The organism is Amycolatopsis sulphurea (assembly GCF_002564045.1).
Classification (GTDB): domain Bacteria; phylum Actinomycetota; class Actinomycetes; order Mycobacteriales; family Pseudonocardiaceae; genus Amycolatopsis; species Amycolatopsis sulphurea.
Genome location: NZ_PDJK01000002.1, coordinates 4184129 through 4414814 on the forward strand (window position 1 = coordinate 4184129; position 230686 = coordinate 4414814).

188 protein-coding genes, 2 tRNA genes, 3 rRNA genes, 2 pseudogenes, 1 CRISPR repeat array and 1 riboswitch (1 of these 197 only partly in view) are annotated in these 230686 nt (G+C 68.9%); of the genes and pseudogenes, 100 read left to right on the forward strand and 95 right to left on the reverse strand.

All coding sequences use genetic code 11. From position 1 onward, the window contains the following. The first annotated feature begins 77 nt into the window (after nucleotides 1-77). On the forward strand, nucleotides 78-1472 hold the full coding sequence (locus ATK36_RS25370; RefSeq protein ID WP_211291949.1) for a N,N-dimethylformamidase beta subunit family domain-containing protein: 1395 nt from the start codon (nucleotides 78-80) through the stop codon (nucleotides 1470-1472). Here the strand turns inward: ATK36_RS25370 and ATK36_RS25375 are convergent. Genes ATK36_RS25375 through ATK36_RS25385 form a run of 3 tightly spaced genes read right to left on the reverse strand, consistent with a single transcriptional unit; the run spans nucleotide 1462 to nucleotide 4455 of the window. Continuing rightward, on the reverse strand, nucleotides 1462-2172 hold the full coding sequence (locus ATK36_RS25375; RefSeq protein ID WP_098513782.1) for an HAD family hydrolase: 711 nt from the start codon (nucleotides 2170-2172) through the stop codon (nucleotides 1462-1464). The genes ATK36_RS25370 and ATK36_RS25375 overlap by 11 nt on opposite strands. A 10-nt stretch (nucleotides 2173-2182) precedes the next feature. Continuing rightward, on the reverse strand, nucleotides 2183-3322 hold the full coding sequence (locus ATK36_RS25380) for a serine/threonine protein kinase (RefSeq protein WP_211291950.1): 1140 nt from the start codon (nucleotides 3320-3322) through the stop codon (nucleotides 2183-2185). Nucleotides 3323-3357: 35 nt separating this feature from the next. Next, entirely contained in the window at nucleotides 3358-4455 is a 1098-nt protein-coding gene (locus ATK36_RS25385; RefSeq protein WP_098513784.1) for a radical SAM protein, read from the reverse strand. A gap of 314 nt (nucleotides 4456-4769) precedes the next feature. Here ATK36_RS25385 and ATK36_RS25390 point away from each other — a divergent pair, with 314 nt between their 5' ends. Further along, the gene (locus ATK36_RS25390) at nucleotides 4770-5558 is read left to right on the forward strand and encodes an alpha/beta fold hydrolase (RefSeq protein WP_098513785.1); all 789 of its coding nucleotides are present in this window, start codon (nucleotides 4770-4772) and stop codon (nucleotides 5556-5558) included. 17 nt (nucleotides 5559-5575) lie between these two features. Here the strand turns inward: ATK36_RS25390 and ATK36_RS25395 are convergent, their stop codons facing one another. The 7 genes from ATK36_RS25395 to ATK36_RS25420 form a co-directional block, all read right to left on the reverse strand. Beyond that, on the reverse strand, nucleotides 5576-7330 hold the full coding sequence (locus ATK36_RS25395; protein WP_098513786.1) for an ABC transporter ATP-binding protein: 1755 nt from the start codon (nucleotides 7328-7330) through the stop codon (nucleotides 5576-5578). Nucleotides 7331-7352: 22 nt separating this feature from the next. Continuing rightward, complete coding sequence (locus ATK36_RS33855) at nucleotides 7353-8069, reverse strand: lasso peptide biosynthesis PqqD family chaperone (RefSeq protein ID WP_098513787.1); 717 nt, start codon at nucleotides 8067-8069, stop codon at nucleotides 7353-7355. Nucleotides 8070-8083: 14 nt separating this feature from the next. Further along, complete coding sequence (locus tag ATK36_RS25405; protein WP_098513788.1) at nucleotides 8084-9931, reverse strand: asparagine synthase-related protein; 1848 nt, start codon at nucleotides 9929-9931, stop codon at nucleotides 8084-8086. Nucleotides 9932-10025: 94 nt separating this feature from the next. After that, nucleotides 10026-10160, reverse strand: a complete 135-nt coding sequence (locus ATK36_RS34285) for a hypothetical protein (protein ID WP_267901183.1) — start codon at nucleotides 10158-10160, stop codon at nucleotides 10026-10028. Nucleotides 10161-10418: 258 nt separating this feature from the next. Continuing rightward, nucleotides 10419-10802: a hypothetical protein gene (locus ATK36_RS25410; RefSeq protein ID WP_098513789.1), complete on the reverse strand. Its 384-nt coding sequence runs from the start codon at nucleotides 10800-10802 to the stop codon at nucleotides 10419-10421. Between the two features lie 3 nt (nucleotides 10803-10805). Next, entirely contained in the window at nucleotides 10806-12500 is a 1695-nt protein-coding gene (locus ATK36_RS25415) for a SulP family inorganic anion transporter (RefSeq protein WP_098513790.1), read from the reverse strand. 126 nt (nucleotides 12501-12626) lie between these two features. Then, nucleotides 12627-14180, reverse strand: coding sequence for a class I adenylate-forming enzyme family protein (locus ATK36_RS25420; protein WP_211291951.1), 1554 nt, complete (start codon nucleotides 14178-14180; stop codon nucleotides 12627-12629). Between the two features lie 100 nt (nucleotides 14181-14280). On the opposite strand from ATK36_RS25420, the gene ATK36_RS25425 reads away from it, so the two are divergent. Then, nucleotides 14281-15951, forward strand: coding sequence for a helix-turn-helix domain-containing protein (locus ATK36_RS25425; RefSeq protein ID WP_170069899.1), 1671 nt, complete (start codon nucleotides 14281-14283; stop codon nucleotides 15949-15951). A gap of 260 nt (nucleotides 15952-16211) precedes the next feature. Here ATK36_RS25425 and ATK36_RS25430 read toward each other — a convergent pair whose 3' ends face one another. The 4 genes from ATK36_RS25430 to ATK36_RS25445 all read right to left on the reverse strand — a co-directional run bounded on the left by ATK36_RS25430 (nucleotide 16212) and on the right by ATK36_RS25445 (nucleotide 19698). Further along, a complete protein-coding gene (locus ATK36_RS25430) occupies nucleotides 16212-17006 on the reverse strand; it encodes an SDR family oxidoreductase (RefSeq protein WP_098513793.1) in 795 nt (264 codons plus the stop codon). Between the two features lie 37 nt (nucleotides 17007-17043). Then, the gene (locus ATK36_RS25435) at nucleotides 17044-17892 is read right to left on the reverse strand and encodes a fumarylacetoacetate hydrolase family protein (protein ID WP_098513794.1); all 849 of its coding nucleotides are present in this window, start codon (nucleotides 17890-17892) and stop codon (nucleotides 17044-17046) included. Between the two features lie 46 nt (nucleotides 17893-17938). Next, the gene (locus tag ATK36_RS25440; protein WP_098513795.1) at nucleotides 17939-18730 is read right to left on the reverse strand and encodes an enoyl-CoA hydratase-related protein; all 792 of its coding nucleotides are present in this window, start codon (nucleotides 18728-18730) and stop codon (nucleotides 17939-17941) included. 269 nt (nucleotides 18731-18999) lie between these two features. Next, a complete protein-coding gene (locus tag ATK36_RS25445) occupies nucleotides 19000-19698 on the reverse strand; it encodes an FCD domain-containing protein (protein ID WP_098513796.1) in 699 nt (232 codons plus the stop codon). 157 nt (nucleotides 19699-19855) lie between these two features. On the opposite strand from ATK36_RS25445, the gene ATK36_RS34290 reads away from it, so the two are divergent. The 11 genes from ATK36_RS34290 (at nucleotide 19856) to ATK36_RS25495 (ending at nucleotide 31210) form a co-directional block, all read left to right on the forward strand. After that, nucleotides 19856-19981 (forward strand): hypothetical protein, encoded by a 126-nt coding sequence (locus ATK36_RS34290; protein ID WP_281259086.1) that lies wholly within the window; start codon nucleotides 19856-19858, stop codon nucleotides 19979-19981. Between the two features lie 285 nt (nucleotides 19982-20266). Next, the gene (locus ATK36_RS25450) at nucleotides 20267-21196 is read left to right on the forward strand and encodes a fumarylacetoacetate hydrolase family protein (protein WP_098513797.1); all 930 of its coding nucleotides are present in this window, start codon (nucleotides 20267-20269) and stop codon (nucleotides 21194-21196) included. Nucleotides 21197-21248: 52 nt separating this feature from the next. Continuing rightward, on the forward strand, nucleotides 21249-21956 hold the full coding sequence (locus ATK36_RS25455; RefSeq protein ID WP_098513798.1) for a creatininase family protein: 708 nt from the start codon (nucleotides 21249-21251) through the stop codon (nucleotides 21954-21956). Further along, entirely contained in the window at nucleotides 21953-22240 is a 288-nt protein-coding gene (locus tag ATK36_RS25460) for a putative quinol monooxygenase (RefSeq protein ID WP_170069900.1), read from the forward strand. The genes ATK36_RS25455 and ATK36_RS25460 overlap by 4 nt, the downstream gene beginning before the upstream one ends. 32 nt (nucleotides 22241-22272) lie before the next feature. After that, nucleotides 22273-22488: an FAA hydrolase family protein gene (locus ATK36_RS25465; RefSeq protein WP_098513800.1), complete on the forward strand. Its 216-nt coding sequence runs from the start codon at nucleotides 22273-22275 to the stop codon at nucleotides 22486-22488. After that, nucleotides 22485-23384 carry a VOC family protein gene (locus ATK36_RS25470; RefSeq protein ID WP_098513801.1) on the forward strand — a complete coding sequence of 300 codons (900 nt, stop codon included), beginning with the start codon at nucleotides 22485-22487 and terminating at the stop codon, nucleotides 23382-23384. Before ATK36_RS25465 ends, ATK36_RS25470 begins: the two co-directional genes overlap by 4 nt. After that, a complete protein-coding gene (locus tag ATK36_RS25475; protein WP_098513802.1) occupies nucleotides 23384-24223 on the forward strand; it encodes an SMP-30/gluconolactonase/LRE family protein in 840 nt (279 codons plus the stop codon). The genes ATK36_RS25470 and ATK36_RS25475 overlap by 1 nt, the downstream gene beginning before the upstream one ends. A gap of 181 nt (nucleotides 24224-24404) precedes the next feature. Continuing rightward, entirely contained in the window at nucleotides 24405-25556 is a 1152-nt protein-coding gene (locus ATK36_RS25480) for a sugar ABC transporter substrate-binding protein (RefSeq protein WP_098513803.1), read from the forward strand. 10 nt (nucleotides 25557-25566) lie between these two features. After that, nucleotides 25567-27147, forward strand: coding sequence for a sugar ABC transporter ATP-binding protein (locus ATK36_RS25485; protein ID WP_098513804.1), 1581 nt, complete (start codon nucleotides 25567-25569; stop codon nucleotides 27145-27147). 133 nt (nucleotides 27148-27280) lie between these two features. Further along, nucleotides 27281-29398, forward strand: coding sequence for an ABC transporter permease (locus tag ATK36_RS25490; RefSeq protein ID WP_170069901.1), 2118 nt, complete (start codon nucleotides 27281-27283; stop codon nucleotides 29396-29398). 279 nt (nucleotides 29399-29677) lie between these two features. Further along, a complete protein-coding gene (locus ATK36_RS25495; protein WP_098513806.1) occupies nucleotides 29678-31210 on the forward strand; it encodes a bifunctional 3-(3-hydroxy-phenyl)propionate/3-hydroxycinnamic acid hydroxylase in 1533 nt (510 codons plus the stop codon). A 10-nt stretch (nucleotides 31211-31220) separates the two neighbouring features. On the opposite strand, the pseudogene ATK36_RS33860 reads toward ATK36_RS25495, so the two are convergent. The 5 genes and pseudogenes from ATK36_RS33860 to ATK36_RS25515 all read right to left on the reverse strand — a co-directional run. Beyond that, a pseudogene (locus ATK36_RS33860) lies at nucleotides 31221-31603 on the reverse strand (transposase family protein); the annotation flags it as partial. 251 nt (nucleotides 31604-31854) lie between these two features. After that, the gene (locus tag ATK36_RS25500) at nucleotides 31855-32784 is read right to left on the reverse strand and encodes a quinone oxidoreductase family protein (RefSeq protein WP_098513807.1); all 930 of its coding nucleotides are present in this window, start codon (nucleotides 32782-32784) and stop codon (nucleotides 31855-31857) included. Between the two features lie 53 nt (nucleotides 32785-32837). Further along, on the reverse strand, nucleotides 32838-33866 hold the full coding sequence (locus tag ATK36_RS25505; protein ID WP_211291952.1) for a fumarylacetoacetate hydrolase family protein: 1029 nt from the start codon (nucleotides 33864-33866) through the stop codon (nucleotides 32838-32840). A gap of 10 nt (nucleotides 33867-33876) precedes the next feature. Beyond that, nucleotides 33877-34848, reverse strand: coding sequence for an aldo/keto reductase (locus ATK36_RS25510; RefSeq protein ID WP_098513808.1), 972 nt, complete (start codon nucleotides 34846-34848; stop codon nucleotides 33877-33879). A gap of 439 nt (nucleotides 34849-35287) precedes the next feature. Further along, on the reverse strand, nucleotides 35288-36280 hold the full coding sequence (locus ATK36_RS25515) for a LysR family transcriptional regulator (RefSeq protein ID WP_098513809.1): 993 nt from the start codon (nucleotides 36278-36280) through the stop codon (nucleotides 35288-35290). 127 nt (nucleotides 36281-36407) lie between these two features. Here ATK36_RS25515 and ATK36_RS25520 point away from each other — a divergent pair, with 127 nt between their 5' ends. The 14 genes from ATK36_RS25520 to ATK36_RS25585 all read left to right on the forward strand — a co-directional run bounded on the left by ATK36_RS25520 (nucleotide 36408) and on the right by ATK36_RS25585 (nucleotide 55605). Next, nucleotides 36408-37907: a CoA-acylating methylmalonate-semialdehyde dehydrogenase gene (locus tag ATK36_RS25520; protein ID WP_098513810.1), complete on the forward strand. Its 1500-nt coding sequence runs from the start codon at nucleotides 36408-36410 to the stop codon at nucleotides 37905-37907. A 5-nt stretch (nucleotides 37908-37912) separates the two neighbouring features. Continuing rightward, nucleotides 37913-39079: an iron-containing alcohol dehydrogenase gene (locus ATK36_RS25525; RefSeq protein ID WP_098513811.1), complete on the forward strand. Its 1167-nt coding sequence runs from the start codon at nucleotides 37913-37915 to the stop codon at nucleotides 39077-39079. A 403-nt stretch (nucleotides 39080-39482) separates the two neighbouring features. Next, a complete protein-coding gene (locus ATK36_RS25530) occupies nucleotides 39483-40736 on the forward strand; it encodes an amidohydrolase family protein (protein ID WP_098513812.1) in 1254 nt (417 codons plus the stop codon). A gap of 1094 nt (nucleotides 40737-41830) precedes the next feature. Beyond that, the gene (locus ATK36_RS25535; protein WP_098513813.1) at nucleotides 41831-43039 is read left to right on the forward strand and encodes a cytochrome P450; all 1209 of its coding nucleotides are present in this window, start codon (nucleotides 41831-41833) and stop codon (nucleotides 43037-43039) included. A gap of 8 nt (nucleotides 43040-43047) precedes the next feature. Then, complete coding sequence (locus tag ATK36_RS25540) at nucleotides 43048-44211, forward strand: type III polyketide synthase (protein WP_098513814.1); 1164 nt, start codon at nucleotides 43048-43050, stop codon at nucleotides 44209-44211. A 339-nt stretch (nucleotides 44212-44550) separates the two neighbouring features. Beyond that, nucleotides 44551-45375 carry an HARBI1 family protein gene (locus tag ATK36_RS25545; RefSeq protein ID WP_098510904.1) on the forward strand — a complete coding sequence of 275 codons (825 nt, stop codon included), beginning with the start codon at nucleotides 44551-44553 and terminating at the stop codon, nucleotides 45373-45375. Nucleotides 45376-46018: 643 nt separating this feature from the next. Continuing rightward, nucleotides 46019-46954 carry an integrase gene (locus tag ATK36_RS33865; protein ID WP_245915151.1) on the forward strand — a complete coding sequence of 312 codons (936 nt, stop codon included), beginning with the start codon at nucleotides 46019-46021 and terminating at the stop codon, nucleotides 46952-46954. A 119-nt stretch (nucleotides 46955-47073) separates the two neighbouring features. Next, nucleotides 47074-47691, forward strand: coding sequence for a tyrosine-type recombinase/integrase (locus ATK36_RS25555; protein ID WP_098513815.1), 618 nt, complete (start codon nucleotides 47074-47076; stop codon nucleotides 47689-47691). A gap of 223 nt (nucleotides 47692-47914) precedes the next feature. Further along, a complete protein-coding gene (locus ATK36_RS25560) occupies nucleotides 47915-48430 on the forward strand; it encodes a hypothetical protein (RefSeq protein WP_342752059.1) in 516 nt (171 codons plus the stop codon). 183 nt (nucleotides 48431-48613) lie between these two features. Beyond that, nucleotides 48614-49849, forward strand: coding sequence for a hypothetical protein (locus ATK36_RS25565; protein ID WP_245915153.1), 1236 nt, complete (start codon nucleotides 48614-48616; stop codon nucleotides 49847-49849). Next, entirely contained in the window at nucleotides 49846-50397 is a 552-nt protein-coding gene (locus tag ATK36_RS25570; protein ID WP_098513816.1) for a hypothetical protein, read from the forward strand. The genes ATK36_RS25565 and ATK36_RS25570 overlap by 4 nt, the downstream gene beginning before the upstream one ends. 11 nt (nucleotides 50398-50408) lie before the next feature. After that, entirely contained in the window at nucleotides 50409-51065 is a 657-nt protein-coding gene (locus tag ATK36_RS25575) for a hypothetical protein (RefSeq protein ID WP_245915155.1), read from the forward strand. Continuing rightward, the gene (locus tag ATK36_RS25580; protein WP_098513818.1) at nucleotides 51062-54226 is read left to right on the forward strand and encodes a coiled-coil domain-containing protein; all 3165 of its coding nucleotides are present in this window, start codon (nucleotides 51062-51064) and stop codon (nucleotides 54224-54226) included. Before ATK36_RS25575 ends, ATK36_RS25580 begins: the two co-directional genes overlap by 4 nt. Continuing rightward, on the forward strand, nucleotides 54223-55605 hold the full coding sequence (locus ATK36_RS25585; protein ID WP_141544535.1) for a serine/threonine-protein kinase: 1383 nt from the start codon (nucleotides 54223-54225) through the stop codon (nucleotides 55603-55605). The genes ATK36_RS25580 and ATK36_RS25585 overlap by 4 nt, the downstream gene beginning before the upstream one ends. Before the next feature lie 83 nt (nucleotides 55606-55688). Here ATK36_RS25585 and ATK36_RS25590 read toward each other — a convergent pair whose 3' ends face one another. Further along, nucleotides 55689-56921, reverse strand: coding sequence for an IS110 family RNA-guided transposase (locus ATK36_RS25590; protein WP_098513820.1), 1233 nt, complete (start codon nucleotides 56919-56921; stop codon nucleotides 55689-55691). 364 nt (nucleotides 56922-57285) lie between these two features. Between ATK36_RS25590 and ATK36_RS25600 the strand changes: the two genes are divergently transcribed. After that, the gene (locus ATK36_RS25600) at nucleotides 57286-58314 is read left to right on the forward strand and encodes a hypothetical protein (protein WP_141544536.1); all 1029 of its coding nucleotides are present in this window, start codon (nucleotides 57286-57288) and stop codon (nucleotides 58312-58314) included. Between the two features lie 130 nt (nucleotides 58315-58444). Here the strand turns inward: ATK36_RS25600 and ATK36_RS25605 are convergent, their stop codons facing one another. After that, complete coding sequence (locus ATK36_RS25605; RefSeq protein WP_211291954.1) at nucleotides 58445-60304, reverse strand: zinc-ribbon domain-containing protein; 1860 nt, start codon at nucleotides 60302-60304, stop codon at nucleotides 58445-58447. Between the two features lie 865 nt (nucleotides 60305-61169). Here ATK36_RS25605 and ATK36_RS34295 point away from each other — a divergent pair. The 3 genes from ATK36_RS34295 (at nucleotide 61170) to ATK36_RS25610 (ending at nucleotide 62649) form a co-directional block, all read left to right on the forward strand. Next, a complete protein-coding gene (locus ATK36_RS34295) occupies nucleotides 61170-61301 on the forward strand; it encodes a hypothetical protein (protein WP_281259087.1) in 132 nt (43 codons plus the stop codon). A 74-nt stretch (nucleotides 61302-61375) separates the two neighbouring features. After that, a complete protein-coding gene (locus tag ATK36_RS32500) occupies nucleotides 61376-61591 on the forward strand; it encodes a hypothetical protein (RefSeq protein WP_170069902.1) in 216 nt (71 codons plus the stop codon). Next, nucleotides 61588-62649, forward strand: coding sequence for a tyrosine-type recombinase/integrase (locus ATK36_RS25610; RefSeq protein ID WP_170069903.1), 1062 nt, complete (start codon nucleotides 61588-61590; stop codon nucleotides 62647-62649). Before ATK36_RS32500 ends, ATK36_RS25610 begins: the two co-directional genes overlap by 4 nt. A 107-nt stretch (nucleotides 62650-62756) precedes the next feature. On the opposite strand, the gene ATK36_RS25615 is transcribed toward ATK36_RS25610, so the two are convergent. The 3 genes from ATK36_RS25615 to orn form a co-directional block, all read right to left on the reverse strand. Further along, a tRNA-Lys gene (locus ATK36_RS25615) sits at nucleotides 62757-62829 on the reverse strand. Nucleotides 62830-63010: 181 nt separating this feature from the next. Then, nucleotides 63011-63086, reverse strand: a tRNA-His gene (locus ATK36_RS25620). Between the two features lie 78 nt (nucleotides 63087-63164). Next, nucleotides 63165-63773 (reverse strand): oligoribonuclease, encoded by a 609-nt coding sequence (orn, locus tag ATK36_RS25625; protein ID WP_211291955.1) that lies wholly within the window; start codon nucleotides 63771-63773, stop codon nucleotides 63165-63167. A gap of 117 nt (nucleotides 63774-63890) precedes the next feature. Here orn and ATK36_RS25630 point away from each other — a divergent pair, with 117 nt between their 5' ends. Next, nucleotides 63891-65411, forward strand: coding sequence for a helicase HerA-like domain-containing protein (locus ATK36_RS25630; protein ID WP_098515172.1), 1521 nt, complete (start codon nucleotides 63891-63893; stop codon nucleotides 65409-65411). A gap of 137 nt (nucleotides 65412-65548) precedes the next feature. Here the strand turns inward: ATK36_RS25630 and ATK36_RS25635 are convergent, their stop codons facing one another. From ATK36_RS25635 to ATK36_RS33870, 4 genes are all read right to left on the reverse strand, one after another. Next, on the reverse strand, nucleotides 65549-66757 hold the full coding sequence (locus tag ATK36_RS25635; RefSeq protein ID WP_211291956.1) for a S1C family serine protease: 1209 nt from the start codon (nucleotides 66755-66757) through the stop codon (nucleotides 65549-65551). A 311-nt stretch (nucleotides 66758-67068) separates the two neighbouring features. Further along, nucleotides 67069-68391, reverse strand: coding sequence for a M20 family metallopeptidase (locus ATK36_RS25640; RefSeq protein ID WP_098513826.1), 1323 nt, complete (start codon nucleotides 68389-68391; stop codon nucleotides 67069-67071). A gap of 10 nt (nucleotides 68392-68401) precedes the next feature. Continuing rightward, nucleotides 68402-68983 (reverse strand): class I SAM-dependent methyltransferase, encoded by a 582-nt coding sequence (locus tag ATK36_RS25645; protein WP_281259088.1) that lies wholly within the window; start codon nucleotides 68981-68983, stop codon nucleotides 68402-68404. 18 nt (nucleotides 68984-69001) lie between these two features. Beyond that, the gene (locus tag ATK36_RS33870) at nucleotides 69002-69178 is read right to left on the reverse strand and encodes a hypothetical protein (protein WP_245915159.1); all 177 of its coding nucleotides are present in this window, start codon (nucleotides 69176-69178) and stop codon (nucleotides 69002-69004) included. Nucleotides 69179-69341: 163 nt separating this feature from the next. Here ATK36_RS33870 and ATK36_RS25650 point away from each other — a divergent pair, with 163 nt between their 5' ends. The 4 genes from ATK36_RS25650 to ATK36_RS25665 all read left to right on the forward strand — a co-directional run bounded on the left by ATK36_RS25650 (nucleotide 69342) and on the right by ATK36_RS25665 (nucleotide 74200). Continuing rightward, entirely contained in the window at nucleotides 69342-70301 is a 960-nt protein-coding gene (locus tag ATK36_RS25650) for a DNA-3-methyladenine glycosylase family protein (RefSeq protein ID WP_245915161.1), read from the forward strand. Nucleotides 70302-70489: 188 nt separating this feature from the next. Continuing rightward, nucleotides 70490-71173 (forward strand): M50 family metallopeptidase, encoded by a 684-nt coding sequence (locus ATK36_RS25655; RefSeq protein WP_245915391.1) that lies wholly within the window; start codon nucleotides 70490-70492, stop codon nucleotides 71171-71173. A 550-nt stretch (nucleotides 71174-71723) separates the two neighbouring features. Then, nucleotides 71724-72956, forward strand: coding sequence for an aldehyde dehydrogenase family protein (locus ATK36_RS25660; protein ID WP_098513827.1), 1233 nt, complete (start codon nucleotides 71724-71726; stop codon nucleotides 72954-72956). A 41-nt stretch (nucleotides 72957-72997) separates the two neighbouring features. Continuing rightward, on the forward strand, nucleotides 72998-74200 hold the full coding sequence (locus tag ATK36_RS25665) for a dihydrofolate reductase family protein (RefSeq protein WP_098513828.1): 1203 nt from the start codon (nucleotides 72998-73000) through the stop codon (nucleotides 74198-74200). Nucleotides 74201-74278: 78 nt separating this feature from the next. On the opposite strand, the gene ATK36_RS25670 is transcribed toward ATK36_RS25665, so the two are convergent. After that, nucleotides 74279-75472 (reverse strand): chitinase, encoded by a 1194-nt coding sequence (locus ATK36_RS25670; RefSeq protein ID WP_098513829.1) that lies wholly within the window; start codon nucleotides 75470-75472, stop codon nucleotides 74279-74281. A gap of 664 nt (nucleotides 75473-76136) precedes the next feature. Further along, nucleotides 76137-79784 (reverse strand): cobaltochelatase subunit CobN, encoded by a 3648-nt coding sequence (gene cobN / locus ATK36_RS25675; protein ID WP_098513830.1) that lies wholly within the window; start codon nucleotides 79782-79784, stop codon nucleotides 76137-76139. Nucleotides 79785-79838: 54 nt separating this feature from the next. Further along, nucleotides 79839-79911: riboswitch (cobalamin riboswitch) on the reverse strand. A 381-nt stretch (nucleotides 79912-80292) separates the two neighbouring features. Here cobN and ATK36_RS25680 point away from each other — a divergent pair. From ATK36_RS25680 to ATK36_RS25690, 3 genes are read left to right on the forward strand one after another with little or no spacing between them, the layout of a single operon-like run. Beyond that, nucleotides 80293-81408 carry a precorrin-3B synthase gene (locus ATK36_RS25680; RefSeq protein ID WP_098513831.1) on the forward strand — a complete coding sequence of 372 codons (1116 nt, stop codon included), beginning with the start codon at nucleotides 80293-80295 and terminating at the stop codon, nucleotides 81406-81408. Beyond that, entirely contained in the window at nucleotides 81405-82028 is a 624-nt protein-coding gene (locus ATK36_RS25685; protein ID WP_098513832.1) for a precorrin-8X methylmutase, read from the forward strand. The genes ATK36_RS25680 and ATK36_RS25685 overlap by 4 nt, the downstream gene beginning before the upstream one ends. Further along, entirely contained in the window at nucleotides 82025-83533 is a 1509-nt protein-coding gene (locus ATK36_RS25690) for a precorrin-2 C(20)-methyltransferase (RefSeq protein WP_098513833.1), read from the forward strand. Before ATK36_RS25685 ends, ATK36_RS25690 begins: the two co-directional genes overlap by 4 nt. Before the next feature lie 86 nt (nucleotides 83534-83619). Here the strand turns inward: ATK36_RS25690 and ATK36_RS25695 are convergent, their stop codons facing one another. The 5 genes from ATK36_RS25695 to cbiE form a co-directional block, all read right to left on the reverse strand. Then, nucleotides 83620-86706 carry an arabinosyltransferase domain-containing protein gene (locus ATK36_RS25695; protein ID WP_098513834.1) on the reverse strand — a complete coding sequence of 1029 codons (3087 nt, stop codon included), beginning with the start codon at nucleotides 86704-86706 and terminating at the stop codon, nucleotides 83620-83622. A gap of 32 nt (nucleotides 86707-86738) precedes the next feature. After that, on the reverse strand, nucleotides 86739-87383 hold the full coding sequence (bluB, locus tag ATK36_RS25700; protein ID WP_098513835.1) for a 5,6-dimethylbenzimidazole synthase: 645 nt from the start codon (nucleotides 87381-87383) through the stop codon (nucleotides 86739-86741). Next, nucleotides 87380-88108 (reverse strand): cobalt-precorrin-6A reductase, encoded by a 729-nt coding sequence (locus ATK36_RS25705; RefSeq protein WP_098513836.1) that lies wholly within the window; start codon nucleotides 88106-88108, stop codon nucleotides 87380-87382. The genes bluB and ATK36_RS25705 overlap by 4 nt, the downstream gene beginning before the upstream one ends. A gap of 97 nt (nucleotides 88109-88205) precedes the next feature. Then, on the reverse strand, nucleotides 88206-88967 hold the full coding sequence (cobM, locus tag ATK36_RS25710; RefSeq protein ID WP_098513837.1) for a precorrin-4 C(11)-methyltransferase: 762 nt from the start codon (nucleotides 88965-88967) through the stop codon (nucleotides 88206-88208). Continuing rightward, on the reverse strand, nucleotides 88964-90127 hold the full coding sequence (gene cbiE / locus ATK36_RS25715; protein WP_098513838.1) for a precorrin-6y C5,15-methyltransferase (decarboxylating) subunit CbiE: 1164 nt from the start codon (nucleotides 90125-90127) through the stop codon (nucleotides 88964-88966). The genes cobM and cbiE overlap by 4 nt, the downstream gene beginning before the upstream one ends. Before the next feature lie 59 nt (nucleotides 90128-90186). Between cbiE and ATK36_RS25720 the strand changes: the two genes are divergently transcribed. Genes ATK36_RS25720 through cobC form a run of 4 tightly spaced genes read left to right on the forward strand, consistent with a single transcriptional unit; the run spans nucleotide 90187 to nucleotide 95150 of the window. Next, nucleotides 90187-92175, forward strand: a complete 1989-nt coding sequence (locus ATK36_RS25720) for a putative cobaltochelatase (RefSeq protein ID WP_098515175.1) — start codon at nucleotides 90187-90189, stop codon at nucleotides 92173-92175. Further along, nucleotides 92175-92789 carry a cob(I)yrinic acid a,c-diamide adenosyltransferase gene (gene cobO / locus ATK36_RS25725; protein WP_098513839.1) on the forward strand — a complete coding sequence of 205 codons (615 nt, stop codon included), beginning with the start codon at nucleotides 92175-92177 and terminating at the stop codon, nucleotides 92787-92789. Before ATK36_RS25720 ends, cobO begins: the two co-directional genes overlap by 1 nt. Next, complete coding sequence (locus tag ATK36_RS25730) at nucleotides 92783-94126, forward strand: cobyrinic acid a,c-diamide synthase CobB (RefSeq protein WP_098513840.1); 1344 nt, start codon at nucleotides 92783-92785, stop codon at nucleotides 94124-94126. Before cobO ends, ATK36_RS25730 begins: the two co-directional genes overlap by 7 nt. Next, on the forward strand, nucleotides 94119-95150 hold the full coding sequence (cobC, locus tag ATK36_RS25735; RefSeq protein ID WP_098513841.1) for an Rv2231c family histidinol phosphate aminotransferase CobC: 1032 nt from the start codon (nucleotides 94119-94121) through the stop codon (nucleotides 95148-95150). The genes ATK36_RS25730 and cobC overlap by 8 nt, the downstream gene beginning before the upstream one ends. On the opposite strand, the gene ATK36_RS25740 is transcribed toward cobC, so the two are convergent. From ATK36_RS25740 to cobU, 3 genes are read right to left on the reverse strand one after another with little or no spacing between them, the layout of a single operon-like run. After that, complete coding sequence (locus tag ATK36_RS25740; RefSeq protein WP_211291957.1) at nucleotides 95133-95888, reverse strand: adenosylcobinamide-GDP ribazoletransferase; 756 nt, start codon at nucleotides 95886-95888, stop codon at nucleotides 95133-95135. The two genes, cobC and ATK36_RS25740, sit on opposite strands and share 18 nt — an antisense overlap. Nucleotides 95889-95940: 52 nt before the next feature. Further along, a complete protein-coding gene (gene cobT / locus ATK36_RS25745) occupies nucleotides 95941-96960 on the reverse strand; it encodes a nicotinate-nucleotide--dimethylbenzimidazole phosphoribosyltransferase (RefSeq protein ID WP_098513842.1) in 1020 nt (339 codons plus the stop codon). A 10-nt stretch (nucleotides 96961-96970) separates the two neighbouring features. After that, nucleotides 96971-97576 carry a bifunctional adenosylcobinamide kinase/adenosylcobinamide-phosphate guanylyltransferase gene (cobU, locus tag ATK36_RS25750; RefSeq protein WP_098513843.1) on the reverse strand — a complete coding sequence of 202 codons (606 nt, stop codon included), beginning with the start codon at nucleotides 97574-97576 and terminating at the stop codon, nucleotides 96971-96973. 36 nt (nucleotides 97577-97612) lie between these two features. On the opposite strand from cobU, the gene ATK36_RS25755 reads away from it, so the two are divergent. From ATK36_RS25755 to ATK36_RS25775, 5 genes are all read left to right on the forward strand, one after another. Further along, a complete protein-coding gene (locus ATK36_RS25755; protein ID WP_098513844.1) occupies nucleotides 97613-98560 on the forward strand; it encodes a cobalamin biosynthesis protein in 948 nt (315 codons plus the stop codon). Next, entirely contained in the window at nucleotides 98557-100035 is a 1479-nt protein-coding gene (locus ATK36_RS25760; RefSeq protein WP_098513845.1) for a cobyric acid synthase, read from the forward strand. The genes ATK36_RS25755 and ATK36_RS25760 overlap by 4 nt, the downstream gene beginning before the upstream one ends. Before the next feature lie 234 nt (nucleotides 100036-100269). Next, nucleotides 100270-101538, forward strand: a complete 1269-nt coding sequence (locus ATK36_RS25765) for a beta-ketoacyl-[acyl-carrier-protein] synthase family protein (RefSeq protein ID WP_281259089.1) — start codon at nucleotides 100270-100272, stop codon at nucleotides 101536-101538. Further along, nucleotides 101535-102791: a ketosynthase chain-length factor gene (locus tag ATK36_RS25770; protein WP_098513847.1), complete on the forward strand. Its 1257-nt coding sequence runs from the start codon at nucleotides 101535-101537 to the stop codon at nucleotides 102789-102791. Before ATK36_RS25765 ends, ATK36_RS25770 begins: the two co-directional genes overlap by 4 nt. A 24-nt stretch (nucleotides 102792-102815) precedes the next feature. Next, on the forward strand, nucleotides 102816-103082 hold the full coding sequence (locus ATK36_RS25775; RefSeq protein ID WP_098513848.1) for an acyl carrier protein: 267 nt from the start codon (nucleotides 102816-102818) through the stop codon (nucleotides 103080-103082). A 71-nt stretch (nucleotides 103083-103153) separates the two neighbouring features. Here the strand turns inward: ATK36_RS25775 and ATK36_RS25780 are convergent, their stop codons facing one another. Continuing rightward, nucleotides 103154-104062 (reverse strand): aromatase/cyclase, encoded by a 909-nt coding sequence (locus ATK36_RS25780; RefSeq protein ID WP_098513849.1) that lies wholly within the window; start codon nucleotides 104060-104062, stop codon nucleotides 103154-103156. An 88-nt stretch (nucleotides 104063-104150) separates the two neighbouring features. After that, nucleotides 104151-105182, reverse strand: coding sequence for a class I SAM-dependent methyltransferase (locus ATK36_RS25785; RefSeq protein ID WP_098513850.1), 1032 nt, complete (start codon nucleotides 105180-105182; stop codon nucleotides 104151-104153). 163 nt (nucleotides 105183-105345) lie between these two features. On the opposite strand from ATK36_RS25785, the gene ATK36_RS25790 reads away from it, so the two are divergent. Next, nucleotides 105346-106545 (forward strand): glycosyltransferase, encoded by a 1200-nt coding sequence (locus tag ATK36_RS25790; protein WP_170069904.1) that lies wholly within the window; start codon nucleotides 105346-105348, stop codon nucleotides 106543-106545. 168 nt (nucleotides 106546-106713) lie between these two features. Next, nucleotides 106714-108285 carry an IS4 family transposase gene (locus ATK36_RS25795; RefSeq protein ID WP_141544538.1) on the forward strand — a complete coding sequence of 524 codons (1572 nt, stop codon included), beginning with the start codon at nucleotides 106714-106716 and terminating at the stop codon, nucleotides 108283-108285. Nucleotides 108286-108423: 138 nt separating this feature from the next. On the opposite strand, the gene ATK36_RS25800 is transcribed toward ATK36_RS25795, so the two are convergent. Then, nucleotides 108424-109869, reverse strand: a complete 1446-nt coding sequence (locus ATK36_RS25800) for an MDR family MFS transporter (RefSeq protein WP_098513853.1) — start codon at nucleotides 109867-109869, stop codon at nucleotides 108424-108426. A 150-nt stretch (nucleotides 109870-110019) separates the two neighbouring features. Here ATK36_RS25800 and ATK36_RS25805 point away from each other — a divergent pair, with 150 nt between their 5' ends. After that, nucleotides 110020-110592 carry a TetR/AcrR family transcriptional regulator C-terminal domain-containing protein gene (locus tag ATK36_RS25805; RefSeq protein WP_098513854.1) on the forward strand — a complete coding sequence of 191 codons (573 nt, stop codon included), beginning with the start codon at nucleotides 110020-110022 and terminating at the stop codon, nucleotides 110590-110592. 13 nt (nucleotides 110593-110605) lie between these two features. Here ATK36_RS25805 and ATK36_RS25810 read toward each other — a convergent pair whose 3' ends face one another. Then, nucleotides 110606-111952 carry an aminotransferase-like domain-containing protein gene (locus ATK36_RS25810; RefSeq protein WP_098513855.1) on the reverse strand — a complete coding sequence of 449 codons (1347 nt, stop codon included), beginning with the start codon at nucleotides 111950-111952 and terminating at the stop codon, nucleotides 110606-110608. Nucleotides 111953-112084: 132 nt separating this feature from the next. Here ATK36_RS25810 and ATK36_RS25815 point away from each other — a divergent pair, with 132 nt between their 5' ends. Continuing rightward, nucleotides 112085-113299, forward strand: coding sequence for an FAD-dependent monooxygenase (locus ATK36_RS25815; RefSeq protein WP_098513856.1), 1215 nt, complete (start codon nucleotides 112085-112087; stop codon nucleotides 113297-113299). Between the two features lie 7 nt (nucleotides 113300-113306). Here ATK36_RS25815 and ATK36_RS25820 read toward each other — a convergent pair whose 3' ends face one another. From ATK36_RS25820 to ATK36_RS25830, 3 genes are all read right to left on the reverse strand, one after another. Further along, entirely contained in the window at nucleotides 113307-114332 is a 1026-nt protein-coding gene (locus tag ATK36_RS25820; protein ID WP_211291958.1) for a methyltransferase, read from the reverse strand. Between the two features lie 77 nt (nucleotides 114333-114409). Further along, nucleotides 114410-116341 (reverse strand): AMP-binding protein, encoded by a 1932-nt coding sequence (locus ATK36_RS25825; RefSeq protein WP_098513857.1) that lies wholly within the window; start codon nucleotides 116339-116341, stop codon nucleotides 114410-114412. A gap of 25 nt (nucleotides 116342-116366) precedes the next feature. Beyond that, the gene (locus ATK36_RS25830; protein ID WP_098513858.1) at nucleotides 116367-116819 is read right to left on the reverse strand and encodes a nuclear transport factor 2 family protein; all 453 of its coding nucleotides are present in this window, start codon (nucleotides 116817-116819) and stop codon (nucleotides 116367-116369) included. Nucleotides 116820-116983: 164 nt separating this feature from the next. Here ATK36_RS25830 and ATK36_RS25835 point away from each other — a divergent pair, with 164 nt between their 5' ends. From ATK36_RS25835 to ATK36_RS25850, 4 genes are all read left to right on the forward strand, one after another. Further along, the gene (locus ATK36_RS25835) at nucleotides 116984-117772 is read left to right on the forward strand and encodes an SDR family NAD(P)-dependent oxidoreductase (protein ID WP_098513859.1); all 789 of its coding nucleotides are present in this window, start codon (nucleotides 116984-116986) and stop codon (nucleotides 117770-117772) included. Nucleotides 117773-117800: 28 nt separating this feature from the next. Next, the gene (locus ATK36_RS25840) at nucleotides 117801-118748 is read left to right on the forward strand and encodes an aromatase/cyclase (protein WP_098513860.1); all 948 of its coding nucleotides are present in this window, start codon (nucleotides 117801-117803) and stop codon (nucleotides 118746-118748) included. Beyond that, entirely contained in the window at nucleotides 118741-121161 is a 2421-nt protein-coding gene (locus ATK36_RS33875; protein ID WP_098513861.1) for an FAD-dependent oxidoreductase, read from the forward strand. Before ATK36_RS25840 ends, ATK36_RS33875 begins: the two co-directional genes overlap by 8 nt. 166 nt (nucleotides 121162-121327) lie before the next feature. Next, nucleotides 121328-122104 carry an AfsR/SARP family transcriptional regulator gene (locus tag ATK36_RS25850; protein WP_170069905.1) on the forward strand — a complete coding sequence of 259 codons (777 nt, stop codon included), beginning with the start codon at nucleotides 121328-121330 and terminating at the stop codon, nucleotides 122102-122104. A 43-nt stretch (nucleotides 122105-122147) separates the two neighbouring features. On the opposite strand, the gene ATK36_RS25855 is transcribed toward ATK36_RS25850, so the two are convergent. Beyond that, the gene (locus ATK36_RS25855) at nucleotides 122148-122786 is read right to left on the reverse strand and encodes a response regulator transcription factor (RefSeq protein WP_170069906.1); all 639 of its coding nucleotides are present in this window, start codon (nucleotides 122784-122786) and stop codon (nucleotides 122148-122150) included. A 496-nt stretch (nucleotides 122787-123282) separates the two neighbouring features. Continuing rightward, nucleotides 123283-123507: a hypothetical protein gene (locus ATK36_RS25860; RefSeq protein ID WP_098513864.1), complete on the reverse strand. Its 225-nt coding sequence runs from the start codon at nucleotides 123505-123507 to the stop codon at nucleotides 123283-123285. Between ATK36_RS25860 and ATK36_RS25865 the strand changes: the two genes are divergently transcribed. Beyond that, on the forward strand, nucleotides 123506-124420 hold the full coding sequence (locus ATK36_RS25865) for an ROK family protein (RefSeq protein WP_170069907.1): 915 nt from the start codon (nucleotides 123506-123508) through the stop codon (nucleotides 124418-124420). The genes ATK36_RS25860 and ATK36_RS25865 overlap by 2 nt on opposite strands. Before the next feature lie 508 nt (nucleotides 124421-124928). Here ATK36_RS25865 and ATK36_RS25870 read toward each other — a convergent pair. Together ATK36_RS25870 and gltB are read right to left on the reverse strand one after the other, a co-directional pair. Further along, complete coding sequence (locus ATK36_RS25870) at nucleotides 124929-126380, reverse strand: glutamate synthase subunit beta (protein WP_098513865.1); 1452 nt, start codon at nucleotides 126378-126380, stop codon at nucleotides 124929-124931. 95 nt (nucleotides 126381-126475) lie between these two features. Beyond that, entirely contained in the window at nucleotides 126476-131014 is a 4539-nt protein-coding gene (gene gltB, locus ATK36_RS25875; protein WP_098513866.1) for a glutamate synthase large subunit, read from the reverse strand. Between the two features lie 493 nt (nucleotides 131015-131507). Between gltB and ATK36_RS25880 the strand changes: the two genes are divergently transcribed. The 3 genes from ATK36_RS25880 to ATK36_RS25890 all read left to right on the forward strand — a co-directional run bounded on the left by ATK36_RS25880 (nucleotide 131508) and on the right by ATK36_RS25890 (nucleotide 132980). Further along, nucleotides 131508-132134, forward strand: a complete 627-nt coding sequence (locus ATK36_RS25880) for a YigZ family protein (protein ID WP_098513867.1) — start codon at nucleotides 131508-131510, stop codon at nucleotides 132132-132134. A gap of 283 nt (nucleotides 132135-132417) precedes the next feature. After that, nucleotides 132418-132612, forward strand: coding sequence for a hypothetical protein (locus ATK36_RS31690; protein ID WP_141544540.1), 195 nt, complete (start codon nucleotides 132418-132420; stop codon nucleotides 132610-132612). Between the two features lie 170 nt (nucleotides 132613-132782). Beyond that, nucleotides 132783-132980 (forward strand): hypothetical protein, encoded by a 198-nt coding sequence (locus ATK36_RS25890; protein ID WP_141544541.1) that lies wholly within the window; start codon nucleotides 132783-132785, stop codon nucleotides 132978-132980. A 174-nt stretch (nucleotides 132981-133154) separates the two neighbouring features. On the opposite strand, the gene ATK36_RS25895 is transcribed toward ATK36_RS25890, so the two are convergent. The 4 genes from ATK36_RS25895 to ATK36_RS25910 all read right to left on the reverse strand — a co-directional run bounded on the left by ATK36_RS25895 (nucleotide 133155) and on the right by ATK36_RS25910 (nucleotide 136403). Further along, nucleotides 133155-133907 (reverse strand): ESX secretion-associated protein EspG, encoded by a 753-nt coding sequence (locus tag ATK36_RS25895; RefSeq protein WP_098513870.1) that lies wholly within the window; start codon nucleotides 133905-133907, stop codon nucleotides 133155-133157. A 9-nt stretch (nucleotides 133908-133916) separates the two neighbouring features. Next, nucleotides 133917-135020 (reverse strand): hypothetical protein, encoded by a 1104-nt coding sequence (locus ATK36_RS25900; protein ID WP_098513871.1) that lies wholly within the window; start codon nucleotides 135018-135020, stop codon nucleotides 133917-133919. Nucleotides 135021-135312: 292 nt separating this feature from the next. After that, nucleotides 135313-135945, reverse strand: a complete 633-nt coding sequence (locus tag ATK36_RS25905) for a DUF3558 domain-containing protein (RefSeq protein ID WP_342752064.1) — start codon at nucleotides 135943-135945, stop codon at nucleotides 135313-135315. Beyond that, nucleotides 135945-136403, reverse strand: coding sequence for a hypothetical protein (locus tag ATK36_RS25910; protein ID WP_141544542.1), 459 nt, complete (start codon nucleotides 136401-136403; stop codon nucleotides 135945-135947). Before ATK36_RS25910 ends, ATK36_RS25905 begins: the two co-directional genes overlap by 1 nt. A 503-nt stretch (nucleotides 136404-136906) precedes the next feature. On the opposite strand from ATK36_RS25910, the gene ATK36_RS25915 reads away from it, so the two are divergent. After that, nucleotides 136907-139699: an FAD-binding and (Fe-S)-binding domain-containing protein gene (locus tag ATK36_RS25915; RefSeq protein ID WP_098515180.1), complete on the forward strand. Its 2793-nt coding sequence runs from the start codon at nucleotides 136907-136909 to the stop codon at nucleotides 139697-139699. A gap of 423 nt (nucleotides 139700-140122) precedes the next feature. On the opposite strand, the gene ATK36_RS25920 is transcribed toward ATK36_RS25915, so the two are convergent. Together ATK36_RS25920 and ATK36_RS25925 are read right to left on the reverse strand one after the other, a co-directional pair. Then, nucleotides 140123-140356: a hypothetical protein gene (locus ATK36_RS25920; protein WP_098513873.1), complete on the reverse strand. Its 234-nt coding sequence runs from the start codon at nucleotides 140354-140356 to the stop codon at nucleotides 140123-140125. A gap of 38 nt (nucleotides 140357-140394) precedes the next feature. Continuing rightward, nucleotides 140395-140631: a hypothetical protein gene (locus ATK36_RS25925; protein ID WP_098513874.1), complete on the reverse strand. Its 237-nt coding sequence runs from the start codon at nucleotides 140629-140631 to the stop codon at nucleotides 140395-140397. Between the two features lie 181 nt (nucleotides 140632-140812). On the opposite strand from ATK36_RS25925, the gene ATK36_RS25930 reads away from it, so the two are divergent. Continuing rightward, nucleotides 140813-141985 carry a sensor histidine kinase gene (locus ATK36_RS25930; protein ID WP_245915163.1) on the forward strand — a complete coding sequence of 391 codons (1173 nt, stop codon included), beginning with the start codon at nucleotides 140813-140815 and terminating at the stop codon, nucleotides 141983-141985. Beyond that, nucleotides 141982-142653, forward strand: coding sequence for a response regulator transcription factor (locus ATK36_RS25935; RefSeq protein ID WP_098513876.1), 672 nt, complete (start codon nucleotides 141982-141984; stop codon nucleotides 142651-142653). Before ATK36_RS25930 ends, ATK36_RS25935 begins: the two co-directional genes overlap by 4 nt. Nucleotides 142654-142896: 243 nt before the next feature. Here ATK36_RS25935 and ATK36_RS25940 read toward each other — a convergent pair whose 3' ends face one another. Beyond that, nucleotides 142897-143691, reverse strand: coding sequence for a PIG-L family deacetylase (locus ATK36_RS25940; RefSeq protein WP_098513877.1), 795 nt, complete (start codon nucleotides 143689-143691; stop codon nucleotides 142897-142899). Between the two features lie 40 nt (nucleotides 143692-143731). Beyond that, nucleotides 143732-144373, reverse strand: coding sequence for a dihydrofolate reductase family protein (locus ATK36_RS25945; RefSeq protein WP_098513878.1), 642 nt, complete (start codon nucleotides 144371-144373; stop codon nucleotides 143732-143734). Between the two features lie 166 nt (nucleotides 144374-144539). Between ATK36_RS25945 and ATK36_RS25950 the strand changes: the two genes are divergently transcribed. Then, a complete protein-coding gene (locus ATK36_RS25950; protein ID WP_098513879.1) occupies nucleotides 144540-144908 on the forward strand; it encodes a YciI family protein in 369 nt (122 codons plus the stop codon). A gap of 146 nt (nucleotides 144909-145054) precedes the next feature. On the opposite strand, the gene ATK36_RS34300 is transcribed toward ATK36_RS25950, so the two are convergent. Together ATK36_RS34300 and ATK36_RS25960 are read right to left on the reverse strand one after the other, a co-directional pair. Continuing rightward, the gene (locus tag ATK36_RS34300) at nucleotides 145055-145180 is read right to left on the reverse strand and encodes a hypothetical protein (RefSeq protein WP_281259092.1); all 126 of its coding nucleotides are present in this window, start codon (nucleotides 145178-145180) and stop codon (nucleotides 145055-145057) included. Nucleotides 145181-145285: 105 nt separating this feature from the next. After that, nucleotides 145286-147055, reverse strand: coding sequence for a VanW family protein (locus tag ATK36_RS25960; RefSeq protein ID WP_098513880.1), 1770 nt, complete (start codon nucleotides 147053-147055; stop codon nucleotides 145286-145288). A 351-nt stretch (nucleotides 147056-147406) separates the two neighbouring features. Between ATK36_RS25960 and ATK36_RS25965 the strand changes: the two genes are divergently transcribed. Together ATK36_RS25965 and ATK36_RS25970 are read left to right on the forward strand one after the other, a co-directional pair. Beyond that, nucleotides 147407-147910 carry a metallophosphoesterase family protein gene (locus ATK36_RS25965; protein ID WP_098515181.1) on the forward strand — a complete coding sequence of 168 codons (504 nt, stop codon included), beginning with the start codon at nucleotides 147407-147409 and terminating at the stop codon, nucleotides 147908-147910. 9 nt (nucleotides 147911-147919) lie between these two features. Then, nucleotides 147920-148906, forward strand: coding sequence for a PHP domain-containing protein (locus tag ATK36_RS25970; RefSeq protein WP_098513881.1), 987 nt, complete (start codon nucleotides 147920-147922; stop codon nucleotides 148904-148906). Between the two features lie 25 nt (nucleotides 148907-148931). Here the strand turns inward: ATK36_RS25970 and ATK36_RS25975 are convergent, their stop codons facing one another. Next, nucleotides 148932-149768 (reverse strand): chitosanase, encoded by an 837-nt coding sequence (locus ATK36_RS25975; protein ID WP_098513882.1) that lies wholly within the window; start codon nucleotides 149766-149768, stop codon nucleotides 148932-148934. An 18-nt stretch (nucleotides 149769-149786) separates the two neighbouring features. Continuing rightward, nucleotides 149787-150953: a saccharopine dehydrogenase family protein gene (locus ATK36_RS25980; protein WP_098513883.1), complete on the reverse strand. Its 1167-nt coding sequence runs from the start codon at nucleotides 150951-150953 to the stop codon at nucleotides 149787-149789. A gap of 67 nt (nucleotides 150954-151020) precedes the next feature. On the opposite strand from ATK36_RS25980, the gene ATK36_RS25985 reads away from it, so the two are divergent. Further along, on the forward strand, nucleotides 151021-151332 hold the full coding sequence (locus ATK36_RS25985; protein WP_098513884.1) for a hypothetical protein: 312 nt from the start codon (nucleotides 151021-151023) through the stop codon (nucleotides 151330-151332). Between the two features lie 44 nt (nucleotides 151333-151376). Beyond that, a complete protein-coding gene (locus ATK36_RS25990) occupies nucleotides 151377-152576 on the forward strand; it encodes a cation:proton antiporter (RefSeq protein WP_098513885.1) in 1200 nt (399 codons plus the stop codon). 123 nt (nucleotides 152577-152699) lie between these two features. On the opposite strand, the gene ATK36_RS25995 is transcribed toward ATK36_RS25990, so the two are convergent. Next, nucleotides 152700-154271 (reverse strand): IS4 family transposase, encoded by a 1572-nt coding sequence (locus ATK36_RS25995; RefSeq protein ID WP_141544538.1) that lies wholly within the window; start codon nucleotides 154269-154271, stop codon nucleotides 152700-152702. 473 nt (nucleotides 154272-154744) lie between these two features. On the opposite strand from ATK36_RS25995, the gene hrpA reads away from it, so the two are divergent. Then, the gene (gene hrpA, locus ATK36_RS26000) at nucleotides 154745-158620 is read left to right on the forward strand and encodes an ATP-dependent RNA helicase HrpA (protein ID WP_098513886.1); all 3876 of its coding nucleotides are present in this window, start codon (nucleotides 154745-154747) and stop codon (nucleotides 158618-158620) included. Between the two features lie 430 nt (nucleotides 158621-159050). Further along, nucleotides 159051-159385: direct repeats of the CRISPR family, unit length 29 nt; unit sequence GGGACCACCCCCGCTCGCGCGGGGAAGAC. A gap of 153 nt (nucleotides 159386-159538) precedes the next feature. Here hrpA and ATK36_RS26005 read toward each other — a convergent pair. After that, nucleotides 159539-160420, reverse strand: coding sequence for an SDR family oxidoreductase (locus tag ATK36_RS26005; protein WP_098513887.1), 882 nt, complete (start codon nucleotides 160418-160420; stop codon nucleotides 159539-159541). An 87-nt stretch (nucleotides 160421-160507) separates the two neighbouring features. On the opposite strand from ATK36_RS26005, the gene ATK36_RS26010 reads away from it, so the two are divergent. Next, a complete protein-coding gene (locus ATK36_RS26010; RefSeq protein ID WP_098513888.1) occupies nucleotides 160508-161080 on the forward strand; it encodes a TetR/AcrR family transcriptional regulator in 573 nt (190 codons plus the stop codon). A 4-nt stretch (nucleotides 161081-161084) separates the two neighbouring features. Here the strand turns inward: ATK36_RS26010 and ATK36_RS26015 are convergent, their stop codons facing one another. Together ATK36_RS26015 and ATK36_RS26020 are read right to left on the reverse strand one after the other, a co-directional pair. After that, a complete protein-coding gene (locus ATK36_RS26015; RefSeq protein ID WP_245915166.1) occupies nucleotides 161085-161483 on the reverse strand; it encodes a hypothetical protein in 399 nt (132 codons plus the stop codon). 162 nt (nucleotides 161484-161645) lie between these two features. Continuing rightward, nucleotides 161646-163340: a bifunctional 3'-5' exonuclease/DNA polymerase gene (locus ATK36_RS26020; RefSeq protein ID WP_098513889.1), complete on the reverse strand. Its 1695-nt coding sequence runs from the start codon at nucleotides 163338-163340 to the stop codon at nucleotides 161646-161648. Between the two features lie 172 nt (nucleotides 163341-163512). Between ATK36_RS26020 and ATK36_RS26025 the strand changes: the two genes are divergently transcribed. Continuing rightward, nucleotides 163513-165123, forward strand: a complete 1611-nt coding sequence (locus tag ATK36_RS26025; RefSeq protein WP_098513890.1) for an acyl-CoA synthetase — start codon at nucleotides 163513-163515, stop codon at nucleotides 165121-165123. On the opposite strand, the gene ATK36_RS31700 is transcribed toward ATK36_RS26025, so the two are convergent. Genes ATK36_RS31700 through ATK36_RS26035 form a run of 3 tightly spaced genes read right to left on the reverse strand, consistent with a single transcriptional unit; the run spans nucleotide 165015 to nucleotide 166947 of the window. Next, nucleotides 165015-165551 carry a hypothetical protein gene (locus ATK36_RS31700; protein WP_141544545.1) on the reverse strand — a complete coding sequence of 179 codons (537 nt, stop codon included), beginning with the start codon at nucleotides 165549-165551 and terminating at the stop codon, nucleotides 165015-165017. The genes ATK36_RS26025 and ATK36_RS31700 overlap by 109 nt on opposite strands. Then, entirely contained in the window at nucleotides 165518-165958 is a 441-nt protein-coding gene (locus tag ATK36_RS26030; RefSeq protein WP_098513891.1) for a GntR family transcriptional regulator, read from the reverse strand. Before ATK36_RS26030 ends, ATK36_RS31700 begins: the two co-directional genes overlap by 34 nt. Before the next feature lie 50 nt (nucleotides 165959-166008). Beyond that, on the reverse strand, nucleotides 166009-166947 hold the full coding sequence (locus ATK36_RS26035) for a hypothetical protein (RefSeq protein WP_098513892.1): 939 nt from the start codon (nucleotides 166945-166947) through the stop codon (nucleotides 166009-166011). 411 nt (nucleotides 166948-167358) lie between these two features. Here ATK36_RS26035 and ATK36_RS26040 point away from each other — a divergent pair, with 411 nt between their 5' ends. Beyond that, entirely contained in the window at nucleotides 167359-168015 is a 657-nt protein-coding gene (locus tag ATK36_RS26040) for a histidine phosphatase family protein (RefSeq protein ID WP_098513893.1), read from the forward strand. 12 nt (nucleotides 168016-168027) lie between these two features. Next, nucleotides 168028-168948, forward strand: a complete 921-nt coding sequence (locus tag ATK36_RS26045) for an SMP-30/gluconolactonase/LRE family protein (protein ID WP_098513894.1) — start codon at nucleotides 168028-168030, stop codon at nucleotides 168946-168948. A gap of 514 nt (nucleotides 168949-169462) precedes the next feature. On the opposite strand, the gene ATK36_RS26050 is transcribed toward ATK36_RS26045, so the two are convergent. After that, nucleotides 169463-170290, reverse strand: coding sequence for an enoyl-CoA hydratase family protein (locus tag ATK36_RS26050; protein WP_098513895.1), 828 nt, complete (start codon nucleotides 170288-170290; stop codon nucleotides 169463-169465). Beyond that, the gene (locus ATK36_RS26055; protein WP_098513896.1) at nucleotides 170287-171000 is read right to left on the reverse strand and encodes an SDR family NAD(P)-dependent oxidoreductase; all 714 of its coding nucleotides are present in this window, start codon (nucleotides 170998-171000) and stop codon (nucleotides 170287-170289) included. Before ATK36_RS26055 ends, ATK36_RS26050 begins: the two co-directional genes overlap by 4 nt. 91 nt (nucleotides 171001-171091) lie before the next feature. Between ATK36_RS26055 and ATK36_RS26060 the strand changes: the two genes are divergently transcribed. From ATK36_RS26060 to ATK36_RS26070, 3 genes are read left to right on the forward strand one after another with little or no spacing between them, the layout of a single operon-like run. Next, nucleotides 171092-171868 (forward strand): PaaX family transcriptional regulator, encoded by a 777-nt coding sequence (locus ATK36_RS26060; RefSeq protein WP_098513897.1) that lies wholly within the window; start codon nucleotides 171092-171094, stop codon nucleotides 171866-171868. A 7-nt stretch (nucleotides 171869-171875) separates the two neighbouring features. Continuing rightward, the gene (locus ATK36_RS26065; RefSeq protein WP_098513898.1) at nucleotides 171876-172667 is read left to right on the forward strand and encodes a tryptophan 2,3-dioxygenase; all 792 of its coding nucleotides are present in this window, start codon (nucleotides 171876-171878) and stop codon (nucleotides 172665-172667) included. Further along, nucleotides 172664-173857 carry a PLP-dependent aminotransferase family protein gene (locus tag ATK36_RS26070; RefSeq protein ID WP_098513899.1) on the forward strand — a complete coding sequence of 398 codons (1194 nt, stop codon included), beginning with the start codon at nucleotides 172664-172666 and terminating at the stop codon, nucleotides 173855-173857. The genes ATK36_RS26065 and ATK36_RS26070 overlap by 4 nt, the downstream gene beginning before the upstream one ends. Nucleotides 173858-173999: 142 nt before the next feature. Here ATK36_RS26070 and ATK36_RS26075 read toward each other — a convergent pair whose 3' ends face one another. The 3 genes from ATK36_RS26075 to ATK36_RS26085 all read right to left on the reverse strand — a co-directional run bounded on the left by ATK36_RS26075 (nucleotide 174000) and on the right by ATK36_RS26085 (nucleotide 175725). After that, nucleotides 174000-174185: a DUF5302 domain-containing protein gene (locus ATK36_RS26075; protein WP_098513900.1), complete on the reverse strand. Its 186-nt coding sequence runs from the start codon at nucleotides 174183-174185 to the stop codon at nucleotides 174000-174002. A gap of 170 nt (nucleotides 174186-174355) precedes the next feature. Next, a complete protein-coding gene (locus tag ATK36_RS26080; RefSeq protein ID WP_098513901.1) occupies nucleotides 174356-174775 on the reverse strand; it encodes a hypothetical protein in 420 nt (139 codons plus the stop codon). An 83-nt stretch (nucleotides 174776-174858) separates the two neighbouring features. Next, nucleotides 174859-175725, reverse strand: a complete 867-nt coding sequence (locus ATK36_RS26085) for an alpha/beta fold hydrolase (protein WP_098513902.1) — start codon at nucleotides 175723-175725, stop codon at nucleotides 174859-174861. Nucleotides 175726-175783: 58 nt separating this feature from the next. Between ATK36_RS26085 and ATK36_RS26090 the strand changes: the two genes are divergently transcribed. Further along, nucleotides 175784-176476: a TetR/AcrR family transcriptional regulator gene (locus ATK36_RS26090; RefSeq protein ID WP_098513903.1), complete on the forward strand. Its 693-nt coding sequence runs from the start codon at nucleotides 175784-175786 to the stop codon at nucleotides 176474-176476. An 836-nt stretch (nucleotides 176477-177312) separates the two neighbouring features. Here the strand turns inward: ATK36_RS26090 and ATK36_RS26095 are convergent. From ATK36_RS26095 to ATK36_RS26105, 3 genes are all read right to left on the reverse strand, one after another. Then, nucleotides 177313-177942, reverse strand: a complete 630-nt coding sequence (locus ATK36_RS26095) for a TetR/AcrR family transcriptional regulator (protein ID WP_098513904.1) — start codon at nucleotides 177940-177942, stop codon at nucleotides 177313-177315. Between the two features lie 333 nt (nucleotides 177943-178275). Next, nucleotides 178276-179592: a sensor histidine kinase gene (locus ATK36_RS26100; RefSeq protein WP_098513905.1), complete on the reverse strand. Its 1317-nt coding sequence runs from the start codon at nucleotides 179590-179592 to the stop codon at nucleotides 178276-178278. Nucleotides 179593-179595: 3 nt separating this feature from the next. Then, nucleotides 179596-180279 carry a response regulator transcription factor gene (locus ATK36_RS26105; protein ID WP_098513906.1) on the reverse strand — a complete coding sequence of 228 codons (684 nt, stop codon included), beginning with the start codon at nucleotides 180277-180279 and terminating at the stop codon, nucleotides 179596-179598. 48 nt (nucleotides 180280-180327) lie between these two features. On the opposite strand from ATK36_RS26105, the gene pip reads away from it, so the two are divergent. The 3 genes from pip to lpdA all read left to right on the forward strand — a co-directional run bounded on the left by pip (nucleotide 180328) and on the right by lpdA (nucleotide 183703). Continuing rightward, nucleotides 180328-181290 (forward strand): prolyl aminopeptidase, encoded by a 963-nt coding sequence (gene pip, locus ATK36_RS26110; RefSeq protein ID WP_098515183.1) that lies wholly within the window; start codon nucleotides 180328-180330, stop codon nucleotides 181288-181290. Nucleotides 181291-181433: 143 nt separating this feature from the next. Next, nucleotides 181434-182225: a lysophospholipid acyltransferase family protein gene (locus tag ATK36_RS26115; RefSeq protein ID WP_098513907.1), complete on the forward strand. Its 792-nt coding sequence runs from the start codon at nucleotides 181434-181436 to the stop codon at nucleotides 182223-182225. A 92-nt stretch (nucleotides 182226-182317) separates the two neighbouring features. Then, entirely contained in the window at nucleotides 182318-183703 is a 1386-nt protein-coding gene (gene lpdA, locus ATK36_RS26120) for a dihydrolipoyl dehydrogenase (protein ID WP_098513908.1), read from the forward strand. A gap of 242 nt (nucleotides 183704-183945) precedes the next feature. Here lpdA and ATK36_RS26125 read toward each other — a convergent pair whose 3' ends face one another. From ATK36_RS26125 to ATK36_RS26135, 4 genes are all read right to left on the reverse strand, one after another. Next, complete coding sequence (locus ATK36_RS26125) at nucleotides 183946-184485, reverse strand: GreA/GreB family elongation factor (protein WP_098513909.1); 540 nt, start codon at nucleotides 184483-184485, stop codon at nucleotides 183946-183948. 94 nt (nucleotides 184486-184579) lie between these two features. Then, on the reverse strand, nucleotides 184580-184750 hold the full coding sequence (locus tag ATK36_RS32510) for a hypothetical protein (RefSeq protein WP_170069908.1): 171 nt from the start codon (nucleotides 184748-184750) through the stop codon (nucleotides 184580-184582). Beyond that, a complete protein-coding gene (locus tag ATK36_RS26130) occupies nucleotides 184747-186009 on the reverse strand; it encodes an NAD(P)/FAD-dependent oxidoreductase (protein ID WP_098513910.1) in 1263 nt (420 codons plus the stop codon). Before ATK36_RS26130 ends, ATK36_RS32510 begins: the two co-directional genes overlap by 4 nt. Before the next feature lie 126 nt (nucleotides 186010-186135). Continuing rightward, complete coding sequence (locus ATK36_RS26135) at nucleotides 186136-187674, reverse strand: PucR family transcriptional regulator (RefSeq protein WP_098513911.1); 1539 nt, start codon at nucleotides 187672-187674, stop codon at nucleotides 186136-186138. A gap of 357 nt (nucleotides 187675-188031) precedes the next feature. Between ATK36_RS26135 and ATK36_RS26140 the strand changes: the two genes are divergently transcribed. Beyond that, a complete protein-coding gene (locus ATK36_RS26140) occupies nucleotides 188032-188349 on the forward strand; it encodes a sigma-70 family RNA polymerase sigma factor (protein WP_098513912.1) in 318 nt (105 codons plus the stop codon). Between the two features lie 106 nt (nucleotides 188350-188455). Continuing rightward, nucleotides 188456-189193, forward strand: coding sequence for an SDR family oxidoreductase (locus ATK36_RS26145; RefSeq protein ID WP_098513913.1), 738 nt, complete (start codon nucleotides 188456-188458; stop codon nucleotides 189191-189193). Nucleotides 189194-189324: 131 nt separating this feature from the next. Here the strand turns inward: ATK36_RS26145 and ATK36_RS26150 are convergent, their stop codons facing one another. Next, nucleotides 189325-191880 carry a bifunctional FO biosynthesis protein CofGH gene (locus ATK36_RS26150; protein WP_387001808.1) on the reverse strand — a complete coding sequence of 852 codons (2556 nt, stop codon included), beginning with the start codon at nucleotides 191878-191880 and terminating at the stop codon, nucleotides 189325-189327. A 186-nt stretch (nucleotides 191881-192066) separates the two neighbouring features. Here ATK36_RS26150 and ATK36_RS26155 point away from each other — a divergent pair, with 186 nt between their 5' ends. Continuing rightward, complete coding sequence (locus ATK36_RS26155) at nucleotides 192067-193668, forward strand: IS1634 family transposase (RefSeq protein WP_423682930.1); 1602 nt, start codon at nucleotides 192067-192069, stop codon at nucleotides 193666-193668. Here the strand turns inward: ATK36_RS26155 and ATK36_RS26160 are convergent. Continuing rightward, on the reverse strand, nucleotides 193665-194417 hold the full coding sequence (locus ATK36_RS26160; RefSeq protein ID WP_098513915.1) for an SDR family oxidoreductase: 753 nt from the start codon (nucleotides 194415-194417) through the stop codon (nucleotides 193665-193667). The two genes, ATK36_RS26155 and ATK36_RS26160, sit on opposite strands and share 4 nt — an antisense overlap. Nucleotides 194418-194903: 486 nt before the next feature. On the opposite strand from ATK36_RS26160, the gene ATK36_RS26165 reads away from it, so the two are divergent. The 3 genes from ATK36_RS26165 (at nucleotide 194904) to rrf (ending at nucleotide 200043) form a co-directional block, all read left to right on the forward strand. After that, a 16S ribosomal RNA gene (locus tag ATK36_RS26165) occupies nucleotides 194904-196425 on the forward strand. 283 nt (nucleotides 196426-196708) lie between these two features. Continuing rightward, nucleotides 196709-199834: ribosomal RNA gene (locus ATK36_RS26170) — 23S ribosomal RNA — on the forward strand. A gap of 92 nt (nucleotides 199835-199926) precedes the next feature. Continuing rightward, nucleotides 199927-200043 (forward strand): 5S ribosomal RNA (rrf, locus tag ATK36_RS26175). Together the 16S, 23S and 5S rRNA genes form the textbook arrangement of a ribosomal RNA operon. Nucleotides 200044-200962: 919 nt before the next feature. Here rrf and cobF read toward each other — a convergent pair. Continuing rightward, a complete protein-coding gene (gene cobF, locus ATK36_RS26180; protein ID WP_098513916.1) occupies nucleotides 200963-201724 on the reverse strand; it encodes a precorrin-6A synthase (deacetylating) in 762 nt (253 codons plus the stop codon). Between the two features lie 115 nt (nucleotides 201725-201839). On the opposite strand from cobF, the gene ATK36_RS26185 reads away from it, so the two are divergent. Beyond that, a complete protein-coding gene (locus ATK36_RS26185; RefSeq protein WP_098513917.1) occupies nucleotides 201840-202046 on the forward strand; it encodes a heavy-metal-associated domain-containing protein in 207 nt (68 codons plus the stop codon). A 10-nt stretch (nucleotides 202047-202056) separates the two neighbouring features. Beyond that, on the forward strand, nucleotides 202057-204294 hold the full coding sequence (locus tag ATK36_RS26190; RefSeq protein WP_098513918.1) for a heavy metal translocating P-type ATPase: 2238 nt from the start codon (nucleotides 202057-202059) through the stop codon (nucleotides 204292-204294). Nucleotides 204295-204615: 321 nt separating this feature from the next. Here ATK36_RS26190 and ATK36_RS26195 read toward each other — a convergent pair whose 3' ends face one another. From ATK36_RS26195 to ATK36_RS26205, 3 genes are all read right to left on the reverse strand, one after another. Then, entirely contained in the window at nucleotides 204616-204897 is a 282-nt protein-coding gene (locus ATK36_RS26195; RefSeq protein ID WP_033294707.1) for a metal-sensitive transcriptional regulator, read from the reverse strand. Between the two features lie 70 nt (nucleotides 204898-204967). Then, nucleotides 204968-205780, reverse strand: coding sequence for a DivIVA domain-containing protein (locus ATK36_RS26200; RefSeq protein WP_098513919.1), 813 nt, complete (start codon nucleotides 205778-205780; stop codon nucleotides 204968-204970). A 118-nt stretch (nucleotides 205781-205898) separates the two neighbouring features. Then, nucleotides 205899-206618, reverse strand: coding sequence for an MgtC/SapB family protein (locus tag ATK36_RS26205; RefSeq protein WP_098513920.1), 720 nt, complete (start codon nucleotides 206616-206618; stop codon nucleotides 205899-205901). A gap of 82 nt (nucleotides 206619-206700) precedes the next feature. Here ATK36_RS26205 and ATK36_RS26210 point away from each other — a divergent pair, with 82 nt between their 5' ends. The 4 genes from ATK36_RS26210 to ATK36_RS26220 all read left to right on the forward strand — a co-directional run bounded on the left by ATK36_RS26210 (nucleotide 206701) and on the right by ATK36_RS26220 (nucleotide 210124). Next, complete coding sequence (locus ATK36_RS26210) at nucleotides 206701-207321, forward strand: L-threonylcarbamoyladenylate synthase (RefSeq protein WP_098513921.1); 621 nt, start codon at nucleotides 206701-206703, stop codon at nucleotides 207319-207321. Between the two features lie 454 nt (nucleotides 207322-207775). Then, nucleotides 207776-208516, forward strand: a complete 741-nt coding sequence (locus ATK36_RS26215; protein ID WP_245915168.1) for a TetR/AcrR family transcriptional regulator — start codon at nucleotides 207776-207778, stop codon at nucleotides 208514-208516. Between the two features lie 25 nt (nucleotides 208517-208541). Then, nucleotides 208542-208886: a hypothetical protein gene (locus tag ATK36_RS32515; protein WP_170069910.1), complete on the forward strand. Its 345-nt coding sequence runs from the start codon at nucleotides 208542-208544 to the stop codon at nucleotides 208884-208886. Next, nucleotides 208886-210124, forward strand: coding sequence for an RNA polymerase sigma factor (locus ATK36_RS26220; RefSeq protein WP_170069911.1), 1239 nt, complete (start codon nucleotides 208886-208888; stop codon nucleotides 210122-210124). Before ATK36_RS32515 ends, ATK36_RS26220 begins: the two co-directional genes overlap by 1 nt. 36 nt (nucleotides 210125-210160) lie before the next feature. Here the strand turns inward: ATK36_RS26220 and ATK36_RS26225 are convergent, their stop codons facing one another. After that, nucleotides 210161-210898 (reverse strand): thioesterase II family protein, encoded by a 738-nt coding sequence (locus ATK36_RS26225; RefSeq protein ID WP_098513922.1) that lies wholly within the window; start codon nucleotides 210896-210898, stop codon nucleotides 210161-210163. Nucleotides 210899-212051: 1153 nt separating this feature from the next. On the opposite strand from ATK36_RS26225, the gene ATK36_RS26230 reads away from it, so the two are divergent. Further along, on the forward strand, nucleotides 212052-212486 hold the full coding sequence (locus ATK36_RS26230) for a nitroreductase family deazaflavin-dependent oxidoreductase (RefSeq protein ID WP_098513923.1): 435 nt from the start codon (nucleotides 212052-212054) through the stop codon (nucleotides 212484-212486). 443 nt (nucleotides 212487-212929) lie between these two features. Here the strand turns inward: ATK36_RS26230 and ATK36_RS26235 are convergent, their stop codons facing one another. The 8 genes and pseudogenes from ATK36_RS26235 to ATK36_RS26270 form a co-directional block, all read right to left on the reverse strand. Next, on the reverse strand, nucleotides 212930-215254 hold the full coding sequence (locus ATK36_RS26235; protein WP_098513924.1) for a recombinase family protein: 2325 nt from the start codon (nucleotides 215252-215254) through the stop codon (nucleotides 212930-212932). Further along, on the reverse strand, nucleotides 215251-215463 hold the full coding sequence (locus tag ATK36_RS26240) for a hypothetical protein (RefSeq protein WP_098513925.1): 213 nt from the start codon (nucleotides 215461-215463) through the stop codon (nucleotides 215251-215253). The genes ATK36_RS26235 and ATK36_RS26240 overlap by 4 nt, the downstream gene beginning before the upstream one ends. Nucleotides 215464-216180: 717 nt before the next feature. Next, a complete protein-coding gene (locus ATK36_RS26245) occupies nucleotides 216181-216918 on the reverse strand; it encodes a recombinase family protein (protein WP_098513926.1) in 738 nt (245 codons plus the stop codon). Between the two features lie 212 nt (nucleotides 216919-217130). Beyond that, nucleotides 217131-217469, reverse strand: a complete 339-nt coding sequence (locus tag ATK36_RS33885) for a hypothetical protein (RefSeq protein WP_245915170.1) — start codon at nucleotides 217467-217469, stop codon at nucleotides 217131-217133. Between the two features lie 4 nt (nucleotides 217470-217473). Continuing rightward, on the reverse strand, nucleotides 217474-218052 hold the full coding sequence (locus tag ATK36_RS33890; RefSeq protein WP_245915172.1) for a hypothetical protein: 579 nt from the start codon (nucleotides 218050-218052) through the stop codon (nucleotides 217474-217476). Continuing rightward, nucleotides 218049-219521 carry a DNA cytosine methyltransferase gene (locus ATK36_RS26260; RefSeq protein WP_342752097.1) on the reverse strand — a complete coding sequence of 491 codons (1473 nt, stop codon included), beginning with the start codon at nucleotides 219519-219521 and terminating at the stop codon, nucleotides 218049-218051. The genes ATK36_RS33890 and ATK36_RS26260 overlap by 4 nt, the downstream gene beginning before the upstream one ends. Before the next feature lie 123 nt (nucleotides 219522-219644). Next, a pseudogene (locus ATK36_RS26265) lies at nucleotides 219645-220715 on the reverse strand (TRM11 family SAM-dependent methyltransferase); the annotation flags it as partial. Then, on the reverse strand, nucleotides 220712-221788 hold the full coding sequence (locus tag ATK36_RS26270; RefSeq protein WP_098513928.1) for a hypothetical protein: 1077 nt from the start codon (nucleotides 221786-221788) through the stop codon (nucleotides 220712-220714). The gene ATK36_RS26270 and the pseudogene ATK36_RS26265, both read right to left, overlap by 4 nt. A gap of 550 nt (nucleotides 221789-222338) precedes the next feature. Here ATK36_RS26270 and ATK36_RS26275 point away from each other — a divergent pair. The 6 genes from ATK36_RS26275 to ATK36_RS26300 form a co-directional block, all read left to right on the forward strand. Next, a complete protein-coding gene (locus tag ATK36_RS26275) occupies nucleotides 222339-223385 on the forward strand; it encodes a hypothetical protein (RefSeq protein ID WP_098513929.1) in 1047 nt (348 codons plus the stop codon). A gap of 155 nt (nucleotides 223386-223540) precedes the next feature. Further along, nucleotides 223541-223906: a pilin gene (locus ATK36_RS26280; protein WP_098513930.1), complete on the forward strand. Its 366-nt coding sequence runs from the start codon at nucleotides 223541-223543 to the stop codon at nucleotides 223904-223906. A gap of 210 nt (nucleotides 223907-224116) precedes the next feature. Beyond that, nucleotides 224117-226177, forward strand: coding sequence for a TrbL/VirB6 family protein (locus tag ATK36_RS26285; RefSeq protein WP_245915174.1), 2061 nt, complete (start codon nucleotides 224117-224119; stop codon nucleotides 226175-226177). A 32-nt stretch (nucleotides 226178-226209) separates the two neighbouring features. Beyond that, on the forward strand, nucleotides 226210-227445 hold the full coding sequence (locus ATK36_RS26290) for a PrgI family protein (protein WP_387000214.1): 1236 nt from the start codon (nucleotides 226210-226212) through the stop codon (nucleotides 227443-227445). Further along, nucleotides 227445-229397, forward strand: coding sequence for a VirB4 family type IV secretion system protein (locus tag ATK36_RS26295; RefSeq protein WP_098513933.1), 1953 nt, complete (start codon nucleotides 227445-227447; stop codon nucleotides 229395-229397). Before ATK36_RS26290 ends, ATK36_RS26295 begins: the two co-directional genes overlap by 1 nt. 55 nt (nucleotides 229398-229452) lie before the next feature. Next, nucleotides 229453-230686: the start of a DUF8128 domain-containing protein gene (locus tag ATK36_RS26300; RefSeq protein WP_098513934.1), read on the forward strand. Its footprint extends 1403 nt past the window's final position; the window shows 1234 of its 2637 coding nt (coding positions 1-1234); its start codon is at nucleotides 229453-229455; its stop codon lies off the right edge, out of view.

Consider the following 230686-nt stretch of genomic DNA (forward strand, 5'->3'; position numbering starts at 1 on the left):
TTTCCCCTTTGTGTAGTGGAGTCAGCCATGGCACGATGCTGCTGCCATGTCCTTTCCGGAACCGAACGGAGTTGTGTGTGATCGAGGGCTATTTGTCGCACGAGAGCGTCACTGCCGGTGGGCGGCTTGATATCCATGTCTCCACCGATGCCCCGTTCTTCAAGGTCGATTTCCACCGGATCGGCGCCGAGCACGAGTTCGCCGGTACCACCGGCTGGCTGCCGGGCAGCCAGGGTCGTGTTCCCGCGCATCCGGACGGTATCGCGGGCCATGCCTCGCCCACGGTGGACTGGCGCTGGCCCGCGCATCCGTTCACCATTCCGGTGCAGTGGCGGCCGGGCCTCTATGTCGGCTTCCTCGTGACGTCCGACAGTACCGGTGATTACGACACGAACGACCTCACCGGGTTTGAAAAGCTGTGTTTCGTCTTGCGGCCGAGGGTACCGGGGAAGAACAGGATTCTCTACAAGAGGTCCACGTTCACCCGGCACGCCTACAACCGCTCTGACGCGCCCGGAATCGAGCGCGCGAGCAGTCTGTACGACAATCCGGTATACACCCCGCGCGGGCACAAGGTGAGTATGCGCCGTCCCGGCCATATCGAAGATGTGGCGTATTGGGACGCCCCCTTCATTGCCTGGCTCGAACGTTCCGGTTACCAGGTCGATTTCTGCACCGATCTCGATCTGCATGCCGGCCCGGCGCTGCTGTCCTCCTATCGGCTGCTGCTCAGCGTCGGACACGACGAGTACTGGACCGAGCGGATGCGCGACGCGGTGGAGGACTTCGTCGGCAGGGGCGGAAATGTCGCCTTCTTCAGCGCCAACACCTGCTGGTGGCGGGTGCATCTCACGGACGGCGACACCGCGTTCGTGACCGACACCGACCACCCGGTCGGCGACGAGTACCCGCACCTGCCCGCCACCGACCTGTGGTGGGCACCGGACGGCGCCGGGCGGCCCGAGAACACCCTGACCGGCGTGAGCTTCCGCAACGGCGGAATGTGGCAGTGGCCGGGCGGGTGGCCCGCCGACCGGCCCTGCCCCGGATTCACCGTGCAGCATCCCGGACACTGGGTGTTCGAGGGCACCGGGCTGCGGGCCGGCTCCGCGCTCGGCGCCGGCCTGCCGCTGATCGGGTACGAGTGCGACGGCGCCGCTTTCGCCTACGACGAACACGGCGTCGCGCGGGCTACCGGCACCGACGGCACCCCGGATTCCTTTCTCATCCTGGGTATCGCGGTCCTGGAGCCGGTCCACGACGACTTCTTCGATCTGCGCGCCGGGCACTGGAACTGCGTTTCCCGGGAGGCCGGCGGCACCGGCCCGCGTGCGGCCACCATGGGCGTCCACACCCGCAACGGCACCGTGTTCACCGCGGCGACGACCGATTGGCCGATGATCGTGGCCCGCGGGGGTGACGCGGCGCTCGACCGCGTCACCCGCAATGTCCTCGACCGGCTCAGCATCTGAGTCCTCCGACCAGGTCGGCGACCCCGGCCATGTCCGCGGCCCGCCACACCCCCGGCCGCAGCGGCGGCGGATCCTCCACCACCGCCTGGTCCGGCCGGCACAGGTGAATCGCGCGCATGCCCGCGGCCAGCGGCCCCTCTACGTCGGGGACCCACAGATCCCCGACGTAGAGGGCCTCCTCCGGCTGCAGCCCGCACAGCCGGAGGGTGTGCCGGAAGATGCGCGGGTCGGGTTTACGCATCCCGGCCTGGGCCGAGGGCACGATCGTCTCGAACACCCCGGCCAGTCCCACCTGTTCGATCGCCTCGTCGAGATTCCAGTACCAGTTGGAACAGACCGCGATGGTGTAGTCGCGGCGCAGTTCGGTCAGCACGCCGAGCACGTCGTCGTACCGCGCCATGGTGAACGTCTTGGTCTCCCGGTCGAGGTCGGCGACGAGCGCCGCCAGCCGGTCCTCCGGCACGCCGCACCGGCGAGCCCGGGCACTGAGCCGGTCCAGTTCCCAGCGGTGGTACTCCTCGCGGCTGCGCGAAGGCGCCAGGTGCACCTCACCGTCGGCCGGCCCCGCGTCGTTGCGGTCGCCCCACCGGAGCCCGGCCTCGGGCAGGCCGTGCCGGACGAACACGTCCTGGTGCGGCATCCCCCAGCTGGTGAGCCGGGCGAGTGTGCCGTTGAAATCGAAGACGACGCCCCGGATCATTGCCGCCCGCTCAGAATCGCCCGCTGCGGCGGGGGAAGTAGTCCTCCATGCCGCCCTCGCGCTCGATGTCCACTGTGGAGCAGTGCAGGCCGCCGCCGAACGGGCCGACCGCGCGGAAGGGCACCGGGACGATCTCGAACCCGAGGGAACTGAGCTGCTCGGCGATGCGTACTTCCTTCTCCTCGACGCAGATCGTGTTCTGGTCGATGTTGAACATGTTCGCCGCCAGCCACGGGCTGCAGAAGGACAGCCGCGGCAGATGCTCCCAGCTGACCGGCTGCACCGCCTCCACGACCTCCCAGTCGTTGAGGTGGAAGTACTTCATCAGCTCGTCGTCGGCCAGCCGCTCACCGCAGTGCAGCACCAGGCCGGGGCGCAGCGGCACCCAGGTGGAGTCCAGGTGCAGGGGATGGGTGTTGGTGGAGGTGACCGCGTGCACCCGCAGGTCCGGGAAGTGCCGCTGGAGCCAGTCGTGGCCCTTCCGGTTGGTGACCAGGGAGAGCTGGACGAACAGGTCCTTGCCGAACCGGGCGATGTCGGCCGCGTCGAACAGCGGCTCCTCCTCGGTGAGCACCAGATCGTGCCGGGCGACGCGGTCCAGCTGGTCCTCGGTGCTGAGCGTGTTGTAGTAGTCCCAGAAATCCTCGTGGTAGGAGGCGTCGGTCAACCGGGGCTTGGGCGCGGCCTCCCAGCGCATCGCGGGATCGTCCTCGAACAGCGACTGCAGCAGCGGCCGGTAGCAGAGGTATTCGAACCAGCGGCTCCGGTAGCTCATCGTGGCTTCGAGGATTTCCGTGCCGACCGTGATGAGCACGTCCCGGGGCGGCATGCAGCCGAACATCGAGTCGTGCGTCCAGTCCGGGGTGTGCACCTGCTGGGTGAAGTCGAGGGGAGTGGGCCGATCGACCCGGATTCCCCGGCGCCGCAGCATTTCGGCGAAGTTGTCGAGCTGCTCGTTCGCCTCCGCGGTCATCTCCTCGGGCATCGGCCCGTAGGTGCCCAGCGGGAACCCGTCCTCCGGGAAGTCCCGGCGTACGGCGGCCTCGGGCGCCTGCACCACGGTCCCGGTGGCGCGTCCGACGATGGTGTGCCGGAGCGGGTCCCAGCCGTTCCAGGAGTTGACTCGGGTCAGGTGCTCGGTCGTCGACACAGTGGTGAAGGTCCTTTCCGCGGCAGGGCTGCCCATCAGATGAAGAGGTCGGTGTCGTTGTCCAGTACCGCTCGGCCCCGCCCGGCCGCGATCTCGTCCATTTCGAGATTGGACCGGTGCCGGGCACAATGGAAGCGGCAATCCCGGCTGGGGTCGACGATCGACCGGTCGGATTTCTGCCAGATGTCCACGAGGCTTTCGGTCACCGCGTCGCCGAGGCGGGCGGCGGGGTTGCCCCGGTGATAAGGGCAGACATAGACGCCGGACGGGGTCACCAGCGTGCGCAATTCGGTGACCCGGCAGGTCCGGTATTCCTTTTCCTGGATCGGTCCTTCCCGTTCCTGGAGGGAGGTGAGGGTGGAGGAGTTGATGATCTGGAAGTCCGCGCTTTCCAGGTATCGGGCTTTTTCGATCTGGGTGTCGATGGATTCCCGCATATGCTCGGAGATCCCGACGATGTGGTGCTGCTCGTCGAACATCGCCTTGACCTCGAAGTAGTCGCAGCCGATGTCCTTGGCCAGCTCCGCGCCCTGGAGCACCTCGTGGTGATTGCTGACGACGGTGCCGTCGGATTCTTCGCGGGACATGACCAGGAACGAGTAGCCCAGCGCGCCGGTCTTGGCCCCGGCGAACAGGCGCATGTTCGCGATGACCCGGTCGAAGACGCTCTCCCCCTTGCGGTTGGGGCGGAACAGCCGGTACGTCTCGGTGGTCGCCGCGTCCATGGAGACCCGGATCCAGGAGGCGTATCGGGCCAGGCCGGGCAGGTTCTGCTCGATCATGGTGCCGTTGGTCACCACGCCGAGCGCGATACCGGCCTCGCCGAGCGTGTGGATGACCGAACGGGTGCCCCGATGGGCCAGCGGTTCGCCGCCGCCGATGAGAATGACCGCCTTGACGCCCATCGTCACCAGTTCGCCGGCCAGCGCCTCCAGCCGCTGCGCGCTGAATCGCCCCTGATTGAGAAGTTTCCCGCTGATGCATTCCGGACAAGCCAGATCGCAGAAGGTAGTGGGGTCGAGATCGACCACTGTCGGACTTTTCGACCGTTCTCCTCCGGCCACTCTGGCCACTTCGGGAAAAATGGAAGGCTGATACAGCTTCGTGGTGAGATCGAGGCGATCAATCGTCACAGACTCGCACCTTTCGGTTCTTGTATCGCGGATTTCGAAACCGACTTCCGCGATAAACCGAGATGGGACACTACCATCGGTGACGATCAAGCTGACCCGCCGATCGGGTGACGCCCGGAGTACTGCATCCGGCGCCGTGAACAGGAAAGATTTCGCCTACCGTATGCGTTAGCCGGTTGGGCCGGTGACTCATGTCACAGTTAATTCTTTTGGCTGGTCGCACGATTGAATAAGAGTATTTCTCCTTGGTGCGGTAAACCGCAGGTCCGGCCCCACTCGCGGCAGCCGTGCTCATGTGAGCGACAGGAGTATTCATGCCCTACTTTGCTGTCCGGCCCGAGGTGGAGCTCTTCGCTACCGACGAGGGAACCGGCCCCGCTGTTCTGTTACTGCACGGCTGGGCAGGCGACGGCACCGACTGGAGCCCGCTCGCCGCCGACCTGATCGCCGATCATCGCGTTCTCGTGCCCGATCACCGCGGTCATGGCCGCTCGTCGGTACCGGACGGACCGTATGACGCGAAGACCCTCGCCGCCGACGCCGCCACCCTGTTGCGTGCCTGCGACGTGCCTTCAGCCGTGGTGATCGGGCATTCCCTTGGCGGAGCAGTCGCCTCCGCCCTCGCCGTCGAGGAGCCCGCGCTCGTCGATGCCCTCGTCCTCGTGGAACCCGCCCAAGGCCGGCACGACGATTTACTCGAACCCGCCCTGGAAGCAATGCGCGCCGATCCGTATTCGGCCGCCGCGCAAGTGTTCGCTACCTTCCCCGCGCCCGATTCCCCACCGTGGCTGGAGGTCTGGCGACGCCGACGACTCGCCGGGACTCCACTGCGCGTGATCGCCGATGTCTACGAACAGCTCTTCGCCGGCCCCGACGCCCTCGGTCGAGAAGTCGTCGGCCAGTCCTACCTTTCCCGTCGGCGCTGCCCGATCCTGAGCCTTTACGGCGGCGCTTCTCCCACCTTCGCCGCCTGGGACCGCGCCCTGCCGCACGGCCCCCACGACGAAGTCGTGGAGTGGCCCACCACGGGACATTTCCCTCAGCACGACGATCCGGCCGGATTCAGCGCGCTGGTCCGGCGCTGGCTGTCCGGGGTGCTGTGAAGGGGCCCTTCACGGACTCAGAGTCCGTGAAGGGCCCCTTCACAGCCGCGCGCCGGGCGACCCGCGTTGGCGAGGCGCGTGAACCCGGGGGCGGAGTCGATCAGCTCCGCATAGGTGCCCGTGGCCTGGATGGTTCCGTTGTCCAGCACCATGATCTGGTCAGCAGAGCGGATGGTCGAGATCCGGTGGGCGATCACCAGTAGGGAGCATTCGCCGCGGAGCTCGTCGAGGGTGCCGGTCAGGGCCGCTTCGGTGATCGGGTCGAGGTGTGCGGTGGGTTCGTCCAGTAGCAGCAGGCGTGGCTGGGTCAGCAGGGCGCGGGCGATGGCGAGGCGCTGGCGTTCCCCGCTCGAAAGGCAAGCGCCGCGTTCACCGACGGGGGAGTCGAGCCCGGCGGGCAGGCTTTCGATCTTCTCGCGCAGCCGGACGAGGTCGACGGCGTGCCAGAGGGCCTCGTCGTCGGCGTCGGGGGCGGCGTAGCGGAGATTGTCGCGGAGGGTGCCGTGCAGGATCGGGCAGTCCTGTTCGACCCAGCTGACGCGTTCGCGCCAGGAAGGGAGGTCGAGGTCGGCTGAGGCCTCGCCGCCGAGGCGGATGGTGCCCTGCCACGGTTGGTAGAAGCGGTTGATCAGGGCGAAGGTGGTGGACTTGCCCGCACCGGACGCGCCGACCAGCGCCACGAGCGAGCGCTGCGGGATGGCGAAGGTCAGGTCCCGGAGTACCGGAGTGGTTGCGGTGTAACCGAAGTGCAGGCCGTGGACGTCGAGAACGGGCGGTTCCGGTTGCCGGGCGGCGGGTGCGGCGGGGCGGGCGCGAGGGGAGGTTGCGGGTCCTTCGACCGGTAGGCAGAGAATTTCCTGGGTACGTTCGGCGGCGCCTTTGACCTTGTACACCGTGGTGATGCCTTCGACGAGCTGGGCGACGGGCAGCACGAGCTGGTTGGCGTAGAGCAGGATCGCCACCAGCGAGCCGAGCGCGAGTTCGTGCTGGCTGATCCGCACAGCGCCGACGAACAACACCAGGACGAAGGCGCCGTTCACGATGGTCTCGATGATCGGACCGACGGCGGAGGTCAGGCGGGCGCTCTGCACTCCGGCCAGGTAGGCCTCCTGCGCCAGCGCTTGCAGGTGCCGGGTCTCGCGGTGTTCGGCGCGGCTGATCCGTACCGTGCGGATGGCCCCGAGCACCCGCTCCAGGTCGGCGGTCATCGTCCCCACCGCGGATTGCAGCCGGAGCGACACCCGCCCGATTCTGGTCGCCGTCACGGTGATCACGACGGCACCGAGCACCAGCACGGCCAGGACCACGCACATCAGCACCGGGTCGATCAGGAACATGATCGTGAACGCGGCCACGGTCATGATCACGTTCGCCGTGATCTCCACGACCGCCCGGGTGACGGCTTCCCGCACCAGGATCACGTCCGTGGACGCCCGCGACAGCAGATCGCCCACGCGGAACCGGCCGAAGGCGGGCATCGTCAAGCGCAGCAGGTGATCGAACAGCGTCGTCCGCAAGCGCAGCAGGAACCGTTCGCCGGTCCGTTCGAGCAGGAACGAGCCCCAGGCACCGACCAGCGCTTGCAGGAGCAGCAGGACGACGAGACCGATGATCAAGGCGATGACGAGCCGGCCGCCGGAGAGTGCGTCGATCACCGCTTTCATCGCGATGGGCTGCGCGATCCCGAATCCGGCCGACGCGGTCATGAGCAGCATCGCGACGGTGAGCGCCGCGCGTTGCCCGGTGGTCATCCGCCAGAGATGGCGAAACATCGTTCTCCCCGGGAAGCAGTGGTCACGCGCGGGTCAGGAAGCCGGCCTCAAGCAGCTGGCCGGTCATCGCGGTGATGTCCTGGTGTGCTTCGGACGGCTCGATGCCGTATTCGGCGGCGTAGTCGTGGGCGGCGTCCTGGACGGACTGCCCGGCCAGCAGCCGCCGGAGGGAGTCGGCGCCGGTGTGATTGAGCTGCCAGTAGTGCCCGGTCCGCTGGTTGAGCAGAACGGCGCCGTCACCGGTGTCGGCGGTGAGTGCGTCGCGGTGCAACCGCAGGATTCCGGTACCGCCGGTTGTTCGCCAGCGTCCGCGCGGGGCCTCCGGTCGCGGTGGGGCGACGGTGATCAGCGGTACGTAGTAGCCCTCGGGAACGGGCTCGCCGATCATGGTGCCCTCGGCCTCCACCCAGGCATGCGCACCGAAAGGCATGGTGCGCGCGCCCAGCTGCCAGGTCGGCCACACCCCACGGGTGCGGCAGAGCAATGCGGTCGCGATGGAGCGCTTCAAGCACCCGTTGACCGCGCACCGGATGCTGCTCGCGACGATCGCCTCGCGGGCGGCGGAAGTCTGTGCGGCCGACGCCGGCCGCGCGCGGCGGCTGGCGAGTTCCAGAATCGGGCGCAGAAGCCTCGGCGGCAGCCGGGTGAGCGGGGTCGCCGCCGCGATGGCCATCAGCGACGACAGCCTGGTACGCAAGGGAAGCCGGACCCGTTCGGGTGCGGCGAAGGGCGTGCTCAATCAGTCTCCCTGAATCAGCCCACGGGGATTTCGGTGTCGGTGGACGGAGCCGGACCGGATCGCCGGACGGCCCCGGTCTCGCGCAGCCACGTCTCGCAGCCGAGCGTCATTTCGAGATTGGGTGTCACGTCGTCGTGGTCGGATCCGCTCTGGGTGTACAGACTGGTCCGCAGTGCGTCGAGGTCGATCAGCCCACGGGCCGCCAGCGCGGAGCCGGCGAAGTGGTCGAGCAGGTCGGGCACGTGGTCCTGCAACGCCCGGCAGACCTCCTCCTCGTAGTCGCCCTTGGTGCGGCGGTCGAGGATCATGTCCGGTACCTGGCCGCGCATCGCCTCGGCCAGCACCGGCTTGTACTGCCAAGGTGTGTACCGCTCGCAGGGCCGGACCGAGAGGGCGGCTTCGACGACCCGATCGTCCAAATAGGGCAGATCCAGCCGTAGCCCGCCCGCGGCGTACTCCCGGCAGACCTGCCGTAGCAACGGACCGGCGAAACGCAGGCTGGTCAGTGCGTCGTGCTGGCCCCGGTCGCTCGCCAGCGGTACCGCTTCGGCGGCGATGCCGCGCAGCACCCGCCGCGCCGTGCTCACCGCGTCGCCGGTGGCCCACGGCGACGGGCGCAATGCATAGGCCCAGCCGACTTTCGGGCCGGTCAGCGGTGGCGGTGGGGCGGTGAGGGCGGCGGCGCTGTCCCGCCACCACGTGCGCAGGTCACGGTTGTCCCAGAGCGCGGCCATTGTGGGCAGCAGCGGCCACCGGCCCAGCGCGCGGTGCACTCGCAGATGCCGCAACGCCGTCACCGGCTGACGCCGGATGAGAGTGTGCAAATACGCGGCGCTGCCGGTGAACAACTCGTCCGCGCCGTGCCCCGCCAGGTGCAGGGTGCAGCCGCGCTCGACCAGGTAACGCACTTGGTGCCGGATCGTGTTCATGCCCCGGACCAGCGCGTGCGGCGCCTCGGTGTCCGGCAGCGAATACGGCGGCGTGAAGACCGGGGGACCGGTGCCCGCCGGCAGTTCGATCTGCTCGGCCTGGTCCAGCAATCGCGCGGCGTGCCCGGCGTAGAAGGGATCGTCGTTGATCGCGCTGCCTTCGGTCCGGCGGAAGACGATGAGATCGGGCGTGTGCTCGGCGGCGAGGAAACACAGCGTGGTGGAGTCCATCCCGCCGGACAGGTCGGCCGATACCCGGCCGGCCGGTTTGCGCCATGCCACCGCCTCCCGCAGCGCCGCCCGTACCCTCTTGGCCCCGACTTGCACGGGCAGGACCGGATCCGGCGGGTTCCACCAGCGGACTTCGGCCGCCCGGTCCTCGCGGATCAGCAGATAGGAATCCGGGGCGACCCGATCCACCCCGCGCCACCAGCTCCGCTCGCTCATCGGCGGGATCAGCTGCTGGCACGCGATGTTGACCGCGAGCATGTCCTCGTCCGGGTCGGCGCCGGCCATTACCGCCAGCGCGTCCGCCCGGTCAGCGGCGACCGGGACACCGTCGATCCGGGTGGTGAACACCGGGCGCGTGCCGGTGAGCGTGCCCTGGAACCGGACTTGCCCGCGTACCGACGCCACGAGGTGCGCGCTGCCCGGCAACGCCCGCGCCAGGCGGTCCAGATCCGCCGGAGTCTCCACTCTTCCGGCCGCGACGGCCAGGCGCTCGGCACTGATCGGGCCGAACCCGAAGATCGCGATCCGGACCGCGCCCGCCCCGCCCACCACCAGCTGATCCGGCGACCAGTGGCCCACCAGCCACGGCCGCCCGGACGGATGCGCCACGATTTCCGGTGCTTGGTGCGGAATCCGCCCGCTCGCCCAGGTACCACCCGGCGAGTCGGGCACCACGATCAGGCTGTTGGTCAACTCGTACATGGACTGCCTCACAAGCGAGAACTTCGGCCGGGACGACGGTGGTGCGCGAGGGGGGCGGGGACACGCCCCGCCCCCCTCGCCGGCACTCACCGGATCAGTGCGGCTTCTTGAAGCCGATCGTGGTCGCGTCCTTCTTCAAGTGGATCGTGCCGAGCGTGTCGGTGGCGACTCGACCGGCCTTGGCGGCGATCGGCGGCACGTAGCGTTTCGGGGTTGCCTTCTTGGTCATGAACTCGCCTCTTTCGTTCGCAGCGGTCCGGGTGACCGCAACGACTCCTCACCCTTGACTGCCCGCCACACCAAGGCAACGGCGCTTCCCCCTGCTCTAACCGGGTGAGTGATCAGCATTACCGGTAGCGACCGGCGCGGTCCGTTCACATGCCCCCGATCCGGGCAGCTGATCCACTCTGGGCGGTCATCACCCCCAGGGCAGGGCTGTGAAGGACCCCTTCACAGCCCTGGACCCGCGGGGTGAGTGCGACCCGCGTCAACGAGTAATCGACGCTATGCGGCAAGGGATGTCGGTGTTCTCGTCGGTGTGGTAGCTCGCGCACACTCGGTGATAGCCGTCGGCGATCTGCAATGCGATACCGGCGCGCAGGTCGCCGCGGACGAGCAGGATCGGCGAGAGATCCTTGTGGTCGTGGATTTTGCGCAGGTCCGAGTGCACGTGGGGGTCGTCGGCCGGGAGCAGGGCGAGCGCGGCGGCGCGCAGGATGTCCTTGGCCTTGAAGAAGGCGGCGTTGCGGCTGTCCCGCAGCTTCTCGACGACATGGTCGACGAGGTCGGTTTCGGCGATCAGGGCGAGATAGGAGGCGGCGGCCGGGTAGTCGTGGTGCTGGGGCTCGTCGAGCCAGGTCACGGTGGTCATGGGTCAGGCCCTTCTCTTGTCGAACGCGTCCAGTGCGGCGCCTGCGGTGTCGAAGTAGCTGTCCGCGCCGATCGTCCGGGTCAGTCCGTACCGGTCGAGTTGCTCGCGGACCTCGGGCAGGACGCCGGAAAGTACGAGGCGGCTGCCGTGTGTGTGCAGGCGTCTGGCGACCGCGGCCAGGACGTCGGCCGAGGTGTAGTCGACGTCGCCGACGGCGACGCAGTCGAGGCAGAACCAGCGCACGGTGGGGCTGTTGGTGAGCAGGGTGGTGACGTCGGTGCTCAAGCGCATGGCGTTGGCGAAATACATGCTGCTGCCGAAGCGGTAGACAATGATGCCTTCGGCCGTTCGGCGGCCGGGCGTGACCGGCTCGGGTTGCCAGTGGCCGGCCGGTGATTTGATCAGAACACCGCTGTGCGGGTGGTAGCTGTGCCGCAGGTGGTCGACGACGGACACGATGATCGCCAGCACGACGCCCTGCTCGACGCCGGTGAACACGACGGCGGCCGCGGTCAGCAGTGCCACGACGAATTCCGCGCGCCGAACCCGGAAGATGCGCCGCAGCCCGGCGATGTCGACCAGGTCGATGCCGATCAGGAACACCACGGTGGCCAGTGCCGCGAGTGGCAGTGCGCCCAGCGGGCCGGTCAGCAGGACCAGCACCACGACGGTGACCACGCCGGCAGCCAGGGGAGCGATCTGGCTGCGGCCGCCCGCGCCGTCCACGATCTGCGTTTTGGTGGGGCTGCCGTTGACGACGAACGTGCCGGTGAACGCCGCGCCCACATTCGCGGTGCCGAGGCCGACGAGGTCGGCGTCCTCGTCGGCGGTTTCCCCATAGCGGGCGGCGTAGGCGCGCGAGGTCGCGGAACTCTGGGCGAGGATCACCACGAACATCGACACCGCGGTGCCGAGCGAGGCAGACATCTCGGACAGGTCGAAGGTGGGCAGCGCGATGTGCGGCATGCCCTGCGGAACCGACCCCAGCACGCTGACCCCGTGGGCGGAGAGGTCGACAACCTTGCTGACCACGATCGCGCCGACGACGGCGATCAACCCGCCGGGCACTCTCTTGGCCACGAGGCGGACCCCGACGACTACGACCACCACTGCCGCGGACACCAACGCGGTCGTGACGTTGATGTGGCCGAGCGCGCGAACGAGGTTGATCAGCTTCGGCACGGTCTGGCCGCCCTCGGCGTGCACACCGAGCATGTCGGGCAGCTGCCCCGCCGCGACCTGGATGCCGACGCCGGTGAGGAAGCCGATCAGAACCGTGCGGGACAGGAAATTGGCCAGGAAACCGAGCCGGATCAGCCGGGCCAGCAGCAGCATCGCGCCGACCAGCAACGCGGCCGTGCCGGCGAGCCGGACGTAGGCCGCCGAAGCGGGGGCGGCCGAACCGGCCAGGCCGGCGGCGAGGATCGCCGCGGTCGCCGAGTCCGCGCCGACCACCAGGTGCCGCGACGCGCCGAACACCGCGAACAGCACCACCGGCGCGAGCATCGTGTACAGCCCGGTGACCGGCGGCATCCCGGCGATCTTGGCGTAACCCATCACTTCCGGGATGGCCAGCGCAGCCAGCGTGACACCCGCCAGCGCGTCGGAACCCAGGGCACGCCGCCCGATCGGCAAGACACCGGCCAGCACCGGGATTCGCCGGGCCGGACTCGGCGCCGGCGAGTCCTGATGGGTCATCCGAGCGATTGTCCCAGGTGGCCGGCGCCAACGCAGCTTCTCGCCGCGATGGGGTGGCCGGCTGGTATGCCGGCTTGGCGTGAAGACGGTAACGACAACAGCCGGTGATTCGCCACGCTCGATGGTCTATTTCCGGATCGCGTGGGTGGCAAGGCGAAAGCGCTGGATCTTGCCCACCGCGGTTCGCGGGAGCTCGTCGACGATGTGGATCTCACGCGGGCGCCTCGGACCGGAAAGGTGCTGCTCACACCACCGCATCAGATCATCCGGCAGGCTGGACGGCGCGGCGGCCGTCGGGACTACGAAAGCCACGGGCACCTCGTCGCGTACCGGGTCCGGCATGCCGACGACCGCGGCGTCCAGGACGTCGTGATGGTCGACGAGCATCGATTCCAGTTCGACGACGGATACGTTCTCGCCGGCGACTTTGAGCATGTCGCCGCTGCGGCCGACGAACACCACCTCGCCGTGCGCATCGAGGCGTGCCAGATCTCCGGTCCGCAGCCAGGTGAACCCGCTGTCGTCCGGCTCCTGCAGGGCGGCGGCGGTCGCGGTGGGATTGTCGCGGTACCCGGCGAACAGGGACAGCCCCGGAAACCCGCCGACCTGGATTTCGCCGATCTCGCCGGGGGTGACCGGCTCGCCGCTGTCCGGGTCGCGGAGGCGGACGTGACAGCCCAGCGTCGGCGTTCCCAACGTCATTTTCGTCAGGTTCAGTCGCCGGCTCATGAGTACCGCCGGGGCGGTCTCGGTCATTCCGTAGATCTGCCGGGGCCGGCAGCGGACGAGGGCGGCGAACCGTTCGAACTCGTCATCGGTGAGGTTCTGGGAGAACCACACGTTCTCCAGCGGCAGCGATAAAGGCGTCGGTTCCGCGCGGGCCAGAATCATCCGGATCGGTGCCGCGAACAGGGATACGTGCGTGGCTCGCGACTGCTCGGCCTGGTCCAGGAACCGTGATGCCGAGAACGAGCCGACGAGGACCACGGTCGCGCCCACCGAGATGGCCGCGGAAATCGAGTAGTACTGGGCGTTGGCATGGAAGAGCGGGAGTACGACGAGAAAACGCGACCCGGCCCGGAGACCGGAGGCGGCTGCCATCACATCGCCGGCGAAGGCGTAGTTGGCCTGGGTCAGCTCCACGATCTTGGGTGCCGAGGTCGTGCCCGACGTGAACATCAGCGCCAGTTTGTCCAGTGGCGCTACCGATACGGGTTGCGGATCGATGCCCTCGGAAGTGCGCAGCGGGGCCAGGGTTCCGTCGTCCGGTTCGACGATGACGACGGGTGCCGCGGATTCCGAGGCGCGGTAAGCGGGGGCCTGCGCGGTACCGCAGACCGCGAGTGCGGGTTTCACGCGAGCCGCCTGTTTCGCCAATTCGGCGGCGGTATTGCGCGGGTCGCACGGGAGGATGACCCAGCCGCCGCGGGCGGCCGCGAGCAGGATGGCGATGAACGCGGGGCAGTTGGGCAGGATCAGCTGGATACAGTCGCCCCGGCGGAGCCCGTACGTGGCGATCGCACGGCGGACCTGCTCGACCACGGTGTCGAATTCGCGGTAGGTCCACGCGACCACCGCCCCGTCGGATGGTGCGTATTCGAGGAAGGTCGCGTCGGGCGCCGCCACCGTGGTGAGCGTCCATCGGTGGGCCAGGGTCGTCCAGTCTGCCAGCGATTCCACCACCGAAGTATCGAGGGCGGCCCGGCGCGGCGACATGGCTCCGCGAGGTGAAAACCCGGGCTCTTGCTCGTACCGGAGAGACAACGGCATACTCAGGCCGATGAACCCCGACCCGCCGCTGGACATCCTGCGCACGCTGGTCGATCTCGGGACCGAATTGCAGGCCGAGGAGATCGACCTCCCGCGCGTGCTGGACCTGGCGACGCGCAACGCCGCACGGCTGCTGGGCACCGACATCGGGTGGCTTTCGCTGTTCAACGAAGCCACTTCCCGGATGCGCGTGGCCGTCAGCTACGGCGTCACCGGTGCCGACTTCGCCACCATGGAGATCGCGCACGACGAGGGCTTGGGCGGTGCCGCTCTCGAACGTCGCGGCCCCGTCGTCATTTCCGACTACGCCTCATGGGCGTCGCCGGGACCGGTGCGCGACGCGATGCTTGCCGAAGGAGTCGCCTCGGTCGTCTGCGCGCCGATGCTGCGCGGCGGCAGCGTTGTCGGTGTGCTCTATGCCGCGAACCGCACACCGACGGACTTCACGCCCGCCGATGTCTCCATCGTCACGGCGCTGGCGGCTCAGGCGTCGGTCGCCATCGGCAATGGCCGCCTCTACAGCAGCCTCCTCGACAAGACCCGCACGCTCGAGGCCACCTTCGAGATTCACCGCGCGCTGGGCGAGGCGGCGATGTCCGACATCGGCGTCGACCGGGTCGTGCGCGCGCTCGGCGAGCTCACCGGAAGGCGGCTGCTTCTCGAACAACGAGTCGTCCCGCCGTTCGAGATCCTCAGCGGGCCGGCCGATGACGGCGATGGCGAGACGGCAGTCACCGCAGTGGTTCCGGTCCGCAGGAACGAGGCAGACGTCGGCCGGATCACGGTGTTCGGTCACGCCCCGCTCAGCGAGCTCGAACAGAACGCGTTATCCCATGGGGCCACGGTGCTCGCCCTGGAGCTGATGAAGCACGAGGCCGCCCAGGACGTCGAATGGCGCCTGCGAGGGGAGCTGCTCGAACAGCTTCTCGAAACCGGCGACGCGCGCTCCGGCGAACTGGTGGCCCGGGCCAAGCGATTCGGGATCGATCTCGGCGGTTCGTGCGTGATCGTGGTCATCGAAGCGTCCGGACTCGAACCACCGGCGCTGCGCGCGCTCGTCCAGCGCGTGATCACCTCGCACGATGCCGGCGTCGACCGGCACACCACGCTGAGTGGGCAGCGCGGTGATCGCGGCGTTGTCGCGCTGATCGGCGACGGGCATGACCTCGACCGGTTCGTCCGCCTCCTCGTGCGGGCCGCGGGCGGCACTGTCGTCTGGATCGGGACCAGTGCGGGCCGGTCCACCGTCGCCGAGGGCTTTCGCGAGGCCGCGGCCTGCTCGCGGCTGGCGAGGCAGGCCAGTCATGATCAGGCGCGCGTGATCCACGGGTCGGCGTTGGGGCCGCTGCGATTCATGCTGGATATCCGGGACCTCACGAATGCGCGCTCGTTCGTCGAGGACGTGCTCGGCGCGGTCGCGGCGCACGAAGACGCCGGGGGCGCGCAACTGCTCACCACGTTGCGTGCCTACATCGAGGAGGACGGCCACCATCAGCGCATCGCGCGCCGGTGCCACGTCCATGTCAGCACGGTGAAGTATCGCCTCGCCCGGATCGCCGACCTGCTCGGAAGGCCGCTTCAGCCCTGGGAAACGCGGTTCGAGATCACCCTCGCGTTCCGGCTGGCGGATCTTCTGCGAAGCCTTCCCGACGAACGGTCCGCCGGCCTTCCCCAGGATTGAACCGACCAGCGCGTGCGGCTCGGCTCCACAATCGACCCAGGTGTGCTGAGTGTGCCCGGCTGTGGGGACACGGATTCAGGGAACTCGGCGCCCCGCGCGATGTCCTCGATTGTAGCCAGGCGACGGCACGTGACCTGCTCGTCGATCACCTCGCGGATACCGCGGACGCGGCTGATGACGGCCCAGCGACACGCTCCGCATGCGCTCGTCGGGACCGTGGCCAAAGATGCGCTACCCGAGCGTCGGCGTGTGAGAACCGATCATTTGGCGAGGAGCCCGGCGTCGACAGGCAGCGCCACTCCGGTGATGTAGCGCGCCTCCGCGGACAAGAGCCAGGCCACCGCGTGGGCGACGTCCTCGGGTTCGAGCCACGCGACGGGGAGCAGGTGGCGGTTCCGGTAGAATTCCCGCAGCGCGGCGATTCCCTCCGGACCCCGCTTACCCGTCCGGCGCTCCGCGTGGTCGGGGTTGTTGACCATGGGAGTGTTCACCGACGTCGGGTGGACCGTGTTGACCCGGATCGACCGCGGCCCCAGTTCGTGGGCAAGGGACCGCATCATCCCGACGACCGCGTGCTTGCTCACCACGTAACCCGCGTAGCCGCTCATCCCCGTCGCGCCCGCGATGGAACTGGTGAGCACGATCGCGCCCCCCTCGGGACGGAAATGCGGCAGGGCGGCGCGCACGGTGTTCCACGTCCCCGTCACGTTGACATCGAGGGACTTCTGCCAGTCCTCGGACGCGAGGTCCTCGTTGGTTCCCGGTCGTAGCAATCCCGCGTTGGCGAAGACCCCGCCGATCGGGCCGAGCCGGTCGGCCACGGCTGCCGTCGCCGCGGCCAGGTCGGCAGGCCGCCGCAGATCCGCCGCGGCGGCCACCGCCTGACCGCCCTCGGCCCGGATCGCCTCGGCGACGGGCTCCGCAAGGGCACGCCCGTCGCGGTCGGCCATGTCGAGGGCCGCGACCCTGGCGCCACGCGCGGCAAGGAGGCGGCAGACCGCGCTGCCGATCCCACCTGCGGCACCGGTGACCACGATCGTGCTGTCGAAGGTCATGATCGTCTCCGGAAGTCGTGTGGTGGCGCCGGTTGTGTCACGTCAATGCGGGCGCGACGGCGACAACCCGCCCGCCGACGCACCGGTTCGTCAGCGTGCCGACCCGTTCGATCGTCGTCTCGAGGACCTGGTCGGCGCCGAGGTATACGGGCGGAGTCATGCAGTGCCCGACCCCCGCGCAGGTGCCGGTGGCGACGATGTCGCCCGGTTCGAGGGTGATCCATTCGCTGATGTAGGCGAGGATCTGCGCCGGTGTGAAGATCTGATCCGTCGTGCGGCCGTCCTGGCGAACCTCGCCGTCGACTCGGGTCGACAACGCGAGGTCCGGGTTCGGGTCGAGTTCGTCGACGGTGACGATCCAGGGCCCGACCGGCGTGGAGGCCTCGATGTTCTTGCCCGGGATCCATTGCGATTCGTGGACTTGGTAGTCGCGGGCGGAGACGTCGTTGACCACGGTGAACCCGCCGATGGCCCGGGCGGCCTGCTCCTCGTCGGCCTCCCGCAGGCGGCGTCCTACGACCACGCCCAGCTCGGCCTCCCAGTCGACCATTTTCGAGGTGTTCGGGAGCAGGACGTCGTCGGCAGGACCGATCAATGCGGACGGGTACTTCGAGAACACGATCGGATGCCGGGGCTTCGGCAGCTTCGCCTCCGCCATGTGGGTGTAGTAGTTGAGTCCGATGCAGAAGAACTTGGCGTCGTTGTCGATCGGCGCCAGCAACTCCGCGGACCCGGCCGGGATCCGTGCGCCGAGGGGCAGATCCTGTCCCGACGCGACGAGCGACAAAGCAGAGGCGATACTTTCGGTCTCGAGCAAGCGGATCCGGTCGTCCTCGACAAGCGCCGGCGTGGCGCGGCCCTCGAACTTCACCCGGGCGAGCTTCATGACATTCACACCTTTCCGAAATCAGAAACGGGCATACGACGGGTGGCTAGTACATGTCGGCGTTCGCCACGCCGGGAAATTCGGGCTCGATGTGCTTCAGCACGGCGGCGACGCCGGCCTGAGCGTCCGGCATCGTCCGGCTGAACGCCTCGGCATACAGCGAATGCTCGAAGATCGCGATGTTGTGGTGGTACCAGCCGTTGACGGCGGCCTTGGTCGCCTGAAGCGCGAACTGCGGGCCGCGGGCCAGTTTTGCGGCGATGCCTTCTGCGATCGGCATCAGGTCGTCGTGGGGCACGCACCGCGCGACCAGTCCCATGTCGGCGGCCTCCTGGCCGGTGATGTGCTCACAGAGCAGAAGGTTGTACTTGGCCTTGGCCATGCCGATCGACATCGGCCAGATGAGTGCGGCGTGGTCGCCCGCCGCCATACCTATCTTGATGTGGCCATCGATCAGCACGGCGCGCTCGCTGGCAAGGGTGATGTCCGCGCACAGCGCGACCGCCAGTCCGCCGCCGACCGCGACGCCGTTGATCGCGGAGATGATCGGCTTGCGACAGGCGAGCATGTTCCGGACGATGGCGCGGCCGTCTCGCGTGTCCACCTCGAGCGGCCCGTTTCCCGCCGCCATGTCTCCACCGGCGCAGAACGCCCGGCCCGCGCCCGTGATGATCGCGACGTTCATGTCGGGATCGGCGTCGAAGTCCTTCCAGATCCGGCCTTGCTCACCGTGTCCCTGTTCGCCGGACGCATTGAGCTTGTCCGGCCGGTTCATGGTGATGCGCAGGATCCGATCGTCACCCGGCTCAACTTTGAGGAATTCGTAGTCGTCATACATCTCAAGTCTCTCCTTGGAGATTGTGCGCCGGGTGATCAGCGACGCCGAAGTATTCCTATGTGCGAGAATCGCCTGATCACGTGCGGTGCACCGCCGAAAAGCGGCTCGAGCATGCCGGTGTGTCCGGCTTTGCCGGGTTACCAGGTGCAGGGTGCCGAATTCCGGAGTTCGCAGGGGTTTCCGAGGCGGGGGTCGATGCGTATGCCGCCGGTAGCGGTGGTGCGCCGAGCGAAATGCGTTACTCCGCTATCCGGTGCGGGGTGTGCCGATCAGTCGCAGCAGGGCACTGCCGGAGCCGATTGACCATATTCCTTTGCCAGCAACATTTGCGTGGTGAATGCGATGTGGTCGCGCAGCAGTTCGGCGCCGCGCTCCACGTCTCTTCCGACGGCTGCGTCGGCGAGGGCCTGGTGCTCGGCGGCCGGGTTGCGGCCGTTCACTGCGTTCAAGGGCGTCGCCCAGCGCCGGTACAGCTCGGCCTCCGCGCGCAAACCCTGCGCCATTTCGACGAGACGCCGGTTGCCGCACCCGGCGAGCAACGCGGCATGGAACGCCTCGTGCGCGAGGTACCAGCCGTCGTCGCGGACCTCCCCGGCGGTTCGAGGTTCGCGACGAGCCAGCAGATGGTGGGTCGCCACCACCTCGGCCTCCCAGTGGTCGTCGCCGAACAGCATCGCCTGCCGGAACGTGAGACTCTCGAGTTCGACCCGGGCCGCTGTCAGGTCGGTCAGCTCCTCCGCGGACAGGGACGCCACGGCGTAGCCCTGGTGTGCCTGGAGCGTCACCAGCCTCTCGCCCGTGAGCTTCGTGAGCGCCTCGCGGGCCGGACCCACGCTCGTGCCGTACTCCGCGCACAGCTCGGGAAACTTCAGCCGCTGCCCAGGCTTCAAGCGCGCCATGAAGATGTCCGCCCGAAGCCGCTCGTACAGCTCGTCCGCCCGAGTGCCGGACTTACCCTGCTTGGCCATAGTCGAAACGCTACCTGATCAGACAATCTCAGCGCAACTTTTTAAAGTTGGCTTGACACGAGAAAGTGGGGCGCGCAGGATGCGTGGCAGATGGGGCGTTGCCGGCCTCGTGCCGGTCCGCATCGCCACTGGCGGCAAGCTTCAATGAGGAGGCGAGTTGACGCAGTTGCAGAACCCCTGGATCAGCGGCGGGCCGGGATTCCCCACCGTCCGCAGGCGCATCCAGCAGGAGAATCCGGACCGGGTACGACGCCTGATCGCGTCTCCGGCGATCCGGAACTGACTTTTGACAGCTTGGGTTTCCGGCCCAGCCGCCCCGGTGGGTACTCGGGCCGCGAAGCGCATGGTGTGCAGCTTCCATATTCGGGACGGCCTCGTCATCCGTGAGAACGGGTATGTGATCTGGCGTCCGATATCAACTGGCAGGCGGCGATTTGCCGATCCGGCCGAACGCAGGCGGATCCCGCGCGGTACGTAACCGTTGCGACGCGAACCGGAAGCCGTGACTGTGGCCGGATTGGCAACGAACGACACGGTTGGTGACCGGTTGCCTGGAGAGGAGCCTGAGATGCGGTTCGTGACCTACGAGTCGCCCGGCGGAGGTGACCGTGCCGGTGTGGTCGATGAGGGGCGAGTGTGTGGGTTCGAGCCGGGGTTGACGCTCCTCGACCTGCTGGAACGGGGTGACGCGGTGCGCGATGCCGAACGCGTCGTCGCGTCGGCGAGCGAGGTGGTTCCCTTGCGGGAAGCCACCTTGCGGGCACCACTCGAACCACGCTCGGTACGGGACTGTGCCGGTTTCCTCCAGCATCTGCGCAATCTGTCCGCGACTGCGGATATGCCGGTCGACGATCGGCACCTGCAGTTCCCGCCCTTCTACTTCTCGAATCCGGCCGCGGTGATCGGCCCCTATGATGACGTGCCGATCGCGCCAGACAGCACGATGTTCGACTATGAGCTCGAAATCGCGGCGGTGATCGGAAAAGCGGGTGCCAACATCCCGCTCGCACAGGCCGAGGAGCACATCGCCGGTTACCTGATCCTCTGCGACTGGAGTGCGCGGGACCTGCAGTTGAACGAGATGCCGCTCCGCCTCGGCCCAGGGAAGGGAAAGGACACCGCCAACACGCTGGGGCCGATGCTCGTCACCCCCGACGAACTCGAACCGTTCCGCGCCGGCCATGCTTTCGACCTCGAAATGACCGGTTATGTCAACGGCGAACTCGTCACCCGCGGGCGCTGGAGTACGATCGACTGGGGATTCGCCGACATGATCACCTATGTCTCCCGCGGTACGAACCTGCGTGCCGGCGACGTCATCGGGTCCGGCACCGTCGAGACCGGCTGCCTTTTCGAGCACTATTCGATCGACCCCCGGAATTTCCGTGGCTGGCTCCAGCCCGGGGACGAAGTGCGGCTGGTCGTGGAACAGCTCGGCGAACTCCGCCAGCGGGTCGTCGAAGGCGTCAAAGCCGAACGGTTGAGCAGCGGCTACTAGCAGAGACAAAATCGACTCCGGTGAATGAAGATCGCCTCGTTGTGGAGGTACCGTGAAGCTGTGGGATCACACGTGGATGCAGGTCGAGAAATACCTTGAGCACGACGACCGGGTCGTGGTGCCGCTCGGTTCCACCGAGCAGCATGCCTACCTTTCCGTCGGCACCGACGCGATACTCTGCGAGAAGGGCGCCGTCGAGGCGGCGCGATCCGAGGGAGTGCCGGTACTTCCCGTTCTCCCGTTCGGTCTGACACCGCTCTTCAGCGCGTTCCCGGGGACGGTCGGCCTGCGGATGGCGACCTACGTCGCGCTGCTCACCGATGTCCTCGATGCCCTTTATGGGCAAGGTTTCCGGCGGATCGTGCTGCTGAGCGGGCATGGCGGGAACGCGCCGGCGGCCCAGTTCGGGCAGGAATGGGGAGCGGCCCACGCCGATGCAGAGGTGATGTTCCACGGCTGGTTCACCGACCCCAGGGTATGGTCGGTGGCGACGGGTCTTGCCGAGGCGGGACACGCCTCCTGGGTCGAGAATTTCGCCGACGTCCGCATCGATGGGGTCGGGATACCCGCCGGCGCCAAGCCTCTCGTGCCACCTGCCGCATTGCAGACGGCTTCTCCGGAACACGCGCGGGAATTGCTGGGCGATGGCTCCGGTGGAGGTGCCTATCAGCTCGAACAGCACTACGCCGACAAGGTATGGGCTACGGCTGTGGCCCTGCTTCGGGAACAGCTCCGCTTCGGATGGAATGCGAGAAAATGAGCATCATCGAACTTGCGACGATGAGGGCCAAGACGGGCCGGGCCGACGACATGGGCAGAGCGCTTCCGGTAGCTCTGTCGGTTATCGCGGAGGCGGAGGGATGTCTCGCAACGGCAGCTTTACGCTGTATTGAGCGTCCGGATGAGTTCGTATTGCGGATCCAGTGGGTCTCGGTGGCGGCGCACGAGGCTTTCCGGGAGACGGTGGCATTCGCGAAGTATCGGGCGGCCTTCGCCGATCATCTCGGCGAAGTGGTGGGTTTCGCCCATTACCAGGTCATCTGAGCCAAATGCCGGGGAGGAGAGTGGAGCGGTTGATGCGGCTGACGACGATCAGGACGGATGGTGGGTCGCGTGCGGCCCGGGTGGATGGCGCGGTCAAGCAGCGCTCTTCGACCGACCAGAGGGTCTTCTCCGTGGCTCGGACCATTTATCCGACCGAAGGCAAGGTCGTGCGGTGCACGATCGAAGGCCTCGGGACCCAGACCACGCGCTGCGTTTCCGCGGCCACCGACACCAGTAAGGCAGCATGATGAACGTTCCTGTGATCAGCGAGATCGGCCACGTCGCGCTCCGGGTCCGGGACCTGGCCGCGGCGGAAGAGTTCGCCACGAATGTCCTGGGCCTGCACCTGACCGAGCGCACCGCCGACGCGCTGTGGTTCACCCATGGCACACCCCATCACAGCCTCCAGTACATCGCGGCGGAGGAGGACGCCCTGGACCATGCCGGGCTCCTGACTCCGAATGCGGAATCGCTTGCCGAGGCGCGCAAGCGGGTGGAATCGGCCGGCCTGCGGATCATCAGCGACGGCCCGGTGAGTCGCGGCGTCGAAGACGGGTTCGTCTTCGAGGACGAGGACGGGTTCGTCTTCGAGATCTACAGCCGCATGACGCGCACCGAGCCGGGCTCCGCCGCCGGGGTGCTGCGACCGCGGCGGCTCGGGCATTTCAACTTCTTCGTTCCCGAACCTCGGCGGATGGAGCGGATGTTGACCGGCCTGTTCGATTTCCGGGTCTCCGACCGGATCGAAGAAGGTGTTTTTCTCCGCTGCAACGTGGATCACCACGGGATCGGCGTGTTCCCGGGGCGTGGGCGTATTCATCACTGTGCCTGGGAGTATCCGACGATGATCGAGGTCGCGGCGATCGCCGACCTGATCGACGCTCGCGGCGAATCCGTTCTCTGGGGGCCACTGCGCCACGGAATGGGTCGCAACATCGCCACGTACGTGCAGGAGCCGAGTGGGCTCGTCCAGGAGTTCTACTGTGATATGGAACGGATTTACGACGATGCCGGGCACACTCCGGGGGAGTGGACCTACGACGGGCACAAGTGGGTGACCCTGTGGGGTCCGCATCTCACCCCGGAGGGCTTTGCCGAGTTGGGGCTGCTGCCCGGAACGCGCGATCGCACGGAGAGCGCGTGATGTCGAGCGCACTGGTCCTGGAAGGCGCCGAGCTCGTCTGGGCCGAGTCGCCGCGGTGGCGAGATGGACGGCTGTGGGTGTCGGACACCCAGGGCTGCCGGCTCGTCGTCATCGGCGCGGACGGCACGCGGGTTCATCCACTCGACACACCGGTCAACGGCACGGGTTTCCTGCCCTCCGGCGAGCTCGTCGCCGCGCGTATGCACGTGCCGCGGCTGGACCGCTTCGACGGGCATGACTGGTCGGTGCACGCCGATCTGGCGAAGCTGGTCGACGGCCGGCTCGGTGATCTGATCGCGTTGCCCGGCGGGACGGTCTATGTCGACGAAGTTCTGACGCCGGACGAACCCGGTCGTCTCCTGAAGGTCGGGCCCGATGGCAGCGCCTCCGTCGCGGCCGGGGAACTCGTGTTCCCCAACGGCCTCGCCGTGATCGACGAGGGCCGCACGCTGATCGTGGCCGAGACCTTCGCCGGCCGGCTCACCGCCTTCACGATCGGCCCGGACGGGAACCTCGGCGACCGGCGAAGGTGGTTCGATCTCAAGGAAAAGCTGGGTGCCCGCTACCTCCCGGACGGCATCTGGGCCTGCCGGGACGGATCCGTCTGGGTCGCGGCGACCAACGGTCACGCGTTCCTGCGCATCCGGGACGGCGACGTCGTCGACCGGATCGACGTCGACGGGTTCGCGATCGCGTGTTGTCTCAACGAGGACGAGACCGATCTCTACGCCACCACGGCGACGAGTCTCGATCCGGGAATCCCGGTGATGGAGGCCGTGCGCGAACAGCGCACGCAGGCGCGCGTCACCCGGTTCAGCCAGGGCCGGAATCAGCACTGACTCAAAGACGATCAGCGGCGGGACATTCGATGTCGTGATCATCGGTTGCGGGACAACGGGTCTGGCGCCCGCGCGGCTGGTGGAGGGCGACGTCGGGATCGTGTCACCAAGGCCGCGCCCGAACTGCCCGCGACTATCCCCGCATCGAAGACAGCTTGCCCGAATCGGAGAGTGAGACCTGATGGACCTGAGGAAGCGCCAGACACGAAGATGCCTCCGAGCGCGGCAGTTCTTCGCCGCCTCCGCCGCAATCGCGGTCACGACTGTTCTGCTGGCCGGCTGTGACTCGTCGACAGGCTCGTCGGCCGCGGCCCCCGGCGGGGGCTCGGGTAATGCCGATGTGGCGGCAGCCAAGGCCGCCGTCGCCAAATACACCGGCAAGCCGAGCCCGTTCCCCGTGACGGTGCCTCTCAAACACGCTGTGCCTGCCGACGCGAAGTTCGTCTATCTCCAGGCGTCGGACCCCATCGGTGCCCTGCTCGGCTCTCTCCTGGAGCCGGCCGTGCGGGCCGCCGGTGGCCAGTTCGTCGCCATTCCGGCGGGCCAGACGGCATCGTCGGTGCAGGCAGCCGCCTCCAGCGCCATCGCGATGAAGCCCGCGGTCGTCCTGCTGCCTGCGTTCATCCCTTCGCAGTTCGGGGGCAAGCTCCAGACACTCCGCGAGGGAGGAGCCAAGATCATCGGTGCGGGCATGATCGGCGCGAAGCAGTACGGCATTGACTTCTGCGACGGCTGCGAGGAGATGAACGCCCTGGACGGGCGGGTGATGGCCGACTGGGTGGTCGCCACCAAGGGCGCGAGTGCGAACGCCGTGTTCTACACCGTGCCCCAGCTGTCCTTCACCCCGACGATGTGGACGGCCTTCAAGGACGAGATGGCCAAGTTGTGCCCGGGCTGCCCGGTGCGCAACGTCCCGATCGACGTATCGACGTTCGGCACGACCGCTCCGCGAACGATCGTGAACGACCTGCAGGCGCACGCCGGTAGCACCGTCGCGGTCTTTTCGACGATGGACATGGCCCAGGGTCTCCCCGGGGCCATGAGTGCCGCGGGTCTCGACGTGTCGACCATCGGTGGGGCTCCGACACCGGAGAATCTCCAGGACATCAAGGCCGGGAAGCTGACCGCGGGCGTGGCGATCGACCTCCCCACTTATGCCTGGACGATGGTCGATGCCGGGGCGCGTCTGATGCAGGGCCAAGAGCCTGAAGCAGGCGAAATCTACTCGCCCATTCAGATCCTGGAGCGCGGCGACATCACGTTCGATCCGAGTCGCGGCTTCTCCGGCTACCCGGACTACGTCCAACGCTTTACCGCGCTCTGGCATCCCTAGGAGCAGCCACATGCCGGCGATCGCAGACAAGCCGTCGAACGGGGCGACCCTGCTCCGTATCGACGGGCTTTCAAAGACCTTTCCGGGACTCAAGGCACTGGATGACGTGTCGTTCACCGTCGGCGCCGGTGAGATCGTCGCCGTTGTCGGACACAACGGCTCGGGCAAGTCGACCTTGGTGAAGGTCCTTGCCGAGGTATACCAGCCCGATCCCGGATCGGTGATCGAGGTCCGGGACGCGAGCGGGAAACCGTTGGCCGACAACGCTGCCCGGGATGGCCTGCATTTCATCCATCAAGACCTGGGCCTCATCACCATGCTCACCACGATCGAGAACATGGGGCTCGGCAGATCGGCGAAGGGAAGGGGGTTCCGCCCCGTCCGGACCGCTCGGGAACGGGACGAAGTCAGGCGCCTCATCGCTCGTTTCGGCGCTGCGTTCGATCCCACGACGCCCGTGGCCCTCCTGTCGCCGGCGGAACGGGCGATCGTGGCGATCGCCCGCGCCATGGACGGCTGGACTCGGTCCGAGAACGTCCTCGTGCTCGACGAGCCGACCACCGCCTTCCACGGCGACGAAGTCGAGGTGCTGTTCGGCGCGGTGCGCCGGGTAGCGGCCGAAGGGGCCGGTGTCGTGTTCATCTCCCATCGGCTGGACGAGGTGTTGGGGCTCGCAGACCGAGTCGTCGCGCTGCGGGACGGCCGTGTCGTCGCCGACCAGCCGGCGGCCTCGCTCGACCACGACCAGATGATTCGCCTGATCGCCGGCCGCGCGGTCGCGAACACCGACGTCTCGAGAACATCCCAGCCCCAGCGGCGGGTTCTTAGCGTCGGCGGGATCGCAGGCGAAAAGATCAAGGACATTTCGCTCGAACTCGGCGCCGGTGAGATCGTCGGCGTGAGCGGGATCCTCGGATCCGGGCGCGAGGAGCTGGCCGGGTTGATCTTCGGTGCGGCTCATCGTTCGCGGGGGACGGTCGATGTCGCGGGAAACCTGCTGGTATCCGATGATCCGGTGGCGGCGATCGAGGCCGGCCTTGCCTATGTTCCGGCCGATCGGCGGCGGGACGGCGCGGTCATGGACATGGACGTACGGGAAAACCTCACGCTTTCGCTGCTGCGTCCACTTCGGCGGCGGCTGGGCCGCCTCGACGGGCGAGCGGAGCGTGCGGAAACCCAGCGGTGGGTGGACACGGTCGAGCTTCGCCCGCCGAATCCCGGCCAGCGGCTCAAGCTTTTCAGCGGCGGTAACCAGCAGAAAGTCGTGCTGGCCAAATGGCTGCGCACGAAACCGCTGGTCCTGCTTCTCGATGAGCCGACTCAGGGCGTCGATGTCGGTGCCAAGGCGTCCATCTACCAGTTGATCGCGGCGGCCGCGGCAGCAGGCGCCGGTGTCCTCCTCTGTTCTTCGGACACCAAGGAGCTCGTGTCGCTGTGCGATCGGGTCCTGGTGCTGGAAGCGGGACGCATTCTCGAGTCCATCGACCGCGGGGACCTGACCGAGGCGCGACTCGTCCGCGCTGAACTCGGGCTCGATGCCGGCGCTTCCTCGGACGGGCTCACCACGACGGAGGTTCGGCATGGCTCCTAAGGGTCTGACGAAGACGCGGGACGCGAGTGATTCGCCGCGGACCGGGGAGTCCGGTGCCGGGGAGATCCAGGTGCGCGCATGGCAGGGGCCCCCGTTGGCAACGCGCGTGCGGAAGGCACTGTCCTTTCGGAACATGAGCGCGCTGTATCTGTTCGCGGTGCTCTTCGCCGCGTTCGCGATCTGGGTGCCCAGCACCTTCCTGACCGCAAGCACCTGGCGTTCACTGATCTCCGACCAGGCGATCACGTGCCTGGTCGCGCTGGGTGCGGTGCCGGCGTTGGCGGCGGGCGTTTTCGAGCTGGCGATCGGCAGCGAGGTCGGTCTGGGGGCGGTCCTGGTCGCGTGGCTGCTCGCCGACCGCCACCTCCCCGTTCCGCTGGCGATCGCCCTGACCATCGCGGCCGCGGTTCTCGTCGGCGTGATCAACTGGGCGTTGATCGCACGCGCGCGGGTACCGTCGTTCATCGCGACGCTCGGTATGAGCTCGGTTCTCACCGCGGTGATCTTGTGGCTCTCCGGCGGCGCGCAAATCCTGAACCTTCCGGCGGGCTTCGAGCGCATCGCGAATCACCAGATCTTCGGATTGCAGCTACCGGTGTACGTCATGCTCGCCATCGCGATCCTCGTGTGGTACGTGCTGGAGCGCACTCCGGCCGGTCGTGGCGTATACGCGGCGGGAGCGGATCCCGACGCCGCGGCGTTGGCGGGCGTGCGCGTGTCTCGCGTGATCTTGTGCGCAGCCGTGGCGTGCGCCGTGATCGGCGGCGTGGCGGGCCTTCTGGAGAGTTCGCAGCTGTCGACGGGCGACCCGACGATCGGGCCTGGCTACCTGCTTCCCGGGATTGCCGCCGTCTTCCTCGGCTCGACGCAGTTCCGCGGCGGCCGTATGAACGTATGGGGTACCGTCGTCGCCGCGTACGTGATCGCAACCGGCGTCAAGGGGCTGCAGCTCGCCGGTGCGCCGACGTGGATACCGGATCTATTCAACGGCGCCGCGCTCCTGGTCGCGGTGGGCATAGCGGCACACCAGAAGTCGCCGGTCTCCCGGACCGCCGCGGTTCGCCGGCTCTTGCGGTCCGCTACCCGTTCGGTGCGCTCCGCCCGGCGCGCACGTCGCGCCGAGCAGCTTGCGCGCGTGCGTGGCGGCGCCGGCGATCTCAACGTCGCCGGCGGCGGAAAGGTGGTGCCAAGCAAGGCCTGGACACCGCCGACCGTTGCCGTACGTGTGCTGCGCAGGCTGTCCATCCGTAACATTGGTGCGCTCTATCTCTTGGCGTTCATTGTCGTGGTCTTCTCCCTCTGGGTCCCGGCCACGTTTCTGACGTCCGGGACCTGGCGGTCGCTCGTCTCCGACCAAGCCATCACCTGTCTGGCCGCGGTTGCTCTGGTGCCGGTGATCGCGGCGGGAGTCGTCGATCTCGCGGTTGGCGCGGAAGTCGGCTTGGGCGGCATTCTGGTCGCCTGGCTGCTGGCCGACTGGCACCTGACGGTGCCGATGGCCATCGGCGTCACGCTGCTGTGCGCGGTCGCGGTCGGGCTGATCAACTGGGCGCTGATCGTGCGCGTGCGAATCCCTCCCTTCATCGCCACCCTCGGCATGAGTTCCGTGCTGGTGGCGGTCATCGCGTGGGTTTCCGGCGGGACGCAGATTCTCGCCCTGCCCGCGGGGTTTCAGAAGATCGGGAACCACCAGATTCTCGGGCTGCAGTTGCCGGTGTACATCCTGGTGGTGATTGCCGTGATCACGTGGTACGTCGTCGAGCGCACGCCGGCCGGCCGGCACCTCTACGCGACCGGAGCCAACCCCGCTGCGGCCCTCTTGGCGGGTATCCGCACCTCCCGGGTCATCCTGCTCGCCACGATCGCGTGCGCCGTGATCGCCGCCGGCGCCGGCGTGCTCGAGAGCGCCCAACTCGGTACGGGCGATCCCACGGTCGGTCCTGGCTATCTCCTGCCTACGATCGCCGCGGTGTTCCTGGGCTCGACCCAGTTCAAGAATGGCCGCATGAACGTGTGGGGCACCGTCGTCGGCGCATACGTGATTGCGACCGGTGTCAAGGGACTGCAACTCGCGGGCGCGCCGACCTGGTCCCCGGTGCTTTTCGACGGTGTCATCCTGATCGCGGTCGTCGCGCTGGCGCAGTATCAACGACGACCGAGTGCGTGGGCAGCCCGCATCCGGAAACTGGTCAAGCGTGACCGCGCGGGGCAGACGTCCGAACGTTCACAACCCGGATTCAAGGCAGGGTGAACCGTGAGGTCGCGGTCTGTGAAGGGGCCCTTCACAGACTCAGAGTCCGTGAAGGGCCCCTTCACAGACTTCCGCGGGCTGCTATGTCTCGGCTGCGATGGTGGCCAGACCGCTCAAGAGCTATTCGATATGTCAGGCTGAATTTCGCCATACGCCGAGCGTGTGCGAGCAGAAGAGAGGGCCGAAGAATGAGTGTGCGAGTCCAGTCACCCCTGGTGGCACCGTCGATATCCGGGTTGTTCGTAGCAGATCACGGCGATCGGGCGGGGGCGAGCAGCCATGAGTGACTCTGCACGGCATTTCGACGTCGCGGTTGTCGGATGCGGTACGACCGGTCTGACGCTCGCCCATCTGCTGGCGTCGGCCGGTGTCCGCGTGGCGGTCATCGATCGGTGGCGGCTCCCCGTCTCGTTCCCGCGGGCGACACATCTCGATGACGAGACGATGCGTACTTTCCAGACACTCGGGCTCACCCACATGGAGCCGCGCTACATCGGTGTCGGGACGTACCGTTTTCTCGACCCCGAGGGCCGCGCGGTCATGGAGTTCGACATGCATCGGGGCAAGACGGAGCAAGGGTGGAACTCGGACTACATGTTCCATCAGCCGGACTGGGAGTCGGTGATGCGGGGATTCATCCAGGAATCAGATTCCGCATCCGCGTACTACGGATGGCAGGTTCTCGCCATCGAAGATGGCGACGATGTCGCGCACCTCCTCCTTCGTGACGCGTCGTCGGGTGCCGAGACGGGAATTTCGGCGAGCTATGTGGTCGGCTGTGACGGTGCGAATTCCGTGGTTCGCCCCGTCATGGGATCCGAGCACGTCGACTATGACGCGACTCATCGATCGCTGATCGTCGACATCGAGCCGTTCGTCACCTCACCGGGCCTGCCGCCGAACCTGGATACGTTCATTCAGGCCGGGCTGAGGAATCCGGTCACCTTTCTGTACCTGTCACGGGGGATGCTCCGGTTCGAATGGCTCCTCAGGCCGGAGGACGATACGCGGGAGTTCGAGCGATTGGACCGGATATACGGGTTTCTCGAACCCTGGTTCCGGCCGAGCGAGTATCGGATCGCTCGTGCGGACATGTATCAGTGGCGGGCCGTGGTCGCCGATCGCTGGCGGAGCCACCGGCTGTTCATCGCAGGCGATGCCGCCCATGAGATGCCGCCGCATCTCGGCCAGGGAATGTGCTCGGGGGTACGGGACGCCACGAACCTGGCGTGGAAGCTGCCGCTGGTCGTCCGGGGAGACGCGCCGCCGGAGCTGCTCGACACCTACGAAAGCGAGCGGAAGCCGCATATGACGGTGTTCGTCGAGACGGCCGCCAAAATGGCGAACCAGATCGAGGACATGGTCGAGGTCCCGGCCCACCTGGAGCCCCCACCGGTCGAAGAACGGGGCCCGCTGCGCCCCCTGATGGGCCCAGGCGTCTTCGCCGCCGGCGATCGTTGGGCGGGCACCCTGAGCGAGCAGCCCCGGTTCGCGGACGGCACTCTCCTGGACGACGTAGTGGGCTTCCGGTTCGCTCTCGTCGGAACTGACTCGGTGCTGGGTGGTGTGCTCGATACGGCGGGACCGAGTCTGCAGCGGCTCGGGATCCAGGTGGTCAGTGCCTCCTCCGACGAGTTCGCGGCATGGCTCTCGCGGCTCGGTGCGGGCGCGGTCCTGGTTCGGCCCGATCGCTACGTGTTCGGTACTGCGAACAGCCCGGCTGAGGTGCAAGCATTGATTTCGCGCCTCGAGGCGCTCATTCAGCGGAAACCGCAAGCCGCGCTCTTCGCCGACGTCGAGTCGGCCACCTGAAGTTGGCGCTGACCCAGCGGTGCCGACCGGGCTTGTCGCTGGATTCGATGCCTTTGCGGGCAATGCGCTGCGCGATTCTCCGGTGTCCGAGCGGGGAACGCTCGTAGGCCTTGGCCAGTGGGCGAGCGTGGTGCTCCGTGCGTGTTCGGCGCCGAAATCCGCGTCACGAGGGGAATCCCGCGACGGTCGGACAGGACATGGATCTTCGAGCCTGGTTTGCCGCGGTCGACCCGGCTCGGTTCGGTCAAAGCTCCCCTTTTTCGGACCTGACGGATGCTCCGTCGAGGACCGCGCTGGACCAGTCGATCATCCCTTGGTTACCCGGTTCGTCGAGCACCGCCCGGCCTCGGTCCACTCCGTGGATGTCCGGTGCGCGACCGGCACGGTCACCCCGACCGCAACGGCAACGAATCCACCACAACCAGGATCATCGTTCACCGGCAACCGATCACCATGGAAGATACGCTTTGGGCACTCAGGCAAGTTAGGCCTGCTACCTCACCGAGCACGGTCAGGTAGCAGGCCCAACTCTGGTCCGAGGGAGCATCTCTTCCGGCGCCGCGCCGGCCGGGTCGTAACGCCGTATGCGGGCCGGATCGCCGAAGACGAAGCGATCCCGCCCGCATATGGCGGAGAGCCGGAATTCAGAAGGTAATGACGAGCCGTCCGCGGAGGCCGCCGGCATCCATGCGCTCGTAGGCCTCCTGGGCGCGTTCCGGCGGATAAGTGCCCGCAATTCGCGGTACCAAGCGCCCGGCGGCCGCCTCGGCGGAAATCAGCTCCAGCCAGTCGGTATTGGGTAGCGCCGTGGTCACCCTCACGGGCAAGACGCGAACACCGCGCTCCGGGCCGGCGCCGTTGTCCCAGCCGCGGACGACGGCGATCCCACCGCCGTCGCGAACCGCCGGTAGTGCTGCGCGGGTCAACAACGCGGTGTCGAAAACCGCGTCGACGCCCTCGGGGACCAGTCGCCGCACCTCGGCGGCGAAGCCGCCGCCGCGCGAAACCACCTGATCGGCGCCGAAGCCGGCCACCAGTGCCTCATCTTCGGGCTTCGCATCCGCGATGACCACCAGGCCCTGACGTTTGGCCAGCGGGATGGCGTAGGACGCCAATTGTCCCGCACCACCCGTCACCGCGAGCGTCGCGCCCGGCGGTAGGTCGAGCAGACGCAGTCCCTCGAGTGCGGTGAGCCCGTTCATGGGCAGGGCCGAGGCCGCTATCGGAGCGAGCCCGTCCGGGATGGGCACGACGGAAGAGGCCGGGACGACGACAAGCTCCGCCTGACCGCCGCCCTCGGGCAGACGCGCGTTGATCGCGGCCATCACCGCGTCCCCGGCCGAAAGCCGGTCGACGTCAGGACCGATCGACTCGACAGTCCCCGCCGCGTCCATTCCCGGAGTGAGCGATGACTGTGGTCCGGCGGGGGCGAATGTCCGCCACATGAGGGTGTCGATCGGATTGACCGCTGCCGCGCCGACGCGGAGCCGGATCTCTCCTGGACCGGCCGCGCGGACCTCCCTGTCCTGCACGGTGATGGGACCGCCGGCCTCGTGGATGGTGACTCCGCGCATCTGTGCTGCCTTTCGCTGTCTCGCGTTTTCGACCTGCTTGCCGCAAAAGTGGTCTAGCGCAAGGCGTCTACGTCGATGATGCGGGTGGGACCGGCGCCCTTGCGGCCCACCCGGTTGCGCAGGACGCCGATCCCTTCGGCTTCGAGCTCGACCACGCACCCCTCGGTGATCCAGCGGTCCATCTCGGCGCCGCAGCCTCGCCCGACCGTCCCGCTCCCGAGCAGGTCGCCGGGCCGCAAGGTCTCCTCCTGGCTGGTCCATTCGATGATTTCCTCGAAAGAGAAGTGCATCGCACCGAGCACGCCGCTCGACCACACCTCGCCGTCGATCCTGGCTTCCAGGTGGGCGTTGTCGCGGTCGAACTCGTCGGGCGTGACAATGCAAGGCCCGATGGAGCTCCCGAAATCCTTGCAGATGCCCGGACCGGTGCCGACGCTCATCTCCCTGGCCTGGAGATCGCGCGCGCTCCAGTCGTTGTACAGGGTGTACCCGAGGATGTGCCGCCCCGCGTCCTCGGCCGAGATGCGTCGCCCGGGGGTCCCGATCACCGCGCAGATCTCGAGCTCATAGTCGAGTTTGTCGGTATAGGCCGGCCACGGCACCGTGTCGTCCGGACCGTAGATCTCGTCGACGTTGCCCTTGTAGTGCGCCGGGATGTTGTACCACTCGTCGGCGATCGAGTCGATCAACCCGGCCGCGACACAGTTGCGGAGATGCTCTTCGACGACGAGATAGTCACGCAGGCTGTTGGGCCGGGGCAGCGGTGACACCAGCTGCACATCACCGGCCGGGTGGATGATCACCTCATCACCGTTGTGTTCGTCGCCGGCTGCGACCACGTGCTCGGTGGCCGCACGCGCGATCTCGATGGCAGGGTCTCCGGCCCGGATCAGCGTGAGCAGCTCCGAGCCGCCGTCGGAGGAGCTGCCGGCGAGCGGCTCGCCCCCGCGCGCCGCGATGGCATGGTCGATGTCGACCACCACACCGTCTCCCAGAACCCCGGCACGCAGCACGGGCCGGCCCGGCCGATTGGCCGCAAAGGTCACGAATTTCATGCCCACCTCGCGGGACTGAGTGATCATTCAGAATGGATTACCGGGGGTGATCGGTTTCGCGGTCACCGGAACCCGCGGCGAGCCTGCGCTTCGCCTCGTCATAAAGCTCCGCTGGAAGCGGACCCCGTGACGCGATCTCGGCGTTGCTCATGAAATGCGCAAGGCTGCTCGTGCCGACGATGGCACTCGACAACGCCGGATGGCTGAGCGTGAAACGCAGAAGGAACTCATGGCGGCTCATGTCACCAGGAATGATGTCGTCGAGCCCCGCCGCATTCCAGAGGTCCTTTGCCGGTGCTTTGGCGCCGCTCAGGCTCAGGGGCTCGACGCTCCAGCTCTTGTCGTCCGACGCGGTCCCGCGGGCCGTCCCGCCCCGGATGAGGATGCCCGCACCGGCCTGTGCCGCCCGCACGATGTAGGGCTCGTGCTCGTCCTGGACCGCGGAATAAGGGATCTGGAAGACGTCGAAGACGCCCATGGCGATGTGATCCGGAAGGTGGGGGAGAACGCCCGACATCCCGATGAACTGGACTTTGCCTTCAGCACGGAGCTTCTCCAGTTCCTCGATCGTGCCATCCGACTCCAGTTGCGTCCTCGCCGGAGACATATGCACCTGGAGCAGGTTCAGGTGGTCGGTCCGAAGGCGGCCGAGACTCTGCTCGACACCTGTCCGGATGCGGTCCGCGGTGTAGTCGTGCGCGGCGGCCACGGCCGGCGGATCCCAGCCGGGCTCGATCGTGAGCGGGCAACCGCATTTGGAGGCCAGGAAGAACTCGTCACGCCGGGAGCCGAGATACCGGCCGAGGAGCTCTTCGCTACGGCCATAGTCGGCCGAAGTGTCGATGAGGCTGACCCCGGCGTCGAGCACCTCGTTCAGGAGCCGCCCCGCGTCCTCGTCGCTGATCGCCGGCCCTCCTATGGCATCCGGCCCACGCAGTTCCATGGAGCCGTACCCGAGGATGGACACCTCGACGCCGGTGCGCCCGAGGACTCTGGTGGGGATCGTCATTGAGTATCTCCGTTCTCGGGTGTGTCGGCGCGATCCGCACCGCGGTGGGTGGCAGCTCTTCAACCAGGTGGACCGGCGTCGGCGGCGGGCTGTCAGCGCGCACGACGCGCGAGCGGTTGCACGGCCTCAGTATCGACGTCACCCGAATCGATCGACTACGTCCTGACGAGACCAAGAATCATGAGATCGGCTGTCTCGTCAAGACAAGGGCGTCCCCGCGGTGCGGGGCAGGATGTCGGCAAAGTCTGTGAGGGGCCATGCGCAGACCGCTGAGGTCCGTGGAGGTCTGTGAAGGGCCCCTCACAGACCCGGGACAGGTCTGGCGCACAGCGCGAGGTGGTCGCGCGTCGAATACCTCCGCATCGTCCGTTGCCGGGCGTGATCGACGACGATGGCAGGTGTCGTCGATGACGACGCGGCAGCCGCGGCTCTCTGCTGATCACGGGTCCTCGACCGACTTTGCCGGGCCTCTGGCGGTGTGGGGGAGCGACCCCAGGCCCAGTATTCGCCGCAAAGTACCTGGCGCCGGCGGCGTCCCCCGGGCACCGAGAAGGTCGTGGTGTCGTGCGGCCACGATCTCTTCGAGGACGTCGATGACGGCGCGCACGCGGTCGAGCCGGGCCAGTTCGCGGGGGACGGCGAGCCAGTAGCTGCGGCTGAAGGTGAGGTCGTGGGAGAGCACCGGCACCAGGCGCCGGTCCTGGCTGCCGAGGTAACGGGGAAGCAGGGCTATCCCGAGTCCGGCGACGGCCGCCTGCCAGTGCCCGGTGACGCTGTTGGCCTGGATCGAAACCCGCTGATCGGGGAGCAATTCGTTGAGCAGGCGCAAGGGAGCGATGTCGAGGAGATCGTCGACGTACCAGATCAGGGTCTGGTCGCGCAGGTCCCTGCGCCGCTCGACGGGCCCATTCTCCGCCAAGTAGGACCGGCTGGCGTAGAAGCCGAGGATGTAGTCGGTGAGCTTGCAGTACAAGGCGTGCCGTCTTCGCGGTTCTTCGAGGGTGACCGCGACGTCGAACTCGCGCATGCCCAACGGGACGGTGCGGGTCGACGTGACGATCTGCACGTCGAGATGAGGATGCCGCGCTCGCAGCGGCCCCAGTCCCGGTGCGAGCAGGAAGGCGCCGAACGCGTCGGGCGTGGCGATGCGGATGGTGCCGTCGAGCTGCCCGGCGCCGGCCGCACCGAGTCCCGAAGCGGCGGTGACCGCGGCTTCGACGGCCTCGGCGTGCGGCAGGAGCCGGTGGCCGGCCTCGGTGAGGGTCCAGCCGGAGGGGTTGCGGTCGAAGAGCCGGTGGCCGAGAGCTCGTTCGAGCCTGCCGACCTGGCGGCCGACCGTCGTGTGGTCGACCCCGAGGGCGTCGGCCGCGACGGTGAGCCGCCCCCGCTTCGCCACCTGCAGGAAATAGCGGAGACCGTCGGCGGATGTCATGGCCCGACCCTACAAGGCATGTGTGCAGATTCGCACACATGCCTGCGCGATTGGTCCTTGCCTGTGCGTTTCTGCGGAGCGACGCTCGTAGCCGAACGCACTGCGACCTCGCGAAGGAGTCTCACCGTTGAGCAAGCGCATCACCCACTGGGTTGGCGGCAAACCGTGGACCGGTCCGGCTCATCGCCGGGGAGAGGTGTTCGATCCCGCGCTCGGCACGGTCACCGCCCACGTCGATCTGGCTTCCGTCGAAGAGGTGGATGCGGCCGTGGCCGTCGCGGCCGCCGCGTTCACGACGTGGCGGTCTTCGACGCTCGCCAAACGCACGCAGGTCTTGTTCGACTTCCGCACGATTCTCCAGCACCGTCGCGACGAACTGGCCGCCGTGATCACGGCGGAGCACGGCAAGGTGCTCGACGACGCCGCCGGGGAGATCGCCCGCGGGCTCGAAGTCGTCGAGTACGCCTGCGGCCTGTCCGCACAACTGAAAGGCGGGTTCTCGGAATCGGTCTCGACCAACGTCGACGTCACCGCGATTCGGCAGCCGGTCGGGGTGTGCGCGGTGATCACCCCGTTCAACTTTCCCGCGATGGTGCCGCTGTGGTTCACGCCGATCGCCATCGCCTGCGGGAACAGTGTGGTGCTCAAGCCGAGTGAGAAGGTCCCCTCGGCCGCGCGGCTGCTGGCCGAGTGCTGGGCGGAAGCGGGGCTTCCCGACGGGGTGTTCAACGTGGTCAACGGAGACGCGGTCGCGGTGAATCGCCTGCTGGAGCATCCCGAGGTAGCCGCGGTCAGCTTCGTGGGCTCGACGCCGGTCGCCCGGCACGTCTACGAGACGGGTACCCGCAACGGCAAGCGGGTGCAGGCGCTCGGCGGCGCGAAGAACCACATGGTGGTGCTGCCCGACGCGGACCTCGAAGGCGCCGCGGACGCGGCCGTGTCCGCCGGGTTCGGTTCGGCCGGGGAACGGTGCATGGCGGTGTCGGTGATCGTCGCCGTCGACTCCGTGGGAGACGCGCTGGTCCCGCGCATCACCGAGCGGATGGCGGCGCTGCGGTACGGCGACGGCCGGCGCCGCTGCGACATGGGCCCGCTGGTGACCCGCGCCCACCGCGATCGTGTCGCCTCCTATCTCGACGCCGGGGTCGAGGCCGGTGCCAAGCTCGTCGTCGACGGCAGGCAAGGGCGGCCCGACGGCGAGGACGACGGCTTCTGGCTGGGCCCGAGCCTGTTCGACGAGGTCCCCACCGAGTCCTCGATCTACCGGGACGAGATCTTCGGGCCGGTCCTGAGCATCGTCCGGGTGCCGACGTTCGACGCCGCGCTCGACCTGGTCAACGCCAGCCCGTACGGCAACGGCGCGGCCCTGTTCACCGAGCACGGCGGCCTCGCCCGGCGTTTCCAGAACGAGGTACAGGCCGGCATGGTCGGCATCAACGTGCCGATCCCGGTGCCGGCCGCCGCCTACTCGTTCGGCGGGTGGAAGGCTTCGCTGTTCGGCGACACCCACGCCTATGGCGACGAGGGCGTGCGCTTTTACACCCGCGGCAAGGTCGTCACCAGTCGCTGGCCGCAACGCTCGGCACCCCGGGCCGGCGTCGATCTCAGCTTCCCGGGCCACGGGTGAGTCCGATGACCGACACTGCTTCCGTTGCCCTGCCCCGAATCCTCCGCATCGGCGGTGGCTGCTCGATGGAGCTGGCCGAGGTGCTGGAGTCAGCCGGGCTCGCCCGTCCCCTGATCATCACCGACCCGTTCCTGGCCACCCAGCCGTTCCTGGCCAGGATCACCGCCCGGCTGACCGAAGCCGGGATCGAGGCCGAGGTGTTCTCCGAGGTGCGCCCCGACCCGACCACCGACTCCATCGACCTCGGCGCGCGCGCGCTGCGCCGGGGCGAGTTCGACTGTGTCGTCGGTATCGGCGGCGGCAGCCCGATGGACACGGCGAAGGCGGTGGCGTTGCTGGGATCGCGCGGCGGCGTCATGCGCGACTACAAGGCACCAGCCATCACCGACGCGCCGACGCTGCCAGTCATCGCCATCCCGACCACGGCCGGATCGGGATCGGAATGCACCCGCTTCACGATCATCACCGACAGCGCCACCAATGAGAAGATGCTCTGCGCCGGCCTGGCTTTCCTGCCCGCCATCGCCTTGATCGACTACACGCTCACGATGCAGATGCCGTCCCGTCTCACCGCCGACACCGGCGTGGATGCCCTCGTGCACTCGGTCGAGGCATACGTCAGCCGCAAAGCCAATCCGTTCACCGACGCCCTCGCGCTTACCGCCATGCGGACGCTGTTCGCCAACCTGCGTACCAGCTATGCCGAGCCGGCCAATGAGCAGGCGCGTGCGCAGATGATGATCGCCGCGACGCAGGCCGGTATGGCGTTTTCGAACTCCAGCGTCGCACTTGTGCACGGGATGAGCCGCCCGATCGGCGCGCACTTTCACGTCGCGCATGGCCTGTCCAATGCCATGCTGATGCCGACCATAACCGCGTACTCGGTGGAGGCCGCCCCCGACCGCTACGCCACCTGCGCACGCACGATCGGGGTGGCGAGCGCGGACCTGACCGACAGCCAGGCCGCACAACGACTGGTGACCGCGTTGCACGACCTCAACGCCGACCTGGAGGTCCCCGGACCACGCCAGTACGGCATCCCCGAGGACAGCTGGCGGGAATCGATTCCGGTCATGGCGAAACAGGCCAAGGCCTCGGGTTCGCCGGACAACAACCCTCGCCTGGCCTCGATCGCCGAGATCGAGGATCTCTACCGGTCGCTCTGGAAATGACCGCGGGTACGCGGCCAGGGCCCCGGCAATGCTGGTCGAGGACCCGTGATCAGCAGAGAGAGCCGTGGCTGCCGCGTTATCATCGACGGCGCCTGCGCTCTCGATCTATTGCGCCCGGCAACGGACGATGCGGAGGTATTCGAGGCGCGACCACCTCGCGCTGTGCGCCAGACCTGTCCCGGGTCTGTGAAGGGGCCCTTCACAGACTCAGAGTCCGTGAAGGGCCCCTTCACAGACCTCCGGGGTCTTCACACCGACTTGCCGACACGCTGGGGTACGCGGCCCTGTCCTGGCTCGCCATGAACGGGGTGCTGGCTCTTTCCCGGCCTATCGTCGATGCTCGTTCCGACGACTTGCCCGGCCCCGACCCGTATCGAATACCGCCCGATCAGGAGTGAGAGCGATGGCCCACGAACCCGAGGTGATCACGAGGACCGGAGTGCACGGCCCCGCGGCCTACGACCTCGTGATCCACCATGCGCACGTCTTCGACGGCCACAAGGTCCACACCGGGTTACGCGATGTCGCCATCAATGGTGGAGAGATCGCCGCCGTCTCGGCAGAACCACTGAGCGGCACGAAGGAGGTCGACGCGGCCGAAGCCTGGGTGCTGCCAGGCCTGATCGACACGCACCTGCACTTCTACGATGTCCGTGCGGTGTCCGATCCGGAATCGATGCGAGCGTTCGAGGAGAACGAGCTTCCCGGACGGCTTGATTTGTTCCTTCAGCACGGGGTCACCACCATCAAGTCGGTGGGCGATCCGACCGGGGGAATACTGGAGACGCGCGCCAAGATCGCCGCGGGCACGCTACGGGGTCCCCGGCTGCTGGCGACCGGTTGCGGCATCACCGTACGCGACGGGCATCCCGCGTCCACCATCTTCAGCGGCAATGCCTGGGCACGTGCCCGATTCACCGGCGAGATCGGCAGCGTGCAGCAGATGCGTGATCTGGTGCATCATCTGGCCGACCGGAAGGTCGATGCGATCAAACTCCTGTCGGAAGGCGCGTGCGCGTCCCACGGCTCACCGAAGTATGTCTGGCAAAACGCCGCTTTTCCGGATCCAGTCGAGCTTGTGCGGTTACCCCTCGATTTCCTTCGGGCGGGCATCGAAACCGGGCACGAGCGAGGCCTCAGGGTGACCGTTCACACGGCCCAGCAGGACGCGGCACGGGAAGCGCTCGAGGCCGGCGCGGACGGCCTGGAGCATGGTGTCACCGTCGAACCGATCACCGATCACGCGCTGATCGATCTGATGCTCGAGCGCGACGTCAGCTACACACCAACGCTCTGGATTCACGACGCGATCCATCCGGACGCTCGCGGCAACGTCAAGAAGGTCGCCGATGCCGGGGTGAGCATCGCCCTGGGCAGCGACACCTTCTGTGGCCCGGGCCGGTTCGGGGCGAACACGCTGGAAGAGGCCGAGCTGATGGTCGCGGCGGGGATGACGCCCATCCAGTCACTTGTCGCAGGCACCAGCGGCGCGGCGCGGCAGTGCGTCCGCCCCGACCTCGGCACGGTGGCACCCGGCAAGCGCGCCGACCTGATCATGCTGGCCGCCGATCCCACCCAGGACATCGGCAACCTCCGCGAACTCAGCATGACGATCCTGAATGGCGAGATCGTCGTCGACAGGCACCACAAAGAGTGAACGATCGGCTGACTGCTCAGGCCCCAGGGTGTCGGCAAAGTCGGTGTGGAGGGCCCTGCGCAGCTGCGGAGGGCTGTGAAGGGCCCCTTCACGGACTCTGAGTCCGTCAGGGGCACCCTCACGGACCCGAAACCGGTCGGGCAGCCACGGCTCTCTCTGCTGATCACGGGCCTTCGGCCAACTTTGCCGGGGGCCCTGGCTCAGCCCGTTGGCCGTCCCGGGTTTCCTGCAGGCTCTTTGCCGGCGCTCCGGCGCTGGTGCGCCGGGCCGGCTGCCATCGAGGAGTCAAGATCCGTCACGTCGTGCTGCCGTAGCAGCGCAGCGGATCGCCGCGAGCAAAACTGGTGTCGGTCGGTGGCTGATCGCTGGTCGCGACACGCTACTCGCCGCTGTTTCACCGGTGTGGCAAGCCAAACTGGCCCTGCCCCCTGGTGATGCAGTGCTCCTTGGGGCAGATCGGGCGGCTGTCGTCCGGGAGACCGGCACCGAACGGCAGCCGTCTTCAGCGCCACCCTCACATCGTGACGCAGGCCGACCAGATGGGGCTGTAGACATCGAACACCCGGAGGATTCGCAGTCATGGCGGCACCTCGGATGTATCCCGACGAGTCGGTGTGAACGGCGTCTCGGCAGGCAGCTGAGGCCAGACGGGACCCGCGCCGGTCGGCCGGGCGGTCAAGTGGATCGCCGACCAGTTCGGGGTACATCCGGAAGTGTCGCGGATGTGGGTGAAGCAGGCCGAGGCCGAGGAGGGGGGCCTCGGCGGAAGCGGCGAAGCAGATCCTGAAGTCAGCGGCGTCTTTCCTCGCCGCGGGACCGTCCATCGCGATGAAGGTCGAATTCGTGGCGCACAATGGAAGGAACACGGTATCCAGCCGGGGAGGGTGCCACGGATTCGCGGACCCGCGAATCGTAATGCGGCGGTCACGCTGGTGGAAGTTGCGCCCGGATGGTGACGCCCGGGCGTGCGGACTGGCGCCGCGGAATGCGTGGGTACGAGTGATCTCTTACGAGTGGTCTTCTTCTGACCGGGGCGGTTCTGTACCGGGCGAGGGCTACGGTGGGAGGTGCTGCATGATCGGGGGAGTAAGCCGATGACTGCTGTGAATACCGGGCGAGCGTGTCCGTTCCGCCACGATGACGCTCTGGAGCCCGATCCGTTCATGACGCGGATGCGGACCGAGGCGCCGGTGGCTCGGGTGCACATGCCGTACGGAATGGGTCCGTGCTGGCTGGTGACACGCTACGCCGACGTGCAAACCGTGACTTCCGACCGGCGCTTCAGCCGGGCCGCGCTCGTAGGCCGGGACTTCCCGCGCATCACCCCGGCTCCGATCGCGCAATCAGAGGCGATCAACCTGATGGACCCACCGGCGCTCAACAGGGTGCGCCGGCTGGTCGTCAAAGCGTTCACCACTGCGCAGGTCGAGGCGTTGCGCCCGTGGACCCAGCGCACCACGGACCGGCTGCTGGACAACATGGTCCAGCGCGGCGCGCCTGCCGATGTCGCCGCACACCTGGCCGGCGAACTGCCCGTGATGACGATCAGCCAGATGATGGACGTACCGGCGGCGGACCGGTCGCAGTTGCGGCGCTGGGCCATGGCCATGATGTCGATGAGCGCCGAGGACACGTCTTCCGCGGCCGACGCCAAGACCGCGCTACGCACCTATTTCACCGAGCTGACCGCCGCGCGACGCCGCAACCCCGGCGACGATCTGATCAGTGCGCTGGCGACCGCGAGGATCGGCGAGGACGCCCTCGGCGCCGACGAACTGGCTGTGCTGGCGATGCTGCTGGTGGTGACCGGGCACGACACCACCACCTACAACATCAGCAACATCGTCTACACGCTGCTGACTCATCCCGCCCATCTGGCGCACCTGCGAACGCGGCCCAGCCTGCTGCCTCAGGCACTGGAGGAGCTGCTGCGCTACATCCCCTTCCGGCAAGGGGTCGGCATTCCCCGGGTTGCCTTGGTGGACGTGGAACTCGGCGGCCAGGTCATCAAGGCGGGCGACATCGTGCACGTGTCGTATCTGACCGCCAACCGGGACGAGCTCGCCTATGAGCGGCCCGACGAGCTGGACTTCGAGCGGCAGGCGCCCGCTGGGCACATGACGTTCGGCTACGGCAGCCATCACTGTCTGGGATCCCACCTGGCCCGCATGGTCCTGCAGGTGTCCATCGGTACGCTGCTCAGCCGTTTCCCGAAGCTGCGCCTGGCCGTGCCACAAGACGAGGTGCAGTGGAACACCGTGTCCATCTGGCGCTACCCGCTGGCCCTGCCAGTGACCTGGTAGGGGCGGACATGGCCACGTTGTGCCGGCCGGCCATCGCCGTGCCCGAATACGTCATCACCCAGGAGCAGACCCTTGACCTGGCGCGGGAGCTGCACGCGGGCCACCCCCAGCTGGACCTTGCACTACGCCTGATCGCCAACACCGGAGTGCGGACCCGCCACCTGGTACAGCCCATCGAAGACACCCTCCGCCACCCCGGCTTGACCTCGCGCAACGCCCGATACGAGGCGGAAGCCAAAGCCCGGGTACCTGAGGCCGCGTACCGCGCCCTGGCCCACGCGGACCTCGCCCCCTGCGACATCGACATGATCATCTATGTCTCCTGCACCGGCTTCATGATGCCCTCGCTGACCGCATGGCTCATCAACACCATGGGTTTCCGGCCGCAGACTCGGCAACTGCCGATCGCCCAGCTCGGCTGCGCCGCCGGCGGCGCAGCCATCAACCGCGCCCACGATTTCTGTACCGCCTACCCGCAGGCAAATGTGCTGATCCTGTGCTGTGAATTCTGCTCACTGTGCTACCAGCCGACCGACCTGGCAGTGGGCAACCTGCTGTCCAACGGCCTTTTCGGGGATGCCATCGCCGCCGCGGTGGTCCGCGGCCAGAGCTGCCGAGGTATCCGGCTGGACCACAACGGCTCCCACCTGGTACCCGGCACCGAACAATGGATCTCCTACACGGTCCGCGAGACCGGCTTCCACTTCATGCTCGACAAGCGAGTACCCGGCACCATGGCCGACCTCGCCCCCGCCTTGCGGGAGATGGCCGGATTGCGCGGCCAGGATATCTCCAGGCTCGCCTTTTACATCATCCACGCAGGCGGGCCCAGAATTCTGGACGACTTGTGCACGTACCTGAAACTCCCACCGGCGATGTTCCGCTATAGCCGGGCTACCCTCACCGAGCGCGGCAACATCGCGAGTGCCGTGATCTTCGACGCCCTCGACCGCTTCTTCGACGCCGAAAGCGTCGACCACGCCGACCAGGGAATCATTGCCGGCTTCGGTCCGGGCATCACCGCCGAAATCACCCTCGGCACGTGGAACGCGACCGGAGAACCAGTCATTCCGGTTCAAGCACGCGAAACGACTCAACACGTAGGAAATCCAGCGCAAACGAACAAACCGCAACGCGCGCACGATGCCCTCCCGGCACCTTTAAGAAGATGAGTAGGGGATAGGGCGCGTCTGGAAATTCTTTGCTCCAAGTGTCCACGGCATCGCAAAGAGGACCGCTGATCGGTAGACGATGGCGAGCTTGTCGTCACGAGTGGCCAAGCCCGCCATTGCTTGAATAGGGTGAACCGGCGTTCGACAACGATGGTGTACGAGGCGCTCTGATCAGTGAGGCTTTCCGGGTAAGCATCTGTGACGCTGGGTGACAGCCTGGGTGTGGTCGTTGCTGGCGGTGGTGACACGCCGAAGTTGTTGTGGTGCAACGTAAAGACGCGGAACCTCGGTATGAATTTGGTCCTACCACAGATCAACTTCATAGAGGTTCCGCGCCTGATGAGTGTGTCATACACCGCGACCTTGCCGGTACGCGACCAGACCGTGCTGTACCTGTCGAGCCTGTTGCACGCCGAACGGGTGCGGCGCGGTACCCGCAAAGATCGCCGGGTTCTGACGACGTTCAAGCAGGCGGTCTTGGTGCTGCGCTGGTTTCTCGACGGCACTCGCGTCAAGCAGCTCGCCGTCGACAACGCGATCGGCAAGTCCACCGTGTACACCTATCTCGAGGAGGGGTTCACGGTGCTCGCCGCCCAGGCACCCGCGCTCGAGTCAGCGTTACTGGCGGCGAAAATGGCCGGGCACAGCCACATTTCCATCGACGGCACCCTGATCGAGACCGACCGGGTCCGCACCCCCGGACCCACCGACGGGGTGGACCTGTGGTGGTCGGGCAAACACTCCAATCATGGCGGCAACATCCAGGTCATCACCGCCCCCGACGGCTGGCCCCTGTGGACCTCCGACGTGCGGCCGGGCCGCGAGCACGACACCACCGCACTGCGCGAACACCCCGAGATCCTGCCCGCCCTGGCCACCTGGATCGCCGAGAACACGCCCGCCCTGGGCGACCTGGGCTACGAAGGTGAAGCCGACACCATCACCGTCGCGTTCAAAAAACCGAAAGGCGGCGAACTCACCAAGGAACAGAAGACCCACAACAAAGCCCACAACGGGAAACGAGCGATCGGCGAACGCGGAAACTCCTTGCTGAAGACCACGTTCAAGGCGCTGCTCAACATCAGCCTCTGTCCATGGAAGATCGGCACCATCGTCGCAGCCGCCCTCGTCATCCTCCACATCGAGCACGACCGCACAACATGATCACCCACAGCGACCAACCGTTACCCGGAAAAGCTCACTGAGGAGCAAATGCAGTCGATCGGTCTCTGAGATAGGGAAACCGAATGGAATTCCGGAAACTGCGAGACTCTTGATACGCTAGGTCAAGCTCGCGGACATGACGAAGGCGGCCCTTGCGTGGCAAGGACCGCCTTCGTATTTTCGTTACAGCGCAGACACCTTCCGGACCCAGCCGCAGCCAGTGAGGTAGAAGTTGCCTCCCGCGTCGATTGCGAGCTGGTTGAGATTCTTCAGCTCGGCCAGCACAGTCGGACCGCCGCCGCATTCTTACTGATAATCGTGGTGCCCGACGCCGGCGACCGGCCGCAGTCCGCGGGCGGCGCGGCCGGTGTGGCGAAGCTCGGGGAGCTTCGGGAGCAGCGTTTCCATGATCTTTGTCCGGGGTATGGGTTATAAGGCCCCGGGGGACCCTTGTGGTCACGGCTTTACGCTGGGTTTGCAGATCTCCCGGATGAGATCCGCAGCAGCCGTGATCGCGGCTGGACTACGCATGCACCGAGTAGTGCGCATCACTGGCGGCGCGCTGTACGTGCCGAGAAATGCGTCCGTGCAGGTCAAGGGTCATCGGCGGGTGACCGCTCGCGGTCCGGCATGATCGCGTCTCGTGCTGGTTCGCTTCGTCTATCTTGCCGTTGTCCATGTGTTCGCGGTGTTGCGGCTACTGTCGATGGGCGACCGCGAGAAGGCCGTTGAGATCGTCGCCCTGCGCCACCAACTGACCATCTTGCAACGACAGCTCGGTGGCCAGTGCCCGCGACTTCGGCCCGAGGACAGGATGTTCCTCTCGATGTTGCTGGTGCCGCTGGCCCGTGGGGTGTTGCGTCGGCTCCGGCTTGTGGTCAGCCCGGACACGGTGCTGCGTTGGCATCGCGACCTGGTGAAACACCGTCACGCCCGCGTGAGCGTGAACCGGGGGCCTGGGCGTCCGCGTACTCTCGCCTCGGTCCGTCGCCTCGTCCTCCGCCTGGCGGCCGAGAACCCCTCGTGGGGCTACCGGCGCATCCACGGCGAACTCGCCCTGCTCGGTGTCAAGGTCGCTGCCTCCACCGTGTGGGAGATCCTCAAGACCGACGGTGTCGATCCGGCCCGGCAACGGGCGACGGTCAGGTGGGCGGACTTCCTGCGGTCCCAGGCCGAGGCGATCCTGGCGATGGATTTCGTCGAGGCCGTCACCCTGGCTGGGCAGCGGCAGTACATACTCGCTGCCGTCCACCACGCTGGCCGGCGGGTCCGCATTCTCGGTACCACCGCGCACCCCACCCATGCCTGGGTGACGCAAGCTGTCCGCAATCTGCTCATGGACCTGGCGGATGCCGGGCACGTTGCGAAGGTCAGGTTCCTCATCCGCGACCGCGATGCCAAGTACCCCGCGTTGATCGATGAGATCCTCCGCGACGCCAAGATCGCCACTGTGCGCACCGGTGTCCGGATGCCTCGCATGAACGCGATCATGGAACGCTGGGTGAAGACGCTGCGGGGCCGAACTGCTGGACCGCACGCTGATCTGGAACGAGACTCACCTCAGGCATGCGCTTCGTGAGTACGAACGGCACTACAACCAGCATCGAACCCACCGATCGCTGGCCGCCGCGGCACCCCTGCGAGCCCGGCCCCAGGCACTTGAACCCGACCGGATCGAACGCCTCGTGATACGCCGGCATGACCGCCTCGGCGGAGTCCTCCACGAGTACGGACATGCCGTTTGACATGCATGGATGTAATTTCGGCACCCGCAATCTCGCGGTCCAGGACGCCGACCGGGGGCGTCTGGGGTCGCAGTGGAAAGAGCACGATCTGGCCTTCACCCAGTTCGACGGTTCCCCGTTGCACCCCGCGCACGTGACCGACGTGTTCTACGAGCTGTCCCGCCAGGCCGGGTTGCCGCCGATCCGGCTGCATGACCTGCGTCACGGTGCGGCGACGTTGGCGTTGGCGGCGGGGGTGGAGATGAAGGTGGTGCAGCGGATGCTGCGGCATTCCTCGATCACCGTGACCTCGGACATCTACACCACCGTGTTGCCTCAGGTCGCGTTCGCGGCAGCCGAGGCGACGGCGGCGATCATCCCGCGGCAGTCGGCGAGAAGTCTCGGGCTCGCCTCGGGCTCGCCAACGACCACAATGGACAGTCCAGAAACGGAAGAAATGAGTCCAGATAACACAAATCCCCAGGCCGAAGAGCCTTCGAACCTGGGGAGTGAGGGTGCGCCATCAGGGACTCGAACCCCGAACCCGCTGGTTAAGAGTCCACGGTTTGACCTGTCGGATGGTGTCGAGTGATGTCAGACAAGACCTTTTCGTCTGGTCGAGGGGCGTCCGTGGTGTCGTGCTGTGTCGGCTGCTGTTGTCGTGTGCTGGAGGTCTCGGGCTCGCCTCGGGCTCGCAAATGCCGGGTGCTCGGCGTGATCCGGTCGTGTCTGCAGTGAGCGTCATGGTTGGGTGTCGTGGTCGGGCTGACGTTCCTGTTCGGGCGCTGGCCCTCCGGCTGGGGGTACCGGGCTGGGTGGCGCCGCTGGTGGCGCCTGCAGTGGATCTGTCGGTGGTCGGTCTGCTGATCGCCATCCGGTACCTGTCGTTGCGGGGCGCTCCCGCTGAGGTGATTCGGCCGGCTCGGCGGCTGCTGTTGGCCTCGAGTGTGGTGACGTTGGCATTGAACGTTGCCGAGCCTCTGATCGTCGGTGAGGTGGCGAAGGCGTTGTTCGATGCGGTGGGTCCGTTGTTGCTGATCGGCTGGTCGGAGGTGGGACCGGTCCTGCTGCAGGCGCTGGCCGCTGTACCAGTGGCCGGTCGTCCGGCCGGTGTTGCCCAGACCGCCGACTCAGACAGTGCTGTGGTGACGCAGGCAGCAGGTGTGGACGTTGAGTTGCTGGAGCGGGCACGGCATGAGGATCGGCGGCATCGTGAGCTGTATCTGCTTCTGGTCTCTGCTGAGTGGCTCCGCGAGGCGCTGAGAGTGGGCGCAGAGCAGTCTCGCGATCTGGTCAAGCGGGCGCGCGCAGAGCGCGGTATCTCCGTGTAGCGACAGATGCTAGGCCGGTGGTCACAGACCGTCGACGCATACAGTCGCGCGAACATTTGTTCGATCCGGCGGTTCGTCGATTGCATCCCTATAGTCGATCTTGGTTTGTTCAAAACCGGGGGGATTCCGCGCTCGCGTCAGGTGCGCGGCAGAATGGTGTTCGCACCGGCCTGGAGATAGGGAGTGATCTCGTTGACTGACCCGCCAGAGCTGGCATTGGACGATCTCGCCGGTGAAGCGGCAGTGCTGCGGATCTACCGTCAGGTCTTCGCGGTGCTCGCCCGCGAGGCGGGAGCAATGATCGTGGATCCCATCACGATCGATGTCGATGAATCGATCTTGGAAGCCTTCGCTGAGGCGGGCAGCGAAGGCTTGACGGTGGAACAGACTGTTGCCGAATGTCGACGATGGGATGCTCCGATCGTGAGGCGGCGGTTCGACGTTTTGCGCGACTACGGTGCGATCAGCCGGGTCAATAATCGGCCGAATGAGCTCTACCACCGGGCCGCGTTCGCGCCCTATATAATGCTGTTATTCTTGCGGCGCATGGCGGAGCAGGGCGGCCAGTCGGAACTGCACCAGCTGCTGACCTTGGAGCAGTTGAACGTCAAGAGCGCCAACGCCACAGCAGTCGTCGGTGTGGCCTCGGTGCGCCGGTTGACCAAGATGTTTCGGTTGCTGGGTAATGAACTGGCCATTTTGGCGGCGGGCAGCACGGCCGAGACGCTCGGCGAGAACGCTCAACTCCTGTGGGGCAACGAGTCGCTGATTGACCAGGCCAAGGACGTCCACGCAGTCGTGCTCGACAGGTGGCACGAACTCGATCGCGACTGCGCAAAGCTCAGGGTCTCGCTCGCCGCGTACGCGGACGCGATCGACGCGGCGGCCGGCCGCCTGATCGCGCAAGCCGGCACCACTCGCGCGTTGGGGCTGCTTCCGGTAGAGGCGTGGCGTACCTTCGGCCGCGAGTCGAGCCCGGAGGTGCTGGCCGCGGTGCTCGACCGGTTCGTCTTCGACGCCCCGGCGCCGTGGTTCTCACCGCAAGCGCTGATCGAGGCAGTGGAAGCGGGACGCCAGATCAACACTGCACGGGTTCCGCCTCCTCGATCGGATGACGCCGAGCCAGCGCCAGAGGCTGACACCGGTTTCGCCGACGACGTGGAGGAACTCAGGACCATCGCGGAGCGGTTGCTGGCGGACTCGGACTCGGTGAGCATTGTCGATGTACTGGATGACGCCGGTGACTGGATGTCGGCACGTCGCGTGCTCTCCGAGGTCACCGCCATCCATCACCACCCTGACCTCGACTACGAACTCGCGTGGCGCGACGGCGTACGTATCGAGGTCGCCGCCACCCCGACATGGACCTCACACGGACATTTCCGGCGCAGCATCCGGGCGGGGGGAGACGCGGGGTGAACGAGGCTGAAACGGCACTGTGGTGGGCGCGTGTCCGCGCCGCTGGCCCGCAATGCGTGTCACCGAACAGCACTTTCCCCGCGGGAATGCTGCGCCTGGTCGAGCCCGACGTCACGGCGGTGTGGCTGCTGACAGTGGTTCCCGAGGGCGCGAGACCCAGCGTATCGGAAGAGTTGGGACTACCTGCGCTTACCGTTGAAAAGCCCAATGACACCGCGCGCGTGCTCGCCGCGTGCCTGCGCTGCTGCTGGGCGGAACCGACCGGACCGATTTGGCCAGGAATGCCCGCGTCCAAGGATGAGGTTGCCGCGGTGTTCGGGGAGATCACCAACCGGGACGAGGCCGCTTCCAACCGAGCCTTGCTCGAGGCGATCCGGCGCCTGGCTGGCGCCGCCTGGCTGCTGTGGGACGAACCAGGCCAGACGGTGAGCCTCGGTCCGCGAGTCGCCGCATGGGGATCAGCGGATCTGAGCACCTTACGCGAGCTGTGGCGGATGCTGCCCTCTTTCGCCGAAATCGGCCGCAGCGACGCCGGAGGGCTACGATGACCAGCGCGAACGTGGCACATCCGGTGTTCGAACCGATCCTCGCCGAGCTGAGTGAACACCACCGCGACGAAGTCCTCGCCGCATTCGCGGCGGTAGAACACAGTGCCCACCCGGTGCCCGAGGTGCAGATGCTGGCATTGCGGGATGCCACACTACGCCGGGACCTCCAGCGGCTGCTACATCCAGTGGGACGGACGCTGGTCCCGGTGGGCGGTGCGCACTGGACGTCGGGGTACCGCGACGACATTGCCGCCGAACTGACTGCCGCGGGCTGGAACGCCCTCCCGGTCATCGATCGAGCTGTGCTTGTACTGGTGTTGATCCACTCGGTCGCGATTCCCCGTAGCCAGGGAATACTGTCCGGCGACTCCTGGATCTCCGCGCAACCGACGCCAGCCGATGAGCTTCTTCGCCACGCGCGGCTAGGAAAAGGTGATATTCGCGCGGCTCTGCAGAGGTTGCGTGCTGCTGGACTCGTACAGCTCGCGCCCACTCGTGGCCGGGGCTCCGTCGGCGGGGCCGCCTACGTGCCCGGTTCCCAACTTCACCGGCTGACACCCGTGGCGCGTCGCGCGCTGCAGCAAGAGTTGATTCTGGCTGCCGCACCGCACAGCCCACTAGCTGCCGCGATACGAGCACGCCGCGCGCATCCCCGAGGAGAACAGTGAGCACAGCCCGAACCTGGTCTGCGGCGGGCGGCGATTCTGGCCCGTTCGACGTCGTCGGCGAGCGGGTGCTGGTCGGCATCCAAGTGGTCGACATCTCTCGGTTGTCCACGCACCCAGTACCGATGGTCAGCCAGGGACTGGTCACAGTCGCGGGCCAAGGCCCGAAGGACTCCAACGGTGCCGGGAAGTCCTCATTGATTGCCGCGGTGAGCTTGCTGCACGCAGATGAGCAATGGCGACTGGCCAGTGGGGCGGCCGGGGCTGCGGAGCTGCTGTTCACCGCCGAACTCGCCGCGCAAGAAGGTCGCTGGTCCAACGTCGACTGGGGGTACGTCATCGGCGTGTTCGCCGACCCCCGCGCCGGCACAACCGACGAGCTGTCAGCCAGCGCCCTGACGGTGTGGCTGCGGATTAACCGCAAGGCATCACACGTACACCTGCGCTGGAAGGACGGGCTCTACGTCCCCTACGGGGCGACCGAGTCCGAACGCGCCGCCGGAGTCGACACGTTGTGGGATCGTCTCCCGACCAGCAACGGACGTACCGACTTCCACGCGAACCGGCTCGCGTCCGTCCTGTACGGCAGCCACGTGCGGTGCGTGTCATTCCTGTCAACCTCGGTGCGTTCCAGCCCAGCGGCCAACCTGCTCGCACAACCTCTCAACGACCTGGCCCCCCGACGGATCTTCGACGCCATCGCCACGTTGACCGGGCTGGATCGCGAACTCGAACAAGAGCAGGCCCTCCGGTCGACGGAGTACACCCACCGCACCGACGTCCTCAATGCCGACGGAGATCTCAAAAGCTGGGAACACGAAATGGCGGTCGTTGAGGCCGGCATTGCCCTGCGCGGCGAAGCTCGCCACCTATTGGACGATGCGAACGCGTCGTGGCGAGCCCGCTGCGCCCGACGCTTCCTCGACGCAGTCGCCCGCATCGACGAGATCCGCCTTGACCTCAGCGCGCTGGAGCACCACACCACGGGCCTGAAGGCACAGCTGTCCACCGTGGAAGACGACCTTTCAGGGTTGACCGACGATGAGGAGTTTGATCGCAACTTCCGCGAAGTCGAAGGACGCTGGAACACACTCAGCGCGCGTGACCAGCACCTGGACACTCAACATCAGATCGCCGCCAAAGAGCTGGAGGGCCTCGGCGTGAAACATCGGGACCTCTCGGCCAAATCTCGCGCTGCCGACGGACGCAACGTCGAGACCGCGCAGGCTGAGGAAGCCGACGCTCACGCAGCCGTGGAACGGGCTCTCGGATCCAGGGGAGTCGCCGAAGAGGCCGAGAACCAAGCGAGTAGGCGGCTGGCCGCCGCCGAATCCGGTGAGGACGTTGCCGCGGACGAGCTGCAGGCGTTGCGCGAGGCGGGGATCCCTGCCGCCACATTGTTGGACGTCGTCCAACTTGACCCCGACCAGCGACACATTTGGGAACCCCGCCTCGTTCCCTATCGCGATGCCGTCGTGATCCCACGCGGGCACGCAGGCCAAGCTCAGGAGAAACTGGCGGGGCGGCCAGGATCGGCGACGCTCGTCGTCGCCGATCCGCCTCGAACGCACGCGCCCACCCAGAGCACCAGCCTGCCGGCGAGCGCCGATATGAGGTTCGACCTCACCACGTTCTTGACCACGATCCTCGAGCGGACTGGCGCTCAACCTGCGGAGGTCGACGTGGCCGCCGGCGTGATCGTCGTGGCCGAGTTCGCCGAACCGCTCACCGGCCGGGCCGCGCGCATCGCCGCAGCCCGCGCTGAACATCGCGCGAAAGCTGGTCTTCTTACCGAAGCCAACCAGCTTCTCGCTGCGGCCCGGCGCAAGCTGTCCCGAGCCAAAACCCGTACCGAAGCAGCCATGGCCGGTGACGAAGCGAACGCGACCGAGCTGAAGATGTCGGAACTGCGAGGGGCCAACGAGGTGCGAGAGGAACAGCGCGAAAAGCTGAAGCCTTTACTGGACGCGGCCCGCGTGGCCTATACCGACGCGCTGGGCGCAGGGAAAGCACGCGAGGAACAGATCAAGAACCTGAATGGCGCCAAAAGTCGCCTTGAGGGTGAGCTGACCGCGCAGGACAAAACCAAGACGAAGCTCACCGACGAGCGGTCGGCTCTGGACCTTCCCGGCCGCGAAGCGGCCTGGGGGGACTCGCCCGGGGGCGCGCACCGGTTCCTGCTGGCCCTGCCTGCCGAGCAGCAGTCCCGCACTACCGCAGCGTGGAACGACGAGACCTGCTATCAAGTCAACGAGGTAGTGCGGCGGTGTTTCCCCGAGGGCACACCACACGACGAGATGCCCGCCGAGATCCGGGAACTGCTCATCGAACAACGATGGCAACGCGGCGGACTGGACACTCGAGCCGGACTGGTTCCTGCGCTCATCCGCGCGCTGCGTACCCATCTATCCCAGACCGAACAACACGACCTTTACCAGCAGCAGCAAATCGCCACCCAGCGTGCGCAGCGCACCGGTGACCTGGCGAAGGCACGGAAAGGCTTGAGCGAGGCCGAGCAGACCTCGCGTGCGCACCGGGCCTCGCTTGCTCTCGGAATCAAGGCGAGGCTCAAGAAAGTCAGCGAAGAATTCGACCGCCTCGACCAGCGGTACGGCGGCTACGGGGCGAGCCTGGACTACCCGGAACCCGAGCCACCCGCAGAGCCTGATCGGCCGTGGCGGTGGACCGTCACACCCAAGTGGCGGCGCGCCGAGGGACAACGGATGTCGGGCTACAACCTTCGTAGCAACACCGCCCAAATGGACGAGAAGGCCGTCAAGTTGGTGTGTGCCGCCGCGCTTGCTGGAGGAGGTAGTCGGCCCTTGCTGCTCGTTCTCGATGAACTCGGCCGCAACCTCGGCAAGCAGCATCGCCGTGAGGCGGTTGCGCTGTTCGAGCAAATCGGGAAAGACCGCAACATCACCGTGATCGGTGCGTTACAGGACGACATGGAGCGCTACGCCATCGAGGCATCTGGGCTCTACATCAAACTCCGCCGCCGGTCCGACAGTATGGCCTACAACGAAGCACCTGTCATCGTCGGAGACGAAACCAACCGCGCCCGCGTCGAACTACTCCGTGAATGGTTGGCCTCCTATCGCCCTGTCACCGACATTGCCGACGATGAGTGCGGTAAGGACCATTCTGGCGACGGTGTGGCGTGACCGAAACTTTTCATCCAAAAGGGGAATTCCCCATGCCCGGCCACCCCGGTGTGCCAGAGGGACTCCGCGCCTACGCGCAGCCAACACACGCAGACGGCACATTCAACCACGACCGAGCCGGCCGCCCCAAAGTCCGGCGGGTACACCTGCGCGCGCACCCACCCACTTCACCGCAGCGGCCAGACGGTCTCGTCAACGACGCCGACTGGAACTGGGCCACCAGCGCGCCCAGACGATGGACCACCATCAGGAACAAACTCGATGATCGTGCTGATGACGTGGCGCTCGCCTTGGCCCGAGCAGGATGCGTTGACCTCGAACACGACTACCGATCAGGCACAATCTGCCATCCACCCCGAGGCTGGGCCCCTCACCCTGACCTGCGCGCAGCCCGGCAAGAGCAAAACAGCCAGCGCGCCGCTCGCCGGGCCGCTCAGGACGACGAGGTATGCCGTCTCGCTGCCGAGCTCGCCCACTATCCGGCCGCCGGGCCACTGGTAGCCATCCTCAAAGTACAACGGGACGGGCCCTACCGTGACCACGTCATCGACGCTGCCCGAGCCTTCCTCACCGACGACATCACGACCGGCACAAGCCGGGCCGCGCCGTGGGCCGCTGTGCGCTGGCTCAAGCGCGGAGCGAAGGCGGACTACAACAGGGACCACGAGCCGCTTGCTGAAGGTGGTCAGGGTGCGGTCTACAGCGGCGCGCACAAATACACCCGCATACCCATCGCGCTGAAGCAGCTCCGCTTCAGCGATGAAGACGCCCTACACCGCATGCGCCGCGAGATCTCCATCGGGCACCTCTACGGAGAGCACCCGAACGTCATGCCGGTCCTGGACTCCGATCCGGACGGGAGGTGGTTCGTCATGCCGCTCGCGAACGGCAGTGCCGCCAGCCACGTGGAACGCCTACAGCGAGAAACAGGAGCCCTCCGGGACCTCGTCACAGCGGTCTGCGAAGGACTGCGCTGCCCACACACCGACGACAGGATCCATCGCGACATTAAGCCAGCGAACGTCCTGCTCCTCAACGGCAAGTGGGTCGTAGCAGATTGGGGGCTAGGCCGACAGCCCCGGGGGGAAACCAGCATTCCGCGTCGGACTCGAACCGGCACCGGCTTCGGCTCCGAGGGATTCGCCGCACCGGAGCTGTCGTCCGGAAGCCCCCACAATGTTACGGCCGCCGCCGACATCTACAGCATCGGGCGTCTCATCGCAGCCATCCTAACCGGGGAACGACCGGAGCAGAATCTCCCACTGCTGCCCGCCAGCGGGCCATGGATAGCTGTAGTGGCGGAGGCAACTCACCACAAGCCAACCGACCGGCCACAAGACGTGGGCGAATTCCTCCGCCTGCTCAAGGACATCCCGTGACCGTTCCCGCGCCGTTCCCAGCGCTGCTAGGCACAGAAAGTTCTGGTCCACCTCAGCTGAAAGACATCTCAGGTTCTTAAAAGTCAAGCCGCAGCAGCGAGTGGAGGTGGAAAGGCCTGATGTTCGTCGAAAGGTTGTCCTGTTTGGAGGCAGTGGTGGAGCTGTCCGAGGAACTTGTTGAACAGGTGGCGTTGGGCCTGGTGGTTCCAGTCTCCGGCGGCGCGGCGGGTGTCGAAGTGTCTTCTCGCGCCGGGGCTGGCTCGCAGCGAGCTGAGGGCCCAGATCGGGCCGACCGCGGCGAGACGCCGGTTTTTGATGTGCCGGTGCGAGATCACGGTTTTCTTGCCGCTGGCGCGGGTGATCGGGGCGGCTCCGGCGTAGGCCTTGAGGCCGCGTGGGTCGTCAAAGCGGGTGCGGTCGTCTCCGATTTCGGCGAGCACCCGGGCGCCGGCCAGCGACCCCAGGCCGGGGAAGCTGGTGATGATCTCGGCGTCCGGGTGCCGCTCAAAATGGGTCCGCGTCGCCTCCGCGAGACTGTCGGCGGCCGTGCAGGCTGCTTCGAATTGGCTCAGCAGAGCGGAAAACTGGATGCCCATCGCGTTTTCCACGATCGGTGGCTGCCGCAACCGCTGCGATCGGAAGATTCCGTAGAGGCGATCAACGTCGGTATCGACGTTGCGTCGGCGCCCGGCCTTGGTCAGCAGCGTCCGCAGCCGTGCGCGGGTCAGCTTCGCCGCGAGCGCGGGTGTGGGGGCCGCGGTGAGGACGGTGCGGGCGTCGCGGCGCGCCAGACCGCCCTCGGGCAGCCCGGCGAACGCGTCGAGCGCGGCGGGGTAGAACTCTTTGAGCAGCGAGCGGAGCTGGTTGCCCAGCTGCTGACGTGCCCAGACCGCGTCCTGCTGCGCTCGCGCGAGCACCCGGACGGCTTGGGCGAGGTCGGTGTCGGCGGGCAGCGGCCGGTGCGCGTCGGCGTCGGTGCGCACGATGTTGGCCAGCATCACCGCGTCCGCGGCGTCGGACTTCGCACCCGAAACCTGGTGGCGGGCCCGGTAACGCGACGCCGAGAGCGGGTTGATCGCGTAGATGGTGCGGCCGGTGGAACGCAACGCGGCCACCAGCAGCCCGCGGTCGGTCTCGATGCCCACGGGGATCGGGTTCTCGACGGTATCCCCGGCCTCGGCAAGCAGGTTCAGCAGGCGAGCGAAGCCCGCCACGTCGTCACCGATCCGGGCCTTCGCGACCACGGTTCCGGTGTCGTCGATGATGGCGGCATCGTGGTGGGATTCGGCCCAGTCGATGCCGCAGAACAGTGTCAAGTTGCTCTGCCTCCTTCGATGTTTCTGCTGCTTACGGGTCCAGGCGGGGTCACGCAGCGCCCTAATCGCGGGACTCGACGGTCCGTCATCTCAGTAGCCGTTCGTGACTCCAGCACACCGCAGGGACCTCGTTCTGTCGAAGAGCTCGAAGCTCGGGAACACATCGAGAGGTCACCTCCTGCGGCGGACTCGAGCAACGACATCCCACCACCACGATCACCAGCCCACCGGCAGACGCGCCGTTCTTTCAGAAGTCGTCGAACGACGGGAACACATAGGCGTCGCCCGCCGGCGGACCAGCACCAACCAACCCGGTTACGAGCCGGAAGAACTACCCCTACTACCGATTAGGATCATGTTGCCGATGAGCCGCATTGCGCTCGAGCCGTACTTCTTGCACCAAGACCAGGTTCAGTCGCTCCTCGGAGAGCAGCGAACGGAGTCCGCACGAGCGCGGGCGGTCCGCAGGAGCGATCCCGAAGCAGCGCTGCCCTACGTGCTCGCCACAGAACTCGCCGAGGCGCTCTCCTCGCTGGGAATCGGCGAACTGGCAAGGCTTGTCCTGGAGCGGGACATACGTGCGGGGCAAGTCGTCGGCGCGGAGCTGGAGTTTTCGTTCCAGCGAGACCGGGACCGCGACGCCCCAGGCTTCAAGCCTGCCAGCTTCACGGCGGTGCTCGACGCGGGCGAGCCTGTGCGGGTCACCGGGACATTCAACGCGGCAAGAAAGGCCAGTTCCTCCGCGCCCGGCAACCTCAGTGGAAACAGGCGGGTCTACGTTATCGGGACGGTCACCAATCTAAGCGCCGAGCAAATCGAGCTCAGGCCGGCCTTCATCGGAATCAGATCGTTCGTCGACGATGAACTTGCCGCCAGAGGTCCAGCGCCGGGAGCGCGGGTTTACCCCAGCGATATCGGCCAGTTCAGCGGGATCGACTTCGCATCTCCCTTCGCCGACGCCGAAGGTGACGCGGTGCTGCATGTGCCGGAGGACACAGTGAAGCGCGCCTTTGCCGGACTGATCGGCGAATCGTACGTTCCGAAGGACTGGGGTGGCGAGCGCTCCGACCTCTATACGTCACGAGTGTTCGCCCGCGGGCGCCAGATGTCGGCCGCGTGGCTGTTCAAGGGGCCGGGCTTCCCTCGCGCGATGGACGTCAAGGCCCTGGGTAAGAACGGCGACCAGATCGACCGGCTGTTCACCGAGCCCGCGGAGCTACTCGTTCTGCAGCACTGTCATCAGATCAAGCCGAGCGTGGTTGGCATGATGGACGCCTACGCCCACGACGCCCGGCACCCCCGCTTCTACATGATCATCGACGGGGCTGATACCGGACGCATACTGAGGTCGCTGGGTATGCTACCGGTAACTCCAGCACGTCCGCCTCTGTAGATCGAAAGGAACCGGAGCCTTGCGGCCAGAAAGCCCTAGGCAGACGCGAAAAGAAACCGAGCGCAATCGTTTAAGTGCGGAACTGAAAAGGATCGCGGTAATCGAGTCTTGCCGCCGGTTAAAATGCCGGCTACCGATCGGGGCCTGGTGCGTCGCCGTCAGGCAACGGAACGGCCAACCACGTCCGGATCTCTTCGATCACCTGCGTCGGACGGGGTGCGGACGAAAGTACGCGGAGCTCCCGATACCCCGGGTGGTCCACGCTCAAGGAGGGTAGGTCGTCCTCGCGCAGGCGTACGACCAGGTAACCGGCGGCGAGAAGGTCATGGCTCTTACGCTCGTCGATCTCCACCTTATCGGTGTGCCAGTATGATCCGTCGTACTCGATCACCACCGGCTGACCGTCCACCTCGACGATGATGTCGGCTGTCCAGGAACGGGCCGGCGGTCCGTCGAGGCGCACGATCGCGCCGGAGCGTGCCTGCCCGAATGCGTCGACTGCGGCCTGGTAGTGGGACAGCTCGACGCGCGACTTTCCCGCCTCGCGGCATTCCGGGCAGCCTGCCCCCGTCGAGCGTGAAGCCAGCGACATCTGCCATGTGTGCGCCGGATTGCCTGCGCAGATCCACTCGGGGGTGAAGGAGAGTGCGGCGTGCGGGCGCACGTGCCAGGCGCTGACCGGGTTTGCCGGACTCCACGTGCCGGCGAGCTCGGGATTCTCCCACGCCAGCGAGCCGAGGATGGTGCGGCAGGAGGGGCAGCGGAGACGCTGGTATTTGTCGCGGTCGCGTACCGACTCCTGCCACTGATGTCCGCAGCACTCCGCGGTCCACCACACGGTCCGTTTCGAGTCCCAGACCACATTCTGGGGCGCGAGCTTGCCGTTCAATGTCGGGTGCCACTGGGCTGCGATCTCGGGAAGCGTGTCAGCCAGCCACTTCTTGTCGGAAGCTGTCTTCTTGCCGCGGCAGTGCGGGCAGCCCATGTCGAGCAAACGCGCGGGTGCGATCCGTGGGTGGTGTCCCATGTTGCAACGGAATCGACGTAGGGTCGAGTCGCCGACCATGACTGTGCTGGGAGATGCGTCATCGGCCCACATGTCCAGTAGTTGAGGGACTTCGGCGACCGGGGTGATCTTCCAGCGCGCGAGGGTTTCCTGCCATTCATCCTGGTCCCGCTTCGCGCATTGCGGGCACCACGGCGTCTTTGTCATCTCGCTGACCTTGGCGGTGAAGCGATGCGAACACCGTGGACAGACCCAGTGACAGTTCCGGGTCGCTCGCACGGTCACTGCCCGGAGGGTCGTCTCGTCGTTGCGTTCGTAGTCCCACCACCGGACGGCCGGTGAGCCGGACTCGTTCAGGAACGTTTTCGCAACGGCGGGTGCCGCAGGGTGCGAGGAACGGGTGTTGCGCGAGCAGGTGCACCCCCAACCGGTGTCCGAGATGCGCTCGACGCTGAGCCGCCCGCAAGCCCGGCACTTCGTGACCAGGACGGCGTCGAAAGTGGTGACTTGGTCGAGAAGCTTCACCAGATCCAGGTTGTTGGTATCGAGGCGGGCAGCCAGTCGTTCCTTGGACCACCACTCGGACGCCAGGAAGTCCCGGACTTCGTCGGTGGGTGCCGCTTCGAGAATCTGTTCCGGCGTGTATTTCTCCAGCAAGGTACACATCGCCCGTTCAACGCCCTCCCCGGGAGCGTCGAGCTGCCGGGCCCGCCAGTGAAACAGGAAGCATGCGCGGCAGGCCTTCTCGCCGGATCGGATCTTGTTGAGGACGTGCTCCAGCCGGTAATGCGCCTGTACGCCGCAGGTCGAACACGTTGTGAGCCACCAGGCCCGAAGCCCGGGGAACGGCTCGTCGGCTCGGAGTCCGGCTTGGTCGACGAGTTCGCCGATGCAGTCGAGACACCAGGCTGGCTTCGTGCGCGTCGAAAACGCGGCCGGGTTCGAACACGTACTGGTCGAGCACTCTTGTGCAGCGCGAACCACTGGTACCTCCTTTCGCCGTCGGTTCATCGCGTACAAGGTCGACTTCGTGACTGGCGTTAGTGGATCGTGACTTTTCCGTCACCCCGTGCTTGGTGCTTCAGGCGTAACGGATCAGCAGGTGGAGCCGACTGCAGAGGTGGGTCATTGGGCAACGCGAGGCTTGCGCCTGTGCTTGCACCTTGGTGGTCACCAGCGCCCAGATTGTCAGATGGCACTCTGGCGGGAGGCGGTGTGAGGTTCCCCCCGGATATCGCGAGGGGCGCTCTTGCCTGAAGGTCAAGTGATGGCGATTCACTACCACGTCCGCAAATAGGCAAACTTCGGCCATTGCCGAGCATTCCGGCAGCCGCGACCGCCGGCTGGTTCAGCACGTTGGCCGTGCGCGACGCGGATGTGCCGCCCCAGCAGGGTGGTAGGCGTCGGTGCACCGATAATTCGGCCGCACGATCCTCGACGCCGATCCCAACCCCGTCACCAGCGGCTCCCTGCAGCTGCTGCGAGAGAAGGTGACGGCCTGATGTCGGTCATCGTCGCGATTGCGCCGAGGCCGTTGTTCCGGTCCATGGTCAGGCGCGATTCCGGGAAGGCGCACCGTGTTGCGACCCCGCGGTCTCCGGCTTCGAGCGCCCGCGACACCGCGGCGACGTGTGCAGGCGAGAGGAGACCGGTAAACCTCGGCGGTCCGGGAGCAACCTGCCGCTGAGCACGTGCAGCGCGAGATCGAACCTCCCCACGTCGAGGCTTACTTCGTAAGCCGAATCGCCGCCCATCGTGGCAGTGTGCGTTAGTGACTCCGCGCAACTCGGGTGATCACGCAGTCTGTGCGTCCTGGGCCAGGCGAGCAGGGTGCGACGGGTGAGTAGGCGTGGCCGACAGTATCGAGTACGCCTCGTTTCGCCTTGTCTCGGACATCCCGGCTTCGCAGGTGCTGGACTCTGTCGCGCTGTTCGTAGCGTCGTCCAAACTGGAGAGTTCCTCACGACGCGCGCATCGTTGATGCGTTGATGTGCTCTGTAGACGGAGGAATCATGACGAAGCGATCAGGTGGGCGGGTGTTCAAGCGGTGTGGTTGTGTCAATCCGGACGATGGTCGCCGCTGGGGATTGCGTTGTCCGCGGCTGGGTGAGCGTGGTCACGGACGGTGGTATTTTGCGGTCGAGCTGGCTGCTGGCCGGGACGGTGGTCGTCGTCGGGTGCAGCGCGGCGGATTTGCGTCGCGAGCTGCGGCGGAACGTGCGCGCGGGTTCTGGCTGGGTGACGATGTCGATCCCGGGCGGGCCTTGGTGACTATAGGCCAGTGGCTGGATGTGTGGCTGGCGACGAGGAACACGCTTCGGCCGTCGACACGTCAGCTGTATGAGCAGCTGATCCGTGATTATCTGCAGCCGCGGTTGGGTGGGCTCGCCGTGTCGGAGCTGACGATCGGGAAGGTGCAGGCGGCGTTCACGGCGTTGCTGCGGGCGAACGCGGTACGGCCGCGGCCATTGTCCCCGACGACGTTGCAGCGGATTCGTGAGGTGCTGCGGGCCGCGCTCAACGGCGCGATCCGGCGTGGATTGATCACGCATAACCCGGCGCGGTGGGTAGAGCTGCCCTCGGCACGTCGCCCGCGGGCGGTGGTGTGGACCGAGGGCCGGGTCGAGCTGTGGCGCCGGACCGGGGAACGTCCTGCGGTTGCGGTCTGGACAGCCGAGCAGACCGCAAGGTTCCTCGAGCAGGTCCGCGATCACCAGCTGTACCCGCTGTATCACGTGGCGGCCCTGCTGGGGTTGCGCCGCGGGGAGGCGGTCGGTCTGCGGTGGTGCGATGTCGATCTGGCGAACCGGACGCTGTCGGTGGTGCGGCAGCTGGTCGAACGTGATGGCCGCGGTGTGTGCCTGCCGAAGACGGACGCCAGCTGCCGGACCGTCGCGTTGGACCGGGGGACGACCGCCCTGCTGCGCCGGCTCGCCTGGCAGGACCTGGCCGGCGAGTGGGTGTTCTCCCATGACGGGGGCCGGTCGTGGAGCCCGAGCTATGTCTCCCGCACCTTCCGGGCCCTGGTGGACGAGGCCGGCTTGCCGCCGATCCGGTTTCATGACCTGCGGCACGGTGCGGCGACTCTCTCGCTCGCGGCCGGGAACGAGCTGCGGGTGGTGCAGGCCCTGCTCGGGCATTCCAGCATCGTGCTGACTGCGGACACCTACACCAGCGTCCTGCCCTGCCTGGCGCAGCAGGCGGCTGATGCGACCGCGGCGCTGGTCCGGCGCGCCGGGTACCAGCGCGGGGCCAAGATCCACAAGGTGATGGTGCCCGGGCAGCGCAGCGGCTCGCCACAGGCACGGCTGGTGACGGCCAGTCACTGAACCGGGGGTGACACGTCGGCTGCACCCGGGCTGCACACACGAGCTAAGCCCACCAACAGCGACCCTCAAATTCAGGGAATCCGTTGGTGGGCTTTGCTTTCCGACTGTGCGCCATCAGGGACTCGAACCCCGAACCCGCTGGTTAAGAGCCAGCTGCTCTGCCAATTGAGCTAATGGCGCTTGGTGTTTCCTGCCGCCGTGGTCTCCCTGGCGACGTGGAAAAGATTAGCAGCCCGTTCAGGAGCCGTTTCAGGGGGGTCCCCGTGGGCGCGCGGGCCGGGGGGGCTGCCGTGGGCGGGCGGACAACAAAAAGACCCCGGCCCGCGCGGAGACCAGAGAGTCTCGGCACGGGCCGGGGTACTGGGGTGGCTGACGGGGCTCGAACCCGCGACCTCCTGGACCACAACCAGGTGCTCTACCAGCTGAGCTACAGCCACCATCTGAAGCAGGAGGATCTTGCGATCCATCGTGCTGCAGGCAATCCTAGCGGGTGCTCGCGAACCCCTTTCAGGGGGTCACCCTCGGTGGCGTTCCTGCACTTCGGCGGCGGTGGCCTTGGCCTGGTCGCTGGTCGGGCCGGGCTGGGGGACGAAGGCGGCGTTGCGGTAGTAGTCGAGTTCCCCGATCGACTCCTTGATGTCGGCCAGCGCGCGGTGGGCGAGGCCTTTCTCCGGCTTGGCGTAGTAGATCCGCGGGTACCAGCGGCGGACCAGTTCCTTCACCGACGACACGTCGACCATCCGGTAGTGCAGGTGGTTGTCCAGTGCGGGCATGTCGCGGGCGATGAAGCCGCGGTCGGTCGCGATCGAGTTGCCGGCCAGCGGGGCGGAGCCCGGTTCGGGGACGAACTCCCGGATGTAGGCGAGTACGCGCTCCTCGGCTTCGGCCAGCGTCACCGCGGAGGCGCGGACCTCGTCGGTCAGGCCGGACTTCGCGTGCATGTCGCGGACGACCTGGGGCATGCCGTCGAGCTGGGCATCGCCGGCGTGGATGACGATGTCCACGCCGTCGCCGAGGATGGTGAGGTCCGCGTCGGTCACCAGCGCGGCTATTTCGATCAACGCGTCCTTGCCGAGGTCGAGCCCGGTCATCTCGCAGTCGATCCAGACAAGATGGTCGTTCACCCGCATCACCCTAACCCGACACGGGGATAGCGGCGCCGTTACCTGGGCTTCCGGCGCGTTACGCTCGGGCGGCCAGCGGAAAAGTGTGATTTCGGACTCAGAATCGGGGTGCGGTCGGTGGCCGGGCAGGGGTCGGAAGCAGCTGCGGAGATCGCGCGGGGTTATCTGAGCGACGGGGCCGCGGTCGAGCTGGGCGCGGTCGTCGTCGACGGGACGGCGGAGTCCACGGCGGCGGTCCGGCTGCCGCTGGCGACGCTGAACCGGCACGGCCTGGTCGCCGGGGCGACCGGGACCGGCAAGACCAAGACCTTGCAGCTGATCTCCGAACAGCTGTCCGCGGCCGGGGTACCGGTGGTGCTGGCCGACGTGAAGGGTGACCTGTCCGGACTGTCCGTAGCGGGGGAGCCGACCGACCGGATCACGAAACGGGCCGCAGAGCTGGGCGACGACTGGGCACCCGCGGCGAGCCCCGTGCAGTTCCTGTCGCTGGGCACCGGCGGCAAGGGTGCGCCGATCCGGGCGACGATCACCAGCTTCGGCCCGGTGTTGCTGGCGAAGGTGCTCGGCCTGAACGAGACGCAGGAGTCGACGCTCGGTCTCATTTTCCACTGGGCCGACCAGCGTGGCCTCGCCTTGCTCGACACCAAGGACCTGCGGTCCGTGATCACGCACCTGACCGGCGACGAGGGCAAGGAAGACCTCAAGGGCATCGGCGGGGTGTCCGCGGCCACGGCCGGGGTGATCCTGCGCGCGCTGTCCAATCTGGAGGCGCAAGGCGGCGAGGACTTCTTCGGCGAGCCCGAACTCGACGTGCACGACCTGATGCGCCAGCAGGACGGCAAAGGCGTGGTCACCTTGCTGGAGCTGGACAATCTGCAGTCGAAGCCGGCCCTGTTCTCGACCTTCCTGATGTGGCTGCTCGCGGAACTGTTCGAGGAGCTGCCCGAGGAAGGCGACCTCGACAAGCCGAAGCTCGTGTTCTTCTTTGACGAAGCGCACCTGCTGTTCTCCGACGCGTCGAAGGCCTTCTTGGAGAGGATCGAGCAGACGGTGAAGCTGATCCGATCGAAGGGCGTCGGCGTCTTCTTCTGCACCCAGCTGCCTACCGACATCCCGAACCGCGTGCTGTCGCAACTCGGTGCCCGGGTGCAGCACGCCTTGCGCGCGTTCACCCCGGACGACCAGAAAGCACTGGTCAAGACGGTCAAGACGTATCCGAAGACCCCGCACTACGACCTCGAGTCCGCGTTGACCTCACTGGGCATCGGGGAGGCGGTCGTCACCGTGCTGTCCGAGCGCGGGGCGCCGACGCCGGTGGCGTGGACGAGGCTGCGTGCGCCGCGGTCGAAGATGGGCTCGGTGGGCGCCGACGCGATCGAGGCTGCAGTCACGGCGTCGGATTTGCACGGGAAGTACGCGGAGACGATCGATCGGGAGTCGGCGTACGAGAAGCTGACGGCGAAGGTGGCCCCGGCGGAGCCTGCGCCCGAGGCGCCTGCCGCGAAGCCGGAGAAAGACGAGCCGGGGTTGATCGCGCAGGCGATCGGCAACCCGGCGGTCAAGTCGTTCATGCGCTCGGCGGCAAGTTCGCTGGGACGGGAGATCACGCGCGGCCTGTTCGGCAACCGGCGCCGGTGATCGACGGTTCCCGACCTGGTGAAGGCCGCTCTCCCCAGGCCCCGATTCCCGGGGAGAGCGGCCTTCGTTTCCCGTGCTGCCCCCGGCAGCAGAGGTGCGGGATGGACCGCCCCGACCGCGGTCCGTCCCGGATCCGGTCAGCCGTTCACGATCTGGTCCACGATCGTCTTCGCGTCGTTGATCGGAATGGCGAAGCCGATCCCGACACTGCCCGCCGAACCGTTGGCCGACGCGCTGGGGCTGTAGAGCGCGGAGTTGATGCCGATCACCTGGCCCTGGGCGTTCACGAGCGCGCCGCCCGAGTTGCCCTGGTTGATCGAGGCGTCGGTCTGGATCGCGGTGTAGCTTGGGGCCGAGGTGCCGTTGGAGGTCTGCCTGCTGAACGGGCTCTGCTGCTGCTTGTTGCCGCCGACATCGGACAGCGGCCGGTTCAGCGCGCTGACGATGCCGTTGGTCACCGTGTTCTGCAGCCCGCCCGGCGACCCGATCGCGACCACCTCCTGCCCGACGACGAGCTTGCTGGAATCCCCGAGCGTGGCCGCCGTGAGCCCGTCGGCGCCCTGGGCCTGTAGCACCGCGATATCGCCTTTCGTGTCCGAGCCGACCACACTGGCCTGGTACTTCTTCCCGTCCGACGTGGTGATCGTGACGTTCTGGGCCCCCTCGACGACGTGTGCGTTGGTGAGGATCCGGCCGTCGGGGGTGAGGATGACCCCGGAGCCGATCGCCTCGCCCTGCGACGTGGTTACGTTGACCTGCACGACGCTCGGCACGACCTTCGCCGCGACCGCGCTGACGTCCCCGGAGGATGTGGCGTCGCTGACCGTCTGCCCGGTGACCGACGACGAGGTTGCCGCCGCCCCGGCGGAGCCACCGCCGGTGAGCCCGACGATCGCCGCCCCGGCTCCACCGCCGATGAGCGCCGCCGCGAGCGCGGTCGCACCGATGATCGCGGTCATCCGTCCGGTCCGCTTCCGTCCTGCACCCGCCAATGCGGCGGGCGGTTGCGCACCGGGCGGCGAGAGAACCGGACCTGCCGCGGGTTGGCCGAAGTGCGGTGGGATGGCGGTTTGACCGGCCGTGGGGTGCGGCTGGCTGGCTGCCTGGCTTGATGCGGTGTACGGAAGGCCGCCAGCCTGGCCGGCCTGCTGCCCGGGATAACCCGGCGGCTGCCCGCCTGACGTTCCCGCCGCACCCTGCGGCGACGCCTGTCCGGAAGAGAGCGGGTACGGCCCGGCCTGCTGACGTCCGTACTGCCCGTACTGCCCGTACTGCTGCTCATCGTGCTGGTGCGGCTGGTGCCCACCGGAGGCGGCGGGGCCGGGCCGGCTCTCGTTCTCGCTCATGGAACCGAGATTCGCGCCCCAGCTTGTGAGAATCCTGTGGAAATCCCTGGGGCTTTGCTGAGAAGAATCAGCTGAGAATCCTCAGGTATTCCTCAGCCGGTCCCGCGGTGCTCGTGCGGCCTGAGTCGGGGCATGCTTGCCCAGCCCAGCCCAGCCCAGCCCAGCCCAGCCCAGCCCAGCCCAGCCCAGCCGGTCTCCTCCTCTCCCCTCACGAGTGCACGTCTGGGTACGTCCCCTGCGTGTCGAACTCTGCGCGTCGAAACTGATCCGGCCCGCCCCAGCACTGTCGGCAGCGGCAGGCCCCGCGAAGCTCAGTCGAAGAACCCGGGTACGTCCAATGCACCTCCCGCTGCCTCGAACTCCTCGTGCACTGCCGCTCGCAGGTCCGCGTCCGCCAGATAGTCCGCGACCGTCAGCGCCAGCCCCAGCGCGCCGTCCACGACCGCCTTGTCCCCGGCGGGGGAACCGGCAGCCGCAGCGAATTCCTTGGTGTGCAAGGCGACCGTCGGCTCCGAGATGGCGATCATCGGGTGCAGAGCGGGCATCCGGTACGACAGGTTGCCCAGATCCGTCGATCCGGTCAGGAATTCCGGCACGATGCCCGGCGGCAACGGGGTACGGCCGGTGCCCGCCTGATTGACAGTCCATCGGCCGGCGAGCGTGGTGTTGAACCGGATCGGCAGGTACGCCGGCTGCCGATCCCAGTGCAGCTCCACTCCGCAGCCGGTCATTTCGGCTGCGCCGTGGGCGATCGCGGTCATCCGGCGAGCGAGGTCCCGCAGCGTCTCCGGATCCGCCGAACGCAGATAGAACAACAACGCCGCCCGTGCGGGGATGACGTTCGGCCGCGCGCCACCGTCGGTGAACACACCATGGACCCGGTCGGTCGACGGCAACTGCTGGCGGAGGGCGGAGACACCCTGGTAAGCGGCCACCGCGGCGTCGAGTGCGTTGCGGCCCATGAAAGGCTGCGCGGACGCGTGCGCGCCGACCCCGTGAAAGACCATCTCGAGCTGACGGCGCCCGAGGAACGGGTGCAAAGCGATGTCATGGCTGAACGGATGCAGCATGATCACTGCGTCGACGTCGTCGAAAACGCCTGCTCTGGCGAGGGTTTCCTTGCCACCACCGCCTTCCTCCGCCGGCGTGCCGATGAGCGAGACCCGTCCGCCGAGCTGCTCGGCGACTGCTGCCGCGCCGAGGAACCCGCCCGCGCCGGCCGTGCAGATGACGTTGTGCCCGCAGCCGTGGCCCAGGTCGGGCAAGGCGTCATACTCGGACAGGACGGCGATGTGCGGGCCTTCCTGACCGCTGCTCCCGGTGCGCATGGCGGTGTCCAGACCGCCGAGCCCGACTGTCACCTCGTGGCCGTGCGCTCGTAGCAACTCCGCCAACGCCCGCACAGAACGATGTTCGGCGAACCCCTCTTCCGGATGCGCGTGCAGATCCTGACTGAGTGCGACCAGTTCGGCTGCCCGCGCGTGCACTTCCCGTTCCACGGCAGCACGGACTTCCACCGGCGCTCCGGCGTGGCCGGAGCCGAGAGGTTCGGCGGCGGCCACGGCGTCGGCGGTGGCTTCGATCAGGGCGCGGAGGTGGCTGTCGTCGGGCGGGACGGGTGCGGCGTGGGTCATGCGGCGAATGCTAACCCCGGGGTCCGACAAAAACCGATCGCTCCCCGTCCGCCAGACCTCCGGACACGAGCTGAGCCAGTCCGAAGTACCGCTCCCACACGTCTTGGAACCCTCGTGCACGCGGGCCCGGCCGCGATCTCCCCGCGGTCGAACATCCGCTGCCCGCTGACGATTCCTCCTGCTGTGTCAACGAATCGGGCAGGCTGCCAGTCTTGACGCGCCTTGGTGAGCAGTACGATTCGGCCGCCCGGGCGAAGGAGTCGAGGGCACGTTCGGGCTCGGCGAATACGTGCAGTGCGGCGAAGCAGCAGACTGCATCCACAGTGGACGATTCGAGAGGTGGCTGGACCGCATCGGCGCGAAGGTAGGCGACGGTGGGTGGATAGGGTTCGTCGAGTGCGCGCGAAAGCATGCCGACGGTGCCATCGAGACCGATAGCGAGCCCATCTGGACCCACCGCGTCACCGAAGGCGTGCGTGAAACGGCCTGTGCCACACGCGACATCCAAGACCACCGCGCCAGGCTGCAATCCGAGCAGTTCGGTGGCCAGCCGCACTTCCTCGTCCATGCTGCCGGTAACGCCTTTGACCACTCGGCCGGCCAGTTGCCGTCAATAGCGCTCGTAAACTCGGGGAAGCAGGGCTGTGCCCATGAGCCGCTGGGCGAGTCCGGTGGACAGACCTGCTTGGGGTGCTTCGCCGAGGACGTCCACGAATCCGTCAGCGGCTCCGGCTGGCTTGCGCACCAGGGCGGCGAGTTGCTCCTGGGCGCTCGGAAGGTGGGGCACGGCGGTCCTCTCCTTCGAATGCCGGCAGTATGCCGCCCACTCAGATAGCTCGTTCAGGTGAAAACAGCGCCGATCAGGCGTTCGACGGCCCTGTTGGCCGATCTTTTGTCTAACGTCATAGGCGCGGTCCCCGACTCGCGGAGGCCAGCAAGGAGGACGACAGATGAGTGCCCCGATCCTGCTGCCGATCGACCTGCCGATCGGCGAGATCGCCGTGCACGGTGCCTTCGATCCGGCTGCCGCGGCCCGCCAGTGCCCTGGCTCCGGTCCGGACGCGATCCGCCTGGCCTTCCCGGTGGACGGGCTCTGGCTGCACACCGGTGCCGCGGTTCGGCGGAGATCGCCGTGCACGGTGGAGGCCGAGGTCATCGCGCCGGTGGAGGTGGCCGCTCGCGTCGTCGGACAGGTGAGCCGGATTTTGTCCCTGGACGCAGACGGGTCGGGTTTTCCGGAGGTGGCGGTACGGGATCCGGTGGTGTGGCGGCTGATGGCCCGCCATCCCGGAGTGCGTCCAGTGCTGTCCTCGTCACCCTACGAGGCAGCCTGCTGGGCGGTCCTCACCGAGGGTATGCGGGCTGCGCAGGCAAAGCGGTTCCGGGCGCGGCTCGTCGAGCGGCATGGCCGGATCGTCGAGCACGAGGATTTCCGCTTGGCCTCCTTTCCTTCGCCGGCCGTGCTGGCCTGTCTGTCGGACGAACCTGGGCTGGGGTGGTTGCGGCTCGCGCGGCTGCGTGCGGTGGCGCGGGCGGCGAGCGAGGGACTCCTCGACGCCGAGCACCTCCGTGCGATGCCCATTGCCGACGCTCTGGCGGAGCTCTGCTCCATACCCGGTATCGGCGCGTTCGCCGCTGAACAGATCCTGCAGCGCGGAGCCGGGCACCCGGATCTGTTCCCTCGCGCGGACACCGATCTCCACCAGGCGATGCGGGAGCAGTACCGGTTGCCGGCCGGCACCTCGGTCCCGGAACTCGAGCAGCTGGCCGGCGAATGGCGGCCGTACCGGTCGTGGGTGGCCTACCTCCTCCGGCTCCACCGGGGCCGGCCAGTGCAGGAAGGAAGGTCGGAGCGGACGAAATCGGCTGACACAGGCACCTTTGCGGAGGAGGGAGCCGCCATGAACTGAGGCCCGCCTATACCGAACAGCCGCGGATGACCCGCGCCTGGGCGCTCACATGGGCCAGATGCGATCTGTGGTGAGGTGTCGGCGTGATTGCCGCCTTCGTTGCTTCGTCGGTTCTCGGTGCTCGCCCAGCTGCCGGAGATCTGTCCGGTGCCGCTGCGGCGGCGGGTACCGGAACGGTCGGTGCAGCGCTGGATCAGGCGAACACGCCAAGCGTGATCACCTTGGTGACCGGTGTGGTTGCGTTGCTCATTGTGTTCGTCGGCGGGACGCCGTGGCGATTCGCGCGCAACGTGGTCACGTTGGTCCACGAGGCGGGTCACGCGCTCGCCGCGGTTCTGGTGGGCCGGCGAGTGCAGTCGATCCGGTTGCACTCGGACACCTCCGGGGTGACCGTCTCGCGTGGCCGGCCCGAGGGACCGGGCATGGCGTTCACCGCGATGGCCGGGTACGTCGCGCCCTCGGTGCTGGGTCTGTTGTTCGCGACCTTGGTGGGCGCGGACCTGGTCACTGCGGTGCTTGTGCTGGTCGCCCTGTTGCTACTGGGCGTGCTGATCATGGTGCGCAACGCGCATGGCGTGTTCACGGTGGTCGCGAGCGCGGTCGTGCTGGGGCTGGTGGCGTTGGTCGCTCCGACGGTGGTCCAGGCGCCGTTCGTGTACCTGCTGACCTGGTTCCTGCTGTTCGGCGGGGTCCGGCCGATTGTCGAGCTGCAGGTGAAGCGGCGGCTCGGCCAGGCCCGTGACTCCGACGCCGATCAGCTGGGCCGGCTCACCGGCGTGCCCGCGGTGCTGTGGGTACTGGTGTTCGGGGTGCTGACCCTCAGCTGCGTTGTCTCAGGTGGGCTGTGGTTGCTGCAACCGCTGGCTGATTGAGGGCGTTCGCGTTGCCGGCTGGCTACTGACTGAGGTGAGTCAGCGCTGTCGACCTTGGCGGGCTGGGTGCGCCTGTGCTGTGTGCCGGCAGGCTAAGGCGCTCGGGCTGTTTGCGGCCTGCGTGGGGTCTGGACGCTCCCTCGTTGACATCCTGCGTTGGTCTTGGGTGCTCGGGTTCTTGGCAGCCTGCGTTGGTTCTGGACTCTGGCTGTGGTGCTTGCCTCGGCTGCCAGTACTTGCGCTTGTGGACGTTCACGATGCGGACCGCTGGCGGCTTTGTGTCGGCCTGCGCAGCGGCTTTGGCGCGGGGACGGCTGCGGCGGTGCGATATGCGGGCAGACGGGCGTGCGCGTGGGTTGGGGTTGTCGGCCTTGTGCTCGCGGCGGGTCGGGTGTGGTTGCCGCGCCTGGCGGTGGTGAGGAGGCCACTCGCGGGTAGGCGAGTGACCTCGTGGGTGTGGCCTGCGTCCCGGGGGATGAGCCCGTCGTCTTCCGATGTGGGCCGATACGGCAGACTGGGTATCTGCCTGACCTGCGGAGGGAGCAAGACGATGGACGAGGTCGCGAAGGCCGTCGAGGAGTGTGCTCGGGCGGCGAAGGCGGCTGCGCTGTCGTTGGCGGCGGCCGGCGACGAGGCGGTGGACGCGGCGCTGCTGGGCATGGCCGAGCGGCTGGTCGCGCACCGCGACGTGGTGCTCGACGCCAACCGGGCCGATGTCGCCAAGGCCGAGGCGGACGGGATGAGCGCCGGGTTGCTCGACCGGCTCGCCATCACGCCGGAGCGGCTCGACGGGATGGCCGGGCAGCTCCGGCTGCTGGCCGGGGCGCCGCACCAGGAGCGGTCCGTCGACGTGTCCACATTGGACGGTGGGCTGAAGCTGGTGGAACGGCGCCGTCCGGTCGGGGTGATCGGGGCCAACTACGAGGCGCGGCCGAACGTGACCGTCGACGTCGCCTCGCAGCTGGTGAAGTCGCGTAACGGCGGCGTGTTGCGTACGGGCTCGGCGGCGCTCGGGTCCGCGCAGCGGCTGCGGGACGTGGTGATCGCACCGGCGCTCGAAGCGGCGGGGATCGATCCGGACGTGGTGCAGCTCGTGCCGCGGGTCGAGCGGGCGGCGGCGTCGGCGCTGGTGCGGCTGCCGGGGCTGGTGCCGTTGGTGATCCTGCGCGGTAGCGGTGACAGCACTCGCGCCCTCGCGACCGAGGCTGCGGTACACGGCGTGCGGACGCTCGCGCACGCGGACGGCGGAGGTGTGCTGTACATCGACGCCGCGGCCGACGCCGGTAAGGCGCGTGACCTCGTGTACGCGAGCCTCGATCGGCTCGGTGTCTGCAACCGGCTCAACCTGCTGCTGATCCACGAGGGAGTGCACGATGCGGTGTGGCCGCTGATCGAAACGGCGCTGGCCGAACGTCGGGTCACCCCGTCGCTTGCTCCGCACGAGCACCCGATCGGCTACGAGTGGGCGCTCGATTCTGAGCGAGAAGCGACCGTCACGGTGGAAAAGGTGGGTGATCTCACCGACGCCGTCGAAATCGCGAACGAGCGAACGTCCGGCCTCGCGGCGGGGATCGCCACCGAGGATCCGGACGCGGCCACTGCGTTCTTCGACGGCTACACCGGCACCGGCGTGTTCTGGAACGCGCCGACCCGGCTGCTCGACGGGTTCAAGCTGCTCGCCGTCCCGGAGACGGGGATCAACCTGGACCGGGTTCCGGGACCACGAGGGCCGGTGACCTACACCGACCTGTACGTCCGCCAATACGCCGTGTTGCCGGCGTGACCTGATCCGGGGGACCGCATGCACTCCATCGAGCGGGCACGATGACCGGGCGGCCGCACGTCCTGCTGTCCGCGGCGCAGTCCCTCGACGGCTATCTCGACGACGCGAGCGACACCCGGCTCCTGCTGTCCAATGAGGACGATTTCGCCGAGGTGGACCGGTTGCGCGCCGAAGCCGACGCGATCCTCGTCGGTGCGGGCACGGTGCGTGCGGACAATCCCCGGCTACTCGTGCGTTCTGCCGAGTTGCGGCAGGAGCGTCTCGCGGCGGGCAAACCGGAGCAGCCGATCAAGGTGACCATCACCGCCGGCGGAGAACTGGACCCGGCCGCCCACTTCTTCACAACCGGTGACGCGCCGAAGCTGGTCTATGCGCCGCCGGGGGTCGCTGATGGGCTGGCTGGGGTGGCGACCGTGGTAACTATCCCACCGTCCGAAGGTGTGGAGGTCGGCGCTGGGGCTGACGCAACCACCGGTGGGGCGCGGCCGGTTGAGGAAGGGCTTGTCGGGGCGGGAGGGAGCGGTGCGGCACGGTGGCTGGGGGACGTGCTTGACGATCTCGCCGCGCGGGGCGTCCGGAAGTTGCTGGTCGAGGGGGGTGGGGCGGTGCACACTCGGTTCCTCGACGAGGGGTTGGCCGATGAGGTGCGGCTTGCGGTTGCGCCGCTGATCGTCGGGGATCCGCGGGCGCCTCGGTTCTTGGCTGGTGGGGCGTTTCCGCGGCCGTTGGAGCTGACCGGGGTACGGCGGCTGGGTGACGTGGCGGTGTTGCATTATCGGGCGGCGGACGAACCGTCGGCGCTTGACGTGCGGCGGCTGCGGGAGGCCATCGAGCTTGCCGACCGGTGTCCGCCGAGCGCGACGTTTCGGGTGGGGGCGGTGATTGGGCTGCCGGATGGCACGGTGCTCGCGACCGGGCATTCGGGCGAAGGCGACCCGCGCAATCACGCCGAGGAGGCCGCGCTTTCGAAGGTGGCGCCGGACGATCCGCGGTTGGCTGAGGCGACCATGTACAGCTCGCTTGAGCCGTGCAGTGCGCGCGCGTCGCATCCGAAGAGCTGTACGCAGTTGATTCTGGAGAGTCCGATTCCCCGGGTGGTCATGGCGTGGCGGGAGCCGTCGCTGTTCGTTGACTGCGAAGGGGTGGAGTGGCTCACGGCGGCTGGACGGCGGGTGATCGAGGTTCCGGCGCTGGCTGCCGACGTACGCCGGGTCAATACCCACCTGCCGGGCGTACGCCCCTGACGGTTTTGGTGCCGGGCAAGGGTTTGTGCCGTGCCAGCCGTGCCCGCCGCGCCAGGTGCGGCGGGCACGGTCGCGGGGTCAGCAGGTGCCGCTGTCAGTCCAGACTCCGTACGCGCCGGTGGCGCCGGGTTCTTCGCCCTGCGTCCACCACTTGGCGGTCCACTTGTGTCCATTGTGCTTGACCGTGCTGCCGCCCGTGTATACCTGAGGCTTCTGCCATTCCGTTGCGTTGCAGGTGCCCGGCGGGTCGGCGGGTGGGTTCGTTTGCGGCGGCGTGGCGCCGGCGAACCTGGTGGTGAATTTTGTGAAGTCCCAGTCGTTCTGCTGGACGTTCGAGCACACACCGTTGTCCGTCGTGCCGGCGCAGGGACGGTCGCGGTTCACCGACCAGAAAGTGAATCGGCCGAGGTGGTGTGTCGTCGCGTAATCGTAGACGGTCTGGAAATCCGAGACGGTGAAGATTTCCGAAGCGTCGGACTTTCCGTTCATCCCGGAAAAGCCTTCGTGTGCATACGCGGTCGCGCTGTCCCAGCCGAGGTGGCTTTGGAGCAGCCCGTGGAACGCTTCCAATGCCGAAACCTGGGATGACGCGCCGTTGAACCCTCCGTCGAACGGCATGATGGAGAAGTTCGCCGGGGTGAAACCAATCGATTTCGCCTGATCCAGCAGCTGCGTGCCGAACCAGCCGGTGCCCGCGGACGTGCCGGGCATGGTCACCGAAACGAACAATCCGGGGTTGTCCGTTTGCAGTTTCTTGGCCGCACCCAATTCGTTGGCGATGGCCGCGGTGTTCTCGTATTCTGGTTCTTCCAGATCGAAGTCGATGGCTTTGAGCTGGTATTTCGTGACGACCTGCTGGTATGCGGCGGCGGTCGCGTCCACCGTGCCACAGGTCTGGCCGAGCTTCGTACCGGTGTAACCGCCGACGGAAACGGACACGTCGCCACCGTTGCCGCGGATCTTGCCGATCGCGCCGGCGACCGCGGCGTCGTCCGGCAATGCCGTGGTGCCGCTCCAGGTCGGTGTGCAGCCACCGCTGTCGGGGGCGAGGATGAAGGCGAGCTGGAAGGCCTTCTGCCCAGTCGCGTTCATCACGGTCACCGGGTCGGGCGGGTTGTTGTTCTGCGGCATCAGGTACGGCGCGGACGCGTACCAATTGCTGCTGAGTGACGGTGTTTCCGGCTGCGCTTGAGCCGTCGCGGTCAGTGCACCGGCTGTGCCGAGCACGGTGATGGCGGCGACAAGAGGGGCGGCCAGTCTGCTTCGTTGCATCTGTCCTCCGTCGGTCGAGCGGACGAGTGCGGTAAGCATTGGACTAGACCATTGCCAAGTCAAGGCGCCGGGTGGCGGGAACTGGCGGCGGGTGGGGTGTTCGGGGGTTATGCCGGAATCCGGAGGGGTCACTTCACCCTTGCGGCGCAACGGTTTCCGGGCATTCGGGGGAGGACCGCCGGAGGGTGGTGGTCCGGTGTGTAGTCGGGAGTGTCGCCGGGGAGAGGCTGGGTGGCCGATGTGGCGCCGGGATTGGCTGGGCTGGGCTGGAGGGGAAAGGGGACTGGCCGGATGGGGACTTGTCTGCCGTGACCCGGGCCGCCGCAGCCCTTCGTCGGGACGGGCCAGCGTTTGCTGGGAGGCTTCTGCCTGGGCGGCCCATGGCCGTTGCTGTGACCCGGGCCGCCGCAGCCCTTCGTCGGGACGGGCCAGCGTTTGCTGGGAGGCTTCTGCCTGGGCGGCCCATGGCCGTTGCTGTGACCCGGGCCGCCGCAGCCCTTCGTCGGGACGGGCCGGCCTTTACTGGGAGGCTTCTGCCTGGGCGGCCCATGGCCGTTGCTGTGACCGGCGGCCACAGCCCTCTGCCAGGACAGCCCACAGCCCCCAAAGACGCCAGCCCGGCAAGCCCGCCAGGCCAGAGGGAACCCCCGGCGGGACCGGAACCTCAGTCGTTCTCCAGATCGCCTTCCAAGGTCAGGTATACCTCGCGCATCCGGGCCAGCAGGTCCGGGTCCGGAGTGGACCAGAGGCCGCGGTCGGCGGCTTCGGTGAGGCGTTCGATGATGCCGCGCAGGGCCCAGGGGTTGGCGTCCTTCAGGAACTGCTGGTTGACCTCGTCCAGGACGTAGGACTCGGTCAGTTTCTCGTACATCCAGTCGCCGACCACGCCGGCGGTGGCGTCGAAGCCGAAGAGGTAGTCGACGGTCGCGGCGAGTTCGAAGGCGCCCTTGTAGCCGTGCCGCCGCATGGCCGACAGCCAGCGGGGGTTCACCACCCGGGCGCGGAACACGCGGGCCGTTTCCTCGCCGAGAGTGCGGGTGCGCACGGCGTCGGGGGTGGTCGAATCGCCGACGTAAGACGTGGGTGCGGTGCCGGTCAGGGCGCGGACGGTGGCGATCATTCCGCCGTGGTACTGGAAATAGTCGTCCGAGTCGGCGATGTCGTGTTCGCGGGTGTCGGTGTTCTTCGCGGCCACCACAATCCGCTTGTACGAGGTTTCCATGTCCTCGCGGGCGGGCCGGCCGTCGAGGTCCCGGCCGTAGGCGAAACCGCCCCAGACCGCGTAGACCTCGGCCAGGTCCTTGTCGTCGCGCCAGTTTCCGGAGTCCATCAGGGGCAGCAGGCCGGCTCCGTAGGCGCCGGGCTTCGAGCCGAAGATCCGGGTCGTCGCACGGCGGGTGTCGCCGTGTGCAGCTACGTCCGCGGCGACGTGGGCGCGGACGTAGTTCGACGACTCCGGCTCGTCCAGTGACGCGACCAGGCGGACGGCGTCGTCGAGCAGGGCGATCACGTGAGGGAAAGCGTCCCGGAAGAAGCCGCTGATCCGCACCGTCACGTCGATGCGCGGGCGGCCCAGTTCGGACAGCGGGATGGCCTCGATGCCGGTGACGCGCCGGGACGCCTCGTCCCAGATCGGTTGCACGCCCAGCAAGGCGAGGACTTCGGCGGCGTCGTCGCCGGAGGTGCGCATCGCCGAGGTGCCCCAGACCGAAAGGCCCACCGAACGGGGCCAGTCACCGTTGTCCTCGCGGTAGCGGCGCAGCAGCGAGTCGGCGAGCGCCTGGCCGGTCTCCCAGGCCAGCCGGCTGGGGATCGCCTTCGGGTCCACGGTGTAGAAGTTCCGGCCGGTCGGCAGCACGTTCACCAGGCCGCGCAACGGCGAACCGCTCGGCCCGGCGGGGATGTACCCGCCGTCGAGTGCGTGCAGCACCGCGTCGATCTCGCCGGAGGTGCCCGCCAGCCGCGGGACGATCTCGGTGGCGGCGAAGGTCAGTACGGCGGCCACGTCCGCGGAAGGGCTGTGAAGGGAACCTTCAGGGACTCTGATTCCGTGAAGGCTCCCTTCACAGACTTCGGCGACCACGGCGGGCACGGCGGCGGGCGACCAGTCGCGCGCCTCCATCGCGGCGACCAGCGACCGGGCGGTGCTCTCGATGGTGTCCACTTCGGACAGTGGGGCGTCGGAGTTCTCCTTCAGCCCCAGTGCGGACCGCAGGCCCGGCACGGCGCCCTGCTTGCCGCCCCACATCTGCTGGGCACGCAGCATGGCCAGCACCAGGTTGACCCGCGCCTCGCCGACCGGCGCCTCGCCCAGGATGTGCAGGCCGTCGCGGATCTGGGCGTCCTTGACCTCGCACAGCCAGCCGTCGATGTGCAGGAGGAAGTCGTCGAACTCCGCGTCGTGCGGCCGGGCGTCGACGCCGAGGTCGTGGTCCAGTTTCGCGGCCTGGATCAGGGTCCAGATCTGCGCGCGGATCGCGGGCAGCTTCGCCGGGTCCATCGCGGCGATGTTGGCGTGCTCGTCGAGCAGCTGCTCCAGCCGGGCCAGATCGCCGTACGATTCGGCGCGTGCCATCGGCGGCACCAGATGGTCGACGATCGTCGCGTGTGCCCGCCGTTTCGCCTGCGCGCCCTCGCCGGGGTCGTTGATCAGGAACGGGTACACCAGCGGCAGATTGCCGAGCACGGCGTCCGGGGCGCACTCGGCGGACAGCCCGGCGGTCTTGCCGGGCAGCCATTCCAGCGAACCGTGCTTGCCCAGATGCACCACGGCGTGCGCGCCGAATTCCTCCTCCAGCCAGCGGTACGCGGCCAGGTAGTGGTGGCTCGGCGGCAAGTCCGGGTTGTGGTAGATGGCCACCGGGTTCTCCCCGAACCCGCGTGGTGGCTGGATCATCAGCACGACGTTGCCCGACTGCAGCGACGCCAGCACTATGTCGCCCTCGGGGTTTGCCGACGTGTCGACATACAGCGAGCCGGGCGCCGGGCCCCACTGCTCCTCCATCGCCTCGCGCAGCGCGGCGGGCAGCTGGGAGAACCAGGAGCGGTATCGCGCGGCGGGCACCCGGATCGGGTTGCCGGCCAGCTGCTCCTCGGTCAGCCATTCCGGATCCTGACCGCCGGCTTCGATCAGCGCGTGGATCAGTGCGTCGCCGTCCGGCTGGTCGGTGCCGGTCGGGTCGACGCCGGGGAACGTCTCCGCGCCGAGGTCGTAGCCGCGTTCGCGCATCAGCCGCAGCAGCTTGATCGCCGACGCCGGGGTGTCGAGACCGACCGCGTTGCCGACACGCGAGTGCTTCGTCGGGTACGCCGACAGCATCAGCGCGATCCGCCGGGAAGCGGGCGGAGTGTGACGCAGGCGCGCGTGCGCGAGCGCGATCCGGGCGACCCGCGCGGCACGCTCGGTGTCGGCGACGTAGCGCGGGAGGCCGTCGTCGTCGAATTCCTTGAAGGAGAACGGAACGGTGATGATCCGGCCGTCGAACTCGGGTACCGCCATCTGGTTGCCCGCGTCGAGCGGCGAGAGGCCCTCGTCGTTCTCCTGCCACGTCTCGTGGTCGCTGGTCAGGCACAACGCCTGCAGCACCGGAACGTCCAGCGCGGCCATCTCCGCGACGTCCCACGATTCGTCGTCCCCGCCCGCGCCTGCCTCGGACGGCCGCGTCCCGCCCGCGGCGAGCACGGTGACCAGCAACGCATCGACCTTGCCCAGCTGGGCCATCATCTCCGGGGCACGGGTCCGCAGGGACGCGGTGTGGATCGGCAACGCCCGCCCACCGGCCGTTTCGACGGCGTCGGCGAGCGCGTGCACGAACGCGGTGTTTCCGGACAGGTGGTGCGCGCGGTAGTACAGGATCCCGATCACCGGACCGTCCGCCGCGGGGACCGGCCGCTCCAGGACGCCCCACGACGGGAGTTCGGCGGGCGGTTCGAAGCCTTCACCGGTGAGCAGGAGCGTGTCGGACAGGAACCGGTGCAGCTGAGTGAGGTTCTCCGGCCCGCCCTGCGCGAGATACGCGTGCGCCTGCGCGGCGATGCCCGCCGGTGTGGTGGAGAGCTTCATCAGCTCGGCGTCCGGGGTCTGCTCCCCGCCGAGGACGATCACGTGCGCGCCCGAGGCACGCAGCGTGTCGAGGCCTTCCTGCCAGGTCCGGGGCGTGCCCAGGATGCGGACCAGCACGATCGGCGCGCCATCCAGCAGGTCCGGCAGGTCCGCGAGCGGCAGCCGGGACGGGTTGCCGAGCCGGTAGTCCGCCCCGCTCGCCCGTGCGCTCAGCAGATCGGTGTCCGAAGTGGACAGCAGCAGGATCACGGGGGTTCCTCACTCGGGGTGTCCGCGCCCCGGGTCGTCGGGCACGCCGGACCGGAGTTCCTGGCTCCCGGGTGCCGGGCACCCGGTCACAGTGGCGGGACCGTCCCGGACTCGCACCGGGTTCCTCCGCAGGCCGACGTGTGGTTCCTGCTCACTCTCGCCGGGCGCGGGGGCGGCGTCAAGGTGACGGGATCCGCATTTCCGTGGCGGGCTGGTCACGGTGCGGTGCCGCGGCGCCCGGTTGCTGCGCTCCCCGCGGGACCGGTGAACGGCGAGGCGGGCCGCATCAGGCGCCGGTACCTGGTGTTTTGCCCGCTGGGACGATCCTGTGGAGAGTACGTCGGTGGTTCTCTCGGGGAGATTAACGTACACGTACGTTTTGTGTCGATCGAGACAGCGGACAGGCGAGGTGTGCCCGGACGTCCGGGTTCGGCAGCGCTCTCCCGTCTCGGCAGCGCGTATGAACGCGTTTCCGATCGTGAAGTCGCGTGCGGTGAGTCGGGTTAGAGTGAGCGCCATGTCGCGAGTGCGTGCGGACGCTTGTCCGGGGGTTTTCGCCACCCATGATGCGGCGGACGGCCCGCTGGCCCGGGTGCGGCTGCCCGGTGGCGTGGTGCCGGCGGCGCAGCTGCGGGCGCTGGCCACGTGCGCGGAAGACTTCGGCGACGGCGACGTGCACCTGACCTCGCGCGGGAACGTCCAGCTGCGCGGGGTCCGGCGCGCCGGGCTGGCCGGTCGGCTCGCCGAGGCGGGACTGCTGCCTGCGCCTGCGCATGAACGCGTCCGCAACGTGCTGGCCTCGCCGCTCAGCGGAATTCACGGCGGCGTGGCCGACGTCCGTGGCCTGGCGGCGGAGCTTGACCGCGAACTCTGCGCTCGCCGTGCTCTCGCGGAGCTGCCGGGGCGGTTCCTGTTCGCGTTCGACGACGGCCGGGGCGACATCGCCGGGGAGGGCGCGGACGTGTGCTGGCGTGCGGTCACGCCGTCGTCCGGGGTGGTGCTGCTGGCGGGCCTCGATTCGGGGCTGGCGGTCTCCCGGGCGGAAGCGGTGTCCGTGCTGGTGACGGTCGCGGAAGCGTTTGCGCGAGTGCGAGGTCCGGCGTGGCGGATCGGCGAGCTGGACAATCCGGCGGCAGTGCTGCCGGACAGGCCGCGGGCGGCGCCGGAAGTGCGTCCGTGCCGGGTTGATCCGACGGTCGGCCGGATCGGGCAGGCGGTGGGCGTCGCGCCGCGATTCGGGCTGTTGACCGCGGCGCAGCTGCGGGTGCTCGCGGAATTCGGTGACGCCGTGGTCACGCCGTGGCGTTCGGTGCTGCTGCCGGGCGGGGCCGAGGTCGAGCGGCTCCACGAAGCGGGGCTGTCGACGGATCCGGCGACAGCCGAGATCACTGCCTGCATCGGTGCGCCGGGGTGCGCGAAGTCGCTCGCGGACGTCCGGGCCGACGCGCGCACTGTGACGCCGCGTGGTGCCCGCGTGCACGTTTCGGGGTGTGCGCGGCGGTGCGGCCGGCCTTCCGGGGCACACCACGACGTCGTCGCCGAGGGCGGCGGCTACCGTGTCGACGGGCAATGGACCCCGGCGTCCGGTTTGGCGGATGCGCTGGCGAGAAAGGTACTTGCGTGATCGACTACCTGCGGGACGGGGCCGAGATCTACCGGCATTCGTTCGCCACCATCCGTGAAGAGGCCGACCTGGCGATTCTGCCCGGCGACGTGGCCGGGGTCGCGGTGCGGATGATCCACACCTGCGGGATGGTCGACCTGGTCGACGACCTGCGCTATTCGCTCGACGTGGTCGAGTCGGGCCGCGCGGCGCTCGAAGCCGGGGCACCGATCCTGTGCGACGCCAAGATGATCGCCAGCGGGATCACGCGCAAGCGGCTGCCCGCGGCGAACGAGATCGTGTGCACGCTGGACGACCCGAGCGTGCCGGGGCTGGCCGAGCGGATGGGCACCACCCGGTCGGCGGCCGCGCTGGAGCTGTGGCGCGACCGGCTGCCCGGCTCGGTGGTGGCCATCGGCAACGCGCCCACCGCGTTGTTCCGGCTGCTGGAGCTGCTGGCCGAAGGGGCCGGCGCCCCGGCCGCGATCATCGGCGTGCCGGTCGGTTTCGTCGGTGCCGCGGAGTCCAAAGCGGAGCTGATCGAGCGGGCACCCGCGCCGTACCTGGTGGTTCAGGGCCGGCGTGGGGGCAGTGCCTTGGCGGTCGGCGCGGTCAACGCGATGGCGAGTGCGGTCGAATGAGCGGGCGGTTGTACGGCGTCGGGCTTGGTCCCGGCGACCCGGAACTGATGACGGTGAAGGCAGCGCGGCTGATCGGCGAGGCGGACGTGATCGCCTACCACTGTGCGCGGCACGGACGCAGCATCGCGCGGTCGGTGGCGGAGCCGTATCTGCGGGAGGGACAGGCCGAGGAGCGGCTCGTCTACCCCGTGACGACCGAGACGACCGATCACCCCGGCGGGTACGAGGGGGCGATCTCCGACTTCTACGAGCTGAGCGCGAAGCGGCTCGCCGAGCACCTCGACGCCGGGCGCGATGTGGTGCTGCTGTGCGAAGGAGATCCGTTCTTCTACGGCTCCTACATGTACATGCACGAGCGGCTCGTGGGCCGGTTCGAGACCGAGGTCGTGCCCGGTGTGACGTCGGTGAGCGCGGCTTCGTCGGTGCTGGGGCGGCCGTTGGTGCAGCGTGACGAAGTGCTGACGGTGCTGCCGGGCACCCTGCCTGCGCCGGAATTGGCCCGGCGCCTGGCGGACACGGACGCGGCGGCGGTGCTGAAGCTGGGCCGGACGTTCGGTTCGGTGCGGGAGGCGCTGGCCGAATCCGGGAAGCTGGACGACGCCTGGTACGTGGAGCGGGCCACCTGGGGGCAGCAGCGGGTCGAGCCGCTGGCCGAGGTGGATCCCGAGACCGTGCCGTACTTCTCGCTGGCCCTGTTGCCCAGCCCGGCCTATCGGTCCCGAGTGGACGGTGCACCGGAGTCGTCCGATGTGGACGCCGAAGGTGGCGAGGTCGTGGTGGTGGGGCTGGGTCCGGCCGGGCCGGAGTGGCTCACTCCGGAGGCATCGGCGGAGCTGGCGGCGGCCGACCACGTCGTGGGCTACGGCCCGTATGTCGCTCGAGTGCCGCAGCGGGCGGGGCAGCAGCGCCATGCGTCGGGCAACCGGGTCGAGGCCGATCGTGCGGCGGCTGCGCTGGAGCTGGCCTCCTCGGGTGCGCGGGTGGCCGTGGTCTCCTCCGGGGACCCAGGGGTGTTCGCGATGGCTTCGGCGGTGTTGGAACAGGTTTCGGCTGGTCACGGCAAGGGTGTGCGCGTGCGCGTGGTGCCGGGGGTGACTGCAGCGCAGGCGGCGGCGTCCCGGGTGGGTGCGCCGCTGGGGCACGACTACTGCGTCCTGTCCCTTTCGGACCGGCTCAAGCCGTGGGACATCATCGAACGCCGTCTTGACGCGGCGGGTGCCGCGGATCTGGTGCTGGCGCTGTACAACCCGGCGTCGCGGACCCGGGTCACCCAGCTCGAATCCGCGCGGGAAGTGCTGCTGCGGCACCGTTCTCCGGGCACGCCGGTGGTGGTGGCCCGGGACGTCGGCGGTCCGGAGGAGGACGTGCGGGTGACCACGCTCGGCGAACTCGATCCCTCCACAGTGGACATGCGATGCCTGCTGATCGTGGGCTCGTCGAAGACGGTGGTCGAGACCGGGCCGGACGGCGCGCCCACCGTCTGGACTCCGCGCACCTACGCCTGAGCTCCCGGGCAAGGGCTGTGAAGGGTCCCTTCACGGACTCTACGTCCGTGAAGGGACCCTTCACAGCTTTCCTGCCGGGGTGACGCTCAGCGGGTGGCGTCCTTGCCGTTCGGCTGGGAGGGGCCGGGTCCGGGGGACCACCAGCCCCAGACGGTCTGCTCGCCGTGCCGGACGGTGGGGGCCACCCCGGTGGTGAACGGCTCGATCTGCTTGAGCTGGCCCCAGGACTGGCTCGGCTGGCCGATCAGGTAGCTGGGCACCTCGGGTTCGTCCGCGAGTTCCTCCAGCCAGCCGTTGGGGCCGCCGTTCGTGCTGGAGGCCCAGCCCGACTCCTCGGCGAGCCGCCCGGAGGTGATCCGGTAGTCGGGCACCTCGGAGATGCCGTCGTGCGAGGTGACCGGGTTGGCGCAGGGGTAGACGAAGGAAGCCGGCCAGTCGATGTAGACCGATTTCCCGGCCAGTTTGTCGGTCAGCGTGGTGAAGGTCGGCACGCGGGGTGCGGACGCGGCGATCCAGCCGTCCTGGGTGAGGTCGTTGTCCACGATGTCGATGCGCACCGAGGTGGTCTGCGGCGGCAGGTCGCGCAGGTTGATCCGGGTGTCGTTCCAGGATCCGCTGCCCGCGCCGGGCGGCAGTGCGAACTGGCTGCGCAGCACCTTCACGCCGTCCGGGGTGTTCACGCCGTACTCGAGGCTGACCGAGGACGGCCCGCGCGGCTGGGCGGCGGTGGCCACCACGATCTGGCCGTCCGCGGGCTTGTCCGCCAGCGCGTACCAGTCGCTGCGCAGCCGTCCGGCGCGGGTCTGCGGATCGAGGTAGCTGCTCCACATCGGCACGTCGTGGCGGGTGAACCCGTGCGGGGGCTGGGCGAGCGGATCGTCCTCGTCGATCGGGGCGGTGTGGAAGCCGAACTGGGTCCGGCCGTTGTCCCGGTTCGGCTCCGGCAGCGGCGAATCCTCCGGCTGCTTCGGGGCGACGGTGCGCTGCTCGGCCTGCGGGTGCAGCATGCTCTTCGCCGGGTCGGTCTCCACCATCACGTGGTCGGAGAGGTTGCAGCTGTCCCCGAGCAGGTGCCGGAAGTTCTCGGCGCCGAGGCTGTAGGTGCCGCTCTGGGTGTTGATCGCCATGACCATCGAGTAGAACTCGCCGGCCGCAGCCAGTCCGCAGACCACCACGAGCGACAGCGAACCCAGCCGCAGCGACCGGCTCCGGCCTTCCTGCTTGCTCGCCCCGGCCCCCGGGCGGTGCGCACGCACGTTCTCCACGAAGGCGTAGATCCCGGCGATCGCGGCCGCGGCGAGCAGGATGGTGGACAGCGGGACGCCGGCCACCGACGGTGTCGAGTCGTTGCCCGGTACACCGAGGCTGGAGACGAACCAGTAGGTGTTCGGCCCGGTCGCGGCGAGCGCGCCGACCACCAGCAGCACGGCGAGGAACGCCGCGCGGTTGCGGTTCGAGCGCAGCACGGTGGAGCTGGTGGCGAGCGCGGTCAGTGCGGCCATCGAGGCGCCGACCGCGGCGAACGCGCCGAAGTGGTGTGTCCACTTCGTCGGGGTGAGTGCCAGCAGCAGGAAGAACAGCGCCGTGGTGCCGATCAGACGGCGGCTGGGGCCGAGCGCGGCGCCGGGGATGCGCCCGCGGCGCAGCAGCACGACCAGGCAGGTGACCGTGCACAGCAGCACCAGCAGCACCGGGAACCGGCGTGGGGCCGAGCCGTCCGGCAGGTCCGCGAACAGCAGCTGGTAACGCGCGAGTTCCTGGAACCACGAGAGGTTCGGGCCGACCGCGGTGCGGATGCGGGTGGCCTCGGTGACCGTCGCGAAGGTCTGGTCGGCGAACACCACGACCAGCACGAGCAGCCCGGACGCGGCGATCGGCGCGAGGATCGGCAGCCAGCCGTTCGCCGAGCGTTGCCGGACCAGCTTGAACAACGGCCGTCCGGCGACCAGGAACGGCGCCACCGCGATCAGCCCGGTCGGGGTCGCGGCCAGGGTGAACGCGGCCGCGGTGAGCCCGAGGCACAACGGCAGCAGCCGCCGGGTGACCAGCGCGCGTTCCACCGCGCAGATGGCCAGCAGCGAACCCAGCGCCGCCACCGGTTCCGGCCGCACGCCGTTGTTGTAAGGCATCCACCACACCAGGAACACCGCGGCCGCGGCCCAGCCCGCCGCGCGGCTGCCGCGTACCTGCGTGCCCAGCCGGGGCATCACCTCGCGGCTGATCAGCAGCCAGCTGATCACGCCGAGCAGGTAGGAGGGCAGCCGGATCCACGGCGGCACGGTGCTGATGTGCGTCATCAGCTCGTACAGGTGGTAGACCCAGCCGAACGGGGCCTCGGCGACGCCGAACCAGCGGTGGTAGTTGGTCAGGTAGCCGGTCTGCTCGGCGACCCTGGCCATGGTGAGGATGTAGCCGTCGTCCGAGGTCGCCGGGCCGATGAAGACCCAGGCGCCGAGCGCGCCGAACACCGTGGCGTCCCGGGCGGTCAGCCGCCACCAGCCCAGCGGCGCCCAGCGCGGCGCCCGGCGGGCGAACCCGGAGTCCATCCGCCACACCGCGATCAGGCAGCCCAGCAGGGACAGCACGCCGAGGATGCCGATGACGAGCTTCAGCGCGGTCGGCGAGGTCTGGTAGCGGGTGTCCGGAGTGACCGAGACGTGCACTCCCGCGATCGGATCGCGCAGCGAGCTGATCGTCGAGTAGATGCCGACCACGCGCGGCCGGACGTCGCCGGTGGTGTGGAAGATCGGGGTGGTGCCCACCGACAGCGTCATCTGGCGTGCGTCGGAGGTGAGCGTGACCGTGCAGCCGTCCTGCGGCAGCGGCTGCTGCGCGATCTGCTGGCCCTGGCTGGACGCGACCAGCACGCCGTTGTCCACGCGCAGCTGCAGCCCGACGCCGTTGCCGGCCTGTGGTCCGGTGCGCTCGTCGGGCACGGTGCCGAACAGCAGTGCCGGGCCGGTGCTGCGTGCGTCGACCGAGCGGATGGTGGCGCACGGCAGGTCGGCGCGCATCTCCTGGGCCCAGTACCCGGTCAAGGGCGCGTTGACGGACCGGGTGTCGGACCCGGCCGGCCAGACGATCTCGGCGGTGTCCTGCACGACCGGCAGGAAGGGATAGGCCAGGGCACACAACGCCGAAAACAGCCCCAGCACTACGGCGATCGGACGCATCGGAGGAAAACTAATGGGTCCCCACTTCGCGCTTACTCCGACCCCTGATCATGGCGGGCGAACCGCTCATGGTGCAGCACCTGGGCCAACGGCGCGCGGCGGCGCCAGCCGTGGCGTTCCAGATCCGGGGCGGTGGCCAGCGCGGTGACCGGCCCCACACACAACCAGGCGACCGGCCGGATTCCGGCCGGAATGCCGAGCAGCTCGGCCAGCACCGGTTCGCGGTAGAAGCTCACCCAGCCCACGCCGAGGCCTTCCGCGGTCGCGGCCAGCCACAGGTTCTGGATGGCCAGGCACACCGAGTACAGTCCGGCGTCCGCGATGGCGTGCCGGCCGAGTACCGCCGGGGCGCCGCGCTGCTCGTCGTAGGTGACCACGATGCCGAGGCCGGATTCGCGGATGCCTTCGATCTTGATCCGGGAGAAGGTCTCCGCGCGCTCGCCGTCGAGCGAATCGGCGAAGATCGCACGCTCTTCGTGTACGTGCTTGGCGAATGCTTCGCGGGTCTCGGGGTCGCGTACGAGGACGAAATCCCACGGCTGGCTCAGGCCGACGCTCGGTGCGGCGTGCGCGGCAGCCAGCACCCGCGTGAGTACGGCTTCGTCGACCGGCTCACCGGTGAATTCGCCGCGTACGTCGCGACGGCGGTGGAGCACTTCGTAGAACTGCTCATTCATTGGCCTAACACCCACTTCACTGCTTCGGCGACTTCGGCGGTCTGGTCGGCGCGCGGCCTCGGGGGCCGACGTACTACGACCACGGGTAAGTCCAGTTCGCGCGCAGCGGTGAGTTTCGCAGCAGTCATCGCGCCGCCGCTGTCCTTTGTGACCAGTACGTCGATGTCGTGTCCGGTCAGCAACGCGCGTTCGGTGGCTACTTCGTACGGTCCCCGGGCGAGCAGCACTTCGTGGTGACGCGGCAGTGGGGGGCCGGGTGGGTCGACGCAGCGGATCAGGAACCACAACGCGTCGAGCCTGGCGAACGCGGCGAGCCCTTGCCGTCCGCTGGTCAGGAAGACCCGGGTGCCGAGATTGGGCAGCATCGCTGCTGCTTCGTCGAGGTCTGCTGCCCAATGCCAGCGGTCGCCGGAGCGAGGTTGCCAACCCGGCCGTGCGAGCCGGAGCAACGGCACGCCGGCGGCCTGGGTCGCGTGGAATGCGTTGGTGCCGATGCGTTCCGCGAAGGGATGCGTGGCGTCGACGACCGCGCGTACGTCGTGTTCCCGCAGCCAGGCGGTGAGTCCGTCGACGCCGCCGAAGCCGCCGACGCGTACTTCGCCGACTGGGAGCCGAGGCCGTGCGACGCGACCGGCGAGCGATGAGACCACCGTGACGCCGTGGTCGTGCAACTGTGCCGCGAGGGCACGTGCTTCCGCCGTACCGCCTAGCACCAGGACGGTCATCGGCCGCGTCCGAATGCTGTGAAGGGTCCCTTCACGGACTCAGAGGCTGTGAAGGGACCCTTCACAGCCTTGATGCCGGGCGCCGAGAGCCGGGCGGTCACAGGGAGTCCGGTTGGGTGGCGCGGTCGCGGGTGCTCGAATACAGGAAGCTGTCCGGGAATCCGGCGGCAGCGAGGACTTGGCCTACGAAAATCGTGGCAGCGCGGGTCATTCCGGCTGCGCGGGCTTGTCCGGCGATATCGGCGAGGGTGCCGCGTACGACCGTTTCGCCGGGCTGGGTGGCCAGAGCGACTACGGCGGCCGGGCAATTTTCGCCGTAGTACTCGGCGAGTTCTTCGGTGACCCGCTCGATGTGGTTGATCGCGAGGTGCAACGCGAGGGTGGCGCCGCTGCGTGCGAAGTTCGCCAACGTCTCGTCGTCCGGCATCGCGGTGGAACGAGCTTGCGCGCGGGTGATGACGAGGCTCTGGCCGATGCCGGGCACCGTCAGTTCGCGGCCGAGTACGGCGGCAGAAGCGGCGAAGGCGGGTACGCCGGGCACCATCTCGTACGGCACGCTTTCCGCTTCGAGCCGGCGAGCCTGTTCGGCAACTGCGCTGTACAGCGACGGATCCCCGGAACACAGCCGTGCGACGTCGTGCCCTGCGCGGTGTGCCGAAACCAGCTTTGCAGCGATCTCGTCCAGGCTCAGGTTCGCCGTGTCGACGCATTCGGCTTCAGGCGCGCAGTACGCGAGTAGATCGGTGGGCGTCATGCTTCCCGGGTATAGACACACCATGCAGCGGGCGAGGAGATCTCGGCCGCGTACGGTGATTAAGTCTGCGGCGCCGGGTCCGGCGCCGATGAAGTAGACGGTCATTCCCGGCTCCACTGGGTCACGGTGCGCGACGGGGTCCACCCGGTGAACCCGCCGAGCGGCTTTGCTTGTTCCACGCTGATCCGGTGTAGTTCACCACCATGCCGCGCGTACGCGGCGGCGAGGACCTGTTCTGCTTCCAAAGTCACGCCATGCGCGACGACGCGTGCGCCGGTCGCGAGACATGCGTCGAGCGCTCCGGGCGCGGTCAGGCCGCCACCGATGAACACGGCATCCGGTCGCGGTAGTCCGGCCAGTACCTCCGGCACGGCGCCGGTGACCACCTGCAGTTCGGGTACGCCCAAAGCGTTCGCATTGCGCGTGATGCGCTCGGCACGCGACGGATCGCGCTCGATCGCGACGGCCCGGTTGAGTGGGTGTACGCGGGACCATTCGATCCCGATGCTGCCGGCGCCTGCGCCGACGTCCCACAGCAGTTCACCGGGCGCAGGGGCGAGCCTGGACAGTGCCGTAACGCGTAGGTCGCGTTTGGTGAGCTGGCCGTCATGCTCGTACGCGCTGTCGGGCAGCCCGATAAGTGGCAGCCGCGGGCCATCGCAGACCAGTGCGAATACCGTCAGCGGACCGGGCTCGTGTGCCCAGCCGTCGGCGATCCGTTCGTTGTCAGCGGCCAGATTCTCCAACGTGGTCAGCGTTGACTTGCCATAGCCGCGTTCGGTGAGTAATGCACGCAGGTCGGTGACGCTACCGCCGAGTACCAGGATTTTCCGGTTCGGTGCGAGAGCCCGCGCGACGCGATCGATAGCCCGCCCGACGACCGTGACCACTTCGGTTTCTTCAAAAGACCAGCCGAGCCGCGCGCGTGCCAGCGTCGCGGAGGACAACGCGGGCAGGACGTCGATCTCGTAGCCGCGGTCGCGCAGCGTGGTGGCTATCCCGGACAACAGGGGATCGCCGCTGGCCAGTACGCAGACTTGGTGACCCTCGTACTCGGCGAGCACCTCGTCGAGCGCTGGCAGCAGAGGGCTCGGCCATGGCCGCGCACGCACGTCTGCGGGCAGGTACGCGAGCTGACGCGGCGCACCAAGGACGACGTGGGCGTGCAGCACTGCTTCGCACGCTCTCGCGGACAGCCCCGACCAGCCGTCCGCACCGATGCCGACCACGGTCAGGCGGGGTGATTTTTCGCGCACGTCCGCCACGCTAGACGACGCGTTCTCTGTGCGATGATCGGCCGGACGCCGAACACAAGGGAGTGCTCTTGAAGCCCTATCCGTTCACCGCCGTCGTGGGAATGCCGGATCTGCGCCTGGCGCTCGTGCTTTCCTCGATTTCGCCCGCTGTCGGCGGGGTCTTGGTCAGAGGCGAGAAAGGCACCGCGAAGTCGACCATGGTGCGGGCGCTGGCGGGCTTGCTGCCCGGCGTCGACGCCGTGGACGGCTGCCGGTTCTCCTGCGACCCGGTCGCGCCCGACCCGCTGTGCCCGGACGGCCCGCACGAGCCCGGTGTACCCGCGCACCGGCGGCCGGCCAAGCTCGTCGAGCTGCCTGTCGGCGCGGCCGAGGACCGGGTCGTCGGCTCGCTGAACTTGGAGAAGGCGCTCTCCGAAGGCGTCACCGACTACCAACCCGGGTTGCTCGCCGCCGCGCACCGTGGGCTGCTGTACGTGGACGAAGTCAACCTGTTGCACGACCACCTCGTGGACACCTTGCTGGACGCCGCGGCGATGGGCCGCGCGACAGTGGAGCGCGAAGGCGTCTCGGTGTCGCACGCGGCACGGTTCGTGCTCATCGGCACGATGAACCCGGAAGAGGGCGAGCTGCGCCCACAGCTGCTCGATCGGTTCGGGTTGACCGTCGAGGTCGCCTCCAGCCGTGACCCCGAACAGCGCGTTGAGGTCGTGCGGCGACGGCTGGCCTACGAAGCGGATCCGGACGGCTTCGCGGCCGCGTACGCCGGCACGGACGCCACACTCGCCGACGAGATCGAAGCAGCGCAACGCCTTCTGCCGGCGGTCAAATTGCCCGACGATGCGCTGCGGCAGATCGCCGAGGTGTGCGCGTCGTTCGAGGTCGACGGGATGCGCGCGGACATCGTGACGGCGCGGACCGCCGTCGCGCACGCGGCCTGGGCCGGGCGCAACGAGGTGACCACGGAGGACATCCGCGTGGCCGCTCGGCTCGCCTTGCCACACCGGAGGCGGCGGAACCCCTTCGACGCTCCGGGGATCTCCGAGGAGCAGCTGGAACAGGCTTTGTCCGACGCTCAGCCACCGGACGACGGCCCCGATCCGGACGACAACGGCCCTGGTCCGGACGATGGTGGCCCCGGCGGCACACCTCCGCCTCCTGAAAACTCCCAAGGTGGTGAGAGCGCCGAAGCACCCAGCCCGCCCCCGCCTCCCGGCGAAGGCACCGGTTCCGCCCCGCAGAACACCGTCGGCGCGGGGGACACCTTTCGCGCCCGCGTCTTCCGCGTGAAGGGCACCGGTGAGGGCGAGCGTGGCCGCCGGTCGCGGGCCATCACCGACACCGGCCGGACGATCGGCGTGCAGCCTTCGAGCGTGCGCGAGGGCAGGCCGCACCTGGTCGCGACGATCCGCGCGGCTGCGCCGCACCAGCGTGCCCGGGGCCGCCGGGAGACCGGGCTGGAAGTACGGCCGGCGGACCTGCGGTTCGCGCTGCGGGAGGGCCGCGAAGGCAACCTGGTGCTGTTCTGCGTGGACGCTTCCGGCTCGATGGGGGCGCGGGCGCGGATGCGGGAGGTGAAGACCGCGGTGCTGTCCTTGCTGCTCGACGCCTACCAGCGGCGCGACAAGGTCGGTCTGGTCACGTTCCGTGGCGATTCGGCCGAGCTGGCGCTCCCGCCGACGATCAGTGTGGAAGCCGCCGCGGCCCGGCTGGAAGGCCTGCCCACGGGCGGACGCACGCCGTTGGCCGAGGGGCTGCTGGAGGCCGCGCGGGTGCTGCGGGTGGAGGCCATCCGCGACCCGCGGCGGCGTCCGCTGCTCGTGGTCGTGACCGACGGCCGGGCCACGAGCGGTGCCGGCGCGGTCGTCCGCGCGCAGGCCGCCGCCGGGCTGCTGGCGGAGGTGACCACCGTTGTGATGGACTGCGAGACGGGCCGGATGCGCCTCGGTCTCGCTGCGGAGCTGGCCGGGCACCTCGGCGCCGAGCACGTACCGCTGACCGACGTCGCCGCGGAGTCCCTGGCCTCGGCGGTGCGCGAGCGAACCGGAAGGGCTGCCTGATGCCGCAAGGAAAACCCGCCGTCGTGCCGCAGGACGGGCTGACCACCCGCCAGCGTCGCAACCGGCCGTTGCTGGCCGTGCACACCGGGGAGATGAAGGGCAAGTCGACGGCGGCGTTCGGGATGGCGCTGCGGGCCTGGAATCAGGGCTGGTCGATCGGTGTGTTCCAGTTCGTGAAGTCGGCGAAGTGGCGCGTCGGCGAGGAAGCCGCGTTCCGCGCGCTCGGCAAGCTGTACGAGGACACCGGCGAGGGCGGGCCGGTCGAGTGGCACAAGATGGGCGAAGGCTGGAGCTGGTCGCGCAAGCAGGGCAGCGAAGAGGACCACGCGGCCAACGCGCGCGAGGGCTGGGCCGAGATCAAACGCTGCCTGGCCGCCGAGAAGTACGACTTCTACGTGCTCGACGAGTTCAGCTACCTGTTCAAATGGGGCTGGCTCGATCCCGTCGACGTGGCGTCCACTTTGGCCGCCCGGCCCGGCCACCAGCACGTGGTGATCACCGGCCGGTACGCCCCGCCGGAGCTGATCGAGGCCGCCGACCTGGTGACCGAGATGACCAAGGTGAAGCACCCGATGGACGCCGGGCAGAAGGGGCAGCGGGGGATCGAATGGTAGCGCGGGTGGTCATCGCCGCGCCCGGTTCGGGGCACGGCAAGACCACCGTCGCGGCCGGGCTCATGGCCGCCCTGCGCTCGGCCGGGCACCGCGTGTCCGGGCACAAGGTGGGGCCGGATTTCATCGACCCCGGTTACCACGCGCTCGCCACCGGCCGCCCCGCCCGTAACCTCGATCCTTTTCTGCAGGGCGAGGATGTCCTGATGCCGTTGCTGCGGCATGGTTCCGCCGGCGCGGACATCGCGGTGATCGAAGGCGTGATGGGCCTTTTCGACGGCGCGCTGGGCACGGAAGGCTACGCGTCGACCGCGCACGTCGCCCGGCTGCTCGACGCCCCGGTGATCCTGGTCGTCGACGCTTCGGCCGCTTCGCGCAGTGTCGCGGCGACCGTGCTGGGCTTCGCGCAGTACGACACCCGGGTGCGGCTGTCCGGAGTGATTCTCAACAAACTCGGTTCGCAGCGGCACGAGGACGAGATCGCCGCCGCTCTGGAGGCGACCGGGGTCCCGCTCGTGGGCGCGTTGCGGCGCAACGAAAACGTGCACGCGCCGAGCCGGCATCTCGGGCTGGTCCCGGCGGCCGAGCGGGCGTCGGATTCGCAACGGGTGCTGCCGGAGCTGGCCGCGTGGGTGTCCGGTGGCGTCGATTTGGCCGCCGTGGTGCGGATCGCGAGTTCCGCACCGGCGCTGTCCGGTCCGGAATGGACACCGGCGGTGCAGTACGACGGTCCCCGCGCGGTGGTCGCGGCGGCGGCCGGTCCGGCGTTCACCTTCCGCTACACCGAGAACGTCGAGCTGCTCGCCGCGTCCGGAGTGGACGTTGTCGATGTGGATCCTTTGCGGGACAAGGAACTTCCCGAAGGGTGTGCCGGGCTCTACTTCGGCGGCGGCTTTCCCGAGGTGCACGCCGCCGAGCTGTCCGCCAACGTGCCGCTGCGCACCGCGGTGGCCGACGCGATCGGCCGTGGGATGCCGGTCAGCGCTGAGTGCGCGGGGCTGCTCTACCTGTGCCGTGAACTCGACGGTGAGCCGATGGTCGGCGCGCTGCCGGCGACCGCGACGATGACCAAACGCGGAAAGCTCGGCTACCGTCGCGCGGTTTCGCTGGGGGACAACGTGCTGGCGACCGCCGGGCAGCGGGTCACCGGGCACGAGTTCCACCGCACCGAGGTATCCCCGGCCGCGGGTCCGTCCGCCGCCTGGGGCTGGGACCGGATCGTCGACGGGTTCGCCTCGGCTTCGGTGCACGCCTCCTACCTCCACGTGCACTGGGCCGGATATCCCGAGCTGGCCGCGCGATTCGCCGGGCACGTGCGGGAGTTCGCGGCCCATGACTGACTACGATCTGAGCCATCACGGGGACCGCGAGACCGGCCCCGGCTTGGTGGACCTCGCGGTGAACGTCCGGCTGCCCCGCCCGCCGGACTGGCTCCGGCGGGAGCTGGTGTCCGCAGTGGACGAACTCGCCGCCTACCCCGACGCGTCCGCCGCGCGGGACGCGGTGGCCGCCCGGCACCTCCGCCCGCCCGGCGAAGTCCTCGTGACGGCCGGTGCTGCGGAGGCGTTCACGTTGCTGGCCTCGGCTTTGCGGCCGCGGCAGGCGGTCGTGGTGCATCCGCAGTTCACCGAACCCGAGGCTGCCCTGCGCGCGGCCGGGCATGCGGTCACCCGCGTCATTCTGTCCTCTTCGGACGGTTTCGTGCTGGACCCGGCCGTGGTGCCGGACTCGGCGGATCTGGTTTTCGTGGGCAACCCGACGAACCCGACGTCCGTGCTGCACCCCGCTTCGGCGGTGCGCGCGCTGGCCCGGCCCGGCCGGGTGCTCGTGGTGGACGAGGCGTTCCTGGACGCCGTGCCCGGCGAGGTCGAAAGCCTTGCCGGGGAAGCACTCCCCGGCGTCGTGGTGCTACGCAGCCTCACCAAGACGTGGGGGCTCGCCGGTCTGCGCGCGGGGTACGTGCTTGGGCCAGAAGACCTGATCGCACGGCTGCGCGCCGTGCAGCCGCCGTGGTCGGTGTCCACTTTGGGCGCCGTGGCGACCGAGGCGTGCTGCCGCCCGGAGGCGTTGGAGGAAGCGGAAAAGCTGGCCGTCACCGCGGAATCCGACCGGGATTACCTGGTGTCCGGGCTCGCTGCCGCCGGGGTGGCCGTGCTGGGTGTGCCGCGCGGCCCGTTCGTACTGATCCAGGTCGAGCAGGGGGAGCGCATCCGGTTGGGGTTGCGTGCGGAGGGTTACGCGGTCCGGCGTGGTGACACTTTTCCGGGGCTGGGGCCGGATCATCTGCGGTTGGCGGTGCGCGATCGAGCTACGACTGACGCTTTTCTCCGTGTCTTGCGGCCGTTTTTACGCGGTGGCCAGTAGCGCCCCCGCCACCGCGGCCTCCACGCAGCCGCCGAGGACGTCGCCGGTGATCCCGCCGATTCGCTGAACGCAGCGGGCCAGCACCAGCGCCGCGGCGGCGTATCCGACGGCCACGGCAAGCAACCCGCGCCACCACGGCAGACCCGGCGCCAGCGTCGCCAAGCCCGCGGCCACGACGAACACCAATGCGGCCACGGCCCTCGGCACCGACTGGGCCACCGTTGCGCCGAGCCCTTCGGGGCGCGCGGACGGCACACCCTTGGCACAGCACAACGAGAGCACACACCGTCCACACAGGACGGCCACGACCGCCGCGGCGGCGCCGTGTCCGGCCGAGATCGCGCCGGTCAGCGCGCCGAACTGGACCAGCAGGACCAGGACCAGCGTGGCGATCCCGGTCGGCCCGGAATCGCCACGGCGCATGACGTCCAGCGCCTTCGCCCGGTCGTAGGAGGCGCCGAGGCCGTCGGCTGTGTCGGCCAGTCCGTCGAGATGCAGACCGCGGCTACCCAGCGCGACGGCGCCCAGGGCGAGCGCGGCCACCGCCGGTGCGGGCAGGCCGATCGCCGCGCCGCCGAGGACGATGAGCCCGGCGGCAGCGGCGAGGGGGAGCGCGGCGAACGGGCCGAGCGCCATGGCGACACCGGCGACGGCGCGGTCGATCTGCCGTGGCGCCGGTACCGGGACTGCCGTGAGGGTCCCCACGGCCAGGCGGACGCCGTCGCCTAGACGCGTCATCGGCCATTCCCCCAACCGGAACCACCCGTCCAGGTCGATTTTGACGCCTCGGTCACGCGAGGTCCGCCAGCAGGCCCATCTCGGCGATGATCGCGCGGGCCGCACGCAGGGTCGGGATCGCCTGGACCGCGCCGCTGCCCTCGCCCAGGCGCAGGCCGAGGTCGAGAATCGGGGTGAGGCCCAATGCCTTCAACGCGAACGCCTGCGCCGGTTCCGTCGAACGGTGCCCGGCCAGCCACCACCGCTCCGCGCCCGGTGCGATGTCCCGCGCGACCAGCGCCGCCGTCGCCGAGAAGATCCCGTCCAGCACCACCGGGATCTGCCGCATCGCGGCCTCCACCAGGAAGCCTGCCGTTGCGGCAAGGCAGGCGCTGCCGAGTGCGGTCAGCCGCTCGAACGGGTCGGTGCCCCGCCCGGCCGCGCGGCCCAGCGCCGTCGCGACGACGGCGGTCTTGCGCGCCAGCGCCCCGCCGGACACTCCGGTGCCGGCGCCCACCACCTCGGCCGCGGGCAGCCCCAGCGACGCCGCCACCATGGCCGCGCACACCGTGGTGTTGCCGATGCCCATGTCGCCGGGGATCAGCACGTCCGCGCCGCTTTCCTCGGCGGCGATCGTGCGGCCCGCCTCGAACGCGGCCTGCGCTTCGCCGGCGGCCAGCGCGTCCTCCACGTCGATCGCACCCGAGCCGCGGCGGATCTTGTGCGAGGTGACTTCATCCGGAACGTCCGAAGCGTCCCAGTCCACCGCCAGGTCGGCCACCCGCACGCTCGCCCCGACCTGCGCGGCGAGCACGGTCACCCCGCTGCGCCCGGCCAGGAACACCCGCACCATCGCCGCGGTGACCTCGCGCGGGTAGGCCGACTGCGCGGAGACCCCGTGGTCACCGGCGAACACCACCACCCGCACGTCGTCCAGCGGCCGCGGCGGGACCACCCCGTGCGCGGCGCTCAGCCAGGCGGCCAGCTCCTCCAGCCTGCCCAGCGAACCGAGCGGCTTGACCAGCCCGTCCAGCCGCTCTACCGCGGCTGCGTGCGCGGCGGGGTCGGGGACGGGAACGGCGAAACTCGACACGGCGGTCTCCTCACTGCAGGTCGAGTACCCGCCCGGCGACAATCAGCGACACCTGGTCGCAGTCGGCGGACACCCGGTTGTTGAGTGCGCCCAGCACATCACGGAACAGGCGTCCGGAGACAGTAGCGGGCACCACACCGCTGCCCACTTCGTTGCTCACCGCCACGACCGGCACCTTCGCCTCGTGCCATGCGGCGAGGAATTCCTCCAGCCGTTCGTCGAGCCGCTGCTCCCAGCCGGCCTGCCCGGACCACGCGCCGACCTCGTCGAGCACCCTGGACAGCCAGGTGCCCAGGCAGTCGATGAGCAGCGGACTGGTCGCGGTGCGCAGCACTTTCGCCAGGTCGGTGGTCTCCACCGTGGTCCAGTGGTGCGGCCGGCGGGCCTGGTGCGCCTCGACGCGGGCGGCCCACTCCGGGTCGTCGGCGGAAGGGGGCAGCCCCGGCGCGACGTAGACGAGGTGCGGGTGGCCGGCCACGAGACGCTCCGCATACCGCGACTTCCCGGATCGGACACCGCCGAGGACCAGCACTTTCGCCTCGTCGCGACCGTACCGGCGGAGGGTCCGGGCCAGGGCTTCGAGCGACCTGGCGAGCCGGTGCGTCAGCTTGGTCATACCCGGCATTCTCTCGTGCGCGCTACCGTTCGCCACGTGCCACTCCGACAAGCCGCCACCGCAGCCGGCCTGATCACCGGATATTTCGCCGACACCTGGTTCGGGGACCCCCGCCGGGGGCATCCGGTGGCCGGGTTCGGCACCGTCGCGGCCGCACTGGAACAGCGCTGGTGGGCCGACTCGAAGAGCCGTGGCGCTGTGTACGCCGGGGCCTGCGCGGGTGCGGCGACCGGGCTGGGGCTGGCCGCGCAGATGGCGACCCGGCGGCGTCCGCTCGCCCGGTTCGCGCTGACCGCGGCGGCGACCTGGGTGGTGCTCGGCGGGCGCGGGCTGGCCGCCGAGGGCCGGGAAATGGCGCGGCTGCTCGAATCGGGCGAAGTGCCCGCCGCACGGGAGCGGCTCGGCCACCTCTGTGCCCGCGACGCGACCGGCCTCGACGCCGCGGAGCTGAGCCGGGCGGCCACGGAATCGATCGCGGAGAACACGTCGGACGCGGTGGTGGCGCCGCTGCTGTGGGGCGCGGTCGCCGGGATCCCCGGGCTGCTCGGGTACCGCGCGGTCAACACGCTCGACGCGATGGTCGGCTACCGCTCGCCGCGGCACCGGAACTTCGGCTGGTTCGCCGCCCGTACCGACGATCTGGTCAACCTCGTGCCCTCCCGGGCCGGCGCGCTGCTGACCACGGCCGTGGCGCCGCTGGCGGGCGGCCGGTCCCGGACCGCGTGGCGGACCTGGCGGCGGGACGGATCCGCGCACCCGAGCCCGAACGCCGGACAGGTCGAGGCTGCCTTCGCCGGAGCGCTGGGAATCCGCCTCGGTGGTACGAACAGTTATCACGGTGAGACGGAGCGTCGCGGCACCCTCGGCGACGGCCGTCCGCCGGGACCGGCGGATCTGCGGAGGGCGGTGCGGTTGTCCCGCGTTGTGGGAGCAGCGGCGCTCGTCGTGGCTGCGGCAGGGGTGTTCGGGGTGAGGGCGCGATGAGCGGGCTGCTGATAGCGGGTACCACCTCCGACGCGGGCAAGAGCCTGGTCACCGCGGGCATCTGCCGGTGGCTGGCGCGGCGCGGGGTGCGGGTGGCGCCGTTCAAGGCGCAGAACATGTCCAACAACTCGATGGTGTGTGCCGACGGCGCGGAGATCGGCCGTGCGCAATGGCTGCAGGCGCGGGCCGCGGGGGTGGAACCCGAGGCGGCGATGAACCCCGTGCTGCTCAAGCCGGGCAGCGACCGGCGTAGTCACGTGGTCGCGCTCGGCAAGCCGTTCGGCACGCTCGAAGCGGGTGAGTACGCGACCGGACGGGCCGGGCTGGCCGAAATCGCGTTCACGGCGTTCGCGGGGCTGCGTGAGCGGTTCGACGTGGTGGTGTGCGAGGGCGCGGGCAGTCCCGCGGAGATCAACCTGCGGCGCGGGGACTACGTGAACCTCGGCCTGGCGCGGCGGTTCTCGCTGCCGGTGCTGGTGGTCGGCGACATCGACCGGGGCGGGGTGCTGGCGGCCATGTTCGGCACCCTCGCGCTGCTCTCGGCCGAGGACCAGGCGTTGGTCGCAGGCTGGCTGGTGAACAAGTTCCGCGGCGACGTCGGCCTGTTGCGGCCGGGCCTGGACAGCCTGGCGAAGGTCACCGGACGTCCGGTGCTGGGTGTGCTGCCGTGGCTGGACCGGGTGTGGATCGACTCCGAGGACGCGCTCGCCGCGGCGGGCTGGCGGCACGAGGCGGCCTCGGGCGGGCTGCGGGTCGCCGTGGTCCGCTTCCCGCGCGCGTCGAACGCGACCGACGTGGACGCGCTGGCCGCCGAGCCCGGGGTCACGGTGAGCCTGACCGCCGATCCGGACACCGTGGCCGCGGCCGATCTGGTGGTGCTGCCCGGTTCCCGGGCCACTGTGGACGATCTGCATTGGCTGCGTGCCCGCGGTCTCGCGGACGCGGTCACCGCGCGGGCGGCGGCGGGGCGTCCGGTGCTGGGTATCTGCGGTGGTTACCAGATGCTCGCCGAGTCCATTGAGGACGATGTGGAATCCGGGGCCGGGCTGGTGCCCGGGCTCGGCTTGCTGCCGACCAAGGTAAGCTTCGCCGGGGAGAAGGTGCTCGGCCGCCCGTCCGGTTCCTGGCGGGGGCATCCGGTGGACGCCTACGAGATCCACCACGGCAGCGCCGGTCCTGCCGACGCGGAGTCCTTTCTGGACGGTTACCGGGCCGGCGCGGTGTGGGGCACCACCTGGCACGGTGCGCTGGAGAACGACGGTTTCCGCCGGGCCTGGCTGACCGAGGTGGCCGCGCAGGCCGGGCTCACCTGGGCGCCGGCTCCCGGCGCGCCCGGCTTCGCCGCGCTGCGGGAGGACATGCTGGACCGCCTCGCGGACGCGATCGAGTCCGGTGTGGACACTGAACGCCTGCTCGACCTGGTCACCGGCGGCGCACCCGCGGGCCTTCCGTTCGTGCCTCCCGGGGCGCCGTAAGCCCGTCTCGAAGGCTGTGAAGGGGCCCTTCACGGACTCAGAGCCGTCCGTGAAGGGCCCCTTCACGGAAAGGCAGCCCAAGGGCGCAGGGCCAGCGCGCAGGGCCGATGCGCGGTCGCCCCACCCGGCTTCCAGGGCGGCTTGAGGATCGCCGGGCAGGCTCTCTGCTGGTGACTGGGCTGACCGGCGACAGAGGGAGACGCGGTGACAGGACCAAGCGATGCCCATCGTGTCGTGATTACCGGGATTGGGGTGGTCGCCCCGGGCGACCGTGGTACCAAGCAGTTCTGGGAGCTGATCACGGCGGGCCGTACGGCCACCCGGCCGATCTCGTTGTTCGACGCGAGTTCCTTCCGGTCGAGGGTGGCCGCCGAGTGCAACTTCGATCCGATCGCCGCCGGGCTGAGCCAGCGGCAGATCCGGAAATGGGACCGCACCACGCAGTTCTGCGTGGTGGCGGCAAGGGAGGCGGTGGCCGACAGCGGGATGCTCGGGGAGCAGGATCCCCTGCGTACGGGGGTGGCGATCGGCACCGCCTGCGGCATGACCCAGAGCCTGGACCGCGAGTACGCGGTGGTCAGCGACGAGGGCAGCAGCTGGCTGGTCGACCCGGATTACGGGGTGCCCCAGCTCTACGACTACTTCCTGCCGTCCTCGATGGCCACCGAGATCGCGTGGCTGGTGGAGGCGGAAGGACCGGTGGGGCTGGTTTCCACCGGATGCACGTCGGGGGTCGACGTGATCGGGCACGCCGCCGACCTGATCCGCGACGGCGAGGCCGACATCATGGTCGCCGGTGCCTCCGAGGCGCCGATCTCGCCGATCACGGTGGCCTGCTTCGACGCGATCAAGGCCACCACGGCACGCAACCACGAACCCGAGTCGGCTTCCAGGCCGTTCGACCAGACCCGCAGCGGGTTCGTGCTCGGCGAGGGCGCGGCCGTCTTCGTGCTGGAGGAGCTGAGGCACGCCAAGCGGCGGGGCGCGCACATCTACGCCGAAATCGTCGGGTACGCGTCCCGGTGCAACGCCTACAGCATGACCGGGTTGCGTCCGGACGGCCGCGAGATGGCCGACGCGATCGACGGGGCGTTGAACCAGGCCAGGATCGACCCGTCCCGGATCGGCTACGTCAACGCCCACGGGTCGTCGACCAGGCAGAACGATCGGCACGAGACCGCGGCCATCAAGACCAGCCTCGGAGCGCACGCCTATCAGGTGCCGGTCAGCTCGATCAAGTCGATGGTCGGGCATTCGCTCGGCGCGATCGGCTCGCTGGAGGTCGCGGCCTGCGCGCTGACCATCGAGCATTCGGTGATCCCGCCGACGGCGAATCTGCACGTGCCCGACCCGGAGTGCGACCTGGACTACGTGCCACTGGTGGCGCGGGAACAGGAGGTCGACGTGGTGCTCAGCGTCGCGAGCGGGTTCGGCGGTTTCCAGAGTGCCATCCTGCTGACCGGCCCGGACGGCAGAACCGGGAAGCGGGTAACGCAGCGATGAGCGTGGAGACAGAACCGGCGCCGGTGCCCGGCCGCAGCACGGTACGGCCGGTGGTGACCGGGTTGGGCGTGATCGCGCCCAACGGTATGGGCACCGAGGCCTACTGGGCGGCGACCCTTCGTGGCGACAGCGGACTGCGGCGGATCACCCGGTTCGACCCGGACGGCTACCCGGCCCGGATCGCGGGCGAGGTCAGCTTCGACCCGGCCGGGCGGCTGCCCGACCGGCTGTTGCCGCAGACCGACCACATGACCCGGCTCGCGCTGATCGCCGCGGAGGAGGCACTCGCCGACGCGGGTGCCGATCCGCGGAACCTGCCCGACTACGCGACCGGGGTCATGACCGCGGCCTCGGGCGGCGGATTCGAGTTCGGGCAACGGGAACTGCAGGAGCTGTGGAGCAAAGGCGGCTCCTACGTCAGCGCGTACCAGTCCTTCGCCTGGTTCTACCCGGTGAACACCGGGCAGATCTCGATCCGGCACGGGATGCGCGGCTCCAGCGGCACGCTCGTGTCCGAACAGGCCGGTGGGCTGGACGCGGTCGCCAAGGCCCGCAGGCACGTGCGCGACGGAACACCGCTGATGGTGACCGGCGGCATCGACGGATCGCTGTGCCCGTGGTCCTGGCTGTGCATGCTGCGCTCCGGCCGGTTGAGCACGGCGAGTGATCCTCAGCGCGCCTATCTGCCCTTCGATACCGAGGCTTCCGGGATGGTGCCGGGTGAGGGTGGCGCGTTGCTGGTGATCGAGGATCCCGCCGCGGCACAACGGCGTGGCGTGGACCGGATCTATGGGCAGATCGCCGGCTATTGCGCGACATTCGACCCCGGCCCGGGTTCACGTCGTCCGCCCGGCCTGCGCCGGGCGGTCGAGCAGGCGCTGGCCGAAGCACGGCTGCATCCGTCCGAAGTGGACGTGGTGTTCGCCGACGCCGCCGGTCTGCCCGACCTCGACCGGGCCGAGATCGAAGTGCTGGTCCGGATCTTCGGCGCGCGGGCCGTCCCGGTCACTGCACCCAAGACGATGACCGGCCGGCTGCTGGCCGGTGGAAGCTCGCTGGACCTGGCCACGGCGTTGCTCTCCCTGCGGGACAAGGTCATTCCGCCCACCGTCCACATAGGAAAGTTCGGTTACCGGGACGAGATCGACCTGGTTCGCGACAGCCCCCGGCAGGCGCCGCTGTCGACTGCGCTGGTGCTGGCCCGAGGGTATGGCGGGTTCAACTCCGCGATGGTGCTTCGCGGTGCCACCTGATCCCCACACGAAAGGAAGGCAACCATGGCAGAGTTCACGATCGCCGAGCTGGTGCGGCTGCTGCGCGAATGCGCCGGAGAGGAGGAAGGCGTGGACCTCGACGGCGAGGTCGGGGACCTGCCGTTCGACGAACTCGGCTACGACTCCCTCGCGCTGTTCAACACCATCGGGCGGATCGAGCGTGAGTACACTGTGGACCTCCCCGAGGACGTAGTGTGGCAGGCGACCACGCCGGGAGCGCTGGTCGATCTGGTCAACAGCAGTCGCACGTCGCCCGCTGCCGCCGACTGAAAAGGCTGTGAAGGGCCCCTTCACGGACTCAGAGTCCGTGAAGGGGCCCTTCACGGACTCGTCTCGCCCGTTCAGCGGGTTTCTGCCAGCCGCTTGACCAGCTGCAGCTCGGCCAGGCTGTCCGCACTCGACGTCTTGTGCAGCCGGTCACGCAATTCAGGGAGCTGTTCGGCTGCCGACGGGTTCACCAGCACCGTATGCGCGGACGTGACGGCGACTCCCGCAGGCGTCTCGGTCAGGGTCCACCGGCCGAGGTGCAGGTCCACCGGTGCGGTCACGGTCAGCTGCTTGTACGCGATTCCCTTGTCCGGCAAGCAGATGCGGACGAACCGGCTCGGCTCGTCCGCATCTTGCGTGCGCACGTCGTAGAACTGCACGTCGTTCTCGTCCTCGGTGACCTCAAGCGCGGTGAGGCAGGGCAGATGTGCAGGCCAGGACCCGACGTCTCGCAGCGCGCGGTAGACCTGCCCGAGTTCGCTCTCGATCACCAGCGAATCCTCGAACGACCAGGTCAGCTCCGCGAGCCGGGTACGGTTCTCGACCCGGCTCTTGAGGGTCTCCATCTGCAGCTTGCCGTGCCGGTTCAGTTCGGTGACCCCGGCCGCGCGATCCTCCGGCGTGGCGGCGTGGAAGGCGTGCCGGGACTCCACCAGGCACCGGTCACCCGGCAGCGGTTTGAAGGTCCACGACCCGGTCAGCCCGGTGATCGGGCCGACCGAGCCCTGCTGCTCGATGTCCATCCGCAGCGCGCTCGCGTCCAGGTACCGGCGGGAGGTCCAGATCCGGATCCTGCCCAGCGGGTTGACCGCCCAGAACTGCACCAGATCCTCGGTCGGCGCTCGCTCCACGAACTCGGTGTGCGCGATCCACGGGTAGAGCAGCGGCCAGTTCGCGACGTCGACCAGCATGGCGTAGGTGATCTCGGCGGGCGCGTCCACGACGATACTGGCCTGCGTCTGCTCGGCCTCGGGGTGTGACATGGGTTCTCCTCGCGAATGGGGTGTGGGAAAGAGGGCGTTCACCGGGCGGACCCGGCGAACGCCCTCGTAGGAAACGAAAACGGCGGGTTCAGGCCTTGTCTGCGGTGAATACCGTGTGCATGGCCTTCTCCGCGGTGAAAATCTGCGGGTTGACGAAACCGGCGTCGGTGAACATGCGCTCGTAGGTCTTGGTCGAGTGTGTCTCGCCTTCGTCGGTCATCACCAGCATGATCTGCGAGAACAGGTACGGCAGCGGCTTGTCCTCCGGGCGCTCGCCCTCGACGAAGGTGTGCCCGGTGACCGCGATCCGCCCACCCGGCTTGAGCACGTCGAACAGCCTGCGCAACAGGTTCGTCGACGTGTCCGCCGAGAAATGGTGCAGCACATTGGTGATCATCACGACGTCGTAGGGACCGCCGAGCGGGACGCTGAACATGTCGCCCGGGATTCCCTCGAACCGGTCGCTGATCCCGTTGCGCTCGTAGTTCTTCGCGGTGATCGGCAGTACGTTCGGCCAGTCCACGCCCCAGACCCGGGCCTTCGGCTCGGCCTTGGCCAGGTTGACGCCGTAGTAGCCGTGGCTGCAGGCCACGTCGAGCACGTCGACGCTGTCGCGGTCCTTGGCCCAGGGCAGCAACTGCTCCGCCATCAGTTCGGCCGCACCGTTGTTGAACCAGGTGGTGTTCTCCGCGAAGTCCTCCCAGTAGTCGAATTCCGGGGTCAGGGCGTGGCTGTCCATCACGGCGCCGCCCTTGCGCACCGCCTCGGTGAGCCGCTTCTGCGCGTCCCATTCCCAGTCGCTGGCGCCCAGCTTCAACGACGGCCCGAAGAAGGTCGGGCTGGAGCTGAGCAGGAACTTGTCGCCGTCCACCGGCAACGCGTACTTCCCGTCGACCGTGCGCAGCAACCCGATGGCTGCCAACGAGTCCAGCGTGATGCGCAGTCCTCTGGCGTCCACCCCGAGCGCACGCGCCAGGCCGTCGGCGTCGACGGTACGGTCGCCGATGCCGTCGAAGATGTTCAGCTCGATCGCCGTGCGCAGCAGTGCCGTTTTCACATAGCCGCGCATGATTTCGTGCAGCTTCTTCGCGGTCACTGTGGTCGGTTCCGTCTCGGTCATGACCGTCCTCTCGTCGATCCCCTTGATCCCGCAAGCCATAGTGCTCAGGGCGGCTAGTGCAGCAATAGAGCGGACGGCCACGGATGGACGGCTCCACGAGTCCGGGTCGAGCCTGCCTCGGCAGGCTGGCGAAACCACCGACCCGGGACAAGAAGGAGCGGACATGCGGCTGTTGCTGGTCACTTGGAATGCGCCGGCTCACCTGTTCGCGATGGTGCCCCTCGGCTGGGCCGCGCAAGTAGCCGGGCACGAGGTTCGCGTCGCGGCTCCGCCCTCCTGTACCGAGGCGATCGGCCGTACCGGCCTGACCGCCGTACCCGTCGGCACGCAGCGTCCGGCCGCGCCGTCCGGGCCTCCGCCGGGAGCGCCCAGCGGTCGCTGGCCGGTCGACTGGGCGGTGCATCCCGAACTGCTCGACGACAGCCGGCACGAGCTTCTGCGTTCGCTGGCCGCGCGCCAGTTCGCCGCCGCCGAGCCGATGCTGGACGACTTGATCGAGTTCGCACGCTGGTGGTCGCCGGACGTCGTGGTGTACGACCCGACCAGCCTGGCCGGCGAAGTGGCGGCCACCGTGCTCGGCGTGCCCGCCTTCGCCTGTTCCTGGGGCCGCGCGGCGGCCGTCCGGATCGAGCGGGGTCTGGGCTCCGAGCCGCTGCTTGGCTACGCGCGGCTGTTTGAACGGTTCGGGTGCCAGGCCCCGCAGGGACCCGCCTCCTGGTTCGACCCGTTCCCCGCCGGTCTGTGGCTGGCTGAACCGGATTTGCCGCGGCAGGCGATGCGCTTCGTGCCTGGAACCGGCGGCGACGCCGGTTCGCTACCCGGCTGGCTCCGGGAACACTCGGCTCGGCCGAGGATCTGCGTCACCAGCGCGGAACCCGGTGGTCTGTTGCGGCCGGAAGCCGTACGGGCATTCTACCGGCACGCGCTCACCGTACTGTCCGATGTGGACGCTGAGGTCGTGGTGCCCGCGGGTCCGGCGGCCCGCACGCTGCTGGCCGAGATTCCGCACACCGCGCGGATCGTCGACCCGGTGGCCGCGCATCTGCTCGTCCCGGCCTGCCGGCTCACCGTGCACCAGGGTGACGGGCTGTCCACTTTGGCCGGTCTGAATTCGGGGGTTCCCCAGTACGTCCTGGCGCCACGTCCGGAGCAGGAGCTGGTGGGGCACCAGCTGCACCGAGCCGGTGCGGGCGGCTACCGGAGCCTGTCCGAACCCGTGGACGTTCCGGCCGAACGTGCGGTGCTGGATGCCTTGCTGGCACCGGAAAGCGGGGGAGCGGCGGCCCGCAAGCTGCAGGAGGAAACGCTGGCACTCCCGCTCCCGTCCGCCGTGCTCGGCCGGATCGAGTCCGCCACCCGCTGAGCCTGCGCTCGGCCTGCGCGCCGAGCCCCCGACCAAGGCTGTGAAGGGCCCCTTCACGGACTCAGAGTCCAATGCCAGGAACTTAAGGTCTGGTGGGTGGTGTTGATCACGGTTTGGGTGTGATCGGCGTGGTGGTGTGGATAGGCAACGAGGCTCCGGCTAGAGCTGGTGATTGTCGAGATCATCAGCAAGCCAGGAGCCTCGTTGTCCGTTCATGGTGTCATGCCCTCGGGCTGGTCCTCGCCGGTGGGTCGGTTGTTGTCACAGGCCGGGCTGGGGTTGCTGTCGTGGGTCGTCCCGCCCGCGCTGGTTGATGAGGCGCTGGCCGTCGCCGGCCGGGACGAACGGCGGTTCCGGGCACTGCCGTCGCGGTTGGGCGTGTACTTCGTGCTCGCGTTGTGCCTGCTGCGCACCAAGTCCGGCAACGCGACGATCAGGGCGATGTTCTCGCAGGAGAGTCTGCCCCGGTTGTCCGTGCTGGGCTGGTGGCCGCCGGCCAGCACGGCGCTGACCAAGCTGCGGGACCGGATCGGCGTGGTGCCCTTCCAGTTGTTGTTCGGCGCGCTGGCGCGGGCGGCGCCTACCCGGAACAGGCCGTGGTCGCACGCGTTCGGGCTGGAGGTGTGTGCCTGGGACGGCACCGAGGTCGAGCCGGCCGACACCGCGGCCAACCGTGAACACTTCCCGCCCCATCACCGCACAGGCGTGGCCCGCGGGCCGTCCAAGATCCGGGTGCTGGTGCTGCTGTCGTGTGGCAGCCGCCGTCTGCTCGGCGCGGTCACCGGCCCGCTGAGCCAGGGCGAGCCCACCCTGGCCTATCAGCTGCTGCCCCGGCTGCACGACCGGATGCTGCTGCTGGCCGACCGCTGCTTCCTCGGCTATCCACTGTGGACCGCGGCGCGGGAACGGGGCGCGCATCTGCTGTGGCGGGCCAAGCAGAACACCCCGAAGCTGCCCGTGCAGCACGCGTTGCCGGACGAGTCCTGGCTGTCCACCCTCCACGCCCCGGCCGACGCCCGCCGCTGGGCGCGCAACGTGCGCCGCAACAAGCAACGCGGGCACCGCCCGCCCACGCCCCGCCCGATCAACGGCATCGTCGTCCGGGTGGTCGAAGCACTGATCACCGTCACCGTCGACGGCGTCACCCGCACCGAGAAATACCGGCTGGTCACCAGCCTGCTCGACCCCGCACACGCACCCGCCGGCCAGCTCGTCGCCCTCTACGCCCGCCGCTGGACCGCCGAAACCGGCATCAAAGAGATCAAAACCACGCTGCTGGCCAAGCGGCCCCTGCGCGGCCACACCCCGATCCGCGCCCAGCAGGAACTCTGGGCCACCCTGATCGTCTACCAGGCCATCCGGCTGCTGATCAGCCACGCAGCGCTCACCCAGAACCTCGACCCGTCCCGGATCTCCTTCACCTCCGCCCGCGACGCCGCCGAACACGCGATCACTACCACACCCGCCGACACATCCCGACACCTCCAATGGGTGGCCCAGGACTTATGCCGACAGCTGATCACCGTCCACACCCACCACCGCGTCTACCCCCGAGCACTCAAACGCACCACCACGCGCTACCCCCACCGCAGCAAAACCCCGCAACCGACCAGCACCAAAGCCAGCTACCAGGTCCACATCCTGCCCACAGCAGAAACAACACCACCCACCACAACCAAACCAACACCACACCAACCCAGAACCGACCTAAGTTCCTGGCATTGGACTCAGAGTCCGTGAAGGGGCCCTTCACAGCCCTTCACGGTTGGTCGAGGCGCGCCACGGCCTGCCCGGAGGCCACGAACAGGCCGCCGCCAGGAGTGGGGGTTCCCCTGGCGGCGGCCCGGACGAGATCCCCCATGCCGGGGGACCTCCGCATCAGGCGGCCGCGGCCTGCCTGCGACGGCTTTCCACCTGTACGAGGAGCATCGACGGGATGAGCACGATCGCGGTGCACGCGACGATCCACCAGTGCGTGTAGCCGATCGCGTCGGCCGCGCCCTCGTCCGTCTGCGGACCTGAGGCCAGCTGGAAGGCCACCAGCACCGTCGTCAGCGCGGTCCCGAACGAGCCGCCGACCCGTTGCAGCACATTGAAGATCGGGGTGGCGTGCGGCACGTCCTCCTTGCCGATCATGGCCAGCCCGGCGGCCATCGCCGGCGTGGTGGTCATCCCGATCCCGATGCCGCGCACGATCTGGACCAGCGACAGCCACACGTAACTGTCGTGCGGGGTGACCAGCGCGAGCGGGATGGTGCCGATGATGGTGACGACCAGGCCGGCGAAGATGACCCGGGCGCCGCCGATCTTGTCGGTCATCTTGCCCGCCAGCGGCAGCGCCAGCACGGTGCCGATCGCCGACGGCGCGGTCAGCAGACCGGCGGTGACCAGATCCTCGTGCCGCACCTGGAGGAAGTAGATCGGCAGCACGATCATCGCGCCGAACAGCGCGATCCCCATGCAGAAGATCACGACCGCCGCCGAGGAGAAGGCCCGGTCCTTGAACAGCCGCAGGTTCAGCAGCGGATTCCTCGAGCGCACCGCGTGCAGGGTGAACAGCGCCAGCAGCAGCGCCCCGGCCACGGCGGCGATCACCGCGATGGTCTCGGTGCGGCCGCCGTTCTCCCCGATCCCGGCCACGCCGTAGGTCAGCAGCGGCAGGCCGGCCACCAGGATGATCAGGCCGCGCACATCCAGCGCGGGCGCACCCTTCGGCGGCGCCTTCGGCAGCCAGCGCAGGCCGGCGAAGAAGCCGAGCGCGCCGAGCGGCACGGTGATCCAGAACAGCCACGGCCAGCCGAGGCCCTGGGTCAGCACGCTGCCCAGCGTGGTGCCCACCGCGGGCGCCAGGTAGATCGGCACGCTGACCGCGGTCAGCATCCGGCCGATCCGCTTCGGCCCGGCCGCGGTGACCAGCAGGATCTGCCCGGCCGGCACCAGCAGGCCGCCCGCGATCCCCTGCAGGACCCGGAAGGTGATCAGCATTTCCACCGAGGTCGACAGCGCGCACAGCGCCGAGAACAGGGTGAACAGTGCCACGCTGCCCAGCCACAGCCGGGTCGCCCCGTAGCGCTTGGACGCCCACCCGCTGACCGGGACCGCGGTGGCCAGCGCCATCAGGTACCCGGTCGCCGTCCACTGCACCGTGCCCAGCGGGGCGCTCAGCTTCTGGCTGAGGGTGTCCAGGGCGACGTTGACGATGGTCGAGGTGAACATGGACGTGAACCCGCCGAGGATCAGGATCGACGCCAGTCCCCACAGCGCCGGGCTGATCCGGTTCTCGTCGGCGCCGACCGTGTCCGGTCTCGCGAGATTGTCCTTCATCGAGCTTCCTTGCGTGAGTCGTCGTGGTGGTGCGATCCGTGTCCGCCCGGTGACCGAGCGTCGACTTAGCACCGCTAAGTCTTAGCGGTGCTAATATGGCCCCCGAGACACCGATACGTCAAGTCGGTGCACGCAACCCGAGGGGATGCCGTGCGGCTGAGTCCCGAAACCTTCGCGCGCGCCGCGCTGAAGCTGCTCAACAAATCCGGCCTGGAGGGGGTGAGCCTGCGCAAGCTCGGCGACGAGCTGGGCGTGCAGGGGCCCGCGCTGTACGCGCACTTCAAGAACAAGCAGGAGCTGCTCGACCTGATGGCCGAGATCATGCTCGACGAGGCGCTCGCCCCGCTGGACGCGATGACCGAGGTGGCCGACTGGCACTGGTGGCTGGCCGAACGGGCCAGGACCATCCGGCGCACCCTGCTGTCCTATCGGGACGGTGCGCTGCTGCACGCGGGATCCCGGCCGACCGCCGACGGCGCCGAAGCGATCCCGGCCCTGCTGCGGCCGTTGCGAGAGGCGGGCTTCAGCGACAAGGAAGCACTCACCGTGATCATCACCATCGGCCGCTACACGCTGGGGTGTGTGATCGACGAGCAGCGGCCGGGCGAGCCCGCCCCGCAGCCCGGCCCGGGTGCCGACGACACCTTCGAGTTCGGGCTCCAGGCGTTGCTGGCCGGACTGCGGGCCCGGCTGCCGGAACGGGTACCCGACAGCGCCGGATAACTGCCGGGAGGGTTCAGCGGTCGGTGCGCGGGGTCGCCTTGACGAACTCGGCCAGCCTGCGCACCCCCTCGCGGATCTCCTCGGCGGTCAGCGGGCTGAAGCCGAGCCGGACGATGTGCTCGCCGCCGTCACCGACGTAGAACATGCTCATCGGCGCCCAGCCCACCCCGTGGTCGCGGGCCGAGCGGTCCAGTGCTTCGAGGCCGGCGACGAAGGGCACCTCGACGGAGAGGAAGAACCCGCCGCCCGGCACGTTCCAGCGCACGCCGTGCTCGGCGAACCGCTCCGGCGGGAAGTGTTCGGCGAGGCTGCTCAGCGTCACCTCCAGGTGCCGCACGTACAGGTCGGCCAGCTCCCGGTTCGCGGTGCGCAGGCTGAAATCCGCGTCCAGGAGCACCCCGCCGACCAGGGCTTGCGAGATGCCCGAGGTGCCGACGGTGAACATGCTCTTGACCTTGCCGAGTTCCTCGGCGAGCGGCTTGGCCGCGCCGGGGCCGCCGGTCACTTCCTGGTCTGCGACCAGGTAGCCGACGCGTGCGCCGGGGAAGACGGTCTTGGCGAAGGAGCCGAGGTAGATCACCCTGCGCTGGGTGTCGAGTGCCTTGAGCGTCGGCACCTGCGCACCGTCCCGGCCGAACAGACCGTACGGATTGTCCTCCAGCAGCAGCAAATCCTGCTCGGCGGCGACTTCGAGCAGCCGGTGCCGGGTGGCGATCGGCAGCGAGTGTCCCGAGGGGTTGGAGAAGTCCGGGGTCACGTAGCAGGCCACCGGGCGCAGACCGGACGCGCGTACCTCGCGGGCCACCGCCGCGACCTGCTCGGGATCGATACCCTCGGCGCCCTCCGGAACCGCGGCCATCGGGATGTCGAGCATCTTCGCGGCTCCCGCGATGCCGACGTAGCAAGGCGAAACGGTCAGCAGGACGTCGCTCGGCGAGGCGAACAGCCCGCGCAGCGCGATCATCATCGCTTCCTGGCAGCCGTGGGTCACCATGACCGCCTCCGGCGCGACGTGGATGTCCTCGTCCACCTCCAGCGTGCGCGCGATCATGTCCCGGATCAGCCCGTTGATCGGCCCGTACTGGAACAGCGCCTTCTTGATCCGTTCCTCGGGCATGCCCCGCTCACGCAGATGCTCGACGAAGCGGTCCAGGTAGTGGTGCAGCTTGGCGATGTCGAAGAAACCTTCATACGGCCGGCCGGAGGCGAACGAGACCGCCTGCGGATACCGGAAAGCCGTCTCGCTGAGCAACCGCATCGAGTCCATCCGCGGATCGGACACCCCCGTGTGCAGGCCGGCCAGTTCGAGCGTCACGGCCGAGCCGGTGGTCAGGTCTTCCCGAGCCTTCGTCATGGTCATCCAGCCTTCTGATGGGGGAGCGGCGACGGTGGCCACTGTGGACTGCTCGCCTCAAGAGGTGGTCTCGCCCGGTTGGAACGGCGAGTGCCGGGATCCGACCGACAATCGAGCCGTGCCGGTTACGGTCCCGGCATGACGGATATCCGGACTGACTTCTGCGTCGTCGGTGGCGGACCGGCCGGGCTGACCCTGGCGCTGCTGCTGGCCCGATCCGGCGTACGGGTCGTCGTGGTCGAACGGTCCCGTTCCTTCGATCGGGAATATCGCGGCGAGATCCTGCAACCGGGTGGCCAGGCCTTGCTCGCCGAGCTGGGCGTGCTGACTCCGGCCCGGGAGCACGGAGCGCACGAGCATCACCGATTTCTCTTGGAGGAGCACGGAAAAGTCCTGATCAACGGCGACTACCGGCGGCTGCCCGGCCCGTTCAACTGCTTGCTCAGCATCCCGCAACGGCACCTGCTGAGGGAACTGCTGGCGCAGTGTCACGAGCACGCGGGCTTCCAGTACTTGTCCGGCACGAAGGTCACCGGTCTGGTCGAGGACGGTGGCCGGGTTCGGGGCGTGGTCTGTGGCGACGACCAGGTGGTGCTCGCGCACTGCGTGATCGGGGCCGACGGACGGTATTCGAAGGTGCGGCAGCTCGCCGGGATTCCCGCCGACCGGGTCGAGGGCTTCCGTCAGGACGTGTTGTGGTTCAAGCTGTCCGCCGACGGCGAGCTGCCGAGTGAGGTGCGGGTGTTCCGGGCGGGCGGCAACCCGGTGCTGGCCTACACGTCGGTACGTGACCGCGTGCAGTTCGGCTGGACGTTGCCGCACAAGGGTTATCAGCTGCTGGCGCAGCAGGGCCTCGCGCACATCAAGGAGCAGCTGCGGGCCGCCGTGCCCGGCTACGCGGACCGGATCGACGAGGAGATCACCAGCTTCCGGGACCTTTCCCTGCTGGACGTCTTCTCCGGGGGCGCCCGGCAGTGGGTGCGCGACGGTCTGCTGCTGATCGGCGACAGTGCGCACACCCACGGCCCGATCGGCGCGCAGGGGATCAACCTGGCCATCCAGGATGCTGTGGCCGCACATCCCCTGCTGCTGGAGTCGTTGCGTGCCAACGACTCCAGCGGGGCGATGCTCGGCCGGTTCGTGACCGGGCGCAAGCGGGACATCGACCGGATGAACCGGATCCAGGCCGTCCAGGGCAAGGCGATGCTGTCCGCGGGCCGGGTCTCGTCGGTGGTCCGGCCGAGGCTGGCGATGGTGGTCGCCCGCACCCCGATCTACCGCGCGATGTTGCGGCAGATCGCGTTCGGCAACACCGGGATCCGGATCCGCGCCGAGTTGTTCGCCCGCCGCTGACCGGTGATCAGCCCGGGATGGTCGTCTCGACCATGTGCAGGTAGGAGTTCACCGCGCTGACCCGGTCCACCTGCAGCCCGGCCTGTCCGATCAGCCCGAGCAGGCCGTCCTTGGTGTGCTTCTTGCCGCCCACGTTGAGCAGCAGCAACAGGTCCATCGCGGTCGCGAACTTCATCTCCGGAGTGCCGTCGACCAGGTTCTCGATGATCACCACGCGGGCGCCGGGCCGACCGGCTGCCACCGCGTTGCGCAGCGCGAGGACGGTGCTCTCGTCGTCCCACTCCAGGATGTTCTTGAACAGGTAGACGTCGGCCTGCACCGGGATCTCCCGGCGGCAGTCGCCCGCCACCAGCTCGGCCCGGTCCGCCAGGGCTCCGCCCACGCGCAGCCGCTCGTCGGCGCCCGCCACCACCGCGGGCAGGTCGAACAGCACCCCGTTCAGCTTTTCGTTGCGGGACAGCAGGGTGGCCAGGACGTTGCCCTGTCCGCCCGCGATGTCGGCCAGCCGCTCGGCCCCGGTCAGGTCGAGCCGGTCGGCGATGGCCAGGGCGGAGAGCTTGCTGGACTGGGTCATGGCCTTGTCGAAGACCTCGGCCGACTCCGGCCACTGCTCGTGCAGGTACTCGAAGAAGTCCTTGCCGTGCAAGTCGTCGAAGACGTTCTTGCCGGTGCGGACGGCCTGGTCGAGATGGGGCCACAGCTCCCAGGTCCACGGCTCGGTGCCCCACAGCAGGATGTGCTTGAGGCTGCGTGGCGCGTCCTCGCGCAGCAGCCGGGAGGCGTCGGTGTGCACGAACTTGTCCGGCTCCGGTTCGGCGAACACCTCGAAACAGGTCAGCGACCGCATCAGGCGGCGCAGGGCGCCCGGGTCCGCGTGCACGGCCTTGGCCAGCTCGTCCACCGTCGCGGGCTGGTCGTCGAGAACGTCGGCGAGGCCGAGTTTGGCGGCAGCGCGGACCGAGGCGGCGCACGCCGCGCTGAGCGCCAGCTCGCGGACTCGCATCACCGCGGCGGGAAGAACGGTACCTGTCATGACTGCTTACCTTTCTGCTGGGTGGGGGCTGTGGAGGTCTGTGAAGGGGCCCTTCACGGACTTCGTGGCGGTCGGAGCTAGGCGCCGTGTTCGGCGCGCAGCACGAACGGAGCGGGCTCCGCGGTCGCGTGCTTCATGGCCTCGCCGACCGGCTCGCGGAAACCCTTGCCCGCGGTCGCCCGCTGGTGGTCCTCGGCGCTGTCCCATTCGGCGATCTCGGTGAACACCGCTTCATCCCGGGCCGACTGGTAGAGCCGGTGCGACCGGAAGCCGGGCTGCGCGGTCATGTGCGCGGTGATCTGGCCGAGCAGCCGCCGGAACTCGGTGGCGTCGCCGGTGACGGTGAACCGGTTGATGAAGGTGAACACGGTCTTGCTCCTGTTCTGTCGGGCGATTTCCGATGCGCCATCGGCATTTCTCGCGTGGATCTGTTCGCGCAGCGCACGGCGTTGCAGCTTCCCGTTGGGGGAGCGGGGAATCCGGTCGGTCAGTTCGACGTGGCGCAGGTGCGCGTAGTACGGCAGCCGTTCGGCAACGAACTCGGCGAGCTGCGCCGGATTGAGCCCGGCGCCCTTGGGCACCACCAGCCCGTACGCGACCGATCCGCTGAAATCGTCGGGGTAGTCCAGTACCACGCAGTCGGCCACCTCGGGGTGACTCAGCACGACCCGCTCGATCTCCGTCGGCGACACGAGCCAGTTGTCGCACTTGAAGACGTCCTTGATCCGGTCGACCACGAACAGCACGCCCTCGGCGTCGACGTAGCCGACGTCCCCGGTGCTGAACCAGCCGTCGGGATCGACGTCCTGGCCCGGCTCGCGGCCGAGGTAGCCGAGCATCAGCTGCGGGCCACGGACCTGGATCTCGCCCTTTTCTCCCACCGGCAGTACCGCGCGGGAGTCCACGTCGACGATCCTGCAGCCGGTGCCCGCCACCGGCCGTCCCGACGAGCCCGTTTTGGGGCAGGACAAGGAATCGAAGTGCGTCGACGGCGACGTCTCCTGAAGTCCGTACCCTTGGACGACCGGCACCCCGAAACAGCCGGTCAGCGCGCGGGTCGACGGCAGCGGCAGCGCCGAGCCGCCGCACAGGATGACCTGCAGTGCGTCCGCCGCCAGCGTGGACAGGCGCGGGTGCACCGCCAGTCGGGACAGTCGCATGGGCAGGCTGTAGAAGTGCGTGGCCTTCTCATTGTCGGCGGCGTCCACGGCCTGAGCCACGTCGTCGCCGACGTGCAGCACCAGCGTGGCGGCGAAGGTGACCGCCATCGTCAGGTGCATCAGGTGGAAGGTCGGCAGATAGTTGAACAGCACCGACGACGGGGTGATCCCGTGCGCGTGTCCGGACTGGGCCGCGTTGACGGTGATGTTGCGGTGGCTGAGCCGGACCGCCTTGGCTGCTCCCGTGGTGCCGCTCGTGAACTGCAGGCAGGCCACGGAATTCTCGTCGCAAGTGGTGGCGGGCAGCACGCCGTCCGGTGCGGACGCGAGGACCTCGTCCAGGGTCGGCGGACCGGACGGTTCGGTCTGGTCGTCGCGATGGGTCAGCACGAGGTGCCGCAGCTCGGGCAGCCGGTCCAGCACCGGCACCAGCCTGCGATGCACCTCCGGCGGCACGATCGCCGTGACCGCGCCCGACGTGCCCAGCACGTGCACCAGTCCGTCCGCCAGCAGCAGCGGGTTGATCAGCGCGGGCACCGCCCCCGACCTGGCGATACCGAAGAACGACACGGCGAACGCCGGGTCGAGTACCCCCGCCAGCGCCACCACTTGCCCCGGTTCGGCCAGCTGCGCGTGGACGGCCCGCGCCAGTCTGCCGGCTCGCTCATCGAGCGCCGCGTAGCTCAGTTCGCAGGCTGCCGCACGAATCGCCACGTGCTCGGGCGCGCGTTCGGCGGCCGAACGCAGCAGGTCGTCGACCCTGGGGCCGCCGATGAACCCCGCGATCCCGGTCAACGGGTCGCCGGACACCGTGCTGTCCTGGGCGACGGTCGTCTCGGGCGTAGCCATGTATCCCTCCTCCGCTGGTTGGGTTTCAGTTCCTCGGCAGGTCGTCGCGGTACACCTGGCGCTCGCGCACCAGGAGCGCGCCGCCCTCGCGCACCAGCACGTCCACGCAGTCACAGCTGAGGTCGACCGCAGCCTTGCCACCCAGCGGCGTACCGATGATCACCGCGTAGCTCTTGGCCACGATGCTGCCGTCGGGCTGCGGATCGACCTGCACCATGCCCAGCCAGTGCCGCCGCTGGATGCCCTGTTCCGCCAGGCGGGTGGCCGCTTCGAGCGCGCCGGCCTCGATGGCCGTCCGGCCGCGGGCGGGTTCGGGGTGCGCGTTGGCGGCGAACATCCCGTCCTCGGTGAAGGTCTTGGCCCACTCCTGCACGCGGCCCTCGTCCAGGTAGCGCATCTGGCGCCCGTAGAACTGCTGGACCTCCACGTACAGCGCGATGTCCTCGGTGCTGCCGACTGCCTGTACCGCCTGTGACATGACTGCTCCCTCGCTTGCTCGTGGTCGGCAAACGATGGCACCGGGGCATCGGACGCCACTCAACTGAGGACGACCGGCACCGGCTCGAACCGGGCGCTGATCGGACTTGAGCCGCCGGGTACAGCCTGGTCCCGTTCACAACGGACGGGCTGGAGGGAAGGCTGATGAGGAGCACCGAGGAGCCGCGGGTCGCCTTGGTCACGGGAGCGACCAGCGGGATCGGTCTCGCCGTCACCAAGGCGCTGGCCGCCAGGGGACTGCGGGTGTTCATCTGCGCGCGCAACCGGGAGAACGTCGTTTCCACGGTGAAGGAGTTGCGGGCGCAGGGTTTGGACGTGGACGGCCAGGCCGGTGACGTGCGGTCGGTGGCCGCCGTTCGCGAGGTGGTCGAGTCCGCGGTCAACCGGTTCGGCACCATCAGCGTGCTGGTCAACAACGCCGGCCGCAGCGGGGGCGGGATCACCGCGAAGATCACCGACGAGCTGTGGCAGGACGTGATCGACACCAATCTCAACAGCGTCTTCACGGTCACCCGCGAGGTGCTGACCACCGGCGGGCTCGACGGGGCCGACGGCGGCCGGATCATCAACATCGCCTCGACCGGGGGCAAGCAGGGCGTCCCGCTCGGCGCGCCCTACTCGGCGGCCAAGAGCGGGGTCATCGGCTTCACCAAGGCGCTGGGCAAGGAACTGGCCAAGACCGGGGTCACGGTGAACGCCGTCTGCCCCGGCTACGTCGAAACGCCGATGGCCGTCCGCGTCCGGCAGGCGTATGCCAGCACTTGGGACACCACCGACGAAAACGTGCTGGCGCGGTTCAACGACAAGATCCCGCTCGGCCGCTACTGCACTCCGGAAGAGGTGGCGGGCATGGTCGACTACCTGGTCGCCGACACGGCCGCTTCGGTGACGGCGCAGGCGATCAACGTCTGCGGCGGCCTCGGCAACTACTGACCCCGCACGCTCACGGAAAGGCACAGCCATGCCCGCCGCAGCACAGCAGCACACCGAACACCGGATCGACATCGACGCTCCCGCCGGCCTGGTGTACCGCATCATCGCGGACGCGACCGAGTGGCCGCGGCACTTCACCCCGACCGTCCACGTTGATCAGTCCGAACTGGACGGACACACCGAACGCCTGCACATCTGGGCCAACGCCAACGGGCAGCTGAAGAGCTGGACCTCGCTCCGGGAACTCGACGAGCGGGCCGGCCGGATCCGGTTCCGGCAGGAGGTGTCCGCGCCCCCGGTCGCCTCGATGAGCGGCGAGTGGATCGTGTCCGAGCGGGTCGCGGAGCGCACCACGCTGGTGCTGACGCACGACTTCGCCGCGGTGGACGACGATCCCGCCGGAGTGGAATGGATCACCAAGGCCACCAACGGGAACAGTGACACCGAACTGGCGAACATCAAGGCACTGGCCGAGCGCTGGGAGCGGATGGACCGGCTGGCCTTCGACTTCGAGGACTCCGTGCTGGTACGGGCGCCCAAGGAACGGGCGTACCACTTCCTGGACCGCGTGGACCTGTGGCCGGACCGGCTGCCCCACGTCGCCAGGCTGGAGCTGCGCGAGGACGTGCCCGGAGTTCAGCACATGTCCATGGACACCAAGGCGAAGGACGGATCGACGCACACCACGGTGTCGGTGCGGGTGTGCTTCCCCGAAGCCCGGATCGTCTACAAGCAACTCGTGCCGCCCGCGTTGCTGACCACCCACACCGGAGTGTGGACGTTCGAGGACACAGCGGACGGTGTTTTGGTGACTTCCGCGCACACGGTCGTGCTCAACGAGGCCAACATCGGCACGGTGCCCGGCCCGGCCGCGACTGTCGAGTCGACGCGCGACTTCGTCCGCAACGCGATCAGCGGCAACAGCCAGGCCACGCTGCGTCATGCCAAGGCGTTCGCCGAGGCGACCGATGCCTGAGGACTCCGGCGAAGAGCCCGAAGTCCTCGTGGCCGGGGCGGGGCCGGTCGGGCTGACCGCCGCGCACGAGCTGGCCCGCCGAGGGGTGCGGGTACGGCTGGTGGACCGTAGCGCCGGCCCGGCCACGACGAGTCGTGCGCTCGCGACGCACGCCCGCACGTTGGAGATCTGGCACCAGATGGGGCTGCTCGGCGAGCTGCTGCCGCGGGGCCGGCGGGTCGAGCACTTCACACTGCATCTGAAGGGTAAAACCCTGATGTGCTTCGACACCAACTATGACACCATGCCGACCCGGTTCCCGTTCAGCCTCATGGTGGACCAGGTCGTGACCGAGGAAGTGCTGCGCCGGCAGGTGCGGGCACTCGGGGTCACGGTCGAGTGGGGCGTCGAGCTGACCTGGTTCGACCAGGAGCCGGACGGGGTCCTGGCGGAGCTGCGGCATGCGGACGGGACAGTCGAGCAGGTCACCGCGGCCTGGCTGGTCGGCGCGGACGGTGCCCGCAGCACCGTCCGCAAGCGGTTGGACCTGCGCCTGCAGGGGGACTCCACACAGACCTGGCTCAACGCCGACGTGGTGCTCGACACGGATCTGGCCGGCGACAGCAACCACCTGCTGCACACCGGACGCGGCACCTTGCTGCTGGTTCCCTTTCCAGAACCGGGAAAGTGGCGGGTGGTCGACACCGAGGACACCGACCACGCCGACGATGCCCGGATCGTCCGGGCCAGGCTGGCCGACAAGCTCACCAGGGCGCTCGGCCGCCCCATCGAGGTGCCCGAGCCGAGCTGGATCTCGGTTTTCACCGTGCAGCAGCGGATGATCGACCGGATGCGGGCCGGCCGTTGTTTCGTCGCCGGTGACGCCGCCCATGTGCACAGCCCGGCGTCCGGGCAGGGCATGAACACCGGGATCCAGGACGCCTACAACCTGGCGTGGAAGCTGGCGGACGTGGTGCGCGGCCACGCCAAGGAGAGCCTGCTCGACAGCTATGGGGCCGAGCGGGTGCCGATCGGCGAGACGTTGTTGCGTACCACCAGGACCGCCACTGCGCTTGTGAGCCTGCGCAACACCGTCGCGCCGTTGGTCATGCCGGCCGGAACCCGGCTGCTGGGGGCGCTCAAGCCACTCAAACGGCGGATCGAGCGCACCATGATCCGGGGCTTCTGCGGGCTGACCCTGAACTACACCCACAGCCCGCTGAGCCTGGCCTGCGCAACCCCGGACGGCATCCAGCCGGGACATCGGGTGGGCTGCTCGGTGGATCGTGCCCGGACCTCACCGGGATGGCAAGGGCTGGTCACGGAACTGACCGATCCCCGGTGGACTTTGCTCGCCTTCGCCGATTCCCAGGAACAGCGGCAGATCGCCGCGCAAGTCGAGCGGCGCTACGGCAAGGCCGTCTCGGTGCGGGTGGTGGCCGAGGCCGCCACGAGCGAGCGGGTTCTTGCCGACCCGGGCGATGACCTAGCACGAGATTTCGCCATGCGGGCAGGGTATTTCGTGCTGATCCGGCCGGACGGCCACCTGGCGGCGAAAGGGCGGCTGAGCGATGACCTGGATGGCGCATTCGGCGCTCTGGGACTCGTGCCGGCCGATGCCGGGGGAGACCCGGCCCACCACCTCGATTCCGAAGGATCACGCATGCGCATCATCGACCTGTCCGCGACCATGGACGCTGCCGATCGCTGGGAGGCCAACCCGGTCACCCACGAGGTGCTCACGGCCGCCGAAGGCGCGCAGCACATGGCGGCGGAGATGAAAGAGCACTTCGGGATCGACTTCGACCCCTCGGTGCTGCCCGGCGGGGAGTTGCTCACGCTGGACACGTTGACGCTGACCACGCACACCGGCACGCACGTCGACGCCCCGTCGCACTACGGGACTCCCCGCGACGGCGTGGCCAGGCACATCGACCAGATGCCGCTGGAGTGGTTCCTGCGGCCGGGGGTGGTCCTCGACCTCACGGGCGAGCCGGTCGGCGCGGCCGGTGCGGACCGGCTGCGCGAGGAGTTCGAGCGAATCGGCTATACCCCGAAGCCGCTGGACATCGTGCTGCTCAACACCGGCGCCGACGCGCTGGCCGGAAGCCCGAAGTACTTCACCGACTTCACCGGGCTCGACGGGAAGGCCACCGAGCTGCTGCTCGATTTGGGGGTACGGGTCATCGGTACCGACGCGTTCAGCCTGGACGCGCCGTTCGGTCACATGATCGCCGAATACCGGCGTACGGGGGATCGCTCCGTGCTGTGGCCCGCGCATTTCGCGGGCCGGGACCGGGAGTACTGTCAGATCGAGGGGTTGACCAACCTGGCCGCGCTGCCGTCGCCGACCGGTTTTTCGGTATCCTGCCTGCCGGTCAAGATCGCCGGCGCGGGCGCCGGCTGGACCCGGGCCGTTGCCCTGCTGGACTAGGAAGGAAGGTCCGTGAAGGGGCCCTTCACGGACTCAGAGTCCGTGAAGGGCCCCTTCACAGCCGCGGTGACCGATGTATCGGGAGATACATGCCGGCGTCGGGCGATGCCCTTCCTTGGATGTACTCCTCTTGAGCGGCCCTCGGCTGGGGGAGTACCAATACCGTATGAAATTCAACCTGCTTGGTCCGATGGAAGTTCTGTGCGCCGATGGCACGGTGACGCCCAGCGCCGCGAAAATGCGCTGGATTCTGGCATTGCTCCTGTTGCACGGAAATCGAGTGGTCGATCAGGCTTCGATGATCGACGAATTGTGGGGAGATCACCCGCCGCGCAGTGCGGTGACCACCACGCAGACCTACGTTTACCAATTGCGCAAGAAGTACGACTACTACGCACAACGAGAGGGGAGAAAGAGTTTCATCGTCACCCGGGCGCCCGGTTATCTGCTGCAGCTGGACGACGATCAGCTCGATGTCCGAAGATTCCAGAGACTCAGCGCCGAGGGCAGCGCCCTGTTCTCGGCGGGCCACGCCGAACGGGCGGACGAGGTGCTGCGGCAGGCACTGCGGCTGTGGCGGGGCCCCGCGCTGGCCGGCATCGCACCCGGCCGCATGCTGCAGGCGCACGTCGCCTACCTGGAAGAGGCCCGGCTGCGCACCGTGCAGGTGCGCATCCTCGCCGACGCGGCACTCGGGCGGCACCGGGATCTGATTCCGGAGCTGCGGTCACTGGTGATCGAGCATCCGCTCGACGAATGGTTTCACCAGCAGCTGATCACGGCACTGGCCGAGGCAGGGCGCAGGGGAGACGCCCTGCACGCCTGCCGGGTCCTGCACCGCACCCTCGCCGACGAACTCGGCGTGGCGCCCTCCGAGCCGCTGCGCAAGCTCCAGCAGGACCTGCTGACCGGCCACGTCCGGCGGGCACCCGCGCATGTGTGACCTGCGGTGGAGCCGGAGACGGCGGCCGCCGCCGTCTCCGGCCTCACGCGGGGACCAGCGGCGCCGCGGTCTGCGCCTTGTTCACCGCGTCCAGCCGGGAAACCGCGTTCAGCTTCACGAAGATGTTGCGCAGGTGGCGTTTCACCGTCCCCTGGGTGATGGCCAGGCAATTCCCGATCTGTGCGTTGGTCATCCCGCGGGCGACCAGCGACATGATCTCGTGCTCGCGCCTGGACAGCGGAGTACGCAGGTTCGAGGACAGCGACCGGACGTCGACACTCGGCACCGAGAGGAAGACGCAGCGCTCGTCGCGGCTCACCTCGCGCACCACCGAGAGCAGGTACATGTCGGAGACATTCTTGGGCAGGTAACCCCGGACGCCGATGCCCAGGAATTCCTGAATGAAACCGAATCTGTTCTCCTGGCTCAGGATGACGACGGGCTTCCCCGGAGCCGCCGCCGACAATTCGAGCAGGCCGGATTCGACTTCCGGACCCCAGCCGTCGACTCCATAGAGAATGACGTCCACAATTCCCCTGGAGACACTGTCGAGTGCTTCGCCGATGGTCGCCACCGCGTCAATGGCGGCCAGATCGTCGGCGCCTTGAATCAGCGAAAGCAGCCCGACGCGAAAAACGGAACTCTCTTCGACGATCAGAATTCTTACACGGTCAGTTATCATGGTGTGATAACACTCCCCCGGTATGGTCAACCGTGCCAGCCCGCGCGGCTGGCGGTTCCTTCGTATAGTCCCCCGACTGCGTGGCATAAAAATTGGCGGAAGCGGCACGAGGCTCGCTTCCGGCAATGACGTGCACAAAAGTGTCTGCCAAGACCTGTCTGTCGCGGCCTGCTCAGACGGACAGCACTCCTCGGCTGTCGCGGCCGAGCCGGCTTGTCAAGCTCATGAAAGTCACCTGCTTCCCCCACGGAATGCGTAGCACCAACGTACGGCCAGCCTGTTGAAACGTCAAGGCATATCGGCTGGGTACGGGATCCGGTGGAGACCTTCCCATGCCCGCCGGTCGCCGAAGTAGTTGAGCACTCACATTTGCGGTTCCGTGGTTCCGGGAATATCTCCACAATGGACGAATTCGGCCGGAATCCGATGGTCAGGAGGTCGCCGGGAGCGCTTCCGGATTTCCCCGGGTCGGACGACGATACCGGGACGGCAAAAATCAGGTCAGCCCGGCGTTGTGCCTCAGAATGGCCACCTGCGTCCGATTGGCGGCGAGCGGCCACAGCGGCGGATGCCGAAGCCCTTCCAGCCCGGAGTACCCCAGGAGCCCGGCCGCCGCGAGCGCGAGACCGAGGTCGATCAGGTGGTTCCGCACCTGTTCACCGTAGGAGCCGTCCGCGGCGCGGTATGTGGCCGCCCCGGTGGGTGAAAGAATCGTGGCCATGGGAGAACTGGTGGCGGCGCTGGACGTCGGCGGGACGACGGTGAAGGCGGCGCTGCTCGACGGTGCCCTGAACGTCCTCGCGACCCGGCGCGAACGCACTGCGCGTGGCGCGGACGGCTCTGCGCTCGCCGAGCAGGTGGCGTCGGTGGTGGCCGCGCTCGCCGCGGACGCGGGCTCGGCGGCGCCGGACGCGGTCGGCGTGGTGGTGCCCGGGATCGTCGACGAGCAAGCGCGGGTGGCCCGGTTCTCGGCGAACCTGGACTGGCGCGACGTCCCCTTCGGCGAACTCCTGGAACGCCGCCTCGGCCGCCCCGTGGCATTCGGCCACGACGTGCGCGCGGGCGGGCTGGCCGAGTTCCGGACCGGCGCCGGACAGGGCTGCCGCGACGCGGCGTTCGTCGCGGTCGGCACCGGGATCGCCGCCGCGCTGCAGCTCGACGGCCGGATCTACCCCGGGCACGGGCTGGCCGGGGAGATCGGGCACATCGACGTCGGCCACTCCGGCCGGTGCGGCTGCGGCGCGATCGGCTGCCTCGAAGCGATCGCTTCGGCTTCGGCGATCGCCCGCCGCTACACCGAACGCACGGGCCGCCCCGCCGACGGCGCGCGCCCCGTGGTCGACGCCGCCCGCGAAGGCGACGACGTGGCCCAGACCGTGCTGTCCGAAGCCCTCGAAGCGCTCGCACACGGCCTGCGGACGCTGCTGACCCTGCTGGCACCAGAGGCGATCGTGCTCGGCGGCGGCCTGTTCACCGCGACCGAGTACGTGCTCGGCCCGATCCGCGAACGGCTCGGCTCGGCACTGACCTTCCAGCGCATGCCGGACCTCCGCGTCGCGAAATTGGGTGACGAGGCGGGGCGGTTCGGTGCGGGGTTGCTGGCCTTGGATGCGTTGCGTCGTCGCGATTCCTGAAGTCCGTGAAGGGCCCCTTCACGGACCGGAGGGCTGTGAGGGGCGCTTTCGCGGATCCGGAGGGCTGTGAAGGGTCCCTTCACGGACTCTGAGTCTGTGAAGGGACCCTTCACAGCGCCGCTGTTCTCAAGTCAATGCTTTGGTTCGGAACTGGCTTTCCAGCGCATGCCGGACTTCCGAGTCGCGAAATTGGGTGACGAGGCGGGGCGGTTCGGTGCGGGGTTGCTGGCCTTGGATGCGTTGCGTCGTCGCGATTCCCGAAGGCCGTGAAGGGGTCCTTCACGGATCCGGAAGGCCGCGAGGGGCACCTCCCCGGACCCGGAAAGCCGTGAAGGGACCCTTCACAGCCCCGCTGTCCCGAAGCCAACGCCCCGGGCCGGTGCGGCAGCTGCCGTACCGGCCCGGCCGAGAAGACCGGGTGGCATCGAAAGGGCGGATGCGACGCCGTTGTCGCACCCGCCCGTCCGGTGGGGCGGGGGAGGCGACGTTGCCTGCCCCACCCCAGGTTTCAGGATATCGGCCGGTCGGTCGGCGCGATCGGGGCCGGGAGCACGCTCCGGCCGGTCAGGTAGGCGTCCACCCCGGCCGCGCAGGAGCGGCCCTCGGCGATCGCCCACACGATCAGGGACTGGCCGCGGCCCATGTCCCCGGCCACGAACACGTTGTCCAGGCTGGTGCGGAACTCCCGGTCGCGGGCGACGTTGCCGCGCTGGTCAAAGTCTACGCCGAGTTCGGTGAGCAGGCCCTCGCGCTCCGGGCCGACGAAACCCATGGCCAGCAGCACCAGCTGGGCGGGCAGCTCCCGTTCGGTGCCCGGCACCGGTACGAACCGGCCGTCCTCGTTGCGCACCTCGACCAGGCTCAGCGCGCGGACCCGGCCCTGCTCGTCGCCGAGGAACTCCTGCGTGTTGACCGAGTACAGCCGTTCGCCGCCCTCCTCGTGCGCGGAGGTGACCCGGTAGAGCATCGGGTAGGTCGGCCACGGGTGCGCGGCCGAGCGCGTCTCCGGCGGCTGCGGCATGATCTCCAGCTGCGTCACCGACTTCGCGCCCTGCCGGTGTGAGGTGCCGACGCAGTCCGCGCCGGTGTCGCCGCCGCCGATCACCACCACGTCGAGCCCGGCCGCGGAGTACGGCGAGGCGTCCAGTTCCCCGGACGCGACCCGGTTCGCCGGCGGCAGGAACTCCATCGCCTGGTGGATCCCGTCCAGCTCCCGGCCGTCGATCGGCAGATCACGCCACGCGGTCGCGCCGCCGGCCAGCACCACGGCGTCGTGGTTCTCGCGAAGGTCCGTTGTGGACAGGTCCACGCCGACGCGCACCGAGGTGCGGAATTCCGTGCCCTCCGCGCGCATCTGCTCGATCCGCCGGTCCAGCCGGAACTTCTCCATCTTGAACTCCGGGATGCCGTACCGCAGCAGCCCGCCGATCTTGTCGGCCCGTTCGTACACCACGACGCTGTGCCCGGCGCGGGTCAGCTGCTGCGCGGCGGCCAGCCCGGACGGGCCCGACCCGACCACGGCCACCTTCTTGCCGGTCCGCGCGGGCGGCACCTGCGGCTGTACCCAGCCCTCGGCGAAGGCACGGTCCACAATGGAGATCTCCACCCGCTTGATGGTCACCGCATCGTCGTTGATGCCGAGCACACAAGCGGTTTCGCACGGTGCGGGGCAGAGCGTGCCGGTGAACTCCGGGAAGTTGTTCGTCGCGTGCAGCCGCTCGATCGCGTCCCGCCAGTCCTCCCGCCACACCAGGGTGTTCCACTCCGGAATCAGGTTCCCGAGCGGACAACCCTGGTGACAGAACGGAATCCCGCAGTCCATGCACCGCCCGGCCTGCTTCTCCAGCCGGCTGGTGGCGAAGTCCTCGTAGACCTCGCGCCAGTCCATCAGCCGCAGATCCACCGGACGCCGCTTCGGTTCCTCGCGCGTGGTGGTCAGAAAGCCCTTGGGGTCAGCCATGAGCGGCCTCCGCTTCGCTAGCGTGAAAGTCTGTGAAGGGACCCTTCACGGACTCTGAGTCTGTGAAGGGCCCCTTCACGGCAGGCGAGCTATTGTCAGCCATGAGCGGCCTCCATGATCGCCTCGTTCACATCACGTCCATCGCGTTCCGCCTGCACTTGAGCGGCCAGCACGCGCTTGTAGTCCTTGGGCATGACCTTCCCGAATCGGTCGACGGCCGCGTCCCAGTCCGCGAGCAGCTCGCGGGCGACGGCGGATTCCGTTTCGTTGTAGTGCTTTTCTATCGTCTCACGGAGGAAGCCGGCGTCTTCGGAATCGAGCGGATCCAAGTCCACCATCTCCGGGTTCACCCGGTGCGCCGGCAGGTCGAGCACGTACGCGACGCCGCCGGACATCCCGGCCGCGAAGTTGCGGCCGATCCCGCCGAGCACCACGATCCGGCCGCCGGTCATGTATTCGGCGCCGTGGTCGCCCACGCCCTCGACCACGGCCAGCGCGCCCGAATTCCGCACGCAGAAGCGCTCGCCGACCTGTCCGCGGAGGAAGATCTCCCCGCCGGTCGCGCCGTAGCCGATCACGTTGCCCGCGATGATGTGGTTCTCCGCGGCCGCCACCACCGGCGATTCCTTCGGCGGGCGCACCACGATCCGGCCGCCGGACAGGCCCTTGCCGACGTAGTCGTTGCCGTCGCCGTGGAGCCGCAGGGTGATGCCCTTCGGCACGAACGCGCCGAACGACTGGCCCGCGGTGCCGGTGAACGTGATGTCGATGGTGTCGTCGGGCAGCCCTTCACCGCCCCACTTCTTCGTCAGCTCCGAGCCGAGCATGGTGCCCACGGTCCGGTTGACGTTGCGCACCGGCAGTTCCAGCCGCACCTTGTCCCCGGCGGCCAGCGCGCCCTCGGCGAGCTGGATGAGGGTGTTGTCCAGCGCCTTGTCCAGCCCGTGATCCTGCTTCACCTGCTGGTGACGCGCGCCCGTCGGGGCCATCGCGGGCACGTGGAAGATCGGCGACAAGTCCAGCCCGGCGGCCTTCCAATGCGCCACGGCCTTGCGCTTGTCCAGCACCTCGGCGTGCCCGACCGCCTCCGCGATCGACCGGAAACCCAGCTGTGCCAGGTATTCCCGGACCTCCTCGGCGATGAACCGGAAGAAGTTGACCACGTACTCGGCCTTGCCGCTGAACTTCTCCCGCAGCTTCGGGTTCTGGGTCGCGACGCCGACCGGGCAGGTGTCCAGATGACACACCCGCATCATGATGCAGCCGGACACGACCAGCGGCGCGGTCGCGAACCCGAACTCCTCGGCCCCCAGCAGCGCCGCGATCACCACGTCGCGCCCGGTCTTGAGCTGCCCGTCGGCCTGCACCACGATCCGGTCGCGCAGCCGGTTGGCCAGCAGCGTCTGCTGCGTTTCGGCCAGCCCGAGTTCCCACGGGCCGCCCGCGTGCTTGATCGAGGACAACGGCGAGGCGCCCGTTCCGCCGTCGTGGCCCGAGATCAGCACCACGTCCGCGTGCGCCTTCGAGACGCCCGCGGCGACCGTGCCGACGCCGACCTCGGAGACGAGCTTCACGTGGATGCGCGCGTCCGGGTTGGCGTTCTTCAGGTCGTGGATCAGCTGTGCGAGGTCCTCGATGGAGTAGATGTCGTGGTGCGGCGGCGGCGAAATGAGGCCGACTCCCGGCGTGGAGTGCCGGGTCTTCGCGATCCACGGGTACACCTTGCCGCCGGGCAGCTGCCCGCCTTCGCCGGGTTTCGCGCCCTGCGCCATCTTGATCTGGATGTCGTCCGCGTTGACCAGGTACTCGCTGGTGACGCCGAACCGGCCGCTCGCGACCTGCTTGACCGCGGAGCGGCGCTCGGGATCGTAGAGCCGTTCCGGGTCCTCGCCGCCTTCGCCGGTGTTGGACTTGCCGCCGAGCCGGTTCATCGCGATCGCCAGGGTCTGGTGCATCTCCATGGAGATCGAGCCGTAGGAGATGGCGCCGGTGGCGAACCGCTTGACGATCTCGGAGACCGGTTCGACCTCCTCGATCGGCACCGGAGCCCGCTCGCCGAGCTTGAAGTCGAACAGCCCGCGCAGCGTCTGCAGCTTCTCGGACTGGTCGTCGACGGACTTGGTGTACTCCTTGAAGATCTCGTACTTTCCGCTGCGCGTGGAATGCTGCAGCTTGAACACCGTCTGCGGGTTGAACAGGTGCGGCTCGCCTTCGCGGCGCCACTGGTAATCCGCGCCCGTCTCCAGCTCGCGGTGGTGCGCGCGGACGCCGTCGACCGGGAACGCCCGCAGATGCCGCTGCGCGACCTCGTCGGCGAGGGTGTCGAAGCCGACGCCGCCGAGCCGGGAAGTGGTGCCGGTGAAACAGGTGTCGATCACCTCGGCGCCGAGCCCGACCGCCTCGAAGATCTGCGCCCCGGTGTAGGAGGCCACAGTGGACACACCCATCTTCGACATGGTCTTGCGCACGCCCTTGCCGAGCGCCTTGATCAGGTTCGCGGTCGCCTGTTTCGGCGTCACCCCGGGGATCAGGCCGCGGTGCGCCATCTCCTCGACCGTCGCCATCGCGAGGTACGGGTTCACCGCGGCCACGCCGTACCCGATGAGCAGCGCGATGTGGTGCACCTCGCGGGCGTCGCCCGCCTCCACGATCAGGCCGACCTGCGTGCGGGTCTTCTCCCGGACCAGATGATGGTGCACCGCGCCGGTGAGCAGCAGCGACGGGATCGGCGCGTGGTCCTCGTCGACCCCGCGGTCGGACAGCACGATCAGCCGCGCGCCGTCCTCGATCGCCTCGGACACCTCGGTACGGATCTCGTCCAGCCGCCGCAGCAGGGCCTCGCCGCCGCCGTGCACGTGGTACCGGCCGAGCACGGTGACCGCCTGGAACTCCGGCAGGTCGCCGTCGTCGTTGACGTGCACCAGCTTCGCCAGCTGATCGTTGTCCAGCACCGGGAACGGCAGCACGATCCGGCGGCACGAGGAGGCGTCCGCGGCCAGCAGGTTCGGCTCCGCGCCGAGCTGGGTGCCCAGCGAGGTGACCAGTTCCTCGCGGATCGCGTCCAGCGGCGGGTTGGTCACCTGGGCGAACAGCTGGATGAAGTAGTCGAACAACGGCCGTGCCCGCGAGGAGATCGAGGCCAGCGGCGAATCGTTGCCCATCGAGCCGATCGGCTCCGCGCCGGTGCGGGCCATCGGTTCGAGGATGGTGTCGAGTTCCTCCTCGGTGTAGCCGAAGGACTGCTGCCGGCGGACGAGCGCGGCGTGCAGCGGCACCTCGCGGTCGCGTTCCGGCAGCTCTTCCAGCCGCAGCAGCCCGGCCTCGGCCCACTCGTCGTACGGGTGCGCGGCGGCCAGCTCGCCCTTGACCTCTTCATCCTCGACGATCCGCCCCTGCGCGGTGTCGACCAGGAACATCCGGCCCGGTTCGAGCCGTCCTTTGCGGACGATCGAGGACTGGTCCAGCTCCAGCACGCCGACCTCGCTGGCGAGCACGACCAGCCCGTCGTCGGTCACCCAGTACCGGCCCGGCCGCAGGCCGTTGCGGTCGAGCACCGCGCCGATCTGCGTACCGTCGGTGAACGCGACCAGCGCCGGCCCGTCCCACGGCTCCATCAGCGTGGAGTGGAACTCGTAGAACGCCCGCCGCGCGGGGTCCATCTCCTGGTGGTTCTCCCAGGCCTCCGGGATCATCATCAGCACCGCGTGCGGCAGCGACCGCCCCGACAGGTGCAGCATTTCGAGCACCTCGTCGAAGGAGGCGGAGTCGCTCGCGCCGCGGGTGATGATCGGGTAGAGACGCTTGAGATCGCCCGGGATCAGGTCGGTCTCCAGCAGCGCCTCACGGGCGTCCATCCAGTTGCGGTTGCCCTTGAGCGTGTTGATCTCGCCGTTGTGCGCCACGTACCGGTACGGGTGCGCGAGCGGCCAGGACGGGAAGGTGTTGGTGGAGAACCGTGAGTGCACCAGCCCGATCGCGCTCGTCACGCGCTCGTCGGTCAGATCCGGGAAGAACCGTTCCACCTGCGGCTCGGTGAGCATTCCCTTGTAGACGATGGTGCGCGAGGACAGGCTCGGGAAGTACAGGTCGTCCTCGGCCAGCTCGTGCTCGGCGCGCTTGCGCACGCAGAAGGCGGCGCGCTCCAGCTCGAGACCTTCGCGGTTGTGCCGGCGCCCGGCCAGGAACAGCTGGGTGAAGTGCGGCATGGACTCGGCCGCGGTCGGCCCGCAGTGCGAAGGGTCCACCGGCAGCTCGCGCCAGCCGACCACGCGCATGTCCTCCTCGGCGGCGATCCGCTCGATGGTGGTCATCGCCCGGCCGCGGCGTTTCTCGTCCTGTGGCAGAAAGGCGGTGCCCACCGCGTACTGGCCCTCCGGCGGCAGCTCGAAGCCGGCCACCTCGCGGTAGAACGCGTCGGGCACCTGGATCAGCAGACCGGCCCCGTCCCCGGTGTCCGGTTCGGCGCCGCGTGCCCCGCGATGCTCCAGGTTGCGCAGTGCGACCAAGGCTTTCGCCACGATCTGATGATCTCGGCGGCCGGTCAGGTCCGCGACGAACGCGACCCCGCAGGCGTCGTGCTCGGACGCGGGGTCGTACAGGCCACCAGTGGCCGGAGTGCTGGAACTAGGGGTCACGGCTGGCCGCCTCCCAGGGCGTAGGCGCGTTCCTTCACTCCATCGGTGGGGTTCGTCACTGAACCGGTTAACGAAGTGGTTCGGAACCGCGATGGTCAGTCGAGAAGGGAAAACCCTCCGCCCGGGACAGGGCAGGAGAGTACGGCCGCACGGCAGTGGGCGGCAGTCGAGATACTGCACGTCGCTGTACAGGCGTGGTGCGCACGTCGGCCGGCCTTGGTGGTGGTGGGGGCCGTCCGGGCGTGGTGGTGCCGGTCCCCGGGTTCGCCGGGTCTTATGACGATAGTGTGAAATCGTCGTTATCGACATACGTCGTCGTGTCCACGTGGGAAATGCCACGGTTGTGTTGTCACCCGTCCGGGTACTCCCATCTGTCGGACCGGGTCTCCCGCCAGCCGGGAGAAGCCCCGCTGACCTGCGGTTTTTCCTTCACCCATCCGGTGGATACCGGCGCGGACGACCTGCTTGACTGAACCGGTGAGGCAGCGTGCGCATGACTGATCGTTTTCTGTCGGTGGCGGCCGCCGGGCTGCACGAGATCGAGATCCGGCGTTCGCGGTTCCTGTGCGCACTCGCCCCGGTGGGCCAGGAAACGGCCGCGCGCGAGGCGATCGCGGCCCGTCGCCGGGCCGAACCCACGGCGCGGCACCACTGTCACGCCTTCGTGCTGGGTCCGGACGGCCGTACTCAGCGTTCCAGCGACGACGGCGAGCCCGCGGGTACCGCCGGGGTGCCGATGCTCGAAGTGCTGCGCCGCCGCGGCGTCACCGACACGGTTGCGGTGGTGTCCCGCCACTTCGGTGGCGTCCTGCTCGGCGCGGGTGGCTTGGTTCGGGCATATGGCCAGTCCGTGTCCGAAGCCCTGGACACGGTCGGCTTGGTGGAGTATCGGCGGCTGCGGCTGTTCGACATCGAGGTGGACTACACCCGTGCCGGCCGGCTGGAGAACGAGCTACGCGCGTCCTCGTACTCGGTGCAGGAGGCCCGTTTCGAGGCCTCGGCGCACTTCGAGGTCGGCGTGCTGCCCGGCGAGGAGCAGCGGTTCGCCGCCTGGCTGGCGGAGGCGACCGGTGGCAGCTCAGAAGCGGTGGAGCTGGGGGAGGACTGGGTCCGCGGCTAGCCGCGCCGTGGAAGAGGCTCGGTTGTACCGTGCGGAACACGGCGATGGTGCGCGATCACCAGTCGGGTATGCCGGTCGAAGAGATCACGTCGAAGTACTGCTCACCGACGAATACACGCGGAGGCTGTTGGATCGGCTGACCGGGCACCCGCGCCCCGCGGCCGGTGCGGGGCTCGGTCTCCACACGCAGCTGGCGCTGCACTGCCGGTTGCCTGTCCAAGGGGCAGAACAGCCACGCAGGCGGGTCGTGACCGGCCGGGGGTGGCGGGGTGAGCGGGTATTGGTGGCGAGGGACACCCTCGGTCGGCCGGCCGCGATCACTAACGGGCTGACGAAGAACGTCCACAGCGCGCTGGTGGTCGGCCTCGCGATCGGTGACGGGCCGCCGGCGGAGATCACGGTAGTTGGTAGTGCGGGGGTGCTGGCGAACCTGCGTACGTCGTTGCTGGACCTGGTCGACAGCGGTGGGTGTCGCTGATGAGCGGCCGCATCCGACCGGGGCGGCCGACGGACGAGGACTACCGGCTGGCGTCTCATCCGAAAAGCCCGGCGAGCCGATCCTGGATGACGAGATGAAAGCGGTGGAACGGATCGCCGCTTTCCACTGGCCCAAGGGTGGCGAATCACGGCCCTGCCGGAGGAATGGAAGTGACCGGTCCACGTGCCGAGAATCTCGAACGCGACCAGCAGTACGTGGAGCAGCGCCTGACCGTCGGCGAGATCGCAACTCGAGCCGGGGTCGGCTACCTCAGGGTGTGGGAAGTGCTGAAGCACCTCGGTCTGCTCTTGCCGCCCGGGCACAGGTCCAGCCGTGCCGCGCTACGCCCCGCTGACCGGCGGGACTGATTTCCCGGTCGCCGCACCGGACCCGATACGGGTGCGGCGGCCGGGTTCCACACAGCGCGGGATCAGGTGAGTCTTGGTCGTTCCGTTGTCGCGTCCCTCGGCACATTTCGGAGCGGCCGGGCCGTTCCGCAGGCGCGGCCTTGCGCCGGCCGGGACCGGTTCACCGCCCTACCGTCACCCGAGCCCGTCGAGGGTGAGGTTGAGCGTGTCCACGAGGTTGGTGTGGGTCCCGCTGCAGGCGGTGGCATCTGTCCCGCCGTTGTCGGCGTCACTGGTGAAGGTCAGGATCCGGCCGGTCCCGGCAAGGTCGTACACCGTCAACGGAGTGCTGCTGGACCGGCCGGGCCCGTTGCGCACCGCGGAGTAGAGCTTGTGCACCGCGGTCCGCTCGATCCGCATCAAGTGCCGCAACTCGTCGGCTTTGCCCGACATCTCCGACAGCGGATCGGCGTTGCTCCCGTCGAGATAGGCCGTCGGTGCCCGCAACAGCCCGATCCGCGCTGGCGGGTACTCCGGCAACGTGTCCACCAGAGCCGCGGTGATGCTGCGCGACAGGATCGGATCGAGCTGGATCGACCGGCCGTCGGTGATCAACCGGACCGCGTCCCGCCCGGACGCAGCCACGAACACCGCACCGTTGTCGCCGGGGTGACTGCCGAACGCAGTCCAGGCGTACACCTCCCTGCCAGGTGCTGCGAGCAGCTCCAGAGTCGCCCGGAACTCCGCGGTCAACCGCCCGTCCGGCGTGGCCAGCCTCATCGCAGCGAACCGGGACATCGCCCGCGTACGCCGCTCCGCGGCAAACTCCGCGGTCGCGTACTCGTCGTCCGGATCCACCACCGCAGGAAGTCCGCCGAGCCCGGCGTCCTGCCACGCGACGAAGAACGCCGGTCGCGGAACCCGGACCGGTTTGTCGATGATCGCCATCCGCGCGCCTCAACCGCCGATGGTCGGCGGCACCGGCGGCAGCCCCGTACGCGGGTCCAGAATCCGCCCGCCCTCGTCGTCGGTGATGTCGAACGCGGAATCGTCGTCCACCCCGTATTTGCGCTGGTGTTCCTTGTCTTCCTCGCCCTTACCCCTGCCGCCGGCGCCCATGCCACCCACCCCAGACGCGCCACGTGAGCCGGCCGAACCCCGCCCGGCAGCACCAGCAGGCCCACGGCCCGCGGCCACTTCCGCGGCGCCCGCGCCCGAACCGGCGCCCAACCGGCCAGCGCCGCTGCCGCCACGGCCACCCGCACCCGTACCGGAACCACCGTTTCCGCCGCCCGGCCCACCACCGGTCAGGCCGCCGCCGGGACCGAACCCTCCGACCAGCCCCAGCGACCACGAACCACCGCCGCTCCCGCTGCCCGGCGGCAGCGTCGAGGACGGCACCCAGCCCGGGCCACCACCCGGCCCGCCGACCGGGTTGGCCGAACGCGGCGCCCACCCGGATGTCATCGTCCCATCACCCGGCCTGGTGCCCTGCGGATCCGGTCCGGTGCCCTGCGGATGAAGACCCGGCGGAACCGGCGCACCACCGCCGGGCGGTGCCGCTGGACCACCGGAATACCCCGGAGAGAACGCCGGCGACGGACCGCTGGCAGCAGGCCCAGGGCCACTCGGCCCGTGCGGCGACGGACCCCGCCCCGGTCCGTGGTCAACCCCACCCTTGCCGGGCTCGGGCGAACCGATCGTCACGTCACCGCCGCCGAAATCCGACAACTGCCCGTAGTCGATCTTCATACCCTGGCCCGCTGACTGAGCCTGGTCAGCATAGGCCTGGTATTTCGCGAGATTCTGCTGCCCGACCTCGTTGTAGTCCTTGATCTGCCGCTCGGTGTCGGTCGTCTTCCAGAACGCCATCTCGTCGAAAAAGTTCTTGTGCGGCGGCGTCTCCGGCATCGGCTGCAGCGACGCTTTCATCTGATCGAACCCATGCGCCACCCCGCTCACCGTCTGCGAATTCGACGTGAATGCCTGCGACGCGGACTCCGACACATCCGCCAACGGCCGGATCCGCTGCTGCGCCGCATCCGCACCACCACCGGCCACACCGACTCCAAGCCCGAACTCAACCGCTGAACCCGGCCACTGATCTCGGAATGCTGCTCAGCCAGCTTCGCAGCCCGCTCGCTGCCACCATGCCACTCCGGCGCGCCCCTGCTCGCCATGACCGCCTTGACCAAGTCCGACTGCGAAACAACCTGCTCACCCAGGTTCCCGTGATACAAGTCACCGAACCAGCCACCCACATCCTCAGCCCAGTCCCCCACCCAATCCGCAGCATCCTCCAGCGCATGCCCCACCGACTTCGCCGTATCGCCCACCCAATCAAAAAACCCCATCACGAACCCGCATTCCGCTTCAAGTTCGCCACCACCACATCAGCGGCACGTACCGTCACCTGACAAGGGTCCGTATTACCCTTCTTACTGTCGCTGAGACCGATCGTAACGTCAACTGTTTGCCGATCATTGATACCCACGCTGATCTGGCAGAAATCCTTCGGATCACCACCACTCGGCGTCACATGCGCGACAGCAGGAAACCCTTGAACCGTCAATTCTTTCCACACCACAGCCTGTGGCTTCGTATTCTCATACCACCCGCTCAACCCACTGTTATTCCCCGAGTCGAAGCTTACGTCCAGATTTGCATCGGTATCGAGATTTGACCAAGTGCAGCCCGGCCCGACACCCGAATTGGTACCCGGCTTGGTCCGCTGAATCTGCCCGAGTGCATCCTTCAGTTGATCAGCTGTCATGCTCTGGCAAGGGTCGCCACCGATCACGGACGCCGGCAAAGGGTTTGACACCCTCGGGGCTCCGCTGTGCGGCAGACTCTCACCCGGCGACGAGGACGGCGCAGTACTTGTTGTACCGCCCGGAGAAGACGGCGCTTTCTGTCCGCTACAGCCAACTGCAAGGACTGCCATCGCGCCGATGACCGCGGCGCACCACGTAGCACGATAATTCATCAGGCGTAACCCCCGGAGGAGGCTGTCTTGTTCATATCAGTTGCGGCGCTCTCATCGCTGGATTGTGCCAGATGGAGAGCGTCTTCGAGACGCGTGATCAGCTCGTCCACGTAGCCGTGTTCCCTCTTGATGTGCCCGACGCCATAACCGAATGCGCCCGGATTCCCACCGCCACCGGCTGCGAGAACGTTGAATGCTTTGCTCGCCGGCTCATCAGCGGGTGGCTTCATCTTGGTGAGCTGTTCCGCTTCCTTGATCATTGCCCACAGGTCGGCGCGGATGCCTTTCGCCTGGTTGAGCATGCTCATGGCCTCGTCCCGACTGAGACTGAACCCCTGCCCGCTCGGCCCCAAACCGCCGGGCGCGGCGCCACCACCGCCACCGCCGCCGGTCGGGTCCCAGATATCAAACCCCAGACCATCCAGCCAGTTGCCAGGTTCCGGCGCAGATTGAACCACGATGCACACCCCTCGAAGCAAACGTCGACACTGATTCGGGGCAGCCCTCCCGAGCCCACCCCAGCCGCTACCGTAGCCGATCAGTCACCGCCAGGTGCCAAGAATCGTCGAATCCGATCGCAGACCAGCGGAATGACCGGCGCCGAGGACGAACACGATCCCGCGACCAGTCCCGGTCACGTTCTAGAGAACATATGTAGGGGCGGTCAGCCTGTGCGCAGTCGCCGCTGATGCGTACCTTGACCCGTCGCGTCGACCTGCTTGAACGCCGCGCGATCATGCACGCGGCGGGCGTAGGCGACGATGACGATCCCCGCCACCTACGCGCGGGCGCATCAGGTCTGGTCGCAGCAGTTCAGTCCGTCCACGAACAGATCGGATGCGCAGCTGCGGCTGGTCTCGGCCTGACCCGCGGCCACCGGGGCGGGGCGAGCTGGTCCGGAGCAGGCTGAGTGTGCCCCGTCCGGCGGCGTAGGCGGCGGGAATCTTGTTGAATGGTCCGGGTGGAGATCCGGACTGACCCTGCGACGTTGGCCCTCTACACGACCGACGCGTCGAACTACCGGCACGTGCCACTCGGCGTGGTGCTGCCCGAAACCGGCGACGACGTCGTCGCGGCAGTGGCCGCCGCCCGCGAACGCGGCCTGCCGGTGGTCGCCCGTGGCGGCGGCACCAGTGTGGCCGGGAACTCGTGTGGTCCTGGCCTGGTCATCGACATTTCACGGCACGTGCACGGGGTGCAGTGGCTCGACCCGGCGGCGCGGCTCGCCCGGGTCGCGCCCGGCACCGTGCTCGACGACCTGCAGGCGCTCGCCGCGCCGCACGGGCTGCGGTTCGGCCCCGATCCCTCCACGCACAGCCGGTGCACGATCGGCGGGATGATCGGCAACAACGCCTGCGGTTCGCATTCGGTCGCGTGGGGCCGCACCGTGGACGTGGTGCGCGAGCTGGACGTGCTGCTCTACGACGGCACCCGGTTCACCGCCGGTCCGGCCGATCCGTCCGAAGTGGACCGTCGGGCCGCGCTGCCGGGTACCGAAGGCCGGGTGTTCACGCAGCTGCGGTCGCTCGTGCGGGACAATCTTGCGTTGCTGCGGACCGAACTGTCCACCTGGCCTCGCCGGGTTTCCGGGTACGGACTGGAACACCTGTTGCCGGAGAACGGATTCGACCTCGCGAAAGCGCTGGTCGGCAGCGAAGGCACGTGCGTCACCGTGGTGGCCGCGACGGTCGCGCTCGCCGAGCTGCCGAAGCATCGGGTACTGGCGGTGCTCGGGTTTCCCTCGGACGTCGCTGCGGCCGACGCGGTTCCGGAGATCCTGCCGTGGTCGCCGCTGACCGTCGAAGGCGTCGACGCGGAACTCGTCGGCCTGCTCGAACCGGGCCGAGACCGTGGGCTGCCGCCGGGCGGTGCCTGGCTTTTCGTGGAGTTGTCCGGGGATTCCCCGGCCGAAGCGCCGGCCCGGGCGCGAGAGCTGGCCGCTTCGCTCGGCGCCGCGCTGACCGGTTCGGTGGTGCTCGACGATCCGGCGGCGCAACGCCGGCTGTGGCGCATCCGTGAGGAGGGCGCGGGCCTGGCCACCCGGCTGGCCGACGGTTCCGAGGCCTGGCCGGGTTGGGAGGACGCTGCGGTACCGCCCGAACGGCTCGGGTCGTACCTGCGCGGTTTCAAGGATCTGATGCGGAGGCACGGGCGCCGCAGCGTCGTCTACGGCCACTACGGCGAGGGCTGCCTGCACTTACGGCTCGACTTCGATCTGCTGTCGGCGGCGGGCAAAGCGCAATTCCGTGAATTCGTCGAGGAAGCCGCCGATCTGGTCGCCGCGCACGGTGGCTCGCTTTCCGGTGAGCATGGCGACGGACAGGCGCGTTCGGCGTTGCTGTCGCGGATGTACAGCCCGGAGATGCTGGCGTTGTTCGCCCGGTTCAAGGGGATCTTCGATCCGGACGGGCGGATGAACCCCGGCATCATCGTCGAGCCCCGACCGGTGGACGCCGATCTTCGGGTGCGCCGTGCGCCGCTGGCGATCGAAGACGTCACGGTGCTCGGCTATCCGGAGGACCGCGGCAGCTTCGGGCAGGCGATGCGCCGCTGCGTCGGGGTCGGCAAATGCCGCGACACCAGTGGTGGCGGCGTGATGTGCCCGAGCTACCGGGCGACCCGCGAGGAGCAGCACTCCACGCGCGGCCGCGCGCACCTGCTCGCCGAGATGATCAACGGCGAGGTGATCAAGGACGGCTGGCGTTCCGCCGAGGTGGCCGAGGCGCTCGATCTGTGCTTGTCCTGCAAGGGATGTCTCTCCGACTGTCCGGTCGATGTGGACATGGCCACGTACAAAGCCGAGTTCCTGCACCAGCACTACCGTGGTCGCCTGCGCCCGGCGTCGCACTATTCGATGGGCTGGCTGCCGCTGTGGTTGCGCGGCGCCGCGCTGGCGCCGCGCGTGGCGAACTTCTTCGCCCGCCGTCGCTGGGCGGCGGCCGCGATGAAGCGGCTCGGCGGAATCGCGCCGGAACGCGCGTTGCCGGAGTTCGCCCCGGTGCCGTTCACCACGGCACGGGCCGATCTCCGCCGCTGGGCGAGTGGCGAGCGGCGGGTCGTGCTGTGGCCGGATTCTTTCAACAACTACCTCACCCCGGACGTGCTCGACGCCGCGGCCGAGGTGCTCACCGCCGCCGGATACGCCGTGGTGCTGCCGGACCGGGGAGTCTGCTGTGGACTGACCTGGATCTCCACCGGGCAGCTGACCACAGCCCGGCGAGTGCTGCGCCGGACCCTTGCCATGCTGAAGCCGTATCTGGACGCCGGATACCAGGTGGCCGGGCTGGAACCGAGCTGTACGGCGCTGTTCCGCGGCGACCTGCCCGCGCTGCTCCCGGGCGACGCGACCGCGGAGCTGCTGGCCACCCGCACCCGGACCTTCGCCGAACTGCTCGCCGACGCGCCCGAACCGCTCACCGCGAAGCTGGACGTCGAGACGATCACCCAGGTGCACTGTCACCAGCACGCCGTACTCGGCTTCGACGCGGACGAGGCCGCGTTGTCCGCCGCGGGCGTCCGCAACACCACGCTGGACGCGGGATGCTGCGGGCTGGCCGGCAACTTCGGCTTCGAACGTGGGCACTACGAGGTTTCGCTGGCCTGCGCCGAAGACCGGCTGCTGCCCGCGCTGCGCGCGACGCCGGAGTCCACTGTGGTCCTTTCCGATGGATTCAGCTGCCGGACCCAGATCGCCCAGGAGGCCGGCCGCCCGGCCGTGCATCTGGCCCAGCTGCTCCGCCGGGCGCTGCGATAGCTGCTGGCCGTTCGCTGTGCTCCAGCAGGGCCAGCGGTTCCATCCGGGCGCGCACATGAAGCTGACGCCCACCGGCCAGGAGAGGACGAGGTCCGCGCGGAGTTCGGCGAACAGTCTCTCGGGCGGTGTCGCTTCGTGGGCGAGGCCGCCCCGTGTCATCCGACGTCCGTCGAAGCCGGTCGGCCGCTGCGACCATCATGGACGTAACGGCACCCGGAAGGCGCGGAGGGCGATCTTGAAACGGCTCCTCGGCGCCCCCGGCATGGGCCGGGAACGCCGAGGGCGGGGATCCGCCACACCGGCGGGCGCTCGCCACGGACGGGCCGTGGCGGGGAATGGTGCGCGCGCACTGTGTGGCGGTGGGTGCCGGGGAGAAGGCGAGCACACCCCGGGGTTTGCGGTCCTGCGCGTACCCGGGGTGATTCAGCGGTAGGTCTTCGTCGAGGCGAGATTCGCCCCGACGGTGATCAGCAGGCCGATGATCGTGATGCTGCCGAGGACGATCAGCTGGCCGTCCCAGCCTCCCGGCACCCAGTCGAACGCACCCCACAGCAGCGGCGAACCGGGGCTGATCAGCCCGTGGACGATCGCCTGGCCGGCGCCGGCCAGTACCAGCAATCCGAGGCATTGCAGCAATGCCCAGTTGCTCTTGCTCATGGTCTGCGTCCTTTCCCTCGGGGGTGCCAGTGGCCGGCTCACCCGGCTTTGACCTTCTTCTGGCCCATAATCCCGATTCCGGCGATCACCAGCCCGACGACGCCGAAGAAGCCGAGCACGACCAGCTCCCAGGTGCGCCCGCCGGGCACCCACGACATCGCTCCCCACAACGGTTCGGCGTCCTTGTCGAAAAAGCTGCGGACGATCGCCTGCCCGGCGAGCCCGCCCGAGATCAGCCCGACGGCTTCGAGTGCCGCAAAACCATTCTTACCCATGTCCCGATTCCCCTTCTCGTTTTCGTTCTGTGCTCAGTGTGGTACCGGCGGCGCCGCGGCACATCGGCCCGGCGTCTCGACCCGGGTTCGACCGCGGGCGGTGCCGCGGTCCACCTCCGGTCGCATGGGTGCTGGACCGGGGTCCGCTGCGCCGCGGCGGCGGTTCGGCGATGATGTCCGGGTGAACGAGGAGGCGGTGCCCCGGCTCGGTCCGTGGCAGCAGTCGTGGCGGCTGGCCGCCGTGGTCGCGATCGGTGCGATCACCTGGGTCTACATCGCCGCGATGGCGGCAAAGGGGCAGGTGTCGGTCGGCGGGTCCTGGTACTACCACGGGGATCCGCTGGTGGCGCTCGGTTGCCTCGTCCTGGCGCTGTGGCGGCGGCGGTTCCCGCTCACCGTCGCGATGCTGATCTCGGTCGCCTCGACCGCATCCACCCTCGCCATCGGCTCGGCACTGCTGGTGCTCTGCTCGATCTCCACGCGTCGCCGTCCACTGGAGATCGGCGTCGTCGTGGTGGCCTACATCGCCGCGTCGAAGTTCTCCGTTACGTTCTTCCCGTCGGAGGTCACGACGCCCGGGAACTGGGTCGAGCTGCTGGTCCCGGCGCTGACCGCGGGGATCGCGGTGGCCGTCGGAGTGGCGGTGGGGGCTCGCAGGGACGAGGTGTGGACCCTGCGCCAGCGTGCGGACAGCGCGGAGCGCGAGCAGGCGGCGCGGGCCGCGGAGGCGCGGGTGCTGGAGCGCAACCGGATCGCCCGCGAGATGCACGACGTGCTCGCCCACCGGGTCTCGCTGGTGGCCATGCAGGCCGGCGTGCTCGGGCACCGCGACAACCTCACCGCCGAGGAGGTGAAGGTGCTGGCCCAGGGCATCGCGGATGGTTCACATCAGGCGCTGGAGGAGCTGCGGGACGTGCTCGGCGTGCTGCGCGCGGGACCCGAGCAGCCGGAGCCGCCGCAGCCCTCGATCGACCGGATCCCCGAGCTGGTGGCCGATGCCCGGGCGTCCGGCCTTGCCGTTACGCTCACCGACACCGTGGAAGGGACCCCGCCGGAACTGACCGGGCGGACCGGGTACCGGATCGTCCAAGAAGGACTGACCAATGCCGGCAAACACGCGCCGGGCGCGCGGGTGCGGGTGAGCGTGGAAGGCGTGGCCGGGGACGGGTTGCGGGTGCAGATCCGCGATTCCGGGGCGGTGACCGCGGGCATCCGTGTGCCCTCGTCCGGATTCGGGCTGCTCGGCCTCGCCGAGCGGGTCGGGCTGGCCGGTGGCGAACTGGACCATCACGCGGTGCCCGGCGGCGGGTTCGTGCTGCGCGCCCAGCTGCCCTGGCCGGAGAGGAACAGGTGAACGTGGACGAAGTGCGGATCGTGTTGGTGGACGACGACCAGCTGGTGCGGATGGCCCTGCGGCTGGTCATCGAAGGGGAACCCGACCTGTCCGTGGTCGCCGAGGCGGCCGACGGCGAGGCCGCGCTCGGCGTGGTCGAGCAGCACCGCCCGGACGTGGTCCTGATGGACGTGCGGATGCCCGGCCGCGACGGGCTCAGCGCCACCCGCGAGATCCTGTCCTGGCCGGACCCGCCGCGGGTGCTCGTGCTGACCACGTTCGACTCCGACGAGCTGGTGCTCGGCGCACTGCGCGCCGGCGCGCTCGGCTTCGTGCTCAAGGACACCCCGCCGCCGCAGATCATCACCGCCGTGCGCACCGTCGCCGGCGGCAACCCGGCACTCTCCTCGGCCGCGACCGCCCGGGTGATCGCCGCGGCCACCGGTCCGCACTCCTCCGACGCCCGGCAGCGGTCCCGCACCGAGGCCCGCACCCGCCTGGCCACCCTCACCGAACGCGAACTCGACACCGCCCGCGCGATCGCCGACGGCCTCGGCAACCCGGACATCGCCACCCGGCTGCACATCAGCGTGGCCACGGTGAAGGCACACACCGGGAGCCTGTTCGCCAAACTGGCCGTGGACAACCGGGTCCAGGTCGCCCTCCTGGTCCGCGACGCGGAAGACTGAGCCGTGCCCGACAGCCGAACCTGAGGTGGCGTATCACTCGAGGACGGCAGGTAAGCGGATGATTACCTGCCGTACTTTCCGGGTCGTGGGGTGTGCCGGACCTGTCTCGGGTCCGTGAAGGGGCCCTTCACGGACTCAGAGTCCGTGAAGGGCCCCTTCACAGACCTTCACGGACCTCCGCGGCGGCGCAGGGCCCCTCACACCGACGTTGCCGACACCCCCCGTTACCCCGGGAAAGATCCACTACAGCCCGGCCGTCAAGTCCTTCTCCGTGATGCCCGGACCGTGACCCGGCCGGATGAACCACTCCGTGCCGAACGCCTGCTGGAAGATCTCCTCGGGCATGGCCAGGAAGAACGACTCCTCCGCGATCTGGCTGGCGTGGGCGCGCATGGCGGCTCGTTTCGCCGGCAGATACGACGTGACGTCGACGGCCGCGGTGAGTTCCGCTTCCGGCTTGCCCATCGGCTGCTCGGCATCGGGGTCCGGGAGGTTCTCACGGGAGACCAGGCCCGTCTCGACGGCCTGCTCCAGGCCCCGGCGCAGCTGGTCGCGGTTGGTGGTCGCCTGGTAGACGCGCGGGGTGCCGGCCAGCTCGGTGGCCCGCATGCCCACCCGGTGCACCTGGATGTGGTCGGGGTGCCCGTAATTTCCGAAATCGTCGTAGATGGTGCACACCTCGGCGGATTCCTCGCGCAGGATCTCCGCCAGCCGGGCCGCGGCCTCCTCGACCGAGGCCGTCCAGAACGTGCCGGGTTCGTCGTTCGTCGGCTCGCCCATCATGCCGGAATCGCGGTAGCCCAGGAACTCCACCCGCGCCACGCCGAGCGCCTCCGCCGCCGCGTGGGTCTCCTGGACCCGGCGCTCCCGCAGCTGTTCGCCCTCGCCGAGGAAGCCTTCGGGGACCTCGCCCAGCTCGCCGCGGGTCGCCACGACGAGCACGACCCGGTGGCCTTCGTCGGCCGCCTTGCGCATCACACCGCCGGTGAGGATGCATTCGTCGTCAGGATGAGCGTGGAACGTCACCAATGTCGCCATGCCCTCGAACCTACCGCCGCCCCCCGACAAGAACCGCGCCTCACCGCCGCCAGAGGAAATAGTGCACGACGCCGCTGGGGCTCGGCACGCGTTCCGTGTGGAACCGGTCGGCCAGCTCGTCCGGGCTTTCCCACAGCTTGAGGCCGTGGCCGAGGTCGTACGGCGCGACCGCGATGTGCAGGTCGTCGACCAGGTCGGCGGCGAGGAATTCGCGGATCGTCGTCACTCCGCCGCCGAGCCGGACGTCCTGGCCCGCGGCGGCTTCCTTGGCGCGGGCCAGCGCTTCGTGCGGCGTCGTGTCGAGGAAGTGGAAGGTGGTTTCGCCCAGCGCGAACGACGGTCGCACGTGGTGGGTGAGCACGAAGACGGGCGTGTGGAACGGCGGTTCGCCGCCCCACCAGCCCTGCCACTCGTGATCCGCCCACGGACCGCGGAACGGGCCGAACTTGTTGCGCCCCATGATCTCCGCGCCGATGTTCCGGTTCATCGCGCGGACCAGGTAGTCGTCGAGGCCACGGGTGCCGCCGTCGCCGCGGTACGCCCAGCCCGCGGCGGCCCCCGCCCAGCTCATCAGCTCGCCTGGGTCGACATGGCCGAACGGGCGCTCGAAGCTCTGGTCCTCGCCCGCGCCGATCCCGTCGCGGCTGATCGTGAAGCAGTGCACCCGAAGTCGCTGGTCCATCGTTGTCCTCCTCGGAAAGGGCCGTTGTCACCCTGCGGTCGGAACCCGGCGACCGGACCGGACGGCCCGGCCGGAAGAATTTTCCCCCGCCGGTGTCCGATCCGCCCGGACGGCGCCGACCACCGGGTGCCGCCACCGAGGGCGGCACCGGACGAGGAGGACAACCGTGCAGTACCTGATTCTGATGCAGGTCGACCCCACCGTGCTGAGCGAGCTGACCGACGCGCAGCAGAAGCACCTGGAGCAGGGGCACACCGCGTTCATGGCGGCGATCAAGAAGAGCGGCGAGTTCATCGCGACCCAGGCACTGGCCGAGCCCGCCCGGTCGAAGGTGCTGCGCGGGTCGGCCGGCGTGCCCGAGGTGACCGACGGGCCGTTCGCGGAGAGCAAGGAGTTCATGGGCGGCTTCTACCTGATCGAGGTCGAGGACGAGGCCCGCGCGCTGGAGCTGGCCAAGCAGATCCCGGATCTGGACATCCCCGGCCTCGCCTTGGAACTGCGCCCGGTGGTCTTCGCCGATCTGGGCGAGCGGTGACCGGACGGGGCCGGTCGCGTGGGCGACCGGCCCCCGGGGGGTCCCGGCAAAGTTGGTCGAGGCCCCGTGATCAGCGGAGGTGTTCGAGATGCGCGACCACCTCGCGCTGTGCGCCGGACCTGTCCCGAAGTCTGTGAAGGGCCCCTTCACAGACCTCCACACCGACTTAAGAACGATCCGCGCGGCACCTCCAGCCGGACCTCGTCCACCGCGACGGTGGTGCCGAACCGCTTGGTGAGCCCGTAGAGCCCCATTGCCGCTTCGTCCGCCATCGGCTCCCCCTTTCCGTGTGGTCCTGCCAGACCCTACGCGCAGGCGCGGGGTGATCGGGGCAGGACAGCACGGGCGGGAACGCCCGGCAGCACCGGCGCGGCGGGTCAGCCGCAGTCGATCTTGGGCTGCGGGTTGTAGTGGACCGTGCGCGTGTGCCGGGAGACCTCACGGCCGGTGCCGGCGTCGCGCAGCACGCGGGTGTCACTGGTGGTGAACCCCTCGGCGCCGGCGGACGCGTGGCAGTTCTCCGCCGGGCCGGGCTTCGTCGGCGGGGGCGTGGGGTTCGCGCGCTCCCCGGGCACCGATTCCACGGTGTACCGCTTGGTGCCCCACAGTTTCACGGTGATCGACGACGGTGTCCAGATCGTCTGGATCGCGATGCCGGTGTCCGAGTCGTTCGTGAACTTCAGGTCGATCACGCTGGCGCCACCCGGATTCTGGAACACGGTCGCCTCGCGTGCGGCCGGGTAGCGGCTGATGTAGTAGCTGTGCTCCTTGTGCCCGGCGTCCTTCATCCCGGCGAAATAGCTCGCGTTGTACAGCGTGGTCGCGAACTGCGAGATGCCGCCGCCGACCTCCCGGCCCGGGGCGCCGTTCGCGATCACGCCCGCCTCCACGTACCCCTGCGGCTTTCCGCGCGGGCCGGTGAACTCGTTGAGGCTGAACGTTTCCCCGGGTTTGACGATGGCGCCGTTCACCTTGTTCGCGACGACCCGGATGTTGACCCCGGAATCGGTGGCGAACCCGCCCGTGCTGAACTCGCCGACGACCTCGCGCACCCCGAGCTTGTCCGCCTGTTCGGTGGTGACCTTCGCGGGCTCCTTCCGGTACACCGCCTTGAGTTCCCGCGCGTCGGTCCGCTTGAGCGTGTCCATCAGCGGTTCGAGGCTCTTGTCCCAGTCCACGGTGCTGCCCTCGGCCGAGGGCTTGACCACCGGTTTGCCGCCGGCGAACTCGATGCTCGCGTCGTGGCCCTCCTGCTCGGTGGATTTCAGCTGTGGGGCGAGTACCTCGGTGAGCTTCTTCGTGTCCAGCTTCGGGGTGAGGCCGCCGCCTTCGCCCGGCGTGAAGGTCAGGGCCGCGGCGATGTCCTTCGGGTGGGCGGTGGCGTCCGAGCCCTCGCCCTTGAACCGCACCGGGCCGGACACCGCGGGCCGGGCGAACTGGTCCAGCGCGGCCTGGACCCCGGCCGCTGTGGTGGACACCGGCGCGGGCGCCACGGGCAGCGTCAGCTCTCCGCCCTTGGCCCAGCCGGTGAGTACCGCCTGCCGGGCCGCTGCGACGTCGAGCTTCTGCCCGGCCCGCGGCTCGACGGCGGTTGGTGTGGCCCCGGCGAAGTGCACCGCGCCCTCCACCGGCGCGCGGTCGACGCGGCTGCGCAGGTCTTCCAGCGCGGCGCCGAGCTGGCCGTCCTCGGCCTGCGAGAGCACGCCGATCTCCCGGGTGCCGAAGAACGAGGTGAGCCGGGTGAACGGGTTCAGCGGCTGGTCGCCGACCTGTTCGATGGTGCCGTTCCAGTCCAGGCGCAGGCCGGCGGCGGCCGGGGTGAAGGTGGTCCGCGCCTCGCCCGCGGTGATGGTGAGCGGTTGCGCGAGCCGGGGTTCGAGGCTGCTGCGCAGCTCCCGTTCGGCGACCGGCACTTCGAGCCCGCCGACGTCCACCCCGGCGATGACGACGCCGCGCGGTACCCGGCCCTGGCTGGTGAGCAGGTCGATCAGGTAGGCGACGACGAGCAAGGCGAGCACCCCGCCGGAGATCCAGCCCGCCCGCCGCAGCCCACGTCGTGGGGCCGGGGGCGCCGGTTCGTCCAGGCGCACGACCGGCAGGATGTCGGTCTGCTCACCGTGGGAATCCGGCCAGCGCGGTTCCTGCACCTCTACGCCCCTCCGTTCGCCGTGTCCGGGCCCAGCGTACGGGGAGAGCCGGACATGCCGGACTAGTGCCCCTAAACCGGTCAGCTCGTGTCCGGTTCCGCCGGCTTGCGAGCAGCGGGCACCGTACCGGCGGTGGCGGGTGCCCGGTTCGCCGGGTCTTGGCTGGGAAATCTGATATATGATGGCCTGTTGCGTGTCGATCCAGGGCTCTGCCGGGGCTGGAGCGAGCACAAGGCAGTCCTCGCCGTGGCACGCAAGGGCGACGCGGACGAGGCGGCCAGCCTGCTGCGCGACCAGCTCGCGGCGTTCCTCGACGGATCCTCGCGACGGTCGGGGAACAGGAGGACTGGCGTGCGGCTGCTGCTCGTCGCGGACACCCATCTGCCGAAGCGGGCGAAGGACTTGCCCGAGCCGGTCTGGGACGAGGTGGCGACAGCGGACGTCGTGGTGCACGCGGGCGACTGGGTCGATCTGGACACCTTCGACGCACTCGCAATGCACAGCAAACGGCTGGTCGCCGTGTACGGCAACAACGACGGCCCGGAGCTGCGCGCGTGGCTGCCCGAGGTGGCGCGGGTGACGCTCGGCGGCGTACGGCTGGCTGTGGTGCACGAGACCGGCGACGCGAAGGGCCGCGCGGCTCGCTGCGACGCGCAGTACCCGGACGCCGACATCCTCGTCTTCGGCCATAGCCACATCCCGTGGGACTCCACGACGCCCGGTGGGCTGCGGCTGCTCAACCCGGGTTCGCTCACGGATCGGCGGCGGCAGCCATTCTGCACCTACCAGACCGCGGAGATCAGGGATGGCCAGCTGGGTGATGTCGAGCTGCACGAGCTGCCACCGAAGGGGTAGACAGAACCCATGAATCCGGCACGCGCTCTGCGGGACATCGCCTTCCGGCTCGAACGCGCGGGGGAGCCGACCTACCGCGTGCGCGCGTTCCGGCAAGCTGCTGCCGTGGTCGACGGCCTCGCTCCGGAAGAGCTTGAGTCCCGTGTACGGGCGGGTACGTTGCAGGCGCTCAAAGGCATCGGCAAAGCGACCGCCGGCGTGATCGAGGACGCGTCACAAGGACGTACGCCTGCGTACGCGGCGAAGCTGGACGAAGCAGACGTGCCGGACGGCGGTCCGCTGCGCGCCGCCCTTCGCGGGGATTGCCACACCCACTCCGAATGGTCCGATGGAGGCAGCCCGATCCGTGAGATGGCCGAGACGGCGCAGGAGCTGGGGCACGAATGGATCGTGCTCACCGATCACTCGCCACGGCTGACCGTCGCCCGGGGCTTGTCCGCGGAACGGCTGCGGGACCAGATGATCGAGGTGGCGCAGGTGAACGAAGAGCTGGCGCCGTTCCGCGTGCTGCACGGGATCGAGGTGGACATCCTCGATGACGGCGCGCTCGACCAGACCGAGGAGCTGTTGGCACAGCTGGATTTCGTGGTGGCGAGCGTGCATTCGAAGCTGCGCATGCCGGCTCGTGAGATGACTCCGCGGCTGCTCGCTGCGGTGGCGAACCCGTACGTGCGCGTACTGGGCCACTGCACCGGACGGATGGTCCATGGGCGCGGCAGGCCGGAATCGGAGTTCGACGCGGAGAAGGTGTTCACGGCCTGCCGGGAGAACGGGGTCACCGTGGAGATCAACTCGCGCCCCGAACGTCTCGACCCGCCGATGCGGTTGCTGCACCAGGCCGTGGCATTGGGCTGCGAGTTCGCCATCGACAGCGACGCACACGCCCCGGGGCAGCTCGATTGGCAGGGGTACGGCTGCGTCCGTGCGGCGGAAGCCGAGCTGGGGCCGGACCGGATCGTGAACACCCGGAGCGTGGACGAGCTGCTCGCCGGGTGAGTGCTGCCCGGGAACGCGGGCGGGCTCAGCCGATCTCATACCGATCGCCGTAGACCTGCCACTTCAGCGGGGTGTGCAGGTCGAGATTGCCGTTGTTGAGGAAGACCAGCTGCTCGGTGTCGATCCGCGGGGTGTCCGCGTGCGCCTCCTCCTGTTTCATGATCACCCGGCGGGCGTCCAGGAAGGCCTTGAGGTACGTGGTTTCGTCGCCGCCTTGCGACGGGGGTTTCGCCTTCTCCGTCGCGGTCTTGCGAATGCCGCCGAAGGCGGCGGCGCTCTCTCCGGCGCCGTGCATCACGATCGCGTCGTAGTAGATGAACTGCCCGAGGGCGCCCAGCCCGTCGGATTCGCCCTGGCGCACCGCCGGGTCGAAGTACACCTGATCCCGTTCGGTGTCCTGTGCCTGCTGGAACGCGCTGGTCCCGGCGGCCTGCCGCCAGGCGTTCTCGAAGCCCGGCCCGAGGCCCTCGTGCGAATCGCTGCCGTTGACCTTTTCCAGTGCGGGCAGGAACTTCGCCAGCGGGTTGTCCGGTACGGCCGCGGTGTAGGCCCGCACCAGTTCGAGGATGTCCCCGGTGCCGGTGCAGAACCCGATGATGCCCGCGGTGTAGCCACGGCCGTCGCCGATGTCCTCGATGTAGCCGTACTGGGCCTTCCAGTCGAGCGAGGAGTTCTCCGCGCTCGACACGAGTTTCATGGCGATTTCTTTTTTCTCCGGCGAGGCGAGGCTGGTGGCGGGCTTCGGCACGGGCACGGGTGCGGTCACTGCGGCGGGCGGGTCCGGCCGGGTGGCCGTCCAGACGGCGAGCCCGAGAACCAGGATCGCGGCCACGGCGAGCACCGGCCACATCGTCTTGCGCATGAAGGGGATTCCTCAGGGTCAGTGGACAGCGGTACGGAACGTGATCCCGGCGTGGGCCAGCCGCCCGAGCAGCGCGTCGCCCATCGCCGTGGCCGTGGTGACCTGGCCCGCGGCGTCCGGCAACTGGTCGAAAGCCAGGCAGAGCGCGGATTCCGCGAGCATCTTCGCGGTCTCGTCGTAACCGGGGTCGCCGCCGGAGACCTCGGTGGTCACTTCTTCACCGCCGCCACGGCCGAGGAAGCGGAGCCGGAACCACGACCGTGCGCGCTTGTGCGCGTCCGGTCCGTCGCCGGGGGCGAGCCGCCGGGACAGCGCCCGCCGTGCCGGGGGCAGCTGGGCGGCGACGGCCAGTGCACCGGCGCCGGCCACGGACAGCGCCGCCGACGACAGGTGCTCGAACGCGGCGAAGTGCCGGTAGCGGAAGTCCGGCCCGTATCGCTGCGACGCTCGCGCGGAGTGGCGCACGATCTGCGGATCGATGGTGGGCAGCGGCAGCGCCCAGTGTCCGGTGCCGGGCATCCGGTGCGGGTGGCCGGCGGGGATCCGCACCGAGCGGCCCGGGATCCCCGGCTCCTGCGCGGCCCGTTCCTTGGCGGCCCGCGCGGACTGGGGGAGCCGGGAAAGGACGGTGAGCGCCGTGCCGAGAGTGCCGCCGGACGGCCGCGCGCGCACCCGGACGTAGCCGTCCACCTCCAGGGGAACGTCTTCGGGCAGCTGCCGGACGGTGTACCACACGCCGAGGTCGTGCGGGATGGAGTCGAAGCCGCAGCAGTGCACGATCCGCGCTCCGCTCTCGGCCGCTTTCGCATGGTGTGCCAAGTACATCCGGTCGACGAACTCCGGCTCCCCGGTGAGGTCCAGGTAATCCGTGCCTTCCTCGGCGCAGGCGGCGACCAGCGCTTCGCCTCGCGCCAAGTAGGGACCCACCGTCGTGGCGACGACCTCCGCCGCGGCCGCGATCTCGCGCAGGGACGCCGGATCGCCGGAGTCCGCGGTGAGCAACGGCAGCGCGGCACACCGGTCGTCGATCGCGGCGAGCCGATCGCGCAGCGTGGCCAGCTTGCCCGGGTCGCGTCCGGCGAGTGCCCAGCGGCAGCCCCGCGGCGCGGTGCGGGCGAGGTACTCCGCGGTGCGGGCACCGGTGAAGCCGGTGGCGCCGAACACCACCAGGTCGTAATCGGCCATGTCGTCAGGGTAGCCCACCGGTGGAAGACCACAGTGGACAGTAAAGGCATGGTAAACTCGGCGGGAGATGACTGCTGCCGCCCGCTCCGTGCCGCGGCACCGGTCCATCCTCGGCCTCCTGCTCGCCACGCTGCTCCTGCTCGCGGTGGCCGTGCCCGGCCCGGTCCCGGAAGGCCCGCGCCCGGCCGGTTCCGGGCCTGCTCTGGTGCAGCAGCAGGCCCACTCCGCGGTCGCGCATCCGCTGCCGCTCGCCGAGGTGCCGGGGGAGTCCCGGCTTTCGCGCCCGGCTGAGGTCTCGTACGCGCTCGTACTCCGCTCGCCCGCCGAGGCGTGCCGTGCGTACGTGCCCGCTGTCGCCCGTGCGCCGCCTGGCTGCTGAGTACGTCTCCTTTCACCCGTACCAGCTGTCGCTCGGAGGACCCCATGAGCAACGGTCATGCCTTGCTGGCCGTCGGCGGCGCGTTTCTCGCCGCCGGAGCCCTCGCCCGCGTCGGAGCCCGGATCGGGCTGCCCACCATTCCCCTGTTCATGCTGGCCGGTTTCGTCTTCGGCCCCTACACCCCCGGACTGTCCCTTGTGGACGATCCGGCCGAGTTCGGCGTCCTGGCCGGGCTCGGCCTCGTGTTCCTGGTGTTCTACCTCGGCCTGGAGTTCTCGCTGGAGGATCTGGCCCGCGGCGGCACCCGGCTGCTCGGCGCCGGACTGGCCTACCTGGTGCTCAACGTCGGCGGCGGGCTCGCGTTCGGCTTCGCGCTGGGCTGGGGCACCCGCGAGGCGCTGGTGATCGCCGGCGCGATCGGCATCTCGTCCTCGGCCATCGTGACCAAGCTGCTGCTGGAGACCCGGCGGCTGGAGAACCGGGAATCCCGGCTGATCATGGGCATCATCGTGCTGGAGGACCTGTTCCTCGCGCTGTACCTCGCTTTGCTTCAGCCGGTGCTCAGCGGGGCGGACGGCTTCGGCGCCGCGCTGGCCGACTTCGGCAAGGCCTTCGGGTTCCTGTTCGTGCTCGCCGCGCTGGCCCGCTGGGGCGGACGCCTGGTCTCCCGGCTGTTCGGCTCGGCCGACGACGAACTGCTCACGGTCTGCTTCGTCGGCGTGGCGGTGCTCGGTGCCGCAGTGGCCGAGGAGGTGGGGGTGTCCGACGCGATCGGCGCGTTCATGGTCGGCATGATGCTCGGCGGCTCGAAGGTCGCGCCTCGGGTACACAAACTGGTGCTGCCGCTGCGGGACGCGTTCGGCGCACTATTCTTCTTCATCTTCGGCCTGTCGATCGACCCCGGCGCGGTAGGCACGGTCGTGCTGCCGGTGCTCGCCGCCGTGATGCTGACCCTGGTGCTCAACCTGGCGGCCGGCACGGTCGCCGCCCGGCTGCACGGCTTCGACCGGCAGGAGGGCGTGAACATCGGCCTGACGGTGCTGACCAGGGGTGAGTTCTCACTGGTACTGGCGACACTGGCGACCGCAGCCGGGCTGGACTCCCGGGTGGCGCCGTTCGTGGCCGGGTACGTGCTCCTGCTGGCCGTGATCGGCCCGCTCGCGGTACTCCGCTCGGACCGGCTGACCTGGCTGGTCCCAGCCCGGCTCATCCGGCCGCGGCAGGAGCCCGCGCCGGTGGGCTGAGGCGGGGCGCTCTGGGGGTGCCCGTTCGGCGGGGCGGTCCGCTTTTGTGGGCTGGTTCGGTGGGCTGGCCTCGGTCGCTCAGGGCAGGTCTCGGTCGCCCAGGGCAGGCTGTGAAGGGGCCCTTCACGGACTCTGAGTCCAATGCCAGGAACTTAGGTCGGTTCTGGGTTGGTGTGGTGTTGGTTTGGTTGTGGTGGGTGGTGTTGTTTCTGCTGTGGGCAGGATGTGGACCTGGTAGCTGGCTTTGGTGCTGGTCGGTTGCGGGGTTTTGCTGCGGTGGGGGTAGCGCGTGGTGGTGCGTTTGAGTGCTCGGGGGTAGACGCGGTGGTGGGTGTGGACGGTGATCAGCTGTCGGCATAAGTCCTGGGCCACCCATTGGAGGTGTCGGGATGTGTCGGCGGGTGTGGTAGTGATCGCGTGTTCGGCGGCGTCGCGGGCGGAGGTGAAGGAGATCCGGGACGGGTCGAGGTTCTGGGTGAGCGCTGCGTGGCTGATCAGCAGCCGGATGGCCTGGTAGACGATCAGGGTGGCCCAGAGTTCCTGCTGGGCGCGGATCGGGGTGTGGCCGCGCAGGGGCCGCTTGGCCAGCAGCGTGGTTTTGATCTCTTTGATGCCGGTTTCGGCGGTCCAGCGGCGGGCGTAGAGGGCGACGAGCTGGCCGGCGGGTGCGTGTGCGGGGTCGAGCAGGCTGGTGACCAGCCGGTATTTCTCGGTGCGGGTGACGCCGTCGACGGTGACGGTGATCAGTGCTTCGACCACCCGGACGACGATGCCGTTGATCGGGCGGGGCGTGGGCGGGCGGTGCCCGCGTTGCTTGTTGCGGCGCACGTTGCGCGCCCAGCGGCGGGCGTCGGCCGGGGCGTGGAGGGTGGACAGCCAGGACTCGTCCGGCAACGCGTGCTGCACGGGCAGCTTCGGGGTGTTCTGCTTGGCCCGCCACAGCAGATGCGCGCCCCGTTCCCGCGCCGCGGTCCACAGTGGATAGCCGAGGAAGCAGCGGTCGGCCAGCAGCAGCATCCGGTCGTGCAGCCGGGGCAGCAGCTGATAGGCCAGGGTGGGCTCGCCCTGGCTCAGCGGGCCGGTGACCGCGCCGAGCAGACGGCGGCTGCCACACGACAGCAGCACCAGCACCCGGATCTTGGACGGCCCGCGGGCCACGCCTGTGCGGTGATGGGGCGGGAAGTGTTCACGGTTGGCCGCGGTGTCGGCCGGCTCGACCTCGGTGCCGTCCCAGGCACACACCTCCAGCCCGAACGCGTGCGACCACGGCCTGTTCCGGGTAGGCGCCGCCCGCGCCAGCGCGCCGAACAACAACTGGAAGGGCACCACGCCGATCCGGTCCCGCAGCTTGGTCAGCGCCGTGCTGGCCGGCGGCCACCAGCCCAGCACGGACAACCGGGGCAGACTCTCCTGCGAGAACATCGCCCTGATCGTCGCGTTGCCGGACTTGGTGCGCAGCAGGCACAACGCGAGCACGAAGTACACGCCCAACCGCGACGGCAGTGCCCGGAACCGCCGTTCGTCCCGGCCGGCGACGGCCAGCGCCTCATCAACCAGCGCGGGCGGGACGACCCACGACAGCAACCCCAGCCCGGCCTGTGACAACAACCGACCCACCGGCGAGGACCAGCCCGAGGGCATGACACCATGAACGGACAACGAGGCTCCTGGCTTGCTGATGATCTCGACAATCACCAGCTCTAGCCGGAGCCTCGTTGCCTATCCACACCACCACGCCGATCACACCCAAACCGTGATCAACACCACCCACCAGACCTTAAGTTCCTGGCATTGGACTCTGAGTCCGTGAAGGGCCCCTTCACAGCTTTCCGGCTTGCCGGGCCGGTCGCAGGCTGACCCCGGGGTGGCTGCCGTCCCGGCCGCCTGATCGGCGACCTGACCCGGCAGGCACCAACCCGACCCGGCAGGCATCAACCCGACCCGGCAGGCACCGGCCCCACCAACCCGACCCGGCCCGACCAACCCGACCCGGCCCGACCGACCCAACCCGACCCGACCGACCCAACCCGACCGGCCCACCCGGCCCAACCCAACCCCACCGACCCCACCCGGCCCGACCTGCCCACCAGCCCCACCGGCCAGGCCGATCTCCGTCACAGGATATTCGGCAGCCCTGCCGGAGCGGCCCGGCTATCCTTGGCCGAGGTATGTCCACTCCATCCTCTCTCCCAGAGCTGCGCGCCCAGCTGCCCGAGCTGATGCTGCGCGACGAGCACCGGCTGCGCCGCCGGCTCGACGGTGCCCGGCGTTCCCGGGACAAGCAGCACGCGGCCGATCGGATCGCGGCCGACGTCGAGACCGCGCGGCTGCGGGTGCGGTCGCGCCGCGAGAGCGTGCCGAAGATCGAGTATCCGGCCGAGCTGCCGGTCAGCCGGCTCAAGGACGAGATCGCCGACGCCATCCGTGCGCACCAGGTGGTGATCGTCGCCGGGGAGACCGGGTCGGGCAAGACCACTCAGCTGCCGAAGATCTGCCTCGAACTCGGCCGCGGGGTGCGCGGGCAGATCGGGCACACCCAGCCGCGCCGGCTGGCCGCGCGCACGGTCGCCGATCGGATCGCCGGCGAGCTGAAGACCGAGCTGGGGGAGGCCGTCGGCTACAAGGTCCGGTTCACCGATCATTCGGGCCAGGACACCCTCGTCAAACTGATGACCGACGGCATCCTGCTGGCCGAGGTGCAGACCGACCGGATGCTGCGCCAGTACGACACGCTGATCATCGACGAGGCGCACGAGCGCAGCCTCAACATCGACTTCCTGCTCGGCTACCTCAAGCAGCTGTTGCCGCGCCGCCCGGATCTCAAGGTCGTGATCACCTCGGCGACCATCGACCCGGAGCGGTTCTCGAAGCACTTCGGGGACGCGCCGATCGTCGAGGTCTCCGGGCGCACCTATCCGGTGGAGGTGCGTTACCGGCCGCTCGCCGATCCCGAGGATCCGGCGGCCGACCCGGACCGCGACCAGACGCAGGCGATCACCGACGCCGTGCGCGAGCTGTCCGCCGAGGGACCCGGCGACATCCTGGTGTTCCTCTCCGGCGAACGCGAGATCCGCGACACCGCGGACGTGCTGAACCGGCTGAGCCTGCCGAACACCGAGGTACTGCCGCTCTACGCCCGGCTGTCCTCGGCCGATCAGCATCGGGTGTTCCAGCAGCACACCGGGCGGCGGATCGTGCTGGCCACCAACGTCGCCGAGACCTCGCTGACCGTGCCCGGCATCAAGTACGTGATCGACCCGGGTACGGCGCGCATCTCCCGGTACAGCCACCGCACGAAAGTGCAACGGCTGCCGATCGAGCCCGTTTCGCAGGCTTCGGCGAACCAGCGCAAGGGCCGCTGCGGCCGGACCTCGGACGGGATCTGCATCCGGCTGTATTCCGAAGAGGACTTCGAATCCCGCCCGGAGTTCACCGATCCGGAGATCCTGCGCACCAACCTGGCGTCGGTGATCCTCCAGATGACCTCGCTCGGCCTCGGCGACATGGCCGCGTTCCCGTTCGTCGAGCCGCCGGATCGCCGCCAGGTCGCCGACGGCGTGCAGCTGCTGCGGGAGCTCGGCGCGTTCGAGGAGCAGGAGACCACGAAGCTCACCGAGGTCGGCCGTAAGCTCGCGCAGCTGCCGGTGGACCCGCGGATGGGCCGGATGGTGCTGGAGGCCGCGCGCAACGGCTGCGTGCGCGAGGTGATGATCATCGCCGCGGCACTGTCCATTCAGGACCCGCGGGAGCGGCCCGCGGAGAAGCAGCAGGCGGCGGACGCGCAGCACGCCCGGTTCGCCGACCCGTCCTCGGATTTCCTGGCCTACCTGAACCTCTGGGAGTACGTGAGCGAGCAGCAGAAAACGCTCAGCGGCAACCAGTTCCGCCGGATGTGCCGCACCGAGTACCTGAACTACCTGCGCATCCGGGAGTGGCAGGACATCTTCGGCCAGCTGCGCCAGCTCGCCAAACCGCTCGGCATCGCGCTGAGCACCACCCCGGCCGAACCGCAGCGCGTGCACACCTCGCTGATCGCCGGGCTGCTCTCGCACATCGGGCTCAAGGACCCGGCGAAGGGCGATTATCTCGGTGCCCGCGGCGCGCGGTTCGCGGTGTTCCCCGGTTCGGCGCTGTTCAAGAAGCAGCCGCGCTGGGTGATGTCCGCGGAGCTGGTGGAGACCTCGCGGCTGTGGGCGCGGGTGAACGCGCGGATAGAGCCGGACTGGGTCGAGCCGCTGGCCGGGCACGTGGTCAAGCGCACCTACTCGGAACCGCACTGGGAGCGCAAACAGGGCGCGGTGATGGCGGTCGAGAAGGTGACCCTCTACGGCGTGCCGCTGGTCGCCGACCGTCGGGTGAACTACGGGCGGATCGATCCCGAGGTCTCGCGCGAGCTGTTCATCCGGCATGCGCTGGTGGAGGGTGACTGGCACACCGGCCACAAGTTCTTCGCGGAGAACCGCGCGCTGCTGGACGAGGTCGAGGACCTGGAGAACCGTGCGCGGCGGCACGACATCCTGGTCGACGACGAGACGCTGTTCGAGTTCTACGACCGGCGCGTGCCCGCGGACGTGGTGTCCGTGCGGCATTTCGACAGCTGGTGGAAGCAGGCGCGGCGCGGGGATCCGGATCTGCTGTCCTTCGAGAAGTCCATGCTCATCAACGAATCCGCAGACGGTGTGCGTGAAACGGACTACCCGGATTCGTGGACGCAGGGCGCGCTCGTCTTCGGCCTGACCTACCAGTTCGAACCGGGCGCGGACGCCGACGGGGTCACCGTGCACCTGCCGTTGCCGGTGCTGAACCAGGTGACGCCGGACGGGTTCGACTGGCAGGTGCCCGGGTTGCGCGAGGAGCTGACGACCCAGCTGATCAAATCATTGCCGAAGGCGTTGCGGCGCAACTTCGTGCCCGCGCCGGACACCGCGAAAGAAGTCCTTTCGCGAGTGTCCTCTTCGGATGGTCCGCTGCCGGAGGTGCTCTCCGACGAGCTGCACGCGCTGCGTGGCGTGGACGTGCCACTGTCCGCATGGGACGTTTCGGCGGTGCCAGACCACCTGCGGATGACCTTCCGGGTGGTGGACGAACGGGGCAAGCGGGTCGCCGAGGGCAAGGATCTCGACGAGCTGAAGCGCCGGATGGCGCCCCGGGTGCGCGAGACGATTGCCAAGGCGGCCAACAGTATCGAGCAGGCCGGGCTGACCCGGCCGTCGTTCGGCGAGCTGCCGAAGGTGTTCGCCTCGACCCGGCGTGGGCACGATGTGAAGGCCTATCCCGCGCTGGTCGACGAGGGCGCCTCGGTGGCCGTGCGGTTGCTCGACACCCCCGCGGAACAGCGTCACGCAATGTGGACTGGCACCCGGCGGATGCTGCGGCTGAACCTGAACTCGCCGATGAAGTTCATCACGCGCTCCCTGTCGAACTCCGCGAAGCTGGTGCTCAACCGGAATCCGCACGGCAGCGTGGCCGGGTTGCTGGAGGACTGCGTGGATTGCGCGGTCGACGCCCTGATGACCGCGGCGGGCGGCCCGGTATGGGACGAGGCGGGCTTCGCCGTGCTGCAGGAGAAGGTGCGTGCCGGGCTGAACGCGGAGGTTCTGCAGGTCCTCACCGATGTGGAGGCGGTCCTGCGCGCGGCCAACGACGTGGAGACCCATCTCGACGGCGCCCGCGGCCCAGCCGAATCGCTCGCCGACCTCCGCGCGCAGATCGATGGCTTGGTACACAACGGTTTCGTCACCGAGACCGGCGCGGCCCGGCTGCCGAACCTGGTCCGCTACCTGCGTGGTGCCTTGCGCCGGCTGGAAAAGCTGCCCACCGACCCGACCCGGGATCTGCAGCGGACCGCGGATATCGCGTGGATCACGCGCGAGTACGAGGCCGCACTCGCTTCCTTGCCGCCGGGGACGTCGTCGCCGGCGCTGGCGGAGGTTCGCTGGATGATCGAGGAGCTGCGGGTGAGCTTCTTCGCGCAGACGCTCGGCACTGCTTATCCCGTGTCGTTGAAGCGGATCACGAAGGCTCTGGACGAGGCGCCGGCCTGAGGTTCGCGCCCGCCCGGCCGTTGAGCACGATGCGGACTGCGATGCACACTCGTTCGCGATAGATCTCCAGCGACGGCGAATCGGCCTTCGCTCCCGCCGACGCCAGGAACAGGTGCCCGGCAAGATCCGCGGTGAACTACCCGCTGGAGCCGCGCTGAACTCGGTGGGCTGTGAAGGGCACCTTCACGGACTCAGAGTCTGTGAAGGTGCCCTTCACAGACGGAGGCGGCGGCGAGGTGGGCTCAGCCCTGGGCCACGCCGGTCGCGCGGAGCCGACTACGGCTTGCGATTTTCCGTTGCGGATGCGACCGGACCACCCCCGCTCGCGCGAGGAAGACGAACGGCGGCAGCGTGCGGGCTACTGGCAATCAGGACCACCCCCGCTCGCGCGGGAAGACATCGTGATCGACGCCAACCGCACCCTCGGGCGCGGACCACCCCCGCTCGCGCGGGGAAGACGCTTGCCGCTAAAAGATCACGTAGCGAAAACCCGGACCACCCCCGCTCGCGCGGGGAAGACAGCTTCGGCAACGAGTCCAGGTCCCGCTGGAAGGGACCACCCCCGCTCGCGCGGGGAAGACACGCGGGATCAACAAGGCGGAGACGTTCCAGAAGGGACCACCCCCGCTCGCGCGGGGAAGACCCACAGGATCGACGTCCGCCCATATCGGCGCGGGGACCACCCCCGCTCGCGCGGGGAAGACTACCGGTCCCGGTCGTACCTGGCCGGCCATTCGGGACCACCCCCGCTCGCGCGGGGAAGACACTTCTTGACCTGCAATTTTACCCTCAAGGTGCCCAGTTCTACTTCACTTTGCTCGCACCCCTCGAGGAGTCTATCCGCTGGGGCGGGACCGGTAAGCGTCGTCGTACCGGTGGACGAGTCCGCCAGCCCTGCCGCCACAGCCGACTCCGGCCCTACCGACCGGCCGCAAAATAGTGCCCCTCCTCAAGATCCTCCAGCAGCCCCGGATGGGTCGGCTCCCAGCCCAGCAGCCGCCGGGTCTCCGCATTCGGCATCGTGATATCCATGCCAACGAACGGAAACGTGGCGAAGTGTTCCGCGGCCCGCTCGGCCGAAATGCCCTTCACCGGCAGGTCCAGATGCCGCCCGATGGCCTCGGCGATCTCGCGCACCGGGATGCCCTCCTCGGCGGCGGCGCCCAGTTCGGTTCCGGCCGGGGCCTTGTCCAGCGCGAGCGCGTAGAGCAGGGCGACGTCCAGGGTGTGGGCGGCGGGCCAGCGGTTGTCGCCGACGTAGGCGGAAACGCCGGTCTCGCGGGCGATCTGGATCATTCGGGGGATGAAACCGTGCCGGTCCCGGGAGCTGTGCGTGACGGGCGGGATTCCGAAGAGGACGGTGCGGACGTCGTGTTCGGCGAATTCGGCGAGGGTGCGGGCGACGGTGGCTCGGGGGTTGGCGTTGATCGCCGCGTTGCGGTCCGGGTCGTCGCTTCCGGTGGAGCCGATGCCGAAGAAAGCCTTGCCGGTGCCGGAAAGTGCTTCGCCGAAGGTCTGGACCACTGCGTGGTCGGCTTCGACTGCTTCGGCGAATTTGCCGGTCGCGATGCCGCTGTGATCGAAGGCTAGGTGGATGACGGCGTCCACCTTCTGCGCGGCTTGGCGCAGGTCGTCTAGGTCATCGAGATTGCCACGGTGTACCTGGGCGCCGAGTGTGGTGACGGCGGCGGCCGAGGCGTCGGACCGGGCGAGGCCGGTGACCTTATGGCCGGCGCGGAGCAGTTCGGGGACCACGGCGGAGCCGAGGTGGCCGCTGGCGCCGGTGACGAAAACACGCATGTCGGAACTCCCCGCTAGGTGATGTGACTCAGTATCATCACTATAGCAGGGGTGACGGTACTGAGGCACATCACCTAGGATGTAGCCATGGCCCGATGGGAACCGAACGCGCGGGAGCGCCTGGTGGTCGCTGCCGTGGATCTGTTTGCCGAGCAGGGGTACGAGGGCACTGCGGTCGCGCAGATCGCCGAGCGGGCCGGGCTGACGAGGACCACGTTCTTTCGCCATTTCCGGGACAAGCGGGAGGTGTTGTTCGCCGGTCAGCAGGTGCACGCCGAGCTGCTGGCGAACGGGGTTGCGGAGGCTCCCGCTTCGGCCACGCCGCTGGAGGCGGTCGAAGCGGGGCTGGATGCGCTCACCGCGTCCTTCGCCCCCGAGCAGCGCGAGTTCGGGCCTCGGCTTCTTGAAGTCACCGCGAGCACGCCTGAACTTCGCGAACGCTCGGTGTATAAGCAATCTGTGCTCGCCGCCGCGATTGCTGGGGCATTGCGGAGCCGGGGTGTCGGGGATCCGGCTGCGGCGTTGGCAGCGGATCTGGGTGTCCGGGCGTTTCATGATGCCTATGTGCGCTGGGTCGACCCGTCCGGGGAGGCAGATTTCCCGAAGTTGACCCGTGCGGTGTTCCGGGGGTTGCGGGAAGTGAACGCGAAGCTGGAGTGACGCGTTATTTCACGAGCAACGTCACGGTGGCCGCGCCGGCCGAAACCGTCCCTGCGATGGCGGACAGCGACGCCGCTTTACCGCTGAGATCGCTGAGCATCCGCCGGCCTGCTTCGCTCAGAGCTTGCTCCCGGAACGCCATCTTCAGTTTCTGCCATTTGTGCTGACGCAAGCGGCATCCGAGCAGGATGCCGTTCGCGTTGTTGCGGCAGAACTGACCTTTGCGGGTGGTTGCGCAGCACCAGGTCGGAGCCTGGAAGAGACAGTAGAGCACCACGCCGGTCGACAGGATGGCGATGATCCCGGGATCGACGCCCCGGAGCGGCCACAGCAAGGCGATGATCGGCAGGAGCAGGTATCCCGACCGCCTGGCCAGTTGAGATTTTGTTTTTCTCCCCATCATGACGGCTGAAGTTACTGCTCGCCGTCGCGGCCGCGCTAGCTCCGCGAGGTTGAATTCCGGCCATGGTTCCGGCCCGGAAAATATGCTCGCGGTGTGCCGGTATTCGACCGAAAGGGTTCCCCGTTCCGCCGTGTGGTCAGTGCGTCCGGTGGGAAAGCGCGCTCATTTCGCCTCCGCATACGTGTCCACCGGGATCGCGTGCATCGGGAAGCGGACGGGGCAGGCTTCGCCGAACAGCAGGCGGGCGGATTCGGTCACCGCGTCTTCGACCAGGGCGGCGACCTCGTCGGCCAGGTCGGCGGGGGTGTGCACGATGACCTCGTCGTGCAGGAAGAACACGAGGTGGGCGGGGGTGGGCAGGCGGCGGCGGAGGGTGGCCAGCAGGACCGCCGTGAGGTCGGCGGCGCTCGCCTGGACCACGAAGTTGCGGGTGAACCGGCCCCAGCCGCGGGAGGCGCGGCGGGCGCGGGTCTCGGCGGCCTCGTCTTCGGCGGCGCCGCCGGTGAGCGCGCGCCACGCGGCGGACGGAGCGGGGGAGGTGCGTCCGAGTCTCGACCGCACGCGTTCGCCGCGTTCGCCTGCGGCGGCGGCATGCTCCACATAGGACACTGCGGTCGGGAAACGCTGGCGCAGCAAGGCGAGCAGCGGGCCTGCTTCTCCGGACGTGCCGCCGTACATGGCCGACAGCATCGCGATCTTCGCGCGGGATCGGTCGTCACGGGTGTCGCCGGGGCGGAGGGGGACGTATCGCGCACCGGAGAACAGTGCCTCGGCCAGCCGTGCGTACAGGTCGGTGGCTGCGGCGACCTCGGCGAGCCGGCGGTCGCCGGACAGTGCGGTGAGCACGCGGGGTTCGAGCTGGGCGGCGTCGGCCACCACGAGCTTCCATCCTGGATCCGCGCGTACGCAGGTGCGCAGCACTTTCGGGATCTGCAGCGCACCGCCGCCGCGGGTGGCCCACCGCCCGGACACCACCCCGCCGACCACGTAGTGCGGCCGGAACCGGCCGTCGGTCACCCATTCGTCCAGCCACGCCCAGCCGTTGGCCGAATGCAGCCGGGACAGCTCCTTGTACTGCAGCAACGGCGCGACCGCGGGGTGGTCGATCTCGCGCAGCAGGTACTTGCGCGCGGCCGGCACCTCGATGCCCTCCCGTGCGAGCGCCCGCACCACGCTCGCCGACGAATCCGGGTTCACCTCCCGCCCGCCGAACGCCCCGGAGATCCGCGCCGCCAGCTCGACCAGCGCCTTCGGCCGCTGCCCGGCCGGGACCCGCGCGCCGAGCCGCTCCTGCAGCAGCTCGCGGTGCAGATCCGCCCGCCACGGCAGCCCGGCCGCGGACATCTCGACCGCGGCCAGCGCGCTCGCCGACTCCGCGGCGAGCAACAGGCGCATCCGGCCGGGTGAGCCGAGCCCGGCACTGCGTTTCTCCTGCTCGGCGAGCACCCGGCGGGCGGCCATGGCGACGGTGACGCCCGCGGGCAGCCCCGGGCCGCGCGGCGAGAACAAGGTGGGTTGCGTTTCCTCGCCGAACGCAGGCCCGTCGTCCGGCGGCTCCTCGCCTTGCGCTCGCGCCCAGGCGGCACGCAGGCTGCGCGACTCGCTCTCCCGCTCCTCGCAGGCGAGCAGCAATCCCTCGGCCAGCAGCAGATCGTGGCAGCGGCCCAGCCGTACCCCCGCTTCGACCAGCACCGGATAGTCCGACTCGACCGAGGGCAGCACCCAGCGCGGACTGTGCGCGGCCTCCAGTTCCCGCACCTGCGCCACCCATTCGGCAGGCGAAAGCCCGCGCCGGGTCCCGTCCGGCGCGTCGATCGTGTAGCCGGAGTCCTCCTCGCGGCCGGTGATCACCTGCACCCCGGCATTGTGCGGGCAACCACCGACAAAAACCGGCGAACGACTCCACCGCCGAGCCCACGATCGGAGTCTGGTGTGTCCCGGACCCCGTTGCTACTGTCGAGTAGCCCCCATACCGTCGGTACGCCGACCGCGATGGAGGCACTCCCGTCGCAGCAACGGAGGTGCCCGGATGAGTGTGGCCGAGCTGGCCGGCAAGGTGACCGAAACGGTGCGCAGCATCGAGGTGCTGCACCGGGCGGGGCTGGTGCCCTTTCCCCGGCTCGACGAGGGGCTGCGTTCGCTCGTCGTGGTCCGCAAGTACGGGCCGTTCGCCGGTGCTTGCCACATCGCCGCCCGCCGCGATCCGGCCGCGGTGGCCGTTGCCGATGACCGCGGGTCGCTCACCTACAAGCAGCTCGACGACCAGTCCAACGCACTCGCCAGGGCCTGGTCGCAGCGCGGACTCGGGCCGGGCACGGTGATCGCCACGCTGTGCCGCGATCATCGTGGGCTGGTGCTCGCAATGGCCGCCTCGGGCAAGCTCGGCGCGCCGTTGCTGCTGATGAACACCGGTTTCGCCAAGCCGCAGCTGGCCGACGTGGCCCAGCGTGAGCAGGTCCACGCGCTCGTCTACGACGAGGAGTTCACCGGCCTGCTCGACGCGGTGCCCGCCACCGACCGTTACCTGGCCTGGGTGGACGAACCGGACAGCCAGGACATCACGAAGCTGGCCGACCTGATCGCCAGCACGGACGACCGCCCGCTCCCGGCGCCGGCCCGGCCGGGCGGGTTCGTGCTGCTCACCAGTGGTACCACTGGTACCCCGAAGGGGGCGCCGCGGCCGCGGACCTCGGCGTTGTCCTCGGCGCAGTTCCTGGACCGGATCCCGTTGCGCGCGGGGGAGTCGACTTACCTGGGCGCGCCGCTGTTCCACGCGACCGGGTTGTCCCAGGCCATCTTGAGTTTCGCGCTGGGCTGCAAGGTCGTGCTGCACCGCAAGTTCGACCCGGAGGCCACGCTGCGGGGTGTGGCCGAGCAGCGGTGCACGGCGCTGGTGCTGGTGCCCACGATGCTGCAGCGGATCGTCGACCTGCCCGCGGAGGTCCGCGCGAAGTACGACACCTCGTGCCTGCGGATCATCTTCGTCGCCGGTTCCGCGCTTTCGCCGGATCTGGGCAACCGGGCGAGCGAGGAGTTCGGCGACGTGGTGCACAACCTGTACGGCTCCACCGAGATCGCGGTGGCCTCGGTCGCCACACCCGAGGACTGGCGGCGCGCGCCCGGCACGGTCGGCCGCCCGCCGGTCGGCTGCCGGGTGATGCTCTACGACGAGCAGGGCGCCCCGATCACCGCGGCGAACGTGACCGGACGCGTGTTCGTGGGCAGCGGGCTGAGCTTCAACGGCTACACCGACGGCCGGAACAAGGAGGTCATCGACGGCCTGCTCTCCAGCGGCGACGTCGGCCACTTCGACGCCGACGGTCTGTTGTTCATTGACGGCCGCGACGACGAGATGATCGTCTCCGGTGGGGAGAACGTGTTCCCGGTGGAAGTGGAGAACCTCCTTGTGGCGCACGAAGAAGTGGTCGAAGCGGCAGTGATCGGCGTGCCCGACGAGGATTTCGGTCAGCGGCTCAAGGCGTTCGTGGTGCGCACCGTAGAGTCCACATTGGACGAGGCGGCGGTTCGCGATTACGTGAAGGCGAACTTGGCCCGGTACAAGGTTCCGCGGGATGTGGAGTTCCTGGACGAGTTGCCGCGCAACGCCACGGGGAAGCTGCTTCGCTCGAAGCTGGCGTGAGCATCAGCGATCTCCGGCCGAGTGGCACGGTCCGCCGGTGTCCTGCGGAATCCGTGGAGGTGGGTGAGCAGCAGGTCGATGTCGCCGGGCCGGGCCACCAGCCCTTCGGCCAGGATCCGGGCCGCCTCGGCTGATGCGGCCGGGATCGCGCCCTGGTCACGGTACGCGGCGAGGATCCGCTCACCGACCGAACCGGCCGGGCCATGGACGACCACCGGGACTCCGCCCACGCGCCGGATTGTCGCCACGAGGTGCTCGGCGCCGGGGTGGGACGGCCGGCAGGCCACCTCCGCCACCTCGCCCCGCTTTCGGGAGAACCGGACCGTCACTGGTTCGCCCGTGCCGGTGGACGCGAACACCAGCGGCACGTCTGTACTGTCCGTGGCTTCCAGAATTAAGTCCACATCGGACAGAGTGGCGGTCGGCACTTCGATGCCTCCGGCCCGGAGCGCGTCGACGACGCCATTGTGGCCTCGGCGTCGAAAGCCCGCCGCAGCTGGATCAAATCGACCTCGCGCCGACGCGACGCGGCATCCCGCACGATCGCCTTCTCCAGGATGACCCGGATGCGGTAGATGTCGATGATCTCTTCCGCCGACCGTGACCGGACGCCGGCGTACGCGCCCTGCTGCAGCAGCAAGCCGTCGTGTTCGAGGCGTGCGATCGCCTCGCGGATCGGCGTGCGGCTCACCCCGTACTCGCGGCCCAGCGACGACTCCGACAGCCGCGTTCCCGGCGGGAACTTGCCGTTGACCACGTCGTCACGCAGCTGGATGTAGAGCGCGAAACCCTTGCCGAGCTTGGCCGGCGACGTCCCGCGCTCGATTCCGTACATCTGGTGATCCTCTCGTCGACCGTTGCATCGACCTGTACACAGGTGCCCGCTCACGAGTCCCAGTCGATGCCGAAGATGCCCGGCCCGAAATCCAGCGCGACCGCGTGGACGCTGTGGCTGCTGTCCAGCCGGAGGCCGCGGCGGGACGAAGTGCCGTCGGACGCCCGGGAATACTGCCAGCAGCGGGACGGGACGGCCTCCGGGGCGAACCGGACCTCCAGCAGGTACTCGCGGACCGAGCGGCGGAACTCGCGATAGTGCGTGGCACGGCACTGCGGATAGGGCGGGCCGGAGTTGGCCAGCGTGTACTCGATGAGGTGCGTTTCGCCGCGGGCCAGCGGGTGCTCGAACAGCAACTCGGCGACCAGGATGCCGTTTTCTTCGTCGACTTCGACGCGGCCGGTCCGGCAGTTGCGCACCGGGTGCAGGGCGGGTACGGGAGCTTCGTCGCCCTGCGCGTACACGAGCAGCCAGCGGTCCTGGCCGTCCGCGGCGGCCTGGAACACCGCGCGCGAGGTCACCTCGCGCTGGCCGCCGTCCGCGGCGATCTCGCAGCGGTCGTGCAGGCCGACGAGCTTGAGCTGATGGAGCTGGTCGAGCGCGTCCGGCGCGCCGACCCGGTCGAGCAGCGGCTGGAGGACTTCGCGGGTGAAGGTCAGCGGTTCCTCGCCGGCCCGGTCCCGGCGGCTCGCGCCGCGCGGACGCGGCGGCGGCAGCAACCCGAGCAACGCACCGGCCGGCACGTCCAGGATCTCTTCCAGCACCTGCACCGCGGCGAGCGAGCCGGCCCGCTCCGGCTGGCGTTTGCCGGACTGCCAGTAGCTGAGCGCCGTGACGCTCACCGCGGTGCCGCGGGCCCGCAGCCGTGCCTGGATCCGGTCGAGGGAGAGGCCGCTGTCGGCGATCGCCGTGCGCAGCGCGCTCGCGAACACGGTCCGGGCACCCTCCACCGGGTCCGGACCCGTTCCGCCCGCCTGCCGCTGCGCCATGGTTCCGCCGACCGCCCCCGCCCGTAACCGACCGTGCCGAACTCGCCATACAGACCGTAGCAGCCGCCGGAGCAGGCACATTCGGGCGGGACTGGGTCGAACGGACTAGTACTGGCAACTGTGAACCATTGCCCGGACCTGCGCGGGCACGCTTCGATGGCGGAGCAGACGTGCCGGGCTGCCCGGCACGGCCGGACGCTTCGGCTCCCGGCGCACGGCCCGCGCCCCGTGCCCGCCGGTGCCGTGCCCGGAACCGGTGGCCCGGCTTGCCCCCAAGACGCCGGGCCACCGGTCATCCGCCGGTGTCCTCGCAGTGTTCCGCGGCTCTTGTTACCACCCAGTAGAATCCGGGCATGGTCCTCGCCGGAGCGCGGTCTGTTCCTGCGAATGTTCGCGTGAAAGGACACTGAATTGGGTGCGATCTACCTGGTCCGGCACGGTCAGGCCTCGTTCGGCGCGGCGGAGTACGACGCGTTGTCCCCGCTCGGTTTTGAACAGTCCACAGTGGTCGGTGCGGACCTGCGCCGCCGCGGCGTGGAGTTCACCCGGGTCTGCTCCGGCACGCTGGCGCGGCAGCGCGACACCGCGGCGACCGCGAGGAAGGCGCTCGGCTGTGACGCGCCGGTGGTCGAGGACGAACGCTGGAACGAGTACGACCACGTGGACATCTCCGCGCACCACGCCGGCGGCGCGCCGCAGGAGGACTCACGGGCGTACCAGGGCGTGCTGGACGCCGCGCTGACGGCGTGGGTGACGGCAGGGGACGGCGGTCCGTGCGCGGAGACCTGGCCTGCCTTCCGCACCCGTTGCAGTGCGGTGCTGGCGGACCTCGTCGCGTCGCTGGGCAAGGGGGAGCACGCGCTGGTGTTCACCTCCGGTGGGGTCATCAGTGCGCTCGCCGGTACCTTGATGGGCGTGCCCGAGGCCGGGCTGCTGAAGCTCAACCGCGTCACCGTGAACACCGGGATCACCAAGCTGACGTCCGGGCGCGGCGGGGTGAACCTGCTGTCGTTCAACGAGCACGCGCATCTCGAAGGGGAGACGGCGCGGCTGCTCAGCTATCGCTAGGAGGCGTCGGAATTGCGGTTCGGTGAGGTCACGCTCGTCCCGGTGAACGGGCACGCGCCGGAGGACGTGGTGGTCGACGCCGAAGGCCGGGTGTACACCGGCGTGGACGACGGGCGGATCCTGCGGATCTCCCCGGACGGACGGCGGATCGACCTGCTCGGCGACACCGGCGGCCGCCCCCTCGGGCTGGAGCTCTACGGCGAAGACGAGCTGCTGATCTGCGATGCTCGCGCGGGCCTGCTGGCCATGCCGCTGGCCGGTGGCCCGGTCCGGACGCTGGCCACGTCCGCGGCCGGGCTGGACCTGGTCTTTTGCAACAACGCCGCGGTCGCCGCGGACGGCACGGTCTATTTCACCGATTCCTCCCGTCGCTTCGGTATCGACCGCTGGCGCGACGACCTGATCGAGCAGACCGCGGGCGGCAGGCTGCTGCGTCGTACCCCGGACGGCGAGATCACCCTGGTGGCCGACGGCATGCAGTTCGCCAACGGCGTCGCACTCCCGCCGGACGAGTCGTACGTGGCGGTCGCCGAAACCGGCGGCTGCCGGATCGCGCGGGTGTGGCTGACGGGCCCCCGGGCGGGGGAGCGCGACCTGCTGATCGACGGACTGCCTGGCCTGCCGGACAACCTCGCCACGGGCAGCGACGGCCTGATCTGGGTCGCCCTGGCCAGCCCGATGGTCCCGGCGCTGGCCGTCGCCCGGCGGCTGCCGTCGCCGCTACGGGCCGCGATCCGCGCCCTGCCGACTGCCCTGCAGCCGAATCCGCACCCGAGGGCCGGCACCATGGCGCTGACTGCTGACGGCCAGGTCGTCCACCACTTCGACGGCGAGATCCCCGGCTTCCGGGTCCTGGTCGGCGTCCGCGAGCACCACGGCCGAGTCTGGTTCGGCTCCCTCGAAAGCCGGGCCATCGCCTACCTCGACCTCTGAGTGCCAAGGCTGTGAAGGGCCCCTTCACGGACTCTGCGGCCAGAGTGTCGGCAAAGTCGGTGTGGAGGGTCCTGCGCAGCTGCGGAGGGCTGTGAAGGGCCCCTTCACGGACTCTGCGACCAGGGTGTCGGCAAAGTCGGTGTGGAGGGTCCTGCGCAGCTGCGGAGGGCTGTGAAGGGCCCCTTCACGGACCCGAAAACCGGTCGGGCAGCCACGGCTCTGTCTGCTGATCACGGGCCCTCAACCGACTTTGCCGGGACCCTGGACTCTGAGTCTGTGAAGGGCCCCTTCACAGACCCGGGACAGGTCTGGCGCACAGCGCGAGGTGGTCGCGCGTCTCGAGCACCTCCGCTTCGCCTGCTGCCGGGCGCACTCGATCGAGATGGCAGGCGCCGTCGATGACGACGCGGCAGCCACGGCTCACTCTGCTGATCACGGGTCCTCGACCCAACTTTGCCGGAACCCTGGACGCTGAGTCTGGGAAGGACCCCCTCACAGCCTGTGTCCCCGAACGTTACCGGCCGGTCCATTGTGGACGGCGTCCGGCGGACCACGCGGCATAGAACTCCCGATGGTCGCGCGCGGTCATCAGGAGCGCCTGGGTGATCGCCTCCAGCTCGATGGCACCCCCGAGGTCGCTGTCGAGTTCCCGGGTGAGCAAGACCTTGGTGGTCGAGTAGGCCAGCGCCGGACCGTCGGCGAGGCGCCGGGCCAGCGCCGTCGTCTCCGCGGCCAGTTCGGCGTCCGGGACGACCCGCGTGGCCAGGCCGATCGCCTCGGCACGGGTGGCGGGCACCTGCTCGCCCAGCATCAGCAGCTCGGTCGCTCGCCCGAGGCCGACCAGGCGCGGCAGCAGGTACGCCGAACCCATGTCCGCGCCGGCCAGTCCGACCTTCGTGAACAGGAACGCGAACTTCGCCGATTCCGCCAGCAGCCGGAAGTCGCTCGCCAGCGCGAGCACCGAACCGGCACCCGCGGCGACGCCGTTGACCGCGGCGATCACCGGGATCGGGGTCTCCCTCAGCGCCTTCACCACCGCGCCGGTCATCCGGGTGAACTCCAGCAGCTGCGCGGTCTCCATCCGCTGCAGTTCGCCGATGATCTCCTCGACGTCGCCGCCGGAGCAGAAGCCCCGGCCCTGCCCGGAGATGACCAGCACCCGCACATCGCCCCGGTGCGGCAGCTCGCCGATCAGGTCCCGGAGGTCCGCGTAGACGTCGAAGGTCAGCGCGTTCAGCTTCTCCGGGCGGGTGAAGGTCAGCGTCCCGACGCCATCGTCCACAGTGAACTCGAAGTGCCGCCACGCGCCGGTGATCGGGGCGCTGGCACGGAACGGGCTCATCTCTGGATGCCTCCACCGTCGAGAACAAGGGTCTGCCCATTGATCGCGGCCGTCTCGCGGGCGGCGAGAAACGCCACTGCGTAAGCGACTTCGCGGGGTTCGAGCAATCGGCCCAGCGGTGCTGCGGCGGCCAGCGCGGCCTCCGCCTCCGTCTCGTTCCGCCCGGTCCGCGCGCGGATCCGGGCCACCGACTCGGCCGTCATGTCCGTCCGCACAAAGGCCGGGCAGACGGCGTTGGCCGTGACCCCGCTGCCCGCCACCTCCGCCGCGACCGCGCGGGTCAGCCCCACCGCAGCGTGCTTCGACGCCGTGTAGCCTGCGGTGTAACGGAAACCGGCATGCCCCGCGGTCGAGGCGACGGTGACGACGCGCCCGTGATCCCGCTGCCGCATGCCCGGCAGCACCTCGCGTGTGCACAGGAAGGCGCCGGTCGCGTTCACCTCGAACTGGTCGTGCCAATCGTGCACGGTGGTCTTCGCCAGCGGCGCGCTCGACGACACCCCGGCATTGTTGACCAGCACGTCGACCAGCCCGAGTTTCGCGAAGTACGCGTGTACCGCGGCCTCGTCGGTCACGTCGCACTCGGCGCGGCCGGGGGCGTACACGGTGTCTCCGGCGCGGCGGAACCACTCCGCGATCGCCGCGCCGATCCCGCGGGTACCACCGGTGACCACGACGACCCGCGTTGTCCCTCCGGAGAAGAAGCTCACACAAGAAATCTACACCGCAGCGGTCTGTGGTGTATAGAGTTGGGCCGTGCCTGAAGGCCAGGAACCCGCGCGCACGCCACAGCAGCTCGTGATGACGCTGCTCGGCAGCTACGTGCATCCGCGGGAGACCCGGCGGGTGTGGTCCGGCGGACTCGTCGCCCTCCTGCAGGAATTGGGCTTTTCCGACGGCGCGGCCCGGATCGCGCTGACCCGGCTGGTGCGCGGCGGGCTGCTCGCCCGGCACCGCGAGGGCCGCCTGGTGCACTACGCCCTGACCCGCCGCACGGTCGCCCTGCTGGCCGACGGCGACCGGCGCATCTTCGGTCTCGGCCGAGGCGAGCGGGAGGCGGGCACCTGGACCGTGCTGTGGCAGAACATCCCCGAGACCCGGCGTCCCGCCCGTGAACAGCTGGTGCGGCGGCTGCGTTTCCTCGGCTTCGGCCCGGTGCAGGACGGCACCTGGCTGGCCCCGCACGACCGGGAGGCCGAGGTGCTCGAACTGCTCGCCGAGCTGGACGTGACCGGCTATGCCGGGTTGATGCTGGGCACCCCGTCCGCGGGGCTGGACGTGCGCCGGTTCGCCGGCCGCGCCTGGGATCTGGACGGGCTCTCCGCCCGTTACGACGCATTCGTCACCGAGTTCGGCGGCTGCCCGCGGGAGCTGCCCGACGCCGAGGCGTTCGTCGTGCGCACCCGGCTGGTGCACGCCTTCCGGGAGTTCCCGTCCCTCGATCCGGAACTGCCCGCCGAGCTGATCCCGGTACCCGGGCGGCGGGCCGCGGCCGTCGAGCTGTTCCACGACCGCTACCGCACGCTGGCCCCGGCGGCCCAGCGGCACTTCGATCGCGCACTCTCCCCGAAGCAGTGAGGACATCATGACCGGTATCGACGACCCGCGGGCCGCGCTCAGCTACACCTCCTACCTGGCGCTCGACGAGGTGCTCGCCGCGCAGCGCCCGCGTTCGGACGAGCACGACGAGCTGCTGTTCATCGTGATCCACCAGGTGTACGAGCTGTGGTTCAAACAGATCCTGCACGAGGCCGCGTTCCTGCAGGAGCACCTGGCCGCGGGCAGCACCGCGCACTCGATGCGCACCCTGCGCCGGATCCTGACGGTGCTCAAGGTGGTGGTCGCGCAGATCGACGTGCTGGAGACGATGACGCCCAGCCAGTTCACCGGTTTCCGCGCCCGGCTGGACGCCTCCAGCGGCTTCCAGTCCGCGCAGTTCCGGGAGCTGGAGGCGGTGCTCGGCCGCCGGGACGAGCGGGTGTTCGCGCACTATCCCGCCGGGGGAGAGCAGCGCGCCCGCATCTCCGCGGCGATGCGGCGGCCCTCGGTCTTCGACTCGTTCCTGACCTACCTGGCCGGGCACGGTTACCCGGTCCGCACCGGCCGCGACGTCACCGCGCCGCTGCAGCCGTCCGCGGAACTGCAGGAAGTGCTCCTGAAGGTGTACCAGGACGACGGCGGCCCCTCGACGGTCGCGGAATGCCTGGTCGATCTGGACGAAGGGATGCAGGAGTGGCGGTACCGGCACGTCAAGATGGTCGAGCGCACGATCGGGGACAAGACCGGGACGGGCGGCTCGTCGGGGGCGAACTACTTGCGCGCGACGTTGTTCCAGCCGATGTTCCCGGACCTGTGGGCCGTGCGGAGCCGGTTGTGACCACTCTCGACTCGCTGCGCGCCGAGCCGAACGCGCTCGCCCCGCACTACTCGCGCTTCGGCGTGGCCGGGCGGCTGCTGCTGTCCGCGCATTCGCACCAGGCCTGGCCGGACGTTGCGGAGGAAGGGCTGCTCGAAGCGTTCGCGGACGCCGCGCGCGACGTGGACGACAAGTGGGAGCGGGCCTTCGCGAAGGCCGGCGAGCTGCGTGCCGGGTTCCGCGATCTGCTGTCCGATGCGGACGGAGAGTACGCGCTCGGCGCGAACACCCACGAGCTGGTGCTGCGGTTCCTGTCCGCGATCGAGCTGCCGAAGCGGCCCCGGCTGGTTACCACGGACGGGGAGTTCCACACCCTGCGCCGCCAGCTGGCCAGGCTGGCCGAGGAGGGCATCGAGGTCGTCCGGGTCCCCGCGGAACCGGTGGCGACGCTGGCCGGGCGGCTCGCCGAGCAGATCGACGGGCGCACCGCCGCGGTGCTGGTCTCGGCGGTGCTGTTCGAGACCGCGCGGATCGTGCCCGGCTTGGTACACCTGGCCGGCGCCTGCCGTGGCCGCTCGGTGGAGCTGCTCGTCGACGCCTACCACGCGCTCGGGGTGGTCCCATTCCCGGTGCACGACGGCGGATTCACCAACACCTGGATACTCGGCGGCGGCTACAAATACCTGCAGCTGGGCGAGGGCAACTGCTTCCTGCGGCTACCCGCGCACGCGCAGGAGCTGCGCCCGGTGATCACCGGCTGGTACGCGGAATTCGGCGCGCTCGCCGGTGAACCGCGGCCCGGCGAGGTCGTCTACGCCACCGGCGGCGACCGTTTCGCCGGGGCCACCTACGACCCGTCGAGCCATTACCGCGGCGTGCGGGTGCAGCGGTTCTTCGCCGAGCACGGGCTGACCCCGGAATTCCTGCGTGAGGTCTCCCAGCATCAGGTCGGGCTGCTCGCCCGGTGCTTCGACGAACTCCGGCTACCCCAGGACGTGATCACCCGCGACCGGGAGTCGCCGCTGGAAGGGATCGGCGGGTTCCTTTCCCTGCGCAGCGCGCGGGCCGCGCAGCTGTGCGGGGCGCTCGCCGAGCGGGGCGTGCGTACCGACAGCCGCGGGCACCACCTGCGATTCGGTCCCGCGCCGTACTTGTCCGACGCACAGCTGGAAGCGGCGATGTCCACGCTTCGAGACGTTCTCCGGGAGTAACCGGGGCCGCGCTGGATTGTCTTCCGCCGGCTGCGCAGCATCCGCACGGTCTGACCGGCCTGGACCGCCTGAACGGTTCGCTCCGCTCCGGACGATTGGTGCGGGGAACTCCCGGCAGCCCCCGGGGTTCCCCGCACTCGCGTCAGCCGCTCTTGCGGCGGAAGGTGCGCTTGTTCGCGGCAGGGCCGTGTGCCTGCCGGTTGCGTGCCCCGCCGTCCTCGTGCGAGGCCCCGGACCGGCTCTGCGCCTGCTTGCGTTCGAGCGCCTCCCGGAACTTGCGCTTGGTGTCGTCCTCCTCGCCGCTGCGCGACGGTTGCGGTTCACTCATGCTGACCTCCGGAGGGTGACGACGTGGGGACCGGTTCAGCCTGCCATCGACCGGGGAGCTTGGCGAGCCGATTTCCGGCGGATACCACGGAACTCCTGCGGGGCAAGGAAATTCAGCCGATCAGCTATTCCGGCGTGCCCGAACCGGACAGCTTCGCCTTCCGCTCCGAGCTATCCGCGGTGCCCTGGCGCGACGATATCCTGCAGGCGGCCGAGGGCGTTGCCGATGTTCGAACGCCGGGGCGACGGATCCGTATTCAGCGGGATCCTGGCCACCACGATCCTGACGGCACCGCCCAGCACCAACGCGCTGAACAGCACGAGCGCGAGCCGTCCGGTCGCTCCGTCGAAGACCAAGCCACCCGAGCGTCCGTAGAGAAAGCCCGAAACGACCGCCCACGCCACGGCCGTGACCCCCAGCGCGGCAGGAAATCTGGTCATGACGCCGCTGGTGAACACCACGAGAGTCAGCGGGACCACGGCGTACCCGGGATGCTCGGTGGCGCCTGCCAGGTCCGCCACTATCGCGACGGCCGCCACGACTGTGCATCCGATCGGGAACCCGAACCCTCCGGGGAGCCGTCCGTCCATGCGCCCAGTGGACCGCGCGCGGGCATGGGCGCCGCGGGCGCGGACGGCATCCGTACACGCCGCGGCGAGTTCTTGACGGCTTCTTAACCGGCCGCGCGCTCGGTCGCACGCACGATCGCGGCCACGAGCTCCGGCCACAGCGGCTCCGGCAGATCGTGGCCCATCCCGGGCAGGATCACCAGCTCCGCGTCCGCAATGGCGGCCGCGGTCGCCTTGCCGCCGGTCACGTCGATCATCTGGTCCGCGTCGCCGTGCACGACCACCGCGGGCAGCCGGACCTCGCGCAGCCCCTCGGTCCGGTCGGCGGCGGTGAGGATCGCCATCAGCTGCCGCATCGTGCCCGCCGGGTGCACCGCCCGGTCGTAGGCACGGGTCGCCTTGTGCCGCAAGTACTCTTCCGACGCCGGATAACCGGGTGAGCCGGTGGTGCGGTAGTTCGCGATGCTCTGCTCGATGGCCGCCTCGCGGGTGCGCGCGGGTGGCTGGGTCAGCGTGGCGAGCGCGGCCGGGGAGGTCTGGCCGACCGCCGGATCGCCGGTGGTGGACATGATCGAGGTGAGGCTCAGCAGCCGGTCCGGGTGGTCCAGGGCCAGCCGCTGCACGATCATCCCGCCCATCGAGGTGCCGACCACGTGCGCCTTGGCGAACCCGAGCGCGTCGAACAGGCCCACCACGTCGTCGGCGAGGTCGGACAGCGAGTACGGCGCCTCCGCCTGGCGGAGGTCGGCCGGATCGGGCGTGCCGAGCTCGTCGAGCCAGGTGGAGAGCCCGCAGTCGCGATTGTCGAACCGGACCACGTGGAAACCGTGCTCGGCCAGCAGCTCGCAGAACTCGGTCTCCCAGGTGACCATCTGCGCGCCGAGGCCCATCACGAGCACGATCGGCGGGTGCGCCGGGTCGCCGAAGGCTTCGTATTCGAGGTCCAGGCCGTTGGCCTTCGCGCGTGGCATACCCCGATCATGCCGCACCGGGCACCGTCGCGGGACCGGTCACCGCTACGGTACTGGCATGGGGTCATCGTCCTCGCCGTCCGGCCCGCGCCCGGCGATCACCGCCGAGCGAATCGTCGACGCTGCGGTCGAGCTGACCGCCGAGCGCGGCTTGGAGAACTGGACACTGCGCGAGCTCGCCGGTGCGCTCGGCGCCTATCCGGCGGTGCTCTACCACCACGTCGGCGACCGGGACGCGCTGATCTGCGCCGTGCTCGACCGGGTGGTCGCCACCCTGCCCATCCCGGACGAGGGACTGCACTGGCAGGAGTGGTTCGCCCAGCTGCTCGCCGACGTGCGCGTGGTGCTGCACCGGTATCCGGGCACAGCCCGCTGGATGGTGCGCTTCAGCCCGTCGGTCACTGCGGCGACGACCCTGGTGGACCGCGGCATACGGTTGCTGCAGGACGCCGGGTTCGGCGAGGAGAGTTCGCTCATCCTGCACATGCTGACCACGACCGCCTGTCAGTTCGTCGCGACGGAGGACGACCGCAACAGCCCCGCCTTCTCGCAGCGCCTGGACAATGCCGCCGAGTACGCCCGCCACCACGACGACCCGGACCATCCCGGCCTGGCCACCCACGCCAAGATGATGAAGGCCCGGCAGGCCGACCCGGAACTCGCCATGCACTATCAGGCGCAGATGTACGAGTACGCGATCCGCCGCTGCCTGGACGGCCTGGCCGTACGGCTGGCGGAACTGAAGGGCTGAACCGGCGCCACGATCGCGCGGCCGCGGTGCGGCCGGATCCTTGCGACGGGTCGCCGGTGGCCGGACCGGGTGGGTGTGCCGTGCTTTCCGGTGACGGGGGACGGCTCGCCCCGTCGAGGTAGGGGCGGCACCCTGTCTTGCGGAGACCCTGTCAGTTGTGTGGCTACGCCGCGATCGCGGGGTCGTGGAGCGAATTCGCGGGACGCGGTCGGCGTCTTGTGATGACTGACCGTTCACCGGTGGCTGCGCGAAGGCTCGCCCTGACGAGGCAGGGCCCAGGTTTCCGGCAAGGTTGGTCGGGGACCCGGCAGCGGGCGCTGCGGAGGTGTGTGCGACCACCTCGTGGCGTGCGCCGGACCGGTTTCGGGTCTGTGAAGGGGCCCTTCACGGACTCAGAGTCTGTGAAGGGCCCCTTCACAGACCTCCACACCGACTTTGCCGACACCCTGAGGCAGGGCCGATGGGCGAGTAACTTGCCGGAGAGCGGGGCCGCCCGCGCGTCTCCGGAGCGGTCGCGGTGCGCATCGCCCAGTGCCGCCATGTCCGGCCGAATCCTTACGCCGAGCGCCGGCTCACCAGCGGCTGGATCGGGTCGGCCCAAGGCGCTTTCCGATGGCAGCAGAGCCTCACTCCTGCCGAAGCACATCCGCCCGGCTGGGCAACGCCCGCCAGACCGGAGCAGCTGCGGCCCGAACCGCCGGGCCGCAGCGCCCGCCGGGCTTTCCCGAACCGCCCCCTGCCTCGGAGGATTGGCGTAGCGTGGACCGTACCGGGGGTTCGCGCCTCCGGCGGGGCCCCCGGCACTCCCTCCCCCTCGTGGTGCCGGGGGCACTCCCTCAGCCTGGGTGCGGGTCCTGAATCGTCGGGAACACTTCCCGCACCAGCGTCACCAGGGATCGGCTCAGCAGGGTATGCACCTGGGCGCGGGAGAGCGAGCCGAGCACCAGCCACTCCCGGCCGGCCGCCTTCACCATCCCCGCGAACGCGCGCACCGCGGCGTTGAGTTCCTCGCCGTGGTTGCTCTCGCGGGACAGCCCCACCATCGCCAGCACGCGGTCGGCCGAGGCGCGATCGCCCTCGACGAGGATCCGGTCCACCTCCGGATCGCGGCCGATGCCCTCCGGCGCGATCGCGGCCAGCCACATCTTCTCCTGCCCGCAGACCATGTCCAGGAGCAAGTCGATGGCCACCTCCACGCGCAGTTCCAGCGGGCCTTCCGGGATACCCTCCAGCGCCAGCCGCGGCACGGTCAGCGCCCGCCGCAGGATTTCCAGGTACAGCTCGCGTTTCGTGCCGAAATAGTGGTTGATCAGCCCGCGCGCCACGCCCGCCTCGTGTGCGATGTCCGAAGTGGACACGTCGGAGTACGGGCGGGCGCCGAACAGGCGGGCGGCGCAGGCGTAGATCTGCTCCTTGCGCTGATCCGGTTCCAATCTCCGCCATTTCGGCGCCGGCTCGATGCTCATCCGGTCATGGTCTCATGATCGGTTCAGGGCTGGGGATTAATCGTGGGAATGTCGGCCGGGCAGACACGTTCGGAGGGCTACCGCCGGGTACGGCTTGACGGCTTCGCCCCGCGCGTCCGGGAAAGGGGACGCGCACCATCGTGGTGGCTGACCAGCGAAGATCATCGGCCTCGTCCGGCCCGGGAACCGGGAAAACCGCGATTACCGGAGCTTTGCCCCGAAGCGTGGCCCGGCACCAGAAAATCGGGCGGACCACAAAAACCGGGCGAGTGTTGCGCGAATCCGGCGAGCATGGTGCGGCATTGTGCGCCGAAACCGGATCGGCGAAGCAGTTCACCGCCGGGTGGAATTCCCAGCGGATTCCGGCCCCGGTTCGGGGCCGTCGTCCCCGGTGGGCAGCAGCAGGGTGAACGTCGGCGGATCGGGGCGGGTCAGCCGCAGACGGCCGCCCTCCGCCTCGGCGAGGCCGCGGGCCAGGCGGAGGCCGATGCCGTGCCCCGGCGCGGGTTCCGGCTGTTCGAACGGGTCATGCTCGCCCAGATCGGGGCCTTCGTCGGAGACGTCCACGGCGAGCACCTCGCCGGCGTCGCGGGCGAGCACGGTGACCGTGCCGCGGCCGTGGGTGATCGAGTTGTCCAGCAGTACCGCCAGAATCTGCCGGACCGCCGCCGCGGAAGCCCGGACCGGCGGCGGATCCCGCAGCTCCACCCGCAGCGCCCGCCCGCCGGGCAGCGGGGTGGACTGCAGCTCGGCCAGCAACGCGCGCAAATCCAGTACCGCGCGCGTGGCGCGGCGTTCCCGGGACAGCGCGAGCAGATCTTCGACCGTGCGTTCCAACCGGTCGACCGACACGAGGCCGGCGCGCACCGCGGCGTACGGGTCCGTGCCCGGCGTTTCGAGCGCGGCTTCCAGCTGCAGCCGAAGCCCGGCCAGTGGTGTGCGCAGCTGGTGCGAAGCCTCCGCGGAGAACGCCCGTTCGCGTGCCAGCGTTTCGCCGATCCGCTCGGCGGTGGCGTCGAGTGCGGCACCGACCCGGTCGATCTCCTCAATCGAGGATTTCGGGGCTCTGGCAGTGAAATCGCCCTCGCCGAGCCGGCTGGCCGCGGCGGCCAGCTCCTCCAGCGGGCGGGTGAGCCGTCCGGCGAGCCGCCGGGCGACCAGCCGGCCCGCCACCACCGCGGCAGCCGCGCAGCCGGCCATCGCGAGCCAGCTCAGACCGACCTCGCGCGTCAGCTCGGACTGCGGGAGCGCGGTCCGCACCACCCCGGTGAGGTGCGGACCGGCGACCACCGGAACGGCGAGCACGTCGTCCGCGCCGATCTGGCCGTCGACCATGTCGCGACGTGTGTTGACGACCTCGCGCACCACCGCGTCGGCCTCCGCCGGACCCTGCCCGGTGACGAGCTTCCCGGCCGCGTCGTACACGCCGACCTGCGCGCCCGCCGGCAGGTCCTCGCCGGGCAGGCGTGGAATGCGGCCGTTGGCCAGCGCATCGGCCACCACGATTGCCGTACGGTCGGCGGCACGCTCCAGCTCGGATGTCGTGTGCGTCCGGTAGTACCACAGCAGCCCGGCCGCGAGCGGCAGTCCGAACAGGGCCGTCGCCAGCACCGCGACCACCACGGTGATCGTCACGATCCGGCGGCGCACGAATCAGGCCTCCTCTAGGCGGTACCCATGCCCACGCAGCGTCGCGATCCGCGGCACCTCGCCGGGCGTGCCGGCCGCCGCGGCGAGCTTGCGGCGCACCGCCGCGATGTGCACGTCCAGCGTCTTGGTCGAACCGTGCCAGTGCGCGTCCCACACCTCGGCCATCAGCGTGTCCCGGCTGACCGCCACCCCCGGCTGCCCGGCGAGCCGCGCGAGCAGGTCGAACTCCCGCGCCCGCAACGGCACCTCCCGGCCGCCGAGGGCGACCCGCCGCCCGGCGACGTCCACCACGAGCGCGCCGATGGTGAGCACCGGTGCGGACGGCGGCGCCGGGGCACCGCGGCGCAGATGCGCACGCACCCGCGCGAGCAGCTCGGTCAGCCGGATGGGTTTCGTCAGGTAGTCGTCCGCGCCGGATTCGAGCCCGACGACCACGTCCATCTCGTCCGCCCGCGCGGTCAGGATGACCAGCACCGCCGACGGCATCGTGGCGCGCAGCCTGCGGCAGACCTCGATGCCGTCGAGGTCGGGCAGGCCCAGATCGAGCAGGACGAGCTCGACCGGCCCCGCCCGCAGCGCCCCGCGCCCGTCCCGGCACCAGTGCACCTCGTGACCGTGCGTGCGCAGCGCGGATTCGAGCACGGTGCCAATGGCTGGGTCGTCTTCCACCACCAGCACCTTGGCCACGCCCGAAGCGTAACCAACCGCAGTCGCCCCTCGGGCATAGTGGCGGACATGCGCGTTCTGTACCCGGAAATCGAGCCCTATGACCACGGGATGCTGCCGGTCGGTGACGGTAACGCGCTGTATTGGGAGGAATGCGGCAATCCCGATGGCAAGCCGGTGGTGTTCCTGCACGGCGGGCCCGGCGGCGGGACCCTCCCACGGCACCGGCGGCTGTTCGATCCGCGGCGCTACCGGATCGTGCTGTTCGACCAACGCGGCTGTGGGCGCAGCACCCCGCACGGCAGCACGCCGGAGGCCGACCTGGCGGTGAACACCACCTGGCACCTGGTGGCCGACCTGGAACGGCTCCGCGAGGCGCGGGGGATCGAGAAGTGGCAGATGCTCGGTGGCTCGTGGGGCTGCGTGCTCGCGCTGGCGTACGCCGAGATGTATCCGGATCGGGTGAGTGAGCTGGTGCTGCGCGGCGTAGCGACGTTGCGGCGCAAGGAGGTGCAGTGGCTCTACGGTGGCGGCGCGGCCTGCCTGTTCCCGGAGGCCTGGTCGCGGTTCCTGGCCCCGGTGCCCTATGCCAGCCGCGGGGCGGACCTGATCGAGGTCTACCACGAGCTGCTGCACCACCCGGACCCCGACGTGCACCGGCCCGCCGCGCAGGCGTGGAGCCGGTGGGAGGGCGAGACGGTGAAGTTCACCCCGCACGCCGGCGTGGTCGAGGCGTTCGCCGAACCGGAGTTCGCGCTGGCCATCGCCCGGATCGAGAACCACTACTTCCGCCACGGCGGCTGGCTCGCCGAGGACCAGCTGCTGCGCGAGGCGGGCAAGCTGGCGGGCATCCCGTGCGTGCTGGTCCAGGGCCGCTACGACGTGGTCACCCCGCCCACCACCGCCTGGGAGCTGGCCCAGGTCCTGCCCAGCGCGGAACTGTACCTGATCGGCGATGCCGGCCACGCCTTCGACGAGCCCGGCATCCTGCACGAACTGATCGGCACCACCGACCGGTTCGCCCGCGCCTGATCGCCGCGCCGTCCCAGGGCTGTGAAGGGTCCCTTCACGGTCTCAGCGTCCGTGAAGGTGGCCTTCACAGCCTTTCGCCCGGGTGTGATTCGTGCCGCGGGAAGGCGTGGCGGAGCACCGAACCAGGGGCGGGTCGGCTACGAATGAGGGTCATGGCACTGCTGCGCACCCGAGACCGCTGGACCCCGCTCGAAGGGGAGTTGCTCGGCTTCGGCCGGATGCAGGCCTACGGCCGGAGGTTCGCCCGCCACGGCCGCGGTGCCTGGTATCACTTCGCGATCGAGTTCGTGTGGCAGCTGCTCACCCTGGGCACCCGGTTCCGCGTGCGCGGCGCCCGGCACCTGCCGTCCTCCGGTGGCGCGGTGGTGGTCTCGAACCACCTGTCGTTCGCCGATTCGGCCACCCTCACCGCGTTCTGTCTCGGAGCCGGCCGGGTTCCGCGCTACTTGGCCAAAGCGAGCCTGTGGCGGGCGCCGGTGATCGGCTCGGTGATGCGCTCGGGACGGCACATCCCGGTGCACCGCGGCGCGGCCACCGCCGCCGACGCCTACCGCGACGCCGTCGCCGCGGTCCGCGGGGGCGAATGCGTCACGATCTTCCCGGAGGCCACCTTCTCCGCCGATCCGGCCGGCTGGCCGATGAAGGGCAAGACCGGCGCCGCCCGGATCGCGCTCGCCACCGGCGCACCGGTGATCCCGGTCGCGAACTGGGGCACGCACGACCTGCTGCCCGCGGGCGCCTGGTTCCCGCGCATGGCGCCACGGCGCACCGTGCAGCTGCTCGCCGGGCCGCCGGTGGACCTGTCCGATCTGACCGGCCGCGAGCCGACCCGCGCCGTGCTGGCCGAGGCGACCACCCGGATCATGGCCGCGGTTACGGCGCTGCTCGGCGAAATCCGCGGTGAGCAGCCGCCTTCGGCGCCCCGGGAAGCCTGACGGCGCGACCGGTCTGTCCGGGTGCCGAACGCCACTGTCGCTTCTCGGCCGCGGCACCGCGCTGATCGGCTTCGCCGGGTAGCTTCGAGGCTATGAGCGCACACTATGACGTGGTGGTCCTCGGTGCCGGGGTCGGTGGGTACGTGGCGGCGATCCGGGCGTCCCAGCTCGGTTTGAGCGCGGCCGTGGTGGAGGAGAAATACTGGGGCGGGGTATGCCTCAACGTCGGGTGCATTCCCTCGAAGGCGCTGCTGCGCAACGCCGAGCTGGCGCACACCGTGCGGGATGAGGCCGCCACCTACGGCATTTCTTCGGACGGGGAGATCCGTTTCGACTACGCGGCCGCCCACGAGCGCAGCCGCAAGGTCGCCGACGGTCGCGTCAAGGGCGTGCATTTCCTGATGAAGAAGAACAAGATCACCGAATACCAGGGTCACGGCACCTTCGTCGACGACCACACGCTCGACGTTGGCGGCGAGCGGATCACCTTCGGCCACTGCGTGATCGCGACCGGTGCCACCGCGCGGCTGCTGCCCGGGACCCGGCGCAGCGCGCGCGTGGTCACCTACGAGCAGCAGATCATGGAGAGCGAGGTGCCGGGAAGCATCGTGATCGCCGGGGCCGGCGCGATCGGTGTCGAATTCGCTTACGTGCTGCGCAATTACGGCGTGGACGTGACCATTGTGGAATTCCTCGACCGGATGGTCCCGCTGGAGGACGCCGAGGTGTCGGCGGAGCTGGCCAAGCGGTACCGCAAACTCGGCATCGAGGTGCTCACCGGCACCCGCGTCGAGGCGATCGACGATGCCGGGCCCAAGGTCGCCGTCACCGTCTCGAAGGACGGCGCCCAGCAGGTGCTGGAGGCCGACCGCGTCCTGCAGGCCATCGGTTTCCAGCCCAACGTCGCAGGCTACGGCCTGGAGAACACCGGCGTCGCCCTCACCGACCGAGGTGCGATCGCAGTCGACGGCCGGGGCCGCACGAACGTCCCGCACATCTTCGCGATCGGCGACGTGACCGCGAAACTGATGCTCGCCCATGCTTCGGAGTCGATGGGCGTCGTGGCCGCCGAGACTATCGCCGGTACGGAGACCATGGAACTGGACTTCGTGATGATCCCGCGGGCCACCTACTGTCAGCCGCAGATCGCCAGCTTCGGCTGGACCGAGCAGCAGGCCCGTGACCAGGGCTACGACGTGCAGGTGGCGAAGTTCCCCTTCACCGCCAACGGAAAGGCCCACGGCCTCGGCGACGCCGCCGGCTTCGTGAAGATCCTCAGCGACGCGAAATACGGCGAACTGCTCGGCGCGCACCTGATCGGCCCGGACGTGACCGAGCTGCTCCCGGAGCTGACCCTGGCCCAGCAATGGGACTTGACCGTGCACGAGGTGGCGCGCAACGTGCACGCGCACCCGACCCTGGGTGAAGCGGTGAAGGAAGCCGTGCACGGGCTGGCCGGGCATATGATCAACTTCTGAGGGGGAGCCTGCTCTGGCCCGCGGGGTTCGCGGGTCAGAGCAGGGGTTCGGGCCGTCCCGTGCTTCGAAGCCGTACTCGAATCCCGGCCACGTTATCGCCTACGGCGATGGCGAGGTGCGGCAGGAGTTCTCGATCTGTTTTCGGGCGAGTTATGCAGGTGGCACACCACGTAAGAGCGTGGAAAGCAAAGAGGCGGCCTGGGTATCGCGAGATCAGCTGGAAAAGCTGACCATCCAGTCCATCAGGCTGCGGCCGGAGAACGCCCTGTCCGCCGACAAGAAGTCCACTTCAGCTGACCACCGGCACCGAATTTCAGTCCACTATGGACCAACCACTCGCACCGGCCCTTCCGATAGTGACCATACGGGCAAGCATCGACCAGCGTCACCCGCACCACCGCCCCGCTCGGAACCGGATACTCCCGCTGTTCCCCCGGTTTCGCGCCGTGCAAAGCCTGCCCCAGCGGTGAGTCCGGCGAGCAGACCTCAAGATCATCGACCGCCCGAGCGCCGAGCAGCACGACCTCGGTCGCGCCGTCGTCGTAGCCGAGGGTGAGGACCATGCCGGGCTCGGCGATGCCGTCGTCGGGCGGGTCCTGGCCGACGACGGCGTGCTGCAGCAGGCCTTCCAGCTCGCGGATCCGCTTCTGCCGGTGCCGGTCGTGCACCAGCTGATCCGGCTCCCCGTTGGGTGTGCGTTCGCGGTGCAGTTCGGCGAGTTCCGCGACGAGACGGGCGTGGGCTTCCGACGTCAGCCAGTGCGGCGAAGGAGTCAACGTCATGGCAATGCCTTTCGGAGACACATGGCCTTTCGGGGACACATGGTCGTCCGTGGGGGCGGGGATGGCCCGGCCCCCACGGACTTGCGGAAGAGCCTCAGCGAGGCTCGGGCTTGTGCACGAGCGCGCCGGCTTCGGCGGCGAAGCCGCTCGCGGCTTTCATCAGGATGTCCCTTTCGATGCGCAGCAAGGTGTTCTCCGCGCGCAAGAAGATCAGTTCGGCCTGTTCGTCGCCGGTCAGCACCGGCCGGTCGGTGGGCCGCGTCATCGCAGGGGGTCGAACGGGCGCAGGGCCGCGGGCTGCCTGCCGGTGGTGATCTGCTCGGCGAGCAGCTGCCCGGTCACGGCGCCGTGCGTCAGGCCCCACATGCCGTGCCCGCCTGCGACGTACAGCCCGTCCGCGTCCGTCGCGCCGATCACCGGCCGCCCGTCCGCGCTGACCGGGCGAGAGCCGACCCAGGTGTCGGTGCGCTGCGACCAGTCCAGGCCCTTCAGCAGCGGCCGTGCCGAAGCGATGATCGCGTCCACTCGCGCCGGGTAGAGCGGGTCGCCGGGCTTGCGGAACTCCATCGTCCCGGCCACGCGCAGCTTGCCCTGGTACGGCGTACACGCCACCCGGATGCCCGGCAGGTACATCGGGCCGGGTACTGGCTCGTCGGTCGGTACCGCGAAGGAGTACCCACGCCCGGAGCGCACCGGCACCTGTACGCCCCACTTGCCGGCCAGCTCGCCCAGCCACGCGCCTGTGGCGAGTACGACGGCGTTGGCGCTGACAGTCCGCCCGCTCGCGGACTGCACGGTGTACGCGTGCCCGTGCTGGCGAAGCGCAGTGACCTCGAAGCGGTGACGGATAGTCCCGCCGCGGCCGACCACCGCACGGGCCAGGGACTCGACGAACCGCCCGGGATCGACGTACCGCTGGCCGTCGATCCGGATACCGGCCTGGATCCGCTCGGTGACCTGTGGGAAGTGCTCGCGCAGCGCCGGGCCGTCGAACCGGGTCCAGCACACCTTCTGCCCGGCGTCGCCGAGCCGGTCCAGCTCCGCGACGAGCGTCCCGGCCTGCGCGGCGTTCTCGAACAGCGCGGTGATCGGCGCGTCGATGGTCGGCGCGTCCACCCCGTGCTCGGTCAGCACGTCGAATGCTTCGAGGCACTTTTCGTTGAACGGCAGGTTGGCGCGCACCGCCCGGGTCCACGACCTCGGGGTGCAGTTGGCCGCGAACCGGGCGAGGAACTGCCACAACCGCGGGTCCGGGCTCGCCGGGACGTGCAGTGGCGCCTGCCGGTCGAACAGGCTGCGCAACCCATAGCGGAGCACGGCGGGTTCGTTGAGCGGGATCGCGAGCCCAGGGGAGAGCCAGCCGGCGTTGCCCCACGACGAGCCCGCCGCGATGCCCGTACGGTCGACCACGGTCACCCGCACGCCGCGTTCCTGCAGGAACCACGCGGTCGACAGGCCGACGATGCCTGCACCGACCACGATCACCGAGCGTGGTCCGCCGTTCATCTGGTCGTGAGCGCCCATCCGTCTTCCTCCGCCAAGCTGTGCTGCCGTACCGGCGTACCGCCGATGCGGTCAGGATGACCCGGATCCGGCGGGCATGCGTTGTCGGATCCGGCCAATCCGGCGGCCTGGTTTTGTGCGGTTCGGTCAACCCCGCGGGTCGGCGACGGCCAATTCGATGATCATCGCCAGCCGTTTGGCAGGCAGGTCGAGCCGCAACGGGGTCACCGCGGCCATCTTCCGCAACCGGTAACGGACCGTGTTCGGATGCACACCCAGCCGTTCCGCGGCCTCGGTCAGCTCGCCCTGGGTTTCCAGCCACGCGCGCAGCGTCGCGACGTAGCTGGTGGCGTTCGCCGCGTCGTGCCGGGCGAGGTCGGCGATCGGCCCGCGGGCCGGGGCCCGGCCCGCGGCCGCGGCGGCACGCAGCCGCAGGATCAGGATGTCGTCCCAGGACTCGTCGTAGGCGAGGGTCGCGCCCGGCTCCGGGCGAATGTCGTGCAGCGCGAGGCATTCGTCGGATTCCCGGCGGCTGGCCGGCAGTTCCGCGGTCGTGGCGGCCCCGCCGATCCCGGCCGCGACGGTGACCTGCGCGGGCAGCGCGGCCCGGATGCCGTCGAGCCACGCACGGGCGATCGCCACGTCCTCGCCGGGCAGGATGGTGTAGACGGTGTTGCTGAACAGCGTGCTCCGGCCCGGCCGCGACCAGCCGAACCCGGTGGTCGCGCGTTCGAAGGCGAGCAACAGCGCGGCGTGCCGCTCCTGCGCGATGTGTGCTTGGAGCGCGAGCACCCGGAACCGCCCCGGCGGCAGGCCGAGCCTGCTCAGCACCGCCGCCGCGTCCGGGGTGCCTTCCAGCAGCCTGATCACCAGGTCCGACTCGACCTGCCGTTCGAGGTCGGCGCTCGCCCGCGAGCGCAGCAGGTGCAGCCCGACCGTGCGGGAACTGTCGTGCAGGACCGCGCTCCGCACCTCTGACAGCGGGGCCGGGCACTCCGCCCAGATCGAGCCGAGCGTCTGGTGCCCGGCCCGGACCGCGACGACCATCCGCCCGGTCAGCCCGTGCTCGGGCGCGGCCTCGACGAACAGCGGTTCGTCGGACTCGGCGAGGTGCGCGAACACGCCACGCCGCTCGAACAACTCCCGGGCCGGCTCCGGCACCCGCCTGCCCAGGATCGTCTCCAGCCGCACCCGGTCCGCGCCCTGCTGACGGCTGGAATACGCGAGCACGCGGGAAAGCTGGTCCTCGATGGTGACCGCGCTGCCCAGCGCGTCGGCCAGGCTGTCGGCCAGCGCGAACAGGTCGGTCGGGCCACGGCCGGATTCCGTCTCGCGCCCTTCGAGCACCAGTCCGTAGACCACCCCGGCGAGCTGTCCCCACGACACTTCCGGATCCACCAGCAGCACCGCGACCAGGCCGTCCTCGGCCCGCTCCACCGCGTCCGGCCCGGGCGGCGCCGACCCACGCACCAGTACGACCGACGCCCTCGCCGCAGCCGCCCGCTCGACGGCTTCGAGCACCGACTCTGCCCCCACCGCGAGGTAGACGTCGCCCCGCGACCGCCGCGGATCAGCGGGATCGTCCATCACCACGTCGCGCAACGCCACTTCCCGCGAGACCGGGCAGCAGCACAACCACGCGCCGTACCCACCGAGGACGTTGACGAGCCGATCCAGCGTGACCATGCCCAGTTCATACCCGAAGGGGTGCCCGGGTCGCTCCTGGACCGGTTCGCCCCGGGTTCGTCGTTTCCAGCCGGAACGACTTCCGCGATCCGGAATCATTCCGTATCGATCGGGCATCCGCCGATCGGCGATCCCGGGCTTCGGCTCCCCCGGGTGAGCGTCACTCCGCCGAGGAGATCCCGTTGCGGAATCCGGCTCCGGCCGGAAGGCTGGGGCAGCGAGGGAGGCTGCGTCGTGAACGGCCGGAACCCGTGGCAGCGGTTCCCGTCCGGGGCGCCCGGCCGCCGCGGGGATGGCGTTTCGGTTCGCGTTCATCGGATGAATCCGAAGCGATATCACGAGGATCGGTGATTCGACGTGCGCCTCGAAAGCAGAACAGTTCTCGTCCCGCGGGCGCGGTGTTCGGCGGAGATCGAGGACCGGCGGCTGGCGGATTGCGCCCGCACCGGCGACGTGGACGCGTTCGGTGAGCTGGTGCACCGCTACTGCGGGGTGATCTTCTGCCTGATCCGCCGCCGCGTGGGTGATCCCGCCGAAGCCGAGCGCCGGACGATAGAGGTCTTCTGCGCGACCTGGCGCGAGCTGCAGCATCCGGAGCACGCGCAGCGGCGGTTCCTCGGCATGCTCAGCCGCGCGGTGACCGTGAACCTGGCCCAGCAGCGCGCTCAGCCTTGAAGGCTGTGAAGGGGCCCTTCACGGACTCTGAGTCCGTGAAGGGCCCCTTCACAGCGCCACGCTCGGGAGCCGCCGGGTAGGGTCACCGGCGAGCGAGGAGGGTGCCTTGACAGCCGACACCGCAGTCGTCACCGGCGCGGGGTCCGGGCTCGGACGGTGTATCGCCCGCGCTCTGCTCACCGCCGGCTACCGGGTCGCTCTGGCGGGGCGGCGCGCGGACGCGCTCGCCGAGACCGCCGGCGACGAGCCGCACGCGCTGGTGGTGCCCACCGACGTCGCCGACCCGGAATCCGTGGCCGCGCTCTTCACCACGGTCCGCTCCGCCTGGGGACGGCTGGACCTGCTGGTGAACAACGCCGGCATCTCACTCGGCGGCACGGTCGCCGACCTGTCCGTGGCGGACTGGCGCCGCACCGTGGACACCAACCTCACCGGCATGTTCCTGTGCGCGCAACAGGCCGTACGCCTGATGCGCGAGCAGGACCCGTGCGGTGGGCGGATCATCAACAACGGCTCTGTCTCCTCGCACGTCCCGCGCCCGGCCGGCGTCGCCTACACCGCGACCAAGCACGCCGTCACCGGGCTCACCCGCTCGATCTCGCTCGACGGCCGCGCCTGGAATGTCGCATGTGGACAGATCGACATCGGCAACGCGGCCACCGAGATGACCGAGCGGATGGCCGAGGGCGTCCCCCAGCCGGACGGCCGGGTGATCGCGGAGCCGACCTTCGACCCCGGCCACGTCGCGGACGCCGTGCTGTACATGGCCGGGCTCCCGCTGGACGCGAACGTCCAGTTCCTCACCATCACGGCGACCACGATGCGGTTCATCGGCCGGGGCTGACCTGGGGGCGACGCGGGGGGTCACGGTGCCTGGTGCCGCGAAGACACCGTGACCGCGAACGTTTCCGCTGCTGGACGAACCTCCACGAAGGAACCCGCGCTGGAACCGCCATCGAGCAGCGTCCCGCCGCCTCAGGGCGCGAGCAACGGCAGCAGCGGCTTCCGCACCGCAGTCGCCACCCCGTCCGACGCCGCCGCGGCCGCGACCCGCTCGTCCGACGGCGTGCCGTAGGACGTCGTGCGCTGCCGCAGCGGACGGCCGAGCGGCTCGACCATCGCCCGCATGTCACTGATCGTCTTGTACGAACCGTTCGCCGCGCCCGCCATCCGGCTGATCGTCTCCTCCATCAGCGTGCCGCCGATGTCGTTGACGCCGCCCTGCAGCACCGCCCGGCTGCCCTCCTCGCCGAGCTTCACCCAGGAACTCTGGATGTTGTCGATCGTGCCGTGCAGCAGTAGCCGCGCCAGCGCGTGCACAGCGCGGTTCTCCCGCATCGTCGCGCCCGCCCGCGCCAGCCCGGCCAGATAGATCGGTGCGTTCTGGTGAATGAACGGCAGCAGCACGAACTCGCTGAAGCCGCGTTTTCCGTGCCGCTCCAGGCCTTCCCGCTGCAGCCGCGCGAGCAGCTTCAGGTGCCCGACCCAGTGCGCCGGATTGTCCACATGCCCGTACATCATGGTGGACGTGGTCGGCAGCCCGATCTCGTGCGCGGTGGTGACCACTTCGATCCACGCCGAGGTGGGCAGCTTGCCCTTGGTGAGCACCCACCGCACGTCGTCGTCGAGGATCTCCGCCGCGGTGCCCGGCAGCGAGTCCACTCCGGACTCCTTCGCCCGCACCAGCCAGTCGCGAATGGACAGATTCGTCCGCGAGGCGCCGTTCACCACCTCCATCGGGCTGAACGAGTGCAGGTGGATGTCCGGCTGCCGTCGTTTCACCTCGGCCGCCAGGTCGAAGTACGCGGTACCGGGCAGATCCGGGTGGATCCCGCCCTGCATGCAGATCTCGGTCGCGCCCGCGGCCCACGCCTCGTCCACCCGATCGCCGACCTGCTCCAGCGACAGCGTGAACGCGTCCGCGTCGGTGCGCCGCTGCGCGAACGCGCAGAACCGGCAGCCGGTGTAGCAGACGTTGGTGAAGTTGATGTTCCGCGTGACCACGAACGTCACGTCTTCGCCGTTGACCTCGCGACGCAGGTCATCGGCCAGCCCGGTCAACGCTTCCAGCTCCGGGCCGTCGGCGTGCAGCAACGCCAGGGCCGCATCGTCGGACAGCCCGGCCGGGTCCTTTTCCGCGCTGCGCAAGGCATCCCGGATGTCGGTGTCGAACCGCCGCGGGCCGGACTTGATCTTGCCCGCCAGCTCGTTCCAGTCGCCGTAGACCGAATCGAAGTCACCACGCCGGTCGCCGGTCCGGCCGGTGGTGTCGATCTCGGTGTGCAGATCGGTACGGCCGGACTCCTGCCAGCCGCCGTCCGGCTCCTGCCACGGGATACCGACTGGGACAGCGCCTTCGCGGGCCAGCCCGGTCTCCCCGTCGACCAGCGCGGCGACGTGCCGAGTGATCCGCGGATCCAGCCAGGGCTCGCCGCGCCGGATGTACTCCGGGTAGATGGTCAGCCGTTCCTTCAGCGCGTACCCGGCCTTTTCGGTCTGGCGGGCCAGCTCGTCGATCTGCGGCCAGGCCCGCTCCGGGTTCACGTGGTCCGGCGTGAGCGGCGAAACGCCGCCCCAGTCGTCGATGCCCGCGCGGATCATCAGGTCGTACTGGTCGCCGATCAGGTTCGGCGGCGCCTGGATCCGCATCCGCGGCCCGAGGACCAGCCGCGCCACCGCGATGTTCGCGGCCAGCTCGGCCAGATCGGCATCCGGGGTCGCCCGCATCTTCGTGTCCGGTTTGGCCCGGAAGTTCTGCACGATCACTTCCTGGATCCCGCCGTACTCACGGGCGGTCCTGCGGAGGGCGAACAGCGCCTCCGCACGTTCCGCGTGCGTCTCGCCGATGCCGATCAGCACCCCGGTGGTGAACGGCACCGAACTGCGCCCCGCGTCGTCGAGCACGCGCAGCCGGACCTCGGGATCCTTGTCCGGCGAACCGTAATGCGGGCCGCCCTGCTCGCTCCACAGCCGCCGCGCGGTGGTCTCCAGCATCATGCCCATCGACGGCGCGACCGGCTTGAGCCGCTGGAAATCCTGCCAGGACAACACTCCCGGGTTCAGATGCGGCAGCAGACCGGTCTCCTCCAGCACCCGGATGGCCATCGCGCGGACGTAGGAGAGCGTGTCGTCGTAGCCGTGCGCGTCGAGCCATTCGCGGGCGGCCGTCCACCGGTCCTCCGGCCGGTCGCCGAGCGTGAACAGGGCCTCCTTGCAGCCCATCTCCGCTCCTTTGCGAGCGATGTCGAGCACCTCGTCGGGGGAGAGGAACGGGGATTCGAGCCGCCCCGGCACGGTCACGAACGTGCAGTAGCCGCAGCGGTCACGGCACAACCGGGTCAGCGGGATGAACACCTTGCGGCTGTAGGTGATCACGCCCGCACGGCCGGCTTCCTCGAGCCCGGCGTCCCGGACCCGGGAGGCGTGCTCGGACAGGGTCACGAGGTCTTCGCCACGGGCGTGCAGCAGCACCGTCGTTTCGGCGAGGTCGAGCGTTTTCCCGTCCCGCGCACGAGCGAGCGCGCGGCGCATCGCGGAGGCGGTCGGAGCGGTGGAGTCCGGGTCGGGTTCCATTCCCGCCACGCTAGGACTCGCCCGCGGCCACCGGCCAGTGCGTCGCGCGCCCAGCGCTCACCCATCCGAGTCCGGTGATCATTGACGCAGGTCAGCGCACTGTGCCGGTTGCCACGGACCGCGGGCGCCGGTATTACCTAAAGAGTGGCATCGGTGATCGGGAAACGAATCGGCGGCCGGGTCTACTACTACCTGGCCGAGTCCGCGCGGGTGAACGGGAAACCACGCGTGGTCGGCCAGCGCTACCTCGGCACCGCCGAGGACATCGCGACGGCGATGGCCGGCGGCTCGGCCGAAGCGGCCGGCGCGCGGCACCGGACGTTCGGCGATGTCGCAGCGGTATGGGGCACGTTGCAGCGGCTCGAACTGATCCGCCGCGTCGACGAGGCGGCCGGTGCCCAGCGAGCGAAGCCGACGCTCGGGTTCCACCTCGCGCTGGCCGTGCTGCACCGGGCGACCGCCCCGGGCACCGAGCTCGAACAGTGGTGGTCCGGCTGCGTCGCCCAGGATCTGATCCGCCCGCGCCCGCGGAAGGACACGATCACCGCGGCTAGCCATCATCGCGCGCTCCGGCGGCTCACCCAGGAGCGGATCAGCGACGTCGAAGTGGCCGTCGCCGAGGCCGTCCGGGAGCTGCTCGGCGACGACGGCACCGAAGCACTCGCCGTCGACGTGGCGCAGTTCGCCGCCTTCACCGCTGCGGATTGCACGTCGTCGGCTGGCAAGGACGTCCTCGCCGGGCTCGGCCTGGTCATCACCCGAGACGGCGCCATTCCGCTCGCTTCGCGCGTGTACCGGCGCGACTCGGCGCCCACGTTCGGCGCGCTGGCCGGTGAGCTGGGTGGGCGCTACCCGGATGCCGAGGTCACGCTCGTCTTCCACGCCGGGCAGGCCGCGCAGCTGGACCTCGGCGCGCGCAGCGGATTCGTCGGCTCGCTCCCGCTGGCCGACCACCGGGAGCTACGCGCCCGCACCGATTCGGGGTACCGGCCGGTGGACCCGGAGCGGTTCGCCGGCCTCACCGCGCTGGACACCCGCGCGACCGTGGACGGCGTCCGCCGCCGCGTCATCGTCACCCACTCCGCGACGTTGCACGCCGCGCAGCACCGGGCGTTCACCGACGAACTGAGCACCGCGGTACGCGACCTCGATGGCCTCGCCGCGGCACTGGCGGCGGGCACCCACCGCGGCGACCGGACGCAGGTGCACGCCGAAATCTCCCGGATCATCCGGGGCCGCCGGGTGGAACGGGTGCTCGGCATCACGCTGGAGGGCACCCGTCCCGGCGAGATCCGGCTGTCCCACCGGGTCGACGAAGCCGCCGTCGCCCGGCTCGGCGACGAGTTCTTCGGCAAGCAGGTCCTCGCCACGGACCGGGACTGGCCGGTGGCCGAGGTGGTGACGGCCGCCCGCGCACGCACCCACCTCGAATCGACCTTCCGCTGGCTGACCGGCGTCGCCCCGGCCGGCTACGGGCAGTGGACGCCGCACCGGATCGCCGTGCACACCCTGGTCTCGGTGCTCGCCGCCACGGTCACCCACCTGATGCGGCGTGAGGCCGACCGGGCCGGGATGAACCTGTCCGTGGCCGAACTGCTCGACCAGCTGCGCGGTATCGGCGAAACGGTGCTGCGGCACCGCTCGACCGGCGGGCGCCCGCGCGCCCGCCGGATCCTCTCCGACCGCACCCCTCGGCAGCAGGCGCTGTTCGAGCTGTTCGGCCTGGCCCGGTTCGCGCCCCGCTAGCCCTCGCGGTGGATCTGCAGCGCGGAGAAGCTCTGCACGACCGGCATCAGCTCGATCACGTTGATGTTCACGTGCGCCGGCTGGTTCGCCGCCCAGTACACCGACTCCGCGACGTCGTCCGCGGTCAGCGGGGTGGTGCCGGCGTAAAACCGGTCCGCTTTGTCCCGGTCACCGTCGAACCGGACGGTGGAGAACTCGGTCCCGCCGACCATGCCCGGCTCGACATTGGTCACCCGGACGCCGGTGCCGTGCAGGTCACTGCGCAGGTTGAGGCTGAACTGGTGCACGAACGCCTTGGTCGCCCCGTAGACGTTGCCACCCGGGTAGGGGTAAGTCCCGGCGATCGACCCGATGTTGATCACGTGACCGCGCCCGCGCTCGACCATCCCCGGCAGCAGCGCGCGAGTGAGGTGCACGAGCCCGGTCACGTTGGTCTCGATCATCTGGTCCCAGTCCTCGAGCTCGGCCGCCTGCGCCGGCCCCAGCCCCTTGGCCAGCCCCGCGTTGTTGACCAGCACGTCGACGCTCGCCCAGTCCCCGGGCAGCACGTCCACGGCGCGGGCGACCGACTCCCGGTCCCGCACGTCGAGGGTGAGGGGCAACAGGGCGTCCCCCAGTTCCCGGGCCAGCTCCGCGAGCCGCTCGGAGCTACGCGCCGCCGCGACGACCCGGTCTCCTTCGGCCACGAATCGCCGCGCGATCGCCGCCCCGAATCCGGCACTGGCCCCGGTCACGAACACGGTCTTCATCGAATGAGTCACCGCTCTTCCTCCACCGGCCCGGCCACCCGGCCGGACCACCTGCCCAGTCCCCGGCCGCGCCCCGACTTCGGTCCCGGCCGCCGCGGCCCAGGTTAGGCAGTGCCCCGGACACCGGCCCGCCCTGTCCCGCCTTTTCCGACGTTGACCTGCGGTGATGTGGTTAAGGGACCCCCGTGTTTCGGGGGGTTGTGGGGCGTGTAATGTTCTCCAGGTCGCCAGGGAGACCGGGTGGCTGCGGGACACGAACCAAGCTCTCACCTTGAGGGTGATTGAGTGGGTGTTCTGCTTTGAGACTGCTAGGTATGACTGCTTTGGTTGTGGTTGCCCTTGGTGGGGTTGGCTGTGACTGTGGGTGTGTTGCTTGAGAACTCAACAGTGTGCTAGTGAACTAAGCCAGTAGAGCTTTATGTTTGAAACCCCTCGTTGGGGTTTCCTTTGAGATTACATTTAAGTAGTCTGGATTTGACTCGTTCATTGTTGGAGAGTTTGATCCTGGCTCAGGACGAACGCTGGCGGCGTGCTTAACACATGCAAGTCGAACGCTGAAGCATCTTCGGGTGTGGATGAGTGGCGAACGGGTGAGTAACACGTGGGTAATCTGCCCTGTACTTTGGGATAAGCCTGGGAAACTGGGTCTAATACCGGATATGACTCTTGGGGGCATCTTCGAGAGTGGAAAGTTTCGGCGGTACGGGATGAGCCCGCGGCCTATCAGCTTGTTGGTGGGGTGATGGCCTACCAAGGCGACGACGGGTAGCCGGCCTGAGAGGGTGACCGGCCACACTGGGACTGAGACACGGCCCAGACTCCTACGGGAGGCAGCAGTGGGGAATATTGCACAATGGGCGGAAGCCTGATGCAGCGACGCCGCGTGGGGGATGACGGCCTTCGGGTTGTAAACCTCTTTCGCCAGGGACGAAGCGAGAGTGACGGTACCTGGATAAGAAGCACCGGCTAACTACGTGCCAGCAGCCGCGGTAATACGTAGGGTGCGAGCGTTGTCCGGAATTATTGGGCGTAAAGAGCTCGTAGGCGGTTTGTCGCGTCGGCCGTGAAATCTGGAGGCTTAACCTTCAGCGTGCGGTCGATACGGGCAGACTTGAGTTCGGTAGGGGAGACTGGAATTCCTGGTGTAGCGGTGAAATGCGCAGATATCAGGAGGAACACCGGTGGCGAAGGCGGGTCTCTGGGCCGATACTGACGCTGAGGAGCGAAAGCGTGGGGAGCGAACAGGATTAGATACCCTGGTAGTCCACGCTGTAAACGTTGGGCGCTAGGTGTGGGCGACATTCCACGTTGTCCGTGCCGTAGCTAACGCATTAAGCGCCCCGCCTGGGGAGTACGGCCGCAAGGCTAAAACTCAAAGGAATTGACGGGGGCCCGCACAAGCGGCGGAGCATGTGGATTAATTCGATGCAACGCGAAGAACCTTACCTGGGCTTGACATGCGCCAGACAGCTGCAGAGATGTGGTTTCCCTTGTGGTTGGTGTACAGGTGGTGCATGGCTGTCGTCAGCTCGTGTCGTGAGATGTTGGGTTAAGTCCCGCAACGAGCGCAACCCTTATCCTATGTTGCCAGCGCGTCATGGCGGGGACTCGTGGGAGACTGCCGGGGTCAACTCGGAGGAAGGTGGGGATGACGTCAAGTCATCATGCCCCTTATGTCCAGGGCTTCACACATGCTACAATGGCTGGTACAGAGGGTTGCGATATCGTGAGGTGGAGCGAATCCCTTAAAGCCGGTCTCAGTTCGGATCGCAGTCTGCAACTCGACTGCGTGAAGTCGGAGTCGCTAGTAATCGCAGATCAGCAACGCTGCGGTGAATACGTTCCCGGGCCTTGTACACACCGCCCGTCACGTCATGAAAGTCGGTAACACCCGAAGCCCATGGCCCAACCCCGTAAGGGGAGGGAGTGGTCGAAGGTGGGACTGGCGATTGGGACGAAGTCGTAACAAGGTAGCCGTACCGGAAGGTGCGGCTGGATCACCTCCTTTCTAAGGAGCACAACACATCCCAGCCCACGGGTTGGGGGTGGCCTGAGTTTGGAAGCCGACTGTGTTTCTGCTCGGGTTGCTCAAGGAATTGTGGAACTACTGGTTATCGCCGGTCACGGTGAATGTGTTCGATGTCTAGTACTGCAGGGTTTTCTCTGTGTGGAACGGGTTGGGCGTGTTCGGGTGGTGGGTTGTTCACTGTGCACTGTTGGGTTCTGAGGCAACGCACTGTTGTTTCTGGTGTGGTGTTTGAGAACTGTAGAGTGGATGCGAGCATCTTTGTGGTCAAGTTGTTAAGGGCACATGGTGGATGTCTTGGCTTCAGGAGCCGATGAAGGACGTGGGAGGCTGCGATATGCCTCGGGGAGCTGTCAACCGAGCTGTGATCCGAGGATTTCCGAATGGGGAAACCCAGCACCAGTGATGTGGTGTTACCTGCCGGTGAATATATAGCCGGTGTGGAGGGAACGCGGGGAAGTGAAACATCTCAGTACCCGTAGGAAGAGAAAACAACCGTGATTCCGTGAGTAGTGGCGAGCGAAAGCGGAAGAGGCTAAACCGTTTGCATGTCAAGCTGTCAGGCGTTGTGCAGATGGTGTTGTGGGGCCCGCCTTGAAGATTCTGACAGGTCTTCGGGATGACGCATGCGTTAGTGGAACGCCTTGGGATGGGTGACCGGAGTGGGTGAGAGTCCCGTACGCGAAAACGTGTGTTGTTGTTCTTGGTGGTGTTCCCGAGTAGCAGCGAGCTCGTGGAATTTGCTGTGAATCTGCCGGGACCACCCGGTAAGCCTAAATACTTCCTGGAGACCGATAGCGGACGAGTACCGTGAGGGAAAGATGAAAAGTACCCCGGGAGGGGAGTGAAAGAGTACCTGAAACCGTGTGCCTACAAGCCGTCAGAGCCCTGTCGTGGGGTGATGGCGTGCCTTTTGAAGAATGAGCCTGCGAGTTAGTGCTGCGTGGCGAGGTTAACCCGGGTGGGGTAGCCGTAGCGAAAGCGAGTCTGAAGAGGGCGTTCTAGTCGCGTGGTCTAGACCCGAAGCGGAGTGATCTACCCATGGCCAGGCTGAAGCGCGGGTAAGACCGTGTGGAGGGCCGAACCCACTTAGGTTGAAAACTGAGGGGATGAGCTGTGGGTAGGGGTGAAAGGCCAATCAAACTCCGTGATAGCTGGTTCTCCCCGAAATGCATTTAGGTGCAGCGTCGCATGTTTCACCACGGGGGTAGAGCTACTGGATGGTCTAGGGGCCTTACCGGGTTACCGAAATCAACCAAACTCCGAATACCGTGGTGTGAGAGTGTGGCAGTGAGACGGCGGGGGATAAGCTTCGTCGTCGAGAGGGAAACAGCCCAGAACACCAGCTAAGGCCCCTAAGTGTGTGCTCAGTGGGAAAGGATGTGGGATTGCCCAGACAACCAGGAGGTTGGCTTAGAAGCAGCCATCCTTGAAAGAGTGCGTAATAGCTCACTGGTCAAGTGGTCCTGCGCCGACAATGTAGCGGGGCTTAAGCACACCGCCGAAGCTGTGTCACTCACACGATACATCGGCTCGACTCTTCGGGGTTGTGTCTAGTGGTGTGGGTGGGTAGGGGAGCGTCCTGCATCCGGTGAAGCCGCCGTGGAAACGAGTGGTGGAGGGTGTGGGAGTGAGAATGCAGGCATGAGTAGCGAATGCAGAGTGAGAAACTCTGCCGCCGGATGACCAAGGGTTCCTGGGCCAGGCTAATCCGCCCAGGGTAAGTCGGGACCTAAGGCGAGGCCGACAGGCGTAGTCGATGGACAACGGGTTGATATTCCCGTACCCGAGCATGTGCGCCCATGGCGAGGCGGTTGATACTAACCACCTGAAGCCACGCTGGATGCCCTTCGGGGTGGATGGTGTGTGTGGAGCGTGGGATCTGATTCCGTAGTAGTCAAGCGATGGGGTGACGCAGGAAGGTAGCTCCGCCAGTGAGTGGTTGTACTGGTGTAAGCGTGTAGGCCGTCAGGTAGGCAAATCCGCCTGGCAATGGGCTGAGACGTGATGCGTAGCCGTTTGAGGTGAAGTGGGTGATCCTATGCTGTCGAGAAAAGCCTCTAGTGAGTGCATGCACGGCCCGTACCCCAAACCAACACAGGTGGTCAGGTAGAGAATACTGAGGCGATCGGGTGAACTGTGGTTAAGGAACTCGGCAAAATGCCCCCGTAACTTCGGGAGAAGGGGGGCCAGGCACTGTGATACCCCGTGCGGGTGGAGCGGTGTGTGGCCGCAGAGACCAGCGGAAAGCGACTGTTTACTAAAAACACAGGTCCATGCGAAGTCGCAAGACGATGTATATGGACTGACGCCTGCCCGGTGCTGGAACGTTAAGAGGACCGGTTAACTCCTTTTCGGAGGGGTGAAGCTGAGAATTTAAGCGCCAGTAAACGGCGGTGGTAACTATAACCATCCTAAGGTAGCGAAATTCCTTGTCGGGTAAGTTCCGACCTGCACGAATGGCGTAACGACTTTCCGGCTGTCTCGACCACAGGCCCGGCGAAATTGCATTACGAGTAAAGATGCTCGTTACGCGCGGCAGGACGGAAAGACCCCGGGACCTTTACTATAGTTTGGTATTGGTTTTCGGTTCGGCTTGTGTAGGATAGGTGGGAGACTGTGAGGCTGGCACGCTAGTGTTGGTGGAGTCGTTGTTGAAATACCACTCTGGTCGGATTGGGAATCTGAACCTACGCCCATGATCTGGGTGAGGGACAGTGCCTGATGGGTAGTTTAACTGGGGCGGTTGCCTCCTAAAGGGTAACGGAGGCGCCCAAAGGTTCCCTCAGCCTGGTTGGCAATCAGGTGTTGAGTGCAAGTGCACAAGGGGGCTTGACTGTGAGACTGACAGGTCGAGCAGGGACGAAAGTCGGGACTAGTGATCCGGCACCTCCTGGTGGAAGGGGTGTCGCTCAACGGATAAAAGGTACCCCGGGGATAACAGGCTGATCTTGCCCAAGAGTCCATATCGACGGCATGGTTTGGCACCTCGATGTCGGCTCGTCGCATCCTGGGGCCGGAGTAGGTCCCAAGGGTTGGGCTGTTCGCCCATTAAAGCGGCACGCGAGCTGGGTTTAGAACGTCGTGAGACAGTTCGGTCCCTATCCGCCGCGCGCGTAGGATACTTGAGGAAGGCTGTCCCTAGTACGAGAGGACCGGGACGGACGGACCTCTGGTGTGCCAGTTGTCACGCCAGTGGCATGGCTGGTTGGCTATGTTCGGAAGGGATAACCGCTGAAGGCATCTAAGCGGGAAGCCTGTTCCAAGATGAGGTATCCCACCCCCTGTGGGTTAAGGCCCCCAAGAGACGATTGGGTTGATAGGCCAGAAATGGAAGCACAGTAATGTGTTGTCGAGTTGACTGGTACTAATAGGCCGAGGACTTGCCCACGAAGAGGCTACGCATCCACTCTACGGTTCTGAAACACCACACCAGCATCATCACCGTGAGGTGGGTGGTGGGTGTGTGTTGTTTCGGAGTGTTTCGGTGGTTTTAGCGTCAGGGAAACGCCCGGTCCCATTCCGAACCCGGAAGCTAAGCCTGACAGCGCCGATGGTACTGCAACCGAAGGGTTGTGGGAGAGTAGGACACCGCCGAACTCACCATGAACAGGCGAGGCCCCGGTCGAGAACCCCCACAGGTTCTCCCGGGGCCTCCCTGCATGCCCGCACCCCCCTCGGGTCACCGGCCGACCTCCACACACCTCAGACCACCCCCCATCCACTCACCCCGACACCCCCCCTGCGGACCCCCGGCACACAGCAAGCCCGGCACCCCCGCAGGGACGTGCCCACCCAACCACACAACACACGGCCCAAAACCACGCCAGGACGCGCCCGCACCCTCACACCAGCCCAACCCCGGACCAGGCCACCAGCCCGGTCCTTTCTCCTATCCGGGCGAAGAACCCCAGCCCGCACACCACGACCGAGGGCGTGCTCACCGGAGCACAACACCCGGCAAAACACCGCACGACCCGCCCACAACATCACGCCACCGCAACCCAGGACCAGACCACTCCAACCCGGACCTTTCCTCATATACCGAAGGAAGCCCAGCCCGCACACCACGGCGGAGAGAGTGCTCACCGGATCAGGCACCACCCCCAGCCTGCGGCGGCGACACACCTCAGGACCAGGCCACCAGCCTGGTCCTTTCTCATATACGGGCAGAACCCAGCCGCACACGAAGGTTGAGAGCCGAATACTTCGCTTCCCGGGCCATTGCACATCTTCCAGCGTTATAGCGGCTCGGTCAGCAACTCCGCAGGTTCCCGCTCCCCAGGCCAAGCCGACAGCATGAAGGACTCGCCGGTCACCATTCCGGCGCCATCAAGAGGCGTGCCGAGCTGGTCAGATCTCGGTGCCACGCAGCGGCCACGGCCCGGGCAGGCCGCCGGGCCGCACAGGCGGACCCCATGCCCGGACGTGCCCGATGTCAGGGCCTCCGCCCACCTCGGCAAGAGGTCCCGCCCACCTCAACAGCAGCCGAGACTCCGACGAGCCCGCTCAACTCCACTCAACGAGGCCGTCGCAAAAGATAGGTGTCCATGATCCATCCGTTCCGTTCCCGAGCCTCCGCTCGCAGTTCGCGGATCCGCGTGGCCAGCCCGGCGTCCAGCAAGCCCGACACCAGAATCTCCTCCGGCGTCCCGAGATAGGCCCCCCAGTAGATCCACACTCCCTGATCGGCGAACCGGTCGAAGGTCGTGTGGGCATCGAGCAGCACGAAAACGTCGTCCGCATCCGCAGGCCAGCCTTCGGACAGCCGCCGCCCGGTCGTGAAGTGCACCGCGCGGCCGATCTGGTTCATCGTCGTGCGGTGCCGGGCGGCCAGCGCTGAAACGCTGCTCACCCCGGGCACCACCTCGTAGTCGAACTCCACCGTCTCCCGCGCCAGCACCGCTTCGATCAGCGCGATGGTGCTGTCGTACAACGACGGGTCACCCCACACCAGGAACGCGCCGGTCTCGTCTTCGCCCAGCTCGTCACGAATCAGCCGTTCGTACACGTCCGTGCGGAGCTGGTGCCAGTCCGCGACCGCGACGCGGTAGTCGGCCGGCGTTCGATCCCGGTCCGGGTCCTGCGCGCTCACCACTCGATACCCCGGCCGGGTCACGAACCGGTCCAGGATGTCCTGTCGCAGCCGTACCAGGTCGGCCTTGGCCTCCCCCTTGTCGAGGACGAAGAACACGTCGACCCGGTTGAGCCGATCGATGGCCTGGACAGTCAGGTGTTCCGGGTCGCCGGCGCCGATCCCGATCGCATAGATCCTCCGCATGCTCGCAGTCTGCCCCGCGGGGCGATCGGTCCTGCAGCCGGGCCGGATGGCATACACGTACCCCCAAGGGGTATAAAGGAGCCATCGGACGACGCGACCAGAGGAGGATGCGGCGATGACTGTGGCCACGTACACCGTCGAGGGGATGACCTGTGCGCACTGCGTCGGCGCGGTGAAGGAGGAGGTCGGCGAGCTGACCGGGGTCAACTCGGTCGAGGTGGACCTCGGCGCTGGCGCAGTGAAGGTGACCAGCGAGCAGCCGCTGGCCCGGGACGCGGTCGAAGCCGCGGTCACCGAGGCCGGCTACCGGCTCGTCGCGTAGGGGGCGCGGTATGAACACGACAGCACACGACACTTCACGGACGGTCGAGCTCATCATCGGCGGGATGACGTGTGCTTCGTGCGCCGCCCGCGTCGAACGCAAGCTCAACAAGGTCGACGGCGTGACGGCGAGCGTCAACTACGCCACCGAGAAGGCACACGTCGAATACCCCACCACCGTTTCGGTCGACGACCTGGTGGGTGTCGTCGAGGCCACCGGTTACACCGCGCAGGCCCCCGAATCGCAGGCCGACCAGTCCGAGCGCGAAGAAGACGAGACTCGGCCCCTGCGTGACCGGCTGATCTGCTCCGCCCTGCTGACCCTGCCCGTGATCGTTCTCGCGATGATTCCCGCCGCCCAGTTCGACAACTGGCAGTGGTTGTCACTCACGCTCGCCGCGCCCGTGGTCGTTTGGGGGGCTTGGCCGTTCCACCGCGCCGCCTGGACCAACCTGCGGCACGGCGCGGCGACCATGGACACGCTGATCTCACTGGGGGTAATCGCAGCCACGCTGTGGTCGCTGTACGCACTGTTCTTCGGTATGGCCGGTATGCCCGGGATACGGCACGGTTTCGAGTTCACCGTGACGCCCGGCGACGGCACCGCCAACATCTACCTTGAGGTCGCATCCGGCGTCACCACGTTCATCCTCGCCGGCCGCTACTTCGAAGCCCGTTCCAAGCGACGTTCCGGTGCCGCGCTGCGGGCGCTGCTGGAGCTCGGCGCGAAGGACCTCACAGTGCTTCGCGACAGCCGTGAACAGCGAATCCCAGTGGCTGGCTTGCGGGTCGGCGACGTCTTCGTCGTGCGGCCGGGGGAGAAGATCGCCACCGACGGCGTGGTCACCGAGGGTAGTTCGGCAGTCGATGTCAGCATGATCACCGGCGAGTCGGTCCCGGTCGAGGTCGCCGTGGGTGACGCTGTCACCGGTGCGACGGTCAACGTCGGCGGCCGCGTCCTGGTGCGCGCGACGCGGGTCGGTGCCGACACCCGGCTCGCGCAGATGGCCCGGCTCGTCGAGGAGGCGCAGAGCGGCAAGGCCGCCGTCCAGCGGCTAGCGGATCGGGTCTCCGCCGTGTTCGTGCCGATTGTCCTGGTCCTGGCGCTGGGGACGTTGATCGCGTGGCTCGCGACCGGGGGAGACGCGACGGAAGCGTTCACCGCGGCGGTCGCTGTGCTGATCATCGCCTGCCCCTGCGCGCTCGGGCTCGCCACGCCGACCGCGCTCCTGGTGGGTACCGGTCGCGGCGCCCAGCTCGGGATTCTGATCAAGGGACCGGAGGTGCTCGAGTCCACTCGCCGGGTCGACACGATCGTGCTCGACAAGACCGGCACCGTCACCACCGGGCGGATGAGCCTGTCCGAAGTGCACGTCGCGGACGGCGTCGAGGCAGCGGAAATGCTGCGCTACGCAGGTGCCATCGAACACCCGTCCGAGCACCCGATTGCGAAGGCGATCGCGGACGGTGCCCGGGAACGCCTAGGTGAGCTGCCGACCGCCACGGACTTCCGGAACACGGCGGGCCTCGGCGTCTCCGGCCTCGTGAACGGGACCGCCGTGCTCGCCGGGCGGGCAGCGTTCCTGGCAGACTGGAGCGTCACCATCGACGAACGCCTGGCGCTTGCGAAGACCACTGCCGAGGACGAGGGCGCAACCGCGGTTTTCGTCGCCTGGGACGGCATCGCGCGCGGCGTACTGGTGGTGTCCGACACCATCAAACCGACCTCTGCGCAAGCCGTATCGGAACTGCGTGCCCTCGGTTTGCGCCCGATCCTGCTGACCGGTGACAACGAAGGTGCCGCCCGCGCAGTCGCCGAGGCCGCCGGAATCACCGAGGTCATCGCCGAGGTGCTGCCCGAGGACAAGGTCGCCGCCGTACAGCGCCTGCAACAGGAAGGCCGAACCGTCGCGATGGTCGGCGACGGCGTGAACGACGCCGCCGCCCTGGCCCAGGCCGACCTGGGCCTGTCCATGGGCACCGGCACCGACGCCGCCATCGAAGCCGGCGACCTGATCCTCGTCCGCGGCGACCTGCGCGCCACCGTCGACGCGATCCGCCTCTCCCGCCGCACCCTCGGCACGATCCGGGGCAACCTGTTCTGGGCCTTCGCCTACAACGTCGCCGCCCTGCCCCTGGCCGCTTTCGGCCTGCTGAACCCGATGATCGCCGGCGCCGCGATGGCGATCTCGTCGGTCTTCGTCGTGTCGAACAGCCTTCGCCTGCGTCGCTTCCGGGCTGCCTCGTAGATCCGACGCCCACCAGGGGTGTGCGTGCGCAGCCCGGCCTGTTTGTTCCCGACCTCGCGTTCCAGTCCGATCACCGTGCTGAGCACCAGCGCGAGCAGGACCGGCGGTCGTGACCTGGTCACAAGGTGATTCGCTCGGTTTGACGGGCGGGTCGGCGAGGCCGGGGCCAGGTGTCCGGCAGCTCAGATCGGGGAGCCGTGAGCCGTGGCGTACTTTGCAACTGGACGGTAGGCGGCGTGGTTGATCTGAGTGATCGGACCTCGCCGGGCTTGCCCGGTCGCCATCGAGCAGCCACGGACCCGAGGTCAGACGCGCCGATGCTCAGGAACGGACGAGCCGGGCGATCGCGTCGGACGCCTCCCGGACCTTCAGATCCGCCTCCTCGCCACCTGCTGCCGCGGCCTCGACGACGCACGTCGCCAGGTGTTCGTCGAGCAGCTCCAGGGAGAACGATTGCAGGGCCTTCGTCGCCGCGGAGACCTGGGTCAGGATGTCGATGCAGTATTTGTCCTGCTCGACCATGCGCTGAAGACCGCGGATCTGGCCCTCGATCCGGCGGAGCCGCTTGAGGTAGGCCTCCCGCTCACTGCCGTAACCGGTCATCGCGCGTTGTCCCCTTCGTCAGCTTGCCCTCGACGTCAAGCATACCCTCCTGGTGTATCTGCCGTCGCTGTCAGCCGGTGGGGGTGGCCTTCGTGAGGGCGGACGTGCGGCGTTGACTCGGTACTGGTGCACCGTCCGGATCCAATGCCGCGTTCGCGGTGGCGATGAGTTCGCGGGTGCTGCGCAAGGCGGCGGTCAGCCGCTGCCGGATCGCGGCCAGCTCGGCGACCCGGCTTTCGGCTTCGGTCACGATTCGGCCGGCGTACTCGGTGGCTCCGTTGACGAGACCGTCTGCCTCGGCCCGGGCGGCAGCAGTGCGCTCGGCGATCTCACGGACGGCGTCCGTGCGACGCTCGGTGAGCGTGTGGGTGACCTCTTCGTCCAATCTGCGCCGTTCCTTCGCCGCGGCCTCGTCGGCGGCTGCTCGTTCCTCGGCCGCGTCGTGCATGAATTTCTCGTGCTCGCGCAGTTGACGCTCACGGTCCTGTTCCACCGCTTCGACCAGCGCGCGTTCCTTTTCGGTGAGGCGCACGGCTTCTGCTTCCGCGTCGACGACGATCCGCTCGGCGGTCGCCTCGGCACAACCGATGATCTCCCGGGCTTCCTCCCGGGTCAGCTCGATCATCCGCCGCGACCGTTCCTGCAGAGCGTCCGCTTCGATGGGGGTGCGGCTGATCCGGTCGATCGTCGCGTGCAGCTCACGATTCCGCTCCGCGAGCTCAGCCGCCAGCCGGGCGGCGGCGTCCCGTTCGGCAGCCAGCCGCCGGAACTCGTCCTCGACCCAGGCCACGAATTCCTTGACCTGGCCACGGTGGTAGCCGCGCCACGCCGGATCGAAAGCCGGTCGTACGGGCATCAGGTCCTCGCCACCGCCGGGGGCCATGCGCTCACCTCCCATTTGGATGGTTTCTCCTCGGCTGCTCGCTTTTCCTGCCGCACGGGGAATTTCACCTGCCCCCAGTGTGCCCGAAGGAGGACCACGAGTGGGGAATCGGGGTCGATCAATCTTCGAGCGGGTCCTCCGTGCCGGTCGCAGTGCTGTGCACACCAGGCAATTCCGCGAGTTCCGCGGTGAGATCGGTCAGGTCACCGCGTCCCTGCAGGAGCAGCATGACGGCCGCAATCCGTTGCCCCTCCTCGGAAACCGTTTCACGGTCGACCGCGACGCGATGCACGGCCCACCCCTGGTCGGTGCATGTGGTCAGCACCACGCGCAGCACCCCGTGGCCGTCCGCATAGCTCAGCCGCAGGATCGTTGGCTGCCGCCGGTGCCGGGCCACGAACCGGGAAAGCGGTGGGAAACCCCGAGTGATCACGATGAGCCCCACCGTGGTCGCGACACCGAGCACCGGCAGCCCGGCACCACACGCGACATCGACCGCCGCCGCGAGCCAGACCGTGGCCGCCGTGGTGAGTCCGCGCACCGCGTCGCGGCGCACGAAGATCAGCCCACCGCCGACGAAGCCGATCCCGGACACGATCTGCGCGGCGATCCGCGACGGATCGAGCGCGACGTGTTCCAGTCCGAGCAGATCCGCGAACCCGTATTTCGACACGAGCATGAACACCGCCGATCCGACGCCCACCAGGGTGTGCGTGCGCAGCCCGGCCTGCTTGTTCCCGACCTCGCGTTCCAGTCCGATTACCGTGCTCAGCACCAGCGCGAGCAGGACCGGCGGAAGCAGTGACCACTGTTCGCCGGTGGACCACAACGCGTGCACGGAGAACCTCCTCTGTGGCCACTGTGCCCGGTATGCGGCCTGCCTGCGCGCCCGGCTCAGTCGTCCCGCCTAAGCTCGGCGCATGGCCCGGTACTTCGACGTGCATCCGCAGAACCCACAGCGCCGTGCTCTCGGGCAGGTAGTGGACTTGCTGCGCGAGGACGGCCTGATCGCCTACCCCACGGACTCGTGCTTCGCACTCGGCTGCCGACTCGGTAACCAGCGGGGAATGGAGCGCATCCGCAGCATCCGCAGCTTGGACCACCGGCACCACTTCACACTCGTCTGCCAGGACTTCGCGCAGCTCGGACAGTTCGTGCACATCGACAACGCGGTGTTCCGCGCGATCAAGGCCAGCACTCCCGGCCCGTACACGTTCATCCTCCCCGCGACCAAGGAGGTACCGCGCCGGCTCCTCCACGCCAAGAAGAAGACCGTCGGCGCGCGGATCCCCGACCACCTGGTCACCCAGGCTCTGCTCGCCGAGCTGGGTGAGCCGATCCTGTCGAGCACGCTGCTGCTGCCCGACTCCGGCGAACCCCTCACTCAGGGCTGGGAGATCAAGGAAGAGCTCGATCACGTGCTGGACGCGGTGGTCGACTCAGGCGACTGCGGGGTGGAGCCAACCACGGTGATCGACTATTCCTCCGGCGAGGCCGAGGTCGTCCGCCACGGAGCAGGCGACGCCACCCGGTTCGAATAGCCCACTGCCTGGCTGCCGCACGACCCGGTCGACGCTGCCACGAAGACCTGGCCAGACCGGACGCCGACAGCGTTGCAACGCCCTGGTCACAAGCCGGCTGGATCTCCCGGACGGACTCATGTCATAAGCAGTACCTCCTCTCTGTGCAGATGCACCGTGATCAGCTGTTTAGGGCCGGACTCGCGCGGCTGGGCCGGGAGCGTCGCCGGTCAAGCCCCCTACCGCTGTGCCTGGCCAGGGCTGAGCACGATTCGGGCGGGGCATGATCGGGGGTTGAAGGTGACGATCCCTCACTGACGGAAGACTGGGTTCGTGGCAGCCTTCGCCGCAGGTCAGAACCGGGATTCGGGTGTTCATGGCTGCTCCTTGGAAGGGGTCCACCGACGCGGTTGTACGTCGTATATTTTTTTTATACACTGTTCTCGGAACGGGCGGCAACCGAAAAGGAGAGGTCGTGGGAGAGCAGGAACCGAGTCCGCCGATCTGGCTGCTGCCTGAGCCGCCGGAGCGGAGCTGGGGCCTCGGCCGGATCGATATCGTGAACGCTGCGGTGCGGCTGGCCGACGTCGGCGGCGCTGATGCGCTCACGATGCGCGCGGTGGCGAAAGAGCTCGGCGCTGCCACGCCGATGTCGCTCTACCGCTACGTGTACAACAAGGACGGCCTGGTCGATCTGATGCTCGACCTCGCGAACGCCGAGGTGCCGACCCCGGAAGAACCGGGTGCGGATTGGCGCGGCGAGCTCACCGCGCTGGCGCTCGACATGTGGGCGATGACCAAGCGGCACCCGTGGTTCGCACGGCTGGTGCACCGGCGTCCGCCGGCCGGACCGCACGCGAGCCGACGGACCGAGTTCGTGCTGGCCACCTTCGATCGGCTGGGTCAGGACCTGCTCTCGGCCATGGGGTACACGCGGCTGATCGAGGGCTACGTCACCGGAGAGGCTCTCCAACGGGCCGAGGAACGGGCGATGTGGCAGCGCAACGACTTGGACAGTCCTGGTGAGGTGCAGCAACTCGCGCAATCCTGGTTCGGTGAGATCGCGCGTGACCCGGGCCCGTACCCGTTGCTCGGCCGGGTGCTCGAAAGTTTCTTGACCGCGGAAGCCGAACCCTCGGGCGAGTCACCGGAGGACACGCAGTTCAGGATGGGGCTCGACTGCTTGCTCGACGGTGTGACAGCAAGGCTGGATTAGGTTGGAGTTGGGGACAGTGTGGGGGGTGAACGATATGAAATTGCTGGTGACCGCCGTCCTGGAGCACGCGCCTGCCGGGCGGCTCGCAGGGGTTCGGCGCCTGGTGGCGGGATTCCGGTTGGACACCAAGGCGCGGTCGGTATCCGGTGAGGTGCCGGGTGGACTGCGGGACGGGGTGGTGGCGCCGGCCTGCGGGGAGGTGAACGACGGTATGCCGCGCGAGGTCCCGATCCGCTGGTGTGCGGCGTCGAGGTTGAGCCGAGGGGCCGGCGGTTTCGCACCGATCCCGGATACGGAGGTTGCCGGGCTCAGCAGCAGAGGCCGATCGGTGGTCCTCGTCGGTACTGGACCCGGAATCGACGTCGGCTGATGGACGTCGGGGAGCTGGTTCGTCCGCTCGCGCCGCAGGTGCTCGGCACACTCGTACGCCGATACGGGCAGTTCGAAGCATGCGAGGACGCTGTTCAGGAGGCTTTGCTGGCGGCAGCCGAGCAGTGGCCCGGCGGGGAAGTGCCGGACAATCCGCGGGCCTGGCTGCTGACTGTGTCCACCCGGCGGCTCACCGACCTGTGGCGCAGTGAGAGTGCGCGGCGGCGACGCGAAGAGGTGGTCGCCGTGCAGGACATGGCGCTCACCGCCGCGGTCCCCGGGCCCGGGGACGACCGGCCGGGCGCGCAGGACGACACATTGACCCTGCTGTTTCTCTGCTGCCATCCGGCGGTCACGCCCAGCTCGCAGGTGGCACTGACACTGCGCGCCGTCGGTGGGCTGACCACTGCGGAGATTGCGCGCGCGTTCCTGGTGCCGGAAGCGACCATGACCCGGCGGATCACCCGGGCGAAGGAGAGCATCGCTGCTGCCGGTGCGACCTTCGCAGCGCCATCCGTGCAGGACTGGCCGCATCGGCTTCGGGTGGTGTTGCGCGCCCTCTATTTGATCTTCAACGAGGGGTACACCGCTTCGTCCGGCGAGCAGTTGCATCGGGCAGAGCTGTCCGGGGAGGCGATCCGGCTCGCGCGCGCCGTGCACACGCTGTTACCGGACGACGCCGAGGTGGCCGGGCTGCTGGCGCTTATGTTGCTCACCGACGCCCGCCGCCCGGCTCGGACCGGGCAGGCCGGCGCGTTCGTGCCGCTTGCCGAGCAGGACCGCGACAAGTGGATCGCGCCGCTGATCGAGGAAGGGGTGGAGCTGGTGCGCCGGGCGCTGGAGCGCGGCGCGGTCGGCCCGTATCAGGTGCAGGCGGCCATCGCCGCGCTGCACGATCAAGCCCGAAGTACCGACACCACCGACTGGCCACAGATCCTCGAGCTGTACGGGGTGCTGGAGCAGCTCGCGCCGGGACCGGTGACCACCTTGAACAGGGCGATCGCGGTCGCCATGGTGCACGGCCCTGAGGCTGCTCTGGCTCTGCTCGCCACCTTGGACGGAGACAAGCGGCTCAGCCAAGGCCACCGGTTCGACGCCGTACGCGCGCATCTGCTCGAACTCGCCGGTGATCAGGCAGGCGCCCACGAGCACTACCTTCGCGCAGCGAAACGGACGAGCAGCGTCCCGGAACGGCAGTACCTTCAGTCACAGGCGGCGAAGTGTTTACCCGCGGACTGACCGTCCGCTCGGGCGCACAGGCGGCCGTCCGCGGCGTCAGACCTGGGCGAGCAGCCGGCGTAGCCACGTGGCCAGCGCGGTGGTCTGCTGAATCAGGTAGAAATGCCCGCCGGGGTAGGTCTCCAAGCTGGAGCCACCCGTGGTGTGGCCGGCCCACGCGCGGACGTCGTCGACGGGTGCATGGTCGTCTTCGGTGCCGGTGTGTGCGTGGATGGGGGTGGTGAGCAGACCCTCGTTGTCCGGCTGGTAGGTGCCGATGGCGGTGTAGTCGGCGCGCAAGGCAGGCAGGACCATGCTGCGGAGCTCCGGGTCGCGCAGTACCTGCGGATCGGTGCCGCCGAGTTTGCCGACCTTGGCGAGGAGAGCGTCGTCGTCCAGCAGGTGCGTGGTTTCCTTGACCAGTCGAGAGGGCGCCCGGCGCCCGGAAACGACCAGTGCGTGCGCCGCGATACCGCGGGCTTCCAGGCGTCGCGCTACCTCGTAGCCGACCGTCGCGCCCATGCTGTGCCCGAAGAGCACGATGGGGAGATCCAGCCGCGGCAGAAGAGCTTGGGTGACCTTGTCCGCAAGTTCCGCCACCGAGTACAGCGGCGGTTCGGACAACCGATCCTGCCGCCCCGGGTACTGCACGACCACGACATCGGCCGCCGGTGAAATCTCTTGTGACAGAGAGTGGAAAAAGGATGCGCCACCACCTGCGTGCGGCAGGCAGACCAGGCGCGCTGCAGCATGTTCCACAGGGTGATAACGCCGTAGCCAGCGATCGTCGGTCATGGCACCTCCTTGTGCAGGAGACCTTACCGGCAGCGGTAGCCAGGCGGATTCGGGGCGGTTTGAGGAAAGTCACTGATCGGTGACCAGGCCGGTGCCAGCTTTCGGAGAACGTCATTTCGCCAAAGGTCAGGTCTCGGGTTCCACCGCAGGTGCCTGCCGGTAACGCGAGGTTGGTGACGGTTGCCGATCCGCTGCTGAAGGCCGGGTGCGATCAGGAGGCAGGTGGTGCAGATAGTCGGCAAGTTGCCCAGGACCTTCGGGGCAACAAGAACGCTGGCGGAAAGGTGACTCTGATGGGATTGAACGGGTGCTTAAGTGGTGTCCATTGAACGTCTGGTGAAATTGGCTTCAGCATGGATGGTTCGGGCGTGCTCTGATTCTGGCCATTGTGGACCGTTGGGAGGCTGCAAGGGATGCGGCGGATTATTCGAGACGTGCCTTGTGTCGTGAGCGTCCGGCGTGCGGGTAGGGCTGGGTGCTGGTGGAGGTGAGCAGGTCGTGGATGTGGTGTGGGTCGTTTGTGTCTGTCTGCCAGACCGGCATGTGCGGAGGAGGGAGTCCGCCGTAGATCGTGGCCGGTGTGCTGGTGGGGTTTGCGTGGACATCTGAGGGTTTGGCCGGACGGGGGGTGGTCCTCGTCCGTTCCAGGATTGCGTCGGCGAAGGGTCACCTGTGGTGTCCTTTTCGGACGGTTGAGTGTCGGCTTGCCGATCCGCCCGGCCGTGTCGGGCGCCGCCACTGCAGCGGGGCGTCCGGGTTCAGCGTGGCAGCCGGATGCAGCGCCGAGCGGCGGGTGTCGGGTGTCGGGTGTCGGAGGGCGTGTCGCCGCCGGTTCTCGGGGTGAAGTTCGGTTGTGATTCCGTCGTGGCCGCTGCTTCGTCGGGATGGAAGATCTCGAACGGGGTGCTGAGGTCGGGTGGGGCGGAGCTGTCGAGTAAGTCGCGAGGTGGACGTACCTGGTGGCCTCCAGCGGTGAGTCTCTTCCTGAATACTGCCGATGCCAGGCGCTGCCGGTTACCGGGCCGCCCGGATCGGGCTAGCCCGGGGAACCGGCCGTCGCCGTGGGCGGGCTTCCTTCGGCCGGTCCGGCGAGGGGAGGGCATCGGCCCGGTTCGGTGGAATAGTTACGGTGTGAAGTGGGTTGCTCACGGACATGACGGAAAATGCTGTTGAACTCAGCCCCACTGGCTGGGTACAGGACCAGACGAAGAAGATCCTCGAAACCGGCACGACCGAGGGTCTGACCGTGCAGGGTTCTCCGATCGTTTTGCTGACCTTGAAGGGTGCAAAGTCGGGAAAGCTCCGCTACACCCCGGTGATGCGCGTGGAGCATGAGGGCAGCTATGCGGTGGTCGCTTCCCGGGGAGGGGCCGATACTCACCCGATCTGGTACTACAACCTCAGGGCTCACCCGGAGGTTGTGCTTCAGGACGGGACCGTCACCAAGACCTATGTCGCTCGCGAAGTCGAGGGCGACGAGCGTGCGGGATGGTGGGGCCACGCGGTCGCTGCCTTCCCGCGGTACGCCGAGTACGAGGCGAAGACCGATCGTCTGATCCCGGTGTTCGTGCTCGAGCCGAAGGGCTGACCGCTTTCCTCTCTCGGGGTCGTCAGGCATGTCGACGACCCCGGCAGTGCCTTGTGTGTACCGGATCGGTTCTCCCCGCTGGTAATCGGCTATCGAAACCTTGTTCGGGGCAACGGAAGTCGCCATCTCTTTGGTTCTGATGGGTTCATGCTGCGTGGTCCAGCCGAGATCCGGATGAATCGTTCGAGCTGCCGAAGTCGAGCGGAGCTGTATCGGTGCCTGCCGGGCTCGTGCACGGAGCAGAGCAGTCTCGGTTCTGGGCCGGAGATCGCCGCCGGCCGGACGTTCCGCGCGCCGCGCCGGCGCGGCGATGGGTGGATGGTGAGCGAAGTGCTGCAGCTTCAGGATGCGGCGGCGCACGAGGCCGGCTCGCCGAGCTTCGTCGAAGAAGGCGGCGCGCATGGCGTGGTTCGGCGCGCGGCGGCCGGGCGGTGGGTGCAGATTCATAGGGAGTTCCTTTGGCTGGTGGCGACGGACTGTGCCGACTGGATGCGGTGCCGTTGTGGGCTTTCCGGCCTGAGGTAACGGGTGTGTCTCAAGTGGAGATCAGTCCGGCGGCTCTGGTGGCGCCGTGCCGTTCGGTTGTGCTGCGGGCCGGGGTCCGACCGTCTGCAGGCGGTGTCCACTGTGGGCGCACGGAAGAATGATCTTCGGGGCCACGGTCGGGTTTCGAAGCGGAAACCGTTCGGGTGAACGGATCGTGATCGATGCGCTCGCTCCGCGGAGTTTCCGCTGGTGGTCGCGTCGGGCTCGCCGCGACTCGCCGAGTGCCCCGGGCCGGTCCGTTTATGGTCCATATGTGGCCGGGGGGCTCGGCGGCCGTCGCCGGGCCTGGTCGAAAGGTGCTTCGACCAGGCCCGTTGTGCCCCCGGCAGGACACGCAAAACATGGGCAACATCATCGCCCGATGCCGGTTGCGGCGGGACCTGCACCTCGGCGCCAGTGTTTGCGCTGCTCAGGGCGATGATGGCGGCTGCTTGTTCCACGGCTGGCACCGTTTCACCGCGTAGGGTGGCGCGGATGGTGACGTTGCGCGTGGTGTGGTCGTAGTAGACCTTCATGCCGCAGGCTTCGTACAGACCGCGCTGCAGCGGGTCGGGTGCGTCGGCCAGGTCGAGCGACAGTTGGGGCAGCATGTCGAGCAGTTCGGGCTGTTGAGGTTGTTCCCGTTCGGCCACGATTCGGAGTTCGTCTAGCTCGGCCAGCTTGGTCCGTCGCTGGTTCTCCAGGTCTGCGAAGCGGGTGCGGAGTCGTTCGGCCCACGCGCGTCCGGCCTCGTCGTTGTCGTCGAGGGTCTTTGCTTCTCGCTCGTCCATGAGGTTGTCCTGGCGGCGGCCGAGCTCGGCGATGGCCTTCTCGATCGCCGCGATCCGCTTCTTGTGGTCCTGGCGTTCATGGATGCCTTGACTCGCCATCTGGTGCCGCAGAAGCACGGTGCGGTCTTGGCCGAGGACCCGCTGGGCGAAGAAGGTCTGCACGCAGTCGAGTAGCCGGTCTTCACGTACGTACACGGAGCGGGGGTGGTCGGCGTAGTCCTGTGGGTTGCCGACGCGGTCCAGCTGGGGTTGGCAGGTGTAGTAGGCCAGCTCCCGGCGGGTCTTGCCGAACATGCGCTTGTCACAGGAGGTGTGGTGGACGTAGTGCCGCAGGACGTACGTGCGTCGGGTGGCCGGGTGCCGGTTCGGTCCGGCCATCCGGGAGCCCTGCCGACCGGTGGCGATCTCCTGGACTTCCTTCCACATCTCCAGGGTGACCAGCGGCTCGTGGGTGGGCTCGGGTGACCAGATCCACTTGTCGGGCGGGTTGAGCTTCCCGCCCTTCTTGCTCGCACGCCGGTTCCAGACCATGTAGCCGGTGTACTTCGGGTTGCAGAGGATCTCGCGGACCGAGGAGACCGTCCAGCAGTTGCGCGCCCGCTCGCGTCGATTGGGCTGGGGTGGCAGGTAGCGGTCGAGATCGAGGTTGAGGCGTTCGGCGATCACCTTGTAGGCGAGCTTCTCGTCGTGTCGCCAGAGGAAGATCTGCGTCGCCGTCGACCCGCGTTCGGAGTCCACCAGCAGCCGCGACTTGGTCTTGCCCTCTTCTCGCTTGGCGGCGACGGGGTGTTCTACCTTCTGGAGGGTGTAGCCGTAGAGGGCCTTGCCGATGTTCCAGCCCTGCTTGGTGTGTTCGCGAAAGCCTTCCCAGGATTGCTCGAGGGTGTGGCGGAGGAACCACTCGCCGACGCCCTGCTTCATCCGGCGGACCAGGATCTGGGTCGCGCGCTTCTCGGTGATGGAGATCGGGCCTTCGTCGGCGGCGAACAGCGGGACGCCGACTTTCTCCAGGGTGTGTTCGAGCTGGGTGGACTGGTGGGTCCATCGGGCGGCGCGTTCGATCTCCTCGACCACGACGGCTTCGAACCGGCGGCCGGGGTGTTGGGCTTCGGCGAGCAGGTCGGCCAAGCCGCCGTCGCGGGGGATCGGGATGTTGAACGCCTCGTGGGCGTTGCCCAGACCGCGCTGGTCGAGATCCTTGCGGGAGGACTCCACGTCGTAGAAGAACGCGACGATGACGAACCCCGGCGGCAGGACTTTGCGGCAGTTGTCGAGCTGCCGGGGCAGCGACAGCGTCGGGTCTTGAAGGTCACGGGTCGAGGTGCGCAGGAACACCGCGACCGGGACTTCGCTGACCCCGCCGCCGAGCCCGACCAATGCGGTCATGTCCTCTTCGGCTGGCTGCGGGCGGCGCAGGGCCAGTGGCGCGGAGTCGGAGTGGAGGGCGCTCATGCCGCTCGTCCTTCCTTGCCCGCCCAGCCGCTGCCGCCCTGGTCCGAGGTGTTCGGAGTGTCGCGATGTGTGAGCCAGTTCAGCAACGCGGAGACGGCGGTTGCCTGCGCGGCGGCCACTCGCTCGCCTTCCTCGCCGTTGACGTAGCGGATGTCGAAGGTGACGGTGAGCCCGTCGCAGACCGCGTCGACACCCGGCGGCAGCGGCACCTGCTGGCGAGTTCTCGGCGCGGAAGCCGACTTACGCCTCGTCGACGGTGAGCTGCTGGTTGACTCGGGCCGGCGGCGAGACGGCGGCCGACGCTGGGACTGATCTTCGGGCGCGCCCGGTGGCCGGGACGAGGCCCGGCCACGCCGCACGGGCTGCGTGGCGACGTGGTTTTCCGGCACCGTGGTCACGAAGGTCCTCCTGAAAGTCATCGCTGATCGACATGGTTGGGTCCACGACACCTCTGTCCACATCGAGCAGGCAAGCACCTTCGACGACCTACTTTCCCTGCGGCACAAGACATTTCATGCCGGCCGGAGACAGCGTGCGCACTGTCGCGAACGACTCGTGCTGCACGGCTGTGGCAGGGCGGTCGTCGAAGGGACAGAACTACTGCCGGGCGCTACTCGTGCACGGGCGCTGCCGGGCGGGACCCCCGTTCCGGACGTGTCATCCGTGCTGCCGCCGAACCGTCGGCAGTACGGGCCACAGCGGGCGCAGTGACCCCGGTCGCCCCGCGCCCCGCCTGCGCGAACCGCCGCGCCGCGGCGACGAGCGAGCGTCCCGGCGCCTTCGGGACTGGGCTGGCCAGCCCGCAACCACCGCGGGCTCAGCCTGCGGAATGGGGTAGCCCTCCCGCCGGAGTTCATCGTTGACTTCCCTCTGCAGTGCGGTGATGGCTTCGATCGTCAATCCGTCCGGGTAGTGGTTCGTGGCCATCACGCGGCCCTCCGGTGATCGGGCGACAGCGCATTCGCGGAGTCGCCTGCCTCGGCCGAGGTAGGGACACCCCACGAGCGATGATCGGCAGCGGCGAACTCTTCGACGGTCACCAGCGGTGGGTGCACCCACACCTCCGACCAGACCCAGTCAGCTCGCGGAGTCGGCTTTCCGTGGTGGGTGCGTCCCCAGACCTGGCGGCCGAGGTACTTCGGGTTGCGCAGGATTGCCCGCACAATCGCGACCGTCCACACGCCGGGCTTGCCCGTCTCGGCGTCCAGCGGCGCGGGGTAGCGCGACGCGGCGAGTCGGCGGCGGATCTCCGTGGTGGACAAGCGATCCTCGCCCCTCCACACAAATATCATCCGCACCGTGGACGCTTCGACCGGCTCGATCAGTAGCCGGGTGCGCCAGCGCGGTCGTCGACCCGCTGGAGTGACCTGGACTCGCCGTGCGCGATAGCCGTAGGGGACGTCTCCGGTGTTGAAACCGGCGCGCACCAATTCCTCGGACACGGTGCGGGCCGCAGCGAGGTTCGCGGCGTGGTAGTCGCGCAAGACGTGCTGTCGCACGCGCCACGAGGGCGTAGCCTCACCGGTGTCCGGGTCCGTTGCCGAACCGAACAGCCTGGCACCCATCGCGGTGAGGCGCTGCCCGAAGGTCTGGCGGCCGGCGGTCGCAGCCCAACGCGGAATACGGTCGCCGGACTCATCCCGCGCGGTGTTGTTCGAAGGCATGGCGGATCTCCCATTCCGTGAAGGACTACGAGGCGCGCGAGTTCTGCGCGCGGGCGGCCGACCGGCCTCCGGCCTGGCGCGGGCGAAGCGAGCCAGGCCGGGTGCGTCCGGTCCTCGGGCCGCGTGCTCGCGGTCCCTTGTCCCCGCGTGGATGTCTGCCTCGCGGTCGCGCTGGTGGTGCCGCGCTTCCACGGGCGAGCGCCGTAGCCCAGTCATGCCGCACGTTCCTCGGTGGCAGGGGCGCCGGAGCGGCACGACCACGGCGAGCAGCCGTCGGGATCGTCCTCCTCCACCGCCCTGGTGGAGACAAGCCGCAGGTGCCGCTTTCCCAGAGTGGGCGGGTCGAGGTCGACTTCGTCGAGCGGTTGGCAAGACCGGTGCAGGAAGTACTGCCCGCGCAACTCCTGGCCTTGCTTGGTGGCGTGCGGGTAACCGTCGCGGATGGCGTGATCGAACTCGACCGCCTCGGCCCAGCCGTCCGGATCGTTGTCGCGCAGCCAGCGCCAGCCCGCGTTGCCGTGGAACGGGCACCCGACGCAGGCGCTTTTCACCGTCTCACCGAACCCGCGCTCGGCGAGATAGTCGGCGCACCGCGTTGCGGTCCCAGCCGAGGTCGATCAGGGGGAACACGTTGCGCAGGTACTTGACGCCGGAATCCTTGGCGCGGGTGAACTCGTCGGTGCTGATGCCGATGGCCTGCTCGACGTACACCCCGCGCGGAACCCGTCGCGGGTGCGGGTAGCCGAGCAGTTGGCGCGCGGCCTTCTTCAGTGGCGAAATTTTGTACTCGCTAGTACATTGCCTGCGCGCCAAGCCCCGGCTGCCGTCGGGGTTGAGGACGTGCAGTGGCATTGATACGAACCGGTGGGCCGGATCGAGCGCGTCGTCGCGGATGTTGCCCGCCGACACCGTGCGCACCGGAATGCCGAACTTCACTGCGTGCGCACGGAGCCGGGCGAGGTTCTCGTACACCGCGCGTGGTTCCCAGCCGGTGTCGGCGAACAGCGCGACATCGCAGCGCGGGATCACACCCTCGCAGGCCAGCAGCAGGACGGCGCTGCTCTGGACTCCGGCGCCGAGCGAGAGGCATCGCAAGACCGGGCCGGCGTCGTCAGCGGAGGCTGGATTGGTCATGCCGCGTTTGCCTCCTCCACGTATCCGGCGTGCTCGGTGGAACTGGCCCCGAGGAGCACGGCGAGGTCGGCGAGCAGCAAGCCGACGGCGTACGTGGCCTGCTGGGGGACGACGCCGTTGCCCAGCGCTCGAAGTTGCGCGGTGCGCGGCAGCGGGAGTCCTGTCACCCAGCCCGGCTCAAGCCCTTGGAGCCATTCGACGAAGGCGGGGGCCAGGACGGGACGGCCATGGACGCCCGGTTGTGTGGGGAACGGTGCTGGTCGCCCGAGCACCTGCTCCCAGCGCCGTATGGCCGGCGCGTAGTTGCCCCAGTCGCCCTCGCGGTGCGCTGCTGGTGATGAGTCGAGATTCGTGTCTGCGATGGCTACGAGATGCCGCCGTCCGCTTTCGGGGCGAGCAGGCGCATCACCGCTGAGGGCAGCATCAGGTCGCCCTTCGACCCTCGTTGCGCCGGGCAGCCTTTCGTCCCGTCGGTCGCCCGAGGCGTCGGCAGGAACGCTTCGGGGTCGGCCAGTGGGAGCACCTGCTGTGACATCGGCGTCCGGAACCCGGCCCTCGCCCGACGCTCGGCCGTGCCGGTGTCCGACGCCCTCGGCGTCGGTAGCAGCCGCGCTTCGTCGGGCAGCGATGGCCCACCACTCTGCGTCCTGGGGGTGCAGTTCTTCGAGTCCGAGGCGGTCGGTGTCGGCAGCAACCGCAACCGGTCCAACAGCGACGGGCCGCCCTGTCGGCTGGCCGCCGAGACGCCGTTGGAGGAACCGTCGTGCGCGGTCGGCGTCGGCAGCATCTCCGCCTCCGCGCTCGGCAGCGCCGGCACGGGGCCAAGCGCACAGGAACACCCGCTCGCGGCGGTGTGCCGCGCCGATGTCGGCGGCGCGGACGCTACGCCAGAGCGCGTCGTACCCTGCTTCGGCCAAGTCGCCGAGTACACGGTGGAGACCTCCGCCTTTCCAGCGAAGCGCGGCGACGTTCTCCACGACGAGCAGCGCGGGTCGTAGTAGGCGAACGCCTGCCACGATGTCGGTCCACAGGCCACTGCGCGCTCCGTTCTCGATGCCCGCGCGCCGCCCGGCGGCGGAGATGTCTTGGCAGGGGAACCCGGCGGTGAGCACGTCGACCGGCTCCACCGCGGCCCAGTCAATGGCGCGTACATCGCCGAGGTTGGGCACGCCCGGCAGCCGGGCGGCGAGGATCTGGGCGATGTGCGGGTCCGGGTCGGCGACCCAGGCGATGCGTCCGCCACCGAGCGCGGCGAGCACACCGAGATCCAGTCCGAGGTAGCCGGTGCACACCGACCCGACGACCGGCCCGTGGCTCGCGACGGCCGACACGTTCTGCGTCGCGTCGTCCTGCATGGTCGGCGACGTGGCCGCCCGCACCGCCCCCGCCGCCGTCGTGGTGACGGCGACGAGGGCGGGGACGGAGTCGCGCCCGGACCGAGCTCGGGTGCGGCGTGGCCGGGTGGTCATGCCGCCCAGCTCTTCGACACACCTGACTCGCACCTCGGGTTCTCGGTGTGTCGCGCCTCGGACGGTGAGGAACCGTCGCGAATTCTGACGGTCCGTCGAGATTCCTGAACCCGCCGAGCGGCGCAGCGCCGTGCGGAAAATCAGCACATCCTCGTGGCTGATGAGGTGCAGCGGCAGCCCGGCTTCGCGCTGCTTGCGGATGAAGTCGCGCTGGAAGAAGCTGCCGCGCGCGACGAGGTCGTGCTCGGCGGCGCGCGCCAGCAGCGCGACGGACCGCTCCACCGGGATCAGGCCGGCGTGCAGGCCGCAGGCGAGGATCTGCGAGGGCAGGTCGATCAGTTCGGCGTGTTCTCGCCAGGGGCGGATGGTGATGGCGATGTGCCCGCCCGGCCGCAGGTAGGTGGTGAGCCCGGCGAGGATACGGGTGAATCCGGCCAGCAGCCGGTGGTGCCCGATGTTGGCGAGGTTCCCGCGGTCGAGCGTGTTGCCGTAGCGGTGGTGGTACTTCTGCACCCCCGCGCCCGGCGTGACCGACACCTGCCCGTGGGTGGACGGTCCGTACGGAGGTGAGGTGACTACGAGCGCGGCTTGCCCGACGTACTCCGGCGGCAGCAGCGACGCGATCTGGCGGGCGTCCCCGTGGAACACCCGGCCCTCGTGTTCTACGCCGAGGTCGTGCGCGAGGGCGAGGTTGGCGCGGGCGACGTCGACCCAGTGCGGTTCGTACTCGATGCCGACCGCGCGCCGGCCAGCGTGCAGTGCTTCGACGAGGGTGGTGCCGATCCCGCACATCGGGTCGAGCACCAGGTCGCCCGGCTCGGTGTAGTGGGCGATCGCGTGCGCGGCCACGGCCGGGAGCATCTTCGCGGGGTGCGCGGTCGACTCGGGCGTGTAGCGGCCCTTGCGCTGCGCGGCCGGGGAGGTCTGCGCGGTCGTCCACACCGACACCGCCACGTCTCCCGCCGAGTCGTCGGCGACCCGCTCGGGCGGCGCACCTGTAGTGCCGTCGAGGTCGTCGATGAGCGCGCGCGGGACGCGCTGGGTCGGCCCGTCCACCGGGCTCTCCGCACCGGCCGGGACCGGGTTGGTGCGGGTGTCGGACAAGGCGCGCGGGAAGCGGTCGTCGGCCACAGTCGTGCCTTCCTGGCGGTGGTCTCCGGGCTGGGTGTGGTTCGGCACGTGGGCGCTGTTCATCGGATGACTCCGCTCTCGAGCGCCGCGTCGGCCGGGCTGCGGCGAGGCGGCTCGTAGTCGTGCGGCTGGGCGAAGACGAGGACGTCGGAGTGGATGCGCCGATGCGGCTCGGGCAGCCCGCGCACGGCCGCGCGGTGTCGAGCGCGTGCGTCGTTCTCGGCCGCCGGGCTGTTGGGTGCGGTGAGGGATTCGGTGGCGAACCGGCCGCCGCGCACCGGCGCGTGCAGGGCCACGATGTGCTGGAGGTAGAGCAGGTCGGCGTTCTGCGCCGAGGCCACGACCGCGCCGGTCGGGTCGATCAGCTCACCGGCGGGCCAGTCACAGTGGGTGAGCACGACGAGGATGCCGCCGACCCGCAGCAGTCGTGCCGCGACCAGCGCCACGAGGTCGCTGGATTGGTCGCCGCCGTGCTCGGGGCGCAGGTTCGTGATGATCAGGTCGGTGTCGGCCGGCGCGTCCTCGGCGCCGTCGAAGACCTCGTCGCCGAGGTCCGATCGTGCCGAGGGGAAGGCGGTCACGGCCGAGCGATCGGAGTCGCCGACAAGGTCGGCCCAGAACGGTCGTGCACCCGGACCGGTGGCGGTCGGGTCCGCCGCGACGCGCACTACGCGGCCGGTCCGGTTGAGTCCCTCGACGGTGGCGAGCGCGTCGGCCAGCGCGTGGTCCGGCTCGGTTGCCGGGGCGTGGTCGATCACCCCATCCGCGCCGACCGGTGCGAGCGGCGCACGGCCGCCGGAGGTCGGCCAGGGCAGCAGCGCGACCCGCGCGCCGGACTCGCTGAACGAGCTGACGATCTTGCTGACGATCGGTCCCGGCCAGGCCGTGCCGAGCTCGATCGGCGCCGGGCCGGCCGTCCAGACCGTCGCCGGGGTGGGCGACGACGTGGACCCGCGCGACCGGGAGCGGGTGCTCGCGGAACCGGGCCTGGCGGGACTGACCCTCGTGGTGGTCGACGCGGTCGGATAGGGGCGGCGATCCCCGCCTCGGCGGGTCCCGGAGCGGGTGCTCGCCGGGCGGGTGGTGTCACCGCGCCGCTTCGGTCCGCGGCTCGTGGAGTGGTCGGACTGGGTCATGGAATCCTCGCAGAACCTCTGGGGTGCGCGCCGCGATACCTGGCGCCCTGTGACACCCCCCAACTCCGAAAAACGACCCACTTTTCCAGGGCTGTTATCTAATCTTTATTGTCGAACTTCGCTGTTGTTCGGAAGCAAAGAGTGCATATGAGGCTCGTGCGCGTGTGCGCGTTGAGCCCTGTGTTTGAGCCGAGCGTCGAGAAGGATCAACATTTTCCGGCGACGTTGAAGGCATGGGGACGGTTGAGGCTTGCGTCATGGCCCACTCCTTGCCCTGCGAGCTATTACCGGATCGCCACCAAAACGCCACCAGAACACCGTTTTCTCAGCTCATAGGCTATTGCCGGTGATCATCAGATGATCTTGCTCCGGCCTTCCACGTGAGCGTGCGCGACGACTGTAGATGATCTTGGTGGCGACTGAAAGTGGTCAGTCAAGATCATCGGTGGCGTTTTGGAGGCTATTTGGTGGCGGTTTCGTGGCGTTTTGGTGGACCTGATTTGACTTCCTTGCCTGGTCGATGTTTTCCGGACCACGTAAAGGAGTCGACATGGCCCCGAATCGCATATTCCGCCGCACGTCTTTCGAGCGTGACTCGCTGCCGCTGGATTCCGCGCGTACGGCGTTCGAGTGGTTGGTCACCGGGCCGAGCCCGGTCTCCATCGAGGGCTGGCGCTTTCCCGGCCTGCCCCGCCGGCGGGTGCCCCTCGACGAACTGCGGGACCTACTGCTCGACGCCACCCTTCCGATGTCGACCGTGGACCCGATCTGGGTCCATCTGGTCACCCGCTCCCGCGACGAGGGCGGCACCTGGACCGTCGCGTGCGTCGGGGTCGCGCTGCCCGCACTGTTCGCCATCGCCGCCGAGTTGTCCGCGCCGTATGCCGACGACCACCGCGACATCCACGCCGCGATCCTGACCGGCTTCCTCTCCGAGTTGGCGAGCATCGACCTCGCCCGGCCATGGGTCATGTGGCGGCTGCGCTGCGCCGGGCTGCGCGCGGGACACCTGTTCATCCGCGACGCGCTCGACCGCCCGATGCCCACCGACGAGGACTTCCACTCCAGCGAACCCACCCCGCCGTGGGGACACCCGGACTTCGTCCTCGCCCGCGCGGTGGCCGACGGGGCGATCACCGGCGACGAGGCCGAACTGATCGGCTCCACCCGGCTGGAGGACTACACGCTCACCGCCGCCGCGGCCGACCGCGGAGTCAAGGTCACCGCCCTGCACTGGGTCCGCAGCCAGGCCGAAGCACGCCTGCTCGCCTGGCTCACCGACCAAGCCCCGCACGACGACCCCGCCGACCGCCGCGAGCGCGATGTGGAGATCCGCGCGGTGAACGCGACAGCCATCACCACCGCCGCGAGTGACGCCAGCCGTACCCCACACCGACCGACCCGAAAGTCACGCACCGTGACCAGGATCGGCGGAAAGTCGTTGGTCACGGTTCGGTCACGCGCCTGGAAAAAGGTCCCCGAATCCGGAGTCGAGGGTCGCGGGAGGCCCTCAGTCACTTCCGCGCAGACCACCTCGCTCGACCGCTTGGCCGGAACACCGCGGCGGCTGTCGAGCACGACTCCGGAGGTGCCGTGATGCGCCTGCCCCAATCGCCCGTCCGCCGTCGGCTAGACCGTCGCATTAGCGACCGTCGGCCTCGCTGTGGACCCGTCACCCTCTCGCTCGGAGCAGCTCGCCGAGTTGCCTCCTGCATCACTCTGCCTTCCGCCGACGCACCCGCTGCACCTCGGATGTCTTCCGTGTCGGCTGGCCGTCACTGGACAACGCTTCGGCGGACCCTCGTGCTGCTCGCGGGCGTGGTCCTTGTCGCGGTGTTCGTGCCCGTCTCGGCCGCGCACGCGGACACCGTCGTGGTCGCTCTGGCCGGATCTGTTGATCAGGTTCTGACCAGCATTCGCAACTGGGTGATGGGCATTCTCGCTGGTTTGGCGACTGTCTTCCTGTCCATCGGCGGGGTCCGCCGGGTGATGGGCGGCGGTGATCCCGGCGAGCAGGAGAAGGCCAAGGAGTGCTTCAAGGCCGCCGCGATCGGCTACGGCCTGGCCGCGCTCGCACCCCTGGTCGTCACCGTGCTCCAGGGGATCGTGGGGGCCTGAGCCATGTCTCGCCGTTCAGCGCTGACCAGGCCCGTCCGCCGTCGGACGTCGGCCGCTCCGATCCTCCACAGGTTGCACCCGGACGAGTCCGCGCAGGCTCACGCGGAGGGCACCGGCGCCAACCGGGAACTGCTCGCGCCTCCGGTCGTGAGCACGCGGCGTGCCGGTGGCCGGCGCAGTCGGCCCGGACGATGGGTTCGGCGGCTGAGCATGACGCGAAGCCGAGCGCTGGTGATGCTCGGGCTGAGTCTGGCCGTCGTGCTGGGCGGCACCCTCGCCGTGAGCGCCGCCGCGCAGCCGGGCGGTCCGGCCGCCGCGCAGCCTGCGCCGCCCCCACCGTTGCCGCTGCCGACCGGCGACCTGTGCGCACCGGACTCGCCGTTGCCGGTCTGCCATCTGCCCGCGCCCACGACCAGTCCGCCGCCCACCGGTGGTCTGCTACCAGTCCCGGCCGGGCCGGGCACGCCGGTGACGTGCTTCCCCGGTTCGCTGCAGTCCGAGTGCACGCATCCGTCTACCACGGCACCGGCTCCTTCACCGTGCGCGGGGGAGGGCTGCATCCCGCAGCCGCCGACCTCGGCGCCGCCCACCAATTCCGGCACCGGCCAGCCCGGCAACGGCGATGACGGCGAGGCCGACTGCGGGATCACCGACATCGGTGGCTGCATCACGAATGCGATCAACGCCTTCTTCCGGGGCATCGTCACCGCCGCGCTGAACCCGCTCTTGGACTTGCTGTCCAAGACGCTGCTTACTACCCCTATGCCCGACTCGCTGCCGCGGATCGGGGAGTTGTGGGACAACTCCTGGCAGATCCTGCTCGCCTGTTACGGGATGTTGATCCTCATCGCCGGGATACTGGTGATGGGCTATCAGACCTTGCAGACCCGGCACTCGATCAAGGAGATCGCGCCCCGGATCGTGGTCGGGTTCCTCGCCGGAGCCCTGTCGCTGTGGGTGGCGACCAAAGGCATTCAGCTCGCCAACGGACTCGCACAAGGGGTCATGGGCGGTGGCCTGGACGCCGGCTCGGCCGGAGAGACGCTGCGCAACCTCGTCCTCGGGTCGCTCAACGGCGGGATCTTCATCATCTTCATCGGCATCTTCCTCGCCGGGATGCTGGTCGTCCTGCTGGTCACCTACGTCGTCCGGGTTGCGCTGACGGTGATCCTGATCGCCGGGGCGCCGATCGCGCTGATGTTCCATGTGCTCCCGCAGACCGAGGGCATCGCGCGCGGGTGGTGGAAAGCGTTCGGTGGCTGTCTGGCCATCCAGGTCGTGCAGTCGCTGACGTTGATCACTGCGATGAAGGTGTTTCTCGCACCCGGCGGGTTCACCTTGTTCGGCCCGACCGTGAGCGGGTTGGTCAACCTGCTCGTCGCGCTCGCGCTGATGTACATCCTGTTCAAGATCCCGTTCTGGGTGCTGTCCTCGATCAGGGGCGGCGGCGGTCGCTCGCTACTCGGCTCGCTGGCGCGCAGCGTCATCGCCTACAAGACCTTCGGCCTGCTCGGCGGGCGGGGCGGCGGTGGCCGTAAGCCTCGCCGGTTTAGCGGAAGTAGCGGTCGCGGCGGTAACGGGGGCGGCGGTAGTCGCGGACCGGCGGACCCGTACGCCCGCACCCGTACCACCTCTGACGGCCAGTACGTGCTGCCGCTGGCCGGTGTTCGCCGCAGCCGACCGGCCGCCAAGCCCAAGCGCGCTCCCGCGCCGAAACCGAAGGCCGGGCAGGGCCGCCAGCTGGCGCTGCCACTCGGGGACGACTGGCCGGAGAACAAACCGGTCCTCGGACGCGACGGCCAGTACCGCCTGCCGCTGGACGCCGAGCGGGTCAAGCCGCCGCCGCTTCCGGAATCACCCAGCCAATCGGGCGGTCGGCGTCGGGGCGGGCAGCAGATGGAGTTGCCGTTCGACCTCTACAAGGGCAACCGGCCGACGCGCTCCGGGCAGTACCCGCTGCCACTGGACGGCGTGCACCGTACTTCGCGCCCGGCGAGTCCGCTGCCCCCGGCGCCGCCCCGGTCTCGAGCGCGCGGCACTCAGATGGAGCTGCCCTTCGATCCGTACAAGGGCAACCGGGCCACCCGCTCCGGGCAGTACCCGCTCCCGCTGGACGGCGTGCGCCGAACACCGCGCCCGTCGAGCCCACCACCGGCGACGCCACCGCCGCGACCGGCCTCGCCCGCCGGGCAGCAGCTCCGGCTCCCGCTGGACCTGCCGAAACCGCCGCGGCGCACCCCGCCGCCACCCAAGCCCGGAGGTAAGTCGTGACTTCGCCTGTTCGCATTCCCGCCGACGTCGACATGGCCGACAAAGTGATCGGCCCGCTGACCGCCCGCCAACTCGCGATTCTCGCGGTGACCGGTCTCGTGCTCTACGCCGGGTGGACCACCACTCGCGCGGTCGTGCCGCTACCGGTGTTCCTCGCGCTGGCCATCCCGGTCGGGGTGAGCGCGGTCGTCATCGCGCTCGGCCAGCGCGACGGGATCTCGATGGACCGGCTGCTGGTCGCTGCGATCCGGCAACGCATGGGACCGCGCCACCGGGTCGCCGCCCCCGAAGGCGTTCGCCCCGCGCCGGAATGGCTGACCAGCCAGACCGCCGCCACGAGCGCGAGCCGGACCGCGGGCACCGGCAAGGGCAAGTCGGCCAAGGCCACAGGCAAGGCGGCGGTGCCGGAGCAGATCTCGCCGTCGGCGTTGCGGCTGCCCGCCGAGGCGGTCACCGACACCGGCGTGGTCGACCTGGGCACCGACGGCCTGGCCGTCGTCGCGGTCGCTTCCACGGTGAACTTCGCCCTGCGGACACCGTCCGAGCAGGAGTCCCTGGTCGAATCTTTCGGCCGCTACCTGCACAGCCTGACCGCGCCCGTACAGGTGCTGGTCCGCACCGAACGACTCGACCTGTCCGGCCAGATCAGTGAGCTGCGGGCGCGCGCGGGCGGGTTGCCGCACCCGGCGTTGGAAGCAGCCGCCATCGAGCACGCCGACTACCTGGTGCAGCTTGGCGAGCAGACCGACCTGTTGCGCCGTCAGGTGCTGCTGATCCTGCGGGAGCCAATGGACGCCGCCGGGCCGACCGACGGGCTCGGCGGCCCCGGCCCGCTGGCGATGCTGTCCTCGCTGACCCGCGGCAAACGCCGCCCGAATGCCGAGAACACCCAGGCGAGCGCTGGCGCGCGACGGGCGGCGGAGTCACGGCTGGTGCGCCGCCTCAGCGAGGCGATCGAACTGCTCTCGCCCGCCGGGATCGTGGTCACCCCGCTCGACGCCGGGCAGGCCACCGCCGTCCTCGCCTCGGCGTGCAACCCCGACACCCTGCTGCCGCCCTCGGCGGCCCTGGCCGGTGCCGACGAGGTCATCACCACCGCCGGCGGCACCGACTCCGACGACGGCGACCTCGCCGACGACCGCACGTTCTGGCAGGGCGACGGCCGCGCCGCGGTGGACCCGGACGAGTACGGCCCGGACGACGGCGAGGTCGACGACTGGGACTACGAGGACGAAGACGACGACTACCCGGAGAGGGGGCGGTTGTGATGACCACCCGAACACGGCGCGGCCAGCGCCATCCCAGCACTCGGCCCGCCGCGCACCCCCGGGTAGCCGCGTTCACGCCGGACGCTCTGTCCGTCGGGGCGAGGCATCTCGAAGTCGGCAACGAGTGGGTGTCCAGCTTCGCCGTGACGGGGTTCCCGCGTGAGGTGCACCCCGGTTGGCTCGCGCCGTTGTTGACCTACCCCGGCCGCCTGGACGTCGCGCTCTATGTCGAGCCGATCGACCCGGCCACGGCCGCCGCCAGGTTGAAGAAGCAGCTCGCCAGACTCGAGAGCGGCCGGCGGCACACCGCCGAGCGCGGCCGCCTCTACGACCCGCAGGTCGAAGCCGCCACTGAGGATGCCTACGACCTGTCCTCCCGTGTGGCGCGCGGTGAAGGCAAGCTGTTCCGCGTCGGGCTGTACCTCACCATTCACGCCCCGTCCGAGCGGGCGCTGGCCGACGAGGTGGCGGCGCTGCGTTCGCTGGCGGCGAGCCTGTTGTTGGATGCCAAGCACACCACCTACCGGTCGCTGCAGGGGTGGGTGTCGACCCTGCCGATGGGGCTGGACTTGATCGGGATGCGCCGCACCTTCGACACGAGTGCGCTCTCGGCGGCGTTCCCGTTCACCTCGCCCGACCTGCCCGCGGCAGACCCGACCTCGGTGGCCGCACCGTCGGGTGTGCTCTACGGCTACAACGTCGGATCGCAGGGGCTGGTGCTCTGGGATCGTTTCGGCGACGGGATGCACAACCACAACTCCGTCATTTTGGGCAGGAGTGGGGCGGGCAAGTCCTATTTGGTCAAGCTCGAACTCTTGCGCAGCCTGTACCGGGGAATCGAGATCGCGGTCGTCGACCCGGAGGACGAGTACGCCCGACTGGCGTCTGCCGTCGGCGGCACCTACGTCCATCTCGGTGCCACGGGAGTCCGGCTCAACCCGTTCGACCTGCCCATCCACACCCGCGCCGACGGCCGCCGGACCGCACCCAAAGACGCCCTCGTGCGGCGGTCGCTGTTCCTGCACACCGTCATCGCGGTGCTCGTCGGCAGTGAATTGGAAGCTGCCGAGCGGGCCGCCCTGGACCGGGGCATCGCCGCGACGTACCAGTCGGTGGGGATCACCGCCGACGCCCGCACCTGGACCCGGCCCTCACCGACCTTGCGGACCTTGCGCGACCAGCTGGCCACCGCGGGCCAGGCCGGCGACCGGGCCGCCGTCGAGCTCGCCGCTCGGTTGCACCCGTTCGTCGAGGGCGCGTTCAAGCAGCTGTTCGACGGCCCGACCACCACCAATCCCGAAGGCCACCTGGTGGTGTTCAGCCTGCGGGACCTGCCCGACGAGCTGAAAGCCATCGGCACACTGCTCACCCTCGACGTGGTGTGGCGGCGGGTGTCCAATCCCGCGATCCGCCACCCGCGCCTGGTTGTCGTCGACGAGGCATGGCTGCTCATGAAAGAGAAGTCGGGCGCGGAGTTCCTGTTCCGGATGGCCAAAGCCTCCCGGAAACACTGGGCGGGCCTGACGGTCGCGACCCAAGACACCGCCGACGTTCTCGGGAACGATCTCGGCAAAGCCGTGGTAGCCAACGCCGCGACCCAAGTGCTGCTGCGGCAGGCGTCCCAAGCCATCGACGAGATCACCCAAACCTTCGACCTGTCAGCCGGAGAACGGCAATTCCTGCTGTCGGCAGACAGAGGCCAGGGATTGCTGTCGGCGGGCACCCAGCGCGTCGCGTTCCAAAGCATTGCCTCGCCCGCCGAGCACTACCTCGTCACCAGTAATCCGGCCGAACTCGCCGGATACGCCGCGGAGGTCGACCCCGGCGAAGCCGACACCGAAGAGCAGTCCTTTGTGGACCTGGGTTTCGCCAGCGAGCAGGCGTATGCGGCTGAGGGCGATGAGTTCGGTTCCGTCGGTGCTGATGACGACATCGAACTCGACGCCGCCTGACACCGGCCGTCCCTTTTCCGCTTGGGCCATTTCTTACCTTCTGGAAGGATCCGTAATGCTTTCCTGGATACCGGCTGCCCTCAACCACCCCGAGCTGTCCACTGCGCTGGCTGGAATCGTGCGGACTGGCCTGACGAATGGGTGGGTCGGGGACTACCTGCGCGACCCCGGCGGTGCGCTGCTGCGGCTGCTGGGTCACGTACGGGACTGGGCGATCACCTGGGGGCCGTTCGTCGGCCCGGTGCTCGCAGCCGGCATCGCGGGATTCGGGATCGGCCGGCGCCGGTGGGCGCGACGCTGCCACGCGAGGCTTTGCGCCGACGCCCGCCAGGTCACCGTCCTCGCCCCACCCACCGTCGACCCCGCGGGTGGCGCGGCCTTGTGGTCCAACCTCGTCGGGCTGCTGCGCCCAGCCTGGCGCCGGTGGTTCACTGGGCAGCCGCATGTGGCCTGCGAGTACACGTTCTCCGAGGCGGGGGTCGGCATCCGGCTGTGGGTGCCCGGCGTGATCCCACCCGGCCTGGTCGAACGCGCCATCGAGGCCGCCTGGCCCGGCTCCCACACCCGCGTCGGCACCGCCGACCCGCCCCTACCACCGCCCGGTGATGGGCAGCGGCGGCTGGTCGTCGGCGGCGAACTCCGTCTCGCCCGCTCCGAGGCGCTGCCGATCCGCACCGACTTCGACGCCGACCCGCTCCGCGCCCTGATCGGCGCCCCGGTCGGGCTCGGCCGCGACGAGTACGCCTGCGTGCAGATCCTCGCCCGCCCGGTCACCGGCCACCGGGTCGCCCAAGCCCGGCGCTCCGCGCGGCGAGTCCACACCGGCGGCTCCACCCGCGTCGTCGGCCGCCTGCTCGACCTGGTCACTCCCGGCGTGAAGTCCGGTTCCGCCCGGCGCACAGCGAAGTCCCCTGCGCTGCACAGTGATCCGCAGACCTCGCTGGAGTACGCGGCGCAGAACCGCGCCATCGTCGCCAAACAGCGCGGCTCGCAGTACGAGACGGTCATCCGCTACGCCGTCGCTACCCTCCTGCCCGCCGACGCCGCCGAGGGTGAGGTCCGCCAGGCACGGGATGTCGCCCGCGGCCGGGCACACGCGCTGGCCGCGAGCTTCGCCTCCTACACCGAGCACAACCACTACACCCGCCACCGCGTCCGCCACCCCGGCCCCGTGCTGGCCGGCCGGCGCCTCAGCAAGGGCGACCTGTTGTCCGTGGCCGAGCTGGCGGCACTGGCGCACTTGCCGACCGACGAGGCGATCCCCGGCGTGCAGCGTGCCGGCGCCCGCG

What these genes read in the sequence shown, in the direction of transcription:
- ATK36_RS33875 (WP_098513861.1), top strand. Translation starts at nt 118,741, where the DNA reads ATGCCTGAGGACTCCGGCGAAGAGCCCGAAGTCCTCGTGGCCGGGGCG.
- ATK36_RS34300 (WP_281259092.1), bottom strand. Translation starts at nt 145,180, where the DNA reads ATGGCGGACGAAGCGGCAATGGGGCTCTACGGGCTCACCAAGCGGTTC.
- ATK36_RS25850 (WP_170069905.1), top strand. Translation starts at nt 121,328, where the DNA reads ATGAAATTCAACCTGCTTGGTCCGATGGAAGTTCTGTGCGCCGATGGC.
- ATK36_RS26015 (WP_245915166.1), bottom strand. Translation starts at nt 161,483, where the DNA reads ATGATGGGGAGAAAAACAAAATCTCAACTGGCCAGGCGGTCGGGATAC.
- ATK36_RS25740 (WP_211291957.1), bottom strand. Translation starts at nt 95,888, where the DNA reads ATGACGCGTCTAGGCGACGGCGTCCGCCTGGCCGTGGGGACCCTCACG.
- ATK36_RS25415 (WP_098513790.1), bottom strand. Translation starts at nt 12,500, where the DNA reads ATGACCCATCAGGACTCGCCGGCGCCGAGTCCGGCCCGGCGAATCCCG.
- ATK36_RS26095 (WP_098513904.1), bottom strand. Translation starts at nt 177,942, where the DNA reads ATGAGCATCGAGCCGGCGCCGAAATGGCGGAGATTGGAACCGGATCAG.
- ATK36_RS25865 (WP_170069907.1), top strand. Translation starts at nt 123,506, where the DNA reads ATGGGAGAACTGGTGGCGGCGCTGGACGTCGGCGGGACGACGGTGAAG.
- ATK36_RS26090 (WP_098513903.1), top strand. Translation starts at nt 175,784, where the DNA reads ATGGGGTCATCGTCCTCGCCGTCCGGCCCGCGCCCGGCGATCACCGCC.
- ATK36_RS33890 (WP_245915172.1), bottom strand. Translation starts at nt 218,052, where the DNA reads ATGACCAATCCAGCCTCCGCTGACGACGCCGGCCCGGTCTTGCGATGC.
- ATK36_RS25540 (WP_098513814.1), top strand. Translation starts at nt 43,048, where the DNA reads ATGGCCACGTTGTGCCGGCCGGCCATCGCCGTGCCCGAATACGTCATC.
- ATK36_RS25460 (WP_170069900.1), top strand. Translation starts at nt 21,953, where the DNA reads ATGAGCATCATCGAACTTGCGACGATGAGGGCCAAGACGGGCCGGGCC.
- ATK36_RS25530 (WP_098513812.1), top strand. Translation starts at nt 39,483, where the DNA reads ATGGCCCACGAACCCGAGGTGATCACGAGGACCGGAGTGCACGGCCCC.
- ATK36_RS26185 (WP_098513917.1), top strand. Translation starts at nt 201,840, where the DNA reads ATGACTGTGGCCACGTACACCGTCGAGGGGATGACCTGTGCGCACTGC.
- cobU (WP_098513843.1), bottom strand. Translation starts at nt 97,576, where the DNA reads ATGACCAAGCTGACGCACCGGCTCGCCAGGTCGCTCGAAGCCCTGGCC.
- ATK36_RS25780 (WP_098513849.1), bottom strand. Translation starts at nt 104,062, where the DNA reads ATGTCACACCCCGAGGCCGAGCAGACGCAGGCCAGTATCGTCGTGGAC.
- ATK36_RS26125 (WP_098513909.1), bottom strand. Translation starts at nt 184,485, where the DNA reads ATGACGTTGACTCCTTCGCCGCACTGGCTGACGTCGGAAGCCCACGCC.
- ATK36_RS26150 (WP_387001808.1), bottom strand. Translation starts at nt 191,880, where the DNA reads ATGCGCCGCGCGCTCGCTCGTGCGCGGGACGGGAAAACGCTCGACCTC.
- ATK36_RS26190 (WP_098513918.1), top strand. Translation starts at nt 202,057, where the DNA reads ATGAACACGACAGCACACGACACTTCACGGACGGTCGAGCTCATCATC.
- ATK36_RS25490 (WP_170069901.1), top strand. Translation starts at nt 27,281, where the DNA reads ATGAGCGCGCTGTATCTGTTCGCGGTGCTCTTCGCCGCGTTCGCGATC.
- ATK36_RS25510 (WP_098513808.1), bottom strand. Translation starts at nt 34,848, where the DNA reads ATGACGATCCCCACCAGAGTCCTCGGGCGCACCGGCGTCGAGGTGTCC.
- ATK36_RS25905 (WP_342752064.1), bottom strand. Translation starts at nt 135,945, where the DNA reads ATGAATTATCGTGCTACGTGGTGCGCCGCGGTCATCGGCGCGATGGCA.
- ATK36_RS25405 (WP_098513788.1), bottom strand. Translation starts at nt 9,931, where the DNA reads ATGTACGAGTTGACCAACAGCCTGATCGTGGTGCCCGACTCGCCGGGT.
- ATK36_RS25975 (WP_098513882.1), bottom strand. Translation starts at nt 149,768, where the DNA reads ATGCGCAAGACGATGTGGCCGGTGCTCGCCGTGGCCGCGATCCTGGTT.
- ATK36_RS26220 (WP_170069911.1), top strand. Translation starts at nt 208,886, where the DNA reads ATGGACGTCGGGGAGCTGGTTCGTCCGCTCGCGCCGCAGGTGCTCGGC.
- ATK36_RS25395 (WP_098513786.1), bottom strand. Translation starts at nt 7,330, where the DNA reads ATGTTTCGCCATCTCTGGCGGATGACCACCGGGCAACGCGCGGCGCTC.
- ATK36_RS26130 (WP_098513910.1), bottom strand. Translation starts at nt 186,009, where the DNA reads ATGGGCGCTCACGACCAGATGAACGGCGGACCACGCTCGGTGATCGTG.
- cobC (WP_098513841.1), top strand. Translation starts at nt 94,119, where the DNA reads ATGACTGACTACGATCTGAGCCATCACGGGGACCGCGAGACCGGCCCC.
- ATK36_RS25990 (WP_098513885.1), top strand. Translation starts at nt 151,377, where the DNA reads ATGAGCAACGGTCATGCCTTGCTGGCCGTCGGCGGCGCGTTTCTCGCC.
- ATK36_RS26080 (WP_098513901.1), bottom strand. Translation starts at nt 174,775, where the DNA reads ATGGACGGACGGCTCCCCGGAGGGTTCGGGTTCCCGATCGGATGCACA.
- ATK36_RS25390 (WP_098513785.1), top strand. Translation starts at nt 4,770, where the DNA reads ATGCCCTACTTTGCTGTCCGGCCCGAGGTGGAGCTCTTCGCTACCGAC.
- ATK36_RS26195 (WP_033294707.1), bottom strand. Translation starts at nt 204,897, where the DNA reads ATGACCGGTTACGGCAGTGAGCGGGAGGCCTACCTCAAGCGGCTCCGC.
- ATK36_RS26075 (WP_098513900.1), bottom strand. Translation starts at nt 174,185, where the DNA reads ATGAGTGAACCGCAACCGTCGCGCAGCGGCGAGGAGGACGACACCAAG.
- ATK36_RS25450 (WP_098513797.1), top strand. Translation starts at nt 20,267, where the DNA reads ATGCGGTTCGTGACCTACGAGTCGCCCGGCGGAGGTGACCGTGCCGGT.
- ATK36_RS26260 (WP_342752097.1), bottom strand. Translation starts at nt 219,521, where the DNA reads ATGACCACCCGGCCACGCCGCACCCGAGCTCGGTCCGGGCGCGACTCC.
- ATK36_RS25855 (WP_170069906.1), bottom strand. Translation starts at nt 122,786, where the DNA reads ATGATAACTGACCGTGTAAGAATTCTGATCGTCGAAGAGAGTTCCGTT.
- ATK36_RS25895 (WP_098513870.1), bottom strand. Translation starts at nt 133,907, where the DNA reads ATGGCGATCATCGACAAACCGGTCCGGGTTCCGCGACCGGCGTTCTTC.
- ATK36_RS25375 (WP_098513782.1), bottom strand. Translation starts at nt 2,172, where the DNA reads ATGATCCGGGGCGTCGTCTTCGATTTCAACGGCACACTCGCCCGGCTC.
- ATK36_RS26230 (WP_098513923.1), top strand. Translation starts at nt 212,052, where the DNA reads ATGACGGAAAATGCTGTTGAACTCAGCCCCACTGGCTGGGTACAGGAC.
- ATK36_RS25475 (WP_098513802.1), top strand. Translation starts at nt 23,384, where the DNA reads ATGTCGAGCGCACTGGTCCTGGAAGGCGCCGAGCTCGTCTGGGCCGAG.
- ATK36_RS25985 (WP_098513884.1), top strand. Translation starts at nt 151,021, where the DNA reads ATGACTGCTGCCGCCCGCTCCGTGCCGCGGCACCGGTCCATCCTCGGC.
- ATK36_RS32510 (WP_170069908.1), bottom strand. Translation starts at nt 184,750, where the DNA reads ATGACGCGGCCCACCGACCGGCCGGTGCTGACCGGCGACGAACAGGCC.
- ATK36_RS25925 (WP_098513874.1), bottom strand. Translation starts at nt 140,631, where the DNA reads ATGGGTAAGAATGGTTTTGCGGCACTCGAAGCCGTCGGGCTGATCTCG.
- ATK36_RS26005 (WP_098513887.1), bottom strand. Translation starts at nt 160,420, where the DNA reads ATGCGTGTTTTCGTCACCGGCGCCAGCGGCCACCTCGGCTCCGCCGTG.
- ATK36_RS25445 (WP_098513796.1), bottom strand. Translation starts at nt 19,698, where the DNA reads ATGGCCAAGCAGGGTAAGTCCGGCACTCGGGCGGACGAGCTGTACGAG.
- ATK36_RS25555 (WP_098513815.1), top strand. Translation starts at nt 47,074, where the DNA reads ATGACCGCCTCGGCGGAGTCCTCCACGAGTACGGACATGCCGTTTGAC.
- ATK36_RS26035 (WP_098513892.1), bottom strand. Translation starts at nt 166,947, where the DNA reads ATGGCGCAGCGGCAGGCGGGCGGAACGGGTCCGGACCCGGTGGAGGGT.
- pip (WP_098515183.1), top strand. Translation starts at nt 180,328, where the DNA reads ATGCGCGTTCTGTACCCGGAAATCGAGCCCTATGACCACGGGATGCTG.
- ATK36_RS26245 (WP_098513926.1), bottom strand. Translation starts at nt 216,918, where the DNA reads ATGCCTTCGAACAACACCGCGCGGGATGAGTCCGGCGACCGTATTCCG.
- ATK36_RS26280 (WP_098513930.1), top strand. Translation starts at nt 223,541, where the DNA reads ATGTCTTCCGTGTCGGCTGGCCGTCACTGGACAACGCTTCGGCGGACC.
- ATK36_RS25860 (WP_098513864.1), bottom strand. Translation starts at nt 123,507, where the DNA reads ATGGCCACGATTCTTTCACCCACCGGGGCGGCCACATACCGCGCCGCG.
- ATK36_RS26010 (WP_098513888.1), top strand. Translation starts at nt 160,508, where the DNA reads ATGGCCCGATGGGAACCGAACGCGCGGGAGCGCCTGGTGGTCGCTGCC.
- ATK36_RS26235 (WP_098513924.1), bottom strand. Translation starts at nt 215,254, where the DNA reads ATGAGCGCCCTCCACTCCGACTCCGCGCCACTGGCCCTGCGCCGCCCG.
- ATK36_RS25920 (WP_098513873.1), bottom strand. Translation starts at nt 140,356, where the DNA reads ATGAGCAAGAGCAACTGGGCATTGCTGCAATGCCTCGGATTGCTGGTA.
- ATK36_RS25705 (WP_098513836.1), bottom strand. Translation starts at nt 88,108, where the DNA reads ATGACCGTCCTGGTGCTAGGCGGTACGGCGGAAGCACGTGCCCTCGCG.
- ATK36_RS25660 (WP_098513827.1), top strand. Translation starts at nt 71,724, where the DNA reads ATGGACGAGGTCGCGAAGGCCGTCGAGGAGTGTGCTCGGGCGGCGAAG.
- hrpA (WP_098513886.1), top strand. Translation starts at nt 154,745, where the DNA reads ATGTCCACTCCATCCTCTCTCCCAGAGCTGCGCGCCCAGCTGCCCGAG.
- ATK36_RS26085 (WP_098513902.1), bottom strand. Translation starts at nt 175,725, where the DNA reads ATGCCACGCGCGAAGGCCAACGGCCTGGACCTCGAATACGAAGCCTTC.
- bluB (WP_098513835.1), bottom strand. Translation starts at nt 87,383, where the DNA reads ATGAATGAGCAGTTCTACGAAGTGCTCCACCGCCGTCGCGACGTACGC.
- ATK36_RS25770 (WP_098513847.1), top strand. Translation starts at nt 101,535, where the DNA reads ATGAGCGTGGAGACAGAACCGGCGCCGGTGCCCGGCCGCAGCACGGTA.
- ATK36_RS26295 (WP_098513933.1), top strand. Translation starts at nt 227,445, where the DNA reads ATGACCACCCGAACACGGCGCGGCCAGCGCCATCCCAGCACTCGGCCC.
- ATK36_RS25525 (WP_098513811.1), top strand. Translation starts at nt 37,913, where the DNA reads ATGACCGACACTGCTTCCGTTGCCCTGCCCCGAATCCTCCGCATCGGC.
- ATK36_RS25695 (WP_098513834.1), bottom strand. Translation starts at nt 86,706, where the DNA reads ATGCGTCCGATCGCCGTAGTGCTGGGGCTGTTTTCGGCGTTGTGTGCC.
- ATK36_RS26210 (WP_098513921.1), top strand. Translation starts at nt 206,701, where the DNA reads ATGGCCCGGTACTTCGACGTGCATCCGCAGAACCCACAGCGCCGTGCT.
- ATK36_RS25790 (WP_170069904.1), top strand. Translation starts at nt 105,346, where the DNA reads ATGCGGCTGTTGCTGGTCACTTGGAATGCGCCGGCTCACCTGTTCGCG.
- ATK36_RS25730 (WP_098513840.1), top strand. Translation starts at nt 92,783, where the DNA reads ATGGTAGCGCGGGTGGTCATCGCCGCGCCCGGTTCGGGGCACGGCAAG.
- ATK36_RS25870 (WP_098513865.1), bottom strand. Translation starts at nt 126,380, where the DNA reads ATGGCTGACCCCAAGGGCTTTCTGACCACCACGCGCGAGGAACCGAAG.
- ATK36_RS26270 (WP_098513928.1), bottom strand. Translation starts at nt 221,788, where the DNA reads ATGACCCAGTCCGACCACTCCACGAGCCGCGGACCGAAGCGGCGCGGT.
- ATK36_RS25505 (WP_211291952.1), bottom strand. Translation starts at nt 33,866, where the DNA reads ATGATCACTCAGTCCCGCGAGGTGGGCATGAAATTCGTGACCTTTGCG.
- ATK36_RS25425 (WP_170069899.1), top strand. Translation starts at nt 14,281, where the DNA reads ATGAACCCCGACCCGCCGCTGGACATCCTGCGCACGCTGGTCGATCTC.
- ATK36_RS25945 (WP_098513878.1), bottom strand. Translation starts at nt 144,373, where the DNA reads ATGGACCAGCGACTTCGGGTGCACTGCTTCACGATCAGCCGCGACGGG.
- ATK36_RS25980 (WP_098513883.1), bottom strand. Translation starts at nt 150,953, where the DNA reads ATGGCCGATTACGACCTGGTGGTGTTCGGCGCCACCGGCTTCACCGGT.
- ATK36_RS26200 (WP_098513919.1), bottom strand. Translation starts at nt 205,780, where the DNA reads ATGGCCCCCGGCGGTGGCGAGGACCTGATGCCCGTACGACCGGCTTTC.
- ATK36_RS25495 (WP_098513806.1), top strand. Translation starts at nt 29,678, where the DNA reads ATGAGTGACTCTGCACGGCATTTCGACGTCGCGGTTGTCGGATGCGGT.
- ATK36_RS26025 (WP_098513890.1), top strand. Translation starts at nt 163,513, where the DNA reads ATGAGTGTGGCCGAGCTGGCCGGCAAGGTGACCGAAACGGTGCGCAGC.
- ATK36_RS25435 (WP_098513794.1), bottom strand. Translation starts at nt 17,892, where the DNA reads ATGAAGCTCGCCCGGGTGAAGTTCGAGGGCCGCGCCACGCCGGCGCTT.
- ATK36_RS26135 (WP_098513911.1), bottom strand. Translation starts at nt 187,674, where the DNA reads ATGGTCACGCTGGATCGGCTCGTCAACGTCCTCGGTGGGTACGGCGCG.
- ATK36_RS25430 (WP_098513793.1), bottom strand. Translation starts at nt 17,006, where the DNA reads ATGACCTTCGACAGCACGATCGTGGTCACCGGTGCCGCAGGTGGGATC.
- cobF (WP_098513916.1), bottom strand. Translation starts at nt 201,724, where the DNA reads ATGCGGAGGATCTATGCGATCGGGATCGGCGCCGGCGACCCGGAACAC.
- ATK36_RS26030 (WP_098513891.1), bottom strand. Translation starts at nt 165,958, where the DNA reads ATGTACGGAATCGAGCGCGGGACGTCGCCGGCCAAGCTCGGCAAGGGT.
- ATK36_RS26285 (WP_245915174.1), top strand. Translation starts at nt 224,117, where the DNA reads ATGACGCGAAGCCGAGCGCTGGTGATGCTCGGGCTGAGTCTGGCCGTC.
- ATK36_RS25515 (WP_098513809.1), bottom strand. Translation starts at nt 36,280, where the DNA reads ATGACATCCGCCGACGGTCTCCGCTATTTCCTGCAGGTGGCGAAGCGG.
- ATK36_RS25820 (WP_211291958.1), bottom strand. Translation starts at nt 114,332, where the DNA reads ATGACAGGTACCGTTCTTCCCGCCGCGGTGATGCGAGTCCGCGAGCTG.
- ATK36_RS25535 (WP_098513813.1), top strand. Translation starts at nt 41,831, where the DNA reads ATGACTGCTGTGAATACCGGGCGAGCGTGTCCGTTCCGCCACGATGAC.
- ATK36_RS26160 (WP_098513915.1), bottom strand. Translation starts at nt 194,417, where the DNA reads ATGAAGACCGTGTTCGTGACCGGGGCCAGTGCCGGATTCGGGGCGGCG.
- ATK36_RS25880 (WP_098513867.1), top strand. Translation starts at nt 131,508, where the DNA reads ATGACTGATCGTTTTCTGTCGGTGGCGGCCGCCGGGCTGCACGAGATC.
- ATK36_RS26115 (WP_098513907.1), top strand. Translation starts at nt 181,434, where the DNA reads ATGAGGGTCATGGCACTGCTGCGCACCCGAGACCGCTGGACCCCGCTC.
- ATK36_RS34285 (WP_267901183.1), bottom strand. Translation starts at nt 10,160, where the DNA reads ATGACCAAGAAGGCAACCCCGAAACGCTACGTGCCGCCGATCGCCGCC.
- ATK36_RS25640 (WP_098513826.1), bottom strand. Translation starts at nt 68,391, where the DNA reads ATGACCCACGCCGCACCCGTCCCGCCCGACGACAGCCACCTCCGCGCC.
- ATK36_RS26050 (WP_098513895.1), bottom strand. Translation starts at nt 170,290, where the DNA reads ATGAGCCCGTTCCGTGCCAGCGCCCCGATCACCGGCGCGTGGCGGCAC.
- ATK36_RS25465 (WP_098513800.1), top strand. Translation starts at nt 22,273, where the DNA reads ATGCGGCTGACGACGATCAGGACGGATGGTGGGTCGCGTGCGGCCCGG.
- ATK36_RS25815 (WP_098513856.1), top strand. Translation starts at nt 112,085, where the DNA reads ATGACGGATATCCGGACTGACTTCTGCGTCGTCGGTGGCGGACCGGCC.
- ATK36_RS25835 (WP_098513859.1), top strand. Translation starts at nt 116,984, where the DNA reads ATGAGGAGCACCGAGGAGCCGCGGGTCGCCTTGGTCACGGGAGCGACC.
- ATK36_RS25840 (WP_098513860.1), top strand. Translation starts at nt 117,801, where the DNA reads ATGCCCGCCGCAGCACAGCAGCACACCGAACACCGGATCGACATCGAC.
- ATK36_RS25825 (WP_098513857.1), bottom strand. Translation starts at nt 116,341, where the DNA reads ATGGCTACGCCCGAGACGACCGTCGCCCAGGACAGCACGGTGTCCGGC.
- ATK36_RS25480 (WP_098513803.1), top strand. Translation starts at nt 24,405, where the DNA reads ATGGACCTGAGGAAGCGCCAGACACGAAGATGCCTCCGAGCGCGGCAG.
- ATK36_RS25830 (WP_098513858.1), bottom strand. Translation starts at nt 116,819, where the DNA reads ATGTCACAGGCGGTACAGGCAGTCGGCAGCACCGAGGACATCGCGCTG.
- ATK36_RS25665 (WP_098513828.1), top strand. Translation starts at nt 72,998, where the DNA reads ATGACCGGGCGGCCGCACGTCCTGCTGTCCGCGGCGCAGTCCCTCGAC.
- ATK36_RS25670 (WP_098513829.1), bottom strand. Translation starts at nt 75,472, where the DNA reads ATGCAACGAAGCAGACTGGCCGCCCCTCTTGTCGCCGCCATCACCGTG.
- ATK36_RS25800 (WP_098513853.1), bottom strand. Translation starts at nt 109,869, where the DNA reads ATGAAGGACAATCTCGCGAGACCGGACACGGTCGGCGCCGACGAGAAC.
- ATK36_RS25650 (WP_245915161.1), top strand. Translation starts at nt 69,342, where the DNA reads ATGAGTGCCCCGATCCTGCTGCCGATCGACCTGCCGATCGGCGAGATC.
- ATK36_RS26065 (WP_098513898.1), top strand. Translation starts at nt 171,876, where the DNA reads ATGACCGGTATCGACGACCCGCGGGCCGCGCTCAGCTACACCTCCTAC.
- cobO (WP_098513839.1), top strand. Translation starts at nt 92,175, where the DNA reads ATGCCGCAAGGAAAACCCGCCGTCGTGCCGCAGGACGGGCTGACCACC.
- ATK36_RS25545 (WP_098510904.1), top strand. Translation starts at nt 44,551, where the DNA reads ATGAGTGTGTCATACACCGCGACCTTGCCGGTACGCGACCAGACCGTG.
- ATK36_RS25470 (WP_098513801.1), top strand. Translation starts at nt 22,485, where the DNA reads ATGATGAACGTTCCTGTGATCAGCGAGATCGGCCACGTCGCGCTCCGG.
- ATK36_RS25690 (WP_098513833.1), top strand. Translation starts at nt 82,025, where the DNA reads ATGAGCGGGCGGTTGTACGGCGTCGGGCTTGGTCCCGGCGACCCGGAA.
- lpdA (WP_098513908.1), top strand. Translation starts at nt 182,318, where the DNA reads ATGAGCGCACACTATGACGTGGTGGTCCTCGGTGCCGGGGTCGGTGGG.
- ATK36_RS25440 (WP_098513795.1), bottom strand. Translation starts at nt 18,730, where the DNA reads ATGTATGACGACTACGAATTCCTCAAAGTTGAGCCGGGTGACGATCGG.
- ATK36_RS26060 (WP_098513897.1), top strand. Translation starts at nt 171,092, where the DNA reads ATGACGCTGCTCGGCAGCTACGTGCATCCGCGGGAGACCCGGCGGGTG.
- ATK36_RS25600 (WP_141544536.1), top strand. Translation starts at nt 57,286, where the DNA reads ATGAGCCGCATTGCGCTCGAGCCGTACTTCTTGCACCAAGACCAGGTT.
- ATK36_RS25775 (WP_098513848.1), top strand. Translation starts at nt 102,816, where the DNA reads ATGGCAGAGTTCACGATCGCCGAGCTGGTGCGGCTGCTGCGCGAATGC.
- ATK36_RS25785 (WP_098513850.1), bottom strand. Translation starts at nt 105,182, where the DNA reads ATGACCGAGACGGAACCGACCACAGTGACCGCGAAGAAGCTGCACGAA.
- ATK36_RS26225 (WP_098513922.1), bottom strand. Translation starts at nt 210,898, where the DNA reads ATGACCGACGATCGCTGGCTACGGCGTTATCACCCTGTGGAACATGCT.
- ATK36_RS25970 (WP_098513881.1), top strand. Translation starts at nt 147,920, where the DNA reads ATGAATCCGGCACGCGCTCTGCGGGACATCGCCTTCCGGCTCGAACGC.
- ATK36_RS25500 (WP_098513807.1), bottom strand. Translation starts at nt 32,784, where the DNA reads ATGCGCGGAGTCACCATCCACGAGGCCGGCGGTCCCATCACCGTGCAG.
- ATK36_RS25635 (WP_211291956.1), bottom strand. Translation starts at nt 66,757, where the DNA reads ATGAGCGAGAACGAGAGCCGGCCCGGCCCCGCCGCCTCCGGTGGGCAC.
- ATK36_RS26290 (WP_387000214.1), top strand. Translation starts at nt 226,210, where the DNA reads ATGGCCGACAAAGTGATCGGCCCGCTGACCGCCCGCCAACTCGCGATT.
- ATK36_RS25410 (WP_098513789.1), bottom strand. Translation starts at nt 10,802, where the DNA reads ATGACCACCGTGACCTGGCTCGACGAGCCCCAGCACCACGACTACCCG.
- ATK36_RS26275 (WP_098513929.1), top strand. Translation starts at nt 222,339, where the DNA reads ATGGCCCCGAATCGCATATTCCGCCGCACGTCTTTCGAGCGTGACTCG.
- cobM (WP_098513837.1), bottom strand. Translation starts at nt 88,967, where the DNA reads ATGACCGTCTACTTCATCGGCGCCGGACCCGGCGCCGCAGACTTAATC.
- ATK36_RS25760 (WP_098513845.1), top strand. Translation starts at nt 98,557, where the DNA reads ATGAGCGGGCTGCTGATAGCGGGTACCACCTCCGACGCGGGCAAGAGC.
- ATK36_RS25485 (WP_098513804.1), top strand. Translation starts at nt 25,567, where the DNA reads ATGCCGGCGATCGCAGACAAGCCGTCGAACGGGGCGACCCTGCTCCGT.
- ATK36_RS25940 (WP_098513877.1), bottom strand. Translation starts at nt 143,691, where the DNA reads ATGGCGACATTGGTGACGTTCCACGCTCATCCTGACGACGAATGCATC.
- ATK36_RS25810 (WP_098513855.1), bottom strand. Translation starts at nt 111,952, where the DNA reads ATGACCATGACGAAGGCTCGGGAAGACCTGACCACCGGCTCGGCCGTG.